The organism is Pleurocapsa minor HA4230-MV1, assembly GCA_019359095.1.
Taxonomy (GTDB): Bacteria; Cyanobacteriota; Cyanobacteriia; order Cyanobacteriales; family Xenococcaceae; genus Waterburya; species Waterburya minor.
Window position 1 is genome coordinate 1 of record JAHHHZ010000019.1, and the last position, 230,686, is coordinate 230,686.

The following is a 230,686-nucleotide window of genomic DNA, read 5'->3' on the forward strand; positions in this document are numbered from 1 at the left end:
CCCACTGACGACCGAGGTATGAGAATACACCGATCAAGAAGTGGAAAATAATCAACTGGTAAGGGCCACCGTTGTATAACCACTCGTCTAAGGATGCTGCTTCCCAAATTGGGTAGAAGTGTAGACCAATAGCATTGGAGCTAGGTACTACTGCTCCAGAGATGATGTTGTTGCCGTAGATCAAGGAACCTGCTACAGGCTCACGAATACCGTCGATGTCTACAGGAGGTGCTGCGACGAAAGCGATCAGGAAACAAGTTGTTGCTGCTAGGAGGGTGGGGATCATCAAGACGCCGAACCAACCGACATAGATACGGTTGTTAGTGCTTGTTACCCACTGACAGAAATTCTCCCAAGCACCGCGTGTTTCGCGCTGTTGTAAAGTAGTTGTCATTGTGTTTATGATTGCTTTATTTATTTATTTGTCTAGGTTCTAAACTAGATGAGCCAGGAAGCAGATGAATGATTTGCTCTTGTCTCTGTAATTAAATATAGCTGAGTATTTATACTTTATCAAGCTTTGTAACATTCTTATTATTAATGTTAACTATAAGCTTGTCTTATGTTTACTTTTTCTTTTCAATATATTCACGCCAATACAAAATTTTTCCGTTTGCCAATTCAAACACAATCGCGTCTTCTGCAAAACCCTCTTTTCCAGTCTTACGGTTTTGGTCACGCCAATCCCATTCCACTGCACCACAATTTTTATCTACATCTAGAATAGTTCGTTTAATTGTTACAGAGGTATGGTGAAACTGTTTAAAGTAATCCTGGGCAGCCTTTTTAATCTGCTGCTTACCCATGAACTTAAAACCTGCGGCAATAAATATTGCATTTTCAGCAAAATCATCAACGATCGCTTGAGCATTTTGCTGTTCCCAAGCTTGAGCTTGTCTTACTATGATCTCTTGAATTTGTGCTGATGAGAGTAAAGACTCAGCCATAATTTGGGGTGTCGCCAAAGTGCTAAGAATCACAGTAATTATGACGATTGAAAGTGTTAAACAGTCTAAATATTTGCGTGGGAAATTCAATTTATTTAATTGGCTTTTCAGTCAGGTAACACATACAAGGCACAGTTTAAACGCCTATAGCATATAGCTTATAACTAATTGTTATTCTCGTCAGAAAAAAACATCACCTTGCCACCATAGGCTCGCTGCAAGTTTTCATCGCGCAACACCTGTTGTCTTTGTCCTGCGGCAATTAGCTCTTTATTGAGCAAGATTAATTCATCAAAATTGGTTATTGATTCACCTAAATCATGATTGACCACCACCACAATTTTGCCCCGATCGGCAAGCTGATGAAAAATCTTGAATATAATATTTTCAGTCTTTTGATCTACTCCCACAAATGGCTCATCAAAAAAGAATACTTCTGCCTGTTGTGCTAAGGATCTGGCTAAAAACACTCGCTGTTGCTGTCCGCCTGAAAGTTGACCGAGGGGACGGTGTTGATATTCGCTCATTTCTACCTGCTCGAGTGCAGCCATTGCTTGACGACGACTAACATTAGAAAAACGACGAAACCATCCTGTTTTACGAACTTGACCCATCATGACCACATCCCAAACGGTTACGGGGTATGTCCAGTCAATTTGCGATCGCTGGGGAACATAGGCAATTTTATCAAGATGGTGCTGTATTGGTTGCCCATCATAAGATACCGACCCACTATTGGCAGGAATAAGACCTAACATAGCTTTAACTAGAGTACTTTTCCCTGCACCATTGGGGCCAAATACTCCAGTTACTTTACCTGGTGTCAGATTTAGAGAAATATTTCGCAGTGCTTCGACTGTACGGTAACAAACTCCTAAATTATCAACGGCGATCGCGTTGTAGCTCATGACTCAAGTAAAATATGAAAGGATTATGATAAACATTATGAAAGAAATATGATAAATATGTCAATCTTAGGTTTGTACGGAAAACAGTATGGTTGCTGAACAATTTAGTACTCGGCGATGGTTTGTCTTAGCAGGAGCTTGTTTAGGCTTATTACTAGTTGGATGTGAAGCAAGTGGAGATCGAGTAGAAAGTGACAAACCGCAAGTAGTTTCAACTAGTACGATCATTGCCGATTTGACTGAAAAAGTGGGGGGAGATGAAATCAGTCATCAGGGTATTTTAGAGCCTGGAGCCGATCCTCATGTATATGAACCAACCCCACAAAATAGCGTAGCGTTAGAGCAAGCAGATTTAATCTTATATAACGGATTTAATTTAGAGCCAGGAATCATCAAAATGATTAGCTCGACGGGAGTTAACGCGAAGAAATATGCTGTAGGAGAAGTAGTTACACCACTAGATTTTGAATATCAGGGACAACAAGAACCCGATCCTCATGTATGGGGAGATGCGCAAAATGCGATCGCGATGACGAAAGCAATTCGCGATCGCTTAATTGAACTATCCCCTGAAGATCGAGCAGAATTTACAGCTAATGCTGAGGAGTTGATTACCGAGTTACAGCAGGTCGATCGGTGGATTACCGAACAGATTAAAACTATTCCCCCAGCGAAACGGCGGTTAGTTACCACTCATGATGCGTTTCAGTATTATACTCGCGCCTATGGTCTAGAAATGGCAGGAACATTGATTGGAATTAGTACAGAGGAACAGCCGAGCGCCCAAACAGTTAAGAATTTGGCTAATGAGATTAGAAAAATGCAGATACCCGCAATTTTCGCCGAAACAACCATCAATCCTCAGTTAATTCAGACAGTTGCCGAAGAAGCGGGAGTAAGGCTTGCACCACAGGAACTATATTCTGACTCTATCGGTGTCAAAGGAAGCGAGGGAGATAGTTATGTCAAAATGTTGGTAGCCAATACTAAATCTATCGTTGAGTCATTAGGTGGAGACTATCAGGCATTTATGAGGTAATTAATAAGTAATAAGTAATAAATAATAGGTAATCAAGGAAACTTGCTAAACTGATCATTACATTACGATGTCTCTTCTCCAACTAATCAGCTATGGGATTGAAGAAGGATGTAGTTCGTATTCATAAGTCTGAGGTGTAGTAACAGAATTACGCTCCTTACTCTCGGCTTTTCTAGTCTCAATCAAGATAACTATGTCAATTATTCACGGCAGTTGGATCGTTAATGCGGGTCAAGATTATTTCTTTGTCTGGGGACAAACTTGGCGTTCTTTGGTTAACGAAACCTTCTCTCTTAATAAGTCGGGGGATTTTATTCATCCCTTTAACTTACAACGTTCAGAATTACTCGATCTGTTCCAAAGCCATGAATTAGATGTTGCCGATTTATTGGCTCAAAGCAAGTGGCATACTCAGCTAGTAGGAATGCCGACGATCATTACCGAAACGTCAGTGAGCAAAAAAGTACAGCCTGTATTTGCGGGAAACGCAGTTAAAGGGGAATCAAAGTTAGATCTGTATCTTTGGGAAGTAAAAGGATTTCGTCTAACTGTCGAGGAAACCATTAGTCTATTGCAGATATTATCCCTAGCTGCGCTACAGTCTGGTACAGATTATTTGGCGGGAGATCTACGTTATTGGTCGCATATATATCGCTGGGTATTAGATTTAATCGTCAGACAAAAGTTTCTGCCAGGAATTGAAGTTAAAAAATCTCGTAGAACTAACTACAGAAGTGTCTGGCAACCTCTAATTGATAGCGAAATCGATCGAGTACGCTTGGCAAAATTTACTCAAGCACTACCAGAAGCTTGTTTAGCCTATCTGGATGCGGAAGAATCTCAAGCCAATACTACCGAGGAAGGATTATTATTGCGATCGCTTTCTCTACTCTTAGATGGGCGGTTGCGTTCTTGGATTGACTATAATCCCAATAGTTATAAAGATATAAGTATTGAACCCTGGTTGCGATCGCTCTCGGGATCTCCTGTTTTAGAAACAAATTTAAGTGATGCTAACCGTTTGACTCATGCTTTGTATAGCTGGACTTTACCTGTCAGCGAGTATATAGTTAATCGGCAAAATGAATTAGGCTTAAATCGTTATCGAGTCTGTTTTGTGCTGGCACCGCCAATAGAAACTAAGGAAGATAGCGAACAGCCAGACTGGTCATTAAACTATTATTTACAAGCTTTAGATAATCCCGATTTTATCGTTGATGCAGCGACGATCTGGCAATGTGCTGCTGAATTTCTCAAAATTGGCGATCGCACTATTGAAAATCCCCAGGAAACCTTACTTAAAGGCTTAGGATTAGCAACTCGTATTTATGAACCTGTGCGGGAAAGTTTAAATCATAGTCACCCTAGTAGTTGTATTCTCGATCCAATTCAGGTGTATGAGTTTATTCGGGCGAAGGTTTGGCAGTTAAGGGACAATGGTTTAGGCGTAATTCTGCCTCCTGGCTTAACCAACGACAATCGAGAACAAAGACTGGGCATCAAAATGACTGCTAGCGTTTCTCAGAGGAAGGGAGAGCGTTTAAGTCTGCAAAGTATGCTTAAGTATAAATTAGAAATTGCCGTAGGCGATCGCACTGTTTCTAAAACAGACTTTAAAAAGTTACTGGCACAGAAGTCACCCATTGTGGAAATCGATGGACAGTGGATTGCCCTGCAACCAGCAGATGTTAGGGCTGCCCAAGCGGTATTAGATCAGTCTAACGATCAGCTGGATCTTTCAGTAGAAGATGCATTGCGTTTATCCACAGGAGATACTAAAACTTTAGCCAAGTTGCCCGTAGTTAAGTTTGAACCGACAGGAGTCTTAGCAGGCTTATTAGATAATTTGTCCGATGATAAGTCTGTCGAACCCGTGAATAAAATTAAGGATTTTAAAGGTGAATTACGTCCTTATCAGGCAAAGGGTGTGGGCTGGCTATCCTTTTTAGACACTTGGGGATTAGGTGCTTGTTTAGCAGACGATATGGGTTTGGGCAAAACGATCCAATTAATTGCCTTCTTACTTAATCTTAAGCAGCAAAAGCTGTTAACGAAACCAACATTGTTAATCTGCCCTACTTCCGTAATTAACAACTGGGAACGAGAAGTTAAAAAATTTGCCCCCACATTACAAGCTATGATTCATCACGGCAATCAAAGAGAACAAGGAAAGGCATTTGCTAAAATAGTTAAGGATAAACAACTAGTAATCACCAGTTATTCCTTAGTGCATCGCGATCAAAAAACCTTATCAGGTATTGATTGGCAAGGGATAGTGTTAGACGAAGCCCAAAACATTAAAAACCCTGTGGCAAAACAATCTCAAGCGGTTAGAGAAATTCCCGCAGGATTTCGGATTGCCTTAACTGGTACGCCTGTAGAAAATCGTCTCACTGAACTATGGTCAATTCTGGATTTTCTTAATCCTGGCTTTTTGGGCAATCGCAACTTCTTCCAAAAGAGGTTTGCCGTACCGATCGAAAAATATGGCGATCGCGAATCTTTAAACATCCTCAGATCGCTAACGCAACCATTTATTCTCCGTCGTTTAAAAACCGATAAAAATATCATTCAAGACTTGCCCGAAAAGCAAGAAATGAACGTATTCTGTGGATTATCGGCAGAACAGGCAGAACTCTATCAACAACTAGTAGATAACTCCCTCGAAGAGATTGAAGATGCTGATGGGATCAAACGCCGTGGCTTAATTCTGACACTGCTACTACGTCTTAAACAGCTTTGCAACCATCCCGAATTACTCGATCGCCATCAAGACAAAAAAGCGATCGTCAAGACAGAACATTTCGGCGATCGCTCTGGTAAACTATTGCGTTTAGAAGAAATGCTCGAAGAAATTGTCGATGAAGGCGATCGCTCTTTAATTTTTACTCAGTTTTCCGAGTGGGGCAAAATACTCAAACCCTATCTATCTGAGAAGCTAAAACAAGAAGTAATGTTCTTATACGGGGCAACTCCGCGCGAAGCTAGACAAGAAATGGTAGATCGCTTCCAAAATGAACCCAATGGCCCCAAAATCTTCATTCTATCCCTTAAAGCTGGGGGAACTGGACTCAACCTCACTAGAGCAAATCATGTCTTCCACGTCGATCGCTGGTGGAATCCTGCGGTAGAAAATCAGGCAACAGATCGAGCATTTCGTATTGGACAACAACGCAATGTGCAGGTACATAAATTTGTCTGTACAGGTACCCTAGAAGAACGGATTAACGACATCATTGAAAGCAAAAAAGAACTAGCCGAACAAACTGTCGGCGCAGGGGAACAGTGGTTAACAGATCTTGATACTGGCAGTCTGCGTAATCTATTGTTATTAGATCGAGATGCAGTTATTGATGATTAAAAAAAAAGATAATCAGTTAATCAGTCCTGAAATAGACAAAATAAAGTGATCGCTTGAAACTTTATTTCATTTATTGCCAGGTAATTAAACAGTTACATTTTACATTCTCTATCTCTTTAGACTATCTTTCTAAATAAATATACGTAAAATAGTGAAAGTTAATCTTTCATAGTTAAGGATAGGAGATAGGAAATTGAAGAAAATAGAAGCTATTATCAGACCTTTTAAATTAGATGAAGTCAAAATAGCCTTAGTTAACGCTGGGGTAGTTGGGATGACAGTTTCCGAGGTTCGGGGATTTGGTCGTCAAAAAGGACAAACTGAGCGTTATCGCGGTTCTGAATATACGGTTGAGTTTCTACAAAAGCTCAAAATTGAAATTGTTATTGAAGACGATCAAGTGAATATGGTGGTAGACAAAATTATCGCTGCTGCTCGCACTGGTGAAATTGGAGACGGTAAAATATTTGTTTACCCTGTAGATCAAGTGGTACGGATTCGGACTGGCGAAAAAAATCTCGAAGCTGTATAGCATTCGGAAAATCGCCTCCAAATTGACATAGAACAATAATTTTTTGATTATTTATCTAACTCAATCACAGCATTAGCATCTGGAGTCAAAAATAGTAGATTCTAGGTGCTTTTTAGGAATATTTGCAAAAAGCCGTAAAAATTAGGAAGATATATTATTTCCCCAAGTCCCAAGTCCCAAGTCCCTAAATCCCTAAATCCCTAAATCCCAGTCAACAATAGTTAAAAATTAACCGAACAGTATTGGCTTAGATCTAGCTCTATCCATAATCTAAAAATTATGATTTTTACCAAAAGCATTGGTTTTTATATATGATAATATAAATAATCATTGCATATTGAGGAGCAAAGTCTCTTGATTCCAGCCACTCTGCATCAATTAAAGGTATTTGAGACAGTCGCCCGCAACGGCAGCTTCACTCGTGCAGCAGAAGAACTGTTGATTACACAGCCAACTGTTTCTAGTCAAGTCAAGCAACTGACTAATTCAGTAGGACTACCTTTATTTGAACAAATCGGTAAAAGACTATATCTTACTGATGCAGGTCAAGAGTTACTGCTTACCTGTCAAGATATTTTTGAAAAGCTCAACAATTTTGAAATCAAAATAGCAGATCTCAAGGGAACAAAACAAGGACAGCTAAATCTGGCTGTAATTACTACTGCTAAATATTTTGTCCCCAGATTACTTGGTTCTTTTTGTCAAAACTATCCTGGTATTGATGTTGCACTCCAGGTGACCAATCATCAAGAAATTCAACAGCGCATGTTAGCGAATAAAGATGATTTATACGTAGTTAGTAATCCGTCCAATGATGTTGATTTGACTACTAAGCCATTTCTCAATAATCCTTTAGTTGTCGTGGCGAGAAAGGATCACCCATTAGCCAACAAAAAAAATATCGATTTAAAAGAGTTGAACAATCAACCTTTTATTATGAGGGAGCAAGGTTCAGGTACTAGAGAGTCGATTGTGAAATTATTAACGGAAAATAATCTTTCGGTCAAGGTTAAATTGGAGTTGGGTAGTAATGAAGCAATTAAACAAGCTATTTACGGCGGATTGGGTATCTCTATCTTGTCAGAACACTCTCTATTTTCCGAGGGGATGTCAGGAGAATTAACCATTCTCGACTTTAAACACTTTCCCATCAAGCGCCGTTGGTATGTTGCTTATTTAGCGGGTAAAAAACTCTCAGTCATTGCGGAAACCTTTCTGGATTACCTATTAGAAGAAAGTCCCAAGATGTCTTTTCCTCAGTCAAGTATCTTGGCTAGATCAAATTAATAAGAGCGTTTTACCCTGGCTTGTGGTAAAGAATTTTCTAACCTGCCAAGGTTTAGCTACAATCTAGAGTGGAGTTTAGACAATACTTCATTGCATCGCCACTAGCTAGTTATTATGATGAGGTAAAAATTATGGCTAATAGTCGTCGCGTCGCTCGTGTAGCTGCTTTGATTAAGCGAGAAGTGAGCCAAATGTTGTTTAGTGAAATTAAAGATGATCGCGTTGGTGCGGGGATGGTTAGTATTACTGACGTGGACGTTTCTGGAGATCTACAGCACGCTAAAATCTTTGTCAGTATTTATGGTACAGATGAAGCCAGAGAAGAAACGATGGCTGGCTTAGACTCTTCTTCTCACTATATTCGCAAGGAATTGGGTAGTCGGATGAAGTTAAGACGTACTCCTACAGTTCAATTTTTGGAAAGTCCCTTGGAGAGAGGAGACAATATGTTAAATCTGCTGAGTAAAATTAGTCAGGAGCGACAAAATAAACCCGAGGCAGTAGATTAAATTGGTAAATATTTAAATGATCTGAATGATCGGCGATTGATGAAACAAGATTGGCAAAGTTTATCCCTCAAAGAGCAAATTGCTCAGATGATTATTGTCCGTGCTTCAGGTCATTTGTTCGATCATCAAATCCGTTATCCTGCTTGGGAAGCCAACAATCAGCAATTAAAAACCTGGCTGAGGGAGTTTAATCTGGGTGGTGTGATTCTGCTAGGTGGAAGTAGTGTTGAATTGCAGGCGCGATCGCAACAGTTGCAGAGTTGGGCAAATATACCCCTATTCATTGCTGCGGATATTGAAGAAGGGATTGGACAGCGTTTTCCTGGAGGGACTTGGTTTCCCCCGCCAATGGCATTAGGCAAGATTTATGAGCAGAATCCAGACTTAGCCCGACAATATGCGCATCAGATGGGAGAAGTAACGGCACAGGAAGCTTTAGCCGTCGGTATTAACTGGTTACTTGCTCCTGTGGTGGATGTTAATAATAATCCCGATAATCCCGCGATTAATATTCGCGCTTTTGGCGATCGCTCTGAAGTTGTAGCTGATTTAACTACGGCATTTATTCAAGGTGCTAAATCTACGGCTGTTTTAACCACCGCCAAGCATTTTCCTGGACATGGGGATACCTCCACCGATTCTCATTTGGATTTACCTGCTTTGAATCATTCTGAGTCCAGATTAGCCACAGTTGAATTACCTCCTTTTCAGCAGGCGATCGCGGCTGGGGTAGATAGTGTGATGACGGCTCATTTATTAATTGCTGCTTGGGATGCAAAGCTACCAGTCACTCTGTCGCAGAAAATTGTGAGCGAAATTTTAAGAAATCGCCTCGGTTTTTCGGGTTTAGTCGTCACAGATGCGCTGATTATGGGGGGAATAACTAAATATGCGACTCCTGAAACAGTAGCAGTGATGGCAGTTGAAGCAGGTACAGATATTTTATTAATGCCCGATCATCCAGAAGTAGCGATCGCTTCGATCTATGATGCAGTGCAAACTGGCAGGATTAAGCAATCAAGAATTCAGGAGTCTTTAGCACGTATCTGGCAGGCTAAACAACAGGTTTTTGCTGATTCAACTACAATTACAGAATTGTCGAGCGATCGCGCTAGATCTACCGTCAACTCGATCCTGAAAAATTCTCTACAACAAAGTAAGATATCAATAATTACTGATGCTCATGCACCAGGGCGTAATTTAATCGTGGTAGATGATCTATTAACTGTAAATTACCTAGATATTAACTCTCCAGCAATTACTATTCCTCAAGAATACAATTATCAAAGGCAGCTTGTAGACAGCAATACTTTAGACTGTATTTTATTAGATTCTCGTCCAACTCTACTACAAGTATTTATTCGTGGTAATCCCTTTCGCGGTAATGCAGGTTTAACTAATAAAACTAAAGCAATATATCAACAGTTAATTGCAAATCAACAAGTAGCTGGTATAGCAATTTACGGTAGTCCCTACGTCCTAGAATGGTTTAAAAGCATTATGGGATCGGATTTACCGTGGGTGTTTACTTATGGACAAATGCCACAGGCTCAGGCGATCGCTCTTAAGACTTTATTTGCTGATAATTCTCAGTCTTTAGAATTTCAATCTCCTAATTTTGGGTTTTAGTTAAATTGTAAAATCGAACGAATATCGTAGCTTAAGTTGAATAAAAAATCATTATAAATGACCAGTATAAATCACTTGATATCCTGACAAAGTGCTTAATCAAATCTTAACTTGCCATCGATTTTCCTAACATTAAAAAGCTAATGTAATTTTAGATACAGCAAGTAATAATATTTTTGCTAGCAGCAGTTTGGTTAATAGTTTATATTGATAGAAAGATTAATTTTAAAGCTATTTTATTTATACGGTAATACAACATGACTGCTACTACACAATCATACCCTTCTACTATTTATTCTCTTGATACCCTTAAAGATGAAGCTCGCCAGCTAATCGAAACAGGCATTATTAGCCGTCAACAATCGATCTATACCCTGTGCAAATATATTCCCGCTCGTGAGTGGGTTACAATTGAGTGTCAATTAGAAAGAGCTGACTATTTACTCAGAGATCCGATTGGTGATTTAGTTTCCTACGACAGCTGGGAAAACGACTAAATACCACTTTGCTTTTACTTAAGTAGCGAGTAAGTTAACTAAATAAAGCAATACTAGACAATGTTAGGACGTTTTTTATTACTACCCACTATCTATTTGCGAAGCTTATGCTAAAGCACTAGCTACGCGTCGTCCTTTAGGACTACCTACTACCTTCGAGCCGATCACCCTCATTGTCTTAATCTAACTTTGTACGGCTATAATTACCCTACTTAAGGCATTAACTGTTCTAGCTGGCTGCGCCAAATTTTAAGTTTTAGTGACAAAGGATATTCTGGGTTTTGAGTCCAAAAAATATATCCAGTAGCAGCTACAGCAGCTACAATTCCTATTAATAAAATACCTAGCCGATTTTTCGCTGGTTTTTGACTAGCTTTAGTCAGTTGAACTGGTGCAGTTTGAATATGCTGAATCTTTGTAGGGGTTGATGATCGGGCTATTATTTCTGGCTCAACTTCTAACTCAGTAACAGGTTGTGCTTTGACCATTAAATTAGTCTGATGATTATTAAGAGTCGATAATTTAGTACGGCGATCGCTAATTATTGATTTAAGTTTAGTACCCTTAAGATTAGCCTGCTCTAGATCTACTCCACAAACATTTGCGCCAACTAAATCGCTATTAGTTAAGTTAGCATTGGTTAAATTACTATGACGTAGAATAGAGTTGCTGAGTTTGGCATTCGTCAAATTCGCTTCCTCAAAGTTTACTCCTTGGAGATTAGCGTTACTCAAATCCGCACCACTGAGATTCTTTCTCGCTGCACCATAATTAACGATCTCCCAAACAGAATACCATTTAGGATCGATCATCGTCTTTTGGCTAAATTTAGCTGTTTTAAAATTGGCAAATTTTAGTTCTGCATCCTTAAAATATGTGCCACAACACAATGCACCAGCGAGATTAACCGCAGTCAGATTTGCTTGACTAAAATAAGCATTTCTCAAGTCCGCATTTTGCAAATTAGCCCCAGTTAAATCTACTTTATAAAGATAAGTATTACTCAAATTAGCGCTATTAAAATTGACGTTTAGCAGTTTAGTATTACTCAAATCAGCATTACTCAAATCAACTCGAAATAAATTAGAATTGCTGAGATCGATGCCAGAATAATTTTTTTTTGCAGTTTGACGATTGACAATTTCATGTACCTTGCGATACTTGGTTGCCATTATTGTTTTAGCATTAATAGTAGCTTGAGAAAAGATGGCATAATCTAAATTAGCTCCTTTAAAGTTAGTATCAAAAAGATTAGCGCCCAATAAATTAGCTTGCTCTAAATTAGCATTAGCTAACTGAGCATTACTTAAGTCTACCCGACTAAAATTAACCTGTTGAAGAATAGCCCCTTTTAGGTTAATTCCGCGAAGATTTAAATTAATTAGATTAGCTTGTGAAAGATCTGGTATAACTTGTTTGTGCATATCATACCAGCTATTCCAGGCTTCAACACCCTGCTTAATTAATGCCAAATGTTCTGAGTTTGCCATGATTAAAATTCCTTAATAAAACTTACTTATAAGCTACAATCTCTTTGAGTTTTTTAAAAATTTAAACATAATATGGTCATTAAATATTAAATATATATCGTAGTATGACAGCTTAATATTTACCACACTGTTAAAATAAGACACTTAAATTTTATCAACATTTATATTGTTAATTTAATATATAAGTTATCAATCAAGTGTGAAGTTTTAAATAAATGTCAACTGAGTAAAGTAAATTAAACTCAAGTATCGATCATCTACAATTAGTAAAGCTTTGCGTAAATAGTAAACAGCGCGCCAGATATCGTAATAATTAAAAATTTGGATGAGTTACAAGCTCAAAGCATTGATATAATCGACCAACCAAGCAGTGTAACTATTGGGAATCGAAACTAGCGATCGCTCTAATGAATTTTTGCTGATATCTATGAATATTTTCCTAGAAACTGACCGCTTAATTTTACGCAAATTGACTCAAGATGATCTAGACAATTTAGTCCAATTAGATAGCGATCCTGAAGTAATGCGATTTATTAATGGTGGCATTGCGACTACAAGAGAAGCAATCGCCAATGAATTTTTACCCTACGCAACAGGCTATTACAAAAAATCTTCAGATTTGGGTTTCTGGGCAATAGTTGAACGACAAAACCAAGAATTTGTTGGTTGGATATTTTTACGTCCTGAAATTGATTTTAAATTACTACAACAGCTAAATCTTGCTGAACCAGATGCAGTGGAATTAGGCTATCGTCTTCGTCAACCAAGTTGGAACAAAGGCTACACTACCGAAGTTGCGCAAGCATTAATCGATAAAAGCTTTACTGACTCTGATATTAATAAAATAAGTGCCTGGGCTTTAACTGAAAATAAGGCTTCGACAAAAGTAATGCAAAAGGTGGGTTTAAAATTGCAGCAAGAATATCTTGTCACTGCGGATCTGCTACCGCCAAGTTTATTAGAAAATTCTTTGATTCAAAACTTATTAGATCGCCAGTTAGTTAAGTATCAAATAGACAAAACTACTTGGAACTTGAAACAATTTTATCTAGCTTAAAAAACTTGAAAATATATATCTAATTGCCGTTAAATATAATAAAATATTGCTTTTTAATGACAAAAATGACAAAAATTAAATTGGGTAATTAATTGATGTCAACTAACATCTCAACTCCATCTTTGTTGACTTCTAGCGATCGAGCAAATTGGACGGGAGTATCTTTAGAACATTATCTGTATCCAGCTTACGAAACTCCAGAACATACACTTAACGAGCATCACATTTGTCTTTATGTTGGTAAACCTTTAATTTACGAACAGGTTGTCAATGGCAAGTTGCGATCGCTTAATTGTATTTACGGCGATATGGTAATTTATCCTGCTGGTTTAACCCAAAAACTCAGTTGGAATAAAAACGCAGAAATTATTCAGTTAGATATCAATCCAGCATTACTAACTCAAGCCTGCCAAGATGCACCGCGATCGCACAAGCTCGAACTTATTCCTCAGTATGGCATTAGAGATAATTTAGTTCAACAGTTACTTTTTACTTTGCTGGGAGAATTGCAATCTGGCTCAAACAACAGTTTGTATACCGAGTCACTGCATAATACTCTCTGTCTGCATCTGCTGAAACACTACACTACATTCCAAACCGAGATTAATTACAGCGATGATCCTCTACCACCTTATCTACATCGACGGTTAGATGAATATATTCAGGCAAATTTAGCAGAAAATATTACTCTAGCGGATATGGCTCAAGTAACTAGTTTAAGTATCTCCCACCTGACCAAACTATTTAGGCAAACTCAAGGAATTTCTCTATATCAGTACGTTATTCACTGTCGCATTGCTAGAGCTAAACAATTATTAAAACACCAACAATTAACTATTGCTGAAATTGCTACTCAAGTAGGATTTGCCGATCAAAGTCATCTGACTCATCACTTCAAGCGTCATGTCGGTGTAACCCCCAAAGCTTTTCGACTTTAAAGCAGAATCTTCTAAAATAAGCAAAATCTACAATATTTATCGACACTTCATCTCCTAACCTGTAAACAAATCAAATCAACAGGAGATGCAAATCATGTCAATTGAACAAAATAAAGCGATCGCGATTAGGAGTTTATTATGCTTCGTTTAGCTGGTTGGTGGTGGATTGGAGTAAGTGCGCTTCATGCTTTGGGGGGAATAATTTTATATTATTCTCAATGGCAAGAAATAGCTCAGGCTGGTTGGTTCAATGTTGTAGCACCAGAGCCATTTACACCAATATTTTCTCGCGAGACTGCCTTTTGGTTTATCTTGCTTTCGCCTTTTATTTATCTTGTGGGAGAATTATGTCTTTGGGCGCATCGTCAAAAGTTAACTTTGCCAATTTCTGTAGGGATAATTTTGCTAATTACCATGTCAATCGCGTTATTCTTTATGCCTATATCTGGTTTTTGGCTGGGACTACCGCCAAGTATAATGATGCTCTACTCATCAAAAATATTTCAACGTCAAAATAGCAGTGTTTAATTTCGCTAAAATCGATACTTAGTGCAATTAAATAAGCGATCGCCATTATGAATACTATCCCTACAGTAAAAAGCACTTCTGGTTTGCTGAGAGCCTTTCGTCAAGTAAATGCAATTTTGCGTCCTGTGGAATTTATGGAACGGCGCAGCCAAAAATACGGTGATTTTTATCAGGTAACGTTTAAAAATTCGCCACCAACTATTATGACCTCTAATCCTCAAGCGATCGAGGAAATTTTAACCGCTTCTGCCGATAAGTTTGATGTCGGTCGTGGTAATAAAATGCTGAGTTTTTTGGTGGGAGATAATTCTTTACTGTTGTTGGATGGTAAAACCCATAAGCGTCGCCGAAAGTTATTGATCCCACCATTTCACGGTGAATCATTACACCGATGTAGCCAGCAAATAGTTGAAATAACTAATAAAGCAAGCGATCGCCTAGAGGTTAATCAACCATTTAAAGTCCGTTCTTTAACCCAAGAAATTACGATGCGAGTAATTCTAAGCGTGGTGTTTGGCATTGATTCGGGGACGCGATACGACCGCCTGAGAGAATTATTAACCAACCTACTAGATACATTTAATAACCCATTAAATTCCAGTCTCATATTTTTTACTTGGTTACAACAAGACTGGGGTAAATATAGTCCTTGGGGTCGTTTTCTACTGATTAAACAAGAAATTAGAGAGTTAATCTATGCCGAAATAAAAGATAGACGAGAAGCGATTCAGCGCGGTGACGCGACGTTAGGAGCTAATCCTTTAGGACTTGGGGGTTTCCACCCAACTAAGCGGTGCAAGCCCCATGAGCGATATGCGGAGCGGTATCCTTTAGGACTGAATCAAGAAGCGATCGCTACTAATAAATTAGAGTACCGTGATATCTTAAGTTTATTGCTGATGGCAACAGATGAAACGGGCGAAGGAATGAGCGATGAAGAACTCCACGATGAGCTTATTACCCTGTTGTTTGCTGGACATGAAACTACCGCCTCAGCTTTGGCTTGGCTGTTTTACTGGATTCATTATCTACCCGAAGTCAAAGAAAAGCTACAGCAAGAGTTAGATTCATTAGGAGACAATACTGATTATCAAGCGATCGCCAATCTACCCTATTTAAATGCAGTTATTTGTGAAACCCTACGTATTTATCCCATCGCTGCGGGAACTTTTGCTCGCGTTTTGACTCAACCCATGTCAATTATGGATTGTGATTTTCAGACCAATACTTGGTTTCTGATCTCAATTTATAATTTACATCATCAGGAAGCTTTATATCCCAATGCCAATCAATTTAATCCCGAAAGATTTTTAACCAAAAGTTATTCTAATTATGAATATCTGCCTTTTGGTGGTGGCAATCGTCGCTGTATTGGTTCAGCACTAGCATTACTAGAAATGAAATTAGTCACCGCAACTATATTATCTCGCTGTCAACTAGAACTAACGAATAAACGTCAAATGTTACCCGTACGTCGTGGTTTGACTCTCGCGCCACCAGCTTCTTTTAAAATGACTCTTGCAGCCAAGAAAGTTGCAAAGAGTTTAGAACTTGTCTGATAAAGCAGTGAAATTAACTTTTCTAACTTTCATACAAAAATGCGATTAGGCTCCCCTAAAGGATATGCGTAGCGGTATCTCCAACTATGCGAGACAAGTGCTTTAGCACTAGCTCCGCGTCGCGCCTACCCTTCGGATCGCACTTTCGAGTCTTATGTTAAGTTCATGACTTAATCTCAGTTAATAGACAGACAACCCGTTAAAACAAAATATAGTATTACTCATGGCAATGTTTGATTTCGCTCAAATCGATATTGGTGCCATTAAATAAGCGATCGCTATCTTCAATATTGAGCAATTGGGGCATAACTTATAATAATCAGTGTTTGAAAGCTGAGAATAAAACTATGACCGACAAAGCAAGTTCGTTACAAAATAATTATCATCTTGCTCCAATAAACATTGCCAAAATGAAAGCTCCTTTAAACGATCCAATTATGGCTGAATTTGCCAATGCACTAGACGAAAAAGCCAAACTAGAGTTATCGAACTTGATGGCACTGTTAACAAAGTTTTTACGAGCTTAATGGATCTCTGTGGCGATCGCAAAGTTCAAGAATCGGATTTAGGATTACTTCTCTTTACTTTGTAATCAACCCGATCAGCCGCTGCAAGTCGTTAGACTCAGCTAGTCCTTTAAGACTAACTAGGTGTCGCCCTAAAGGATTACCTTTAGGGCCAGAGGCGAGGGTCTTCTTTTGGAAGAAAGATAAAAAACAGGTGAAATTTAGCTGGATGTAGATGAATTTTTAGCAAGCTAAGTCTTTTTACTTAGTTAAAGATCGCAAATCAGGCACGGTTAGTTTAAGATTGTTCTTGAAATAATTTAAAGTTAAATTTACAAATGAGAATATTAGTAACTGGCGGTGCTGGTTTTATTGGCTCCCATCTCATTGATCGTTTGATGAAGCAAGGTCACGACGTAATCTGTCTAGACAACTTTTTTACAGGTCATAAGCGCAACATTCGTCATTGGCTTGATAATCCCTATTTTGAATTGATTCGCCACGATATTACCGAACCAATTCGTTTAGAAGTCGATCAGATCTATCATCTTGCTTGTCCAGCATCCCCCGTTCACTATCAGTATAATCCCGTAAAAACCATCAAGACTAACGTGATGGGGACTTTAAATATGTTGGGATTAGCCAAACGAGTTAACGCTAGATTTTTGCTGGCTTCCACTTCGGAAGTATACGGAGATCCTGACGTTCATCCTCAGCCTGAAGAATATCGTGGTAATGTAAACTGTATTGGTATTCGTAGCTGCTATGACGAAGGCAAAAGGGTCGCTGAAACCTTAGCTTTCGACTATCATCGACAAAATAATGTTGACATTCGAGTCATGCGTATTTTCAATACCTATGGGCCAAGAATGTTTGAGAATGACGGTCGCGTCGTGAGTAACTTTATTGTTCAAGCTCTCCAAGGTACACCATTAACTGTTTATGGTGATGGTTCCCAGACTCGTAGCTTCTGTTATGTAGCTGATTTAGTCGAAGGAATGATGCGCTTAATGAACGGTGAGCATATGGGGCCTATTAACATCGGTAATCCAGGAGAATATACGATTCTACAGCTGGCGGAGACAATTCAGAAAATGATTAATCCTGATGCGCAGCTATCCTACAAGCCACTTCCTCAAGACGATCCCAAACAAAGACAGCCTGATATTACCAAAGCTAAAAACTTATTAGGCTGGGAACCTACAATCAATCTTGAAGAGGGTCTAAAAATGACTATTGAAGACTTTCGCTCTCGTATGGAAGCAGAAGAGTCATAGAATTATAGTCTCAGAAAAATAGTTTTTCTCAATGTATTTCGGGAAGTTTAAATTTAAAGCAATCAAAACTCTAAGAGGTTAAATAAGTTTATGCGTGTTTGCGTCATTGGCACTGGATATGTTGGTTTAGTTACGGGTGTTTGCTTGTCTCATATCGGACACGATGTGATTTGTGTTGATAACAACGAAGAAAAAGTTAAGCTAATGCAGTCGGGACAGTCTCCCATTTATGAGCCTGGTTTATCTGAACTAATGAAGTCTTCTGCTGAATCGGGAAAATTAACTTTTACTACTGATTTGTCTAAAGGCGTCGCTCACGGAGAAATTTTGTATATTGCAGTCGGAACTCCTCCCTTACCCACAGGCGAAAGTGATACTCGTTACGTTGAAGCAGTGGCTCGCGGGATTGGAACTCACCTAAAGGATGAATATAAAGTAATTGTCAATAAATCTACTGTACCCATTGGTTCTGGTGATTGGGTGAGAATGATTATATTAGATGGTCACAAAGAGTCTGGTAGCACGGTGGAAACCAGCTTCGATGTCATCAGTAATCCTGAGTTTTTGCGTGAAGGTTCGGCAGTATACGATACTTTCAATCCCGATCGCATTGTTTTAGGTGGGAACAGCGATAAAGCTATTTCCATGATGCAGGATTTATACCAGCCTTTAGTCAGTAGAAAATTTGCCGAAGACCAATCTTTGCCTGAAGTACCAGTAGTAGTGACAGATCTTAGTTCAGCAGAAATGATTAAATATGCTGCCAACTCTTTTCTGGCAACTAAAATCAGCTTTATCAACGAAGTCGCTAATATTTGCGATCGCGTAGGTGCTGACGTAACTCAAGTAGCTAGAGGAATTGGCTTAGATTCGCGGATTGGTGGCAAGTTTCTTAGTGCTGGTCTTGGCTGGGGTGGATCTTGTTTCCCCAAAGATGTCTCGGCGTTGGTACACACTGCCAATGACTACAATTACGAATCTGAGTTACTAAAAGCTGCCATTAACGTTAACCAACGTCAGCGTTTATTGGTTCTAGAAAAATTACAAAATGAGTTGAAGATTCTCAAAGGTAAAACCATTGGTCTATTAGGCTTGACCTTTAAACCTGATACTGATGATATGAGAGATGCCCCAGCCTTGGATTTGATTGAACAACTAAATCGTTTAGGAGCGAGAGTCAAAGCCTACGATCCTATTGTCTCTCAATCTGGTTTGAGTCATGGTCTTTCTAATGTAATTATTGAAACTAACGCTGAAATGCTGGCAGATAGCTGTGATGCTCTAGTTTTAGTGACTGATTGGAAAGAGTTCCTCAAGCTAGACTTGCAAAAAATTGCTAAGTTAATGAACCATTCTTTAATCATTGACGGGCGTAATTTCTTAAACCGTGAAGCAGTTCAGGCTGCTGGCATCCGCTATATTGGCATGGGTCGTTAAGTCTCAATTATATGAAGTCCGTTTAAACAATTTCAATTAAAACTCGCGCCCTAAAGGATATGCGTAGCGGTATGCTTTAGGGCGCGAGATAAAGTTTTAATTGTCCTAACCTTTACTTCAACTGCTATAAATCTCAACAAGATCTAAATAAATTATTTACTTAAGAAACTTCATGCCATGAACTGGGTTAGATTTGGGCATCAAATTATGTCTCAGTAGTTTTTTTAACCTCGCAGGGGCATTCTCGATCGCTTCTGGTTGATAATTAAATAAATTATTCTCTAGAGGATGAATATACTGTGGTGTATAGTTTCCCAGCAAAGATACCCTAGGGCGATCGCTATTATTATCGGAAGTATCATGCCAACATAGTCCATGAGAGATAATTGCCGATCCTGCTTTCCCTGTCATTCTCTTAGCAATTCTTTTAAACTGCCACTTATTGGGCTGAGTAGCTAAATTCTGAGTTCCCGCAGCGAAGAAAGGTGCGCCATTGTTATGCGTAAAATCTTCCATGAGCCAAATTACCTGAAGTTCTAAGACAGGATATTTAGGAAAAGGTGCAGGCATTGCCCAATAGGGATAATCGACATGGATACCCATACTTTTTGCCCCTGGGTGCAGAATATGAGCGGAGAAACCACCCAAGATGGCATCTTCACCAATAATTGCGTCAACAATTGAGAGTAAAGACTCATTTTGCGCCATCTGAGCAAAGATATCTGCCTGATAGATCAAGCCATAGAGACGCTCTTTTTTTTCCTGAACAACTAATTTGTCTTCTTTTCTTTCTTGTTCGGCTAATTCCAGAACTAGTTGTCTGGCTGTTGCTGCTTCTTTGGGAGTGATCAAATCGGGCAGCATGACATAGCCTTGACCATCAATAATTTCGTCCGTCATGGCAGCCATCTCTGTTGACACGGTATTTTTCAAAGACGAATTAGACGAATTAAATGAGGGTGAGAGAAAATTTTGTAGTTGTTGAATCATTGATTTTGTGTAGAGAATTTTTTTAACTTGGTAAGTGTAATTAAGTGTTAATTATTTAATTAAAAGAAGAGACAAGACTCTTAGTTTTCCATGTCTGCAATGGATTTAGGTACATCGGAGGTTAGAACTTCGTGTCCGTCGGCTGTTACCAACAGATCATCTTCAATCCGAATGCCAATTCCTTTCCATCTGTCAGGAATTTCTGGTTGTCCTTCCGCAGGTTTAATATTGGGGGAGATATAAATTCCTGGTTCAACCGTAACAATGTGTCCTGGGGTTAAATTCTGCCAAGTTTCGGCATCATGCTTATAAACTCCGACATCATGCACATCTAAACCAAGCCAATGTCCTGTACGGTGCATATAGAAAGGCTTGTATTTCTCTGACTGGATAATTTCGGTTAAATCACCCTGGAGTAATCCCAAATCTAATAAACCCTGGACAATTACACAGACAGCGAGATCGTGAAATTCGTTGTAAGGCTTCCCTGGCTGTACTTCCTCGATCGCTTTTAGCTGTGCTTCTAAGACAATTTCATATAAAGCTTTTTGTTCTGGAGTAAACTTGCCACCCACAGGAAAAGTGCGGGTAATATCGCCATTGTAGTAACCGTAGGAACAGCCCGCATCAACTAGCAATAGCTCGCGATCCTGCATCTGGCGATTGTTTTCAATATAGTGCAGAATACAAGCATTAGCCCCTGATGCCACTATAGATGGGTAAGCAATCCCAATCGCCCCCTCCTTGCGAAAAACATGCTCTATTTCTGCCTGCACCTGATATTCATAGACTCCAGGTTGAGCAAATTCACGAGCGCGATTATGTGCCATTGCCGAGATCTTAGCTGCCTGACGCATCAGGGCAATTTCTCCAGGGCTTTTGACCAACCGCATGGCAAAAGTTAATGGGCGAGTATCTTCTAATGCCAGAGGTGCTGTACCTCGTTTTTGATAACCCTGCATTAATCTTTGCCAATGTGCAATGATTGTCTGGTTAAATTTCTCGTCGTTGCCTAAATGATAGTAAATGCGATCGCTATTAATTAAATACTGCGGCAGTTTTTCATTCAACTCAGCAATCGGATAAGCCTCATCTGCACCATAAATTTCCTTGGCTGCTTCCACGCCACAGCGATATCCCGTCCAGGTTTCTTGCTCTGGATCTTTAGGCTGTACAAACAAAATATACTGATGTTCCTCATGATGAGGTGCGAAGATCGCCACTGCTTCAGGTTCATTAAAACCTGTTAAATAGTAAAAACTGCTTTCCTGACGGTAAGTATATTCAACATCATTGTGCATCGTTGCCAGAGGCGCACTACGAAAAATTGCTGTTCCTCCACCAATCTTCGACATTAACTCCCTTTGACGTTGGCGATACTCTTGCTGCTCAATCCCCATGCTGCTTTATTTCTTTAACATTTTTTAACATTTGCCTATAATTTATTATGCATTAAAAACGATTTGTGGGGGGAAGAATCTATTTAATCACTGATGTTACGCACCTGCTAATTTACTCTATAGTTTTGACGTAGGGGTTTGGGGATTTATATGAAGTCCGTTTAAACAATTCCAATTAAAACTCGCGCCCTAAAGGATATGCGTAGCGGTATGCTTTAGCACTAGCTTCGCGTCGCAAAGACGTTTATCCCGCTTAGTTTGGGGCAAAGACGCAAAGACGTTTATCGCGTTCTTGGGGCAAAGATTTTATTAGAAGTAATTAAGCGGACTTGATATTAGGGGTTTAGGGAATTAGTGATAGGTTAACTTGACGCTCCCTATCTCCCTACAAAAGTTGTGTTTCTGCTTGTTCGATTAGTGTTTGCCAGACTCCTGTAGGTTGCCAGATTTGATTCATGGGATAGCTGGCTTGTTCTTCTGGTAAGCGCAAAATGTATTTCTGCCAAAAGTAGATAAAGCAAGACACTCGCATGTTTTTAGCACAGTGTACCGAAACTTTTTGACCGTCGAAAGACTGCATGATCTTAAAAAAGATTTTTACATCTTCGAGTTTGGGGTTGTCCCAAATTACGGGAATCTGCACGTAAACTATTTCTAGATCGGTAACGATGATTCCTTCGTTGGCTAAAGCATTGGTTGAACCAGAGGTAGCTAAATTAATTATGGCTTGATCTCCAGCTTGGGCAATAGATGCAAATTCTTGGGGAGTTGGTTGTCCTGAAGTCGCCAGATGATTATTGATTTGATAGTAGTCTCGAATAGTCTCAATCACTGTTCAATCCTCAAAGTACGATACGATGAAACTTGCAAATATCAATAACAGACTAATTCCATACATAATATACGAGGAGATATCAGCTTGAATACTCAGTCACCTAATAGTTGGCAGCCATTACTAGGTGGTATTGTCGCCGCCTTGCTGGTTTTGATTGCTTTTAATTCATTTGTAATTCTTAATCCTGGTCAGGCTGGGGTTTTGAGCATTTTGGGTAAGGCACAAGACGGCGTGTTATTGGAAGGAATTCATCTTCGTCCCCCTTTAGTTTCTAACGTTGATGTTTACGATCTGACGGTTCAAAAATTTGAAGTACCCGCAGAAAGTTCCACCAAAGATTTACAAGATCTCAAGGCCAGTTTTGCCATTAACTTTCGCCTAGATCCTGTGCAGGTAGTTGAGATTCGTCGTACACAAGGAACACTACAAAATATCGTGTCTAAAATTATCGCACCGCAAACTCAAGAATCTTTTAAAATCGCTGCTGCTAGGAGAACTGTTGAAGAAGCAATTACTAAACGAGATGAACTAAAAGAAGACTTTGATAATGCCTTGAGCGATCGCCTGGATAAATATGGTATTTTGATTCTGGATACTAGTGTCGTCGATCTTAGTTTCTCCCCTGAATTTGCCAGAGCAGTTGAAGAAAAGCAAATTGCCGAACAGAAGTCTCAAAGAGCCGTATACGTAGCCAGAGAAGCCGAACAAGAGGCTCAGGCAGATATTAACCGCGCCAAGGGTAAAGCCGAAGCTCAAAGACTGTTAGCCGAGACTTTACGAGCGCAAGGTGGACAATTAGTATTACAAAAAGAAGCGATCGAAGCTTGGCGAGAAGGTGGCGCACAAATGCCTAGAGTTTTAGTTACCAGTGGTGAATCTAAAGGAGGTGTTCCTTTCTTGTTTAATTTAGGCGATGTTCAGTAGAGTGAGATTACTCACGGGGTGACAACATACTCACAAAAGGATGAGAGGATAAGTTTTTTAGCCCTCATACTCTGTTGATAAAAAGGTAGTTTGTTGGGAGTTAGTATCAGTAATTGTTCAACCTACAAACTATCATATAAGCCTATCCAATTTGGGCAGTCAACATCCTGGGATCTCCCCAGGATTAGGCCCTTAAAAAATTGCTATGTCTTTTATCTTTTCTCAAATTTTCTGGCAAGCGACAAATATATTCTTTGACTCCTTTGTAGGCAATTGCTATTAGTAAAATTAAAGATAATAAGTGTTTGTCCTTTCCTTACTCATTTTGGCTTTTGTTTTTAGTATTTCTACTCCAATAAAAAGTACTAGAAGCTTTGCTTCTTTATTGTTGATCGAACTGATATTGGTTAAAAGATTCAATAATCGCTACAGATTGTTGAGCAATTCGCTTGGTAATATCTGTTAATTCATGAACTGAATTTTGAGTAAAAGTTGAACTTTGGATTTGGATGTCCAAAGAATCAGAAATATTTTGCATCAGATTACTCATGTTATGATTTAACGCCACAATTTGCTCTAAATTCTGACTAGCTGTGGCAAAATCATCAACCCCGCTCATTAGTTGCTCTGTTTCCGATTCCAGGGTGGTTGTTTTAGCCGTAATTTCCGTTTTGATACTAGTAAATAGAGGATCGATTCTTGCCGTAGCTTCAAATAGCTCTTGCATCAAAGTAAAAATTCGCTCAGATAAATCACCAGCAGCATCTTGGTTACTTTTACTTGGTTCAAGTTGACTAGAATTGATTGCTCTAGCCATCCCCATCGATTGTTGAGCTAATTGCTTGCTCAAATCTTTGACTTGTCCGATAGTTTCCGCAAAAGTTTGACAAGAATTACTCAATTTTTCAAATCCTACTGTGGCATTTTGCACAGTACGTTTTATATTTGAACCGCTATTGGCTGCGCGATCTAAAATTGCTTGAGTATCTTGAGTGTATTGTTCTAACTTAGCTAGCAATTGGGCATTATCAAGAGCCAAACCTACTTGAGTAGCAATTTGACTCATCCAACTGATTTCAGCTTCTTGCCATGGGCGAGTGTCAGAACATTGGTGTGCTACCAACAAACCAAATAGTTTTCCTTGATAGATAATTGGTGTGACGAGATTTGCCTTAACTTCCAATTGTGCTAATTGTTCCACATAACAGTTGCTCATACCTGCTTCGTAAATATTCTCCCAGGCGCGAACTCTACCGTCGCGATACTGATCTAAATATCTGGCTTCAAAGCAGGGATCTTTAATTATTCTCCCCTCAGCCCTTGTCCAACCATGGTTAACAGATTCGGCGACAACTTTACCATAATTATCTTCATCTAGAGCATAAACTAAGACGCGATCGCAATTTAAAACTCTTTTTACTTCTCGAACACTGGCTTTGAGAACATCTTTTTCTTTGAGGGATTGGCGAATTTGTTGTACTGCATCGGTGTAATACTCTGTCCACATTTTTTCTGATTCTGCCTGGAGACGTAGGCGTTGGGCATCAGCTAATAATTGGGCATTATCAAGGGCAAAACCCACTTGGGTGGCAATTTGAGTCAACCACAGGATCTCTGCTTGCTGCCAGTGACGAGGGTTAGAACATTGCTGGGCGACTAATAAACCAAATAGTTGTCCTTCGATGATAATAGGAACGATTAAATTTGCTTTAACTTCAAACTTTTCCAGTTGCTCTACATGACACTGACTCATGCCTGCATCGTAGATATTGTCCCAGGCGCGTATTCTACCGTCACGATACTTGGCGAAATATTTGGCTTCAAAGCAAGGATCTTTGATCACCATTCCTTCTGTCTTTGTCCAACCAGAAGAGACAGATTCTGCCACAATTTTGCCATAAATCTTATGATGCAAAGCATAAACCAAAACGCGATCGCAATTTAAAACTCTTTGTATTTCTCGAACGCTGGATTTGAGAATGTCTTTAATTTTGAACGATTGACGAATCTGCTGTAGCACATCAGAAAAATGCTTGATCCACATTCTTTCTTGTTCAAGCTGCTGCTGAAAATCAATAATTTGTTCTTGCTGATTACCATGGGAAATTTGCGTATATTCGGGCATATTACCTATCTGATTAGCGATATGAGTTATCCAGTTAATTTCTTGCTGTTGCCAGCTTCGAGCATTTGAACACTGATGAGCGATTAATAACCCGAATAGTTGACTATCCTTAGCGATTGGTGCTATTAGTCCAGCTTTTACATTTAAAGCTTCTAATTGTTTTCGATACCAAGAGGGAGCATCTTCGTCAGAGGTATTATCCCAAACACGAACTTTACCATTACGATCTTCTTCTAAATATTGAGTTGCTTCCTGAGAATTTTTGGCGACTCGATCTAAAACTTTAGTCCAGCCATCAGCAACAGATTCAGCGATCACCGCACCATCATTAGCAATATTTAGACTATAAATTAAAACGCGATCGCATTTAAGTAGCTGGCGTATATCTGCAACTATAGTTTTGAGAATATTTTTTGGTTTTAATTGGTCATTTAGCTTATCTTTGATCTCAGCCAATAATCTATTTTGTTCCTGCTCAAGAACTTGTTGCTGTTGAGAATTTTTAGCTCCATTATTTGCAGCTCGGTAATTTTGGTTATTGTGATTGTTTTCCATCTGCTGTAATAAGGTAAATTCTGCTAATTCGTCGGCTTGGACAATCCCTGAAAGAGCTTTTCCTGCTGAACTTGCTTTTTCCGCCAACAAGTTAACTGTCTGCTCATCCCAAGGCTGAAGTTGAAAACACTGATGAGCAACCAAAAAAGCTAATAATCTATTGTCAACATAAATTGGGGCAACTGCGACATTCTTAATCCCCAGCTGTTCTAGCTCTTTTAACTTACTTCGATTAACATCTGATGCGTAAATGCTATCTATGGTTAAAGACATACCATAACAGTACATCTCCAGATAATCACCTTCTAAAAAAGGATCTTGAATTGTTTGTCCCAACAGAGAGACGCATTTTTCATGACTTGATTCTGCTAAAACTTCTGCTTGAGGTAAATTGTTGGCAGTATAAATAATAACGCGATCGCACCTCAGAATTTCTCTGGTTGTTTTAACAGTAGATTTTAAAATCTGTTGCAGATTTCGATATTTAATTAGTTTAAGCTCAAAAGTTTGATTCATTGCTTACATAAAAATAGCCATAGGAATTATCAAAAAAAAATCAAAGATATTTATTAATTTGGTAAATTTGCATACTACCGACATTTAGAAGTATATAGCTAAATAACTTATTGTTTCTGTATATTTACTGAGTATTTTGTGATTGGGCGTTGCTGATTTAAAAGATAAAACTGTTGATAGCTCTAGGCTTGTACCAAAAAAAAGATAATGACATCTGGCAGACAAATAACATTAATTGATGCCTTGTAATCCCAAAAAAACAAACTCACTTTCAAAATCTGCGCGCTCCAACCAGGTTTTTTTGGCTGAGACTTGTTTTTTAGCAAAAGCAACCACTTGTAAACTATCTTCGAGCATCGATTCTGTTTCCCGTGCAACTAGTTCCCGATCTAAATCGATTAAATTGCCGTTGGCATCTAACATTTTCTGAGTGAGAGGTAAAATTGTCTTTGGAGCGCCTTTAAGATAAATAGTTTTTCCCTCAATATTTGAATGCAAAGTTGCCATGTAGTGAAATTCTGATGTACAGGAAAAAGTATCTAATTTAGGCATTAACTGTTGCCAGCTAGATTGGCACAGCCTAACTTTACTTGCAGCAGCGATTGAAGCTCCTTCGAGGGGATTACCAATGACAATCCACCTCCCCTGGTGATTTTTTAAGCCAGAATTATTGCAAAGTATACCTGCTATCAAGCATTCTCTAAGAGCGATGTGAGAGTAAAGTTCTGTTATGTTTAGCAACCAGCATTTTGACTCTTGAGGTGACACATTAAGAATATAACCTTCTGGGCTGTAATCTAAACCCTCAACTTGGTAATGTTGCCGTCCTGCGTAAATTTCTGTAACGCTCGAATTACTATTGTGCTGCTGGGAATTCATAATATTTCGGGGGTAAATACCAAATTTTTAACTATTAACCAAATAAACCTGAATAATCTGATTTTGAAATAGTCAAAACAATCAAATTTTTAGCGAGTAATTATTATTTTGCAAGCACCAAGTATTACTTAATTTAGCTGAGTAAAAGCCTGAAATGTAGCATTTTTTCAAGCAAATTAGCTAATAATTATAGATAAACTCAAATTCAAATCTATCAGAATTATAAGAACCCCAAAAAAGCTTCTCTTTAATCAATAAAAGAAACATTATTGATAAATTTAAGCAATTTATTATGCTAAAAATTATAGTTGTATTCAACTTTGATGAGCAACAACATTCTGGACAAAAATAAGGCTATTTTGTCTGCAATAAATGTTGATGATGTAAGCTCGAAACGAGATAGCTCAGGTAATTGAAGAGACTGAGTTATAGAGCTTAATAGCTAAAGATTAAGGTGGACATTGACCAGGGATTCTGGGTGTTTGACTATATTTCCAGGTCAAACTTCTTACTGAGTTTAATAAAACTATAAACCGATCACTATAAATGTAGTGTTCAAGTCTTGAGTTAAGAGTTAGTTGGCATCGCGACTTTTTATAATTTTTATAAACAGTTTTCACAATTATGTATGCCAGTTACTAGTTTCCAATTTGATCATAAATTAAAGCTATAAAAACAGCAAGAGATACTGTGTAATTGTAAGCGGCGTTGCTGGATTAAGGTATGATTTTCTAACAGATGCGATCGCTAATTTAAAATAAGATCCCAGAAAAATGAACTGTCCTGAGTGTCCTAAAGGATATGCCTAGCGGTATGCTTTAGGATAAAACTTACATGACGAGAGTTGAAGGAGAAAATACCAGACTCAGACACTATCTAGCTCAATTACATCGAAAAACTCTGTGTTACTCGAAGTCTCTCAAGATGCTTGAATACTTGATTAGATTATTAGTTGATTATCTTTTGGTCGAATATCGGAAAATATTATGAAACTCAGGCAAAAACTCATTAAAAAACTCATTTTGCTCTTAGCTCGACCTTAACTTCTGACTCTTGACTCTTAACTCTTGACTCACTACAACATAAACGTAAACCTTACGAAACAAAGCGATGATAGTGATTGGTTTAATGAGTGGAACTTCTGTTGATGGAATTGATGCTGCTTTAGTTGAAATCAAGGGTACAGAGCAGGATCTAAAAGTAAAGCTGTTAGCAGGAGCAACCTTTGCTTATCCTCAAGACCTAAGAAACCAAATATTAGCTATTTGTGGCGGAAAAGCGTTAAATATAGCTGAATTAGCAGACTTAGATGATGCGATCGCCCTACAATTTACCCAAGCTGCACGACAGATTCAAGCCCAACATCAACCAGCAGAATTAATTGGTTCTCATGGTCAAACTATCTATCATCGACCACCTACTCAGGATAAATTGGGCTACAGCTATCAGATTGGCAGAGGAGAAATGATTGCTCACCTCACAGGTATTCAAACTATCAGTAACTTTCGGGTAGCGGATATTGCAGCAGGAGGAGAAGGCGCACCATTAGTATCAAAAATCGATCTTTGTTTGTTATCTCACCCGACTAAAATTAGAGCGATTCAAAACCTGGGTGGCATTGGCAACGTGACCTATTTACCTCCCAAGACTACAACTGACTGGGATGCACAAATATTTGGTTGGGATACTGGCCCAGCAAATGCTTTATTAGACCTCGCTGTAGCTCGTTTAACTAACGGAACTAAAACTTACGATCGAGATGGTCAATGGGCAGCCCAAGGCACGCCAAATCAGCAATTAGTAGCGCAGTGGTTGCAGCAAGACTTTTTTCAGCAGTCGCCACCAAAATCTACGGGGAGAGAACTATTTGGCAAGGATTATTTAGAGCAATGTTGGCAAGAAATGGATAACCTGAGTTTAACCGAAAGCGATCGCCTGGCGACGTTAACAGAGCTTACTGTTGCCTCGATTATTCATAGTTACCGCCAGTTTTTGCCCCAAATGCCTGACGAGGTTTTACTTTGTGGTGGAGGCAGTAGAAATTCATATCTGAGACAACGCCTACAAGCTGAGTTAACATCGGCACATATTGGGACAACCGATGAAATGGGAATTAATGGAGATTTTAAAGAGGCGATCGCTTTTGCCGTTTTAGCATACTGGAGAGTTAAATCAATTCCTGGCAATTTACCTCAAGTTACAGGAGCAGCTAAACCTGTTTTGTTAGGGGATATTCACCTGTCAATGTAATCGGCTCGTAAGTAGGAAATAAGAAATAAGAAATAGGAAATAGGAAGTAGGAAGTAGGAAGTAGTATTTCAAAAATGTCCTAACGTTTTTACGTATGGCTGTTATCACATCGAAATTGAGAGAATAAAGTTTTATGGCTCATAGTTTCCTCATTGAAGCTGGTTATTGGCATGTAACTGGTCATTGGTTAAAACCAAACTTCCCCCCAATTCCGCTTGAGGGAGGAATTAAGATCGCTTGGAAAAGAGCCAACTGGTTCAAGCTAACTACGAGCCTAACTTGTGATGATGAAACAGCGACGGAGATTGTTTATCAATGCCGAGGCAACCTGAATTACGAGACAAAATACTATACCTATGTTGCTCAACACAGTCTTTTGGGGAATATTGAGGGAGAAGGTAGATTGGTACAGCAATCGATCATTCAGTATTACTGGTTTATCGGCACTGGTAGCAAACACAAAGGATTGGATACATATGTCTGTCTAGATCAAAATACTTACTATCTAACTAGCAATATTTTAGATGGTCACAGTATTAAGCAGACGATTGAAGCAACCTTAAGACGTTAGCCCAATTTAGAAGCTCACTATAACCGATAACAATAGCCAAAATTGATTTAAGAAACTTAACTTCCCCAATAGAAGATGAATAAAGATACTAATCAAGGTCGTTTACTTGCCAACCGCTACGAACTATCCGAGCTTGTCGGAGAAGGTGCAATGGGTCGAGTTTACAGCGCCAAAGATACAGTATTAGGTGGGGTGATCGTAGCTGTTAAGTTCTTATCTCAAGCTCTAATGAGTGAGAGTATGCGCGATCGCTTTGAGCGAGAGGCAACAATTTCGGCTCTTTTAGGGGAAAAAAGTATTCATGTCGTTCGGGTTAAAGACTATGGTGTGGATGAGCATAACGCTCCTTTCTATGTCATGGAGTTTTTGGCGGGAGAAAGCATCAACGATCTGATTTCCTATCAACCTATGCAGCTAAAAAGATTTCTCCCCTTAGCTCGTCATGTTTGTCTAGGATTAGAATCTGCTCACCAAGGAATTTTTTTTAATGGCGAACTGTGTCGAATTATTCACCGCGATATCAAGCCTAGTAATATAATTGTAATACAAGATCCTAGCTTGGGGGAAGTAGCCAAAATTCTCGATTTTGGTATTGCGAAACTGATCCAAGCAAGTGCTAACCAAACTCAATCTTTTATGGGAACTCTAGCCTATTGTTCCCCCGAACAAATGGAAGGCAAAGAGCTAGACAGCCGTTCTGACATCTATAGCTTGGGTGTGATGATGTACGAAATGCTCACCATGGATATGCCTTTGTTACCTCAAAACTCATCCTTTGGTGGTTGGTATCAAGCTCATCATAATTTTAAGCCAGAACCTTTTAGCGATCGCCTCAATTTACCTCGCGAATTACAGGATTTAGTCTTTCGCTGTTTAGAAAAAGAAAGAGATCGGCGACCTCAAAGCGCTCGTGAGATTATGGAAACTCTAGAAAGAATCGAGCAGCAGTCTAGATTTGGCCTAACTAACCCAGGATTAAACATCAACCCAGCCGAACATTTTGCCAAAAATAATACCTTAGATGCTACTTTGAGTACTACATTCTCTCGTAATGCTACTCTTAATGCGATTAATAATCGCACTATCAATACCGAAACTTCAGTAACGGAAATTTGTTTACAGACTCCTTGGCCTCAGGATAAACCTTTAAGCAAAATTGTTTTTTCTCAGCTCATCGATACTCCATTAGGAGAAGTCCCTGTACTCTGCGTCATGCTGGAGCAAGAAGATATTTACCAAAGAATTTCTGGCACTCGCTACAATCAATTTTTATATTTGGCAAATCCTCATCCTATATTACTTTGGGTTACAGTCCTCTACAACGCTGAACATGGCGCTAAATGGCTTCCCTGTTATTTAGATCTTAAATCCCAAAAAGGACAAGAAATTGCTCGCGCTTTAGCACATAGAGGTAAATATCGGATTTTATTTTATGGTTTAGACGAACCTCGACAATGCCAACATATCACTAACTCCATAATCAATACTCATAACTGTAAAATGCTTCAGGAATGGGCAAATTTAAGTCAACTGACTAAAAGTTTTGGTGATGCCAAAAAAGCGAAAAAAGTTCTGCAACAGGAGCTAGAAAAATTAAAAGACCAAATTATAACTAAAGTCAAAGCTTCTAAATTAACTGATGTGAATGCAGGGAAGTAGGGAGTAGGGAGTAGGAAGTAGGAAATAGGAAATAGGAAGTAGGAAATGGAAAGATAATTCTTAATTAAAATTAAGTTGTTTCAGTAATTATTTCTTTGGTTTTTGTTAGATTCAGAGGTTGTTGTTCAGATTCTGTCGTAGATAGCCAAAGTAAGTACTCGACGTTGCCTGCGGGGCCTGTGATGGGTGAAACGGTTAGACCTCGATATTGCCAGCCTAATGTTTGGGCTGCTTGCCATACCTGCATAATTGCCTCAGCGCGATCGCTTTGATCGCGAACTACGCCTTTTTTACCAACTCGCTCTCGTCCTACTTCAAACTGTGGTTTAACAAGCAATACGACTTCTTTTGGTGCAGCTAATAAATTCCAGAAGGGTTCAAGCACCTTAGTTAGAGAAATAAAAGATAAATCCATTACTCCCAAGTCTGCCATAGTTGCATCGCCGTATAGTTCGTTTGCGGGTAAATAACGGATATTAGTTCGCTCTTTTAAAATAACGCGATCGCTAGTACGAATATTCCAAGCTACCTGTCCATAGCCCACATCTACGCCATAGACTAACTTTGCTCCTGATTGTAATAAACAATCCGTAAATCCTCCTGTAGATATGCCACCGTCTAAGCAAATGCGATCGCATACCTGAATATTAAATGTTTCTAAAGCCTTAGCTAGTTTCTTACCCCCACGAGAAACATAAGGAGGTTGTTCTTTGACCTCAATTTCCGCCGTGGTTTTAATTTCTGTCCCAGGTTTATCGATGATTTCTTGATTTACCTTGACTTTACCTGCTCTAATCAAACTCTGTGCTAACGCCCTAGATTCACAGAGTTCTAGGCTGACTAATAATTTATCTAATCGCTGTTTAGCCAAGATATATAACTTGAAGATGCGGGCATCACGATCATATCAGTTTGCATAGCTAAAAAAAAACCAGAGCTAGCAATATATTCTCACCATGCAGGCTCTGGATCTGTTCGAGAAGTATCTTTTATATAGAATAAACAACCCAACTGTTTTGAGCATCAGTCATTTTACGCAATGTCAATCCTTAAAAGTCAGCAAGATGACTGAGATCGCTTTATTTGCACTATTAGTAGCCGTCAAAATGAGCGGTTAAATGACAAAAAACTCACTCGACACCGCAAAATTATAAAATTAATTAGAGAAGGGAATAATTAAAGGTTAATATTTTATGTTTGATGCTTTAGCAGATCGCCTCGATGATGCTTGGAAAAAGATCCGTGGTCAGGACAAGATATCTAAAAGTAATATTCAAGACACTTTAAATGAGGTACGTCGCGCTCTGTTATCAGCCGATGTCAACCTTCAGGTCGTCAAAGCTTTTGTTGCCGATGTTGAAAAGAAAGCTCTAGGGGAAGGCGTGATTTCTGGGGTCAACCCAGGACAGCAGTTTATCAAGATTGTCTACGATGAACTGGTTAAAGTCATGGGAGACAGCAATGTTCCTCTCGCCCAGGCAGACAAACCCCCTACAGTAATTTTGATGGCGGGTTTGCAGGGAACGGGTAAAACTACCGCTACTGCCAAGTTAGCCCTTTATCTGCGTAAACAAGAGCGCTCCTGCTTGATGGTCGGAACAGACGTATATCGTCCTGCGGCGATCGATCAATTGCTCACTTTGGGCAAGCAGATTGATGTTCCTGTATTTGAAATGGGTACGGATGCCGACCCTGTGGAAATCGCCAGACAGGGTATAGAAAAAGGGAAAGAGCTAGGGGTTGACACAGTTATTGTTGATACTGCGGGACGACTCCAGATCGACAGCGACATGATGGGGGAACTAGCTCGCATCAAAGACACGATTAAACCTGACGATACCCTCTTAGTTGTTGATGCGATGACGGGGCAGGAAGCTGCAAACCTGACCTATACCTTTCACGATCAAATTGGTATTACGGGAGCTATTTTAACTAAGTTAGACGGTGATAGTCGTGGTGGTGCTGCGCTATCCGTCAGACAAGTATCGGGACAGCCAATTAAATTTGTCGGTGTCGGCGAAAAAGTTGAGGCGCTAGAGCCATTTTATCCCGATCGCTTGGCATCCCGTATCCTCAACATGGGAGATATTCTGACTCTCGTGGAAAAAGCCCAGGAAGAAATCGATCTGGCTGATGTCGAGAAGATGCAGTCGAAGATTATGGAGGCGAAGTTTGATTTTAATGATTTCATTAAACAAATGCGCCTACTCAAGAATATGGGTTCTTTGGGGGGCGTTCTCAAACTCATCCCTGGCATGGGCAAAATTAGCGGTGCAGACTTAGCTAAGGGCGAAACTCAGCTTAAACGCACTGAGTCTATGATTAGCTCCATGACCAAAGCCGAAAAAGCCGATCCTGACTTATTGGCACAGTCTCCTAGTCGCCGTCGTCGGGTAGCCAAAGGTTCTGGATTTAACGAAAAAGATGTTTCTAAGTTAGTACAAGACTTTACGAAGATGCGTTCGATGATGCAAAATATGGGGCGTGGTATGCCTGGGATGGGGATGCCTGGTATGGGAATGCCTGGTATGGGTGGCGGAATGCCTGGGATGGGGATGCCTGGTATGGGCGGTTATCCCGAGCAAGGTAGAAGAAAAAAGCCCAAGAAGAAGAAAAAAGGCTTTGGATCGTTGTAAGATGAGAGATTGCCTTGGTTAATTCCCAGGAAAAAACACAAAGATCGACTACAATCGTAAAGGATAAATTTACCTAGCCAATGATTAAATTACGTTTAAAGCGCTTCGGCAAAAAAAAAGAAGTCAGCTACCGCATCGTAGCTATTGAGAGTAAGACTCGTAGAGATGGTCGTCCCATTGAAGAACTCGGTTTTTATAACCCCAGAACAGATGAAACTAGATTAGATGTTCCAGCGATCGTTAAAAGACTTCAGCAGGGAGCGCAACCTAGTGAAACTGTAAGAAGCATTCTGAACAAAGCTCAAGTTTTTGAACAAGTAAATGCCAAATAAGACCCCATTGTCTGGCGATCAGAGCGCGGCTAGTCCCGATTATGAGCAACTAGCTCGCTTTCTGATCGAACCTTTTTTAGAAGATCCCCAAAGTTTAAGTATCAACTCCGAAGTTAATCCCCAGAGTAAAAAGATTTGGCTCAGAGTTGCTTTTGATCAAAGCGATCGCGGTAAAGTATTCGGACGTGGTGGTCGCAATATTCAAGCCATTAGAACCACTATTCAAACGGCAGCCGCAGCTCACGGAGAATCTGTTTTTCTAGATATCTATAGCGATGAACCACCCGAATCAGATAATAATTCTGGTCGTCGCGAAAGATCGTCATCAAGTGGCAGTAATAACAGCAGGCGTCAAAGTCCCAGCAAACCTGCACCCAAGATTACGAAGAAGTGATTAATTACTGATTACTGATTACTGATTACTGACGTTATAACTTTATGTTATTACTAATTGCTAGATCGATTGAAGAAGTCGTTGTTTAATGATTTGGATTGCTAATTCAATTGCTGCTTTCATGCTGCTGGCGTTAGCAATTCCCTTACCCGCAATATCGAAAGCAGTACCATGGTCAGGAGAAGTACGAATGAAGGGTAACCCTACTGTAGTATTGATTGCCTGATCGAACGCCATTAGCTTAACAGGAATCAATCCCTGGTCATGATAAAGAGCTAGATAGGCATCAGCAGTATGCGGTTTAACCTGATAGTTGCCATACCAAGCTTGTCCAGGCTTGACCCACATAGTATCGGGGGGAATCAAGCCAATTAGCTTTATTTGAGGATATTTACTCTGGGCTTGTTTGAGCCAGCTTAAAAGCCAATCTTGTTCTTCTGTACCAAGTTGTCCTGCTTCCCCGCTATGGGGATTTAAACCAGCGATCGCAATTTCAGGTTTTTCCAGCCCAAAATCTTGTTGCAGACAGTTAATTAATAGATCTAGCTTCAAGTCCATTAATTCTGGAGTTAAGGCTTGAGGCACATCCGCTAAAGGAATATGAGTTGTGACGAGTAAACTCCGTAGCATCCAACCTGTGTGAGGGGACTGTCCGATAAACATCATGCCAAACTTATCGCTTCTTGCACTTTGAGCTAGAACTTCAGTTTGACCAGGATATTCGTGTCCTGCTGCTTTCCAGAGAGATTTAGCAATAGGTGCGGTGACAATACCCTGAAACTTACCCTCAAGAGTTAAAGCGATCGCTTTTTCCAAACAGGCAAAGCTAAATTCCCCCGTAATAGCGTCTCCCTGTCCGAAAGTAATAGTGTCCTGAAGCGGAATATCCAATACAGATAGAGTTTGCGGATCGGCTAAGTCTTGCTTGGTTAACTCAGTCTGCTGCAACAAATGCTCATAGGTAAATTGCAATAGTTGACGATTTCCGACAACCACAATCTGATATTTTTCAGCAAGAGCATTATCTGCTAGGGCTTTGAGAATAATTTCTGACCCAATTCCCGCAGGATCACCTTGGGTAATAGCCAAGCTAGGAGTTATAGACATGGAATTAAGATAATTGATTAGGGATGATCTAACCTGATGATTTAAAATACCTATTATTGATTATGGTTGAGAATTAAGAATTTAAACTTAAATCATTTTCTTAAACAAGATAAAATATCTCATAAAAAACAGGAGAAATAGACATGAGTGCAGAAAGTATGTTGTTTAATGGTGCAATCCTTTGCATCGTTCTAATTTTGGGTGGTCTGAGCTTAGGTTTTCTGATGCTCAAAATTCAAGGTGGAGAACCAGAATAGACTCTAAAGACTCTAATTGCTTATTTAAAATAGTTAAAAAGCAACTTTATGATGGTAAGGGCGAATGGTTGTTCGCCCTTACTAAGATAATTAATTTTCCTAACTATTGGATTCTTGGTCTTAAACCATAGTTACGATAATTCCAGTAATCACTCATGATCCGATCGTGGTCGAAACAGAGATTTGGCGGCAATTCCCATTGATGGAATACCCCTAAGCTTTTAGCGTCATCCGCAGCCACAGGTATACCTTTTGCCGTAGCAATAAAAGCGATCGCCAAGGTATGCTGACGAGCATCGCGTTTGGGATCGGAATACACATAAAACTGCTCGATCAGTTCTACTTTCAGGCTTACTTCTTCCTCCGCCTCACGAATTGCTGAAGTTTCAATTGACTCACCATAATCGACAAATCCTCCAGGAATTGCCCAGCCAAAGGGTTCATTTTTTCTTTCAATCAGTACAATAGGTCGTCCAGGGCGATCGATTAATTCGATAATGATATCTACGGTGGGTGCGGGATTACGATGATTCACTCTTTAATTAGGGGTATAGTTGAGAAACTGATTGTTTAAGGATAAATAGGCAGCATAAAGATATTTTACCCTCATAATTTCTTCACAAGTAGTCGGTATCGTATAGGTTATGGCTAGGTAAAGGAGTGAGGCTATGGATACGAATCTTGAATAAATCACCAAAATTTCAGAGCAAGACGCATCGATAATTGCTGCCAATGTTTTCAGTTGGAAAATCTATTAATAAATTTAATCAATAAATCCAACAGACTATTTTAAGTAGAGGTTGAAGTCTTAAAGGCTTATATTCTCATACTAAGGCGATCGCAATAATGAAAAATGAAAAATTTTCATCTTAATCGCCGAAACCATCTCTTTACAGGCTTTAAACTCTATGCTGCATATTTTACAAGTATCTCGGTCTTTCTCCAGAAATACTTTCTAGACCATTTTGCAGAATTTTACATTAACCTCGGCGCAATGCCTGTAAAGGAGAAAAAATATGAAAACCTCCACTCAAATCATTACAACCAACTCTGATGATAACGCAGATGGCATTATCGATTCTCGTTATTCCAACACCAACACCTACGATCAAAAGGGTAATCTGCTCACTAACGTTTCTGAAGCTGATAATAACGCAGATGGCGTTATCGATTCTCGTTATTCCAACACCAACACCTACGATCAAAGTGGTAATCAACTAACTAGCGTTTCTGAATTTGACGATAACGCAGATGGCACTATCGATTATCGTTCTTCCAATACCAACACCTACGATCAAAGGGGTAATCAACTAACTAGTATTTCTGAATCTGACGATAACGCAGATGGCACTATCGATTATCGTTCTTCCAATACCAACACCTACGATCAAAAGGGTAATCAACTAACTAGCATTTATGAAGCTGATAACGATGGAGATGGCACTATCGATTATCGTTATTCCAACATCAACACCTATGATCGAGGGGATAATCAGCTAACTAGCGTTTCGGAAACTGATGACGATGGAGATGGCACTATCGATTATCGTTATTCAAGCACAAATACCTACGATCAAAGGGGTAATCAACTCACTAGCGTTTATGAAACTGATGACAACGCAGATGGCGATATCGGTTATCGTTATTCAACCACAAATACCTACGATCAACGTGGTAATCAACTAACTAGCATTTATGAAACTGATGACGATGGAGATGGCGCTATCAATTATCGTTCTTCAAGCACCAACACCTATGATCGACGGGGTAATCAACTAACTAGCGTTTCGGAAACTGATGATGATGGAGATGGCGATATCGATTATCGTTCTTCCAATACAAACACTTACGATCGAGGGGATAATCAACTCACTAGCATTTATGAATATGATGACAACGCAGATGGCACTGTCGATTATCGTTCTTCAAGCACCAACACCTACGATCAAAGGGGTAATCAACTCACTAGCGTTTATGAATATGATGACACCGCAGATGGCACTGTCGATTCTCTTTATTCAAACACCAACACCTACGATCAAAGGGGTAATCAACTAACTGTCGTTTCTGAAGCCGATCACAACGCAGATGGTACTATCGATTATCGTTATTCAACCACAAATACCTACGATCAGATGGGTAATCAGCTAACTAGCGTTTCGGAAACTGATATCGATGGAGATGGTCTTCTCAATTATCGTTCTTCAAGCACAAATACTTACGATCAAAGTGGTAATCAACTCACTAGCATTTATGAGTATGATGAAAACGCAGATGGTACTATCGATTATCGTCAGGAAACACTCTATGAATATTCAGATGGAAATAAATACGTAATGGGTGTTTCCACTGGAGAAGTTGAAGTCTTTGCCGATGATTCGTTTGATTTCCCAGTCAATCCATTGACTGAACAATTTAATCTACCTTTTACAGTTTCTGAGGTTTAACTAGCAACGGATACTGTTGATTAACTGAATATTAAAGCTTGAGATAAGATATATAAGATTAGATCATTAATGATTTTATTAACTTTGACCTTGCTTTGGTAACGTTCGTCAACAGTATCAGTAAGTAGAGAATAAAGCTCTTTAACAGAAAATGCCTCAAGAATTGTGTCCCTGTGGCAGCAAAAAGCAAGAGCAATACTGTTGCCAGATGTATTTATCAGGGAAGAAACAGCCAGAGACAGCAGAGAAATTAATGCGATCGCGCTATACTGCTTTTGCCAGAGGTTACGTTGACTATTTAATTGCCACGTTACACCCAGATTATAGACAGCCTAATGATTATGCGGAGTTAACAAAAAGCGTTAGTCAGACTCAATGGTTAGGATTGCAAATAATTGATGCTCAAAAAGGCAAGAAAAACGACACTACGGGAATTGTCGAATTTGAGGCGGTTTATCAAAGAAATGAACCAGGACAACTCCACGAACGTTCTCGGTTTATTAAAACTGAGGGACGATGGTTTTATGTCGATGGTGATATTTTACCAAGAACAATACCTAAACCGAAAGACCCTTGCTGGTGTAAAAGTGGTTATAAATATAGGCAATGCCATGGAAAATGAGGAAGATTGGAGATCTGGAGACACGTAGTTTTAATTAATCACACAGCTTTTAAAATACAGCTCATCCTTTAGTCGATGATATGTCTGAACTAAAAAATCTAAGATAAGGGTACGATCGATCTAATCATTAACCTTATCTATAAAATGCCAGATTTAAAGAAAATTGCTGCTCAGTTGGAAAGTGCCGATTCTAAGGATCGTTTATTAGCTTTAACATCTTTGAGGGAAGTTGCACCAGAAGATGCCGTTCCCTTAATTAAAAAAGTTTTAAACGATGAGATACTACCAGTGCGCTCAATGGCGGTTTTTGCCTTGGGAATCAAGCCAACAGCCGAGTGTTTCCCGCTACTAATCGATTTATTAGCCAGTGATCCAGACTATGGTATTCGAGCGGATGCAGCGGGAGCATTAGGGTATCTCAATGATATTCGTGCCTTTGAACATCTAGTTAGAGCATTTTACGAAGATACAAACTGGTTGGTAAGATTTAGTGCAGCGGTTTCTTTGGGCAACCTACAAGATATTAGAGCTAAGGAGTTGCTGATGGAAGCTCTTGATAGCGAGGAAGTTATTCTACAGCAAGCAGCGATCGCCGCTTTAGGAGAAATCAAAGCAGTAGAATCAGTAGATAAAATCTTGAATTTTGCCGCCTCAGAAGACTGGTTAATTCGTCAGAGGATCGCCGAAGCTTTAGGAAATTTGGGGACAGAAAAAAGTATCTCAGCCTTGAAATTTTTGGCGAAAGATCTGCACCCTCAAGTGAAAGAAGCTGCTCAAATATCTTTGCAGCGCCTGGGAGACAGTATTAAATAGATTTTTTAAAATTAATAGAAGATTAATAGACAAAAAAATATCGGTTTTTAACAACCGATTAATCAGGCTTATATTAGACTTTTTGCCTTATTTAAACAGTCATAATATCCTGTTCTTTAATCGCCAAAAGCTCATCAATTTTCTTGTTGTAGCTATCGGTGACGCTTTGAATTTCATCTTGTAAATCTCGCGATTCATCTTCTGATATATCGCTATTTTTCTCTTGTGTCCGCACTGCGTCGATCGCATCACGACGGATATTACGAATTCCCACCTTACCTTCTTCTGCCAACTTACCCGCCGTTTTAACCAACTCTTGACGACGCTGTTTAGTTAGAGGCGGAATATTGAGCCGAATCAAACTCCCATCATTATTGGGGGTTAAACCAATATCAGACATAGAGATTGCTTTCTCAATTTGCCCCATGCTACTTTTGTCATAAGGCTGAATCATAATTGTTGTGGCATCAGGAGTACTCAGGTTGGCAAGAGATTTCAAAGGAGTCTCTGAGCCATAATAGTCCACCATCACCCGATCTAATAAAGAGGTGCTAGCTCTTCCTGTCCTAATCGTGTTGAAAGACCTTTGAGTTGCCTCGATAGTCTTTTGCATACGTTCTTTTACTTCAGATAACTTCACAATTTCCTCCTACAATCGTGCCGACAGATTCACCTTTGCTCGCACGCATAATGTTACCATTTACCGAAAGATCGAATACTAAGATAGGAATATTATTTTCTTTACAAAGAGCGATCGCCGTACTGTCCATTACTTTTAATTCATTAGTCAAAACATGATGATAAGTTAAGCTTTGATAACGGCGAGCATCAGGATTCTTTACTGGATCGGCATCATAAATTCCGTCTACCTTAGTCGCCTTAAAAATAATTTCTGCATCAATCTCCGCTGCTCTTAAGGCAGCAGTTGTATCAGTAGTGAAGAAAGGATTGCCCGAACCTGCACCAAAGATGACTACTCGACCTCTTTCCAGGTGACGAATAGCACGACGACGGATATAAGGTTCTGCTACCTCCTGCATGGCAATTGCAGTTTGGAGACGATTGTCGATGCCAATTCTTTCCAAAGCGTCTTGCAAAGTCATGGCGTTCATCACGGTAGCAATCATGCCGATATAGTCAGCCGTTGCCCGATCCATACCCGCAGCGGAGGCTTTCATACCGCGAAAGATATTTCCCCCACCAACCACAATGGCTAGCTCCACCCCACTGTTGACTACGTCCGCTACTTCTTGGGCGATCTCGGCGACTACCATCGGATCGATGCCATAGCCTAAGTTGCCCATTAAGGCTTCGCCACTTAATTTTAATAAAACCCTCTGGTAACTCATTCCTAGAAAAGTAAACCTCAATCTTTCTTGTTATTTACCTCCCCATAACATAGCAGCTTTCCGTACTTTAGTAATGCAAAAAGCTCTAAGCTATCAAGCTAAGTAGCTTAAAAGTTATTTTAAAGCAAGCGATCGCCACAACCAGGTTTACTGGGGTCGCCAATTAATCTCTGTACCCACAGGTTCGACATAGTTTCTCTCAATTCTTTCTCCTCCAAGCATCGCCACAACGCTATTGCGCAGATAATGATGATTTTGTCCTGATTCTGCACCGTCATCAATTTTGCCTTGATAACGAATCACCGCCTCACTATCTAAGAGATAAACGGTTGGTAAAACTTTAGTCTTAAAAGCTTTTGCCACGTCTTGATTAGAATCTCTCAAATAGGGAAAATTGAGTTGTTTTGCTTGAGCATACTTTTGCATCGCTTTAATGCTATCAGCAATAGGCTCAACAGAGTAATTAGGGTCTATGCCAATAACGGTGAATTTTTGTCCCCCAAAATCAGTCTGAAGTTGCTTAAGACGCTCAAGATACTGATTTACTTCGGTCATATCGCTCATAAAAACTACAGCGATCGCCTCAAATCCACGGAGATAGTTACCCAGATGATATACCTTTTGATCGATACCTGGAAGCTCAAAGTCGGGGGCGTAATTACCTATCGTATTCATAAAGTTTTGGTTAATAATAAAGTTGGTAGTGGTAAAAAAGAGGCAGTATTCTATCTTTACAAACACCCAATTTTATCAGTTTTAAATTTGATTTAAGTGTGAATTGGCTCGGCATCTCTGGCTTTAAAGCATGGATACTAGCTAATCAATTATTCGACCTCTTGACATAAATATCGATCTAGTAGCTATTTATTGGGCTTAAAAGTTTGGGAATAACCAATTAGTTTATAGACTAGCTTGGCTGCGGTAAATTCTGAGGCTACTGAGTCAGATGTGGGTGCTAATTCCATCATGTCACAACCGATCACCTCATGTCGGGTGAATACTGCACGCATAAATTTAATTAGCTCATACCAGTTTAAACCGCCAGGTTCAGGAGTTCCTACTCCAGGCATGGAACTTGGATCTAAGCCATCAAGATCGATGGTGATAAATACTTTTTCCGTAGAGATTAAAGCGATCGCCTGCTCAATCCAGTCAGAATTGTGATAGATATCTTTAGCCCAAACTACAGGAATTTGCTGTTGTTTAATTAATTCTGCTTCTTCTAAGCAAATACTGCGAATACCTACGGGTAGAGTCGGTAGTCCCATGTCTAACACTCGACGCATGACGCAGGCGTGATTATAGATTGAACCCTCGTAACTATGGCGCATGTCCCCATGAGCATCAATCTGAATTACGGTAAAAGGCTGGCTTAACTGCTGTTGATAGGCTGTGACTATGGCTGCGGTAATACTATGTTCTCCCCCCAAGGCAATCACAAACTTTCCGTCAGTAATCAACTCAGATACTCTGTTGCCAACAATCGCCATCATCATCTCAGGCTCTAGATCGGGATTTAATTTAGTATTGGCGATCGCTTCTGTGGTAAATATTCCTGTCTGCTGACAAACTTCTTGTTCTAGCTCAAGGTCATAAGCTTCTAGCTGTTCTGAGGCGGTGATTATCGCTTCAGGGCCATTTTGACAGCCTTTACGGTAAGTAGTTGTTTTTTCATAAGGAATAGGCAAAATTACTACCTTTGCTTGATTGTAGGTAGTCTGTGCTTCTGAACCAATAAATTGTTGGGGAATCATTTAATGAGTGGGTAGTGGGTAGTGGGTAATGGGTAGTGGGTAATGGGTAATGGGTAATGGGTAATGGGTAATAGGTAGTTAATTGTTCATTGTGACGCGAGCTTGCGAGCTTATCCGAAGGTGTATACCGCAAGGGTACTAACTCCGTGTCGCCCTTTAGGGAATCCTTTAGGACTCATTGCAAATGGCGTTCCCCAAACCATTCATAGCGATGATCGCGGATTTGTTCATAACTGCGATCGCCTAGCCACTTCATGCCTGGAATAGCTCGATAGGCAGCAATAAAAGCTGATCCCAGAGGTAATAGGCGGGCAATTTCTTCCGCTGCGGCGCTTCCCTGCCATCTTCTAGCAGGGTTATTTGTTTCGATTAAAATCATTCCTGCCTCACAGTCTGTTGGCGTAATCCCATAATCAGCTAAAGCTATGGGATCCTGCATGGGAATATAACTGAAAGTTTGTTCGCGGTCAAATTGCTGGAGAATCTGGGCAAAATTGGAGCAGAGATTACACTTGCTGTCGTAAACGACTTGATATTTCATGATGCGAGATATATTTCTTTTTTAAGCTTGAGCAGCTATACAAATGGGATTTTATCGCCTAAAACAGAGGCAGTTATGCGAAAGACGAAAGAATCGTAATTTTTTAACTTATTTTATCTTGGTTTAGGAGACAATGTTTTGGCTATCTCTCTATCAGATCTGAAAAATACAAATGGTAATGATGGCTTAGTTATTCCTGGCAAAAATGAGGGCGATCGCTTGGGAGAAGCAGTTTATAGTGCAGGGGATCTCAATGGTGATGGTCTTGATGATCTAGTGGTGACTGCGCCTGATGGGGGAATACCCAGTACTGATGATGATAGCTATTATCAGAGCGATCGCCGTGGTCAAGCCTATGTGATTTTTGGTACTCGCAGCAGCAATAATTCTACTGTTAATCTTGATAGCCTCAATGGTAGCAATGGATTTAAGGTTTCTGGGATTGATGCTACTAATCAGTTGGGTAGTGCGGTTTCGGTGGGAGATCTTAATGGTGATGGCATTGATGACTTAGTTTTAGGTGCGCCTAACGCAGGACGCAATATTAGTAGCTATAACTACAGCTACAGTGAAAATAATGGTGAAGCTTATGTGATTTTTGGTACTCGCAATGGCAAAGATGCTAATTTCAATCTGCAATCGTTAAATGGCAGCAATGGTTTTACCCTTAAAGGAATTGACGCTTCAGATCTTTTGGGGACAGCTATTACTAGTGCAGGAGACATTAATGGTGATGGAATTGACGATCTAGCAGTTAGCGCTACAGGAGGGGGTCAACCAATTACCAATCGCAATGGTTTTACCTATAGCGATCGCCGTGGAGAAGTTTATGTTTTATTTGGCAAGAAAAACGGCTTTGATGCTCGAATTAATCTGTTTAATCTCAATGGTAGCAACGGTTTTATCGTTGATGGTAAGGATGCTAATGATAGCTTAGGTAGTGCTTTGAGTAATGCAGGAGATATCAATGGTGATGGGATTGATGATCTGGTGATTGGTGCGTCTAATGCAGGAAATGTGATCGATAGTCCCTTTGCTGATGGCGATAGCGATCGACGAGGAGAAATTTACGTTGTTTTTGGCAGTAAAAACGGATTTAATTCTCGATTTAGCGTTGGCGATCGCTTTACTCTGACAGGAATTGGCATAGAAGATAATTTAGGCACGGCAATTAGTAGTGCAGGCGATCTTAATGGGGATGGTATTGATGATTTAGTTATAGGTGCAGCTAACGCTTCTGTTGATGGGTCATATACCCAATCAGGTCAGGTTTACGTATTGTTTGGCCGTCAGGGTGGGTTTGGCACTCAGTTTGACCTTAATAGTCTCAACGGCAACAACGGCTTTAGTATTGCTGGTATCAATGGGGGAGATGGTTTAGGAAATGCCGTAAGCGCAGGAGATTTTAATGGTGATGACATTGACGATCTCCTGGTTGGTGCTAGTACCGCTGGGTCAGATAGTCGTGGTGCAGCCTACGTTCTGTTTGGTAAACGCAATGGTTTTACGTCGCAAGTAGATTTGGCTAATCTTAGCAGCAGTGCAGGCATCAAAATTGCGGGAGTTAGCAGTGAAGATCTGCTTGGTAGTGGGATTAGTAGTGGTGGAGATCTTAACGGTGATGGTGCTGACGATTTAATAGTTAGTGCGCCTGGTGTCGATTTAGGTAATGAATACACGAAAGAAGGTACGACCTATGTGATTTTTGGCAAGCCACAACCACAACCACAGCCAGTTCCTTCTAATAGTCCCACACCCTACAGCGATCGCCTTAAAGGAACTGCTCAAAACGACCAGATTTCAGGACAAAACGGTGATGATACTATCTTTGGGGAAGATGGCAACGACACCTTAGCGGGAGATGGTGGTAACGATCGGCTCTCTGGTAGCAATGGCAACGACACCTTAGCGGGAAATGATGGCGGAGATACAATCTCTGGTGGTGCAGGAACAGATCTGCTCAATGGTGGCAATCAACAAGACCGACTTTTAGGAGATGCGGGTAATGATAGCCTAGTGGGAGGCACTGATAATGATTTATTAGAAGGAGGTTCGGGGAATGACACTATTTTTGGTGCCGATCCCAATAACTTTCAGGTTCAAGTTGGCGAACAAGAAACCCTCATTGGTGGAGAGGGAACAGATTTATTTATCCTCGGTGACAAAAATCAGATCTACTATGACGATCGCAATTCCAGGACAGATGGTTCAACCGACTACGCTCTCATTGAAGACTTTAATCTTGCTCAAGACAAAATTCAGTTAAAAGGCGATCGCTCTTTATATAGCCTCTCTTTCTTTGCAGATGGCAATGGTAAAACCTTAGCTAACCTTTTTTACTTACAGCCAGAAGCAGTTCCCGAACGAGTGGGTATTCTTAAGAACGTTTCTTCTAACCTCACTTTAAGTAATTCTGCCTTTGTTTTTGTCGGTCAACAGCCTAGTAATCCGCCACCGACAACTATCATCGGTCAAGCAACTCCCTACAACGATCGCCTTAACGGAACTGCTCAAAACGACCAGATTTCAGGACAAAACGGTAATGATACTATCTTTGGGGAAGATGGCAACGACACCCTAGCGGGAGATGGTGGTAACGATCGGCTCTCTGGTAGCAATGGCAACGACACCTTAGCGGGAAATGATGGCGGAGATACAATCTCTGGTGGTGCAGGAACAGATCTGCTCAATGGTGGCAATCAACAAGACCGACTTCTAGGAGACGCGGGTAATGATAGCCTAGTGGGAGGCACTGATAATGATTTATTAGAAGGAGGTTCGGGGAATGACACTCTCTTTGGTGCCGATCCCAATAACTCCCAGGTTCAAGTTGGCGAACAAGAAACCCTCATTGGTGGAGAGGGAACAGATTTATTTATCCTCGGTGACAAAAATCAGATCTACTATGACGATCGCAATTCCAGGACAGATGGTTCAACGGACTACGCTTTAATTGAAGACTTTAATTCTGCTCAAGACAAAATTCAGTTAAAAGGCGATCGCAGTTTATATAGTTTGTCTTTCTTTGCAGATGGCAATGGTCAAACCTTAGCTAACCTCTATTACCTACAGCCAGGAGCAACAGCCGAACGAGTGGGTATTCTTAAGAACGTTTCTTCTAACCTCACTCTAAGTAATTCTGCCTTCATCTATTTACCAAATGAATCACCCCAACCAGCGTTTAATTTAATCGGTGGAGCAACACCTTACAATGACAAGCTTAAAGGCAGTGTTTTAAACGATCAAATCTCAGGAAATAGCGGAGACGACAACATCTCTGGCGGGGATGGTAATGATTCTCTAGCTGGTGATGGCGGTGGTGATTCTCTCTTTGGGGATAGTGGTAACGATACGGTTAACGGGGGCAACAATAACGATAATCTCTATGGTGCAGCAGGTAATGATTTGCTTGATGGAGGCAATAATCAAGACCAACTCTCAGGAGATGACGGTAACGATACCCTCAATGGCGGTACTGACAATGACTTCTTAACAGGGGGAATAGGTAACGATACTCTCAATGGTACTAACCCTAATAACTTTGAACTCCAGCTTGGGGAACAGGATACTTTGGTTGGTGGTGCAGACAGAGATCTTTTCATCCTAGGGGACAAAGATCGGCTCTACTATAGCGATCGCAATTCCAGGACAGATGGTTCAACCGACTACGCTGTAATTAAGGACTTCAATCCTGCACAAGATCAAATTCAGCTAAAAGGCGATCGCCGTTCATATAACCTCTCTTTCTTTACTGGTGCTAATGGTAATACTCTGGCTAGTATTTTATATCTTGAAGCTGGAAGTACTCCTGAAAGAATCGGCATCATTGAAGATGTCTCACCTGATTTGACCATCAATAACAGCGCTTTTACCTTTATTTAATACGCCTAATGTTAAAAATCATAGTGATTTATTTTTAGCTAAGAGCTAAAAGCTACGAACTAGTTCATTTAAACGAAGCTAATTCACATCAAGCGTACTTTAATTAGAGGCAAGTTTATCTGCCCATCTAGTTGTTTCTGGGAGGCGATATTTAGTGAGACAACCCATGACATAATTAATCGCCGTTGGTAAACTAATTTTGTGTCCAATCGAGACATAAATTGGCTTGACTTTAGTACGCGATCGCAATACCACACCAATAGTTTCACCCTTGTCTAGTAACGGTTGCCAGCTACCTTTTTCTAAGGAAACAGCTTCGTGTTGACCAATAAGTAAGGACTTTGCTACTCCAATTGTGGGAATGTCTAATAATACACCTAAATGACAAGCTAAACCGAGACGACGCGGATGAGCGTAACCTTGACCATCACAGAGAATTAAATCGGGAGTAGTTTTGATCTGAGGCAAGGCAGCCAAAATCGCGGGAATTTCGCGAAATGAAAGATAGCCTGGCACATAGGGAAAAGCAGTTGGGATACAGGCGATCGCCTGTTCGACTAATTCTAATTCTGGGTAGGTTAAAATTGCGATCGCTGCTTGAGAAATAGTGTAATTATTTTTAAACCCAATATCGACTCCTGCCACATATCTAACTTCTCCTAACTCGTCAACATCAATCACTTTGTCTCGCAATTGCGCTTGAATTAGTTTTGCTTCGCCGACAGTCTTGACCCAAGGATGACTAAAATTTATGGTCAATTTTCTTTAGTTAGTTATTAATTAGTGCATTCTTAAGTGATCTTATAATTATTCAGGACAAAATAAAACTCTAGTTAAGATTTAGCCTATTTAGATAAAGTTATAATTTAGTATTCATCTCAATCTTTTCATTTTAAGCTAATGACTAAAAGATAAACGTGCTTTATGATGTAGTCGTTCTGTTTATCCTAATTTTTGTCAATAGTAGGATTAGCCTTTTATCAAGGGACATTTGGTCTTAATTTATCAAAAGTTTATGCTTAAAATTAGTTGAACTTACTGAGATATTCCCGATCAAATGGGCAACCAAACTGATTCTTATAATCTGTAAGAAAATAAATTAGACCGTTTTTAATTTGCTCCGCTAACGTCTATTTTTAAACAAATGCCAAATTTATCTAATAGTTCTCATAGTAATGAGCTTTTAATTTCCAAAGCAAATCCACCGTTAGGCGAAGTCTTGATTGAAGCGGGGTTAATTACGGCTAGCCAAATAGAATTTGCTCTACAGCTACAGTCTACAAGTCATCTCAAAATTGGTGAAATATTAGCTTCCCACAACTGGATTAAACAGCAAACGGCAGATTTTTTTGCGGAACAGTGGGCAGATTTACTGGAACAAAAGCAAAAAAAACCTCTAGTTTATTATTTTCGCAGTGCAGGATTATTAAACGAGCAGCAAATTGCGGCGCTCATTCGAGAACAAAAGCAACAGGCTCAACCCAAGAGATTTCATCGGCTGGCTGTGGAACAAGGATATTTAAAACAAACTACGGTAGACTTTTTTCTGGCAAAGATTTTTAATATCTACAACACTAATGTTTTTTCTTTTACTAAACCCTACGAAATTCTCAGCCGATACAATCGAGGTGAAACTAACTTTCGACGTACAGATCTTAGTAAAGCACCATTAATGGGTGTCAGCCTCAAAGGAATTCAACTAGACGGTTCTAATCTGCGTAAAGCTAATCTTAGTAGCTCCAACTTAAGTGAATCTAGCCTTATTCAAACTGATTTAGCTTTAGTGGATCTAATGAAAGCTGTTTTAGCGGGAGTAAATTTTGAACGAGCAAATCTATCTCAGGCTAATTTAAGAGAAGCTCATTTAAAAGCAGCTAACTTTACTAAAGCTAATTTACAGGGTGCAGATTTAAGAGACGCTCATTTATTTAATGCTGTTTTTGCAGGTGCAAATTTAAGAGAAGCTCATTTATCAACCGAATATGCCTATGAAGTTTTTTACGATTCTCAGACTATTTTTGACGATCGGTTTCAACCACAAAAAGCAGGCTGGAAAAAGCTAGATTAACCAGTGCTTAAAAAAACTTAAATAATAAACATAAAACTATAGTCCTGTTCCCTTATAAGATACAGGTTCTAACAATTCAGATAATGTTAGGATCGAGTCACGAGAAAAAGAAGCGAAAAAATAAGGAACAAACTCAATGCAGGAATTTGACAAGTCGATATCTTTTGATGGTCGTGATATTCGGCTTAAAGTAGGCTTGCTCGCACCACAGGCAGGCGGTTCAGTATTGGTAGAATCGGGTGATACGGCAGTTTTGGTTACAGCCACTAGAGCTAAAGGTAGAGAGGGAATTGATTTCTTACCTTTGACCGTAGATTATGAAGAACGACAATATGCAGCAGGGCGAATTCCTGGAGGGTTTTTTCGACGAGAAGGTAGACCTGGAGAGAAGGCAATCCTGACCAGTAGGTTAATCGATCGCCCGATCCGTCCTTTATTTCCTAGCTGGATGCGAGATGATATTCAGATCGTGGCTACTACCCTATCGATGGATGAAGATGTTCCTCCAGACGTTTTGGCAGTTACAGGAGCTTCGATCGCCGTTTTACTGGCCCAAATTCCTTTTTATGGCCCGATGGCAGCAGTTAGGGTCGGTTTGGAGGGAGATGAATTTATTCTCAATCCAACCTATAAAGAAATTAATAAAGGCGATTTGGATATTGTCGTCGCGGGAACTCCTGACGGGATTGTCATGGTAGAAGCGGGGGCTAACCAATTACCAGAGCAAGACGTAATTGAGGCGATTGAGTTTGCCTACGAAGCAATTCAAGAGTTAATTCAGTCCCAACTAGAATTGCTCAAGGATTTGGGTATTGAGATGGTTAGGCCAGAAAATCCTGATGAAGATCGAAGTCTGATCGATTTCATTAGCGATCGCGCTAGCAAAGATATTAAACACATCCTCTCCCAGTATGACTTTGATAAAAAGACTCGGGATGAAGCTTTAGACGAAATCAAGCAAACTCAAATCGTTGAAGCGATCGCTGGATTGCCCGAAGATGACCCCATTGCCGTGGCGACGACAGAAGATGCCAAAGCGATCGACAAGGCCTTTAAAACCCTGACTAAAAAGCTGATGCGGAGTCAGATTATCGAAGATGGTATGCGAGTTGATGGTCGCAAACTCGATCAGGTTCGGCCCATTAGCTCTAGAGCAGGAGTATTGCCCAATCGGGTGCATGGTAGTGGCTTGTTTAGAAGAGGTCTAACTCAAGTACTCTCCATTGCCACTCTGGGTACATCAGGAGATGCTCAGGATACCAGAGACGATATGACCATTCAAGACGAAAAACGCTATCTGCACCACTATAATTTTCCTCCTTATTCCGTCGGTGAAACTCGCCCAATGCGATCGCCTGGACGTAGAGAAATTGGTCACGGTGCTTTGGCTGAAAGAGCTTTACTGCCAGTATTGCCCAGTATGGAAGATTTTCCTTACGTCATCCGCGTAGTCTCCGAGGTACTGTCTTCTAATGGTTCAACCTCGATGGGTTCGGTATGTGGTTCGACTCTTTCTTTGATGGATGCAGGTGTTCCTCTAAGCAAACCTGTCAGTGGCGCAGCCATGGGTTTAATTAAAGAAGGAGATGAGGTGAGAATCCTGACAGACATTCAGGGGATCGAAGACTTCCTAGGAGATATGGACTTCAAGGTAGCAGGAACCGATACGGGTATTACTGCTCTCCAGATGGATATGAAGATCACTGGGTTACCGATGGAAGTGATTGCCAAAGCAATTCAACAAGCTTTACCAGCTAGGATCTATATATTAGAAGAGATGCTTAAGGCGATCGATGAACCTAGACCAGAGCTATCTCCTTATGCGCCGAGATTGTTAACCATGAAAATCGACCCCGATTTAATCGGCATGGTCATTGGGCCTTCTGGTAAGACAATTAAAGCAATTACCGAGCAAACAGGGGCAAAAATTGATATTGAGGATGACGGCAAGGTGATCATTGCTGCGGTAGAAGCTGAGAAAGCTGAGATGGCGCGCAAGATGATCTTTAACATCACTCGCAAATTAAATGAGGGAGATGTCTATCTGGGTAAAGTTACCAGAATTATCGATATCGGTGCTTTCATCGAAATTTTGCCAGGTAAAGAAGGCATGATCCACATTTCCCAGTTAGCGGAAGGTAGAGTCGGCAAGGTCGATGATGAAGTAGCTGTAGGTGACGAGATCGTGGTCAAAATCCGTGGTTTCGATCAAAAAAATCGCCTGAATCTTACCCGCTTGGGCATTCATCCAGACGAAGCTGCCGCCGCTAGAGCTGCTGCCAACTAATTAAAGTCAAGGACTAGTAAGAAGTAGAGAGGATCTGGGAGTAATGAAAAAACTCTTTAATCGCTCCCTACTTCTGACCTTTGATTATCTCAAGGGAATTGCCTTAACTTTCTTGGTTGCCAGGACTCTAATTTTCACTTCCAGCTCGTTTTGCATGGATTCAGTGTTCCCGCCCAAAGCAGTCTGAGGTTTTGCCATCACATCGACAGCCCCTGCTTTCATTACTTCATAGATGTTGTCAACATCGGACTTCTGTACGGCATTGCTTAATACCAAAATTGGCGTAGGATGATGAGCCATTACCTGTTTGGTAAACTCCAAGCCATCCATTTGCGGCATCTGTAAGTCAGTACAAATTACATCAGGATTAAGTTGGGAAACTAAATCTAATCCTTCTTTTCCGTCGGCAGCTTTACCAATTACTTCAATATGACGAGAAGAATTGAGCATCTTCTCATAGATATTAATTGCTACTGCGGAATCTTCAACTAGTAATACTCTAATTTTAGCCATAATATTTTTGTCTATTTATGTGATGTTTTTCTGTGTAAAAGATAGAGGAAACTAATCGATGTTATCAGAGGTTTTCCTCCCGCTAACACTCTATAAAAGAGTTTGATAGGGAGATTAAAGTTATGAACTAAGTTTAAAAACATAATAATTGTGAGTTAAAAATTCAACAAATAGAACTTAATTTAAAGGAATAGGCGAAACTTTTTTAGTAGCTAAAACTCGAATTTTAGTAATTAATTCGTTCTGCATTGCGTCTGAATTTCCCCCTAAAGCAGTTTGAGGTTTGGGCATCACATCAACTACCCCTGCCTTCATCACCTGATATATTGTTTCCGTATCACTTTTTTGCACAGTATTACTTAACACCAAAATTGGCGTAGGATAGTGAGCCATGATCTGTTTGGTGAATTCTAACCCGTCCATTTCAGGCATTTGTAAATCAGTGCAGATTACGTCAGGCTGAAGTTTAAAGGTTAAATCTAATCCTTCTTTGCCGTTGCTGGCTTTGCCCACTACCTCAATATGGCGAGAAGAATTGAGCATTTTTTCATAGATGTTGATGGCAACAGCGGAATCTTCCACTAGTAGAACTTTGATTTTAGACATAGTTTTTGAGTTAATTAATGGTGAGTATGAATTAATTGAGCCAGAGTTTTCAACAGTATCTGTTGATTGAAATCACCTTTGGTTAGATAGGCATTAGCTCCTGCTTCCATACCACGACGTTTATCTTCTCTAGATGCCAGAGTAGTAATTAAAACAATGGGTAGGCGATCGTATTTACTGTCTTGGCGAATCTTAGCCGTCATTTCTAAGCCAGTCATGTGAGGCATTTCCACATCCGACAGCACGATATCAAACTCTTGAGCTTGAACCTGCTGTAAACCGAGTAATCCATTCTCGGCAACGGTAATTTCATAACCTGCACCCTTTAACAAACGATGCATTTGCGTCAGGATAATAATTGAATCCTCCACCAGCAAGAGTCTATTTTTAGTAGTAAGGGAAGTGGCCGAGGGTACAGCGTTCCAACTCCCTTTTCTGAGGGAATGAAGTAAATCTACAGGATTAAGAATCATACAGACTTCTCCACTACCTAAGATAGTCGCTCCAGTAATATTCGGAATACGCTTGAGCAGTTTACTTTGAGATTTGAGTACAACATCTTGCTGATCGATCAAATCATCAACAATTACCCCAAAAAGATCGCTGCCGACTTGCAGCACGATACAGGAGAGATAATTTTTGGGGCGCTTATCCTGTGGGGGAGGTAACTGGAGTAAGCTGCTAAGTTCCTTAATGGATAAAGGTTGCTCTTCAAAGGTAATAGTAGGTTTTCCTTCAAGCTCATAAATATCTTTAGGAGAGAGGGTAATCATAGTTTGGATAAATTCCAAAGGCAACGCATAAAGAGTCCGCTCAATTTCGACAATTAGAACTTTAGTGGTTGCCAGGCTAGTATTTAAACGCACCTGGAATTTACAGCCGTTGCCAGGGACAGAAGTTACCTGGATTGCTCCTTTAAGACGTTCTACATTAGCCCGAACCACATCTAAACCAACGCCTCTACCTGAAAGTTCGGTAATTTCGGTACGAGTGGAAAAACCAGAGGCAAAAATCAAAGATTGAATCTCCGACTCACTCATAGCAGCTAGTTCTGCTTCAGTACGCACTTGACGCCGAATGGCAGTATTACGAATACTACTGATGTTTAAGCCTCGTCCATCATCACTAACATCGATGCCGATGCTACTTCCCATTTGATAGCCGCGTAGGCGCAAAGTGGCAGTGGTAGCTTTACCTTGAGCAACACGTTCGGCAGGAGTTTCGATCCCGTGATCGATCGCATTGCGAATTAGATGCAGCAGGGGATCTTTGATTTCTTCTAAAATGCGTTTATCAGCTTTAGTATCTCCACCTTCAATAATTAACTCAATTTCTTTACCCTGTTGACGAGCTAGATCCCGCACCATACGGGGATAAATATTGAATACTGTAGCTAAAGGTAACTGTCTTAAACCGTTGATGCCTGACTCTAGGCGATCGCTAATAATTCCCAGACTAGCACTATCTTCGTTGGCTCTAGTTCGTAGATTATTAATCAAACTCCCGAGAAAATCTACTCGCTGTTCAGTATTGCTTAAGAACTGTTTGAAGGGTTGTAAAAGCTCAGGAGCTAAAGCCTGTCCAATCTCCGTGACAATTGAGCTATCCTGTTTGACCCATTCCGACCATAAAGCTGATATTTGCTCTATTTCTGCCATTTGTTGTGAAATTCGCAATCTAGTTACGCTTAATTCACTTGCTTGAGTCATGAGCGTGTCTAACTTTTGTGGCTCAACTCGAATTGTGTCAATCTGATAGTCTTGATTAATGACAGGAGTTGCTACAGCCTCTTCAAGTTTAAGGCTAGCGTTGGATTGAACCACGAAACTAGACTCATCTGCTGATGGCTCATCAGCAAATAAATCTTCGGTAAATTGTTCTGGAGTAACATCACTACCAAAGAAGTCATCGTCATCATTATCGCCAAAGAAGTCATCGTCATCACCAAACAAGTCTGGTTCAGATCTAGTAGCAGGTGAATTGCCTGACACATCCATCAGCGATGCCAAGACGGCAACAGGATCGATGTTAATTGATTCTCCTGTAATTGCCTGATGAGAAAGCTGGTTAATCGCATCAATACCTTGATACAGGTGATCGCATAATTCGGGAGTAATTTTGCTATGTCCTGCCTTAATTGCTTCCATACAGTCTTCTAGCTGATGCACCAACATCTCAATCTCATCTAATCCCAGCATCCGAGAGTCGCCCTTGAGGGTATGAGCTTCCCGCAAGAATTCTTCTAATGCTGCGGTATCTTGGGGATTTTTCTCCAAGATCATCAAATCGGATTCCAGCTTTTGCAAGTGTTCATTGCTAGAAGTCTTATAAAGCAGTCTTAGCTCTTCATCTTCAATCATCATAGTTTTGCTGGGAAAATTTTAGTAAAAAGCTCTAATTAAACAACCGCTTTAAGTTGTTCGGTCGATTTTTTCAGTTCTAGGGTAGAAGCCTTAACATCTTGCATATCTGCTGCCGTATCCATCGCCCCCAGGTTAAGAGCGTTAATCGCTGCCAAAATCTCCTGAATACTTACCGCTTGCAGTTTTGCTGCTTGGGAGATCTCCGAGGTGTTGGAGAATACGTTGGTTACTGCGTTTTTCACCCCGATAAATGATTCGGCAGTATCTAGCGCCAATTCAATACTAGATTCAGCGGTTTTCTTACCTTCGTCCGTTACCATTACCGCGCTGTTCATCGCAGCTTGGACATCTGTTACCAGTTTGTTGATTTTGTCGGCAGACTTACGACTTTGATCCGCCAGTTTCCGAATCTCACCCGCAACCACCCCGAAACCTTTACCATACTCTCCAGCACGAGCCGCCTCAACCGCTGCGTTTAGTGCCAACATGTTGGTTTGGTTTGCCAAATCCCCTACCACCTCTGATACTCCCGCAATTTGTTCAGTTTGTTCACTCAGGTTAATGATCTGTTCGGCAATTTCTCTAACTCTGTCCTTGAGACTTTCCATGCCTACCCTGGTTTGTTCGACTGTTTCTGCTCCAGATTCCGCCAGAGCAAGAGCTGTACTGGCGCTTTTTGCCGATTCTTCTGCCTGTACTGCCGAACGACGAGAAGTTTCACCCAAGGAATCCACCGTAGAGGTAGTTTGACTGACGGAATTGGACTGTTCATTGGCTACTGCCTCTTGATTTTCGACCTTGGCAGAAATCTCCTCTGAAGATTTGGCGATCATATTGGTAAATTGATCTAGAGTATTGGTAATTCGGCGAGAACCAGCAATAATTGCCGTAACGATCATTAAGTTGAGTAATGCTACGAACAACTCAATTGTCTGTAATTGTTTAACTTCGTTTTCTGCATATTTTTCGGCGGCGGTTACTGTCTCGTCGGCTAGTTTAAATAAAGTTTCACTTTGTTTGAGTAAGGCTGCACGGTTAGCTTCTGTTGGCTGCTTTCTGACTTGCTGAATTAGTGCTTTAGATTTGTTCCATTCAGCTTTTGTTGTATTTAGCTTGGCAATGTAATCTACGTCTGTAGCAGCAGACAAGCCTAATTCTTCATTACCCTTGATTAAGTTTTCAATTAGCTGATCCAATTGAGCAATTAACTTATCATCAGCGCTGTTGGACAGTTCGAGCTTAATCGATCTTTGAGTTCCCCCCCTAACTTTACCAACGACGTTAATCTCCTTGGCGCCATGTTCGGCAGTAGCCAGAAAAATTACCCCTAAGTTGACCAATACAATAGTTCCAATCCCAAATGCGCCAGCGGTTAACTGAGTTCCAATTTTCATAAGTTTTCTACCTGTATTTTCTACCTGTAATTTTTGTTAGTTAATTTAGAAATATATTTATGCTGTTAGCTCAACCGTCATTGCTCCAGCCGCCAAAAGCTTCGAGAGGTCAATCACGTTCAGAGTTTGGTTTTGATAGTCAGCTACTCCTTTGAGATAGGAAGTTGCATCACTATTCATAGCGACGGGAACTGGTTTTAATTCTTCAGGACGAAAATCAACCACGTCGAATACTTCGTCCACGATAATACCCGCCGTCAGATCGTCAACCTCAATCACCACTGCTTTACGAGCCAAATTGTTCTGGGTCATGGTCAGGTTCAAAAGCTGACAAATATTGACCAGAGTTAAAATTTCACCCCGCAAGTTCATGTTGCCGACAATATGTTCGGGACAGCAGGGAATAGTGGTAATTCTGCCGACGTTGGTAAATTCCCGCACTATGCCTAAATCAAAAGCAAAGTATCTACCCCCAATACTGACCACCGCCAAGGAAACTAATTTAGTCGCTGCTGTTTTATCAGTAACTTCTTTAAGGTTGATTGCTCGTTGATGGAGAATCGCTTTGATACTAGAGCTAGCATTAGTAAAATACTGTTGGTAAAAGTTACCAGGTAGCATTTGCCGCTCAGAATTAGTTTCAGCTTCAGTCGAGACTAGATCCTCCAAAGCTTCAGGATGACGTACCAGATTATCTATATTGAGCAGGGTAATCATCTCATCATCAAGATCGATCACACTTTGGACAAAAGCTTGATGAATATGGCGTCGACCATAGGACAAATCAGTCTGAAGATAGCGATCGTCGATTTCGTTGACTGTTTCAACCCGATGGACAATCATCCCCACCTGTAAGCCTTGAGACTCAACCACAATCACGCTATCCGTTACCTGGCAGCGATCGAATTTATGACCAAAGCGCAGATCGAGGTGCATGACTGGCACATATACTGAATGTAAATTCAATAAACCCACAATATCTGGAGGTGCTTCGGCGATAGGAGTCAATTCAGGTAATAAAAATATTTCGGTAACTGATTCTGCTGCGATCGCATATCGCAAATTATGCAGGCTAAAGATTAAATATGATTTCATGCCCATAATCTATAATCTCTCAATCTTCCTTCTCTAAAAGTTATTAGCTATTTAATGTACTGACGGACAACTTCTCTCAGTTCTTCTGGCTTAAAGGGCTTGGTAAGATACTTACTCGTGCCTGCGATATGCCCCCTCATTTTGTTGACTAAGCCATCCCTAGCTGTCACCATCACAATCGGTAAATCTCGAAACTGGGGAATGGCACGAACTGTTTTGCAAAACTCCAGACCATCAACATCAGGCATGGTCAAGTCCAACAGCATCAGTTCAACCTTTACCTCTTGCAGAATGTCCAACGCCTCCTTTGCCTTACCCGCCAGTAAGACGTTGTAGTCCTCTTGCAAAGCTCGTTTGATCGAAGTTTGGATAATGGCGCTGTCATCTACGGATAAGACAATCGGTAAATTATGATCAATTTTGGCGATCGCCTCAGTAGAATCGACGCTGGTTGATACTCCAGGCACACTTCCCTGCATATTGGCTATAGCTGCAACATCAGTCTTAGCTTCGATCGGACTATCTACAAAACTTACCCAGTCCTTGTTCGCCCAATTAAAATAGTTTTTTGCTACTGTGATCGGATCTTTGCCCATTTTGTCGGCAATATTGAGCAAACTAGCTCTGCCATCGACTAATTTTGTAAAATGGTCTTTTACCTGGGGATTATCGATCGCTCTTAACTGCTGAGGCGTGAACACTGGAATCACATTCATGCTAGATATTTGAGGCGCATAATCCTGCCATATTTGCTGACGACGCTTCAATTCCTGTTGAAGATCGACCCAGTTTAAGCCGTGTCGATCTGCACCGTAGCTGAGATCTAAATCAAGGTCTGTATTCCACTGTGCTTCTCCTGGATAAGGGAGAAATTTTTCAATAATTAATAAAACTTTTGTATTGACTAGAGATTCTACTTCTTGCCAAGTAAAAGCTCTCATCCTAATCAACATCTCCAGTAGCTCTACGGCTGAATTAGGCTCTTTGGCTTTTTCCACTGCCACCGAAAGGGCAGCTTTAATTAGATTAGGCTTTAGTGCTTGACCGATTTTGAAGCATAATTCTTCAGCATTGGGAACTTGGTTACCACCATAGACCAAAGCTCCGTTACGTAAAATCAAAATACAGGAACGTTGTTGTTGCCAGGAATCAACCTGGGTTTTTAAGCTTAAAATTCCACTGCTGTTCTTTTTAAATAAAGAATCAAGAATAGAAATAAGCTGATTTGGATTATATTTTTTGGCAGACATTATTAACTTTCCTTGACTTTTATAATGCAAAAACAACTATCAAGAAATATAGATATGCATATAGTTCCCCAAAAATTGATTTTAATCACATGATTTACTGATTTTGATCGTGCAACTTCTCCTTAAAAGCGACAGAAGCAACCATCAATGCATCTGATTAAATCTTTTTTGGCAGAGCGCTACTAATCGCTAATAAAAAACCCCAACGAAGTGAACCATCGTCGAACCTGCAAAGTCATAAAATCCCTGAGCCTTAAGCCAACCGTTTGGGGTCACAATCCAGTGGCCAATAATGGGATAAGCGATCGCTGTTAACAGTAAACTAAAGATCCCGAAGCTGACAAATCTAATTCTTTCTGCCACTGCACTAGAGACAATCGTGGCTGCTGTACCAGCAAATGCTGATTGAAACAGAAAAAACAAGGCAATGGGTAGTCCCTTGGGATAGGCTTCTAGTCCATAGATAGCTGGGTTAGTACTTAGGTAAAGACATAAGTTTAGAGCCAGCTTAAATACGCTTAACGCGCTAGGTAGAGGCAAGTTCCCTCACACTGCCAATGCTGTTAATAACGCGATCGCGATCGCTCAAGAATTAGACCTCAAAATACAAGCTGAATCATTCAACTGGCTTGATTATCCCCAGTGGATACCTAAAAAGTTCAGACCGAAAGACGCGCTCAAAGAAATAGAGAAGACGATAGCCGAATGGGTGGAGGAATACGAAGCTTACTACTGGCTGTCTAGAGACAAGCAAAGGTATCAAGATTCTAACTCAACTTTTTTAGCATCCAAGAATAGCTTAGTCTCATCTGCTAGATCTTTCTTCTCTTTTCTTAGTCAAAGCTGCGTAATTAGTCGAGCCGATCATAGAGGTGATTAGACTAGTCATTTTAGCCTTAACTACAGCGTTAACATTGATAGGAGTACCATCGCTATTATCAATCTTCATAGCAGCAAGAACACCATTTGTAGCCTCTCCTATGGTTTGAACTAAATTACCACTTAACATGACAGCATTATGAATGACTAAAGCGGTAGTCATACCGTTAAGTATCTTGTCAACATGAGTAGCTTTCCAGGCGATATCAGCAAACTTCTGAACAGACTCTAAGCCGTACTTGGCGTGAGTAACTGCTTTCTGAAGGACTGCATTTTGAGCTATTGTTACTCCTTGTAAACCAGCAACCGCTACGCCGTTAGCTTTAGCCTGAGCGCCTACTGGTGGAACTAACACGGGGGCTAGACAAGTCGGTAGAGGTATAGGCTTGTTTTTAATTTGACGTAAAATATCTAGTCCTCCTACGGCGGGAGCTATTCCCGCAAGAGTTAACGGATCGGGAAACTTACTATTGAGATTATCTAGCTTGGCGGTAATTTGTTGAACTTGCTGATTATTCACTTGATTAGTTTGCTTGATTTGACTACTGACCTCGGTTTTAACAATCTGCTTAATTTCTGTTGGTTGAACTTTGGGAATAGTTGATATTTCGGAACTCAATCGCTCGTTAAAATCTGTAGTTACTTTGGCTATCTTGGCATCGAATAATTTTGATACTTTGCTGATGTCAAACTCAGGTACGTTAATGTTTGCTATTGCTTGGGAGACTTGCTTTTGGGCATTTTGTTTAAAGGTCTGAATGTTGTTGCTAAACTCAGACTTGACAGTCTGACCAATCTTGCTTTCTATGCCTATGTACTGACCATTTAAATCTTTGATGCCACTGGCATTAGTTATCGTCTGTTCTCTAACTTTCCTGGTAATAAGCTTGTCTTCTTGAGTAGGTAATCTAGCAGCAAAGTTATTTAAGGCTACTCTGTACCCGTTTAAGTCAGACTGTTGTAACTCCAGTTGTCGTCTCAAGCGGTTATTCTCAGCCGACAAGTTTTGTATTTGGCTAAGGTCTTTAATTACTGGAACAGGAGGCAATTTATTGGAGGTAGCTTGAGCAATAAAGGCTAGTAGCGGTATTGATAATCGAAGCTTTTTCAGTTTTTGGCAAGTACTGCTGTAACTCTGCCTTACTTGCTAAATCGCTACAAGTTCCCATATGATTATTTTCTAAAACTCTTTACTGCTTTTCCTGTTTTCGTGTCGTAGCAACAGACTTCTGAACCACAATCACACTGGCAAGTGCCTGGGGGGCATTGTTCGCCTCAAAAATAGTAGCTGATTTTGCTAAACCACCTTTCTTTTTCAAGCGAGGGAAAAAGTTATTTAGTTATGTTGACAAGACCAAAGGTTACTTTTTTAACGTCACAACAGACGACGAAGCTGATGCTAAAAAGATTATTGAGCAAGTTATCAGAATACAGGACAACGTAGAGCCAGACTGGGAAAACAAGCTCAAGTACCACGAAGACAAGAACTATTTACGAGGACTCTATGCCAATTAATTTTGAACCCGCCCCACCAGTGGTAAACGTACCGAACCCGTTTGCTAGTGCTGCCCTTGGTGGTACTGCGCCAATTTCTACTACTTCAGTTGCTTTCTTAGCTGCTAACGCTAACCGTAAGAAGATGATAATTGCTAACAATAGCAATCAAGACCTGTACATTGACCTTGATGCGACTGCCTCAGTTGCCGATCATGCGATCAAGATTCCCAAGGTTTCTAATAGTGGTTTTATTGCTAGTTACGAACTAGAACATTACACAGGTGTTGTTTCTGGTATTTGGGCTGCTGCTGGTAGTGGTGCTGCTTTAATTAGGGAGATGGTGGCGTAATGACTGACCAAGAAATTAATCATCTAATTGCTACTCAAGTCAACGGCTGGATTCACGACGAGGGTATCTTTTACCACGACGCTAGTGGGTTTACCTGTTACTTAGCTGACTACTGTAACTCTATCGCTCACGCTCTGGACTTAGCTAAGGCTAACGGGGTTGCCCTTAAGCCAACAGTCGAAGACTGGACTGCTTACAAGTTATAGTTATTTCAAATAAGAAAGAAACACTAAGTTGTGCAATAATCGCGAATAATATCATCTAACGATGTATCTGGAGGTGCATACATTCTTTTGCGCTTCAAAGCACTAAAATCGTGTTCAATATCATTTAAATCAGGAGAATATTTAGGCAGAAATACTATTTGATGCACTGTCTCTTCTATCAGTTGTTTGATAGCATTTTTCCGATGAATTGGTGCATTATCCATAATCAATACTGATGGTCTTGTTAATGATGGCAATAAATATTTGCTCAACCACCCTTCAAACCCTTCGGCATTAAGACTGCCTGTAAAGATCATCGGTACGATTAAATCTTTTTTACCTTTTCTTCTGGCAGCTAATAAATTTTCCCTCACTCCCCTTCTACCTTGTCTTTCTCCATAAATCTTTTGTCCTCTTGCTGACCAAGCATAAATACAAGTTTGAATTGGCTCAAATCCTGACTCATCGATAAAAATCAGACTTTTGCTACCGTAGACTTTAATTAGTTCTCTTAGTCTTCGATAATATTCAATTCTTTCTTGTCGGTTTCTTTCTCGATAACGGAGTTGTTTTTTTTTCTGGTAATCTTCATTTGACTTAGAGCGTATAGTATTGCCGAAGGTTGAACTTTAAATTTGATTGCTCGATCTATTAATCGTTGCTGCGGATTTTCTCTAACATCTTGTTTTAATGCTTCCCAGTTCAATTTTCGTTGGCGACGTTTAACTTTAGTTGCTTCGAGATTCTCTCGATTTAACCAGCGATAGATCGATGCTCTCGACACTTGAAAAATTTGGGACGCTTTTGTCACACCGCCCCCTCTTTCCAGATAGTCAATTACTTTTTTCCTTAGATCTAGACTGTAAGGCATTAGTATGAGCTGAAGAAAGTTTTACTTTAATTTACTCTATATTTGTCTCAGTCTTAATTAAAATGACTATAGCTGACGAAACAGTAGTAGGTATAGACTCGTTAGCTAGCAAAGCTATCTGCCTTTGCCTAGTTTCCTCATTTCCTAGCTAATCCTTACTCAAATCTTCTATCAGTTAAACTCATGGCTTCCTTAAAATCTAACCGCGCAAAAGCATTAAAAGTCTATGCAGACAAAGCAGACAAGTCTGTACCAATGCTGCTAGACTAGCATATCGACGATTTTCTAAGAGAGCTACTGGGTTTACCTGATAGACCAGTAGGACAACCTCCTTATGCTGGCTGGCTAACTACTAGTCAAGAGAAATCAGCTATTCCAACAGTATTTAAGTTAACCGCCTATAAAGCCTTGGTTTCGTAACGAACTGAGGGTTACTTAGGCGATTTGACAGATTGCTATAAAGATGGAATAATGTACAACTTTTCTATATAGCGATAATTAAGCGCTCTATTGAGGCATCTAGAGAAAGCCTGTTTTTGCTAGTTACTAATTTAAGCGCTTAAATAATTGGGGTATCTATGGACCCCGTTTACTTATCTTGCTAGCCTCGTTATAGTTACTTTTGAGCAAGTTTTGAGTAAAGCGCCGAGCCTTTTAAGCTAAAGCTAGGAGTGAGAGTCTAAGGCTGACGAGGCTCTGCGAGGAAGCGGATGAGGGGAATCGAACCCCTAGCTTTAGCTTGGAAGGCTAAGGTATTACCACTATACGACATCCGCAGGTAATAACATTCTAGACGCAGGATTTATATTAGCATATTAAATTGACTTAATGTCAAACAATTTTGCTCAAAGTGGCAAGTCGTTGAGTTTCATCTCTTTTTTCTCCTGAATTTTCGTTACTTGTCAGCTTAATTTAAGCCAATTGGTAGTAAAAAGCTTAAATTTTTTGATTTGAAATGCGGTTGTAGTAATCTAATGAAGTTGATCTGAATCTGTTTAACAAAAAAAGTGTGAAAAAGTCGATACTTTTGTGGCTTAATTCTAGATTTTCTCCAGATAAAGATAGCCACTCAGAAGAGATCGCCTAAATTGAATATGAATAAATTTAAGTTTGACTCATGGCATGGGCGATCGGCAATCATGTCTCTTGCTGTCTTGGGGTTACTTGTTATTGGTAAATTACCCGCTTATGGAAATAATAAGCTTTTATATCTAGCCCAAACTCCCGATCTGCCTTCAGGAGTTGATGTTGACAATCTGCCTGCCACTCCTTTGCCTGATGTGCGACAAGATCCTACGGTTACCCCTTTACCACCTGCCGAAGATTTGTTAGATTCTTTGCCTAATCAGTCACCAGAAGGTAAAGTTTCTGAGTCTGAGGTTAAGTTTGAGGTTCAGAAATTCGAGTTAAAAGGCAATACTGTCTTAGAAAAAACTGCGGTAGACAATATTTTACGTAAATATAGCGATCGCCCGATTGGCTTTACTGATTTATTAGAGTTAGAGACTGAATTAACTAAGCTATATACTGCTCGCGGCTATATCAACTCTGGGGTAGTCGTGCCGATCCAAGATGTTAATCAAGGAAAAATTACTCTACAGGCAATAGAAGGCAAACTTGAAACCATTAATGTCGAGGTGGATGGTCGGTTAAAACCAAGTTACGTTCGTTCTCGACTGGCTAGAGGAGCAAAAGAGCCGTTAAATATTGAGACGATCTAGTTTCTTTAGAACGGTTCAGTTTGGGAGGAGCGGAATCAGGAGGAAGATACAGTAGCATCTTTGGGATTAGGACTCAGGTTAAATATCTTTGAGACCTTAAATGCACGGCTAGATTATGGGATTCCTTTGATTGAGGTGGAAGACAACGACGACACCCTGCAAGAAAAAGGTCTCTACTTCTCGTTGGAATATCTCCCGTTTTAAAGACTCGCTTTAAATATTTAAATTTAGATCATCAGTTTGAATTACTCGGATCGTCGCAAATACTATGCAAATACCATCATGAGCAAGATATCTCAGTTATTGAGCGATAAAATTCAAGTTAAAATCTTTAATCGGGGTCGTCAAACCGCCGTGAGTTGGGTACTACTAGTTAGTCTTGGCATTATTCTAGCTCTTGTTTTGCCTACTCATGCTGAAGACCGTCGCCAGTCAAGTTGACTCAACAGGGCAAAGATTACTACAGCGCAGGAAAACTCGACCAGGCAATTGAAACTTGGCAACAGGCAGCAGCAGCATATACCGCAGCAGGTAACGATCGGGGCAGTCGAGACAGCTATCTGAATACAGCGACGGCTCAACAAGCTCTGGGGCTTTACGATCGCTCTTGTGATAGTTTATTATCCGCTTTTAAAATCACTGACAATAGCTGCAATCAAATTATTGAAGATGTGCAAATAATTGAACCCCAGTTAGATGGGATTAAAACCTTAAACCAAAAAGCAAAGTCCAAGTTACTGCCAGCGATCGCCGCCATTAATCAACAGCCAGAGGAGCAAGATAAAGTTCAGGGTTTGTTACGTTTTGGAGATTATTTGCGTGCCAGTGGCTATCCTAGGGTGGCAAATCAAGCGTTAGAACTAGCTCTGGCAAGTAGTCAAAAACTAGCCGATCCCCAGTCAAAAACAGCAACCTTACTTAGTTTAGGGAATGCTCAACGAGCGATCGCCCTACAAAAGCAAAATCAGTTTTCGACTCAAACCATTGTGCTGGACGTGGTTGCTAATAACTTAGGTAGCGTGACTTCAGCTTTAGAGTCCTATCAACCAGCTTTAGACTACTACCAACAAGCGTCTGAGGTAACTCCTCGTCAACCAGACAGTTTAAAAGCAGAACTAAACCGTCTTAGTTTATTGCTCGATATTCAAGAATTTTGGCAAGGGGCAATTACAGATTTCGATCGTCACCTGGATTCCTTAGAAATTAATGACCCAGAGTTTCTTCAGGAGATTACTACGGGATCAAAAACCTTAAAACAAGACCTAGAACAGCGCTTAGAGTCGGAAATCGGCAATGCGATCGCCCAAGTTGAACCAAAAGTTACCCAGCTACCCGCAACCCGTGGAGGAATTTACAGCAGAATCAATTTAGCTCAAAGCCTCATGCGTCGAGGAGCAAGCGATAATCAAACAGCGCAAATCTTGGCTACTGCCGTTAAACAGGCAAGAAGCATCAACAATGTGACAGCTGAAGCCGAAGCGATGGGTTATTTAGGTTCTCTCTATGAACAACAAGGACAATATCAATCGGCACGACGTTTAACCGAAGGAGCGCTGCAATTAGCACCAACTGCGGAATATCCTGACATTGCCTATCGTTGGAATGCTCAGTTGGGTAGAATTCTGGCTGCTCAAGGACAACGAGTTCCAGCTTTGTCCGCTTATGAAACTTCCTTTAACACCATTAGAACCCTGCGGAGTGATTTAGCGACTACTCCTGTCGAGCCAATTTTTCGTGAGTATATTAGTTTGCTGCTACAAACAGAACCTTCTACCTCCCAGTTAGCTCAAGCACGAGACGTTTTAGAATCTTTGCAGGTAGCGACTCTAGATAACTTCTTCCGCGATCCCTGCTCAGAAATAGCTGAAAAACCAGTGGTGATTGATGATGTAGACTCCAAAGCTGCGGTAATCTATCCAATTTTGCTGCAAGATCGTTTAGAAGTGATCCTCACTCTTCCAGGAAAACCTCTGCGTCGCTACACAATTCCCAACCTCACCCCAGAAAAAGTAGACAACACCATCCAACAGCTACGTCGTAACGCTCTAACCAATCCTGGCTTCGCCGAGCAAATCCGTGGAGCAAGGGGTAATCCTCAATCAGCTACTGAAATTGCCCAACTTAAAACATCTCAGGAACAATCTCTTCAGCAGGATATTCTCCCCCTCGCTTCAGAGATCTATAGCTGGTTGATTGAACCAGCCGAAGCAGAACTTAAAGCTAGCGAAGTTCAAACTTTGGTGTTTGTTCTGGATGGTTCGTTACGCAATATTCCCATGGCCCTGCTGTATGACCAGAAAGAGCAAAAATATTTGATTCAGAAAGACTACGATGTGGCGCTGAGTTCGGGTTTACAATTAACTGCACCTCAACCCTTAACTAAACAGCCAATCAGAGTACTAGCTGCGGGAGTAACTAGCGAATTCCCTGCCTATCGTTTTCCACCTATTCCCAAGGTAGAAGATGAACTAAACACGATTAAACAGATTTTTGACAAGTCAGAGATTTTGCTCAACCAAGAGTTTACTAAAGCTCGTTTGGAACAGAAGCTAGAAAACTCAGATTTTCCCGTAGTCCATTTGGCAACCCACGGTCAATTTGGTTCAACTGCCGATCAAACCTTTATTCTTAGTGGCACAAATCAAGGCGATCCTTTAATTAACGTTAACCAGTTTGATAACTTACTGCGAGCTGGCAATCTCAAAGGCTCTCAACCGATTGAATTACTGGTTCTTAGTGCCTGTAACACCGCTGAAGGAGACAGCCAGGCAATTCTTGGTTTAGCAGGGGTAGCAGTTAGAGCTGGCGCACGTAGCACCCTGGCGACTCTTTGGAGTGCGGATGATGAAGCTACGGCTAATTTGATGGGTAAGTTCTATACTAATTTGTCTCAAAACACTCAAGTTAGTAAAGCTAGAGCATTGCGTAAAGCACAGTTAGAACTCCTAATGGAATCAGATTCCCAATATCGTCATCCTTTTTATTGGGCGCCTTTCGTGCTGGTGGGTAATTGGCTTTAATATGAAATCTACAAATGTTTGCTACAAATAGAAGACTTGGGGACTTAGGGACTTGGGGACTTGCCCTAAAGGATACCGCTTCGCGTCGGGGACTTGGGGACTATCTATTTGTATCATTCTTATTTGTATTTCATATTGAACTCAAAATCTACTCGCGGATTATTTTCTCGAAGCATATTACAATTACTCGAAAAGGAGATAATTTATGGCGGTTCAACTTCAACAGGCAGTTACAGTCGGCAAATACCTAGTTACCCAACGTTTGCTGGGGCGGAAGCATTTTCCCTTAGTTTTAATGCTAGAGCCTCTGTTTCGCTGCAATTTAGCTTGTTCTGGCTGTGGTAAGATTCAGCAGCCAACGGAAATCTTAAAGCAAAACTTAACTCCAGAGCAGTGTTTTGCAGCAGTAGCAGAATGTGGTGCGCCAGTGGTTTCGATTCCTGGAGGAGAGCCACTGCTACATCCTCAAATAGATGAGATTGTTGAGGGGTTGGTACAGCGTAAAAAGTTTGTTTATCTTTGTACGAACGGCATCTTGCTGGAGAAAAGTCTGAATAAGTTTAAGCCTTCTCCCTATCTTACCTTTAGCGTTCATCTTGACGGACTACAGGAACAGCATGACAAGTGTGTCGATCGCCCAGGAGTTTTTGCTAAAGCGATCGCCGCGATCAAAGCCGCTAAACAGCAGGGATTTAGAGTAACCACCAATACCACTGTCTTTGAGGGCGCAAATCCGCAAGAAATGCAGGAATTCTTTGATTTCTTGGCTACTCTTAATCTTGATGGTATGATGGTTTCTCCTGGCTATGGATATGCCAAAGCACCCGACCAAGAAAACTTTTTACAGCGAGAGCAAACCAAAGCTTTATTTAGAGAAATCTTATCTCCTTGGAAATCTGGTCAAAAGAAATGGAATTTTAATCATAACCCCCTATTTCTCGAATTTCTGATGGGCGATCGAGATTTTGACTGCACTCCTTGGGGAAGTCCCAGCTACAGCGTTTTAGGGTGGCAGAAACCTTGCTATCTCTTAGATGAGGGACACTATTCTAGCTATCAAGAACTGATTAAACAGACCGAATGGAGTAACTACGGCAAAAAAAGCGGTAATCCTCAATGCCAAGACTGTATGGTGCATTGTGGCTACGAACCCACCGCAGCTACCGTAGCAATGCAGCCCGAAAATATGGGTAAAGCGATCGGGGCTTTATTTGATTACTGATTACTAATTGCTGTTCATTGCTCATTGCTCATTGCTCATTGTTCATTGCTGTATCAGGCAAGGTCAAGGTAATCGGTAATCACGGCATCTGCTTCCATTTCTACCAGCATTTCTGGAGCAATTAGGCGCTGAACTTCTACCATACTGGTGGCGGGACGAATCTTAGCGAAGAATTCATGATGAGCTTTGCCGATCATTTGCCAGCGATCGATATTGGTCACATAAATCCTGGTACGGACTACATCTTCTAGACTTGCTCCAGCGAGATTTAAAGCAGTTTCAATATTTTTGATAATTTGTTTGGTTTGGGCATAGGGATCCCCTATACCGACAATTTCACCATGTTCATTGGTGGCAGTGGTTCCCGAAACATGAATATAGTTATCGAGCTTGACTGCTCTAGAATAGCCTACTAGATCTTCCCAGGAAGAGTTGCTGCTGATATTAATTCGTTCCACGTTTCTATAATGTTTCTTTCAAAGGATTTTTATGATTAGCTAAACTTTACTCCTTTTAGATCCAAAATTCACCATATTAAGTAAACACTAAGGAATGTAAATTATAGTCTGTATAGATTGGTTATTCTGGTAATTGTCTCTAGAGCCAAATAAAATCAGGTTTGTAGTGGAACGTTTTAAACTTGTATAGTAGTTCTGTTCCATCTTTTCGCTACTGTTAATTTGATATGAATAACGCCAGCAAAAAACATCCTAAAAAATATAATATTGTTACCTTCGGTTGCCAGATGAATAAAGCTGATTCTGAGCGGATGGCTGGCGTATTGGAACATATGGGTTTTGAAGCTGCCGAAGATCCTAATATAGCAGACTTAATTCTCTACAATACCTGCACTATTCGCGATAATGCTGAACAAAAAGTTTACTCTTATTTAGGTAGACAAGCAAAACGCAAACATCAAGAGCCAGGTTTGACTTTAGTTGTGGCTGGATGCGTCGCCCAGCAGGAAGGGGAACAGCTATTGCGTCGTGTTCCTGAATTAGACTTGGTAATGGGGCCTCAACATGCAAATCGCTTAGAGGATTTATTACAACAGGTTTTCGATGGCAATCAGGTGGTTGCTACCGATCCAATTGAGATTTTGGAGGATATTACCAAACCCCGTCGAGATAGTGATGTGACTGCTTGGGTTAATATAATTTATGGTTGCAATGAACGCTGTAGCTACTGTGTTGTACCCAATGTGCGTGGTGTAGAACAATCCCGTACTCCTGAAGCGATTAAAGCTGAAATAGAAGAGTTAAGCAGACAAGGATATAAAGAAATTACGCTGTTGGGCCAAAATATTGATGCCTATGGTCGAGATTTACGAGGTAGTACCCCAGAAGGTAGACATCAGCACACGCTAACGGATCTGCTTTACTATGTTCATGATATTCCTGGGATCGATCGCCTGAGATTTTCGACAAGCCATCCTCGTTATTTTACCGAAAGACTAATTAAAGCTTGCCAGGAATTACCTAATGTTTGTGAACACTTTCATATTCCTTTCCAGTCGGGAGATAACGATATCCTTAAGGCGATGAAGCGAGGTTACACCCACGAAAAATATCGTGGCATTATCGAAACGATCAGAAAATATATGCCCGATGCCTCGATTACTGCCGATGCCATTGTTGGCTTTCCTGGCGAGACAGAAGCACAGTTCCAAAATACCCTAAAGTTAATCGAAGATTTGGAGTTCGATCTAGTTAATACTGCTGCCTATTCCCCTCGTCCTGGTACTCCTGCTGCCCTGTGGGATAATCAATTAAGTGAAGAAGAAAAAGACGATCGCCTTCAGCGTTTAAACCGTCTGGTATCCGTCACGGCGGAGGCTCGTTCTCAACGTTATTTAGGGCAATCAGTAGAAGTGTTGGTAGAAGCGCAAAACACCAAAGTCACAACTCAACTATTAGGTCGAACTAGAACCAATCGTTTAACCTTCTTCCCTGGCAAGATTGAAGAATTAAAAGGCAAAACAGTTAAGGTAAAAATCCAGGAAATTCGCGCCTTTAGCATCACAGGAGAATTAATTGAACAATGAGCAATGAACAGTAATCAGTAATCAGTAATTAGTCCTAAAGGATAAGCTTCGCAAATAATCAGTAATTAATAACCATGAATCAATCAACAATTAGCAACGAACAGCACAAGCAGAAAATGCAGCGTCGTCAGGAAGTGCAAGAAAAGCGTCTGGCTGAGAAAACTCAAGAAAAAGGTCTAATTATTGTCAATACAGGCAATGGGAAAGGAAAAACCACCGCAGCTTTGGGAATGGTTATGCGATCGCTTGGACATGGCTATAAAGTGGCTATTGTTCAGTTTATTAAGGGAGCTTGGGAACCTGCGGAAAAGGCGGTGCTGAGTAAATGGTCAGACCAGCTAGAGTTTCACGCTATGGGAGAAGGGTTTACCTGGGATACCCAAGATCGTGAACGGGATATTGAAAAGGCGACTGCTGCTTGGGCAACCAGTTTAGAATATATTCTTAATCCTGAATATCGCTTAGTCTTGCTCGATGAGGTTAATATCGCTCTTAAACTAGGGTATTTAGACGTTGAAACTGTAATTGAAGGTTTAGCTCGTAAACCCGCAGATTCCCATGTAATTTTGACAGGAAGAGGTGCGCCAGAGCAGTTAATTGCGATCGCCGATCTGGTAACGGAAATGTCTTTAATCAAACATCCTTTTCGGGAACAAGGAGTTAAGGCTCAAGCAGGCATTGAATTTTAAGCAACTGAAGCATTAATGCTATTTTAGAATTTCTGTTGCATCAGAATATTATGCTTTGAGCAATATTTTCCGTCGCGAGATCAATTAATTAATGAGTAGTACAACCTCTACTAAGGGGATTAAAATTTGGCTGGAACGTTCTATAGCAGCTCTATTTCTAGCAGGGCAAGTTGTAGTTCACTTATTACAGGGTAAAATACATCGTCAAAATACGACAGAACAGATGAAGATTGTCGGGCCAGATTCTTTGATGATTGCCCTGGTGACAGCAACTTTTGTCGGCATGGTATTCACTATTCAGGTGGCCCGTGAGTTTCTTAATTTTGGTGCAGCTCAAGCGATTGGGGGCGTTTTAGCTTTAGCTCTAAGTCGAGAATTAGCTCCCGTATTGACCGCAGTGGTACTGGCTGCCAGAGTCGGTTCGGCATTTGCTGCGGAAATTGGCACGATGAGAGTTACCGAACAAATTGATGCTCTTTACGTTTTAAAAAGCGATCCGATCGATTATTTGGTAATTCCTCGGATGATTGCCTGTTGTGCAATGCTGCCGATTTTAACCATAATTTCTCTGCTTATGGGTCTAATTGGCGGAGTTTTTGTGGCGGATTTATTTTACGGTATTTCTCAAGTAGTATTTATTGAATCAATCAAATCTTTTTTACAGATTTGGGATTTGATTAGCGCTTTAATTAAAGCGGTTATGTTTGGTGGCATCATTGCCATTATTGGCTGTAGCTGGGGTTTGACTACTACAGGAGGAGCAAAAGGAGTCGGCGAGTCTACCACCACGGCAGTAGTTATGGCGCTGATTGCGATTTTTATCAGCAACTTTTTTCTATCTTGGATTATGTTCCAGGGTTTAGGTAGTCAGTTTTTAAATTAGTTAGCAAATTAGTTAGCTCTTGAAAAACGTTAATCTGTGAAGAGGATTAATTGCTGCCCAACCTAGCTGAGTTAAAATAAGGCTCAATAAGGCTCGTTGTAAAATAAGAGTAATTGCTTAACTAAAACAATAACTTTAAATTTCAGTGCGATCGCGCTCAAATTTTTCTAACTAACTAGCAAGACGATAAACATCACTAAAATAATCCTATGACCACTAACATAGAAGCGACAAATTCTGCCGAAATAATTGAATTAACTCCAGATTTTAAACTTCCTGTGGTTCTAATCTTACTCGCGATCGGATTTTCTTGGGTTTCCTTGTGGTTAGGTGGTGCGATCGCTATTTTAGGCTTGTTTTTAACTATTCAAACGTTTTTAATTAGGCTTCAGTTTACCGATCAGGCGCTAAATGTCCTCCGAACAGGAACAGTGATTCGTAGTTTTCCTTATAGTGAATGGTTAAACTGGGAAATATTTTGGTCGCCAGTACCTATTTTGTTCTATTTCAAGGAAGTTAATAGTATTCATTTTTTACCTATTATTTTTAACTCTAAAACTCTGGCAGATTGCCTACAAAAATACTGTCCTCGTAATCAAAACTAAATCAGTATAATCTTTCTAGACAAATTATTTTAATTAGCTTGACCTGCTTATGAACCCTGAAAAACCTTCTATGCCTGAATCTGACAATTCTGATTCTGAAACTATTATCTTTGAACCTGCTAAATCATCAAATCCACCATTAGATGAACAGTCAAATGAACAACCAGTAGTAGCATCAGATGTCGTCGAAGAGCAGATATTGCCAGTTACCCCTGAATATCAAGCTTCAGAGGATTTAGGTGACAAACTCGAAGAACTGGGGTTATCTAAGTTATCTATTTCCACAACTTCCACAACTGTCGAAATGACTTCAGCAGATCGCGATAGTGATAGTGATGATGTGAGTGATGAATTAAGTCAAGTTTCAGATGACTCAGTTCAAGAACCAGAATTGTTTGTTGATAGTTGGCTAGATGAGTCTGAAGTACTCCAAAAGGACAATTCGGCCGCTAAATCTAGCGATGAAATCCGCCAACTAGAGCAGCAAAAAGCCGATCTACAGCTAGAAATTGCCGATCTTAAAGCACATAAAGAACAATTACTTTTGCGTCAGGTTCAAGAAGTCCAAGAAAAAATGGGACAAATGATTGAAGAGGGAACAAAGGAGTTAAAAGAGCGTAAAACAGCCTTACGAATTGAAATTGATAAATTAGAACGTCGGAAAGAAAGAATTAATCAAGAAATGCGGAGCAACTTTGCCGGCTCATCTAAAGAATTGGCAATTAGAGTTCAAGGTTTTAAAGAATATTTAGTTGGTAGTCTCCAAGATTTAGCCACTGCTGCGGAAAAACTAGAATTAGCGCGCACAGAAGATTCTGCACCAAGAAACCGAAACCGAGTTAGAAACACAGAAGATCCCCGAAGAGAAGGGGTAAATAGAGACAGAAACCAAGACAGAAACAGAGATAGAACCAGAAACCCAGACAGAACTCTCCGCAACAACTCAGCTAGAGGAGAAAATGAGCGTACGGCTCAGGCACAATTTTCTGAACCGACTTTTGCCGATCAAAGTAGGCGTATTCGACAGCTATTAGACAAATACTGCAACAGCCCAGACTATTATGGTTCTCCCTGGCAGTTACGTCGCACCTTTGACCAAAATCAGGCGAAAAAAGTTCAAGAATGGTTTTTCTCTCAAGGAGGTAGGGGTGCAATAGATAGCACAGGTAGCCGTCTGCAAAATATTTTGGTTGCTTCAGCCATAATTTCGATTCTGCACGATCTATATCGCGATCGCACTCAAGTTTTAATTCTGACAGATACCCCAGAAAACTTAGGGGAATGGCGCAAAGGATTAGAAGATTGTCTCGGTATCTCCCGTCGAGATTTTGGCACAAATCGCGGTGTTGTGATGTTTGATTCTCCTGATATTCTCGTGCAGCGTGCCGAACGTCTACTTGCGGATAAACTATTACCAGTGATTATCATTGATGAGACTGAAGAACAGTTAAACTTATCTGTACTCAAGTTCCCGATTTGGTTAGCCTTTGCCTCTAGCAATAAATCAAGGTCTTCCAATTATTTGTATTAAAGTTGTATTAAAGTTTTTTTGAAGCCAAAAAGCCGTTAAACTGGTGCTAAATATTTAATCTGTTAATAAACTATGGTTTTTAGTTTTACCCTAAGCACCCTATTAATTTTGGCTGCTTACCTATTGGGATCGATTCCGACTGGATATATGGTAGGTCGCTATACTCAAGGAATCGATATCCGTGAACACGGCTCAGGCTCTACGGGAGCAACTAATGTCCTGCGTACTTTAGGTAAACCTGCTGCGGTTATCGTTTTGATAGTTGATTTGCTCAAAGGCTCTTTAGCATTAATTTTGGTCAATTTAATTTACGCTTATTTACCCGATCTGTTGCCTGCTAGCTGGCACTCTTGGCTGATCACAGCAGCAGCCTTAGGGGCAATTATTGGCCATAGCAAGTCCATTTGGCTCAATTTCACTGGCGGAAAATCCGTGGCGACAACTCTGGGGGTTTTGCTAGTGATGAATCCTGTGGTGGCATTGGGAACTCTAGCTAGTTTTGGCATTATTTTAGGCATTTCCCGCATCGTTTCCCTTAGTTCCATTGGTGGTGCGATCGCCGTTAATATTTTGATGCTAACCTTACATCAGCCTGCTGCTTTTTTGGTTTTTGCTGCCATAGCAGGACTATATGTGATTCTACGCCATAAAACTAATATTCAGCGCTTAATAGCTGGTAATGAGCCTAAAATTGGTCAAGCATTATAAAGGCGAGTTTTTGCCTTAAAAAATACCAGCTAAATCTAAAACAAAGCCAGGTAAAATATCTTCGCCAGAGATTAATCGAGGAGAATCTAGCAATTGCGCTTGTTGTCCTAAGCGGTAAATTTCTACTTGTTTAGCTTGAGGATTAATTAGCCAGCCTAACTTTACCTCATTCTCCAAATACTCCTTCATCTTTGCTTGAATATTAACTAAATAATCCGTAGGCGACATCAACTCAAGAACAAAATCTGGCGCGAGGGGAATAAATTTTTCTTTTTGTTCTGAAGTCAAACCATCCCAACGTTTTTGTTGAATCCAAGAAACATCAGGAGAGCGATTTGCTCCATTCGGTAGCTTGTAGCCAGTAGAAGAATCAAAAACTTCTCCTAACTTAGTCTGTTGATTCCAAATAGCTAATTGAACAATTAGGTTAGTATTCCTTCTCCCAGTTTCTCCGCCAGTGGGAGGCATAATCAGAATTTCTCCATTACAGTTACGTTCAAATTGAGTTTCAGGATTCTGTGTACAGAGTTGATAAAACTGTTCATCACTGATGTCGATAATTGAATTGAAGTTAACCGTAATTGCAGTCATGGGAGCTATTTCCCTTAAGCTAAGTTATTTCTAGTTTATCAAACAGCTCTAAGCTCTAAGTTCTAAGCTGAAAAGGTTTCAGCATCTAGAGGAATCACCACAGCACCGCTGGCGTAATCTATTCCCGCAGTTAAAGCGATCTCCTTACCAAAATTACGCGAAAGATTAACTATCTTGATTGTAGGATCTTGCTGATTAAACTACTTATGTGATGAGTTTTCCATAGCTAAAAGCTAACAGCTAAAAGCTAACAGCTAGTAAATCAGAACGAAGGTAATTCACATTAAGCGTATAATTATCAAACAGGACTTACCTTTGCTTTGTGCAGTAATTTATCTCCTTGCTTGTAGCCTACATAACGTACTTTTACTAATTCTCCTGCTTGAGCCACACCCTTCATCAACTGATGGTTTTGCGGATCGTAAGCTAACTCTTCCCCAACAGTAGCAATGGTTGATACATTCCAGTGCTTGACTAATTGTTCTATGGGTTCTACTAAAGAGAGTAACTTGCTCGCTGGCAATTGAGGATTTTGACGCACGGCAGTAGCAGCGGTGGGCCATTGTAATAGCCAAGACTCAATGGTTTCCAAGCTAGCTTGTTGAAACTCTACCTGTAAGGTTTGCTGCAACTGAGTCATTTCCTGCTGTAATTTTTGATATTCTTGCCGACAGGCGATTAGAGCATCATCCTGCTGAGAAGACGTGACAGCCTGCTCGCTGCTAACTTGAGGTTGTTCGACAAAAGTTTGGAGTAAACTATCTACTGAGACATCTAAGGCTTTGGCAATCCGAGCGATCGCGCCAAGAGAAAGATTAAGAATTAAACCCTGTTGAATTCTGATTAACTGTAGTCGAGCCACCTTGGCCACCTGACTAAGCTCATTAAGATCGGCGATACCTACCTGCTGCATCAAATTGTGTAGCCGCTCTTTGTTAGTTTGAGATGAATCTGGATTCATTTTAGGGGAGAACATTGCCAAATAGGTGATAGTTGCTGGCTATTGATTTTATCGAACAATTGCGCTGTAACAAATATTGATCAAGCTGATAATATTATCTGATTTTCGGGAACTATTAGCCAAAGGACTGTTCAAAATGGTCATAAATCGCAATACTATTTTTTGATTTATTTTTTGATTACTTATCAACTTAAAAAACGAGCAAAAATGCCTATAGTTTGCGTGTTATTACTTAAGTCTCAGTCTGATTTCAAATTGCGCTCATTTTTATCAAGAGGAAGTTTGTAATGACGACTGCCAAAAACGGAACTAGTCATGCTCGGACTCATATTCAACACTTTACAGCTAGTCGACAAATTAAATTCTTTGAATCTCTTAGAGAATCTCGATTTAGTGGTCAGCTAATTATCTGCGATCAGCAAGACCATACTTGGATAATCTATCTTTATCTGGGTCGTATTGTCTATGCTACTGGCGGAGTACACCCCGTTAGGCGTTGGCGCAGACACCTTGTTGCTTATTGTCCTGAAAGACTGGCTAAAATCGACGAATTACAGTTATTTCTAGTTAACATTTCTCAAGAAGAATCACGAATTTCTTGGGAATATCAGCTGTTATCGGCTTGGATCGACCAAAACATAATTAGTCGTGAACAGGCTACTAAAGTTATTCGAGCTACGGTAATTGAGGTGCTGTTTGATGTTACCCAAGCAATAGAGGTGCATTGTGAATTAGTCACAGATAATTTGCTAACCACTAGGCTAATCTTAATTGATGCTGAACAGATGATTGTTGAGTCGAATAAACTCTACTCAGCCTGGCGAGATGCCAAAGTTGCCGATCGCTCTCCCGATTTTGCCCCTACTATCAATCATCCCCAAGCCCTTAAAACCAAGACTTCTCCCCAAGTTTATCAAAACCTCAGTCAACTTTTAGACGGAAAACAAACTTTAAGAGATTTGAGTGTGCGGATGAAGCGAGATGTTGTCACCGTGACACGCTCTCTTTTGCCCTATGTGCAGATGGGTTTGGTGCAACTGGTAGCAGTCGAAGATCTTCCTCCTCCTGTATCAACTCCTTTAGCTCAAAAACTGTTTAAGAACCCCGCTTCTCGTCGGTTAACCATCGCCTGTATAGACGATAGCCCAAGTATTTGTCAGACGATGGAAGGCATTATTAATACTGCGGGATATAACTTTGTCAGTGAAACAGACGGTTTAAGAGCGATCGCTGTTTTACTTAGCCGCAAACCAGATTTAATCTTTTTAGATTTGGTAATGCCTAATACTAACGGCTATGAAATTTGTTCCCAATTACGCAAGCTTTCTTTTTTCAAACAGACACCGATTGTTATTCTCACAGGTAACGACGGCATTGTAGATCGAGTTCGCGCCAAAATAGTCGGTGCAACTGATTTTCTGGGTAAGCCAGCTCAATCTGAACAGGTGCTCGGCACAATTGAAAAGTATGCATTGCAGCAAAAAAAATAAATTGCTGAATAAATTCAGCATAAAATTTATCCCTCAGATTAACTGTTTTACACCAACTTGCAAACTAATGGCTCTTTTATGGTTGGAGAGGGGAACTATAGATCTTGTCAGCCTGATTAAAAAATATTTTTTCCTAAATTATGGCTAAAAAACTACGTCGCGTTTTTGGTATTAAACTTCAGACAAAAAAAGCCGACTTACGCGCAACTGCGAGCAATCATAAATTGAGGTGACATTTGTTATGGGGTACACTCTGGTTGTTGATGATTCTGCTACCGAACGAGCAATTATTACTGGCTGTTTGCAAGGAGTTGGCATTGATGTCTCTGTTGCTCTTAGTGGAGAAGAAGCATTAGCAAAAATTCAGCAAGATTCTCCCGATCTAATTGTTTTAGATGTAGTTTTGCCAGGACGTAGTGGTTTTGAAATCTGTCGTGAGTTAAAGAATTCGGATCGGACTAGTAAAATTCCGATTATTCTTTGTTCAACCAAGGGGACAGAAATAGATAGGTTTTGGGGCATGAAGCAAGGAGCGAATGCCTATATTCTCAAACCGATCGATCAAGAGGAATTAATCGGTAAAGTCCAGGAGTTAATTGCTTAAAGTAATTTAAACATATATTTAATCATATTTAACCATATTCGAGGTGTATTTTAACTGTGTCTAATCTACGAACCCAGCCCAACTCATCTAATCCGAGGATGCACAGCAGTGCCAACACATCACAACAGCAGCTTAAGTTTCAACTTTATCCAGAGACTAAAGCAATGCTGCCGATTAAGCAGATTACGGAGGTTCTCAAAATTCAGTTAGCGCAGATTATGCCCATTCCTCAAATGCCTGCTTGGGTGATGGGAGTCTACAACTGGCGAGGAGATATTTTGTGGATGCTCGATCTCGGACAACTACTGGGCTTAGATTCTTGGTATCAACAGCAACACGCTCGCCTCCTACATACAGCAATTGTCTTGTCTCCTGAGCGGGAGGGAAATAATGATAATCAGATTCACTTGGGCTTAGTCGTAGCTGGGGTAGATAACTTGGAAAGCTGCGATCCTGCTGCAATTCAAGCTGTACTCGATTCACAGATCGATCCTCGTTTAAATAGCTTTTTACAAGGATATTGGCTTCAATCTTCAGGAGAAATGGTTTTGGCTCTTGATGGACAGGCGATCGCCTCTGCTATGCCTAAACGAGTAGTTGATTAATATTGATCAATATTTAATTAAAGTGTCTGACTGCCTCTAATTAACTTACTATCTATCTTAGTTTCTATGAATAATCTGCCCCAGTTAACCGAGCAAGAAGAACCATCTCAGATTATGGATTCTCACCTCCCAAGAGCATCTTGGCTAAGGGGAATATACAATCTACCGCTCAATCGTAAAATTAATTTAATTCCTTGGTTTAGTTGTGGCGGACTGGCTTTAGTTTTAGGGGCGGGAGGATTAATTCTTCAAGGAACTCTCAAGCAGCAGTTAATTGAGCAAACTGAATCTAGACTCGATGTTAAGAGTCAGGTAATCCTCTTATCGTCAGCTAAACTTGGCACTAATTTAGGAGCTTTAGGCAAAACCCTAACCGCTGTCACCGAAGAACAAGATTACAGCGCTGTTTACTTACTTCAAGCCGATGGCACAGTAGTTCTCGCATCATCTTCAGCCAAAATTGCGGGAGCAGCTAGCACCAACCTGGCTTTGCCAGATAATCAAATTTTGGAGCAGGCAATTTATAGTCAGGGAAAAGTAGTTCATCAGACAACTACTATTGAGGGACATAAGTATGTCCTAGCAGCTCAAACTATTAGTGATAGCGACGGTAATCCTCTAGGAGTTTTGGTACACGGTACTTCGGCGCAGTCGCTCAATAGCATTCTCCAAAGTAGTTTGCTAGCTCAGTCGCTTTTATCGTTAATTATTTTAATTTTTATTATTTATTTAAGTCGGCTTTTAGGAAGGGCGATCGCCGAACCGATTCAAAGTCTTCACAGAGTAGCTCAAAATTTCTCGGCGGGGAATTTTGGGGTGAGAGCAAAGATTCATGCTCAAGATGAAGTTGGTCTGTTAAGCAGTACCTTTAATGTCTTGGCAAATTCGATTGAACTAAATGAAGCTCGTCTGAAACAAGAGGCAGAACGTTCTCGTCTTTTACAAGGAATTGTTTACAGTATTACTCAAGCCGATAATGTGCAAGAAGTATGGCAAACGGCAGTCGACAGTAGTAGAAAAGCGCTTAAAGCCGATCGCGTAATTTATCATCATTTTGAGCAAAATTGGCAGGGTACGATCGTTGCTGAAGCAGTGAAAGAGGGTTTTCCTCAAGCCTTGGGAACAAAAATTAACGATCCTTGTTTTGCCGAAGGATATGCTGAAGCTTATCGACAGGGAAAGGTGAAGGCGATCGCTAATATTAACCAAGAAGAACTACATGATTGCCATCTCCAGATGCTCAAACCATTGGCAGTGGTAGCTTGCCTTATTACGCCCGTAGTCACAGCCAATCGATTAGCTGGTTTACTAATTGCCCATCAGTGTAGTCAGGCAAGAACTTGGCAGTCAGATGAAATTAGCTTGCTGACGCGGATTGCCGAACAGGTTGGCAGAACAGTTGAGAAAATTGAAATCTTAGAACAGCAGCAACAGGCACAGGAGCAAGAAAGGGCTGCTAAGGAAAATCTTCAGCGACGAGCCTTGGAATTACTGATGGAGGTAGATCCCGTCAGTCAGGGAGACTTAACTGTACAGGTAAAGGTGCAGTCAGATGAAATTGGCACCATTGGCGATTCTTACAACACGACGATTGAAAGTCTGCGTCAGTTAGTATCTCAGGTAAAAACTGCTGCCCTTCAGGTGTCTATTACCACCAGCGATAAAGATCGTTCGATTCAGGAATTATCGATTGGTGCATCAGCACAGACTACGGAAATTAATGCTGCCTTAAAGCGTATTCAGGGTATCACTAACTCAATTCAGGCAGTAGCTCATAATGCCAAGACAGCGGAAGCCGCCATGCTTAAAGCGACCGAAACCGTCCAGGCAGGAGATGAGGCGATGAACCAAACGGTGGCAGGTTTCCAAGAAATACGCGATACGGTAGCAGCTACAGCAAAAAAAGTGAAGCGCCTAGGTGAGTCATCGCAGAAAATTTCTAAAGTAGTCAATGTTATTAGTAACTTTGCCGATCAGACAAATCTGCTCGCTCTAAATGCCTCGATTGAGGCTGCTCACGCAGGAGAAGAAGGACGCGGTTTTGCCGTAGTTGCCGAGGAAGTGCGATCGCTAGCTCGTCAGTCGGCGGAAGCTACAGCAGAAATTGAAGCTTTGGTGGCAGAAATTCAGCTAGAAACCAAGGAAGTAGTTGCAGCCATGGAGGCAGGGACAGAGCAGGTAGTGGCGGGAACCAAACTGGTTGATAAAACTCGCATTTCCCTGACACAGATTGGTGATGTTAGTCAAGAAATTAATCAGCTAGTAGCAGAAATTGCCGCAGCTACCGTAGAACAGTCTCAAGATTCGGAAGTAGTGACCAAAACCATGTTGGAAGTTGCTGAAATTTCCAATCAAACTGCGACTGAAGCGATCGCCGTCTCGGCATCGTTCCAAGATCTGCTGATCGTAGCTCAACAGCTAGAAAATAGTGTGGCTAAATTCAAAGTCAGCTAACTAAATTATTGAAATTTAAATCTATTCATAATTTTATTGAGATTGCTATGAATTTTGCGCATAATCGTCACCTAGAAAAAGCGACTGACTATCTAATTCAAGATGATTCCACCTCTGGATTATGGTGGCAACGGCAAAGTCTGCGCTTTAAAACCACGGTATTAGCGATCGCCATCGGTACAATACCCACCTTGGCAGTTAGTTGGGTGGCATATTATTTTGCTGTCGATTCCCTCACCCAACAGACAAGTAACCTGAGCAAAACTTTGGTCGGGGATCTCCAAGAGCAAGTCAATATTTTTATCGGCGATCGCTTGGTCGATCTTCAGGTGATGGCAAGCTTAGATATCTTTACCAATCCTCAGTTAAGCAAACAGGCGACTAGAGCGGAGAAATCTGCTGCTCTTATGCGTATTCAAGATGCCTCTAAAATCTATGACAGTATTGCCGTATTTGACATCCAGGGTAATGTCATCGCTCAAACTAAAGGTGCAGCTTTAAATAACCACCTTGACCGTAATTACGTGCAGGATGCTTTAAAATCTCAAAAAGCAGTTATTAGTCAACCTCAGATCTCTGAGGGTTCGGGGGTTTTGAGTATTTATGGAGCAACACCGATTAAAGAGCGCTCCACGGGAAAAACGATTGGTTTTGTACAGGCAAGAATTCCTGTAAAAATCTTCACTAAATTGCTGCAAAACTTTACTACTGAAGATAGTCAGTATTATTTGCTCAATAACCAAGGAATTTTTTGGGGTTCGACTGGAGAATATGCCCTCACAATCTCAAGTAACGGCTCGTCAGTAGCGAATAAGTCCTCTAACTCTGAAGCAATCACAGCCCAGGATATTTTCTTAGATGCAGACAAACTACTTACCAGTAATACTTTAAGCACTGGCATTGCCACCAATATTCAAACCAATTCTCAGCAGTTGCTGGCTTATGCTCCAGCTAAAACTGTAGTAGGACTCCCTCAGCTCAATTGGCAGGCGATTGTAGCTACAGACACAGCTATGGTTTATGCTCCTCAAAGAAAACTGAGATTATTGTTGGTGCTGGGTTCAACAATAGTGGCGATCGGAGTTGGCGCGATCGCCTATGCTTGGGTAAATCGATTGTTGCGCCCAATTCTCCAGGCTGCTCAAGCCGTGCAAAAGATTGGTCAGGGGGAGTTTTCGACTCGACTAGCAATTGCGGGAACCGATGAAATTGCCCAGTTGGGTAGCGATATCAATCGTCTGGCAGTTCAGTTAACTGATTTTACGCAGGTTCAGACTAGACTGACTCAACACTCAGCCAGTATTAAGGATATTGTTCTGCAATTAACTCGCGCTAAGAATTGGCTAGAAATTTTAGATGCGGTGGTGCAGAAAAGTTATCAAACTTTTAATGCAGAACGAGTTGTTTACTATCAATTTGATTCCCAGTCGGCAATAGCAGTAGCAGAATGTGCTGCTCAAGGTACTCGCATCATCCACAATAGTAATTTGAGTTCTGAACTAGTAGCGGAATATCTAGCTCAACCATATTTGCCTCAGATCGAAGTGATCGATGATCTAACCCAGACAAAATTAACCCCAGCCAAACAAGAGTATCTAGAATCTTTAGAAGTAAAATCTTGTTTAATTGCCCCGATCATCATTGACAATCAATTAAATGGATTATTGATGGTTCATCAATCAACTACTCTTTTTCCCTGGATGAATGAGGAACAAGAATTTTTAATCCAAGTTGCCAGCCAAATCGGTTTTGCCATTACTCGTTTAGAACTCTTAGAACAGCAAAAGTTGGCTGAGATCCGCGAGAAGTCAGCCAAAGAGGCAATGCAGACTAGAGCCTTGAGTCTGTTGCAGGAAGTAGATGATGTTTCCCAAGGAAATTTAACCGTTCGCGCTAGGGTGACAGAGGATGAAATCGGCACGATCGCCGATTCTTATAACTCAACCATCGAAAGTCTGCAAAAATTGGTCAATCAGACTAAAGCAGCAGCAACGGAAGTACAGCTTAATACCTCCGCTAATGATTTAGCAGTACAGTCTTTAGCCCAGGAAACTATTGCTCAAGCCAGCTCAATTTCTCAGATGCTTAAGCAGGTAAGGGGGATGGAAACCTCAATTAGTCTAGTGGCAAATCAGGCGCATCAGGCAGAAGCATTCGTCCAGCAGGCAGCCACTACAATTGCCCGCGAAGATCGAGCTATAAGTCTTACTGTTGCCGAAATCAAAGCGGTGCAGCAAACCGTGACTCAAACTGCAACTAAAGCAGAAAAACTGGGGGAGTCTTCCCAAGAAATTTCTCAGGTGGTCAACCTAATTGGTCGCTTTGCAGCTCAAACCCATCTTTTGGCTCTTAAAGCTTCGATTGAAGCAGCACGGGCAGGAGAGGAGGGCAAAGGCTTTGCAGTAATTGCTGATGAGGTCAGATCTTTGGCTACCGCCTCGGCAGAAGCAACAGCAGAAATTGAAACTTTGGTCAGTAAGATTCAACTAGAAACTGCTGAGGTGGTCAAAGCCATGCATCGGGGAGCAGCACAAATTGCCTCGGGACATGAACTGGTACAGCAAACTCGTCACAGTCTAAGCCAGGTAAATCAGGTAAGTAATGAAATTAGCAAGTTAGTTAGCTCGATTACCCAAGCTACTCAACAACAATCCGCCACTTCTGCCCAGGTGAGCCAAACTATTGTGGATGTTGTGGCGATCGCCGAACATAATTCTCAGTCGGCAACCCAAGTCTTTCATTCGCTGCGAGAGCTATCGGCGATCGCGACCAAACTTCAGTCTCATATTGCGAAATTTAAAACCTAATCTCTTATCTACCTATAAATTGTCAATTAGATCTAAACCATGTCACTCAACCCCGATATTCGCGATCGAGCGTATCAATTTTTTGTCGAAGAAGCCCAAGAGCTTTTACAGCTATTAGAAACAGGCTTACTTGAGCTACGCCAAGACCACAGTATACCCAAGGTACACGAATTGATGCGGGCGGCTCACTCCATTAAAGGTGGTGCTGCTAGTGTTGAGTTGAACGCCATTGAATTGTTGGCACATCGGTTAGAAGATTTTTTTAAGGCTCTTTACAGCGATCGAGTTGATTTTGATCCAGAATTAGAAAGTTTATTACTTCAAGGTTACGACTGTTTATCTAACCCGTTACTCGAACAAATTCAGACAGGCTCTTTTGATGAGGAGGCAGCTTTACTCAAAGCTGAACCAGTATTTGCTGCTTTAGAAGTTCGTTTAGCAGAAGCTCTAAAAAATGCTGATAACTATCTTCCTAGCTCCAATGATTTGGGAGTAGATATTGTTGCTTCAATTTTTGAAGTGGACGTAGTTAAAGCTTTAGATCGCTTACAGTCAGTTAGTTTAAATCCACATGATTATGAACCAGCAGCGGAGTTAGGAGCAACTCTCGAAATGTTTGCTGGTTTTGCCGAGTTATTTAACCTCTCAGGATTTAGCGATATTGTTCAAACTGCCCAAGCTGCATTACAGTTAAATCCCCAAGCTGCATTAACTATTATTCAAGTTATGGTTGCTGACTGTACTTTAGCTACCGAACAAGTATTAGCAGGCGATCGCGAACGGGGTGGAACAGTTTCTCTGGCTTTAATTGAATTAGCTCAAAGCAAGGTTGCTGAAACTGATACGGATTGCCAAATAGCCTCGCCTCAAGATCATTTTGGGTCTACTACACCTTTAACTGATGATCTTGTAACCGACGATGAAATTGCTCTAGACTCGGATAACTGGTCAAATGTTACTGACAATGAAGCTTTAGCCGAGGATATCTTTGGTAATTTTGCTGAGCCGTTAAATACCACAGATGAGCTTAATCAGATCTTTAATCTAGTTGCTGACCAAGCAGTTACAGACCAGACAGAGACAGATAATGATGTTTTTGCCAGCGAGGAAATTGCTACCGAGTTCGATCATCTATGGTCGAGCGTTAGCGATCCAGAAACTGCCACCGATAATCTTAGTCAGATCTTTAATCTAGTTGCTGACCAAGCACTTACAGCTCAGACAGAGAAAGAGACAGATAATGATGTTTTTACCCACGAACAAATATCGGACTCCGAACATTTATGGTCTGATGTTGCTGACAACGAAGTTTTAGCTGAAGATATTTTTGGTGCGTCGGCAATCGATATCGAACCTGAACCAGCCGTTGATGACGTAGAGCAAAAGATTGAACAGCCTGAAATAACCACAACCATAGAATCAATTGCCGATATTTTTGACAGTCTTCCTAGTGCCAAGCCAGATTCGTTATTACTTTCATCACAGTCGCCACCTAAGCCCAAAGCTCAAGCTTCAACCACCGCCAATACTTCTAACACTGCATCTAAGCTTTCGGTACGGGTTGATTTAGATCGTTTAGAGCGAATGAATAATTTGGTGGGAGAATTGACCATCAACCGTAATAGTCTGGCTTTACAAAACGAACAGCTACAGGAAAATGTTTTTGAACTAGAGCAAAAGTGTTGGCGTTTTCGAGGAGTGACTAAACAGCTACGGGAAATATCCGACCAAATGTTGTTAGAAGCGCGATCGCGCATCCCCAATGCTCCTACTTTGGATAGTGATACCGAGACTGAGTTTGATGCTTTGGAACTCGATAGCTATAGTCTGCTCTATTCCTCTTTACAAGAAGTGTTGGAAGAGATGGTGCAGCTTGAGGAAAGTGTGGAAGATATTACCCTCTTTGCCCAGCAGTCGGATCGGACGATTAATAGTCAAGGTCAGATGTTGAGACAGATGCGGGACGAGTTGATGTGGGTGAGGATGCTACCCCTGGAGCAAATTTTGCAGCGTTTTCCCCGTATTCTGCGCGATTTGTCCAGTAAACACCATAAATCTGTTGACCTAAAGTTAAAAGGGACTGGAGTACTAGTTGATAAAGCAGTGTTAGAAAAGTTGTCTGACCCTCTACTCCATCTCTTACGCAATGGTTTTGACCACGGCATCGAAGATCCCCAGTTGAGAATTCAACAAGGAAAATCTGCCACTGGCTTAATTGAAATTCAGGCTTACTATCAGGGTAATCAAACCGTGATTGAAGTGAAGGATGATGGTCAAGGTTTGGATTTAGCCAGAATTACCCAAAAAGGAATTGAACAGGGTCTAATTTCACCCCAGGAAGCTGCCTCGGCATCCCAGGAAAGACTGTTTGAGCTAATCTTTGAACCAGGATTTTCGACTGCTAGTCAGGTGAGTGAACTTTCTGGTCGAGGAGTTGGGATGAATATTGTGCGATCGCAAGTTGAAACTCTCAAAGGTAAAATTGGCGTAACTTCTACTCGTGGCAGGGGTTCTACTTTTACTCTACGTCTGCCTTTAACTCTAACTATTGCCAAACTCTTAATCTGCTCTCTTGGTTTGACCGCCTTCGCTATTCCAGCCGACAGTATTGAAGAGATTATTATTCCCACCGCCGAACAAATCAAACTAGCTAACGGACAGCAGTTTTTATTCCTTAAGGGCAAGCTGATTCCAATTTATGCCCTGCCAGAAATTTTGTCTTATAATTGTCCGATTCCTGACACCGATTCTAGTAGTAAAGCGTTTAAAACGATCGCTCCTCCTGAAGATTGGGCTGCACCATTACTTTTGCTGCGACGAGGACAACAATTGTTTGCTTTAGAAGTTGTTAGTCTACTGAGTGAACAAGAATTAGTGATTAAACCCTACGGCAAAGCGATCGCTCCTCCCAGTTATAGTTATGGCTGTACAATCCTCAGTGATGGTAGTCTTATTCCCGCCTTTGACGGTTCCGCCTTAATCAGTATGATTTTAGGTGAATCACAAGGGACGAGCATCACCCAAAGCTATATCCCAAAAGTCAAGTCGGCATCTGAATCAGTCCAGAGCGATCGTGGTATGGTCAGCGAAGTAGCCACACAGCTTACATCTTGCCAAACCATCATGATTGTGGATGATTCTACTGCTTTAAGGCGAACGATGGCTTTAACTTTAGAAAAAGAAGGCTATCGGGTGGTGCAAAAAAAAGATGGCAAAGAAGCTCTTAACGGTTTTAAACAGCATCCTGAGATCGATTTAATTATCTGTGATGTGGAAATGCCTGTGATGAACGGCTTTGAGTTTTTAGGTATGCGCCGTCGAGATTCGGCTCTAGCTCAAGTTCCCACTTTTATGTTGACTTCTCGCAGTGGAGCAAAACACCGCAATTTAGCCCAACAGCTAGGGGCAGATGGTTACTTTACCAAGCCCTATGTAGAACAAGACTTTATTCAAGCAGTGAAACAAATCTTAGAGGGCAAAAAGCCTTCCGAGAATAAGACCCAAACGGCGATCGCTATTAAAACTAAGACCATCTTGATCGTCGATGATTCATCTGCTTTGCGCAGAACCTTGGCTTTAAGTCTAGAACAAAAAGGTTATCGAGTACTACAGAGTCGAGATGGTGCCGAAGGATTAAACCAACTTCGGAGTAATTTACAAACTGATTTGGTGATTTGTGACATCGAAATGCCCAATGTCAACGGCTTTGAATTTCTGACCCTACGCCGTCAAGAACCCCCGTTAAGCCAAATACCTGTAGTAATGCTGACTTCACGCGGAACTGAAAAACATCGAAGTTTAGCAGCAAGTTTGGGGGCAGCAGGATTTTTTACCAAGCCTTATATTGAGGACAAGTTTATCGCGGAAATTGAACAATATCTTCGACCATAGCAGCTACTTAACGTTAATCGATTTAGTAAAATTATGCCTAATATAATCCTCGATCCGCATCTCCACACATCTGTTCCCAGCGACGCATTAATCAAGCTATTAGTATTTGAAATTGGTAAACTCACCTTAGCTTTACCCATACTTCAAGTGCAAAAGGTAGTGAAACAAATTGAGGTTTACGGTAGTGGATTAAGTCATGTTAATCTAACTCATTTTCCCGAACAAGAAATTGCGATCGTCGATCTACATCAAAAGTTATTTGGTGTTAGCCTAACCCAGTCTGAATCCACTGGATACTTTATCATCAGTAAAAATATTGTCGGTGAACCCCTGGGAATTGTTGTGTCCCAAGCACCAACTCTAATCGATCTGTCTCTAGAGCAAATTCGTCTAATACCCGATGCTTATCGTCGTGCCGATACTTTAAAAATTGCTAGTCACGTTACAGTAATTCCTGACAAAAATGCTACCAAAACAATTTTTATTTTGGATCTAACTAGTCTTGTATAGTTAAGAATAGGGCGAGAAAATCGCCGATTACTTATAGTAAAAATTAGCAATGGGTCTAGTTAACCAGCAGCTCCAACACGCTTTAAAAGAATGGGCGATCGCCGTTGATGCTTTGAGTACGGGAAAGACAATTGTTCTCTTGCGCAAAGGTGGCATCCGTGAAGCAGGTTTTCAAGTTCAGCAGCCTTTAGTCTGGCTCTATCCAACTTATGAACACCAAAAACCCCATCTACTCAAACCAGAATATGCTTCTAAAGTAACTCCAGTCAAGTCTGGTTGGCATCCTCAGACTGTAATCATCAAAAGCTGTGCTGAAATTACTCAAGTTGTACCTGTCAGCAGTAAAGAACAGATTGAAGCATTGCAACCATATCATATTTGGCATGAGCAGATGATTAGCGATCGCCTTGGGTGGCAACCTCAACGACCATTAATTGTCTTATTGCTGAGAGTTTATCGTCTGGCGATCCCCAAAACTATTCTTTATGACTCTTCCTATGGCGGTTGCAAATCTTGGATTGATTTAATTGAGCCTATTGCTCAAGATAACCTGAATCCCGTAATTAGTGATGATGAATATGCAATTCAGGCACAAAAAATTGCAGCTTTGGTTGGCGCTAAAGCCGATCATCAATAGTCAAGTTTTGAATCAGTCTGATTTGAGATTAGGAAAACTTTATTGATTTTTGTCTGTAATAATTGTGATTAGGGAATCAACCCAGCATCAATAAATAATATGAAATTCTTTTCTCCCAGGCTAAGTATTTATGTAGGTATATTTGCTCTTGGAAGTGGTTTAGGCTTCTGGGGAAATTATCATGCCCAACGCTCATCACCAGTACAGGAGGCTAGAGTACCAAGCGCAGCCATTCCTCTTCCCTCTAGTACTTTTGCAAGTGGCGATCGCGATGTCAATTTTATTGCGACTGCGGTAGAGAAAGTGAGTCCTGCCGTAGTTAGAATCGATGCTTCTCGCAATATTTCTGCTGGTTTACCTGAAAATTTAAACAATCCTCTCTTGCGACGTTTTTTTGGCAATAAAGAGCGGGAAAATCCGCAAACTGAGCCAGATCGAATTGAACGAGGAACGGGTTCAGGCTTTATTATCGCCTCCGATGGTCGTCTAATTACCAATGCTCACGTAGTCAATGGTGCAGAAAAAGTTCAGGTAACCCTCAAAGATGGTACTAGCTATCAAGGCAGAGTTTTAGGTACAGATTCTATTACTGATGTAGCGGTGATTAAAATCGAGGCAACAGATTTACCCATTGTTAGCTTCGGCAATGCCGATAATTTGACTCCTGGAGAATGGGCGATCGCGATCGGCAACCCTTTAGGCTTAGATAATACCGTTACAGTAGGTATTGTTAGCGCTTTAGACCGTTCTAGTTCTCAAGTGGGAGTTCCTGATAAGCGAGTAAGATTTATTCAAACGGATGCAGCGATTAATCCTGGTAATTCAGGCGGGCCATTGCTTAACTCTAAAGGAGAAGTAATTGGCATGAACACCGCAATTCGCGCTGATGCTCAGGGTTTAGGCTTTGCCATTCCGATTGAAACTGCCCAAAGAATTGCCGATCAGTTATTTGCTAAAGGAGAGGCAGACCATCCCTATTTAGGGGTTCAGATGGTCAATCTTAACCAAGAAACTAAGGCGGAAATTAATTCTAGTCAAGAATTTGGCTTTAAGATTACTGAGTCTGAAGGAGTGTTGGTGGTTAAAGTTATTCCTCGTTCTCCTGCTGCCAAGAGTGGCTTCCAGCCAGGAGATGTCATTAGTCAGGTAGGAAATTTGGGTGTGACAAATTCTCTCCAAGTACAGGAACAGGTAGATTCAAGTGAAATCGGTAGCGAACTGGAAGTAAAAATTATTAGAGATGGTAAAGCTAAGACTCTTAAAGTAAAGCCTGGTGCTTTTCCTCAAGATAACTCTGAATAAGATGCATCAATATAGCCCAGAGCAAAAACTAATTGGAACTGGCGCAACGGTTGTTTATGATTAGCAAAGGAAACCTATCTCATCTATCTGAAACAAGCTAATTGACAAAAACACCGTGGTTCTTTTTCATCAGACAAGATTAACGTGATCGAAGCAGATGTTCATTCTTCCCTGCGAGATTTTTTACGCCAGCATGGGAATCGTAATTTTCCTCATCATCTGACGATGGCGCGACTTATTTCCCGTGCTTTACGCTTAGGTCGTCCTGCTCTCATGCAGACTGGCAGCAGTGTGACTAAATACTGTTTGAGTTATTTAACGCCGATCTTGTTGGGGGACTGGCCAGTAATTGTAGTTGCGCCGATCGCTACTCAAGAATATTTGCTAGAAACGGAAATTCCCAAGCTTAAGCAATGGCTGGGGATCACTAAAAAAGTACGAATTGGCGATCGCTGGCAAGCAGACGATCGACTGTTACTCACCTCACCTCAAAGCTGGTTGAGCGATCGCTTGGAATCTCAGGCTCGGTTTCCCGCGAACATGCCGACCATTATCGATCGCGCCGATAATTTAGAAGAATGGACTCGACAGTTGTTAACCATCAGCATTACCGCTGGAGATTGGAATGCCTTATTACAGTCTGCGCCCCAGGCTCAAGAGTCGATCCGTAATACGAGAATTAAACTGACTAAATCAATTTTTGCTCGTCCTGAAAATCCTTATCGTAACTATGTCTTGCTCGCATCGGAATTAGAGTTAATTAACCGCCTCTGCGAAACCTTAAACCAGCAACAGCTATTAAAGGGTAAATTTGCTCAGTTTTGGCAACAGGTGGCCGATAAGTCCAATATATCTTGGATTGCTCGCGATCGCGATCGGGGTTCTCTGACAATTAATCTTGCTCCAGCCAGAGTAAGTAATCAGCTCAGTTTTATTTGGCAACAGCAGCCTGTAGTAATTATTGGTAGTTTTTTGGATACCGAAGCTGAGGCAACAACTTATCGGCAGCGAGTTGGATTAAATACCGAGATTCTGACCCTTAAGTTTACCCCTAATCGACAAAACAATCATATTCAACTTTATTTGCCCGATCGCTTTCCCATGCCCAATTCGCCCGATTTTCGGCAATCATTTTTGGCGGAAAGTTTACTGCTAGTAGGACTCAGCAGTAGCATCAAACGTTTAATCGTCGTCATTGCTGATGATGTACCCCTGCAAGGACAAGTTGGTTCAGTCTTAGCGGGGGAATTTGGCTCTAGGGTTAGGGTTGAAAACACTAAGGTGTTAAATGACAGTATTTTGATCTGTGGCTGGTCATTTTGGAACCAACATCAAGAATCTTTACCAATTCCCAGGCTGCTGATTATTGCCACTCTACCAATTCCTTCTCTGGAGAATCCGCTAGTAGCTAATTTAGTCAAGTATTACAAAGATCAGCGTCAAGACTGGTTTAGACTATATTTGCTGCCTGCTGCTTTAAAAACTTTAGAACAGACGACTGTTCCCCTAAGAGAATCCCAAAGTATCGTTGCTCTTTTAGATAATCGGGTTAATTTCCGTAGCTACGGCAAAACTATTTTATCTGCCCTCGAACCCTGCGCACGGATTAATTATATTGACCCGACATGGTTTGGTTATCCTGATTCTTGAGGCGATCGCTACTAGTCTGTTAAATATTAATTGATGGATTGAGGTTAGGTAGTAGGTAGTAGGTAGTCCTAAAGGACGACGCGACCCTAAAGGGTTAGCTTCGCGTCAGCTAGTCCTAAAGGATAAGCTCCGCAAATGCCGTGGCACATTGTCCTAAAGGATACACCTTCGGATATACCCTTGTCCTAAAGGATAAGCTTCGCAAATGGTATACCGCTTCGCATATAGGTAGTAGGTTAAAAACTCATTACTCATTACTCATTACTCATTACTCTAAGCTTACTCACCCATCATCAATTAATTGACAAAGCGCTATTAGCCTCTACGAGTTTTCCTGCGGGAAAATAGGATCGGGATTAACGCGCCTAAAATGATGCCGATCGCACTACATAAAGCTAATAGCACGCCAACGGGAATTGTAATTGACTCAAAGGTGAGAAACTTAAGGGAAACATCCTGAATATTTTGGATCGAGAAAATTGCGATCGCCGCTACCAAAATCGCCAGAATTAGTGAACTTAATAAACTGGTAAAAGATTTCATACTTACGATAATAGCTAAAATAATAGCAATTGCTCTATAGCAATCCCAAGTTCGGGAAAAGCCAACGGTGAAATTATGCCTTTGGTATATTCTGTAACTTTGGTATATTTATTGCCTTCAGGAACGGTATGAACGATTAGCTTTTTATTGATTAAATCGATTATCCAATACTCGACGATAGCGTTACGTGCATAGATAGTACTTTTTTCAGTTAGGTCCTTGCTGAGAGTCTTATTTGATATTTCAATCAGCCAGTAAATATCTTGGGGATAGGGATGATGTTGCGCATAGATAGTTTTAGGTAATCTGACTATTGCTATGTCTGGTTCAGGCTCAGAATTATCGAGGGTAATAGGATGAGATTCACGTATTTTAGCCAATCCTTGCAATTTTTCCCTGAGTAACTCTGCCACATCATCGTTAGTGTAACTATGTTCTTCTCGCTCAGGACTTATATCAACTATCTCACCATTTAATAACTCAACAGATTTGCCTGTCAACAGCCCTGATTCAATCATTAAATGATATTCTTCAACCGACCATTTATGAGTAATTATTGTCATGGCTCGAACTACATTTACTTTTTATTACCATATTTGTTTAATATAACCATACGTAAAAACGTTAGGACATTTTTGAAATACTACTTCCTACTTCCTACTTCCTACTTCCTACTTCCTACTTCCTACTTCCTATTTCCTATTTACGAGCCGACTACTACTAATGTCATAATTTAACTTTGTACGGCTATACTACTGTACGCCGACTGCTCTTCCGCCTGGAAGCTCCGAACCGATAATCGTGCGAATTTTAATCGGTGCATCTTGTTCAAGAGGTTCCCAGCCAACTTCATAACCTGCTTCCCATGCCTGTTTTCTAGCGTCGCGAAATGCCTCAAAACTGTCTGGTCTGACAATAAATGCTAAGTAGTCTTTGTTCGGATTAGACTTTGATAAAACCTGTTGATAAGCAGAATTAGCGGCAGTTAATTTAGTAGCTGTCTCACCAATATTGTTGGACAGGGGTTCAAACAGCAATGATACTCCTTGGTCTACTGTTCTTACCCGATAGCTATCTGTATCAACTCTAAAGTTACTTTGACGACCGAGAATACTCAATAAGCAAGACTGATAATTGCTGAGGCTCACTGAGTCCCCACTAGATGGCTTGTTGCAGTTGGGTAGGCTGCCTGATAGCTCAATTTCTTTGTTTCTAATTTGACGTAAATTAAGATAACTTACTTTATTATTCTGGATTTCAAACCACAATGGTTCTTTATCCGTGGTCGAAGCAAGGGGAGTCTGAATTGTAAGGTGGGTTTTAGGAGCGCCTCCATTAGCAGCCAAACTGGCAAATAAACTGACAAAGATCAAGACACCAACGATGTTAGTCAGAACATCTAAAAAAGAGTCTAGGTTTTGACTAGCATTCGGCATTTTGCGTCTAACTCTGTTTCTCATTGGTTATATTTATCTCTAAAATCAATAATACTTTTTAACTTTCGATCTTCAGCTCTAAACCATATTCTAATGGTTCATAGCCAATATCTATTCCCTCTCCCCGTACCAACTGACGAGCTTTATCAAACATTTCTAAGCCGTCGGGACGAAGAATTAAAATTAGATATTGCTTATCCTTATTGGCTTTGAGATTAGCAATGGTCTTTCTTAAAGCGGATTTTTCATCATATAGCTCTGTTCTGGGAGCAAACTTTTTACTAGGGTGTAGAACAAAACCATCCTTACGAGCCTCGATATAGACAGGAGTTTTATTGTGATTAGAATATACATCAGTCTTTTTGCCATTAGACCTTTGACTATTTTCATCTGTTTTAGCGACGATCACCGCTTCTTGAGGTTCTCCAGCTTGAGTAGTTAAAACAACAATCAACAGAACTAGCGTGCCAATAGTACAGGCGAGGACGGAGAGAAAAGGAAACAGTTCGACCTCTGCTTGCTGTTTGCGAGATATGTTACGTCTGGGCATGGTTTAGTCTAACTAGGTAAGAACAAATTCTATGGTGGTTATCTAGAGTTTTGATCGCGATCATGCTCGACTAGGGTAATGCGACGAGGTTTATTCAGCTGTTGCAGCACAGGTTGTATTTGAGTCAGATGATCTCTAATTCCTGATAAGACATTTTCTAGTTGAGACGTTTGTTCGAGGGAAGCAAAACTTCTTTCTACACCAGGTTGAATATTGGAGAAATCGGGTATTTTTCGAGTAGCCGCCTCTAAAGAACCGATTCTAGTTTCTAAAATTTGAGCCGCTTTTTCCAATTGCTGACTAATACCTTGAGTTTGAGCATTGAGATCTTGAGCCGTTGCCATATTTTTGCTTCTGATCTCTTCCACCACCAATTTGATTTGCTGTACTAATTCTTGATTAGTTTTTTGCTGTTGGGCAAAAAAAGTGAGAAACTCTTGGCGATCGCGATTTGCCTGTTCTCTGATATCTCCTACCTGATTAATCACCTGAGAACTAATCCCATATACTTTGCTGACCTCGCTCAAAAACCCCTTAGAAAGCTTGTCTGAAGCCTTTTCTGCATAGCTATGGGCTGGATCGATCAGGTCTTCGGGGTCAGGGAAATGTTCTTTGATTGCTCCTGCTACCGCTCGATCGATCGCTGCGGGGTCTAACTGTTCATTTTTCTTGGTTAGTCTGGGTAGTAGTTTGTCGTTAATAAAGACATCAATGCCTAATAGCAGATTGGACTCATAGTTTTCGACTAAGACCAAAGGAATCATTACTAAGACACTGAGAAACAAAGCTAATAGGGTGGTGTCAAAAGCTACCCCAAGGCTGCTAGTAACTGTCCCAATACCTTTTTTAATTAGCTCGACATCGCCAGAATTTTCGATAAATCCTGAAAAGCCACTAACCGCACCACTAATCCCAATTACTGTACCGATAAATCCTAGTAAGGGAATTGCCCAAACCAAGATGCGAGGAAAGGAATAGGAGGATTCTGAATTATTGGCATAGAAGGCAGAGTCATCTAAAGCAAATTCATTGGCAGCCGTGCGATCGCCACTTTTGATATAAGCTTTAAGCACTCGTCCGCAACGAATGGCAACTAAGTTACCGTCTTTAATTAACCGTTCCTGAAAGTATTCTACTTCGTGGGCATCAGGACGTTCTAGGGGTATATGATCGGCAATCCAGATTTTTCTGAGGGCTTCATGTTCTTTTCTCAGCAGCAAAAACTTCATGACGACAGTAGCAATTACTATAGCAGCTAAGGCCACCGACAGATACTGAATAAAACCCCTCTCAAAGAGCAAGACGCCAACATAGGATTGTCTAATAGCTGGAATAATCCCAACTATTAGATACGTGACCAAAAAAATGGCTAGTGATGCTAGCGATAGGATAGCAAGATTAATGTCTAATTCCTGACGTTGGAGATCGGAAATGCGAGATTTTTTAGGTTTAAGGTTAAGCTTATTCATAAATTAGTGGTTAATTGTGGTTAATTGCTGCTTTGTGCCTATAAGCTCACGGTTTGTCCGCAATAGCTTAGAAGTTGGTTAAATTAACGTCATACCTTGGTTAGTTTAGTCTTTGACGGTGGGTATAAGTTGCTGGGCAATATCAATATATTTTATTTAGCTTTAGATATTAAAATAATTTACCTGAGTTAGATAGCACGTGCTTGGTCTACAACAAAATACTTTAGCTTTATTTCTCATACCAAATTTTGGTAAAAAAGCTGAAGATAATTGCTCATCTTACTCGCCATAAGAGAATTAATGAAAGCTAGATTTAAATAATTAGCCAAAAAAATATTGATTATTTATCAAAATTTTATAGACAGTATTCAACCAATAAAAAATCTACTTAAGGCGATGCCGAAGGCTAGGCGCGTCCTAAAGGATTAGCTCCTAACGTCGCGTCACGCGAAGCTAGTGCTAAAGCACTTGTCTCGCATAGTTGGAGATACCGCTACGCATATCCTTTAGGGGAGCCTAATCGCGGTTGTTAGTACAAAGCTTAAAAGTCTACATCTGCATATATATACGTAGATCCTCACTAGCCACTTTGAAGAATTGGAATGAGATTTAACTCGATCTAATATTTATTACAAAACTTAATATTTACTTAATAAAAGCGAGAATGCTCTTTTGAACCTTTTTTGAGCGATAGATTAGCGGGAAAATTAAATTTGTTTTTTAGGACTACAAAAACACTATTTTGGTCTTGGTAGCTTTGCTAGATAAGGTTATAAAAATTACAAGGCTTTTTTACTTAATCTCATTCAGTTGATGATTGAAAATTTTGGCAATATGATAGCGTTTGATCCTTAGAACAAGGACAATAAGCCGTTATTTTAATAGCTTGGAAAATTTTTAGTAGATAAAGAAAGATTGTAGAGGAAAACATATGTCATCGATCGTAGTAAATATTGATGTTGCCGATTTTAACGGTGAAGGATTAGATATTATTGGCTCAGAAAATGCAGACATTCTGTATGGCACTAATGATGGTGAACTAATCAAGGGTTTGGCTGGAAATGATTATCTTTCAGCTAGTGATGGAGATGATTTTGTTCTTGGTGGTGCTGACAACGATACTATCGGCGGTGGCGATGGTGACGACAGTATCCTGGGAGGAACAGGTGGCGATCTGATTTTTGCCTATACAGGTGATGATGTGGTTTATGCTGGTGATGGCAACGACATTATCCGTGGTGGTGAAGGTTCAGATATTCTATTTGGCGCCGAAGGCAAAGACATCTTTGTCTTTAACCTAGAAAACTTTGCCGATGGTTCAATGGATACGGTTGCTGATTTTGATATTGATGAAGATCAAATTTCTATTCAAGGTCTAACAGGGAACAACGAAGTGGGCTATGATACGGCTACTGGTATAGTTTCCGTCGATGGCGAAGAAATAATTAAATTTGAAGAGCTAGATGCTTCTGTAAATTCTACCGAAGATTTTGAATTACTCTAGAGCAAAATTGCGTTTAAGTTGCTAATTAAATCATCACTCTTTAATTAGCCATAAGCTAAATAGCAATGAAGTTTTGAAACGGCATATAATTGTGCCGTTTTTTAATTTTTAATTTATTTTGCGATCGCTATTTAAACATTTAAACAACTAGCTTTTAGATAATGAGTGGATATTCGTTACTAAAATATTTAGGCTACCAAATATTTTAATTATTTTTAAAGATATTAAGTTAGTGATTACTACTATTAATCTAAACTTCAATACAATTTAAGTATATTTACTATTGTTATCAGGCAAATTGATTGGTATTGTATAGGCTATAAATATTATTTAATTCAAATGCTAAGCAATTTTTTTAGTTTTATAACTTAAAGCATCGAATGACAAAGTATCGTTATACCTAATAATATTATTATCGCCCAAGTAACTATTTACTCCTCAATAAGTAATCTTATTACTCTAAGATTAGCTATTAACATCAAGCCAAAACTGTAGTGATAGATAAAAAACAAATTCACCGTCTTTTATTGAAAGATAGAGTGACGGATGCTCCGAATTCTTTAAATCTCAATTTAGCTCCAAATACGTCAAGTCCACAAGCCAAGTGGTCAACAAAAATGCCCCATAAATCTTTAGAGTCTGATTTGAGTAACTTAGGTTTGATCCATGTTTCTGCCGACGGCAACAGCATTAAACTGGAATCTCAGCCAAGTGAACAGTTTGTCTTATTGCCTCGTGTCCCTCAGACGAAGACAGATTCTTCACCTCCCGCAGAGATATCTGTTGCAGACGTTTATATTGGGCAAGCTTTACTGTATTTTGAGCAACAGCAATGGTCAGAAAGTATTGCAGCTTGCCAGGAAGCATTAAGAGTTCGCCCGAAAATGGCGACGGCGTATAAAATTTGGGGCAACTGTCTCCAGTGTTCGGGAAAAAGCGCTGAAGCAATTGGTATGTATGCAAAAGCTCTGGAAGCTAAAGCCGACATGGCAGAGATTTACTGTAACTTAGGCAGTATTTATGCCAGGCAAAAAAAATGGCAGCAGGCAATTGAACATTATCAGAAATCCAGCACCCTCGATCCTGATTTTGCGCTACCGTACCGCAACTTGGCTAGAGTTTGGAATGAACTGGGGGAATATAACAAGTCAGCAGACTGTTTTTTTAAGGCGATCGCTATTCAACCGAATATGCTGTCACCACAAAATCACTTTAATCTAGCCAATAATTTACTAGCAGAGGGAAATAGGCAGCAGGCGATCGCCTGTTATAAAAGTTGTTTAGATTTAGAGCCAAATTTTCTTAATGCCTATGCCAGGTTGGCTGATGCCTTGGAGCAAGATGGTCAGCAGGAAACTGCTTTGTATTATTATCAAAAGCTAGCTCAGTTACAAACAGAACCTAACCTGCCATCAGCTCAATCAAAATCCTTGCAGCAAATTAGCAGTTTGCTTAATCCTGGTTCGACCAAAGCAGGTGTTGCAAAGCCTCAGTCGCCAATGATGAGACTGCCTGAAAGCAAGGAAAATCAGCACCTACCTCAATTACAGTCAGCCAAAACCACTATCAAGGATAAGATCAAACTATATCTTCAAGCAGCATCTCAACAGCCCAATTCAGCATCGATTCGGTTTGAGTTAGGTCAATTATATTTTGAGCAGCAGCAGTGGTCAAAAGCAATTGTTTGTTACCAGCAAGCAACGAAACTCGCTCCTCAAGAAGCTCAGTACTATGTCCATTTAGGTAAAGCTTGGTCAAAAATCAATAATCATGAACAAGCCAATTTAGCCTACTATCAAGGTTTCAGCCTCAAACCCCAGGAAGCCTCAGCCAAGAATCACTATCTACTAGGAGATAAGCTGCTCCAGCAAAACAAAGTTGAACAAGCGATCGCCTGTTATCGCCGAGCTATAAGTAGCAAGCCCGACTGGATTGAAGCTTATTGGCGGCTGGGAGAAGTTTTAATTGCAATCGGCAACTATCAAGCAGCGGAGAATTATTGTCGACAGGCGCTAAAAATAAATCCGCATCAGAGTCGTAGTTATTTCTTATTAGGCAAAGTTTTTTATCAGCAGCAACAATGGCAATCTGCTTTAGCATGTTATCAAAAAGCAGTCGAGCTAGAGCCAAATAATGCAGACATCCAGCACAATTTAGGTGAAGTTTTTGCCCGTGAAGAACAATGGGACAAAGCTGTACAGGCTTATCGTCAAGCGATCGCTATTCAGCCCAAATATTCTTGGTCGCACAATAATTTAGGGGATGTGTTGCTCAAGCTAGAACAATGGCAGTCAGCTGCTAACTATTACCGTCAAGCAATTAAGCTTAAACCTGATTTTATATGGTCACATTACAACTTAGGAGAAGCTCTAGCTAAATTAGAACAGTGGGACGAAGCAGCCAAAGCATATCAAACCGCTCAAAAAATCGACCCCAATTTACCTGAGCCACGTCGGAAAATTGGCGAAATGTTATACTTGCGTAGTATAAAATCACGACAAGAAGCTCTTGCCTATTCGCTAGAGCAAATTGCTCAAGATCCAGATAATGTTGAACTTTATCATCAAGCAATCTCTTTAGATAAACAAAACCACCAACTATATCTGGGTTTGGGGAAGGCTTTATTAAAACAAAATAAATTAGATGAGGCGATCGTTATATATCAGGTTGGGTTAGGATTACAACCCCGTAATATTGAGTTGGCAATGGGTTTGAGTGAAATACTGGTGAAAAAAAATCCTGAACTAGATTTTCAGGATCTAGTTGTCAGGATTGCTAGAGGAGAAAAAACTGCCACCCTCTTATCTAAAGTAACTGTAACCAAGTCACAGAAGCTAGGAAAACATCAGTATTTGCTAGAGTTACCTAGTCACGATTCTCCCCAGGTTTCAATTATTATTGCTGTCTATAATCAGATTGACTACACATTTAAGTGTTTGTGTTCAATTGCCGAACATATTAGCTCAGAGCTAGCCATCGAAGTGATTGTGATTAACGACTGCTCTACCGATCAGACAGTCACAATCTTAGAACAGGTTAAAGGCTTAAAGCGCATCGACAACCCAGAAAACTTAGGTTTTATTCATAGTTGCAATCGAGGTATTGCGACAGCCAAAGGGGACTATATTTATTTCCTCAATAACGATACTGAATTAAGACCTCAAGCCCTAGAACAACTACTATTAATCTGTGAGCAAGATCCCCAAGTGGGAGCAGTTGGCTCAAAACTTATTTATCCCGATGGCAGCTTACAAGAAGCGGGAGGCATAATTTGGCAAGATGGTTCAGGCTGGAACTATGGCAGAAAAGCGAATGCTAATGCTCCCCAATATAATTATCTGCGGACTGTAGATTACTGTTCTGCTGCTAGTTTGCTGGTCAGAAAATCGGTGTTGACTGCTCTTAATGGCTTAGAAATCAATCTTGCCCCTGCCTATTATGAAGATACTAATCTTTGCTTTGCTATTCGTCATCAACTGGGATTAAAGGTGATGTATCAACCCAAATCCATAGTTGTCCATTATGAAGGGATAAGTTGCGGTACTGAATTAACAAAGAGCATCAAACGCTATCAGTCAGTAAATATGACTAAATTTAAGCAAAAATGGGCAGCAGAACTCGAAACATATCCTGTAAATGGAAGTTTGTCTGGAGTAGAAGCTGCAAGTAGAAGACATTTAGGCAACAAAACTATTTTAGTCATAGATATTTATGCTCCCTGCTACGATAAAGAATCAGGCGCACGTCGTCTTTGGCAGTTAATACAGGTATTTAAACAGCTTGATTTTCATGTGATCTTTTTGCCAGATAACGGGGCAAAAGAACAACCCTATGTCGAAATGCTTCAAGATTTAGCCGTTGAAGTAGTCTACACTGAGCCAGGATATGATAGAACTATTGAACAACAATTAGTGGAATTACTCCCTTTAGTTGATATCGCTTGGGTATGTCGTCCTCAGTTATATGAAAAATATGCCCCGTTAATTCGTCAGCATGACCAGATTAAGCTAATCTACGATACTGTAGACCTCCATTATCTTAGAATACAAAGATCTGTAGAGCTAGGCGACCAAAGCATTGAAAAGATGCGTTCTTGGATAAGGATGCAGTCGCGGGAATTAAGAGCTGCTCATGATGCCGATTTAACCATTACAGTAACTACGGTAGAACAAGAAATCTTACAACAGCAACAAATAGCCAATTTAGCAGTAGTTCCTAACCTACATCTTCCCTATGCAGAAGAAAAGCCCTCTTTCGCACAACGTCAGGGATTACTGTTTATTGGCAGTTATAACCATCCACCAAATATTGATGCAGTGTCTTGGTTGTGTGAGCAAATTATGCCTCTAGTTTGGTCACAACTACCAGAATTAACTCTTACTCTTTTGGGTAGCAATGTCACAGAGGAGGTTGCGGTTTTGTGCAAGGATAAACGTGTTTCTGTACCTGGTTATCTGGCTGACGTGACTCCCTATTTTCTGAATCATCGCTTATTTGTTGCCCCTTTAAGATACGGTGCAGGTATGAAAGGCAAAATTGGTCAGAGTTTAGAGTATGGCTTACCCATAGTTGCGACAACAATGGGGATTGAAGGCATGAATTTGACTCACGAGCAAAATGTCTTAGAAGCCAACGAAGCCCAGGAATTCGCGCAACAAATAATTAGATTGTATCAAGATGAAGGATTATGGAATAAATTAGCAGCTAATAGCGTAAGTGCGACCGCACCTTTTACTCCTGAAGAAATAAAAGAAAAATTACAGCAAATATTCAATAATCTTTATTTGTAATAATAAAAAAATATGTCTATTTTAAATAGATAAGTATTTTTGCGTAGATAAAACCAGGTTTTAAGTGAATTTAAGACAAGTAAAAAAAACAATAGCTATTGACATGCGCTTATTTTAAGATATAGTTATATATAATTTTAGAAACATTTTATAATATTTGTTTTGTTAATTAAATGATATCGATTTATTGTAAATATTTCACTCAAAACTATTGAACTCAAGTTATTTATTTAACCTAAATATATGGTATCTCTTAAGCCTCAAAAGAATGGGAAACAATTAAATAATTTTTCTTCCACTGAATGGTTAACTACTCAGGCAGTTACTAAACAGAAAGAAGGCAAATTAGAAGAAGCGATCGCTTTTTATTTAGAGATAATTGAATTAAATCCTAATCAACCAGCTTTTATTTATAATAGTGCAATTACTTTAATGCTTCAAACTCAACGCTTGGAGCAAGCACTAGAGCTAGGAAATCAAGCTTTACAAATTTATCCTCAATCCGAGCAAATTCAGCAGGTATTAAAAACATATCAAAATTCTTTAAATCAAAAAGTTCATAATTATCTTCAGATAGATAATAATTCTATATCTCAATTAGAAATAGAAAGACAAAAAAAAATAAGCCGACTGCATTTTGAAGGGCCTCAAAAATATAAAGCAAATGATTTAATTGGAGCTTTAAACTGTTATAAAGAGACTATTTCTTTAGATAAAAATTCACCTAAATGGGTTTATGGTAGTGCAATTGTCATTGCAACTAAATTAGGTCATATAGAAGAAGCTTTAGAAGTGGGAGAAAAGGCTTTAAGTTTATATCCAGATAGCGATGAAATACATCGTTCGATGGGAATTTTTTTTGAAGTTAAAGAAGAACTAGCTAGTAGTGTTAAACATTATCAAAAATCTCTGGAATTAAATCCCAAGCAACCAGACTGGGTTACTGTCAAACTTGCAGATCATCTTGAATCACTAAGCTTAGAAAAACATCGATTGAGAAATTTCCAAAAAACTGTAAAATTATCAAATAGTTCCACTCAAGTCAAACAACCTCTATCTCCACCATTAAGTCAGTCAGATGGCTCGGTTGATTTTTCTGTGATTAAAAGTGTTTCTACAGAAAAAAATCTGAAAGGAGCAGTAGTTTCTTGGGATATGAGTCATAATCCTGTTGGTAGAGCCTATCTACTAGCGGACATGGCAAAAATACACTTCAATGTTGAACTTATTGGCCCAATTTTTCCTTTTTATGGTAGCGAAATTTGGTCTCCTATTCAAAATCAGGATCTGGAAATGAATATCTTTCCTGCTTCGAGTTTTAAAGATTTTGTCCAGGGAGCAATTAAGCTGGCTAAAAGCAAAAAATATGATTTTGTCTATGTTAGTAAACCTCGTTTTCCTAGTTTATTTATTGGGATGCTAATTAAACACTATAGTCAGTGTCCTTTAATTTTAGATGTTGACGATCACGAACTATCGTTTTTCAAAAATAAACCCTTAGCCTCGTTTGACGACTTAATACAGTCTTCAAGAAATAATGATTGGTATAAACCTTACGGCGAGATTTGGACAAGATTTGCCGAAAGTTTGATTCCTACTGCTGATGCTCTTACTGTTTCCAACATTGCTTTACAGCAACGTTTTGGGGGAGTAATTGTCAGACATGCTCGCAATGAAAATATTTTTGATCCGCAATTATACAACCGTATTAATATTCGTCAACACTTTGGTTATCAAGATCGCGATCGTGTAATCTTATTTTTAGGAACACCTAGACCTCATAAAGGTGTATTTCGTATTGCTCAAGCATTAGAGAATCTTAACGATCCCCGTTTAGTTCTTTGTATTATCGGCACAATCACAGATAAACAAGTTGCTAATCAGTTTGCTAAATACAAAAATGCCAGAATCGATTTTCATGACAATCAACCCTGGGAAAAACTTCCAGAGTTAGTTTCGATGGCAGACTTGATTTGTATTTTGCAAGATCCTAATTCATTTATTGCAGATTATCAAATTCCAGCTAAATTAACCGATGCTATGGCAATGGGAGTGCCGACAATTGTTACTAAGGTACCACCTTTACAGGATTTGATAGTGAGTAAATCGGTAATTGCTGTTGATGATGAAAATTTAGAACAAGTGATTGAAAACTTTTTTCAAGATCCTAATAATAAGTTTTCCAAACACAGTCGTGAAAGATATAGTTTTATGACTGAATTTACTTATGGAGTCAACGCCGAACGGATTAAACAAACCCTGGCTATAGCTAAAAATAAACTTAAACCTTTTCCAGAAGTATATATAAAAGTATTCCAACTAATTGCTCAGGAAACTGGGATCGAAATTCTTAATCAGAAATCGTTAAATTCAATCAAAAGTTTTTCAACAAATAAAACCTCTGTTGCAATTAATAAAAACGAACCTTTTAATGTTTTGTTTTTCTGGAAGCAGAATGATTCAGACATTTATGGTCGTCGTCAAGATATGATTGCCAAGTATTTAGCCAAAAGCGATCGCATTAATAAAATTATTCATTTTGATGCACCTATATCTGCTGAAAAGCTGCAAGAAACAGTTCAGTATGGTCCTAAAGCTAAATTTAGTCAAAACAATTTAGTCTTTACTAATACTCTAGATAGATTTTTAGGATTAAAAGATACTAACAAAATACTTAAACGAACTTTTGTTTATTGTGATAAAAGTTCTAGCAAAAATTTTTTAGGTAAAACTTTACCTAAAAAATCAGATTATCCTGATTTTGTTAAAAAAGTTATTCAAGAAGCAGGAGTAGGACACAACACAGTAGCTTGGGTTTGTCCTGTTAACTTTGAATTTCCTGAATTGCATCAGGAATTAAATTTTGGCTGTGTAATTGCAGATATCATTGATGATCAAAGACAGTGGGATGTTAAGCCTCAATACTTTGAAAGATTATCAGCAAATTATCAGCAAATTTTATCAAAAGCCAACCTAGTTTTTACTAATTGTGAACCAGTACGACAATCATTCCTACCTTTTAATTCCGATATTGAAGTAGTTCCCAATGGTTCAGAAATTTTTTCTCATACTAAAGATTGGTTAAAACCAGAGTTTTTAAATACTTTACAAGGCCCAATTATTGGTTATGTTGGTAATTTATCAGACAGAATTGATATTGAATTACTAGAATACATAGCTACTCAAAATTCTGATTGGAATATAGTTTTAATTGGTTCTGCTCATGGAAGTTCGCAAATTTTTTCACTAGTGAAGTATGCCAATATTTTTCTTTTGGGAGTAAAATCATACGATGAGGCAACTAAATATATTAAAAATTTTGATGTAGCTATTATTCCTCATCTTGATAATAAGCTGACTAAAAATATGAATCCTCTTAAACTATATGTATATTTTGCTATTGGTGTTCCTATAGTAACTACTACTATCTCTAATATTGAAGAATTTGCAGGCAATATTTATGTTGCCTCAGACAAAGAAGATTTTAATCAAGGGATTAAAAAAATATTAAAAGGACAAGAAATCAAACCTAATACTGATAAAAGAAAACAAATTTTGGCAGATATTGATTGGGAAAATAGAGTTGATAAAATTTTAAATCGTATAGATAAATACTTTACTAAAAAAAGTATTTCTGAAGATGGTAATCGATTCTCAATTACTAATTTTTTACAATCTAGTGACAATATTATTAACTTAGAAAATACTGTCAAAACAACAGCAGACAAACTTACTTCTAAAACTAATATGTCATTATTAAATGTTAAAAAATCTCCAGAATCAAAAGAATTAACTGAATTTAGTTATGATGATTTTTGTAATTTATGTGGTGAAGAACAAACTTTTTACAAAAATAATAATTCTCTAAGGGAAGGATATCAATGCTGTAATTGTAAGTCTTCCTTGCGTTATCGTGGTCAAACAGACGCAATTATTAAAATTTTCGCTAAACCAAATATTACTTTACTTAAAGATTTGGCTCAAGATCGAAACTTCCAACAGCTATCCATCTATGAACCTGGGGTTATTGGTCCTTTCCGTAAATACTTTAAAAATTTTATCAATTATACAAATTCCTATTTTTGGTCTGATGTAACACCAGGTGATTACAGAGACGGACTTCAATGCCAGAATTTAGAAAGTTTAACTTATCAAAGCGATCTCTTTGATTTAGTTATTACTTCAGATATCATGGAACACGTAAGACATCCTTGGCAAGCTTTTCAAGAAATTTGGCGTGTCCTCAAACCAGGCGGCTATCATGTCTGTAGTATACCTGTCCAGTTACCAATGAGACAAGAAACTTTTTATCGGGTAGATACTGCTGGTGAGGAAGATATTCATTTAGTAGAAGCAAGATATCATTCTGCTCCCCTACCTCAAGGTGGCAGACAAGAATCTTTGGTATATGTAGATTTTGGCGAGGATCTAATTGAAGAGTTAGAAAAGAGGAATTATCAAGTTAGCATCCTTAGCCCTGATTATCAAACAAATTGCGATATTCATCGACTGATAACGTTTGTGTTCCAAAAGCCCAAATAATTGCTAAAGGCAGAATTAATTACACTTTGTGAAAAAGAATATAGAAGTCACAAAAAAGTTTGCTTTAAAAACTAGCTACCATCATATTACATATTTGTTTATTGATATGTCATAAGTGTTTGTTACGCGAAAAAAGCTGTGAATTTACATAGAAAATAATTTCACATTACTTAGTTAGAAAATACTTAATCAAAATAAAAAAGTTAATGATCATGAGTATGATTCAATGTCCTATTTGCCAATCTAATGATTTCATCGATTTCAATAATAGAAAAAAAGTTCGTTGTGTAAATTGCCTTTCTGTAGAGAGAACTAGACTTCTTTGGATGGTTTTAGAACGTCTTGAAGTTTTTAAGCCTGAAATGAGAATATTACACTTTGCTCCAGAATTCCCTCTAATCAGAAAATTTCGCTCTTTGTCAAAAGATTTATATCATCCTTGCGATTTAGATCCAAAACGTTACAACAGTAAATACTGTAAAATTTTTAAGATAGATATATGTGAAGATCTAAAAAAGATGCCTTCTGATTTATTTGATATAATAATTCATAATCATGTATTAGAACATATTTGCTGCTCTGTTGAAGATACTTTAATAGAATTAGAGAGAGTGACAAAAAAAGGAGGGCATCATTTTTTTACTGTTCCTTTCCGAGGCAATATTACTAGAGAAAATATATCATCTGATCTATCTGATGAACAAAGAAAGAAGCTTTTTGAACAAGAAGATCACGTCAGGCTTTTTGGGAAAGAAGATTTTCCTGACATGGTAAGAAAAATCTGGAAAAATTCTGAAGTAACCGTATCAATAAAAGATTTGTTTTCAGAAGAAGAAATAAAAGCTGCTTCTATTCCTTTAGAATCACTCAACTCAATCGACGCAAATACGATTTTTCATCATATTAAAAGTTAACTGTTCTTAATTGACACAAGTTAAGTGTCATTAATGATGATTTTACTTTCAACTTTATGTAATGTTTCTTATTTACTCAAGCAGCACTTTCTCGGAGTGTATAACTAGGTAAAACATAGACTTCAGTCGCGCTCTCGTAGGACGGGCAAAATTTAACAAGTAAAAACTTTTTACACATCATTTGTTTGCCCACCAACATAGATAATTCTGAGAAGAGGGATCATAAGTATAATTATTAGTATGATAAAAAAGGTGATTGGGTTAAAAGAATTGCGATCGCTCTGTTTAATATTCACAGGGAATATAGATAAAAAAATCTAATAATCTAATTTTTTTGAGGCGATCGCACTACTTTTTTATGTTTCAAGAATTAAATTAACTTTTCCAACTCTTTACTGACAAGCAAAATTAATTCATCTTAATTTTTTATATAAGTCAAATTAACTAAGTTTGTGGTTATTAAAATTGCTTCTTAATACTGAACCAAACAAGGCAAATTCTTGTATTTTACAACGTTCACAAAATTTAGTGATTTTGTCTGTAAGAAGCTCAATATTTTCAATAGCAATTTTACTTGGAGTTACAATCCGTCAAATTATTGTCTCAGATGGGCTTAATTTACTTTGTCCCTTCTTTAAGAAAGATCGCCTTTCTAGTTTGAGCGTGAACACTTGCCAAGACATTTTTTCTTTGTTATTGTGAATCAACTTTATATGTTTAAATATTCAATTTGCCTACTGCTACATTATTTAATTTAAGAATTAATACTCTGAAATTATTATTGCCGTCGGTAAAACATTATCAATTATTACTATACTTTTCTGACTACATAGCAGACCAATTAAATGAATTTAATCAAAGTTAAACAAGTAGTAGAAAATTTGCCATATATGAGTTTGAAAAAAGCTCAGGTGATGCAAGAGTTTATTCACCAACATAATATCTCTAGCATTTTAGAATTAGGATTTTTTCATGGAGTATCTACTTGCTATATGGCTGCTGCTCTTGAGGAAGCAGGAGGAGGTTCAATTGTATCTATAGATCTAGAAAGCGCACAAAAACGTCAACCTAATATAGAGGAGTTGTTAGAAAAATGTGGCTATTTAAATACAGTTGAATTTTACTATGAACCTGTCTCCTATAATTGGCGCATGATGAAGCTGATTGAAGAACAAGAAAAAACCTTCGATCTTTGTTATGTTGATGGTGGTCATGATTGGTACAATACAGGGCTAGCGTTCTTTTTAGTTGATAAGCTATTGCAACCTGGAGGCTGGATGATTTTTGATGACCTCGATTGGACAATGGAACATCTTGATGCGAAATGGGCTTTGCGTAAACCTGAAGAAGAGAGAACTACGCCACAAGTCCGCAAAGTTTGGGAATTATTAGTTAAACCCCATCCACACTATAGTAATTTTTATGAACAAAACGGTTGGGGCTATGCGCAAAAAATAGATAGTTGAAAATAGGTTAACTAAAAACTTTGATCGATTTATTAGATCTTAAGAATGCAAGCTGAGAGGCATCTAAAAATAAATAAAGAAAACCTAAAACTTTTGCAGCTATGGTTTTGGGATGTAAGTAGCATCGCAACTCTTCAAGTGAAATCAACCAAAACCTTTACCTCGTTTAGACTCCAACCAAACAAATAACTCGCCATCTTGACCTCCAGCAGCTAACTGTTGACCATCGCTATCCCAAGCCAGACAGGAAAAGCCGTGTTTAGCACCATCTAATATTTGCCCTACTTGTTTGGCTTTTGTCCACAAAACCAACCAGCCATCATCAGCAGCAGAAGCGAGTAATAAACTGTTAGGGTGAAACTGTAAGGCTTGAATTTTACTATCGTGTACAGTTAAAATATTGGCATCCCACCCATCTTCATCCTCCGCTGCTTTTTTCCAGACAGCAATGCCTTCTACACTCGATGCTGCCAGTAAAGGAGTGTTATTTGACAATGGTTGCGACCAAGTTAAATTGGAAATCTTACCAGGAAAACCCTGCATTACCCAAGGATGAGAACTACCATATTCTAAAACAGTGATGGTATTGTCTAAATTACCCGAAGCAATATATTTACTATCGCTAGACCAAGCAGTAACAATGCTAGCCGACGGCATCTCAATTAAAAAGGGATCATCATTCCAATTATTAGTATCCCAAATCTTGACTCCACCATCACCTGCGATCGCAATATTTGCGACCTTCGGTTGCCAAGCTAAATCTAGTACACAAGAGCTAGCGAAAGGCAATGTAGTAATCACTGTTTGGCTATCAGCGTCCCAAATTTGAACATAACGCCCTAAACTAAAAGCTAATTGATTACAAGTAGGATGCCAACTCAGTTTATCTACCCATTTTGGCGCATTATCTAAACTAGCAATTAATTTCACTTCCTGTTCTTGTTTCCCCCTCTTTTTAAGGGGGGTAGTGGGGATCATCTCCCAAACTCTGACTTGACCATTTTGTCCCCCAGCAGCTAGAAACTTACCATCAGCGGAAAAAGCCAGACAGTCTATCGATGCTAATCCCGCAGGTAATAGATTTATGAGACTGCCATCTTGCCATAAAACTACTTCTCCCGCAGCCGAACTAGCCGCTAAAATACCATCAGGCGACCAAGCTACTGCTGTAACATATTCCGAGAGATTACCCCGCCACTTGGGCTGAGGCTGAAATAATACTTTCCCTCTTACACCTACATCAAACATTGTTTAAAGTCCTCTCGCAGTTGGGCTTCATCCAAATTGCGTCCGATAAATACTAATTCATTCTTACGGGTTTCACCTTCTTTCCAAGGGCGATCTGCTTTACCATCAAGCAGCATATGTACTCCCTGAAAAACAAACCTTTCGTCTTCCCCAGCAATATTTAAAATGCCTTTCATGCGAAAGATATCTACCCCTTTGATTTGTAGTAGTTGACTCAACCAGTTACTTAGTTTTGGCCCATCTAATTCTCCAGATTCGACAATGGCAAAAGATTTTACCGTCTCATCGTGTTCGTGGGCAGATTCGGTTAAAAATTCAGGGTCAATTTCCAAAGCGCGGTCTAGATCGAATGCTTGCACTCCTAACAAGGCATCCATCGCTAACTCAGAGTTTTGAGTCCGATAGATTTTCGCCATCCCATTCATGCCTTTGATTTTGGTTTCCAACTCTGCCAATTCTTCAGGGCTAACCAGATCGGTTTTATTGAGAAGAATCACATCAGCAAAAGCAATTTGTTCCTGGGCTTCATCTGCTTCCCAATGTTGTTGGATATGTTTGGCATCAACTACAGTGACGACTGCATCTAAAGCAATCTTATCTCGCAGATCTTCATCGACAAAAAAGGTTTGAATGACAGGGGCAGGATCGGCTAAACCAGTGGTTTCAATTACCAAATGATCGAATTTATGACGACGCTTCATTAAGTTACCGATAATCCGAATCAAATCCCCACGGACTGTACAACAGATACAGCCGTTATTCATCTCAAAGATTTCTTCATCAGCATCAATCACCAGTTGGTTATCAATACCCACTTCGCCAAATTCGTTAACTATTACCGCTACTTTCTTTCCGTGTTCGTGAGTCAGTATGCGGTTGAGAAGGGTGGTTTTTCCTGCACCCAAATAGCCAGTCAGCACAGTAACGGGGACGGTATTAGTGGTTGTCGCTACCATAATTTAATTCCTCAGCTCTTTTAGATAATGATAATCGATCTCATAAGAAGAAAAACGGTTTTTAGGATGAAAATTTACTGGCTGGAAATGAACAAATCAGGATTGTTTTAGATCTGAGGGACATTATGCGATCGCTAAATAAAATGCTGAATCGCTTCTGTTACCGCTTGAGAATTCTCTTCATAAATGCCTAGAGTTCCAGATAATCTAACTGTTTGCACTGGTTCTAATGCTGCCATTGCCTCCATTTCGGCTTTTGATTTGGGTGGTGCGTTTTCTGCCAGTATTATAAATACAGGAATAGATACGGATGATAAATAGCTTAAAAATTCTTCCCTAGTCGCCACAGGATCGATCGCACCAGTAACAAAAGCAGCAGGGGCATATCTTGCGCCTTGTTTTGAGGTGATTTGGTGTTTTTGAGCGATAAATTCAGGGGTTAGTTTGGTTTCATCGACATATACGTGGCGTTTATACATCAAGCGGAGAAAAGAAGGCGTGGTGTTGAGATAGTATAACCCTTGTCCAATAATAGGCGATCGCACTAGGTTTTTACCCCCATTTCTTACTCCATCAGGTAAACCCATCACCCGTAAAGGGCCTTGCCAAGTGGGAGCGATCAAGATTAATTTGGAGACTAGAGATTGATTATCTTGTACCAGTTTTAGAGCGTATCCTGAAGCATGACCAGCAGCAATGAGGATAATTGGAGTATTAAAAATAGATTTAACCAAATCCTGTAATAACTGTTGAAATAAAATCGGATTGTAATCTACAGGAGGACATTCCGAATCGCCAAAACCCAACCAATCTAAAACAGTAACCTGATATTGTGCAGCAAGGATATTAGCAATACTTTTCATTTCTGTGCGACTAGAAACCGTACTAAATGCAGGCAGTATTAATACAGGGTTGCCTTGTCCGATAGTTTCGTAGACGATTTGATATTGTTTGTCTTGCCAATTCCAATTGTAAAAGTTCTTTGTCCCGCCGATATCGAAGTTAAGTTTAGTTGGATTAGTTGCTGTAGTCATAGTGATAGTTAATATTGAAGAGCAATCAATTTATAAGTAAAATCCTAGTAAGATATTTAACTAACCTTGTAGTTAACTTAACGCATTGATACATACTGGATATAAAACAAAACTTTTAGCCAGTCTCCAAAACTTTCTCCATCAAAAAGCACCAGCCTTCATCTTCAACGATCTTAAATTCAATTCGCCGATATAGAGACTGGACTGGGTTGTCTTTGAAAACTCTTAGTTGAATTTTATCCTTTGCTCTTCTTATAGTAGTATCCTCAATAAATTTCATCAACGCAGTGCCAATCCCACGCCCTCGATATTGTTGAATCAACTGTAATGTCTCAAGATATAAGCAATTAGGCTAATTTCGCAATGACATAAAACCGATGGGGTCATTTTCATGAAACAACATAAGATATCGTTCTGGAAACTTCGGTTCTTCGCGATGACGATTTTCGTTCCAACCAATTGTTTTGTTTAAGTAATCGTAGAAATTTTCTTTAGTTAATTCTTGAATGAATTGTCCATCACGCTCTTTATCGCACAACTCTATGGAGATTAACCAGTTCATCTCATTTGTTGAGATTTTTAGAGTCTCGTTTTTATTCATTGACTATATATCGAGAAAAAAAATTAATTAATTTTTAGATTACCAAACTGGGTTTAACAATTGCTGGCACAATGCGATCGCAAGCCATTTTCCCACCACCGATATTTCTGGCTACAGGGCCAACTTGTAATGCAGCCAAACCACCCATAATAAAAAAATTCGACTTGGGTAGACGTAAATAGTTATCTAATACGGGTAAGCCGTTAACTATTTCTGTGGGATAGGCTGGAAGTATATCTTTGAGTAAAGGATGAGCTGAAGCATCAAATTTCGTACCAGTGGCTAACCAGATACGATTAAACTGATCTTTGTTACCATCTTGACAGCTAACCTGCCAGAGATTGTGCCATTGCGCTAAACTTACTTGACAGCATTCATCAATCATAATTTTGTCTTCATTTGCTGCTTTTTTTAGTTGCAAAATCATTTCAGGAGTCATTGAACCGCCATTACGTGCTTGCTGAATTTTATGGTAACGAGTATGCCAATCTATTTCAGCATCAAAGTCTTTAAGATATTTAGGCCCTAACCAACCAGGATCGGCATCAAAGATTTTTGATTGTAATTGTTTTCTGGTCATTAACGTCACAGTGGCACCAAGATTGATTGCACCCATAGCTAAATGACCGCTTGTTAAGCCACCACCAATAATTAAAATGCGTTCTCCTTTTAAATGAAGTCGTTGTAAATTTATCTGTTGGGAATGAGATAACTTATCTAGGGGATAATCTGATGTAATTCTATCTACCCAATCGGGAAGCTGAACTTTACCGCTTCCTGTAGCCAGTACCACTCGCCGAGCAATGATAGTTTCTCCCGTATTTAAAACTAATTGAAAACGAGAACAAGCAACGTGTTTAATTGGTAGAATCTGACTGACTTTGGCTCGATAAACCTTATTTTCTAACTTCCAGCGACGAATTACTTCACTACAAAAATCGTTAAATAACTCTGTTCCTGGCCTGTCGTAAGGTGGAAACAGTTCCTGATGTCTATGTTCGGCAAATCTTCTTAATTCGTAAGGATTGGGATCGGGATGATGTACCGCAGGAGAACGAAGATAAGGAATTTGTTGAGCTGCAAATTGCTCTTGCCATTGATTCATCCATGTCCCAGCAGAATCGAAAACCAGAAATTTATGATAGTGCTTTGCGCTTTTTTGCAGCAGGTGAGTCGTTAAAGTAAGTGCCTGAACTCCTGCGCCAATAATAGCTATGTCTATATAGTTGGGTAATTTCACTCGCTAAAAATAATAATTCTGATTATCTATATCTCTATATAATAATGATTATCATTCTAATTAGCCAAATAGTAATGAGGCTTTATGACTTCTAACCAGCAAAACGCTAAACATCTCGCTTTACACCACCGTCCTCGTCGTCTCCGTCGCACAGCATCCTTACGGCGTATGGTGCAGGAAAACCAGTTGACAGTTAACGATCTGATTTATCCTGTCTTTGTCACCGAAGGAGAAAACCAACAAGTAGAAATACCTTCGATGCCAGAAATTTATCGTTATTCTCTCGATTTACTCCTCAAAGAAATAAGCGATGCTGCTAATTTAGGGATAAATGCGATCGCTCTTTTTCCTCTAATTGCCACAGACAAGAAAGATAATCAAGGTACAGAAAGTTATAATCCCGATGGCTTAGTTCAACGTACTGTAAGAGCCATTAAACAAGAAATACCCGAAATTACTGTAATTACTGATGTGGCACTCGATCCTTTTTCTACCTATGGTCATGATGGGATCGTCCAAGACGGCAAGATACTTAACGATGAAACAGTAGAAGTGCTGGTAAAACAAGCAGTCTCCCAAGCTGAAGCAGGTGCAGACATGGTAGCTCCTTCCGATATGATGGATGGTAGAATCGGTGCAATTCGTCGAGGTTTGGATGCTGCTGGTTACTTGGATGTTGGTATTCTGGCTTATTCCGCGAAATACGCCTCAGCCTATTATGGCCCTTTCCGCGATGCTTTAGAATCTGCCCCTCAATTTGGCGACAAGCAAACCTATCAAATGAATCCTGCTAATGGAAGAGAAGCAATTAAAGAAGTAGCCTTAGATATTGCTGAAGGTGCAGATATTGTGATGGTTAAACCAGCCTTAGCATATTTAGATATTATTTATCGCCTTAAAGAATATACCAACTTACCCGTTGCTGCTTATAACGTTAGTGGAGAATATGCCATGATTAAAGCTGCTGCTGGACAGGGTTGGATTGATGAGAAGCAAGTGATTTTAGAAACTCTGATCAGTATGAAACGGGCAGGGGCAGATGTAATTTTGACTTATTTTGCCAAGCAAGTGGCTTTGATATTGCAGTAATCTAATTAAAACTCGCGCAAAGACGGACGCGAAGCTGACGCGAGCTTGCGAGCTAACCCTTTAAAGAATCCTTTAGGACAAAGACGCAAAGACGTTTATCTCGCTTAGTTTGAGCGCGAGATTCGGCGAATTCATTTCGCCTTGAATAATCGCGCTGTTGGGGCAAAGATTTCGTAAGAAGTAATCAAGCGGACTTGATATAACTTAACTAAAGCTTTTATCAATAATAATTCTCAGGACAATAATGGATACATCAATACAAGGCTTACCTGTCACGATCATTACAGGCTTTCTCGGTAGTGGAAAAACCACTCTCCTAAACCATATTCTAACTCAACAGCAAGGATTAAAAACTGCCGTTTTAGTCAATGAATTTGGCGAAATTGGAATCGATAACGAATTAATTCTTTCTAGTGATGATGATATTGTCGAGTTAAACAACGGCTGTATCTGCTGCACAATTAACGAAGATTTAGTAAAAACCGTCCATAAGATTTTAGAACGAAGAGAACAAATAGATTATTTAGTTGTTGAAACTACAGGAGTAGCCGATCCTCTCCCTGTCGCCATAACGTTTTTGAGTGCAGAGTTACGAGGTAAAACTCGCCTAGATTCTATAATTACTGTGGTTGATTGTGATAATTTTTACACAACAGCCCAACAAAATAGTACCGCAGCCTATCAGCAAATTACCTACGGGGATATTATCTTACTTAACAAAACCGACTTAGTAGCATCAGAGGTAGTCGATCGCATTGAACAACAAATTAACCAACATCGTGCCGATGCTAAAATTATACGCACAGTCAAAGGAAAAGTTTCTCTCCCTCTCATTCTCAGTGTAGGCTTGTTTGCATCAGATCGCTATTTTCAAGAAGAGACAAGGGATTCTAATCATAGTCATGAAGATCATCATACCGAACACGATCGTGAACATCATCACCAGGACAAGCATCATGATCATTCCCATCATTTAGACGAGGATAGTTTTACCTCTCTTTCCTTTGAAACCGACCAACCTCTAGATATTCGCAAGTTTCAATACCTTCTCGATAATCAACTGCCTGAAGAAGTTTTCCGTGCTAAAGGTATTTTATGGTTAAAAGGAAGTCCCGCCCGTCATATTTTTCATCTCAGTGGTACAAGATTTGGGATTGAAGATGATCGATGGAAAGATACACCTAAAAACAAATTAGTCTTTATCGGACAGAATTTAGAGACGGAGAGATTAAGAAAATTACTTGAAGCTTGTGTTGGTTGATGTATTGGTTTAAAGAAAAGCAATCGCAAAAACTACAGCTGAATTACCGCAAAAATAAAAATTATGAATCGTCTAAACTTTACCTTATCCGATGCCTTACCATCCCTCCCTAAAGTTGGTATGCCAGTAACAATTATTACTGGTTTTTTAGGTAGTGGTAAAACTACTTTACTCAATCAAATTCTCCAAAACAAAGATGATTTGAAAGTAGCTGTTTTAGTTAATGAATTTGGCGATATTAATATTGATGAGCAACTACTAATCTCGATGGAAGAAGATATGGTAGAGCTTGATAATGGTTGTATCTGTTGTACGATCAACGATAGTTTAGTTGATGCTGTTTATCAAGTTTTAGCACGAGAGGAAAAAATAGATTATTTAGTAATTGAAACTACAGGATTAGCCGATCCGTTACCAATTATTTTAACCTTTATCTCTACAGAATTAAAATTTTTAACGCGCCTTGATGCCGTGATTACAGTTGTGGATGCAGCAGCTTTTGATGCGAAACATTTTGAGAGCGATGCTGCCTTCAGCCAAATAAGATATGGCGACATGGTTATTTTGAATAAAATCGATTTAGCAACCAAGGATAAAATTGAAGAATTAGAAGCATTTATAAGTGATATTAAGCCAGGATTTAGGATTTTACAGAGCGAATATGGTAAAGTTCCCCTGCCTTTAATTTTAGATCTTGGTTTAACTCAAGCAAATTATTATCAAGACCAAATTTCTGAGTTTCAGCGCGATCGCTCTTCTTTTAATAATCATTTAGAAAACGATGGTTTTAGTTTTATTTCTTTCCAAAGCGATCGCCCTTTTGAACTGGAAAAATTTACTTATTTTTTAACAGAACAATTACCAAATAATGTATTTCGTGCCAAAGGAATATTATGGTTTCAAGAAAGCCCCTCACGACATATTTTTCAACTGAGTGGGCCTCGCTACGATCTGCAAGCAGATGATTGGACGACTCAACCAAAAAATGAAATTGTTTTAATTGGACGTAATTTAGATGAGTCTTTTATTAAACAACAACTTAATGACTGTTTAGTTGACTTGATTGTGCCAAATAAGTTTAGTTTGCCTAAATTACCTTTTTAAGCGAAAAATTATGCCCAAAGCGATCGCATTTTTGAAATACTACTTCCTATTTCCTATTTCCTATTTCCTATTTACGAGCCGATTACTACTAATGTCCTAATCTAACTTTGTACGGCTATACAAGCTTTGTTGGTTAAGGCAGCCACTGGGGACGAGAACCGACAAATGGTAATTGTTCGACAATCATTGTAGTAACATTAGTTTGAGTAGAATTAGGAATTGCTAACCAGATACTATTACTATTATTGCCTGTTGTCGAAGGTTCATTAGCTAGTCGCTCAAACAGAATTCCCAATCCATCAGGTGCAACACTAAGTTTACTATCTTGATACTTTGTTAGGTTAACTAGGGTGGTAATTTGCAAAGTCTTAAGGTTAATTTTGGCTAGATAAGGTTTTTCAATATAAACTTTTCTTTTAGTTAATTCTGTTAACCAACAATATAGATGCGTTGCCATAGGATCGAACTGACAATTCTGAATTGAACCTTCTGTGTTTAAGAGTTCTTTTTGGATTCCGAGATTATTGACATAAACTAATGATTGCGTGTAGCGTAATTTAGCATTATCAGTATGGTAATTAATCATGGCAGCACCAGTTCCATCAGCCGTAAAATCCAGCACCTGACCGAATTTAGGCAAAAAGTCAATCGGTTCGGCGTTAGTTGCCAAAGTTAGCAAAGCAATACCTTCTCCTTGGGCTACAGCTACAGTTTGACTATCAGGTGCAATTAGAAAATCACCAGTTTGAGCATCGGTCATTAATTCTGGGGGCTGATGTTCGGCAATCTTCCATAAACCATAGTTATAAGTATCTTTAAGGCTAAGTCGCTGGACAACAATAGTTTTACCGTCTTGAGAAAGATCGAACTTATTGTTTTGGTATTCTTGATTATCTAAAACCAATTCTACTTTGGGGCTATTTTGGCTGGCTTTAAAAGCATCTAAGTTAGTGGCGACAGTATATAGTTGCAATCCTTGAATTCCTGTTTTGCCTTGACTTGCATCGACAGCAGAAAACAAAAAACCCTCTCTTTGAGGATAAGGTTCAAAGTCAAATACGGTTAAATTTTCAGGCGTGAGAATCGACTTTTGCTGTTGTGTCCAGTTAAATAAAACTAATCTACCTTTTTCATCTCCTTGAGTACCAATATAAGCCAATGCGCGATCGCGACTACGAAATTCGGCTGTAAAAGGTTGAATTACATTACCCTGTTGTGTCTGGTTAGCATACCTGTCTCTCGCTCCAGTCAGAGCTAGGCGATATGTTTCTCCATAGGGTGCAGGAGTTTCTAAAGTATAGGCCATTCTCAGCCCAGACCAGCTAATTTTACCAGGTAAAGGAGGAGTAATCGCTAGATTTTGCTCGACACTAGCGCGATCGATCGGACGATTGAAGGTTAAAACAAAGGCTCGATCTTCTCCAGCAATAGTTCGATCTTGCCAGCTAAAATCATTAACTCGCGCCCCAGTATTAAAGATACAGTTATCATCACAAGCTACATCACCCCAAACTAGCAAGCCGATAATTAAAGTCAGAAGAGTAATTAAAGCGATCGCTATTTTGTCGATCGGCTGAGATAATCTTTTAAGAGTCATAAGTCACTTGATAACTTGTTACTGATAACTATAGGGATCTCTGGGAGTTGGGATGGATTCAATTGATTTGGCAGCCAAAACTACAGAACGCTTCTTAATCGTAGTTTTAGCATCTACTCGCTCTTTAATAGGCAAAGTTTCAGCGCTCATTTCTCCCTGAATTTCTAGCCAAGTGTCAGGCGGGTAAGTCTTACGGCTAGTTTCTAGCTTGACAGGAATTCCAATGGGATAGGCATCTACCGCACAGCAGGTAATAACAAAACGAGACAGCATCAGGTAATTATCGGGAAGTTCCTCTAGATGCAGTACAAAACCACTAACCTTAGCTAATTGTCCCTTGTAGGCATCGGGTTCGGGATAGGCATTAATTGTGCGAATCCATTCAATCAGCGATCGCTCTTCTGGTTTAGTAGTCGTCCGAAAAGCTTGGGGTTGGGAACGAGTTAAGGGAATATCCCTCACGCCTGTCTTCATGGCACTTTGACTGGTTAAAATTTTGGGCGGAATTAATAATCCAGCGATCGCTACGCAGATTAGTAAACTACTGCTAAACCCAGGGGGAAATAAAGCCAGATGTTCGCTATTTTTTTGATGTGTGCGAGTTAGGATCAGTTTTATTTTAATTATTCCCAATGCGATTAAAATGATGCTGCTGACTAAAACTAAGCCATAGTAGTTGGGGTGAATTAATAATTTATATTGTCCCGTCAGAGTATATTTGAGTAATAAACTTCCCCAAGCCAATAAAGCCAAGCCATCTAGCCAGGGGAATAAAAGATGATTTTTATGCTTGTTAGGGTCTGATTTTCGGGTATTAACTGAATTCATAGCAAAAGTAATGGCTTAGAAAAAATAACTATAAGCCAGAGTAAAAATAAAAGTTAATTGAGCAACTATCGTAAAAATATAAATAATTATTTTCGGTTTAAAAATTGATGCCATTAAGCCAATACTCTTAATATCTATGGTGGGGCCAAATACCAAAAAAGCTAATAAAGAACCGCTAGTAAAAGTAGCAGCAAAGGAAAGAGCAAAAAAAGAATCGACTGTTGAACAAATAGATACAATGGCTGCCAATAACATCATTGCCAGAATAGAAGTTATAGTATCCTGACCCAGATTTAAGACCAATTCGCGCGGGACAAAAACTTGAATCGTCGCAGCGATCGCACTACCAAAAACTAGCATTCCTCCCAGTTCGCTAAATTCTTGTAGTAAATTATCTACAAAAGATTGCCGTTTAAATTTTAACGATGATTGATTTTGCGCTGTATTGAGTAATAAAGAATCATTTAAGGGTAAAACTTGACCTGCATCCAAAATAAAACTGCCAGATTGCAACAGTGGCGACTTTTGCTCAGTATCTGATTGAGAATAAGAAGCATAATTAGTAGAATTAAATCGTCGTGCAAAGGATGTTTGCAACAGTAACTGAGTATCTTTTTGGGTACTAAAAACACAACCAACGATTGTGGCGATCGCCAAAGAAAATAAGACGCGAAAAACTACAATTTGAGGTTGATTGCCAAAAGCAACCCAGGTAGACCAAATTACGATCGGATTAATTGTCGGTGCTGCCAACAGAAATGAAATAGCTACGGAGGGAGAAACTCTCTTTAACAATAATCTTCTGGCTACAGGAATATTACCACATTCACAGACAGGAAAAAGAAAGCCGATACAGCTACCCACAATTGAACCTAACAGAGGATTCTTCGGTAGTCTAGTAATTAATTGTTTTTCATCAATCAAAAATAATAAGCAGCTAGAAAGTAAGATTCCTAGTAACAAGAAAGGCATCGCCTCAACTAATAAACTTAAAAATAAAGTGAAGGCGCTGTGCAGTTGATTCATTGAAAGCTTTTACTTGCCTAATTTGATTCCAATCAATTGTAGCAACCCAAACCTTCTCATCCTCTGAAAACTGAACTACTCCATCCACCTCTAAATCTTCGCTATATAACGTTAGGTGCTGCCCATTTTCCAACTCAGCTTGTTGGCGTGCTAAGTCTTCAATCGTCCCGATACAGTTGAGACGCAAACGCCCTTGCTCATCAGCATTATGAAAATCAACGAAAACTCTGGATAAACTCATGATATTACTCCTGTTCATGAAAGCTTTTTGAGATGTTAAAGCGATCGCACTTGTCAGATTCATAATCTGATTGCTTTTTGACTTGATAATGATTATCATTATATTGGAATTTATAAACCATATTGCTTCTCTTCACCATGCTAGAGATTTCCCAACCAGAATTACCCGTCACCATCATCACTGGCTTTCTCGGTAGTGGCAAAACCACCCTACTTAATCAAATTCTGCAAAATAACCAGAACTTAAAAGTTGCAGTGTTAGTTAATGAGTTTGGCGATATCAATATCGATTCTCAACTTTTGGTCTCCTATGATGATGACATGGTGGAGTTAAGCAATGGTTGTATTTGTTGCACGATCAATGAAGGCTTAGTCGAAGCAGTAAAAAAAATACTCACCAAGGAAGGAAAAGTAGATCGTTTGATTATTGAAACTACTGGTGTAGCCGATCCTTTACCAATAATTTTAACTTTTGTTGGTTCTGATTTTCGCGATATTACTCGCCTCGATTCAGTTATTACCGTAGTTGATGCAGAAACCTTTACCCCAGAGCATTTCCAGAGCGAAGCAGCTTTTAAACAGATTACCTTTGCAGATATCCTGTTGTTGAATAAAACTGATTTAGTTGATGAGGAACAATTACGAGGATTAGAAACCTATATTGCTTCCATTAAAAAAAGCCCCAGGATTATTCGTACGAACCATGCACAAGTTCCTTTACCGTTAATTTTAGATGTAGGTTTAACCCCGATAGATAGTTATGTCGAAAAGCAAGAACACCAACAGCATCACGATCACCATCACCATCACGATCACCATCATTCCCCTCACTTAGAAGCCGATGGTTTCGTTTCTATGTCATTTCAAAGCGACAAACCCTTTGATGTTTATGAATTTCAAAAGTTTTTAACCGATCGACTTCCAATTGAAGTATTTCGGGCAAAAGGAATTATTTGGTTTGCAGGAAGCGAATTACGTCACATCTTCCAACTATGCGGACAACGTAGCGATCTCAAATCTGACCGTTGGTCTACTCCTCCTGCTAACCAGCTTGTCTTTATCGGTCGTCATTTAGATACCGATAAACTACGCCAACAGCTAAATGACTGTTTGCTTACTTCCGTTACCGCTTAATTTAATTTAATTTATTTCCAATTCATGACCTTAGCTAAGTTTGAACCCAATCAAATCGACAACATTAATCATCAATTACCCAAGCTGAATACTACACAACAGCCCCCCGTATCTGAAGAGGAGATGCGTCAAGCAGTAAGGACTTTACTGTTAGGATTGGGAGAAGATCCAGACCGCGAAGGATTAAAAGATACACCGAAAAGAGTAGTTAAAGCCTTAAAGTTTCTCACTTCTGGTTATCATCAATCCTTAGAGGAACTGCTTAACGGAGCCGTATTTCACGAGAATGCCGATGAAATGGTGTTAGTTAGAGATATTGACCTGTTTAGCTCCTGCGAACATCATATCTTGCCCATTCTTGGTCGCGCTCATGTGGCTTATATACCCAATGGTAAAGTAATTGGACTATCAAAGATTGCCCGTATTTGTGAGATGTATGGACGGCGCTTGCAAGTACAGGAAAGATTAACCGCTCAAATTGCTGATGCCTTGCAAGGACTTTTACAACCAAAAGGTGTGGCAGTAGTAATCGAAGCAACTCATATGTGTATGGTAATGCGGGGAGTGCAAAAACCTGGTTCTTGGACTTCTACCAGTGCCGTACGGGGTGTCTTTGCCGATGACGCGAAAACTCGTCAGGAGTTTATGAGTTTAATTCGTCATAATCCTGCATTTCATTAATTGATTGGCGTGCCATTTATCGAGATGGGTATTAACTCATCTCAATTATTTATTATCCTAATTATCGTTATTATAAAAATCATCTATGATTATTGCCGTAGCCAGTCCCCCAGGTGCGGGTAAAACCCACTGGATTTGTCAACAGATAGCCCAAACCAATAAACCTGTAGGTTATTTCAGTCCGCAAACTGATTCCCTACCCATTGACACGATTTATCTGCAAAGTGAATATCCTCAACTGAAGATTTATCAAACTGGAGAGGAAGCAGCGTTATTGACAGAAGCAGATCAAAGCTTAATTTTTCTAGAAATTCCTTGGTATTTGGATTTGTCAGGAATCGAACCCTTACTCAAAACTCTTAACTCTCATCGAGTAGCGATAATTTCTCCCGATGCCAACAACACAGAATTGACTACTTGGGCGGATGAGATTGTTTCAGGCAATCAAATTACTAAGCTGACAACATCTTGGCAGATTCATCGGGGAGTCTTAACAGGAGAAATCTTAGATTTTGATAGTCTAGCAACCTTTTGGCTGGAACTTACCCAAGGTGCTTATGGTGAAGTGCTTCGGGTAAAAGGAATGTTTGACTTAGAAGATGGACAAATTTATCACGGCGATTTTATGCCTAATCAACCTGAATTGGAATTTCAACCCTTAAATTTACCCCGTTGGCTTGATGGTAGACCAGTTCGTAAGAGTGGTTTTGAAATTGTGGGTAACAAGCTAGATCGAGCTGAAATTGCTCAAACTATTAAAGACTGCTGTATTCCCGAATCGGCAATTAGTTATTACCAACAACAGGTAAAAGAGTCTTTAGCAACTGAACCAGAGGTAGAATTAGTATGAAAATAGCAGTAATGTCTTGTATTCATGGAAATTATTCTGCTTTAGAGGCAGTACTGGTTGATATTGACCAGCAAAAAGCTGAAAAGATTTATTGTCTCGGCGATTTAGTCGGTTATGGCCCTTATCCTAATGCGGTAGTGGAACAAATTAGGTCTTTAGATATTCCCACCGTACAGGGTTGTTGGGATGAAGATATTGTCGAAGGATTAAACGCCTGTGACTGTAGTTATCCTTCTCTGTTGGCAGAAAAACGAGGTAAGCTTGCCCACCAATGGACTAATAAGGAAGTACATCCTGAAGTTAGAGAATATCTAGCACAATTACCCCATACCTATAAAGAAGATAATCTTTGTTTCGTACATGGTAGTCCCAGTAGTAACCATGAATATCTATTACCCGAAATGGATGCTTTTATCGCTTTAGAAAGAGTCCTGTCAAGTGATGCAGATATATTATTTTGTGGACATACTCATGTTCCCTATGTTCGCACCCTAGATTCTGGACAATTACATATTTTAGTTAATCAACCTAATCAGGAGGAACAACCTACTGTTAGTTTTAATACTACCCTGAAACGAATTATCAATGTCGGTTCGGTAGGTGAACCTCGTCACGGTCGTCCCAATGCCACTTATGTAATTTATGACACGGAGACAGAAGTAGTAAACTTACGAGAAGTGGAGTATGACTATCAAAAAACCTGTGCTGCGATTTTAGATGCTGGGTTACCGCCGATTTTTGCTTGGCGTTTGGCCAGAGGTTTAGAATTTGCGGAAAAAGCTGACGATCCTACTCATGTTTGCGAGAGGTAAAATTGTTTATCTTGATATCTTTAATTATTGCTCGTTAGCAACCCATAAACAACATGATCTAGGTACTTATCATAAACTTTTTCAGCATGACGAATAATACCCTCATTCTGAAAACTCAAGCGTTCGGGAATAGCCCGACTACGACTATTTTCTACCGCACATCTAATATCAATGCGATTAACAGAATAGTAACTATGACCAATTTCCATTAACTCTTTCACGCTTTTGGTCATAATTCCTTTTCCGTTGTATTTTTGTCCTAACCAGTAACCTACATAGCCAATTTTGTTATCATGGTCAATTTCGTTAAATCCTACTACCCCTGCAATTTTATCTCGATAAAAAATAGTAATATGTAATGCTTTTCCTTGTTGAAATTTAAGTAACTGTAATTCTATAAACTCTCTGGTATCTGACGCTGTCTGAACATTATTTAACCAAGGCAGCCATTGCTTAAGAAAATCTCTATTTTTATCTGTTAATTCAAACAAATCCTCGGCATATTGTGAAATAGATAAACTTAACTTAATATCGCGCTCGATTTCTCGGAAAAACATATTTATAATTAAAAATTGCCTTAATTATATTTGAATTTTAGAACCTAAACATTTAATTTACGGTCAAAAGAAAGTTTTGTGTAGCGATCGCAAATATCTAAAAACTACTAAATCTAAAAAAGCGATCGCCTTTTTGAAAAAAATCTAACTTAAAGAGCGATCGCTAAAATTAGGCTTGCCAGAGCAGTTCCCCAATTGTTTCCCAATGTTTTGACATTTTGAACAGAAATAATCTCAACACTGGCAGCAGAATGCCTATTCTCGGAGTCAGCATTAACTTGCGAGGCTGAAATAGTCAGAGATCATCACACTTGAGTCAACATAAGTAAAATCAGAAAAAATTAAGCAAATATTAAATTTCTACGTATCGTACCATAATAATGATTATCATTTTTAAAAACCTGAAAAATTCTCAAAACTAATGTGGGCAATATTAAGCGGAATTGAAGGTAATCTAGCAGCTTACGAAGCAGTATTAAGCGATATCAAACGGCAAAGAGTTAATGTAAATTTAGAAGAGTTGTACATCTTGGGTGACTTGGTGGCAGCGAACCCAGAAAGCGAAAAAGTGATTAAACGGATCCAAAATCCTAGATTGGGAGAATTACAACCCCAAGTCTGTGTTGGTTGGTGGGAAGAACAATGTTTTGCTTTACATGGTTTAGGTTCGACAGCAGAACCAGCAGAATTAATCGATCGCTTTGGCAAAGAAACAGCTAAACTTCTCTGGGATTCAGTATCTCGCGAAACTGTACAGTGGTTAAGAAATTGCCACTTTGGTTTTTTTGAATTGGATTGTTTGTTAATTCATGGAAGTACTGTTAGCGCCAGTGATGAATTAACCCCTGAAACTCAACCCTGGGAAATATTAGACCGCTTGCAAAGAGTACAGGCTAATCATCTCTTTTGTGGTCGTTCGGGTCGAGTCTTTGAATATCAATTACAAGGGGGTTCTGTTAATAGTTCGGTAATGACTTTAGATCATCAGCAACCCGTTCAAACTATTACTGCACCTCAAAGAACAGTTGTCGGCGTGGGAAATGTGGGGAGAGAACCAGGAAAGGCTACTTATACTCTTTATAGTCCAGAGAGCGATCGCTTGGAGTTTAAAACAATTTATTATGGCAATTAGACACAACTTGGCAATTGTTTTTTAACGGCTATTCTGAACTATTTAATGAGTTCCAATGCTTAACTTCTTTCAGATTTTTACGACTTTTTATCAGATTCTTATAATGAAGGTCGAAACTGTTTCGGGATCATTCCAGTAATTCGCTTAAACTGTTGCGTCAAATGACTCTGACTGGAGAATTTGACTGAAGTGGTATTTATACTTTAATACTGATCCCAAGTTGTTGTAATCATTTTTTACCTCAATTTCTCTTGTTTCAATGTCATTCCAGTCAATCCCTTAGAAACCAACGATTCAGAACTGCGATCGCCAAGCAATATCTGCTAAAGTAGATTGCTCATTAGCTGGCTGTGTATCCACCATCGATCGCTAAGGGTTGTCCAGTGAGATAGCTAGCAGCATTAGAGCAAGGGAAAACAACGGCTTGAGCAATTTCTTTTGGCTGACCGATGCGATTCATCCGAACCATAGACCCTAGATCATCAAAAAGTATCATGATAGTTACCTCTTGTTGTAAAACAAATTTTTATGTCGCTTGCGTTAAATAGCTTGTAACACAATCCACTTACACGGGTTTCATATACAAGCGCGCCCACTCGATTCGCTCCGCTTGTACCCCAAGAATAGTCACTCCGCGCATACCAAACGGCTTACCGTCAGGACGAGTACCGAACCAGTACCACTCAGCCCAAGTCGCGTTTCTTTCAACTGAAGAACGAAGCAACTCTGAGTGAAAGTCTCGAATGTCTTGGAAAATAGTAGACCAATTCTTACGGACATGCTCAATTCTCTGGAAACCGCGATCGGGATGGAGTGGATGCTCGCCTTTAAAGTTAGGTGCAAAGCAAGCTAACAACGCTTCTATGTCGTGCGCGTTTTGTGCTTGTTGCAGTCGCTCTATGACAATGCTTTGGCTGGATTTCATCGATCGTTTCCTCTAGTGAGATAAAAGAAATTGCGATTATCGTTAAGCTCACAGTTTTTTGCAGCTAGCTTAAATCGATCCAAATGGATTTAGTCTGTGTATAGTTCTCCATCACTTCTTTGCCATTCTCGCGCCCAAAGCCAGATGCTTCGTAGCCTCCAAAAGGAACAGAAACATCTTTGTTGTAGAAAATGCCAAAGAAAGCATTGGCGATCGCACTTTCTCAATCTGCATCCGCAAAGACAATGTTGGCAGACTTGCCACCTAATTCCATTGTGGTTTTTTTCAGCGTATTAGCGTTGATATAGAGTTGGGCTTGCTTAATTGGCGGAGTGGGAAGTAAAGTCGTGGTACTGAAAGTTGAAGTCATCGTGTTTTCTCCATAAATTGATTTTCAAACCGATGTCGATCGCTTTTAGTTCCGATGCGATCGTTTGGCATACCAGGCGTGAATGAGAAGGGTCTGGAAGAACAATACAGGCGTGTCAAATCCGCTCGATGCAATAATGGCTGCAACTTCAGGCGGAGGTATAATAGCGGCATCCCGCCCATAGGAGGCGAGAAATTTCTCAATTTCCTCGGCAGGCGTTTCAGAATATCTCAGCATCCGCACCCAAACTTTTAAAAGGCTTTGGTAAGCTGAGCTAGACATATCAGAAGCTAGATCGGAACTGACTAAATATCCATCGGGGAGAAGACGTGCAGCAATTTGACGAAAAAAGTTGCGCCGTTCCTCCTGCTGGGTAAAGAAATGAGAAACCAAAAGACAGGTTGCAGCATGAAAAGGGTCTGACGCGGGAAGTGAATTGAGATAACCTTCGTGAAATGTGCAACGGGATGCGATCCCATACTCCTCGGCTTTCTGACGGCAGATGTCTAGCATCGCTGTCGCAGGCTCTACCGCAGTAAACTGCCACTGGGGAAAATGTTGAGCTAGGTAAATCAATTCCGTGCCAGTTCCCACACCGACGCAGAGAATTCGTGCCTCGTCAGGAAGTTCAGAAAGCACCATGGAGATCGACAGATCGAGTCCATTGCGCATCGGAGTCAATTTAGCGAATCGCTTGTCATAGTTGGAAGCGCGTTCTCGGTCAAAAACAATGGTTGATTCTTGGTTGTTCATGGTAATAAATGAGTTAATGAAATATGCGCTCGATGTTCGCGTTTTACCTGTTTACTGCGATCTCTCGTGCCTTGCTTGCCCATTATTAGACATCTGGTGCTAGCTGCATTTACTTAAAAGAATTTGATGATCGACGGCCAAAAAGGCGATCGCTCATTAGCTAGTTGTGTATCCACCATCAATAACCAAAGGTTGTCCAGTGATGTAGCTGGCAGCATCAGAACAAAGAAACACAACAGCTTGAGCGACTTCTTCTGCCTGAGCAATGCGACCCATCGGCACTATAGCTGCTAAATCATCAGCCGTGATCTCCATCTGGTTAAGGATGCGATCGAGTCCCTCAGTCGCAATAGCACCAAGATTAACCGCATTAATCCGAATGCCTTGCTTGGCGTAGTCAAGTGCTGCCGAGCGCGTCAGTCCCATGACGGCATGTTTACTCGCGACATACGGAGATGCCCCTGGAAACCCAATTAACCCTACTGTCGAGGAAGTATTGACGATCGCGCCAGCTCCTTGAGATAACATCTGCTGGATTTCATATTTCATGCACAAAAAGAGTCCCCGCGCGTTAATTGCCATCAGTTTGTCAAAATCTTCGCTCGATTGTTTGTGCAGGGGTTTTTGAGGTGACTCTATGCCCGCATTATTGAAGGCACAGTCGAGTTTCCCAAACTTTTCCACAGTGGTTTGCACCAGTGCTTTAATCTCGGCTTCGTTCGAGACATCAGATCGAACAAACAAACAGTCAACCCCAGCATTGCGAAGTTCAGCCTCGGTTACTTTACCTTCTGGTTCACGTCGTCCTGAAAAGACGATTTTTGCCTCAGCAAGACCGAGCGCGAGTGCCGTGGCTTTGCCAATTCCTGATGTTGCTCCTGTAACTAAAGCAACTTTATTTTTAAGCATCATCGTATTTACCTTATTTTGTGAAAATAGTTGTATTGATTTGAGTGTAATGATTAATAACCTTCAACTTCTTTCAGATTCTTACAACGATTTATCAGATTCTTATGGTGAAGCACGAACTTGCTTGAGTATTATTTTCCAACGTCCAAACGTCGATGGCTCTCCAACACAATTTTTTCCTTTCGCGATCGTTGTTGCTAGTTCTCGCCCGAGAGTCGAGGGGCGCAATCAGGATTGATATTTTTAGCAGCACGATTTAGCAAAGTGCGTTGCCAATTCGGTGCTAACAAGGGACAACTTGCCAGTTCAACCGCTGCTTCTCGGTTGTTCAAACCGTGGTGCATGATTTGGTTTGCTCGTGCGATCGTCCACTGTGGAAAGGGGCGATCGCGCAACACGAGTTTTATCCCTGCCTCAACCGCGCCTTCTTTCAGCACACGGAAATACCAACCTGTCCGTCCAATGTCCTGAACTTGCGCGATCGCCAGGAGGGGTAGTGTTCAGCCGCGTACACCAGCACTGCTTTTTCAACACCGCCATGACGTTTGAGATCGGCTTGACCGTCTCCAGCTAAGTTAGTACTTCCAAGCCAGATCCTTCCTTGAACTGGTTCTTTGAAAAATCCAGTAGACCAGGGACGATCTATTGGTTCTAGTGCATTTGCAATACCAAGTAATTTGGGCAGTCCAACCTGAATTGAAAGAATTTGGGCGACCATTTAGCCCTCCGAGTAAAACACGAATATCGACAACATTAGAGCGGATAAAGACTTCTTCAAACCTCGGTTTATGAACATCTGTGTCCTCCCATCTTGCTCCTGGGGTTAGCATCTAAATAGTTAGATACCTAAAGTATACAAATAACTTGACACTCAGGCAATTTGTTTTACCGATTAAAGCTAATCTTCAACGTCGAGCTTCAGTAAGCCAGAGTAATTAAAACAAATGATACAAGCATATAAAAGTTTTAATGAATGGCACATGACTGCTGTAGGATCTTTTAAAAAAAATTATCGACTTGCCTGATAGGCAATATAATGAATTAAGTTGCTCAATAGAAAACTTATGGAAAATTTGCTCGAGACCCTTCTCAAGTCTGAATTAACCAAACTAGGACAACAGTTACGCACTTTAAGAACTGAACGGGGTTGGACTTTAAGCGAACTGAGCGAACAAGCAGATGTTTCTGAGGCATACTTGTCACGCTTAGAATGTGGCGAACGACAACCCTCACTGGCAGTTCTGTTTAACTTGGTACGGGTATATGGAGTTTCACTGCCCGACCTATTTGGCTCAACTTCAGAAAACTCAAAGCCAGTAGCTCCAAAAGCTTCGACGGGTGTTGTGATTCGCGCAGGCGATCGTCTGCTTCAAGAAGGTAATGGGCTGCGCTACACTTCCCTGGCTGGTGGGAACCATCTCGCTGATTTGCATCCACTTAGAGTAATCGTGCCTATCGATCGACCAGCAGAACATCACTATCAGCATAGCGGTGAAGAGTGGCTCTATGTTCTTTCTGGTCAGTTAATCCTGACCCTAGTAGGCGAGCAGTTTTTACTCAATCCACGCGACGCAGCTCATTTTGATGCGTTTCTCCCACACGATATCTCTGCGACTGGAGAGCAAGACGCTGAGATTCTTCTGGTTGCCTGTACCCCCACACGGTCTTTATTGAAAAGTTACCTTACCGAGAAATCATGAGAATCCACTATTTACAGCATGTTCCCTTTGAAGGATTGGGCAGCATTTCGACTTGGATAACTGAGCAAAACTATTCGGTATCCTTTAGTAAACTTTATGCGGACGATTTCTTACCGACTGTAAATGATTTTGATTGGTTGATCGTTTTGGGCGGGCCCATGAATATCTACGAGGAGGATCAGTACCCCTGGCTAATCGCCGAAAAACAGTTGATTAAGCAGGCGATCGCGAAAGATAAAATAGTGCTTGGTATTTGTCTGGGATCACAACTGATTGCGGATGCTCTAGGTTCAAGAGTGTATTTAGGTGAACATAAAGAAATTGGATGGTTTCCAATCAAAACAGTAGAAGCAGTTCAGCAATCCAAAGGTCTTGAATTCTTACCCTCAGAACTGACCGTTTTTCATTGGCATGGGGATACGTTTGAGTTGCCAGAGAAAGCCATCCGTCTTGCCTACAGTGAGGGCTGTGCCAATCAAGCATTCCTTTACGGCGACAAGGTGCTTGGCTTGCAATTTCACTTGGAAGTCGATCGCCAAGGTGTACAGCAAATGATTGAGAATAATTTATCAGAATTAGTTGCAGGGAAGTATGTTCAGAGTTCCGAGGAGATGCTTTCCGCAAATAAGAATTTTGCAACGATACAAGGAGTTATGTACCGTTTCCTTAAAATGCTCTCATGCCACCATCGAGGTTGAGGCGATCGCATCTGCTGGGATGACTAAATCGCGGAATTTCTCCATCCACTGCTCCGTTTTAGATCGTATTGGCAAGTTAAAATACGGTTACTTGTGGTATGCAGGGACTAATTATTGGCGATCGCTCTAGAATCTCGATCGAACATTACAACCTTTAAGGTAGCTTTTGATTGCTTGAGTACTTGCAAGTGTAGATTTCGACGAAATACTCTAGCGGTTGTAGTAGTTTGTCGATCGTTGGATCATCAGATTTAAGTATGCCGCGCTCGCTGCTCCAGCAGTGCCTCCACCATTCAGGATTGCGATCGCAAAGTGCTTGCAGTAAATGCGAATAGGAATCGTCAAATGCCTCGTTTAGGCTAGGCTTACCTGCTAATTCCGGCTTCTGGCGCAGCTTGCCAATGGCAAGGCAACAGAGTCGTAGGTAGGATGTCATTTTTAGCTGTCGTGGTATCTCGGTCAGCAGCTTAGTTCTTGCATAATCAAGCAAATGAACAACCTCTTTGTCGAGGTCTGTAGAGCAAAATTCAGTGGTTTGGGTTGTGGTTAACATAGTTCAAGTCCTCAGTTGTTCGCTTTGAATGTTTGAATGAATGAGCCATCACAACTTCTCTAAAGTGTATGAAGTTCCAATGCTTAAATGCTTTTAGATTCTTATGGTGTTAGCGAGCCTATTTTGGTGTGATTCGACGGGAACCGATCGAGGAATTGCGCTTTTATTTACCGTGAGCGGATTGATTGTGACGGTAATGGCAATGCGGTAGTTTTAAAGTATGCCTTCGTTACCTAAGCTAGGGTAGCCTGTCGAGCATGTCGGACAGCGGTTTAGGTTGTGAGGCAAATGGTGAATGGCTAGAGTTGAGCGTTTGCACATTGAATTTGTTACCAGGAGTCAAAGCATCAGCCTGCCTAATCATCAGGTCTTGCAAGGCTAAAGGTATAGCATTGTCTTCAGTGCAGCGGATGTATGTGCGTGGCACGCGCCCCCAACGCTTAGGCGTTCCCCTGGTGTCGGCAGCTAAAAGACTCAAGGGTAGGTCAGGGGTCAGACTATGAGCATAAGGAAGAAAACCCTCCATCGGAACGTCGTTATAGAAAATTTGGCGAAGCTGTTTTAGATAAGTTAGGTTGGTCGATCGCAAATTAAGTCGAACCGCGCCGATTTTGGCAGAATCGCCAACAATAGTCTTGCTTTGACGCGATTGAGCAGATGCAGCCTCACACAGTTTATTGTAGGCAAGGAGACTTGGCAGTTCTGTCGGGCAATAAGCGCTGAGATAAAGGGCTTTGCCCTAGCTATTAGCTCTTAGCCGTTAGCTTTTAGCTCGATCAAACATAGTCTTGAACTATGCCTGATCGTAGACACCGTAAAGACAGTGGGGTCTTAAACCCAATCGCGCTTTTAGAAGTTAAACCAAGGCTAAAAGCGCAGCGCTTCGCGCAGATCGTCGTCTTACGACGACTGGGACGCGGTAGCGTCCGCAGCTGACAGCTAAAAGCTTTTTTGATAAACAAGTCGGTCGATGAGATCTGGCAGCTTTTCACCCAGTTGAGTGATTACAAGTCCGCCCATGCTGTGACCTACAACAATAACCTTGCGGTCGGTAGCCAAGGCACGTACTGCTTCGACTGCGGCATTCACATAATCCGTGATGGCGATCGCTTTGAGCGGTGACTCCTCAGTTGAGAACACAGCTAGATCTTGCTGAAGATATGAGGCAGGAAACTTGGTGTTGAGTCCATGCCCAGGCAGGTCGATCGCAACAACATGGTGGCCCATACCTGTAAGTAAACTGGATACTTTATTCCAATGTAGCGATGAGTGCCACGCACCATGAATGAGTAAGATAGCTTTCGATCGCTCATCATTCCAATGCTCGCTGACCCTGATTTGAATGCTTGCGGGCATGAGCAGTTAGACTAACCGAGTAACTCCCCTGTAGCCAACCAGTAGGCACACACTTCTCCCAATCGTTCTTTGGCAATTTGCTCGTATAGCTGGCTTTCCTCAGCAGTCAGGATGTCGTGCCAGCGACCATTTGTCCCCTTGTAGATAAACGTTTCAGCACCTCCCTCCCAGACGATGCCACCAAGTGGAGTACTTTTATCTGCGTGCTGCTTCATATAATTGAAGCTACAATGTTCGAGAATTGTCTCCCACTGGGATTTATCAATGGGGATTTCTAAAAACTCAGTAATCCGCTGAATCTGCTGGGGCAGATCCTGCTTGAGCTTCGCGAAATGAACTAATAGAACATTCGGCAGGTGTCTAATCTTCCACCAAGACCGAACGTTGTCCCAAAGAGAATAAAAGGGGTATCCATCTTGCTCCAGCCAGTCATGAAAGTATTGCTGAACTGATGCAGGTGGCTTCTCAATGGGAGGCCCTACCCGCTTACAAGGGTAGGTTTTTTACCAAGGTGTGAGTAAGGACTCAAAAAGAGTGTATGAGTAGAGTCAGAACCAAAAACAACCTCACACAGATGAAATTAAATCAACATCTCAAAGATTGGAAACAAATTGTTAGTTGTAGATTTCCTCATTTGAGCCTACCGCAAGTTAATGGATTAGCAACATGGAGTTTTGGAATGGTTATGACCCAATCAAGCAGTCTGACAAGAGTTTCTCATCTAATTGCCAAAATTAACACTGAACAAGACAATGTAATAGTTAGTGCAGACAGAGGATTATATGCCGATTGGCTATATAAAAAGATTGTGGAATTAGGCTGGCATCCATTTTTGAGAATCAATCATCAAGGTCACTACCGACTAGCAAAGTCATTTTCATGGCAGCCTTTGGCTACAGTAGTTCCTTCTACTGGTATGAGTTGGTCAGGACAAGTAACTTGTTTTAAAACTAATCCCATTGATTCTACTCTTTTGGCTCGATGGGATGATGGTTATACTGACCCCTGGCTAATTCTGACTGATTTGAACCCACTTGATGCTGATATTGGTTGCTATGGATTTCGCTCTTGGATTGAATGCTCTTATCGAGATGTTAAAAGTGATGGTTGGCAATGGCACAAAACTCGTCTGAGAAACCCAGACCCAGCGGAGCATCATGGGCTAGCTATGGCAGTTGCTTTGCTATGGATGGTTACACTCGGTGGCGAACCAGAAATTTCTAGTAATGAGCCATTAATTAGCGATCGCTTTTCATCATCTCAATCTACTCCTACTCGTCAAATATCTTGTTTTCTTAATGGTTTGTTAACTGTAGTAGCGCAATTATATGCGAAGCGTTATCCTTTAGGACTCAACGGTCAATCTATCAGTTTTGGTCGTTTGTTTCCTTTACCTCTGAGTTATTTCAACGATTTAGCTTTTTCTAATTCTTCCTGATTGTAAAAAACCTACCCTTGTAAGGTACCACGGTGGCACTCAGCTCACCTTGTATGCGATCTTGTATTGAAGCTGGAACGAATAACAAAGTGCTTCGGTCTTGGCTCATTATAATACCTCTAAGGGATTGTATCGCGATCGCAAGCACTCGCCATACAATCCTCTTTCTGCGATCTAGGTAAAGCAAACTTAGTTCTTGTAACTAAATCGCTATCAGTGTTTGCATAAATTCAATATATAAAATTGACTCTAATTTATCGCCCACTGAGAGTTGAAACTTCTACTCAGTAAAGCGATTGATGAATCAGTCTATCAATCGATGGAAGGTTGACTCAAACTAAAGTTGGAATTCAAAACCAGACCAAGAATAATCGTGAGAGTAAAATAGGCAGAAATGGGCAAAGTCGGTGTATCACACATCGCAATCAGGAATTTTCATACCTTGGTTTTTTCTTAGCGATTCTAATCATAATCAACTATATTGATAAAGTTCCCTGAAATAGGATGAAAATCAACAAGTTAAACAATCTTTAAATTCTCAACAGTTTGATACTGTGAAAAAACAAGGTACTAGTGATCAATTACTCTCCACTCAACCAGGCGATCGCACTTCTAATCCATTCTTCCACATTAGGATTTTTAAGTAGTAAATTATCTTGGCTTAAGGCAGCAATAACCTGCTCTATTTCCTCATTGGTGTAGCCCAAAGCTAACAACGTCATCTCTAGATCTTCTTTGATCTCAGGTTGGGGAGAAAAGACTGCTTCAGGTTGTTTAATTTCCATGCCCGATATTTTCCGCCATTGGGCTAGTTTGGTTTTTAATTCTAAGGCAATTCTTTCGGCGGTTTTCTTGCCCACACCAGGGGTTTTGGTTAAAGCAGGTATATTACTAGTAACAATTGCCCCAACTAGATCTGAAATGCCCAAAGTATCAATCAGGGCGATCGCCAACTGCATTCCAATCCCGCTCACTGCGGTTAACTGGCGAAATAAATCTCTTTCCGCTGCGGTAGGGAAACCATAAAGAATTTGCTTGTCTTCCTGAATCTGGAGATGGGTAAATACTTGAATTGGCTCATCTGCTGACCCATCTAGTTTCTGGGCAAAGCGTGTCGAGATCTGCATCTCATAACCAATATTGTTCACATCCAAAATCAAAAACAGGCGATTTTGAGTTGTTTTAGTAATTTCTACTTTCGTACCCTTGAGGTAACTAATCATTAAAGTGACTCGGTATAGCTAAAATTAATTGACTGATTCTTATTTTGCAAATTATTGCCTATTATTAAAACGTCTGGGTTGAATTAGCTTTTAGCTCTTAGCTCTTAGCTCTTAGCTTTTAGCCATCTGTAGTTTAAAGCAATTTCTATTTCCTGACTTTCACGACACAATAAAATCAGTAAAAAGATTTGAAAACTAAAAACAAACTCTACTGCTAGCCAATTCACATTAAACCCAATATGCCTAATCATCTACAATCAACCCAAAGTCTTTACCTACAGAAGCACGTTGATAATCCAATTAACTGGTGGTATTGGTGTGAATCAGCTTTGGAAGAAGCAAAACGAGACAATAAGCCAATTTTCCTTTCTATTGGTTACTCTAGCTGTCACTGGTGTACGGTAATGGAAGGAGAAGCATTTTCTAACCAGGCGATCGCCGATTATCTCAATAATAACTTTCTGCCGATTAAAGTAGACCGCGAAGAAAGACCAGACATTGACAGCATTTATATGCAAGCGTTGCAAATGATGACTGGACAAGGGGGTTGGCCGTTAAATATCTTTTTAAACCCTGAAGATCTAGTGCCTTTTTACGGCGGTACTTATTTTCCTGTTGAGCCAAAATATGGTCGTCCTGGATTTTTAGAAATGCTTCAGTCCATACGCCGTTTTTATGACCAAGAACCAGCCAAGTTGCTGGCTTTTAAAAGCGAAATCCTCAGTAATCTTCAGCAATCGGCAACTCTACCTGCTAATCGAGAGGCAAGTTTAGACCGAGAATTACTTAACCAGGGTATAAATGCTAATACCGCAGCGATTCAACCAAATGATTTTGGTCGTCCCAGTTTCCCGATGATTCCTTACGCGGCGATCGCTTTACAAGGTAGTAGATTAAATCAAGAATATGATTACAATACTCAAGCATTATCCCAACAACGCGGTTTAGATTTAGTCACAGGGGGGATATACGACCATGTAGCAGGGGGATTTCATCGCTATACCGTAGATAATACTTGGACAGTACCTCATTTTGAAAAAATGCTCTACGATAATGGTCAAATTATCGAGTATTTGGCTAATTTATGGAGTAGTGGAGTACAGCAACCCGCCATTGAAAGAGCGATCGCGGTCACAGTGCAATGGCTCAAGCGAGAAATGACTCATCCCCAAGGTTATTTTTATGCTGCTCAAGATGCCGATAATTTTACTACTCCAGAAGCAGTTGAGCCAGAAGAAGGCGATTTTTATGTTTGGAGCTATCAAGAATTAGAATCTTTACTCAGCGCTACAGAATTAGCCGAATTACAGCAAGAATTTACAGTTACCCCAACGGGAAACTTTGAAGGCAAGAACGTCCTACAACGCTTATCCGAGTCAAAATTAGCAGATAGTCTGGAACAGGCATTAGGTAAACTATTCACGGTACGTTACGGACAACCTGCAAGCGAAATAGCGATCTTTCCTCCAGCGAAAAATAACCAAGAAGCCAAAACCAACAACTGGTTAGGACGTATTCCTCCTGTTACCGACACGAAAGCGATCGCAGCTTGGAATAGTCTGATGATCTCAGGATTGGCTAGAGCCTACGGTGTATTTAAATCACAATCTTATTTAGATTTAGCTACTCAGGCAATTCAGTTTATCCTGCAAAACCAGTGGCTAGACGGTAGATTACAACGGCTAAACTATGATGGTGTGGCGACAGTACCCGCTCAGTCAGAAGACTATGCCTTATTGATTAAAGCTTTATTAGATCTTCAGGCTGCTTGTCCAGAAGATCCCCAGTGGTTAGAACACGCCTTAAGAATTCAAGGGGAATTTGATGATTTACTCTGGAGTATCGAACAGGGGGGTTACTACAATAATTCTACCGATGCAGGGAAAGAGTTGTTGGTCAGAGAACGTAGTTACATGGATAATGCTACTCCTGCTGCTAATGGTATTGCGATCGCTAATTTAGTTCGTCTGTCTTTATTAACCGACAATTTAGAATATCGAGAACAAGCACTGCAAGGACTCCAGGCATTTAGTTTAGTCATGGAAAAATCGCCTACAGCCTGTCCTAGTCTATTCACCGCCTTAGATTGGTGGCTGCATGGTACAAGTGTTAAAACCACCAGAGAACAGATAGAACAATTAAGTTCTCATTACCTACCTACCACCGTCTACAGAGTTGAAGCGGAATTACCAGCAAATAGTATTGCTCTAGTCTGCACCAGTTCATCTTGTTTAGAGCCTGCAACTACTATGGAGCAAATATTAGAGCAAATCAATCAGGTAAATCAAAACTGAAAAAATATGGAACACCAATATAGACCGACATAGGCCATCGCAATCATAGTTAGTAAAGTCCTCTGTTAAAATTAGCTAAAATTAGCCGTACATATACTATTAAAAGGTTACTAAAATGACTTTTGAGGAGATACAAAAAATTATTGAGGGTATGCTTGCTGTTCAGCGAAATATTCAAGATAGAGATTTGCGTCTTCAGGAGAAATTAGATCGTGTTGCCGAACAACAGCTTAAAAGCGATCTCAAGCTGGAAAAATTAGCCCAAAATCACATTGAGAGCGATTATAAACTAGATAGACTCTCGGATAAAATAGACAATTTGACGGACAATATTAACAATCGTAATTATAGTTAGTAACTGACGTTACGTAAAAGTTATCAGATAAGGAAATTTAAACTTTACTGCCTCTAGCTAGCCAGCCAAGAAAGGCACTGACAACACCTGCAATAATCACAAAAGCGGTTTGTCTCCAGTTTTTCAATTCGCCAAATTTCTCAGTAATCTCAGGAATTTTGTTAGCAGAAATTTCGACATTGGAAAGACGTTTCTCTAAACCTTTTACTTCGACATGGAGAGCTTTAAGATCGCCTTTAAGCTCGCTAATATCTTGTTTTAATTCACTTTTGGTATTATTTAGATCTTGTTTGAGTTCTGATTTAGTTTCATCAAACTTACGATCTAATTGATTGAAGCGATCGCTGATGAATTGTTTTAACTCTTGAATTTCAATGTTGTTTGTGGTTGTCATTGGTATAATCAGAATTGAGGTTATCAATGATCTTTGGAGTTTTTAGACCCTACATCTACAAACTCCTACCAATATTGTAAGACGAGCGCTCAGTTATAAAAGATATCTTAAGGGACTAGATCGCCTGCGATCGCGTTGCAGACGATCTCTTTTTAAGAAGGTAGATACGAGAATACTATCTAACATTTTTTATTGAGAAAATTGGGACGACCATTTAAAAACCGTAGATCTTAATTTCGACTAACTCTCGATCTAAAAATGATGCTTTGACTTGACGCTTGGAATTATCTGAGTCGATCCAGATACGATGTTCAATCGCGCCATTATTTACAGTTTTTGTTTGCTCTCCTGGAAATCCTAATATTGCTTGTACATCACCAAGATAAACAGGTTTAGGAGATGTAATAGATTTTTTTGCTTCATAAAACTCTTTTTTCAGGCGATCTATGTCTGTTTTTTGCAGACTACCACATGCAGCATAGGAAAATTTGTCTTCGCAAGCTAGATTTGCCTGAGCTACTTGAACATATCCACAGCTTAAAATAATAGAAATTGATAGGGGCAATAGTTTTTTGAACAGCATTATGTTTAACTCTAAGGAACTCTCTCAAGAGTCGTCTTAATGCTGAAAATAAACTACGATTAGACTCACACAGCCTATAGTTAGCCTAAGCTATGCAAAGTGTGACAATAATCCTTGTCATTCAATAATTTACAGACTTTGTAAAATAAAATTATCTGAATAATAATTGCTCTAATGTTTTCTACCGAACAACTGTCCCACCGATACACTTTAGAGGAATATCTAAACTGTACAAACATTAGCCATGACAGCCTATACGAATTAGAAAACGGTCAAATACGCTCTATGCCTCCAGAATCCTGGCAAAATCTGCAAATCATTATGTATTTGATTACGGAGATTACCAAGACTATTCCCTATCAGCAAGTTACTAATAAGGCAGAAATTATTATTAGTGGCAGTAGAGTTACTGCTAGAGTACCCGATTTAGTTGTTCTCACCCCAGAAGGTGTAGCAGAATTGGCAGCATATAAACGCTCGACTATCATTCTGGATATGCCACCTCCTTTATTGGTGGTAGAGGTGGTTTCTCCTGGCAAGAAAAACCGCGATCGCGATTATCGATATAAAAGATCGGAGTACGCGGCTAGAGGTATTACTTATTACTGGATTATCGATCCCCAGGACAAGAAGTTTATTTGCCTCGAACTAAATGATGGTTTGTACGAAGAGATAGTTTTTGGTGATTCTCAAGATGTAATTTCTTTATCTTTCCCGTTTGAATTAAAAATTGAATTTGCCAAGATATTTTTTGAATAACTTTAGAGAGGAGAATGATGACTCAAGATTTCTCTGAATTACCACCATCTTTGCCTATACCATTAGATGATGGAGCAAGCGATCGCCTTTTCGGCAAAAACCTTCCTCATGTCTTCCTTGCCTCTACTTCTGGTAACCAAATAAATCTCGCCGAGATTAAAGGCAGAATAGTACTTTACTGTTACCCCATGACAGGACAACCTGGGGTCAAACTCCCCGCAGATTGGGATTTGATTCCTGGCGCTAGAGGATGTACTCCTCAATCATGTAGTTTTCGAGATCACTATCAAGAGCTTCAAGCACTTAACACTCAAGTCTACGGAGTAAGTACACAGAAAACTTCCGCTCAATTAGAAGCACAACAACGCCTTCATTTACCATTTGAACTTTTAAGCGACCTAAATTTTAAATTGACGACAGCATTGGATCTGCCAACTTTTGAAGTAGAAAACAAGCGCCTAATGAAACGATTAACTTTAATCGCTCAAGCAGGAAAAATAATCAAAGTGTTTTATCCAGTTTTTCCACCCGCTCAAAATGCTCAGGATGTTATTGATTGGTTAAAGAAAGAGAAATCAACGCATTGATTTTTAGATGGTCTGGATTTGGACGATCACTTATTCAACTAGCTCTCTAGTGATCGCGTCCTCAACTTTGACAATCTTGTAACCCTGCTTTTCCCATTCAAATAACTGTTCGATAACTCGTAATTTAGCGTGTTCTTGTTTATCTCTACTCTCATTTAGAGATTGACCTCTATTGTCACCGATTGGGTTATATTTGGCTTCATCATTGCCAGTTCTCTTGTTCCGAATTGAACCTCCTAATATAATTTTCATGATCAAGTCTGTTGATTCTGAGACTGATAATTCTTTCATGATCTAGTTTTAATTTTCTGAGCTTATATATTTTTTTTTAATATTATATATTACTCGTATAAAACATAGTTGCATATTAGATAGATTAAAGGTAAGCGTGATTACATCTCACCTCGAATATTTAATTTAAAGTTACCTCAGTTATCTTTTTTAATCGCCTCTAACGCTGCTTTAATCAACTGAAAATACGGTGATTGAGTCACATCTACCTGTTTTGCCACATCTCTAGATTTACCTAATAAGCCAGTGCGATCGCCTTGACTAACCGCTAAGACATTACCGCGATCGTTCCTGATTCTAAGTTCTTTAGTAGTTTTACTGCATACATATATTCTGCCACTATGAGTAAAGACAGCTTTTTGCACATTACTGTTTTTACTGTTTTTACTGTTTTTAATGGGTTGATTGGTAGGAGCGATCGCTTTACTGGGTTTTACTTGAGACAGTTTGACTCCTACTAATTCCAGTTCGATATTAGTATTGCCTTGCCAATGGTTTTCTTTTAGCTTGTAGGCAATATCTAAATGTTCTGGTAGAGGACAATATTCTCCCCAGCGCCAAGCTAGTGCTTTAATTTGGGTAGCAGAACCAGCTTCTTGTAGAGTTAGCTTTAAATGAGTCTGAGTTTTACCGATCGCTCTTTGCTCGATGACTCTGACATTAGGTGTCCAGAATACGGGGGTACTATTACCAATTCCCCAAGGTTGTAAGCTTTCGATCTGCTGATAAAGTTCGTAATTAACCTGTCCTAAACTGGCTTGAGCATCTATTTTGACCAGAGGTTTGAGATGTTCTACTTCCAGACATTTATGAGCGAATTCACTCAGTCTTTTGGTTACGAGGTCAAGATTATCCGCGAGGAAACTAAACCCGCCTGCTGCACGATGACCACCATATTTACCTAATAAGTCACTGCAATAGTTGAGAGCATCAAATACATTAAATTCATCAATACTTCTGGCGGAACCGCGAATCATTCTGGGGGAGGGAGGTCGATCTTTATTTTTTTCTTCTTCTATTTCTTCGTGATCTTCGTAAGTGCCAATAAATACAGGCACACCATAGCGTTCCACCAGGCGAGATGCCACAATCCCGATCACACCATGATGCCAACCTGCTGCTACTACTACTAAAAGGCGATCGCTTTGCCAGGGAATTGGGGTATTTTCTACCAGCGCGATCGCTTCTTGTTCGATTTGTTCGCATAGTTGACGGCGTTTTTGATTGATCTGCTCACACTGCATTGCCCTTTCTAGAGCGATCGCAGGGTCATCGGTGGTTAATAATTCAATTACCATTTGCGGATCGCCAATTCGCCCCACAGCATTGATTCTTGGCCCTAAACGAAAGCCGATATCATCTGGTTTGAGTTGTTTTTGGGCTTCGTCAACTCCTGCCACCTGGATTAATGCCTGAATCCCTAATAATTGGGAATTAGGTAAGGCGCGTAAACCTCGTTTGAGCCAGCGACGATTAACCCCCACCAGAGGAGCGAGATCGGCAATTGTTCCCAGGGTAAATAGTTCCATAATCGGATTGGTTAAACCCTTTAGTTTGCCTAGACTTTGAGCGGTGGCGATCGCCAAGATATAAGCCACGCCGACTCCTGCTAATCCTTTATAGGGAGAAGCATCACTTAATAACTTCGGATTAAGGATGGCATCGGCGGGGGGAAGTTTTTCTGGTAAGTCGTGATGATCGGTGATAATGACGCTTAAACCAAGCTCTATAGCTCTTGCTACGGGTTCATAGGCAGAAATCCCGTTATCTACCGTCAGAATCAAACCTACGCCATTTTCGGCAAACTCTTCAACAATGCGATTATTAATGCCATAACCGTCTTTCATCCGACTGGGAATTGCATAATTAACGTTTGCCCCCAGATGTTTTAAAGCACGTAACAGTAAAGCAGTGCTAGTCATGCCGTCTGCATCATAATCCCCACAAATAGCGATCGCTTCTTCATCGGCGATCGCATTTTTAATTAACTCGACGCTGATGGCTAAATCGGTAAATTCATCTAAGGGAGAGGGTAAATTCTGCGATTCTGGCTCGATATAAGCATGAGCGCCTTCAGCCGTAGCAATATCACGGTTGATCATCACTTGTGCCACTAAAGGTAATAAACCAGTAGCGAGACTTAATTCTTGAGCTTTTTCGGCTTGTGGTGGGGCAATCTGCCATCTTTGGTTAGGCAGAAGTTTACGAGTAGGGGCAAGATCTTGCTCGATTTGGCGATCGCTCATTATGAGAATTAAAAATCTACATGGGCAATCAAGAGTATAGCAATCTTGGTGATTACTGATTAGGTGGGCATAAAGAATCAAGAAGGAGAAAAGGGATTGGGAAATTTACGAGCTTCAAATAAAGGCAAAGAGCCGTTGCTCAATGATGTACAGCAAGCGCAATTACATCAGGTGTTGACTAATCCTGCTGCTGATGGAGGACTGTGGAACGGTCGAAAGGTTGCCGAATGGATGAGTGTAGTAACAGGCAAGAAAGTTAGTCGAATGAGGGGATGGGAATACCTCAAGCAAATGGAATAATGAAGTCGTTGCTAATCATAGTCCGCGATCGCTATCTGAGTTAGAAGAGTTACTAGTGATTCGGTGTCAAAAATTATTAAAACAAAAAGATTTGGTCAAAGGATTAACTTGCTATCATTGGTGGCCGATGACTAGAGCAGTTTAATTCAACTGTTCATCCGTACTTAAGATTACCTTTGCTCAACTTTTAAATGTGTTGTATACCAAAAGGATTTAGCATTACTTTTTCTTTTGGTAAATTCTCGCTTGACTTAAGTTTTGAGGTTTGGTCTGCACTTTGCTGAGTTTATTTTTCAAACGTCGCTTCCGTTGAGAATTGATCCAGTCACTGATGCTATGGCTCATCGCACCAATTTCCAAACCAATTAAAAGTGCTATTGTTTCCCTAGGATATTTATTAATTAATAAATTTAGTTGACCTCGCACAAAAACCTGCCAATTCCAGGTAAAGCCCAAACAAAGTTGAGCGATCGCCACGCCTAAAGTGCTAATCAGGGTAATAAAAAAGAATAGATAGATCAACCGTACACAAGTACCGATAATTAACCCGTGGGAAAAGATGGAACGATGACGAAAGAATTTACGATAGGGAAGCCAAATACCGCGAATTAAACCCCAACGCTTGTATTGCAGCGAATGAATATCGAGATCGGGGCCAAACATCAGACCGCTAAATAAATATCCACAAGCTAAAATTAAGGTTAGTTCGGCGCTGCGGGTTGTGCCGTAGGTAATTCCTCCTACCCAGGGTAATAGCCGAATAGTAATGCGATCGTGTACGATTCCTGAAGGCATAATTCAGTGAGCAGTGGGCAATTAACTTTACATAAGTATGTTGTCAGGATAAGGGACTTTTCCCAAAATGGACAGTGGTCAGTGAAAAGTGGGGATAAAAACAAGACAATGACTTGCTCATACCAGAATAATGTTTTGAAGCAAGAGATTTTAGCGCAAAGAGTTTGATACTTTGGTAATCTTACTAGAGTGAATTCTTCAACGGGTGATTGGGTAATGTCTGATTCAACTGAGGGTAATAGTTTAGATTGGCTACATCGAGGTACGAGCGAGATTTTTCCCGATCGCCCAGATTCAGAGGATATAGCTGAAAACTTGAGTCAGCGTATTATTCAAAGCGATCGCCCTTTAAGAATCAAGCTAGGTATCGACCCCACAGGCACAGATATTCATCTGGGTCATAGTATACCTTTTCGTAAGTTACGGGCTTTTCAAGATGCAGGACATACCGCAGTAGTGATTATTGGCGATTTTACCGCCCAAATTGGCGATCCTACAGGCAAGTCTGAGGTGCGTCGTCAATTAACCCCAGAACAGGTCAAGGCGAATGCGCAAAGCTACCTCGATCAGTTGAAACCAATCTTGGATTTTGCTACTCCAGGACGCTTGGAAATTCGCTATAACTCCGAGTGGTTAAGTAAATTAGACTTAGCTCAGATCCAACAGTTACTGGCAACAATGACCGTAGGACAAATGTTAGCCAAAGAAGGTTTTGCCGAACGCTATAGCCAGTCAAAACCAATTTTTCTCCATGAGTTTTTATATCCTTTGATGCAGGGATACGATTCTGTGGCAGTCGAAGCGGATGTGGAGTTAGGGGGTACTGACCAAAAATTTAATATTGCTGTCGGACGAGATTTACAGCGACACTTTGAGAAAAAGACTCAGTTTGGTTTGCTGCTACCAATTTTACTCGGTACTGATGGAGTACAAAAGATGTCTAAGTCTTTAAATAACTACGTCGGACTACAGGAAGACGCTCTATCAATGTACTCGAAACTAGAGAAAACTCCTGATGATTTGCTTCAGGATTACTTTGAGCTTTTAACTAATATCGATCTAACAGAAATACCCAAAAACCCTAGAGAAGCCCAAAAATTACTGGCGATTGAAGTTGCCTCACAGTTTCATGGCAAGGAAGCTGCATTACAGGCACAGCAAACTGCTGAACAAATAGTACTCCAGGGAAATACTACGGGAGAAGATATTGCTGAATATTCCTTATCAAAAGTCGAATTTCCTGCCAAACTGTTCTACATTTTGGGTGCGAGTGGCTTGTGTAAAAGCGGTGGAGAAGGTCGCCGACAGATTCAAGGGGGTGCAGTCCGCTTAGAAGGCGATCGCCAAACTGATGTCAACCTAACCTTCAATTCCCCTGAAGATTTAACAGGTAAAGTGCTACAGGTAGGCAAGAAAAAGTTTATTCGCTTAGTTGACTAAGTATTTATTATTGGTGAAGCTTACAGCAGTTTTCAATTGATTAGACACATTAATTTATCGAAGTAATGGGTAATGGGTAATGGGTAATGGGTTCTATCCAACTGAAATTCGCTGTAATTTTGGGCAATGGCGTTTGAGTGTTTTGATAACTGGATTATCAATCATTTTTTGGCAGCCTGTGTTAAGCCATCAAACTGAAGCTGTACCAGTTGCCACTCAGTCAGAAGAAAATTTAACGCCAAAAAGCTCTACCTGTCCCAATAATCTCCCAGAATTAACTGCTTTATTGTTAAAAGATTTACCTGCTTATAGCAATCGAGTTATCCAACGAACTCAAAACCTTAATCAAGCTGCGGGAACTGAAAACTATATTGTGACTGCTAATAAAGCCGAGTTTGAACCCTTAACCTTGCCTCGTCTAAAATATGACCAAATCGGTCAAGATCCTGAACAAATCTTCTTTACAGTTCTAGAAAGACAATATATCGAGGGCAAAATAGTGGAGATTCAAACCTATCACTGGCTATTTTTGACTCAAACCCCTAGTGGTTGGCGTACTGTAATGCTATTTTCTCGCTTTGGCAATTCCCTTCAAGATATTCAAGATAGTCCGCCTGCACCACCAAGAGAAACAACTAACGGCATTATTGGTCGTGGCGTTCAATTATGGCTCAGAGACTGTCGCGCTAATACAATTAGATCGAGTTCATAATAATAGCTTCAAATAAAGTTTTTCCTACTACCTATTTGCGAAGCTTATCCTTTAGGACTACCTACTACCCACTTCCTACTTCCTACTTCCTACTTCCTATTTCCTACGACTATATATTTCGCGATCGCCAATTTTTTTAGCTAGCTTGTATTCCTGAGCTAAAACCTGTTCTAATAATAAATGCGCCGCAGGATGGTCTTCAATGTAGGGTGTATCTTCCCCTCCTCTGACAATAAACTTAGGCTTTTTGGCTAATATTTTGCTTAGTTCTGCTTCCGTAGAAACTGCTGCACCCTCGATATATTTAAAGAGATAATCCCTAGAAAGATTAGAAGGATGAGTTACTACCTTACTTAGAGGTTGAAGATCGCTTAGCCAGTAAACAAGCTGATCCTGCATCATATATACAGGCTTTTGTTCAGTATTATTCTGCTGCAAATAGTCAGCAATTTCGTATGCTAGACCATAATTTAAAGGTTTTCCTGCGTTAAAGCGATCGCCAATAACCTGATATTGAGTATAAATCGGCTTAACTGTAGCTAATAACCCCAAAGCAACTAAAGTCACTATCAACAAGCGACTTATTTTGGGTAATCTCGTCCAGAATAAAGCAAGAGTTAAGGCTAGTAGAGGAAAGATTTGAATACAGTAATGTTCATACAATTCTCCACCTCGAATAATTGAGATTACTGTACTAAATAAAAATACCTGCAATAAATTAAATTCTTGCTGAAGCTTCGATGAAGTTGTTTGCCAAACCTGATTTAAAATCCAGAAGATTAGGCAAGCAGCTAACAATTGTGTCCCTGTTTCCATCTGTCTTGCTGAACTAGCATGACTAGCATAGCTTAAAGGAGTTAACACCACTGAATTCAGCCAAATCGAACTGTCTCCCGTGACCAGGTAGGGAAGATAAGTTAATAAGATTAAGCCAAAGCTACCAAGACAATAGGCTATTATGCCTCGAAACTCTACCTTATGATGCTTAAATTTACTGTATAGCAGCCAAATTCCGACCCCAACTACCACGTAAGCCAAGTTAAGTCTGACTAATGCTGCCCCCGTCAGCAAAATGCCCCCAAGAAATAGCGCCCCAGGAGTCATTTTATGGGTAATGAGCCAAGCTAACGCCCCTAGAAGTAAGACACAGGCAACATGCTCGGTCATAGTAGCCTGTCCGCTATCGATCGCCGTTACCGTGAAAATCGTCATAATTCCCGCAAATATACCTGCGGAACGATTGCCAAGATATTTTCCAATTAAATAAACAAACCAGGATGTCAGAAATACGCATAGTGTCCCAGCAAGGCGAATGGCAACAATGCTTTTGCCCAACAAAACTATAAACAAGGCGTAAGCTGCAAATGCTAGAGGTGGTTTAATATCCCAAAGTTCCGTATAGGGAAGATGCCCATCAAGCATAGATTGCCCCATCAAAATAAAGGTGCTTTCATCCCAATTGACAACATCGACAAAATAGTAAGGAAAACGAACTAAAATACTAATCAACAAGAGACAAATAGCAATTGTCCACTGCTTTTTCATTACATATTTAACAATTACCAAAGTTAATCTTTAGCATTAGTTTGCTGCTTTTCCCTGTGGTTAATTTTCCACACCAAACCAGATATTAAATTAGTAATTATATGAGCAACGACGGGAACTACTAAGTTTCCTGTGACCAAAGCGCAGTATCCCAAGGCAAAACCGACGATCGTTGCCCACACCACATAGGGCCATTGTCCATTTCCGCTCAGATGTAAAACTCCAAACAGAACGCTCGAAACCACTACCGCAGCTAAATTAAACCCCAAGGCAGGTAACATCACCCCGCGAAACAATAACTCTTCGCTTAAACCAGGTAACAATCCTAACCAAATTAAGTCAGTCCATTCTAGCGGTTTAATTACTAGTTCAAGGTAAAAATCGGCGCTCTGACGATAGGCAGGCCAAAGACGATAAACAATACCACTGGCTAGAGTAATTCCTAGGGCTAAACCGATACTCCACAATAGAGCTTGAGGACTAAACTGAAACGATAATAGCTGCACTCCCCCTAACTTTTGCCAGATTTTAGCGATCGCCAATAAGAAAATGGCGGTAATGCCCATAAAGATCAGGATCTGGTTACGACTCAGGGGTTCTAGTTCGGGAGTTTTGGGGTTTACCACAGTTTTTATAAGCTTTGAAGATTAGATATAGCAGGATTTAAAACGCGAAAGTCGATTCCCGCACGACGAGCAGCGATCGCGCCTAAAGCTTCTAGATAAGAATTAACTTTCGTTATCTTGATGCCTAATGGTTCGGGAGTCACTTGAATTTTAGTTGTATTATTAGTCACAGCAATAATTTCTGCTTGCTCGGCCAAGCTGAGAATAGCACTCCCACCACAAGAACTATATGGTACTACCACCATATCTACCTCATCAGACCAAATGACATCATGGGAGTTAGAGGTTGTAGTAATAAACTGGGGTGCGCGACTCAAGCCCACCAACACGCAGGGGAGAAAGGTATAGCCCAACTCTTCCGCAGCAGCGCGGGGAGACACTTCTGGGTCAATTGCTAAGGGTAGTAAGGCAGGTGCATGGGCAGCAGGAATTTGAAACTGACGCACAATTAAATGAGAAATAACCGCTTCTGCACCAGCTAGATGATCTACTCCTGAACCATGACGGTAATTTTGGAGTGACTCACTCGTATCATCGGGAAAACGAGCAACTACGGCGATCGCTTCTGCCCCTCCTTGCTTAATTAGCTTCTCTGCTGCTCGGAGTAGGCTGCCAGGATTACCAATTGTTCCCCAACTTGCTCCAGAATCCGCAGTACGTAGTTCTACCTCTAAAGGAGCATCAGTTACTACATAGTCGGTTAAATCCAGCCCTAACGTTGCTCTGGTCGCATCTGCTGCCTGGAGATGCCTAAGACGTAATTCTGGTTCAATTGCGCTATCTAACAGCAAACCGATTTTGTTTTGTCTTACAGGGCGTAAACCCCAGTCTTGGGCAGCAAAACGATCTAACCCATAACCTTCGACATAGTAAGTATTATCCAAAGGCCAATAAAGCTGTGCGCCATTGAGAACGTTAGGATGAGTAATTAGGCGATCGCTAATTTGGGCGATCGCTCTGGCAACGGGAAGGGCATCACCCGCGTAACCACCGATAGCCGCACCAATCCCTGTAGGAACAATTAGCACAACCGTAAAGGGGGACATGATCTGATTTGCCACTAAAACTTAATTTCTCGTAACAATAGCTTCAACTGTTGCCGTTTGTTGTTCTCGATCGACTTTGGTAACTGCCCAACGAAGTGGTTGTCCTGACTGTTCTAGTCTGGCTTCAATCTCTTGCTTCAACTTAACTGGATTTTCTTGAAGATTAATTTCAGCGGTAATAAAGTGTGTAGTCATTAGTTTTACCTGAGCTATCAATACATATTTTCTGGTCTAAGATGCACCAATGGTAAAATATCAAGCAATAATTAATATTTTTTGATTATTTGTTCTTAGTTTTATATCTTCCTCAACATTTGACAATTGTTTCATCAAATCTATCTTTTAACTGGATTTGAGCCAAGCTAATTTACACTATGTCTATTGCTGATCGATTAATTTCCAGGACATGATCTCAGAAAATAAGCTTTGATAGCCTGTAACGTTTGGATGCAATCCGTCTTCTCCTAACTGAGTAGCGATCCAGTCTGTACCCCTAGATAGCCAAAGATCGAAAAGATCTAAATAAGGAATATTCCTGTGCTGACAAGCCTGTAAAGTTGCTTCTTTATAGCGATACTGATCTAAATGATTGTAATAAAGACAATCCATAAAAGGCATTTTTGCTTCATTTACTGGAGTCATACCGATAAACATCACAGGGCAAAGACTCTGTGCCATATCCAGCAGATAATCAACGTGCTGGCGAAAGCTGTCTAAATCCGTATACAGTCTACCCGTCGGTTTACCAACTCTTGCCGAATCATTTAAGCCAACCGAAAGTAAAATCAAGTCGGGAACACGATTACGTAGTTCACCTCGACAGTTAAACTCCTGTTCTAAGCGAATGGCAACCTGATTAACGCGATCGCCCCTCACTCCTAAATTATATAAAACGTGTCCTGCTCCATGGGGCGACATCCATTCCCGTCGCAGTCTTTCTACCCAACCACCACCAATATAATCACCATAACCATAAATCAAACTATCTCCCAATGCAACCACTTTTAAAGGCTGTTGACGCTGTAGCTTTTCGTGTAAAACTCGCTCATTATTGGTGACAAAGCTAGAGTTAGGACTAAGAATAGTCTGCATAAATGGATGAATTGATAAAAATTAAAAATATTCAGCGTGTTTTCTCAAACAATATTTATATTTAGCAATAATAATACATAATTGTGACTCTGAGTTTGAAAACAGAGTATAGCCGATCCCCGAAAAAATGATTACTGATTATTTGCGAAGCTTATCCTTTAGGACTGATTACTGATCCAGTCTAAAATTCGATTCCATGCCCACCAGCAATCGCGATCGCCATTTTCTTCTTGACAGCTTGGGCTACTGATATAACCAACATGACCACCAGCTTTAGTTGAAATCAAATTTAAGGCTTCGTGATGACGACAGACGGTTTTTAGCTTAGGAATAATACTGGGGGCAAACATGGGATCGTCCTCAGCATAAAGAATGAGAGTGGGTTTCTCAATTTTGTGCAGAATTTGAAAAGGACTGCTAGCGGTATAGTATTCCTCTACTGAATCAAAGTTTAAACGAGGAACAACTAAGTGATGATCGAAACCCCAAATACTATTGACTTTTTCAATAACTGCTAGCTCAAAATCTTCAGGATGATATTTATTGATTTTAAGCACTAACTTCTTTAATTCTTTAGCGATCGCCTGTTCGATATATTTTCCTGTAGGATGTTGCATTAAGTAGGGCAAAGAAAGATTAGAGTCTAGATTAGGACAGATTACTGCACCCCCTGCCACCTCATCAGGATTTAGACCATTTTTCGCCAAAAATTGAGCATAATAAACTCCCCACAGAGCTAATTGTCCCCCCAGAGAATAGCCTGTAAACCAAAACGGCGCAGGACATCCTAAAGTCTTACTTTCTGCTGCAATACTGACAAAATCTTTACCCTCATTGATACCATCCGAAGTTAGTACCGAGGATAATTTGGCAGACTCTCCATGAGCGCGCCAGTCAAACAACACCACAGCATAATTTTGAGCATAGGCTTTTCTGCCGAGAATTTTGAGAAACCACTGATTATCTAGCGTTCCTGTAATACCATACGTACCGACAACTGTACCTCGCGGATTGGCGGGAATTGCTACCCAGCCAGCTAGGGGGACTTCTCCTTGAGTAAATACTACCTGCTGATAATTAGGCTCTGGTTCGCTAATAGTTTCTTGCCATATTTGGCTTGAGCGCTTCGCTACATAGATTGTCATCAGAAAACCATTGTCTAAAAACCAAGGTGGGGAATATGAACTATGCAGCATTAATTTAAGTCTGGAGCTTGCTTGTGTTGATTCTTTTAAGCTTACAGCTTATAGCTTAGAGCTTATAGCCGATAAATTTCAACCCAGCTAAGTAGGTGGGTGTAATTAAATTGGAAATGAGGTTAGGGAGTAACAAGTAACAAGTAACGAGTAACGAGTAACGAGTAACGAGTAATATGCGGAGCGGTATCCTTTAGGACAAATAGCTCTAAGGGTAGGGGTTTGATCAATTATTTTGCCTACCTACTTAATTAACTCCTAAGAAACAAATTAATCTAAGTCATAGTCAGAGTGAGATCACGGACAAATTTGCTAAGAGCGTTATTTTGGTGACTAGTTTGGGAATAATAACGGTGTAAACCCTGAAATATTTAGTTAATTTCTGCAAACAATGAATTTAATCAGAGTTTTTACCATCGCCAACAATGGATTTAAAGAAGTTATTCGCGATCGCATTCTTTATTTTATTGGCTTCTTTTCTTTATTGCTAATTCTGGCTCAAAGAATTGTCCCTGAAATTGCAGCGGGGACTCATGAAAAGATTTTGCTCGATGTTGGTATTGGTGCGATCAATATTCTCAGTGTAATCGTCGCCATTTTTATCGGCACGGCATTAATTAACAAGGAAATTGAAAAACGCACCTTATTAATGCTAATTCCCAAACCAATCAGCCGTGCTGAATTAATTTTAGGTAAGCATCTAGGACTTACTGCCGTGCTGGGGGTGATGGTTGCTATTATGATGGGAATTTATCTGGCTATGCTGAGTCTTTCCCAGATTAACTATCCCACAGGAGCATTAATTACTGCTTCAGTTTATTTGCTGCTCGAACTAGCCTTAATTGCTGCGGTGGCGATCTTCTTTGGCGTATTTACTAGCTCGATTTTGGCTACCTTATTTAGTTTCGGTGTTTATCTCATGGGACACTTCAGCGAAGATTTAGTTGAATTAGGTAAACTCAGCAAAAATGCCAGCATTGAGAGCTTAACCACCAGTCTTTATTTGGTGCTACCCAATCTTTCACGGTTAGATTTGAAAAATGAAGCTGTTTATGGTTTATTACCCAACTCAGGAGAATTGATCGCCCATGCCATGTATGGCCTACTATATACTGCTTTACTACTAATTATCTCCATCATGATTTTCGCTCAAAAAGAATTTTAAGTAGTTTTACTGAGCAAAAGTAACTACCTTGATACAATAGTTCTCAATGGCTTAATCCCTTGTTTAAATTTAACTATTCTTAGTTGCGACAAGAGCTATATTGATTAATTAGTCAATTGCTTGGCACTCAACTAGTGATTATAAATGACAAGAAGCATGAGCTTTTATTCAAGATTGATACTTGTTGCTCAAAACGAGATTATAAGTAAAAGTTTCTATAACAATAAAATCATTGAAGAAAGTTGACAGATATCATGAAGACAAACTTGTTGAATACACGCAAAATATCTAAGCAGCATTTGTCATTATGTTAGAAAGTTCTGGGTCGTTACAGCTACATTCAAAACCCGCACTCAGCAACGTGAATCTTCTTATTGTTTCAAATCAGTCGACATTTCAGGCGATCGCCAGTTGTTTAGACGAAGCAGACATAAGCTTTTGCGCCGATTTGATTAATCCAGATCAATTAAGCGATCGCCCATCTTCTAACATTTCTAACAAATATAGTGCAATTTGCTACGATCACACGGCAAATCCTCAAGACAACCAGATCGAATCCTTAATTAGTAAACTTCACTGGTGGTGCCATTTATATCCTGATACTCCTGTGATTTTAATTACAGACGTTTTGGGTGATGAAGCAGCAGCAAGATTAATTCAGTCAGGGGTCAATGGTTATGTACTCAGACATAAACTTTATCAATTACCTAGCACTTTAAAAAAATCTTTATTCGATTTTGCGAGTAACCAAGCAATAGTTAAGCAGCAGGAAGACTTAATTAAACAACAACAGTTTCAGCTTCAACAGCTACAGGCAGAAATTAAAATCCGTAGTGATGCTGAAAAAACTCAAGCCATCAGATTGGCACAGCAGCAGAAAACAATTGAGCAGGAGGAAAAAAAAGTACAACAGCTAGAAGCAGAGATTCAATCCTGGATTGAAGGAGAGGAAACTAAGCAAGAACATCTCTCTCACTTAAATCATGAGCTACGCAGTCCAATTTCTTCGATGTTGGGTTTTGCAGGAATGCTCAAAGAACAATATTATGGCGAACTCAACGAGCGACAGATGCGATATGTTAACGCCATGCTTAGTGTTGGTCAATACATGTTGGATTTAGTCAATAATTATCTTGATATTGCCAAGATCGACGCTAATAAACAAACCTTGGATTTAGAACGATTGGCGGTAGCAGAGGTTTGTCAGAATGCGCTATTTTGCCTAGAAAAAAAGGCCGAACAAAAAGAATTAAAGTTAAACTTTGACTTGGGTGATGAGATAGATTTTTGTACTGCTGACTCACGTTGTTTGAGACAAATTTTAATCAACCTCTTAAGCAACGCAGTTAAATTCACCAAGAGCGGAAATATTACACTTCAAGTTCAACAGGATGCAGAGTTCCTTAACTTTGCTGTGATTGATACAGGAGTAGGAATATCGGCAGAAAATATAATTAAATTGTTCAAGCCATTTCCCCAAATCAGCAATCACCAAGAAAGCACAGGTTTAGGTTTGGCGCTGTCGAGAAAACTAGCTCGACTTCATGGTGGAGATATTGTGGTAACTTCTGAATTAGGTAAGGGTAGTTGTTTCACCCTCAGTATTCCTCGATTTAGTAATCAGTAATCAGTAATTACTAATTCAACCATCGAGTATTTAGATTAGATACTATGAGAAGAGTTAAGGATTAGTTGATAGCTGAGTAATGAGCGAGAAATTAGCACGATTGAGAAGTCTATTTGAGGGCATGGAACAAGCTTTAATTGCCTATTCTGGAGGAGTAGATAGTACTTTAGTAGCAAAAATTGCCTATGATGTTTTAGGCGATCGCGCTTTAGCAATTACGGCGGTATCTCCTTCTCTACTTCCTGAAGAATTGATTGATGCTCAAACCCAAGCTGCACAGATCGGTATCAAACATGAGCTAGTCACAACTCATGAAATGGATAACCCTGATTACACTTCAAACCCAATTAATCGCTGTTATTTTTGCAAAAGTGAGTTGCATGATACCTTAAAACCATTAGCGCTCCAACGTGGTTATCCTTATGTTGTCGATGGGGTTAATGCCGACGATCTCCACGATTATCGTCCTGGTATTCAAGCAGCAAAAGAAAGAGGTGCGCGATCGCCTTTAGCAGAAATTGGCGTGAGCAAAACAGAAGTAAGAGAAATCTCCCGCAGTTTAGGATTAGCCTGGTGGGACAAGCCTGCACAACCTTGCCTTAGCTCCCGTTTCCCCTATGGCGAAGCGATTACCGTAACTAAGTTACAGCGAGTTGGTAGAGCCGAAATTTATCTACGTCAGCTTGGGTATAGTAACCTGCGGGTGCGCTCTCAGGAAGATACTGCCAAAATTGAATTACCAGCAGCAGAGATTACTAAGTTTGTACAACAGGTAAATCTACCAGAGTTGGTCAAAACTTTCCAAGAGTTTGGCTTTGTCTACGTTACGTTAGATTTAGAAGGTTACCGTAGTGGCAAGCTGAACCAGGTTTTACAGTAGTTTCCTTAACTGTTTTCATACTAGCTATCGTGGTATTTACAATCCTGACTGGGGGAGTTCTCCTTTGGTTTTTGATTCTCTGATTGGGATGGAATAAGATCGTCTCAATAGTTGTTGGGTTTCGTGCCTCAACCCAACCTACAAGATCAGCGATCGCTCTTTTAGCCACATCCAATATCAAACCTAATTCAATCGTCAGTTCTAATAGTTCCATCGGGCATAATGGTGTTTCTGAAAAAAGTTCTACTGAAATCAGTAACATTTACAATTGCATTGGTAAGATTGGAGTCGATAATATCAGTTCTTATCAATCGCGTTCTCGTCAAATTAGCAACAGTCAAATTGGCTCTTCTGAGACTGGCATCACACAATTTGGCATCAGTCAAGTCAGCACCAGTTAAATTAACTCCACAGATACTAGCTTCTATCAAATTAGCTCCTCGCAAGTCAGCACCCGTCAAATTAACATCTTCCAATCGACAGATATCAATTCCTCCTTGGCTCAGATTGGAGCAGCTAAGGTCAACTCCAACAATATTTATACCCTCCATGAAAGCTCCGCTGAGATCGATCCCTTTAAGAATAGCAACGCTCAATTCTTGCCCATATCTCAAGTCCGCCCCAGCGAAATTACGTTCTCCAGCAGCGTATCTCCTAAGCAATTCTTCACCAGTTATAATTCAACATCCCAATTGATCGGTGATGGCTTCACCGCAACCCTCGATAGCGAACACTTAGATCCGTAGGGTGGGCATTTTAAAATTTATTATAGTGCTAAAACAATGTGATGATGCCCACCGAAATTCCATTGCACGTGTCGTAATTGAATAATCTGAATTTATTGATTGGTGAGCAAGATGACTTTGCCTGAAATGTTAGTTTGCTTTGGTTGATTTCCCCAGCCTAAGAAAGCGCGATCGCTTTTTTACTAGTGATGTCCAGTCTTTTTTGGGAATACTAAAAATATTGTCAGTCGCAGTACGTAAGCAATATGGCTAGTAGCAAGTTTAATTTTAAAGGCTTATTAATTTTTCTTGGTTGTGGAACTATAACTATCTCAGGAGTAGCTATCTTAGGGGTTATTTTTTTTCCAAGTTACGAGGCTCTTCTACCATTAGTAGAAGTTTTAAACACTGGTGCAGATGTCAATCAATATTATGAAACTCGTTATATTCCTTCTGAGAGTATGACCCCTACTTTTCAAACTAATGATCGCCTCTTAATAGATAAAATAGCTTATAAAAATACTTCACCTCAGCGTGGAGATATTGTTATGTTTAATCCTACAGAAAGATTAAGAGAACAAGATTATAGAGAACCATTTATCAAGCGAGTAATTGGCTTACCTGGAGAAACTATAGAAATAAAAAATGGTAAAGTCTACATTGACAATCAACTCATACAAGAAAACTACATTGCTGAACTACCAAAATATACAATGGATTTATTTGAAGTTCCCGAAGGTGCTTACTTTGTTCTAGGAGATAATCGCAATAATAGTTATGATAGCCGATATTGGGGCTATCTCCCTGAAGATTTAATTCTTGGCAAAGTAGTTAGTGTATATTTTCCACCTTCTAGAGCAAGAGAGTTAAATTAACTTCTTTTGTCTTGATTGTTTTTTGGATCAACTACCTATACCTGAAGCTCTTCCCGACAAAAAAAGAGGCAGTCTAATTTAAAGATCTACCTCAAACTCAAAATATTAAACTTGTGGCCCATCTAATTAGATAGAGCAGCAGGCATTACATCATGCCCATTCCAGGCATACCGCCCATGCCGCCCATGCCACCCATACCGCCCATACCACCAGGCATACCGCCAGGTGCAGCAGCTTCGGGTTCGGGTTTTTCGACCACTAAGGCTTCGGTAGTTAAGACCATTCCAGCAATCGAGGAAGCATTTTGCACTGCGGAACGTACTACCTTAGCAGGATCGATAATTCCCGCTGCAATCATGTCACCAAATTCGCCAGTTAAAGCGTTGTAACCAATATTAAAATCGGTTTCTTTCACTTTTTCGACTACGACAGAGCCTTCTACCCCTGCATTGTTGGCTAGTTGACATAATGGAGCTTCCAAAGCTTTGGCAAAGATATCGGCAGATACTTGCTCTTCCACGTCTGTTAACGTGGTTTTGAATTCGGCTAGTTTTCTAGCTAAGTGAATCAAAGTTGTACCGCCACCAGGAACAATACCTTCTTCTACTGCTGCTTTGGTAGCGTTTAGCGCGTCTTCAATCCGTAACTTACGATCCTTGAGTTCGGTTTCAGTCGCTGCACCTACTTTAATCACAGCAACGCCACCTGCTAACTTAGCAATCCGTTCCTGTAGTTTTTCTTTGTCATAGTCAGAGTCGGTTTCTGCTAATTGTTTGCGTAGCTGCTCAACTCTTTTATTGATATCGGCAGTGTTACCAGAACCAGAGACGATCGTGGTGTTTTCTTTGTCGATGACAATTTTGTCAGCGGTACCCAGCATGTCGGCATCAACGCGATCGAGACTCAAACCAACTTCCTCAGAAATTAGCTGACCACCTGTTAAGACTGCAATATCTTGGAGCATTTGCTTACGGCGATCGCCAAAACCAGGAGCTTTAATTGCTGCCACGTTTAGGACACCTCTAGCTTTATTTACTACCAAAGTAGCTAGAGCTTCACCCTCCAGATCTTCAGCGATAATTAGTAGAGGCTTACCATCACGAGCCACTTTTTCTAGTACGGGAACTAAATCGGCGATCGCGCTAATTTTTTTGTCGGTAATCAGAATTACTGCACCTTCAAATTCAACTAGCTGTCGTTCTTGATCGGTGACAAAATAAGGTGAGATATAGCCGCGATCGATCTGCATCCCTTCTACTACATCTAACTCAGTCGCCAAAGACTTAGATTCTTCAACGGTGATTACACCATCTTTGGTAACTTTATCCATCGCTTGAGCAATCATACTGCCCACTTCTTCATCATTTCCTGAAGATATGGTAGCTACTTGAGCGATCGCATCTCCAGCGACAGGTTTGGCGACAGCAGCAATTTCCTTGACCAAAAAGGCAGTAGCTTTATCTAAACCTTTTTTTAAGGCTACAGGATTTGCTCCCGCTGCCACGTTTTTTAAACCTTCTTTAATCAATGCTTGAGCAATGACAGTGGCGGTAGTTGTTCCATCCCCCGCATTGTCTTTGGTTTTAGAGGCTACTTCCCGAATTAATCTCGCGCCAGTATTCTCTAAGGGATCTTCTAGTTCAATTTCTTTGGCGACGGTAATTCCATCATTGACAATTTGCGGTGCGCCAAACTGCTTTTCCAATAAAACATTACGACCTTTTGGTCCTAGAGTAATTTTCACCGCATTAGCTAGGGCATTTACGCCTCTTTCCAATGCTCGTCTTGACTCTTCATTAAACGAAACAATCTTCGCCATAGGATTTCCTTTTCCGTTCCGCTACATCTTTCATTTGCAAATTTAGCACTCTTCAGTAGTGAGTGCTAAGAAACATTATCTAAATTATTAAATTAATTAGTCTTGTAGGGATTACCGAAACAACCAGCGAAATTTTGGGAAACTGAGTTGTCCTACCAGCATTTCTCTTACCAAACTCAATTTTAGTTAAGAATCAACGCACTGACTCCCACTACAAAGAAAATAATGCTAAGGAAAATTACAAAATAGCGTAGTATATAAATTTGATTTTCTAATTTGCGCAAAGCTTGTTTATTACCTGCAAACAAGGTGTTGATATATCTTTGCTGTTCCAAATTACGCTGGTCAATCTGCATTTCTATTTTATGCATATCAGGTACAGAACGGTTCATTTGGGAGCTTGCTGCTTCAATTCCAGTTTGTAATTGTGTACTCACCTGAGATTGGAAATTTCCTAATCCTTGGCGAAAATCTTGTTTAAGATTAAGTACTTGAAGCTCTAATTCTTGATACATTGCTCTTCTTTGCGCATCGTTTTGAGCCACAATTTTTTGCTCTAACTCAACTAGCGATCGCGTGTAATTACTTTGTAGATCTACTAAATTTTCGGCAGCCTGTTCTCTTTCTTGGATTAAATGAGATAGCAGCTTTTCAAATAATCCTGGGCCCAGCTGAAAATAGCCTCGTTGCACAGCACGAATTGTATCTCCAATTTCTTGAGCTGAAGTATTTTTAAGCAGATAACCCCTAGCACCAGATTCTACTGCACAGTTGATTTGTTCTTCTTGATCGTGACTGCTGAGGATGATTGTTTTAGTTTCAGGAAAACGTTGACTAAGTATTTTAGTCAGGGTTAAACCGTTCATCTGAGGCATTTCTAAATCGACAATAGTAATATCAACCTTGTGTTGTTCTAAATATTTAATTGCTTCGGCACCACTAGTAGCTTTCTCTACTACTTCAAAATCTGGCTCATTTTCCAGAATCGTCTGTAGAGCTTGCCTGGTGAAGTTTTGATCATCTACCACTAGTATTTTAATCACGAATATTCTCTGATCTTAAAAAATTATAAATGTGAATAAATAGATATATATATTTTTATCTTTAACGATTACTGAGTAAAAAAGATGAACTAACCCTCAACAATCGAGATGGTAAATTGAGCTAATAATTGTCGCTTTTGTAACTTAAGATAGACAAATCACAACATAACTGTAAAAGATGTGATAATTTTGATCGAGCTAATAATCAACAGTCAGGGATTAACAATAGTCTATGATCAAACAAGGTTAATATTTTTAGATAATTTAAACAAATTATCTTAGCGGGTTCTTAAATAAACCGCCTTTAATAAATTACTCATCAATGCCAGCAACACCTATTTCTGTTCTACTTATAGAATGATATCTTACAGGAATTAATCAGTTTTGACTTCAGTATTGAAGGTCGATCTTTTTTAGTTGATGACAGCAAATTTCATGCCAAGGTAATCACGTTGTTATAGACTAACTAAATAATAGCGACAGCAATTAGTGCTTAAGAGTTAAGCTTCAGGCTGGCTCAACAGAACGGTAAATTATGCGGTTGCGACCTTGAATTTTGGCATCATATAACGCACTATCAGCAGTGGAGATTAAGTTATGAGATGAGGTTTGAGTATTGGGAACAATGCTAGAGACACCAACGCTGAGAGTGACGGTGTTACCAATTTTAGAAGCAGTATGAATGAGATTAAGATTTTGGATCTGTTCTTGAATTTCTTCAGCTACTTTAATTGCTCCCTCCCCATTGGTATGAGGCAAAATAACCGCAAACTCCTCTCCACCATAGCGGAATGCTATATCGGCAGGCCGCTTGACAGCTCGTTCAATTCCCTTTGCTACCTCGTATAGACAGCTATCTCCTGCTTGATGTCCATAGGTATCGTTGTATGCTTTAAAATAATCCACATCACACAGTAGGACAGACAAATGTTCTCTCTCGCGATCGCATCGCGACCATTCTTGAGTGATATATTCGTCAAATCGGCGACGGTTAGCTATCTGTGTCAGGCTATCAATATTTGCTTCATAAGTCAGGCGCTTATTGGCGTTTTGCAGCGTAGTTTCAATTTGCTTGCGATCGCTAATATCACGGAACGTAATCGCTAAACCATCCCCTAATTTTACCGCGACGATTTGAAACCAAGTTTTGAGAGAGGAGGAGTTATAGTAATATTCTTGTTCTAAGACGGTACAGGTTTCGACCACCTGCACAAATAGCTCGAATAAACCATCAAATAAGTGACCCAGGGAATTTTCGACAAAGAGTCTTTTTCCTTTAAGAGTCTCAATTGTACCGCCAACCGTCATCGCAGCTACAGGATTAGCAATTAACCAGCGAAAATCAACAATTCCACCCTGGCGATCGCGAATTGCTTCAAAGGCTGCTACTCCGTCTAGAGAACTGTCTAAAACCCCTGTCAGTAAAGCACGAGATTTATTTAATTCTTGTTCGACAATTTTGCGCTCGGCTATTTGTTCCTTCAGGATTTGCTGAAATTTTTGTTGCTGTTGAATGCTGGCTAATTGCGCTTTGACCCGAAAAACTACTTCTTCAACAAAGAATGGCTTGGTAATATAATCTACTCCTCCAACTTTAAAAGCCTCAATTTTATCCAGCTCGGAGTCTAAGCCACTTAAGAAAATGATGGGAATATGTTTGGTTTTTGCTTCAGATTTTAAGTAACGACAAACTTGATAACCATCCAGTTGCGGAATCATGATATCCAGTAAGATCAAATCTGGGCATTTTTGTTTGACAATCGACAAAGCCATCTTCCCATCCGTAGCAGAGCTGACGCTATAGCCTTGTTCACTCAATAGCGATGATAGAAGTCTGACGTTTTCTGGTAAATCATCTACGATCAGTATTTGTTCTTGTAGTTTTTCGTTATACTTATTCATCTACCATTAATTGGTAATGAGCAATAGTTAAATTGTGTGATTTGAGAAATTTTTAACTATTACCTGAACTTGAAATAGTTTTTTACGAGTTACTGATTCAAAATTAGTAGTTAAACTACAGGTAGATAATAATTTATTGTTCAATATATATAATTATGTCTATAGCAATAAAGTTTTCTCTATTTAAAGTCCAATTTTAATCAATTTAACGCTAGTTTAACTACAAATAAATCAAATAATAATAGTTATTATAAAATCTGACTAATTTAGTAGGCGCTGAACTATATGTCAGTTATATCATTTATTTTTTAAGACGCAAACAATAACGACTATCACTTGATTCATTTCGTTTGAAACTATTTTATCTTTGCGTATATTCTCTGAGTAATACTATTGTTTTTTAGCGCCAAAGCGATCTCATTGTGAGAAATAGCTTGAGTTATTAAGTATATTTAAATATAAACAGGAACGAGCAGAATTTGACCAGAAGGTAAATTTCGATAGTCAAATCTCTATTAAGCAAAAATAAGCCTTAGTGAAGAGAAACTAGACTTATTTAGCCATAACTTAACAAGATTATAAAGATTGACGTGAAGCAAATTTTTCGGCGATCGCCTGAGTTTCCTGCAACATCTGCTGTCGGCTATTGGTCATAGTGGTGTTGGTTAAACTGGGAAGTAAATTGCGAGCCTGCAATGCCATATGAAGCTGTAATTGAGCTACATATTCGCTAATATCTTCCCGTAGTAATTCTGGTGCTGTAGGTTGAATATCCAAGACGCTTCGACTCCTGCTATTTGCCAATTGTGTTTAACTTCTTGTCTTGTCCAAAATTAACATAGCGATGACTCACTTTATCTAACTTAAGGCTGATTTAAAATAATTTGCAATGTTCCTTGTAAAAAAAATTTACTCATTTACTATTGACAAATAACTATAAATAACGATTAAGAACCTGTAGGCTCTACTGTTCGATTAATTAACAAAACCGAAAAGTAAGATAAATCTAGTTGCGGATAGTTGCGCAGATCGCGATAAATCTTTTGTTCGGGGAAAGTAGCTTTTTCGACGATCGCACTAGATGCCAGTAAATTTCTTTGCTTGAGGATCTGCCAAACCTGTGGATAAACAGAACTCACTTTAAGCAGCACTACTACTTCTGCCCAATTTAACGCTGTTTCTAATTCTTGCACCGAATACAAGGCGGGTAAAACTGCCATTTTTTGTTGATTTACGGTTAAAGGAATTCCTAATACCGAAGCGATCGCCATTGGGGAACAGACTCCAGGAATAGTCTCAATCTTTACTTCAGGATGCGAGCGTCTTAAAGTTTGAGCTAGATACGTAAAAGTACCATAAAAATTGATATCTCCTAAACAGGCAAAAGCAATATTTTTTCCCAGACTAAGTTCTTGCCATACCTGTTGGGCGGCTTTTGACCAAGCTGTTTGTAATTTGAGTTCATCTTGAACATAAGGAAAATCCAGGGGCAAAATCTGCTGATGGGGCTGAAGCCAAGATTTGATGATCTTTTGAGCGACACCTAAACGGTTATTGACCCCAGCGGGGAAGGCAACAATATCGCTGGATTGCAGGATGCGTAATCCTTTAACAGTAATTAATTCAGGATCGCCTGTGCCGATACTGATGCCGTTTAAAATGCCTAGTTTCACTCTTTAAAGTTCGCTTGATAATATTTCAGCCAATCCTTACCATAGCGCTAGTTTGTTCATCCGTGCAGAAGCAAAATTATAGATGTTCCCCCAATCATGTCCGTGGTCAATCAATTGCCGATTCCTGATTCACCTAAAGCTCAAAAGCGATCGCTATACTCAACTCAATACAGGGCTTAGGTTCTATCGTGAGCATATGTCAACAAGATCTGTTTATTCTGTTTATTAGATATTGCATTGATCACTTTTTAGTTTATTATTAGCATAGTGTAATATCAATTAAAATAGATTAACGATAGTTTTTAATCTATCTCAAGCTTAAACAAGATATTTATACTTCTTAGAAATCACCCTAATTTCTGAAGCAACTAGCCTCATAGCAACCGTGGTTATGACTGCTCACTCTTACTCCAAATTAACTCGTTAAATTTCAAATTTCATTTATTGTATTACTCCTCATCAGAGGAGACATAAGGAGGTATCCGTGGATTTTGTTTCTCTTTTCGTGAAGGACTTCATTCTTCAGTTGCAGTCCCCAACACTCGCCTTTTTGATTGGTGGGATGATCATTGCTGCTCTCGGTAGCGAATTGGTAATTCCCGAGTCGATTTGTACGATCATCGTCTTCATGCTACTCACCAAAATCGGTCTGACCGGTGGAATTGCGATCCGCAATTCCAACCTGCTGGATATGGTGTTACCCATGATCTCGGCAATAATAATAGGGGTTCTTGTTGTCTTCATTGCGCGCTATACATTGGCCAAGCTACCAAATGTCAAAGTCGTGGATGCGATTGCGACTGGGGGGTTGTTTGGTGCCGTGAGTGGCTCTACTATGGCTGCCGGGCTGACGGTACTGGAAGAACAAAACATCCAATACGAGGCATGGGCTGGCGCACTCTATCCCTTTATGGATATCCCAGCGCTCGTAACTGCGATTGTTATAGCCAACATTTATCTCAACAAGAAGAAGAAGCGTAGTGTAGCAGCCCAATCTATCAAGCAGGAGTCTTTGAGCAAGCAGCCCGTTGCGGTAGGTAGTTATTCCGATCAGCAGGATTATCCCAGCACTAGGCAGGAGTATCGCAGCCAGCAGCAAGATCCTGGCGATAATAAGGTCAAGGTATGGCCGATTATTCAGGAAAGCCTCCAGGGTTCTGCTTTATCGGCAATGTTGTTAGGTCTCGCTCTTGGCATACTCACCAAGCCAGAAACTGTCTATGAAGAATTCTACGATCCTGCTTTTAAAGGCTTGCTTTCGATCTTGATGCTGGTCATGGGTATAGAGGCTTGGTCAAGGCTTGGCGAACTACGCAAGGTGGCCCAGTGGTATATCGTGTATAGCGTGATAGCACCGTTTTTACATGGGTGCATTGCCTTCGGTCTCGGTCTGATTGCCCACTACACTGTGGGATTCAGCATGGGCGGGGTCGTGATCCTGGCCGTCATCGCTGCCTCTAGTTCAGACATCTCAGGCCCACCCACGTTAAGAGCTGGTATCCCGTCGGCAAACCCCTCTGCCTACATTGGTGCCTCCACAGCCGTCGGTACACCAATTGCGATCGGCGTGTGTATACCGTTCTTCATCGGGCTTGCCCAGGCGATAGGTGGCATCTAGCCTAATCTCAAACGAGTCCAGCTCTGACTGCGCTCCCTTGACCTGGCAGAGCTAGTAGATTATTGTACATCATTTAAGAAGATAACCAATTTAAGGAGATAACCAAAATGGCTAAGCAAGCCAACAAGCTCGTCATCGTCACGGAAAAGGTTCTGCTCAAAAAAGTCGCTAAGCTCATCGAGGAAGCTGGGGCAAAAGGGTATACGGTGATGCAGTCTGGCGGTAAAGGCAGTCGCAACGTGCGCTCGTCTGGACAACCCAGCAGTTCCGACATCGAGGCCAATGTCAAGTTCGAGATACTTACTGAAAATCGTGAGATGGCTGAGGATATTGCGGATCGGGTCGCCATAAAGTATTTTAACGATTATGCGGGTATTGCCTATATCTGTGGCGCGGAAGTACTTTATGGGAACAGTTTCTGTGGGCCAGAAGGCTGTTAAATCGAGACTTAATTATCATGATAATTAAGTCTTATAAAGATTGACGTGAAGCCAACTTCTCTGCGATCGCTTGAGTTTCCAGTAACATTTATCGCCATGGGCGAACAAACCCCAGGAACCGTCTCGATGGTTATTTCAGCATGCGATCGCTCTAAGGTTTGGGCGAGATAAGTAAAAGTGCAATAAAGAAAGATGTAGATAATACAATAACTAAGCAACCAACCTCAAAATTCTTAATTATCGAATCAAAAATAATCATGTATCAATTCCCATCACTATTGCACCATGAGTTCATTCCCGATTTCTTTCCCTCTTTATTATTAGCTACGGAGGTGACCACTGAAACGAATGCAGAAGCCGCACCGCTAGTATTATCGGGAGTTTTATTAAGCCTCGTCTTTATTTATTTAGCTAGTAAAGTGGGGGGAGAACTTTCTCAATTAGCCAATTTACCTCCAGTATTGGGCGAATTAATCGGCGGGGTAGTAGTGGGAGTTTCCGCTTTGCACCTATTAGTCTTTCCCGAAGCAGGAACCCTTGCCAGCGATTCTGTCGTAGTAACTATCCTGCAACAGTTCGCAGGATTAAGTACTGAGAATAGTAGTGAAGTATTTACTTCCTTTAGCGAAGTAGTTTCTGTTCTAGCAGAACTAGGGGTAATTATTCTTTTGTTTGAAATCGGTTTAGAATCAGACCTAAAAGAATTACAAAAAGTTGGTGTACGGGCAGCAATTGTCGCGGTGGTGGGGGTGGTGGCTCCCTTTGTGGCTGGTACCGTAGGTTTAATCCTGATCTTTGGGATGCCCACTATTCCTGCGGTATTTGCTGGGGCGGCATTAACAGCTACTAGTATTGGAATTACCTCCAAAGTATTATCAGAGCTTGGACAGCTTAAATCCACAGAAGGTCAAATTATTGTTGGCGCTGCGGTCATTGATGATGTCCTTGGTATTATCGTTTTAGCAGTAGTCGCTAGTTTGGCAAAGACTGGAGAGGTCGATGTGGCTAACGTAATTTACTTAATTATTAGTGCCACGGCTTTCTTATTAGGTTCTATCTTGTTAGGTCAATTTTTTAACAACAGTTTTGTGGCGATCGCTGGCAAATTAAAAACTAGAGGTAATTTAGTCATCCCCGCCCTAATTTTTGCTTTCATCATGGCGTTTTTAGGGAATGCAATTCACTTAGAAGCAATTCTCGGGGCTTTTGCCGCTGGTTTAGTCTTAGATGAAACGGATGCTCGTAAAGAGTTAGACGAACAAATTCTGCCCATTGCTGATGTTTTCGTGCCGATTTTCTTTGTGTCGGTGGGGGCAAGAGTCGATCTTAGTGTGCTGAACCCCAGTAGTGCGGATAATCGTCAAGGTTTAGTTATTGCCGCTTTTTTAATTGTGGTGGCGATTATTGGTAAAGTTATCACTGGTTGGGCAGTTTTTGGCAAAGAGAAAGTCAATCGTTTGGCGATTGGCATTGGTATGGTTCCCCGTGGTGAAGTCGGTTTAGTCTTTGCTGGTATTGGTGCAGCCAGTGGTACATTAGATAAACCACTACAGGCAGCTATTATCATTATGGTCATTCTTACTACCTTTATTGCTCCCCCTCTCTTGCGTTTTGCCTTTGGAACAGAGGGACAAGTGGAAGAAGTGGAAGAAGTAGATTTAGCGTCTTCTAATAATCAATAATTTACAGCAGTTTTTAATTGAGTAGACACATTAATTTATCGAAGTAATGGGTAATGGGTAATGGGTAATGGGTAATAGGTTCTATCCAACTGAAATTCGCTGTAAGTTATAGCAATACGTAAAAACGTCAGGACATTTTGGAAATACTACTTCCTACTTCCTATTTCCTATTTCCTATTTCCTATTTCCTATTTCCTATTTCCTATTTCCTACCTCCTTCCTCCTACTTCCTACTTCATTTATGACTGCGCCACCAGCCACGAACTAAGCGAATTTCCTCATAGCTATATTCTTCTCCCAAACTGTCTTTAATAGTTTTTAGAGTCATGTCTCCTAGCTGTTTAATTGCCTCGATAATTACTTGCTGTTTATCAGCTGTAACTAGCTTATTAAGGGCAACTGGCTGATTCATTTCCATTAGTTCACTCAAGTGAGTATTAATTGTCCCAACAGCAAAACCACGTTGTTGGGCGATTTCGGTGACGCTCAATCCTTGTTGGTGGAGTTGGAGAGTAGCCATTTGGCTTTTAGACGGAATACTTACAGGTAGCTGGTGCTGTTCGTCAAATTCAAGAATTTCTGAGATAAAGCGATCGCCATATTGTTGGGCTTTATATTCATTAACCCCCGATAGGTTGGCAAAATCAGTAATATTTTTCGGGCGTAGCTGCGCCATTAATTTCAGACTAGAATCAGCAAAAATCATATAAGGGGCGAGAGAGTGGCCATCGGCAATTTGTTTGCGTAGCTTTCTCAGTTTTTCAAACAGCAATTCTGCTTCTGCCTTCCGAGGATTATAGGCTGAGGTGGTTTTAGCTGTAGACTTCTCAACTGCTACCTCAACTTTTAATTGACCACGGAAAATTTCCCAACTACGTTTATTTAGCTTTAGGACAGGATAACCATCGGTAGTTTGCCCCACTAAACCTTGATGTATCAGGCTGCGCCCCAACATTCTCCATTCATCTGCGGTTCGACCTTTACCGATGCCGTAGGTAGATAAAAGATGATGCCCGTATTGCTGAATTTTTTGCTTACGGGAGCCGATCAACACATCAACTATATGATTTGTGCCAAACTTTTCTTGGCAACGGGCAACACAGGAAAGAAACTTTTGTGCCTCCACTGTCCAGTCTTCAATCGGCTTGGGGTTGAGACAGTTATCACATTTACCGCAGTTACCTGAATGTCGCTCGCCAAAATAGCGCAGGATAATCTGACGACGGCAATCATTGCCCTCTGCGTAGTCCATTACCTGTCTTAGCTGTTGTCGAGCAATTTTTTGTTCGTTAGCATCGGGTTTTTGTTCGATCAGAAATTCAATCTTTTTGCGATCGCCAAAACTAAAAAATAACACTGATTTAGAAGGCTCACCATCTCTACCTGCTCTACCTGATTCTTGGTAAAAGCTTTCTAAACTGCGGGGCAAGTCATAATGAAACACAAAGCGGACATCGGGCTTATTAATGCCCATACCAAAAGCGATGGTGGCTACAATTACCTGAGCATCATCCCGCAGAAAACTGGTTTGATTACGGCTGCGTTCTTCTACGGGTAATTTAGCGTGATAGGGTAAAGCGTCGATCCCGTCATGCTTAAGTCTAGTGGCAATTTCTTCAACCCGATTACGACTCAGACAATATACTATCCCTGCTCCCGATTCCCCGCGAATAGCCCGTAGTAATTTAGGGTAGATATCACGGTCTTTGGGCTGGATTTCGTAATGAATATTGCTGCGGTCAAAACTGGCGATATGAATATCAGGCGATCGCAAATTTAACTGATTAACAATATCCTCTCTCACTCTTTTAGTCGCCGTGGCGGTAAGTGCCTGGATCGGAATCTGCGGATAACGCTGGCGGATTTGTTTTAACTGACTATATTCTGGGCGAAAGTCATGTCCCCACTCCGATACACAGTGAGCCTCATCAATGGCGATCGCACTTATGCCCACATCATGATGCACCCGATCTAGAAATAAAGCAAATCTTTCATTAAGCAGTCTTTCAGGGGCAACATAGAGTAATTTTATTTGATTTTTAAGAATCGCAATCTGGCGCATTCTTCTCTCTTCATACTCCAGAGTACTGTTGAGATAGGTGGCATTAATTCCGTTATCCTGTAGAGCATCCACCTGATCCTGCATCAAAGCAATTAGCGGCGAAACCACAATAGTTAGACCAGTTCTCAGTAAAGCTGGCAGCTGAAAACAGAGAGATTTACCACCCCCCGTCGGCATGATCGTCAGTAAATCTTTATTCCGTAAAGCAGCTTCGATAATCTTCTTTTGCCCAGGACGAAAAGTGTCATAGCCAAAATAATGTTTTAAAGAGTCCTCCAACGAGGGGAAAGTCAACATAACCTATCAGCGCAATAATAAATATTTGTTTTGTTTACTAATTAATTTTTAGTTTTTAGTTCTCAAGATTGTATACGAAAATTATAGTTGTCAGACTGGAATTCACCAAGGCAAAGAGTTGCATGGCGATTCCTATGCAGCTAGATTGTCCCGCATAGGCTAAAGGCGATTAACGTTCCCTAACAGTTGATGCTCTCGCTCTCAAAGAAAAAATTATCTGTAACTGTGGCGAAGATAATATTGATTCTCTCTGAAGCTAGACGATTGATTACTGCTAAAGTGACTTGACTATATGTAAGAGTATTAAGAGTGAGAAGTAGAGCGATCGCCTATTAAATTTGGTTTGAGTTCTCGTATTCGTCTCTCTACTCCTTTGACTTTGGTTTTCTGACTTTGGTTTTCAAAAAGTACCTAATAAAACCAAGACTGTAAAAGAACATGCGAGCATCAAAGCTACCCCCACGATCGTTAACCATGGTTCGTGATTGGTCCGATCGAGATACTTATTGACTTTTTGATCATTCGGCTCAGGATGCCAAATCATAGGTTTCATAACCATTCCCTCCCTAAATTTGAAGTGATTGGATGTTTCTCTGAAAACAACAACACCCAAGCTAAATTCACCGAGAGATTTCCTCATATAATTAACTCAATTTGGAGTTCTACAGAACACAAGTATTCAGTAGGCTATCTCCCTTATTTCCAATTGAGAAAATATCAGCTTTTTAGTTGAGTGTTGCTGTTTTTATTTGACGAGACAGATATTAGATGAAACAGATTTTTAACCTCCTTAATTGAATATGGATAAACCTGTAATCTCTGTCAGGAGAGTCTTCTTAGACTCTAGTTAGTAATATATCATCTACTCTTTTAAATATTTGAAAACGATACATAAGTTTACTTTGCAACTCAATTTGTCAATCAACTTTTGAAGTAACAAAATTGGCGTAATTGTATATTAATATACCTAATCAGAAAAGTTTTTTAATCAAATTAAATTGAATTAAATTTCTAGGCAATTGAAACTAATCACTAAAATTAGCCCCACTTAAAGATCGCCGAACCCCATGTTAAACCCGCACCAAAACCAGAAGCAGCGATCGTATCTCCAGGCTTAACTCTACCGTCTCTTACCGCAGCATCGAGGGCAAGGGGAATTGAAGCTGCCGAAGTGTTCCCATATTCAGCTATATTGCTCAAAATCTTAGATTGAGGAATATTAAGACGTTTTGCGACTGCATCCATAATTCGTTGATTTGCCTGATGAAGTAATAGCCAATCAATGTCATCAGTGGTTAGATTTGCCTGAAACATTGCTTTACTGAGTGCTTCGGGGACTTTGGCTACAGCAAAGCGATATACTTCTTTGCCGTTCATCGTGATGGGGTTATAGGAACCTTGCTGCGCCGTAATCTCTTCCACCAGAGGCTTGCGATCGCCACCATAGTTTAAGTTAAGAGAATCATTTTGGCTACCGTTACTATACATTCCGAAACTCAGTAAGCGGTTATCGGCTACTCCCTGACACACTGCTGCACCAGCGCCATCACCGAACAAAATGCAGCTAGTGCGATCGCTCCAGTCTACCCAGCGAGAAAGCACATCTGCACCAATAATTAGCACATTTTTATATATTCCCGTACTAATAAACTGGGATGCGGTAATTAAGGCAAATAGAAAGCCCGAACAGGCAGCAGTTAGATCGAAGGCTACAGCATTAGTTGCTCCAATTAAGCCTTGAATTCTACAGGCGCTACCAAACAAATCATCGGGGGTAGAAGTCGCCAGAATAATTAAATCAATATCCGTCGGGGAAATTCCCGCCATAGCGATCGCTTCTTTTGCAGCAACGGCTGATAGCTGACTTAGAGATTCGCTAGGTGACGCAATATGACGATTTTTCATGCCTGTTCTAGCGTTGATCCACTCATCAGAAGTATCTACCATCTGAGCAAGATGATCGTTGGTTAAAATTGACTTTGGTGCAGCTGAACCACATCCCGTAATCGCCATACCTACACCCATATTGTTCAATGTCTTACTCCCTTACTTGTTTGGGCTATCTATAAATTAATTAGCTGTTGCTTCAGTAGGCGTTTCCGTTACCGATTGTTGCTGATTATTAGCTTTAATCTTTTCTAACACCTCATTGTCGATCGCTTCTTTGGCCAAGCGAATGGCACTAAACATCGAACCACGGCGAGAACTACCATGACTAATAATACAAATTCCTGCTACCCCAAACAATAATGCACCTCCGTGTTCAGCGCGATCGATACGACGCTTGATGTTCATTAGATTTGGTTTGAGAATGGCAGTACCTAATTTTCCGTGTAATCCCTGGGGTAATTCCTCTTTCATAATTTGGAGCATTACCTCGCCAATTGCTTCGGCGAACTTGAGGACAATATTACCCACAAATCCATCACAGACAATAATGTCAAACTCACCAGATAAGACATCTCTACCTTCAGCATTACCCAGGAAGTGAATTTGCGAATTATCAGTCAACAATTTATGAGTAGACAATGCTAAATCATTTCCTTTAGACGACTCTTCGCCAATGTTGAGCAAACCGACTTTGGGTTCTGGACGCCCTAAAACATATTTACTGTAAATTGTACCCATGAGCGCAAACTGTTCTAGATACCTTGCTTTACAATCGACGTTCGCCCCGACATCTAAAACAATTACCGATTGATCGGGAATAATTGTGGGTAAAACTGCACCAATTGCTGGACGTTCAATACCCTTAATCCGACCTAGTTTTAGCAATGCCGATGCCATAGCTGCACCTGAATGCCCCGCTGAAACTACTGCATCAGCTTGTTTCTCTTTAACCAAATTCATCGCCACGTTAATCGAAGCTTTAGGTTTGCGACGAATCCCCATCAACGGTTCTTCTTTCATGGTGATCACGTCTTCGGCATGAATCACCTTGATCTGGTCTGAATTTTTACCGCCGTGTTTCTTCACCAGAGAGTGTATCTGTTGCTCATCTCCCACCAGTAAGACATCTACGCCTAATTCTGCCGAAGCTTGGATTGCTCCTGCAACAATTTCTTCAGGGGCAAAGTCTCCCCCCATAGCGTCCACTGCAATCCTTGCGCGCGTTAATCCCATGTAGCAAATTTTATATTAAGCCTTACAAATTTTAACAGTCTGAGGTCAAAGATTTTTAATCTTCAGCAAAAATGACCGAAAAAGTTATTTTGCTCGACTATTTGAGACAGAAAACTAACGACGCTGAGTTATTCCGTAAGCTGCTTTACATAGTAGAAATAGTAGAAACAGTGCCAAAATTTGTTATAACAAGTGAGTAATCTGTGACCGTTGGTAAAACTACAATTAAAAGCGATCGCTACTGCGATAATAAGATTTCCCAGAACATAGGATGAGCAACGAACCTCGTAAATTCGTCATTAAAGATTTTTCCTTACAATGCGGAACAATACTACCCAAAGCAAAAATAGTATACAAGACTTATGGAGAGTTAAATCAAGAACGCACTAACGTTATTTTGTATCCTACTTCCTATGGAGCAAACCATGCAGATATCGAATGGTTAATTCGTCCTGACAGTATTCTCAATCCGAGTCGATATTTTATAATTATTGCCAATATGTTTGGTAATGGCTTATCTAGTTCTCCTAGTAACGATCGAGCTTGTGGCTTAACAGAATCAGGATTTTGGTTTACCCATTTAGATAATGTTCGCGCTCAAAAAAAATTACTCGATAGCTTGGAAATTAAAAGACTGGCTTTAGTCTATGGTTGGTCGATGGGAGCGCAACAGGCTTATCATTGGGGCGCATTATATCCTGAATGTGTAGAACGGATTGCTGCTTTATGCGGTACGGCACGTACAACAGACCATAATAAAATTTTTCTCCAAAGTTTACGCGCTGCTTTAACCGCAGATCCTGCTTGGAATGGTACTAAGTTTGAGAATATTCCCGAGCGAGGTTTTAAGGCTTTTGCTCTAATCTATGCAAGTTGGGCAGCATCTCAAGCCTACTATCGTCAAGGACTCTATTATCAGTTTGGCTATAGTTCTTTAGAAGATTATTTATTAAGAGGTTGGGAAGCTAATTATCGTCAACGAGATCCTCATAACTTATTAGCTATGATTGATACCTGGTTGCATTGTGATATTAGTAATAATCCAACTTATCAAGGAGATTACCAACAGGCACTCAAGTTAATTACCGCTAAAACTTTAGTAATGCCAGCAACCACTGATTTGTATTTTACTCCTGAAGACTGTCTGGCTGAAGCGGATTTAATTCCTCATGCTCAGTATTTGCCTATTCCTTCAATTTGGGGACATCGGGCAGGAAATCCGTATCAAAATCCTGAAGATGAAATGTTTATTAAAGATGCTGTAAAGCAATTATTTGCCTCCTCAAAAAGAAAAACAATTAATCCATAAAAACCAATTAAATATTAGTTTCTATTTATTAGTTTGCTGACTTCAATTAAAATGTCAGAAAAAGTAAATTGAGCGGATTTGATTTCTGACTATAGATTGACTATATAATTTTTTCGTTAAACAGTATTAATAGTTACAAAAATCTCCAGGCGATCGCCACAAAAGTAGTATAAATAACCAACATTTTATTACACTCAATTGCTGATTTAAGGATAACAACCTCCAAAAACGTTATAAATGGTGTTGTTATCAATAATTACTATGTTAGATTTGCTCGTGGTGAGTGTCACAAGTGTTACGGCTTGGTTTAATCGGTTTAATCCCTTGCCCTCAGCCCAAGCTGATCTACAGCCTCTAGAATTATTTCCCTGGGAACAATCGGCTGTGTTTGAACTGCCTGAATTTAAGCGCGATCGCCTTTCTCAAACCATTACTGATAATTATCTCCAGAAGTTGGATCGCGAAGGATTCGATCGCGATCGCCAAGGGATATGGGTGCAATCGGGGTGGGATGTGTCGGCGAGTAATTTGGGCAAAACACCTCTTCCTGCTGCTTCTTTAACCAAAATTGCCACTACTCTAGTTACATTGCATAAATGGGGGGCAAACCATCAATTTACGACAAATATCTACTTTACAGGTGAGATTAATCATGGTGTGGTGAAGGGAGATTTAGTTATTCAGGGAACTGGCGATCCTCTGTTTGTTTGGGAAGAAGCGATCGCTTTAGGTAATGCTTTAAATCAACTGGGAATTAAGCAGATTCAGGGCAATATTTTGGTTACAGATAAGTTTTATATGAACTTTGAATCGCAACCTTTAGCAGCAGTCAGACTATTACAGCAAGCATTAGATCGTAATTTGTGGCAGTCAGAAATTACTCAGCAATATCGACAAATGCCAGCGGGAACAAAACAGCCAGAAGTAATAATTACAGGACAAATCAAACAAATTCAACAAATTCCCATCAAAGCGCAACTATTAATCAGTCATCACTCATTACCCCTAGCAGAAATCCTGCGTCAGATGAATATTTATAGTAATAACCAGATGGCGCAAATATTAGCGGATCTAGTAGGTGGTGCAGATGTCGTTGCTCAATCATCGGCAAAAATAGCAGGTTTCCCCGAAGCAGAAATAAAGTTGGTCAATGGTTCGGGTTTAGGAGAAGAGAACAAAATATCCCCTCGCGCAGTTTGTCAAATGCTGATGGCGAGCGATCGCTTATTGCAATCTAAGAACTACAGCGTAGCCGACTTATTTCCCACCGCAGGTAGAGATTTGGTGGGGACAGTAAAGGATCGAGATTTACCCCAAGGTACAACGATCAAGACGGGAACTTTGGATAACGTTAGTGCTTTAGCGGGGGTAATTCCTAAGAGGGATAAGTCCAAAGGCATAGCTGCGCAAGGCGATAACGTCTACTTCAGCATGATCAACTATGGTCGTCCCGTTCAATATTTTCGCCAACAACAAGACAGTTTATTGAATGAATTAGTTAAACCCTGGCAACTAGTACCAAATAACTTTAATCTGGCTCAAGAAAATAATTGGGATCTCGGCAATCCACAACGAAATAAGTTACAGCAGTTTTCAATTGAGTAGACACATTAATTTATCGAAGTAATGGGTAATGGGTAATCAGGGCTATTTTATTCTCATATATCCAGAGAATAAATTCTCTGTCTCAGTACATTAAGTCCGTTTAAACGGACTTTAATTTTCAGCCAAGAAATTTATTTCTTGGTTCACTACAGTTAGAACGAAATAGCCCTGAATGGGTAATGGGTTTTATCCAACTGAAATTCGCTATAAATACGATAGAAATTATTAATTAACTATCTATTAATTTGCTCGTTGCTTTACTTATGCACTAAAAGTATTTAAGCGATGCAAAACAAACATTCAAACCGCTATTTTAGTAGCAAAATATACCATACAAGCTTTTTTTGAGTGCAATCATTACCTCAAGATCAATGCATCTAGTTACAGTAAATACGATTTACTTGGTTTACTAAATGTCAAAAAAGATGAATGACGAATAAAGTTAAGCGCAGCTATTAAGCAAATATACTAGGCAAAATTTAAAGCAAAAATACAAATATTATTAGTACTGCCCAGCTTTATTATTCAGTCTTTTGATTTTAACTACTGTAGTTTTAGATTCATCAGGAAGACCCATAAGTGTTTTTAACAGAATTCATCAGTAAAGCAACTCAGGGAAAGTATAAAATACTCCACATAACATGGATCGCATTCTTTTTAACTTTTGTTTGTTGGTTTAACTTTGCTCCTTTCGCAACTACAATTGGCAAAGAACTTAGCCTAACACCAGACCAAATTAAAACATTAGCAATTTGTAATCTGGCACTAACAATTCCCGCCAGGATCATCATCGGTATGCTCCTAGACCGCTTCGGGCCGAGAATTACTTTCTCTTGTATTCTGTTTTTTGCTGCAATACCTTGTTTTGCTACTGCTCTTTCCCAAAACTTTACCCACTTGGTAATTAGTCGGTTGTTAATGGGGATTGTGGGTTCGGGTTTTGTGGTCGGTATTCGCATGGTATCGGAATGGTTTCCCCCCAAAGATATTGGGATCGCTGAAGGTGTCTACGGAGGCTGGGGCAATTTTGGTGCATTTGCAGCAGAATTTTCTTTGCCAATTCTGGGTTTAGCAACGGCTTTTCTATCAGGTGGTGCGAGCAATTGGCGTGGAGCGATCGCCCTTAGTGGGATCGTTACCGCTTTATATGGCTTCATCTATCTAAAGAATGCTCAAGATACTCCCGCTGGGCAAGTATATCGTCGTCCTAGACGTAGTGGGGGCATGGAAGTTACCAGCCGTAAAAGCTTTTTTGCGATGCTGATTATGAATTTCGGTTTGATCTTCGCTCTAGGTTTATTAACCTGGCGTTTAGCACAACCTGCACTGCATTTCCTCAGCCAAGGGCAAATGTTAGGCATTTGGGCTTTTCTCGGCGCACTTTATCTCTATCAATCTTATAAATCTTGGCTGGTAAATCGGGAAGTCGTCCAGGGGAATAAAGTTTACTCTCCTGCTCAACGCTACCAATTTCGTCAAGTAGCTTTACTAGAGTTTGCCTATATCACTACATTTGGTTCGGAATTAGCAGTTGTTTCCATGTTACCTGCCTTTTTCGAGGAGACATTTGCTATTGAGCATGTAGCAGCAGCAATGCTTGCTTCTATATACCCTGTGATGAATTTATTTTCTCGTCCCAGCGGTGGCTTGATTTCTGATAAATTAGGTTCGCGTAAATGGACAATGACTCTAGTTGCATTGGGAGTGGGGATTAGTTATTTAATAGCATTCAGGATCGACGCCAGTTGGTCGATTCCAGCTGCGATCGCTGTAACTATGGTTTCTGCTTATTTTGCCCAAGCCGGATGTGGTGCAACCTACGGTATGGTACCTCTAATTAAAAAAGAAATTACGGGACAAATTTCTGGTAACGTCGGTGCTTATGGTAACTTCGGTGGTGTAGTATTCCTAACAATTTTTAGCTTAACTGATGCTTCAACCTTGTTCGGTACGATGGGCGTGGCGGCTCTAATCTGTGCTAGTTGTTGTGCCTTTTTCTTGCAAGAACCAAAAGCCTCTTTTGCTGCTCATTATGAAGGTGAAACAGACAACGTTGCCGTACCAGACTCAAATCTAGAGCGGGAAAGGATTTAACCTATCTGTAGCTCACAGTTATTTTAGTGCTGGGAATGTCGCTAGATTTTCTCAGCACTTTTTGATGGATAAGACACAGTAATCGCTAGTTTAATCAAATATTATGAGCAATAATCAGCAAACTTGGCTGCAAAGTATGGGTAAATTAATAGCTGCCAAAATCAAAATTAATAAAAATAACCAAATTAATTAAGTTTAACTATCTGTAAATATTTAACTGGGAGAGAAGGATGAGCGAACCAATAAAAACCTTATGTCCTTATTGTGGCGTTGGCTGTGGTTTAGAAGTACTGCCCCCTGCACAATCGGGGAAAGCCACCAATAGAGATAGTCAAGGCAATCTTTTGTGGCAAGTTAGAGGCGATCGCTCTCATCCCTCTAGTAAAGGTAAAGTATGTGTCAAGGGGGGAACAGTCGCCGAATCTCTGGATAAAAATCGCCTCAAATATCCGATGATGCGCGATTCCCTAGATCGAGAATTTCAAAGAGTTAGTTGGGATCAAGCTTTAAGTAGAATTACCGCCGAAATGCAGCAGGTGATCCAGACTCAGGGGGCGGATGGCATCTGTATGTATGGTTCGGGACAGTTTCAGACAGAAGATTATTACATTGCTCAAAAGCTACTCAAAGGCTGCCTGGGGACGAATAACTTTGATGCTAACTCTCGTCTTTGTATGTCGTCAGCGGTAGCAGGATATATGCAAAGCCTCGGCTCCGATGGGCCTCCAGCTTGTTATGACGATCTGGAGTTGACCGACTGTGCCTTTTTGATTGGGACTAACACTGCCGACTGTCATCCGATTGTTTACAACCGTCTGCGGATGCACCACAAGAAAAACCGTAAGGTAAAAATGATCGTGGTCGATCCCCGCGAAACTAAAACAGCAAAGGATGCCGATCTACACCTGGCAATTCAGCCTGGGACAGATATAGATCTGCTTAACGGCATAGCGCATCTATTGTTGCGTTGGGGAGAACTGGATACATTCTTTATTGATGAATGTACTCAAGGCTTTGGTCAGTTTGTTGAGGTAATTCAAGCTTATCCGCCCGAACTAGTAGCTCGTCGCTGTGGGATTGAGGTCGCTCAACTCGAACAAGCAGCCCGCTATTGGGCAGAGTCGTCAAAAGTTTTGTCTTTATGGTCTATGGGAGTTAATCAATCTTCTGAGGGAACAGCTAAAGTTCGCACCATTATCAATTTGCATTTGATGACAGGGAATATTGGTAAACCAGGAGCAGGGCCATTTTCTTTGACAGGACAGCCAAACGCCATGGGTGGTCGAGAAGCTGGGGGTTTATCCCATATTCTGCCTGGTTATCGTACTGTCACCAACCCAAGTCATCGCCAGGAATTAGAACAGGCTTGGCAGTTGCCCCCAGGTAGCATTAATCCGCTGCCTGGAAAAGATGCCTGGAGTATGATTACGGGCTTAGAAACAGGTGAAGTGGGGGTATTATGGGTGGCAGCGACTAATCCTGCGGTAAGTATGCCTGACCTAGTAAGAACAAAACAGGCTTTATTGCGATCGCCCTTCACTATTGTCCAGGATGCCTACTATCCCCTGGAAACTGCCAGCTTTGCTCATGTGGTGTTGCCCGCAGCCCAGTGGGGAGAAAAGACAGGGACAATGACTAATTCTGAGCGATTTGTTACCCTTTGTAGTAAGTTTCGACCAGCCCCAGGGGAAGCACGACCAGACTGGGAAATTTTTGCAGAAGTAGGTCGTCGTTTAGGCTTTACTAAAGAATTTGACTTTGCTAACTCTGCCGAAGTTTATCAAGAATTTGTCCAGTTAACTCAAGGTCGTCCTTGTGATATGAGTGGTTTAACCCACGGCAGATTACGCCAACAAGGCCCAATTCAATGGCCCTGTCCTTTAGAAGAAGCAACAAATAATAACAGCATTGCTTTGACTTGCAGCACCGAGAAAAATATTGCTCAAGACCAAGAAGAAGCCAAAGGTCTATTTTCCAATCTGTTTCGTGCCAAAGATGAAACCCTAGCTCCTAAAAGACTTTACACCAATGGTAGATTTAATACGGCTGATGGTCGGGCAAAATTTGCCGCCTTCCATTCTAAAGGACTAGCCGAACCCATCGATCCTGACTATCCTTTTGTCTTAACTATTGGTCGCCTTTATGAACACTGGCACACCATGACTCGCACAGGTCGGATTGAGAAAATCATGAAAAAACAACCCCGACCATTTATTGAAATTCACCCCAAAGATGCTCGCAAATTAGGGATTGAAACAGAAATGATGGTGGAAATAAGTTCGCGTCGAGGCAAGGGGCGTTTTGTCGCTAGAGTGACCGAAGCGATCGTTCCTGGAACAGTTTTTGTGCCGATGCATTGGGGCGCACTGTGGACGGATGAGGGCGAAGCCAATCTATTTACCCATCCTGAAAGCTGCCCCACCTCCTTACAGCCAGAATTAAAAGCCTGTGCCGTTAATTTGACTCTAGCAAAATTAGAACCCAACACTGAAAGCGATCGCTCTAGAACAACCTTCCCTCAAATGATCGAGAAATCACTGTCGATCAAAAATTAACCTAAACTAGAAGTTGTTTAAATGATTCTAAGGGTATTTCTAACTTTTCAGCAGTTTCGGTTAACTGAGTTTTGAATGCTGCTGTATTCGAGCCAAAGCCACATAGTTTAGCTGCCTGTTCTAATCCGCCTGAAGCATTAGCGCCCGCACAGCTAATTAATTCTTTTCCTGTCAAGGGTTCTTCTCCTGACAGTAGCTTGCGTTGAGATTCTCCCCAAAAAGCACTGAGAGTACAAATTTGCCGATCATCCTGATTTTCAATTGACCAACGGTAAGTTACCTTTTGGGGGTTGACCCTAACCTCGACTAACTTAGCGCCCATGTAATATTGCATTTGGCTGAGGGTTTGTTGTCTAACTTCCACAGGATCGTTTTTATTAATGATTCGCTCTAAATGAGCCTGAGTCGGTTTAGCCATATTAAAATTTGAATGATTGTCTGATGTCAATAATTGTTATTTTATAATTTTGCCTGTAAAAATCTCACTAAAGCAAGTCTTCTCGCTTTAGATTGCGGTTAATTAAAGCCCAGTCTTGAGGCGTATTACAGTTAAATAGACAACGGCGATCGCTCAATACTAATTCTCTGACAGAATGCTCCGCTAACCAGGATTGAAAAGATCTTCCCCCCTCGCTGATATATTGCTGCAAACTAGATAAACAGCCTCGACGATAGAAACCACAAAGAGGCTCCCATCCCTTGTGGCTACGAGGCAAACAGGCGATTTCTGCGGGTAATACTGTTGTCAAAGCTAATAACCACTGTTTTACTTGAGATGAAGATAAGTGAGGTAGATCACAAGCAAGTAATAATACCCATTCTGTTTTGACCAGTTCTAATCCTTGAGCAAAACCAATCAAAGGGGTATTAGATGGGGCGTTTAACACTAACTGCTCTTTAACAGGCTGGCAATTATGGGGGAGAAAATTTTGATACTTGTCAATCCAGGGTGAAATCACATAAGTTTGTGCTGTACATTCATTAGCTACCAGACAAACCTGGGCTAGTAACGTACTACCGTCTAGATCTAAGAGAGCTTTATCTTGACCCATGCGGATGCTCTCACCCCCCGCTAAAACGATCGCCGTAACCCGATCTTCAATTAATACCATAAAACTCTAATCGATCGACTGATAAGACCATGAGCAATCACTTAGATACTAAAAAACAAACAGAGCAACATCTTCAGCTTTGGATTTATTTCTTACCTGTTGTCGGTGTTATCCCTGCTATTTGGACTATATCTCAATCTCAGGAGCGGGCGATCGCTAATTCTCAAAACAACCCCCTAAAAGACTCTTCTGAGTTGCTCCCGCAACTAAAAGCAAGTCGATTATCGCTTAATTTAACTCTTATTTGGTTATGTTCTTACATTCTGCTTTCTTGTGGCGCTGCTGATGCAACAGAAATTATTGCTTTTCGCTTTTTATACGCCAATGCTATAGTTACCACGAGTTACTTTGTTGCTTGTACGTTTCTAATGACTCGTTTAGGAAAAAAAAGATTGTTTTACGCCGACTAAATGAACTAATTTATCTCAAATTGGTTTATAAAGGAAAAGCATTTTCTACTCAGCTTTAACCCCCTGTCGTTACTCTAATGAGCTAGCTAAAATTAGAAAGCATTATGCAGCTTTTAGCAAGCAATTAAAATGCGCTAGCAGCTAAAGTATCTAGTTCGAGTATCTGTCTAATAATTGTCCACCTAAGTATTTTTTCGAGTAAATAGCTGCTAATATTAATTGAATTATATTTGTCTTGACATATATCTTAATTTTTCTTTAAAAAACATCATTTATTTTAATCATAGGAGAGGGGTTCCAGTGTCAATGAAAAAAGCTTATGAATCGACTCCTTCAGGAAGAAAATCAACCGCTCAATTCAATTCCGTGAACTACCCTCTTAAAAAACAGCCAAAAAAATTGAATAAAGGAAAAGCTATTTTAGTTGGACTGGGTTTAGTTAGTATCTCCCTAGTTTCAGCAGTTGTTGGTGCATTCTTGGCGGTTGCCGTGTCTGATGTTCCACCTTTAAAGCAAGTGGAGCTAAGTAAGGAAGAGCAGCAAGTTTTTAGCGAAACAGATATGGTAGCTGCCCAAAACCTGAATTTGCCCGAACTAAAAAGACCTGTAAACATTCTCTTATTAGGGATCAAAGTAGTTCGCTCTGACTTAGAAAACAAAGGAATCGAGTTTGAAAAACAAGATGTTGGCTACGATCACCTGGTCAATTCTTTTCATGGTTTAAGTGACAGCATGTTATTGCTGAGGTTCGATCCTGAGAAAGAAAAAGTTTCAGTACTTTCAATTCCTAGAGATACCCGTGTCAATATTCGCGGATATGGGGTTAGAAAAATCAATCATGCTAACGATTATGGTGGGCCTGCTTTGACTGCTAAAGTCGCCAGCGATTTACTCGGCGGAGTAAAAATAGATCGCTATGTACGGGTTAATGTCCAGGGAGTAGAAAAGCTGATTGATGCTTTAGGTGGTGTTACGGTAGATGTGCCTAAAGATATGAAATACAACGACTTTAGCCAACATCTTTATATCGATCTCAAAAAAGGTGTTCAACATCTTGATGGCGATAAAGCCATGCAGTTTCTACGTTTTCGCTATGATGAGTATGGTGATATTTCTCGCGTACAACGTCAACAAATGCTGATGCGCTCGGCGGTAGAGCAAACCCTAAAACCAGCAACAATAGTTAAAATTCCCAAAATATTATCGGTAATTCAGTCCCATTTAGACACCAATCTAACCGTTAGAGAGTTAATGGCGCTGTCCAATTTCGCTTCTAAAACTGACAGATCTGGCATCAATATGATGATGCTGCCTGGAGACTTTAACGATCCAAATGAACGGGTGAGTTATTGGGTACCCAATGAAAATAAAATTCATCGGTTAATGACGCAGCATTTTGAGTTGCCTAAAAACGATGCAGACTATGCTGCGATCGCGGAGAACCGTTATGCTACTCTCGAAGGTGGATCTAATATCAGTAATCCCCGCATCAGAATTTCGATTCAGGACAGTACCGACAGTCAACAAACCTTGCAATCTTCCCTCGATCTGCTCAGAGAAGCAGGTTATCGACAAGTATCCGCCAGCAAAAACTGGCAAGAGCCTCTAAAAACAACTAGAGTAATTGCTCAATCTGGAGATAATGAAGCAGCGGAAGAAATACGTTCGATCCTTGGCGTTGGGGAAGTAGTAGTAGAGAGTACGGGAGTAATCGGCTCTGATGTCACAGTACAGCTTGGTCGCGACTGGAAAAAACAACTCAATCAAACAGTGAGCAATGAGCAGTGATATTAAGTACGGATGAACAGTCTAGAGTGACAGAAGAGGGATAATGGGTAAAAGTTTGGATCTTAAAGAATGAAAAATTGAGGAAATTGAAGTAAATTGAAGTAAATTTTAGTTTAAGTTGTGTCGTACGAACTCGATTCTGAGCTACCAGCCGAGAAATCCAGATATTTGACTTGCTAAAGTAAGAGAATCAAAAGGTTTGTTGATTACGCCTTTTGCCCCTGCATTATAAAAACGACGACGATCGCTTGCTTGAGCTTTGGCGGTGATAAAAATGGTCGGAATATCTTTGGTTGCGGGGATGTCTTGTAACTTGGCGAGAGTTTGCAGACCATCCAGTTCAGGCATCATGGCATCTAAAAGGATAGCATCGGGCTGTTCTTTCTGGGCGATCGCAATTCCTTCTAAACCATTAGCAGCACCAATCATTGACCAACCAGCTTCAGCTTCGAGGCAAAACTGAGCCAAGGTTTTGATATCATCCTCATCGTCAATAAATAAAATACGTTTTGCGTTCATGTTATTCAGGCTCAAAAAACTATAAGATCATATCGGCTTAATATGATGATGTTGTGAACATCGATTATTTTCCCACCCAATGTTACCGCATTTGTGGTTTCTGACTTTACTATTGTTGCGGAATCAGAAAATAGAAGGTGCTGCCTTGACCATAAACGCTCTCAACCCAGATTTTGCCCTGATGTTGCTCGATAATATGAAGACAGATAGCCAACCCTAAACCCGTGCCTCCTTTTTGGCGTGAGTCTGAAGCATCAACCTGCTGAAAGCGTTCAAAGATATTTTCGAGTTTATTTCTGGGGATACCTCTACCCCAATCTTGGACGGAAAAAAGCACATTTTGCCCTTCTAGTTTAGATGAGATCTTAATGCTACTATGGGCAGGAGAAAACTTAATCGCATTGCTAATAAGGTTGCTGAGAGTTTGCACCAGACGATCGCGATCGCCTAAAAACTCTAGAGATTGGGCATCGGCTTCAAGGCTAATTTTTTGTTCATCTGCCAAAGGGCGTGTGGTATCTATTGCCTGTCGGATCAACTCAGCACTATCACATGGTTGTTGATTAATTTCATCGCTTCCCGATTCCATCCGTTCCAAGTCGAGAATATCATTAACTAGACGGATCAGGCGATCGCTATTTCTCAAAGCCATATCTGCCATTTTAGATCCCGACTCTGATAGTTCTCCCAAACGACCAGCACAGAGTAATTTAACTACTCCATGGATCGAGGTTAGAGGAGTGCGCATTTCATGACTAGCGATCGAGATAAATTCGCTTTTCATCTGTTCTACGGCTTTACGCTCAGTGATATCTTCGACCATGGAGAAAAACCCTTTAACCTTGCCATCCGAATCAAAATCAGGAACATAGGTGGCATTCATCCAGTAAGAACTACCGTTATTAGTAATCGGCTGAGTTTCAAAAGTAACCGTTTTTCCCCCCAATGCAGTTTTGATATAGGGCAGCATTTTTTGATAGTTTTTCTCACCCACCAGCTCTTCGATCGCTTTACCCTGCAAAGTAGAACGGGGTATACCATACCAGGTTTCGTAGGTACGATTATTATAGATATAACGCTGTTCCTGGTCGATGTAGGCAATTAATACTGGCAGCGCATCGGTGATTAACTTTAGTTGTTCCTCACTTCTTTGGAGAGATTTTTCAGCTGCAATGCGATCGCTTACATCCGTAATGGTTTCTAATACTTTGAGAACTTTGCCTTCAGAATTTACGGTTGGTTCGCCTCTACTTTCGATATACTTGATCGTGCCGTCTGGTAGCAGCAATCGATAGTCTAGTTCCCAAGATTGCCCACTACCGTGTCTTTCAACCAATGTATTTTTAACCAAGAGACGATCTTCTGGGTGAATATGCGCCAATATTTCTGGACAGGATGGGATCGGCAGATTGCTATCAAAGCCTAAGATATTAAATAGCTCTTCAGACCAGCTTCTTTTTTTAGTTTCATAGTCGTATTCCCAACTACCAATTTTGGCGATTTTTTCCGCTTTTGCCAGTAAAGCCTGAGAGGTTTGCAGTTTTTCAAGGGTTTGTTGCCGTTCGCTAATATCTTTCAGCATAACCGTAAATAGCATTCCTGAATTAGTTTGTAACTTTGCCACAGAGGCTTCGGCAGAAAATTCATGACCATCTTTACGACGACCATAAACGTTAGTATTACGCTCTGTCATTTGACGAGACTTTTCTGGTAATTTAGCAAATTGCCTAATGTGATGACGATGTATCTGACGAAATATTTCAGGTAAAAGAAGATCTAGAGGCTGTCCCAGAATTTCTTGCGCCTGATAGCCAAAGATTTTCTCGGCACCTTGATTGAATAGCTGAATCTGCTGCTGCTCATTGATGGTAATAATTGCCTCATCAGCATTGTCCAGAATACCCGCTAGCTTTTGCTGATTTTCTCTTAAATCTTGTTCAGTTTGCTCTCGTTCGCTAATTTCCGCCTGCAATAGCTCGTTGGTAGCAGATAATTCCTTGGTACGCTCTAAGGCGAGTTTTTCGGCATAACTAAGGAGTTGAGCTTGAGATAATGCCACTCCCAGCTGATCGGCTAGCTGATTAAGTAACTGAATTTCCTCTTGCTGCCACTGTCGCGGATGGTGACATTGATGAGCAATTAAAAGACCTTGGAGTTTGCCCTGAGCAAGAATCGGCACAACTAATTTTGCCTGAACCTGAAACTGTTTTAAGAGCTGCTTGATATCTCGATCGATCGGGGCCGTTGCCAAATTATCGATCGCCAACACTTCTCCCTGGTGATATCTGGTTAAATATTCACCTACTAATAAGGGATCTGCCAGTTCATAATCCAACATAGGCGGTAGATCGGGTAAAATCGCCTCGCTAATTGGCATCACGGTACTATTTGATTTGATCTCGACAATTAAAACGCGATCGCAAGCCAGTAGATGCTGCACTTCCGTAACGGCAGTTTGTAAGATTTCGTCAAGCTCAATTGACATGCGAATTTTACCCGTTATTTCGGTCAATAGTTTTGTTTGCCGATACTGAAATTCCAACTTATTCCAAACTCGCCTCTGTTCGGTAACATCAATCCCTGTGGCAATAATAAATTCAATCTCTCCCTGAGCATCAAACAGGGCCGTATTCGACCAGGAAATTAAATTTTGACGACCATCTTTAGCAATCCAATGGTTTTCATATTGGTTATGAAACTGTCCTTCCAGTAGTCGTTCAAATATGGCTTTGCTCGTTGCCTTTTCTTCAGCAGGAATCAAAAAATCCCAAACTTGTTTACCTTGAACCTCTTCAAAATAGTATCCAGTAACTTGTTCGCAAGTATGATTAAAACTAACTATTACCCCCTGCCGATTTAGTACCGCTACCAATGCACCGACAGTATTAATCACCGCCTTAGAGAAATCCCGTTCCTGCCTAAGTTGTAGTTCTGCCTCTTTGCGTTGAGTTATATCTCTGGTAACAGCCAACAATGCATTGATCTCATTACCTGTTTTGAACGGTACAGCATGTGTTTCTAGCCAGCGCGATGTTCCTTTTAACCCAGTTAGCTCAAACTCTAATTTACCTGACTTGCCCTCAAATATGCTTTCGGTTAGCTTGACAAATGCCTGTCGATGATTGGGATTGATTAAAGAGTAAACTGGTTTGTCGATCACTTCTGCTAGAGAATCAGCCTCGATCATCGCTAGCCCAGCAGGGTTCATCTCTAGTAACCTGCCGTCGTCTGCCAACATCTTGACGCACTCTGGCTCAGATTCAATGATGGTACGGAGCAAATTTTCGCTTTGAGCCAACCTTTGTTCTGCCTGTTGACGTTTTTGTAGAGCTATCTGTTGTTCGGTAATATCAGTAACCGTTCCTAGATAGCCTTGTATTTCACCAGCATCGTTATAGTAAGCCCCTGCACTACCAGACACCCAAACCACTTGGTTATCGGGCGTTTTAAAGCGGTATTCTAGGAAAAATTCCTGACCAGTTTGAGTACATTGATGCCATTGGGCAATTACTCTGGCGCGATCTTCAGGATGCAAGGCATTTGACCAACCCATTCCCATTGCTTCTTGCTCGGATAACCCTGTCAGTTTCTGCCAGCGCGCATTTACATAGAGACAATTCCCTTCAGCATCAGTTTGAAAAATGCCTACAGGGGCTTTTTGCGCTAATAGTCTAAATTGCTTATAGCTTTCATTTAATAATGCTGTGGCTTGCTTTTGTTCGGTAATATCCTGCACTACGCAAAAAATAGTTTGCTTCTTTAGATCGGGTTTTGCTGTCCACAAGAACCAGCGATAAGCACCATTTTTAGTTCGATAGCGATTCTCAAAAGCAACCGTAGTTTTCCCTGCGCTCAACTTTTCTACTTCAGCTAGAGTTGCCGCGCAGTCTTCAGGATGAACAAAGTTAATAAAAGGTTGGGTCAATAATTCCCCATCCATAAAGCCCAAATTCTTTAACAATGCGGGATTGATCCATTTAAAGTAGCCATCCAAACCCGCAACACAAATCATACTAGGGGTGGAATCAAAAAAATGCCCCAGCTGTTCTCCTTTTTCGTACCAAACTTGCTGTTGATTGTGATTGTGATCTAGTTCCTGTTCTGCTTGAAGTGTTGGCAATTGAATCAGACTTTTAGAGTCAATCATCCCAACTAATTGCTGATTCTCATCCAGAATTGGTAAATAGCTAATTAAATGTTGCTGAAAAAATAACTGTGCTGAATCGAGATCGTAACATTGCGATCGCAACCTAGTTAATACTGGTTGAGTCATTACTTGCTTAACCGTCGTAGTCGCTAAATCGGTTTCTGTGGCTACCAACCTAACTACGTCACTTTGAGTCAAGATGCCAATTAATTGATTAGCTGCGACTATTAGTAGACATCTGGGCTTATTTTCAGCTTGCTGTTGAGCAAGTAAAACAACTGCGTTCTTCAGTAAAGTATCTGGCGCAATAGTTACAGGATGAGATTCAATATATTTATCGATAGTCACTATGATAACAACAGCTAAGTAATCAAAAGATTATTCAATAATCTTAAATAAATGAAGAGGATAAAAGCAGTTTCGGTCGCGATCATTATATTAAGTTCTACAGCTATGGTCATTCCAATTAGTTGAAAGTAAAGCAAAACTTTGAGGAATTTGTGAGGAAGAGTCAAAGCTTTTTCTGCTATACGCTAAGAGCTAAAAGCTAAAAGCCAGGGCGAAGCCCTCTACTTAACCCGACTGCGTTTTAAACGATTCAAAATTCGGTTTGCCAATATTGAACCAGTTACAGGCTTAAAAACATAATCATCGGCACCAATACTAAATGCTTGATTCTGGGTTTTTTCATCCTGGTGTACACTCAAAAATAAAACGGGTAGATGCTGCCAATAGCGATCGCTTCTTAAAATCTGACAGAGTTCAATGCCATTGATATCTGGCATCTCTATATCTAACACCAAAATATCTGGCTCGACATCTTCCAAAACCTCCCAAAACTCGGTTGATTTATTTAAGGTAGTAATCTCAAAACCCCAAGGTTGGAGAGACATTTTTAAAGAGAGCAGCACTTGAGGATCGTCATCGATAATCAATACTTTAGCAGCATGACCGAGATTTTCCAGCAGCTCGGAAACTGCTGAGATGGCAGCGATTGGCTCAACCGAATTTGGTAAAATCAAATTTCCTCCCTTGCGGGTGAAATTCAAGCGATCTAACAACTGAGGAGATTGGGCGATCGCAACTATAGGTAAGCTGGGTTGACGTTGATGTAGCTGTTCGAGAAATTCTAAATCTTCTCCATCAGGAAAAGCAATTTGATAGAGTAAAGCGTCGATCGACTGTTGCTTAATTATGGTCTGAGCTTGAACAAAATCTGCAGCAGTATAAGTCTTCATCCCGCTATTGTTAGCTTCTGTAATTAACTTGTGGTCGAAATCTGTGTTGAGAGTGCGATCGACAATTAACAGTGAAATATTTTTGCTGAGGGCATCTTTTACGGTTTCCTCAAAGGGTTGATGTTGCAGTTCGGCATTAAGAGCTGTTGTCAGTCTAACTATCTGCTCTAAATCTACTTGCTTGCTCAGATTATGACCAAGTAGCTTTTCAATCTGTTTAGCAAACCTAGAACCTTCTGGGAAACCGAAGCAACCTAAAGAACCTGCTAGTTTATGAGCCGAACTTCTGGCTTGAGCGTGTAGTTCATCACTCACGCAATTATCTGCTAATGCTATGGCTAGACTCTCTAGATCTGCTAATCTCTCAAAAGCCAAATCTTTAAACTTTAACCAAATTTGACTGATGGTTGCGTTTTTATCTTGCCCTGCATTACTTGTAGGTAAAGATTTACTACTTGCCTTAAAATCATCATCAGACTTGAGGCGATAACCGACACCGTAAACAGTTTTAATCGTGTCTTTTGCCATCCCTGCCACCTTAAGCTTTTGGCGTAATCCCTTGATGTGGGTTCTAACAGCTTCTTCTCCTGGCGGATCTTCCCCCGCCCAAAGATTGTTAATAATTGCCCCTGGACTAAATACCTGCTGTGGATGGCGCATGAATAGTTCGATCATGCCGTACTCTTTGGGAGTCAGAGGTAAAAGCTGATTGTGAACATGAACTTCATGGGTTTTAGGATCGAGATTGAGATCTTGCCATTCGATGATTGGTGAGGATACATTAATTTCTCGGCGTAGTAATGCTCGAATTCTGGCGGTAAGTTCGTCAAAATTAAAAGGCTTGACTACATAATCATCTGCCCCTGCGTCTAGCCCTAAAACCTTATCAGTCTGGCGATCGCGAGCCGTCAAGAGCATAATTGGCATACTGTAGCCATCAGCCCTGATTTTTTGACACAGTTCGATGCCATCAATATCGGGTAACATCCAATCGAGAACCACTAGATCGAAGTCAAACAGCAGAATGAACTCCCAGCCCATCTCTCCTGCATTAGCGATATCTACAGCATAACGCTGTTCGATTAGCTTGCTCGCCAAAGCCTCCATTAACTGTTCGTCGTCATCTATAAGTAAGATTCTCATTGATCGGCTAGTTAGTTCCCATCAATATATTACAGCTTATTTTCAGCAGTAGACCTCTTGCAGGAGTTACAAAAAGGAAACTACGGTGAAAACTGTGACTGGAAGCATAACTTTGCCATTTTAAACTATACTAATATTAAGCTCCGAATGATTCAAGGTCGAACATAACTTTCATCTCCATTCATCGAGAAATGTTTGTACCTTCTCGTCTATGTAAGGAATGCGATCGCGTCTTAAAAGCAATTCTTTAATTTCCTGACAAATCTTGAAGCTAAGTAATTGAGGAATAAAGCCACCCCAAGTAGGTTGTTTTCCACGAGGGGCAGGTATTACCTTCACTGTTCGGTCTTGATGGTTGATATAATTTACCACCCAAGCTTTTCCGCTTAGAAGAAATGAACTCATTTCTTCAACTAATTTATCGACGAAATTTTGTTCTAGTGAGCCGATAATGTAACCTGCTTCAGTTAAGACTTTGTAGAGTTGTGGGCTACTGAAAACGGCATAGATTTCTATAAAGTTACGACGACCAAAGGTTTTTTCAGTTTGATCTCCAATGGAAAGCAATCCTTGTGAGAGAAATAAAAAGTTTTCTTCTACCATATAAGCAATCAAATGCTCAAATTCACTATGACTGATGCCTAAAAAATCGGGAACGATAGATAACTGCTGCCAGCATTGTTCTGCGCTAATTGCGCCAAATTGAAGAGTAAGAGCCAAAATTTGATGGACTAAAACTGACCAAACTCGATTATTAGTTGGAACGGACTCCACCCAGCCTTTCTTAGCTAGTTCGATGAGAGCGATCGCCTGTAAAACTGTCTCTGTATCCTCACAAAAAAAGGTGGTATTAGCTCTTTGTCCCTGTCTTTTGCCCGTCCTCCCCAAACGCTGAAGAAACGAGGAAACAGTAGAAGGAGCATTGGCTTGCAAAACTAAATCTAAGTCGCCTACATCAATTCCTAGTTCTAAAGTAGAGGTGCAGATAATACTGGTGTTACTACCGCGATGGAAACGTTCTTCGGCAGTGGTTCTTTCTTCTGCTGATACCGAACTATGATGAACGAATACATCAATACCTTTATGCTGCATCTGTTCGGCAATTTTCTCAGCTAAGGAGCGACTTTGACAGAAGAACAGGCTTTTTTGACCTTGAGCGATTTGACAAGCTTGTTCAGAAATGGCTCTAGTGGTCTCTTGGTAATAAATGCGAAGGTCTTTTTTAGACGGAACGTGAGGCGGATCGATAACACAGCCTTCTCTTTGGGATGTTCCCTGTAACCATTGAAGAATATCTTGAGGATTACCAACGGTTGCGCTTAAGCCAACACGCTGCACATCGTTATTTGTAAAACGAATTAGTCTTTCCAAGACAGAAATTAAATGTGTCCCGCGATCGCTACCAGCCAAAGCATGAATTTCATCAACTATTACTACTCGTAGATCTTCAAAGAGTTTGGCATGGGGCACTTTAGAGGATAACAGCATTACCTCTAATGACTCTGTGGTGGTCATTAAAATATGGGCTGGTTCTTTGATAAAGGCTTTTTTTTCCGATGCTTTGATATCTCCATGCCAAACAAAGCGTCGTAGCCCCACCATTTCGCTGTAGGTTTTAAATCTTTCTGCTTGATTGTTGAGTAAAGCTTTGATCGGAACTATTTTCATCTGCACCAGCAGCAATTAAACTATCTTCTACTTTCCCAATCCAGCGATCGAGGATATCAGCTAATGCGCCTCGGGGACAGGAGTTCGTCCCTAATTCTTGGACTACACGACGGTAAACATCATCAAATTTATGGAAGTAAAGATCGTTATCGGAAACTACGACAAAACTAGTGGCAAATCCTTGAAATTGAGCATCATTGAGGGTTAAGCGAGACATGAAGGTTTTACCACAACCGTATCTACCTCGAAAAAACTTAAATACTCCTTCGCGATGCCTGCTAATTTTAATTATCGATAAATTTCTGCCATCGTTTTGGCTGAATCAGGATCTCGACAGTTGAGAATTAACTTGGTGGCAGTAGCCTGAAGCAGTATTTGCCGTTCATAACTGCCATAAATCTGGTCAATTTGGGCTGTAGTTTGCGTCGCAATAATCGGTGTCGCTTTAAACTTTCTTCCCTCAGCCAATAATCGCGATAAAGAACCCAGAGGTTGTAACGCCCCCAATTCATCAATCACAATCGCCGTTTTAATCTGTCGCGACTCATTACTCAGTAAGCCTCGAATAATCAATTCAAACGCCATACTATAGAGAGGCTTATACAACTGAGCATCCCGTTCAAATAGGGGCAGAAACAAAGAACGTTTTTCATCACCTGCTGCCCAGTCCCAAAAATCTATATTTTCTGACTTGTCAGGTAATTGACGGTAAAATCGAGCCGAGGCAGTGGCCGAAGCCACAATCGAAGCAAAGGTTTTCTCCGCGTCAAAGTATTTATTAAACATCGATTCAGCTAAAAGTGTCTGAAGTTGATCCATATTAGTTTGAGCAATAATCCACCACACTTCCTGATTAGTTTGAGCCAAATTATAAATCTCGCTCAACAAATTTCTGGCAGAGAGGGGCCAAAATGGATCTTGAGTTTGATTAAGTGGAATAAGCGCAGCAGCAATAGTTTCAGATGAAGCTGATTCGGTGTGGTGACACCAGCCAACAGAACGTTCATCTGTCGGATTAAATAAAATATCTTGGCCTGAGCGATAAAAACCTTCTGTAAATTCCCCATTACGGTCAAAACAAACAATTCTAAAATCATCTCTTTGTTGTAGTTCACTAATCAATTTAGCTAGAGCCTGAGTTTTACCTGAACCTGGAGAGCCTACACAAAAAATACCTAAATCCTCCAAATTACGTGGTAGGCGAAATCCAGCCAGGGATAATTGAGGTAGATGTAACTCACCAGATAAGCTTTCTTCATACTTACTATTGAGGCGATCTAGTAATAACTGTACTTTGTTAGCCGATTCTTCCAGTTGTACTCCTCGTAAAATTTGCTGTTTATAAGACATCAGTTGATTATTTTTCTTTACTTGGATTATACTTTATACATCAAAAAAAAGAAAAATCTCGTTTAAATAGTTTATTTATGAGTACAAAATCTTCAATTGCTCACGGCGATAATTTTCACTTCTACCAAGAATGTTTTGATGAAGAAAATGTCTATCTGCAACTAGAAGGAGTAGAATTTACCGCCTCACAGTCTGAAGTTACGGTAACAATCCCAATGGCAGTTTGGTCGATAATTCGTCAACATAGTGTTGTTGATTTATCTTTAGCAGATAAGACCGATGCGGAATTAAGAGCAATGGTAGAAGAGAAAGTTGACCAGAGAATTGAGCAATATTTGGCCTCGGATGCTCGACGAGAAAAAGCCACGATCAGTTTCATGGGATCTATCTGCTATGGTTCTGCCGATTTACCCCGAAACGAGCAAATTGAAAGTGGTATGCAATATTACCTTTCTACAAGAGAGCGACAATTGGCAATTAAGAATCAGATTCTGGCATTAGATCGGTTAAATTCATGCAACGAAGGCAGAAGTTAGATGATTAAATTGATAGAAATGCTGATATACACAGGCACAATTGCGGCTGTTTTTGGTATTGTCTACGGCGTAATATTTTATCTTCCCGAACGCATTTCTCAGTCCAAAACTATTCTCAGGAGATTAAAATCGCTTTCAGAGCGAAGTTCGAGTAATGGCTATATTACCGTATTCGATTTAGCAACCGAAGCTGAAATAAGTCCGAAGCTCGCCAAATCAACTTTAGATAAATACGTTCAAGAATTGGAGGGAGAAAAATTAGTTTCCTCTCAAGGAGAGGTTTATTATGTTTTTCCTCGGGGAGAAAAAATCTTTCAAGAAAAAACTCAATTTCAGTTGGAAAGTGCTACCGAACGTAAAATTAATGATTTACAGTCACAAATAATCAAACTACAAGATGTAGAAACAAGAGAAGATGATTGATTACATTTAATACATCAAAATGTAGTTTACATTTTAACTAGATTCTAATTAATACATTCAGCTTGCGACCAGAGCCAAGACTGTATAAGTTAGAGAGCATGAACAAGATGTATTGTCGGCTCAGAATCTTAATGGCGGAGCAAGAACCTCCCTTAACTCAACGTGCTTTAATCTCTAAGTTGGGTCTAGCTAGCCATACCATTAGTAAGCTCTATGGCAATAAGTTTAAGCGCGTTGACCGCGAAACAATCGAAAAGCTGTGTGATTTTTTTAATTGTCCTTTGGAGGGGGAAAAAGGATTATTTCAGATGCGAGAAACTAATCGACATTGAACGTGAGCATTTTGTTGCTGTTGCTCTTGTTTTTCGGGTATTTGGCTGCTTTCATTGATAATCTCGGGAGACTAGATTATAGCTAATAAAAATGAAAACCACGCTCACCCCATTTATCTCTTAAATACCTGTCGATTTCATAAGCATTTTTATTATAAGTAAGACTAAGTAGCTCCATCGTATCTTGATATAACAGCTCAAAGTCGATAGATGACTGTAGCCTCTTTAAACTCATCTGACTGCATATTTCCTCACGAGCTAATGCTAACAATATTGCTCTGGGTAATTTATGCTCAAAATGCTTGAGCCAGCCATCAGCTTTAATGTAATAAGAATTCATAAAACGATTACGTTCTTGGATTTCAAACAAACTAACTTTAATCTTGTTGATGTTCCACATATAAACTGTATCTGAATCGGATATTTGAATCGTAATCAGATGACCAATCATTACTAGCAAAAAAGTTTCTAAAGGATTTGGGAGTTTATAAGTTTCCCTTGTCTCAGTTTGAACTTGAAGAGAATTGGGGGCTAGTTGAGGGGTAACCTGAAGTGTTAGCAACTTTGGAAGTATCGCCCTTGGTTAAGTTGAGTTGGCTGAGTAAGGTTCATCGGGCTTTTGAGGGACGCACTCCGTTGGAGATGTTGCGGTTGGGTTATTTATCTGATGTATTGGTGGAAGCTAGAGCAGTAGGTGTTGGTTGGTAGCTTTATCGGGCGAAGCTCTTCTGCCTTTCTTCAAACAATGGACTTAATTGTGATAGTACGATAGTTGCCTGTTCAAAAAAATCAAAGCATGATCAATTATTTGGTTGTGCTTTGCCTTGGTTAATTCTTAGGAACCGTTTGTCCTTGTCTTTGTTTAATTTTCTCCGCTAAAGGTGTGATATCTTCAGGCTGGATAATTATGACATTGCCATCATCATCGCATTGGGCGATCGCTGCTGCATCAACATCGTTAGGATTCAGTTGTGCAGCAATGATATCAGCATTAACAAATTCGGGAGAGGGGTTGAGAGAAGCTAAAATTCGGGTAGCAAGAGTAGTTTTGCCAGAACCATTGCAGCCACTAAAGACGAATATTTCAGGCATAGATTGTTAACGTAAGTTGATTATGGCGATCGCCGTGATTATTAATTATCTGAGCAAGAATTTCTTGAATAATTGGTTTTAAGATCACCAACTCCTCTTGAACGGTATTCCAAAGTACTTGTAAATTCACATCGAAATAGTGATAGATTAATTTCTTGCCCAATCCCGTGATACTTTTCCAAGGAACTTGGGGATATTGTTCTCGTGACGAAATGGGGATACTTTTGACTGATTCACTAATAATTACAACAGCACTAGTAACGGCATAAATAGTTTTTTGGTCGGTCTGAAAATCTTCAAAAGTGATTCCGTCAATAAAACTATTGTAGTGTTTTTATTTATGACCATAATCTTTTTCCTTAAAGCGTCTCATCTTTCTCAGTACCCTAGACTTTTGCGGATGAGATAACATTGCGATCGCCAGCCTAACTCCACAATGTCTTTGAGAATCAGTTTCCCCTACTAATGAAAGTAACATTCCGTACACTGTAGAGAGAGGAGGAACAGGATAAGTTTTGCCATATTCGCGACTACGTGAGGTGCGAAAAGTAGCACAAGGAACATGGACATACAAAGCAACTGAATTCATTTCTATTTCTGAGGCAGAGTAATTTGCAGATCTTTAGTAATAACTTGTTTGAGTTCGGCAATTGTCTGCTTTCTTCCTGGGTAAACATGAGCCTTTTCCAAGGCAAACTCTTGGGTAATAGACCTCTTGCATGAATCGAGAGAAAATGAGAAAAGTAGGGTAATGACGCGATCGCGAATAAAAACATGACCTACGAACAAATCAAAAATTTGGAGGAAAAGTTCCCTCTCTTTTTCTCATCACTAGCTGTCGGCACTGTAATTGTCCGTTTGATTTCTGCAAAAGATTAATCTTGCCTGTTATTCCTAGTTGTTCTAGTTGACGTTGTGCTGCTTCAATAAAGACTTGAGGTTCGATACAGCGTCGAATGATAACCAAACGTGAGTACAGGCTTGGGGCAGAAGTTAAAGCTTTATATTCGTCGGGAATGCCAATGTGAAATTGACTTTCACCGATTTTAAAAGATCGTCCCTTTGAAGTCGGTCACATTGACCATACAGAACTAGATATTGAATTGGTTTGCTCCAAAACTGGGCGTAATCTGGGTCGTCCTTGGGCAACTTTTTTTAGTGATGCTTATTCTCGAAGACTACTTGCTGTATATCTGACTTTCGATCCTCCCTCATATCGTTCTTGTTTAATGGTTCTAAGGGTTTGTGTTAAAAATCACGGACGCTTACCCCAAATAATTGTGGTCGATAACGGTTCAGAATTCCACAGCACTTATTTTGAGACTTTACTAGCTGCTTTTGAAATTACCAAAAAACAAAGACCACCAGCACAAGCTAGATTTGGCTCGGTTTGCGAACGACTGTTTGGTACTTCCAATAAACAGTTCGTGCATAATCTCCAAGGCAATACTCAAATTACTCGTAATGTTCGTCAAGTCACCAAGTCGGTTAACCCCAAAAACCAGGCAGTATGGACTTTGGCTTTTTTTTATGACTATCTTTGCCACTGGGCTTATGAGATCTACAATACTATCGATCATCCAGCACTCCATCAAAGTCCCAGAGAAGCTTTTACTCAAGGAATGTTACAAGGAGGCGATCGCGCTCATAAAATGATTCCTTACAATAAAGATTTTTGCCTACTAACATTGCCTACAACTTCAAGAGGTACGGCAAAAGTTCAACCTGGTCATGGAGTTAAAGTTAACTACATTTACTATTGGTCTAATCTGTTTCGCGACCCCGAACTTGAAAATACCCAAGTTTCAGTGCGCTACGACCCATTCAATATTGGCATTGCTTATGCTTACGTTAAAAGTCAATGGGTTGAATGTACTTCCCAATACTATATTGATTTTCAAGGTCATACAGAGAAAGAATTAAAGCTTGCCAGTAGTGAAATCAAAAAACGCGATCGCAATCACACGAAGAACAACAAAGTTTCTGCCAAAAAGTTAGCTAACTTTCTCGCTTCAGCAGAAGCCCAAGAATCTTTATTTCAACAGCGAACTAGTGATTTTGAAACTCGACAAGTTTTACAAATGATTGAAGGAAAAGTTACGACTCTAATGGAAAAAGCTTTATTTCACCGTCGTCCAGATATCTTTTTTGTTGATGAAGCCCAGCATTTAGGTAAAATATCGAGCGGTCAAAAATTACAGACCCAGTTAGATTGTTTCAAGTCCCTTGCCAATATGACTGGGGTAGTTCACGGACTATTTGGTACTTATGAATTATTGATTTTTCGCGCTCTCAGCGCACAACTCAGTCGAAGAACTATTGATATTCACTTTCCTCGCTATAAACCCAATTATCCTCAAGATTTGAAAGCATTTAAAAGTATTTTATTCACCTTTCAAAGACATCAACGTCTTTTCTTCCAGAAAATTATTACGTAAGTCTAAAGCTTGGTGTTCTCATTGTTACGAACAATGGCAAAAAACTGGAAAAACTATTTACGAGCCATTATTGTGGAGCTTTGAAGCTATTACAGTCTGTCCTAAGCATTTTCAACCTCTAGCGAATAAATGTCCAAAATGCGAGCGCTCTGTTCCTTGGTTAACTGGAAAATCTCAAGTTGGTTTCTGTTCTAGATGCGATTGCTGGTTGGGAAGTTATTCTCAAAATCACCATAGTCACAATGAATTTGATTTGGCTGAATCTATTTGGATCGCTCAAAACCTCGCTGAAGTGCTTTTATTGATTCCATCAAGATCGTCTTCGATTCAAAGTACAAATATATCTAAAGCCTTCAATTTAATGATTGACGCTATTTGTGAAGGAAATATTGCTGCGTTTGCTGAGATTTTTGGGTTGCCCAAAAACACTGTATGGATATGGTGTAAAGGTAAAAGTTTGCCTAAACTTAGAGCGATTTTAACAGTGTGTTATTGTTTGGATATTTCCTTACTCGATTTTATTACGTTAAAACAACAAGCATTCCAATTGCCACGTATTAATTCCCAAAGATTGCCAAGCAGTTTACGCCTCAGACGAGCTTCACCCAGGACATTTGATCATATGGCAACTGAAAAGTATCTACAAAACGTTTTAGATAGTCCCAAACGTCCCTTAACGATGAAAGAAGTTGCTCAAAGATTAAACACTGGCCAACGTACGATCCATAGTTATTTCCCTAACTTATGTAAAGCTATATCTGCCAAATATCGTAGATACCAAAAACAACAAACATCTGAACGAATACAAAAATGTTGCCAAGAAGTAGAACAGACTGTACGTAATCTTCATCAAGCAGGGAAATATCCGAGTGAAGCTCGTGTATCGCAATTAATCTCTCAACCTGGATATTTTAGATATAAGGAAGTTAGAAAATCTTTAAATCGAGTTGTATTAGAATTAGGAATATAAAAAATTTGATAGACAAGGTAATTAAACTGCTATTTTCTTGAAAATTACCTTTAATCGGAAGCATAAAATTGCCAAGAGTCAGAGGAAGCTTTATGCTTCCAAAACGGCACAGTTATGCTTCCTGTCACAGAATCAGTCAGAGACCGAACGGTAGTGAGGTGGGCGATACTGGATTTGAACCAGTGACGTCCTGCTTGTAAGGCAGGCGCTCTACCGCTGAGCTAATCGCCCCCATGTTTTGCGCTTGGCACTTGGTTAGTATAACAGCATTAAGGTTCTTTATGCAAATAGCTTTTCAACTTTTACTTAAGCGTTAACTCTTTTTTGAAACAAATGAACTACTAGTTAATGATGAGATTGATCTGCTGTGACATTCAGCAACGCGATCGCTTTGATCAGTAATTGTTAATGTTCCTGGTAAGCGGCAATTCTACCAGATCGGCGATCGCTACTACAATACTTCTTCTGGGGTGAGATCGAGATTTCGATAAATTTGTTCAATTAAAAAGCTGAGGTTAATACTTTTGAGTTCTATGGTGTCGCCTGCTTGGTAGTTAATAATGAGCCATTCGCCTGTATCTTTTTTATGATACAAATCCATTTCGATGCTGGTGGAACTGACTAATAAATAATCTTGTAAAACTGGATTTTTGCGATACATTCTAAATTTACCGCCTCTGTCGTAGGATTCGGTGCTAGGAGAAAGAACTTCAACGATTAGGCAGGGATAGGTAATGTATTGGGCTGTGGTTTGATCGCGATCATCACACGTTACACTAGCGTCGGGGTAAGTATAGTTACTGGTTTCAACAATGTTAATCTTGATATCAGAATTACCTATGATGCAATTGCTATTTTCTAAATGGGTATCGAACAGAGCTGTGAGTCTGATGGCAATGCGACCGTGGTTGACGCTGCCACCACTCATGGCATAGACTTCACCGTTGATATACTCGTGTTTTTCTAACTGCTTTTCTTCCCAAGCAAAGTATTCTTCTGAGGTAAGTTTAGGAAGGTTTTCTCTACTGGAAATCATGGGAAATCATTGATTGGTTCGCTTTGGTAATATTTTAACGATTTATACCAGCATTTTTTCAGTAACCAATAATCTTAAAACTTCCACAAGTAATGCGATCGCTCTTATTTCAAGTAAACAATTTATTATGTGGCGGTCAACACAGATATCTAGTTTTTAGTGGCTCTTCAATGATTTGTCCATCCTCAGTTAGAATAACTCAACATCGAATCTTAACCGATAGCGTTTAATAGTCATAATCGGAAACTCAAGCAGCATAACTATTTATTATGCGGAAACTTCCCTTATATCTACCTCATTTAGAATGGTATCAAGCAACTTGACCTATATCACACCAAATAAGCGTAAGATCAAGAATTTTTCGGGACATCATTCCGTAGAAAACCTTGGCGACAGATGCTGTTTGTTTGAGTACTAACTTTTTTTTGAAACAAATGAACTACTAGTTAAATTTGCGTTATTTTAAATAAGAAGATCGAGATACTTACTTTAAATGAGCTTATTTAACCTGCAAGCGCCTTTTGAACCAGGGGGAGATCAGCCTGAAGCGATCGCCCAATTAACCGAGTCTCTACAGCAAGGAAACCGTTTTCAAACTCTTTTAGGGGCAACTGGTACGGGTAAGACTTTTTCGGTAGCTAATTTAATTAACAACGTACAGAAGCCAACTTTGGTTTTAGCGCACAATAAAACCTTGGCAGCTCAGTTGTGTAATGAGTTGCGGTTGTTTTTCCCTGATAATGCGGTGGAGTATTTTGTTAGTTATTACGACTACTATCAGCCAGAAGCGTATATTCCTGTTAGTGATACTTATATTGAGAAGACGGCTTCGATTAATGATGAGATTGATATGCTGCGTCATTCTGCCACGCGATCGCTTTTTGAACGCAGAGATGTAATTGTAGTTGCTTCCATTAGCTGTATTTATGGTTTGGGGATGCCTGCGGAGTATTTGAAGGCTGCCGTACCGCTGAAGTTGGGCATGGAAGTTAATCAGCGGGAATTATTGCGGGATTTAGTTACAGTGCAGTATTCCCGCAACGATATTGAACTGGAACGAGGACGGTTTCGGGTTAAGGGGGATGTTTTGGAAATTGTTCCCGCCTATGAAGATCGGGTGATTCGGATTGAGTTTTTTGGGGATGAAATCGAGGCGATCCGTTATGTCGATCCTGTCACAGGAGAGATTTTAAAGAGTATGAACGGCGTGAGTATTTATCCCGCCCGACATTTTGTGACTCCGAAAGAAAGACTAGAAGCAGCCTGTCTGAATATTCGGCAGGAATTGGAGGGGCGCTTAATTGAATTGGAAAGTGAGAATAAGCTACTAGAAGCCCAAAGATTAGAACAGCGCTGTCGTTATGATTTGGAATTGTTACAGGAAGTTGGTTACTGTAACGGGGTAGAGAATTATTCCCGACATTTAGCAGGAAAAGAACCAGGCGCACCACCAGAATGTTTAGTCGATTATTTTCCTGATGATTGGTTACTGGTAATTGATGAATCTCACGTTAGCGTACCCCAACTACGAGGCATGTATAATGGCGATCGCGCTAGAAAGAAAGTATTGATTGAACATGGTTTTAGATTGCCTTCTGCTGCGGATAATCGTCCGTTGAAAGCCGATGAGTTTTGGGAGAAAGTTAACCAGTGCGTCTTTGTTTCTGCCACTCCAGCTAAGTGGGAGTTGGAACAGTCGGAAGATCGCATCGCCCAGCAAGTTATTCGCCCCACAGGAGTAATTGACCCAGAAATCTTGGTTCGCCCCACTGAAGGACAGGTGGATGATTTGTATGGCGAAATTCGTGAACGTATTGCTAAAGGGGAAAGGGTTTTAGTTACCACCTTAACTAAGAAGATGTCGGAAGACTTGAGCGAATATTTTGCCGAACGAGATCTCAAGGTGCAATATCTCCATTCGGAAATTAAATCGATTGAACGGATTGAAATTTTGCAGTCTCTTCGTCGAGGTGATGTGGATGTCTTGATTGGGGTCAACTTATTGCGGGAAGGTTTAGACTTACCCGAAGTATCTTTAGTGGCAATTTTAGATGCCGATAAAGAAGGCTTTTTGCGCTCGGAAAGCTCAATTATTCAAACTATTGGTAGGGCAGCTAGGCACGTTGAAGGACAGGCAATTTTATACGCTGACAACCTGACTAATAGTATGGCAAGGGCGATCGAAGAAACGGAAAGAAGACGTAATATTCAAATTGCTTATAATAAACGCCATAATATTACGCCCAAGCCGATTATTAAAAACGAAGAGAATTCAATTCTGGCTTATTTAGATATTTCTCGCCGTTTAAACTCCGAACAACTAGAAGAAGTTTACGAGAAATCTTACGATCTGCCTCTAGAAAAAATTCCCGCCCTCATTGAACAATTAGAAGTCAAAATGAAAGAATCTGCCAAAAATCTAGAGTTTGAGGAGGCTGCTAAATATCGCGATCGCATTTTAAAATTAAGAGATAAACTGTTGGGGAGAAGTAATAAGTAAGGGTTTATTAATCTAATTGAATGAAAAAGAAAAAACTGCTGGAAAAAATCTTGTTAGGTTCAAAGAATATTCAATTTGATGAGATGGTTTCATTAGTATAAGCTTTTGGTTTCCGATTAGATCGGCAAGTCTTCAAGAAAAGGTAACTCCTGTACCTAAATATAAACCTGTAATTTATCAGACTGTGGCGTAAGTATTTCACACAATATAATTGGGGATAGTTCACACTTGGCAATTGGCGCAGCCAGTAAAGCGATCGCCAAGTGTAGCCTATGCTCAATCGCAGTTGGAAATTGCGAGATAAGTTATTGGGGAGAAATAATAAAGGGCTTTGCCCTAGCTATTAGCTCTTAGCCGTTAGCTTTTAGCTCGATCAAACATAGTCTTGAACTATGCCTGATCGTAGACACCGTAAAGACAGTGGGGTCTTAAACCCAATCGCGCTTTTAGAAGTTAAACCAAGGCTAAAAGCGCAGCGCTTCGCGCAGATCGTCGTCTTACGACGACTGGGACGCGGTAGCGTCCGCAGCTGACAGCTAAAAGCTTTTTTGATAAAAAGAATGCTTGAGATTAACAGCCTCCGTTAAGATTGAACTTTCAATTTGCATCTTCAATACGAGCGATCGCACTCCAAAAAACGCTTTTCTAAAACAAAGGTAGGGAGGTAATAAACTTTAGCTAACTGCGGAATGTGGTTTGTAAACTCCACCCCGTGAGATGTCCGTGCTGATTTTCAGGTTCGTTAGTTCCATTTTTATTGCATGGATGCAATTTTTTCTCTGCTAACTTATCAACCATCCCTGAAGCCTGTCTTCTCAATTTACACTAAAGCTAAAAAATTCTCTCTACAGAATAATTTAAGTTTATCTCAATTTTAAATGCCTTTAGTTATTTTTTTAAAGTAAATTTCAATCTTGTTTTGTCAAACCAAACGCCTATAATATTTACTCCTTTATCTTTTTCTTTTACGCTTTTTTAGCCATAGCTAGTTGCATTTTTATTGATATGGGTTAAATATCTAACAAAAAAAAGTTAGTTTGATCCTAAAAAAAAAGCATTGTATTCATTAGTTAGGTTCGATTAATCTACAGTCATGGAGTTTAAAACTCTTATCTGGGATTGAAGCAATTCAATCTTGCCAGTCATCAAATAAACCAAAAAATATCTACAGGACTTTATGACTATGAATGAACTAACTTTGACCTCATTAGAAGCAGAACAGGCAATTGAGCAAATCATTAAACGCGCTCAAACCAATATCCAGTTTCGCCAACTGTGTCTAGACAATCCCAATCGTGCAGCTCAAGAAGTTACTGGCAAAGATATACCTGAAGGTTTTACCCTTCGCTTTGTCGATAACCAAGGTGCAGATTTAACTGTGGTATTGCCCGATAGTGTTGATGCTGAAGCTGAACTAGCAGAACAAGAACTCGAACAAGTTGCTGGTGGTTATGGCAACAAATGTGGTGGTAGTTGTGGTGCTAGTTGTGGTGTTTCCCTTTAATACAGAACTCGAACAAGTTACAAGTGGCAAATGCGGTGCTAATTGTAATACAAGTTGCAGGATTACCGTAAACATATAAACATAGCGAGAGATTATTTAATCATGAATGAACTAACTTTGACTTCATTAGAAGCAGAACAGGCAATTGAGCAAATCATTAAACGCGCTCAAACCGATAGCCAGTTTCGTCAACTGTGTCTAGACAATCCTAATCGTGCAGCTCAAGAAGTTACTGGCAAAGATATCCCTGAAGGTTTTACCCTTCGCTTTGTCGATAACCAAGGTGCAGATTTAACTGTAGTTTTACCCGATAGTGTTGATGCTGAAGCCGAACTAGCAGAACAAGAACTGGAACAAGTTGCTGGTGGCGCATACAACAAATGCGGTGGTAGTTGTGGTGCTAGTTGTGGTGTTTCCCTCTAATCCAGAACTCGAACAAGTTGCAAGTGGCAAATGCGGTGCTAATTGTAATACAAATTGCAAGATTACCGTATTCGTATAAACGTAGCGAGAGATTATTTAATCATGAATGAACTAACTTTGACTTCATTAGAAGCAGAACAGGCAATTGAGCAAATCATTAAACGCGCTCAAACCGATCGCCAGTTTCGTCAACTGTGTCTAGACAATCCCAATCGTGCAGCTCAAGAAGCTACTGGCAAAGATATGCCTGAAGGTTTTACCCTGCGCTTTGTCGAAAACCAAAATGCAGATTTAACTGTAGTTTTACCCGATTTAGTTGATGCTGACGCCGAACTCTCTGATACAGAATTGGAACGAGTTGCAGGGGGCGACCTAAAAATAGCTGGAGGAGGCACTATTAAAACAGAGGATCTTAAAAGATCTGCCCTGTTTCGATAGTGTTGATGCTGAAGCCGAACTCTCTGATGCAGAATTGGAACAAGTTGCTGGTGGTCTTACTAAATGTGCTTTTGGTTCGGCAGTGGTAAACGAGTTCTAATAATTTTCTGACTCCCTGTTCGTCGCGATCGCCAATATGAACACCCACGATAAACCAAAAAACATCTACAGGATTTTATGACTATGAATGAACTAACTTTGACCTCATTAGAAGCAGAACAAGCAATTGAGCAAATCGTCAAACGCGCTCAAACCGATAGCCAGTTTCGTCAACTGTGTCTAGACAATCCCAATCGTGCAGCTCAAGAAGTTACTGGCAAAGATATCCCTGAAGGTTTTACCCTTCACTTTATCGATAACCAAAATGCAGATTTAACTGTAGTTTTACCCGATTTAGTTGATGGTAATGCCGAACTCTCTAATGCAGAATTGGAAGAAGTTGCTGGTGGTACTAACAAATGTGCGGCTAGCTGTGGCGGTACTTCATGGCTTTAAGTAGCTAAAAAACAAAGGAGAATTTATCAAGATGAATCAAGTCATTACTTCATTAGAAGCAGAACAGGCAATTGAGCAAATTGTCAAACGCGCTCAAACCGATAGCCAGTTTCGTCAACTGTGTCTAGACAATCCCAATCGTGCAGTTCAAGGAGTTACTGGCAAAGATATACCTGAAGGTTTCACCCTTCGCTTTGTCGATAACCAAAATGCAGATTTGACTGTAGTTTTACCCGATTTAGTTGATGGTAATGCCGAACTCTCTAATGCAGAATTAGAACAAGTTGCTGGCGGTGGCGACAAACCAAATTGTGCTGCCAGCTGTGGTGTTAGTTGTGGCTATTCCGACGATCTTAAGGGTGGCAATTTGGATATTGGGATTACTTTTACTAAAAAATAATTCTCAACCAAACCCAAGTATGAACATATTTAGTCGAACTTTTGTTCAACAAGAACATGAGCAAACAAACACAAGCAGATTTTTATCATGAATCAAATTATTACTCAACAAGAAGCAGAACAAGCAATTGAGCGAATTATCAAACGCGCTCAAACCGATAGCGAGTTCCGTCAATTATGTCTAGACAATCCCAATTGTGCAGCTCAAGAAGCCACTGGCAAGGAAATACCCCCAGGTTACGTTCTTAAGTTTGTGGACAACAAACGTGCCGACTTAACTGTAGTGTTACCAGACATTATTGAAGAGTCAGCAGAATTATCTGATACAGAATTAGACCAAGTAGCTGGTGGTGGCAAATGTGGAATATCTTGTGGTGCAACAGGGCCTGGTGGTTGTCTTTGTATCGGTATCCCAAGTCTAACTGGTCTTTAAAAGCAAAAAGTTGAGATTTTTGGTTTTCGCCACCTGAAACCTCAACCGTTCGCTAAAACTACAGTTTAGTTCTCGATCTAGTATAGCAGTCTCAATTTGTTTGCCAGCCAAACTGGTTAAAACCCAGCAAGTTTGGGATTGCTATGCTTTTTGTCCAAAAATCAGCATTAAAACAATAAGGAGCAGTTCATGGTCAGTCTTCAAAGAAAAAATGAAATCACCACAGCTTCCGAGCCAGGTGCGATCGCTCACAAATCAGCTAAAAGAAAATTATCCGAGCCAGATTTGATCGAGATTGTCGAGCAAGCTAGTACCATTGCCGAAAGATTAAGTCCCGATTTTGAGGCTAGTTCAACTGTTGACGAAAACGAAATCTCTCGTAGATTAGAACGTTGGTATCAGGTTGTTGCCCAAGGTGATGTAGAACAATTTAACAAACGTCTTGCTTGGGATAATCTAGACCTGAATACAGTCAAAACAGTCTTAGGAAAGGTTAAACTTACCCAATCTGCATCATTGCCTCAATGGGCAAAAACCCTCAAAGCATCGCTGGAAAACTCTTGTGATGTAGAAGCAATCAGAACTCCAGACGAATCTAAACAAGAACCAATACCATTTGAAGCACTATATTTACCATTTGTAGCAGTTGCTTCCCAAAGATTGAAACAGGTGGCTGGTTCAAGCTACGATCGCTTGAATTGTGAGTGCCATAAAACTTTGAAGCTCGACTTATTGACTAAATTATCTGGTCTTTGCTCTAAAGCGATGGAGTTGGAATTTAAAGCCTTTCGTGCTTACCAACAGCAAGTTTCGACTGTATCCAAAACTCGTTGGTTCGGTCAATTTCCTGGCAGTCAATCTACCAAACAGTATGACGCCTTTGTTACTGAAATGCAGTCGGGTAAATTAGTCTCATTCTTTCAAGAATATAGTGTTTTAGGACGTTTGGTGGGTACGTTAATTGATTTTTGGGTAGATGCGATCGCGGAATTTTTGGCACGTTTGGATACTGATTGGGCAGGTATTGAGGAAATCTTTGGTTCTGAATCGTCATTAGACAAAGTAGTTAGTATTCGACCTTTTCTCTCCGATCGTCATCATCAGGGTCGTACCGTATTTGCGATTCAGTTTGCGTCTGATTTAAAACTAATTTATAAACCTAAAGATATCGGACAAGAAGCTACATATTTTCAGCTACTTGATTGGTTAAACCAGCACGGCAGTCCCTTACCCTTTAAACTATTTAAAACTTTTAATCGCTCTACCCATGGTTGGGTAGAATATGTCGAGCAGTTACCCTGTCAATCTCCAGAGGAAGCTCAACGTTATTATCAACGTGCGGGAATGCTTCTTTGCTTACTATACGTAATTGAAGGAACTGATGTTCATCATGAAAATATTGTGGCTTGTGGCGAACATCCTGTACTAGTTGACATGGAAACCTTATTTCACCACCGAATTAAGGAGATGGACAGTCTAGGAGATTCAGCCCTAGATTTAGCCAACGAACAGATGCAGAATTCAGTTTTACGCACCTATATGTTACCTCGTTGGGAGTTTGGCATTGACGGTCAAAGTTACGACATTAGTGGATTAGGGGGTTTTGGCGGTAGAGAAACACCTCTTTTAGTTCCCAAATGGTCAAACCTCAATACTGATGCGATGAAGTTGACCTATGAAAAATTCATTACTAAACCTAGTAATAATGTTCCTTTCCTAGACGGTAAACCTTTACCAGCCAACCTATATATTGAGGATTTGGTTGCAGGATTTCGTCAAATGTACAATTTCTGGCTGACCAATAAAGAAACTTTGCTCGCTCCAGATAGTCCCTTTAGTCAACTAGCTCCTCAACGAGTACGCTTTATCTTCCGTCACACTAAAATTTATGCTTCTGTAAGCAGGACTGTTCTTAGTCCCCAATATCTCAAAAATGGTGTAGATCGCAGTATTGAAATGGAAGTTTTAGGTTTAGCAATGTTGAAAGCAGCTAATCCACCAGTCTTTTGGCCATTGTTCCAGGCAGAAAAAGAGAGCTTAGAGCAGTTGGATATTCCGATGTTTGTTGGTTCTTCCGATAGCGACTGTCTGGTGTTAGATGATGGTCAAAAAATAGATAGTTGCTTTGCTCAATCTAGTAATGATTTAGTTGGATCGAGGATTCAAAAGCTTGACGAGCAGGATTTAGAAACTCAAGTTGGTTATATTTGGGGGACGATTCAGGCTAGTTCGATGGAGGATAGTCTTGACATAACTGGAAATCTTGTTCCCCCAGCTTTAGATCTGAGCGATTCACTAATAGATCTGGTTCGAGTAGAAAATTTAACTTCAGATGCCTTAGTAGAATACAGCGTCCAAATTGCTCAGGAGCTAAAGCAAAAAGCTATTTATACCAGCGAAGGCAGTGCTACCTGGATTTCTCTGATCTATCAACCCGATGCTCAACAGTACGAAATGCTACCAATGGGCTTGCGTCTGTTTGATGGTTGTTCGGGAGTGGCGATGTTCTTGGCAGGACTAACAAAAATCACTAATAGCAAAAGTCATCGAGATTTAGCTTTGGCCACTTTAAACCCCTTATTAAGAAAAATCAACGACTGCTGCGATCGCCTTACTCAAGAATTGGGTATTGGTGGAGGCATGGGTGCGGGGGGATTTATTTATAGTCTGGTTAAAAGCGGTCAAATGTTGGGAGAAGATTTTCTCGAACCAGCCAAACAAGTCGCTGCCAGCATTACCACAGAAAGAATTGCTGACGATCGCACATTTGATCTTTTAGGTGGCAGTGCGGGGGCAATCTTAGGCTTACTCTCTCTCTATCAGGTTCAACCCACAGAAGAGATTCTAGAACAAGCGATCGCCTGCGGTAGTCATTTATTAGAGCATCGAGTCAAGAGTGAATCTGGACATCGAGCTTGGATGACAGGCAAGCAGATGCTGACAGGATTTTCTCACGGTGCAGCAGGTATTGCTTATGCTCTAGCGCGTTTATTTGAAGTTACTCAACAAGAGGAATTTTTAATTGCAGCATTGGAAAGTAATGCCTACGAAGCTAATGTTTTCATTCCCGAACAAAATAATTGGCCAGATTTCCGCTATCCTCCTACGGAAAAAGGTTATTCCTGTTGGAATTCTTGGTGTCATGGCGCGTCGGGAATTGGCATGGCAAGAATAGCCGAACTAGATATTTTACCAGCGGATACAATTCAATTTGATATCGAAGCAGCAATTGCGACAACCAAAGAATATCCCCTCGAACGCATCGATCAACTATGCTGTGGCAACTTAGGCAGAATGGAGTTTCTCTTAAATGCCGCCCAAAAGTTAGATCGACCAGATCTTAAAGCGATCGCTCACCAACGTATATCTCAAGTAGCTGCTCGCGCTACCTCTAAAGGTAAATTTGGCTTAAATTGGGAAACTGGCCCTTACGATCCTAGTTTTTTCCAAGGTAGCTCGGGAATTGGCTATCAACTATTGCGCATGGCATATCCAGATTTACTCCCTTCTTTATTGGTATGGGAATAAAGCACAAACACAACATTTTTTACATTTTTTACTAATAGTCAATCATGATCAAATCAGCATTAAAACTCAAAGAGTCCGTAGTCAATATCGATCTACTGTCATCATCCGAATGTCAGCAAGTAAGCTCTACAGTCCATAAGTTAAAGGAATTATGGATTCCTCAAAGGTCAGGAGTACCTTTCTATAGTCTAGGTAATGGCAGCTACTTTCATACAGTATCGGGCAAGCTGCTCAAGCATGATTACGATACTCTACTAAAACAATACAATCCTCTACTCCAAAAACATTTTGGCTGGCTTTACCAACGTTTAGCAGACAGCTTATCTCAACAGCTAAACGCCCCAACCTGCTACCCAGATAATTTGGCACTGCCAGGATTCCATATTTTTCTGTATCATCCAATTTTTAAACAGCCTATAGCCCACCTGCACCGAGACTTACAATATCTACAACATCAATGGCATGAAGACCAGGAAAATAAAAACCATATTTCCTTCACGCTGTCTCTAGAACTACCTCGAACTGGCGGTGGTATGAATATCTGGGATTTACATCACCATGAGGTAGATGAATTATCTCAAGCAGAAGTGAAAGTTCTGGCTGCATCCAGACAAAAGGAGTTTTATCCCTACCAAATAGGTAAATACGCTTTGCATTCGGGTCACTTCATCCATCAAATTGCCCCAGCTAAAAATATGCAGCCTGACGATCGCCGAATTACTCTCCAAGGACATGGTACTTGCGATCGCGGAGTCTGGCATCTCTATTGGTAAATAATTAGTGAATTTATAATTCTTAAATAGTTAGTAATTATGCTGAAAACTGCCACCAGCCAAGATTTATCTAATTTGATCTTGCTCAATAAAGTCACAATTCAACCATATCTACATTTAACTTATCCGATTTGGCGTACTCGATTACAACAGCCAGAAGATCGAGAGTCGATCATAGCCATTGGCGTTGAAATAGATTCTCAGCCAGTCGGGTTGGCGATCGCCAACATCGTTTTTCACACCAAAAAAGCTCAAATCTTATCTATTTACGTTCAGCCTGAATACCGTCAGCAGGGTATTGGGGGGTCATTACTCCGCAGTCTGTCACAACAATTACAAATGTCGGGATGTCGCCAATTAGACATAGGATATACCGCTTCAGCAACGACTATTGCGTTAGAAAAATTATTGACTCAACAAGGATGGAGTATTCCCCAACCTAAGATGCTGGTGTGCTACAGTATTGCCGAGCGAATGAAACAAGCGCCTTGGCTATATTCTGATCATTTGCCAGCAACTTTTAGTATTTTTCCCTTGGTGGAGCTTACCAGCCAAGAATATCAAATAATTCAGCAAAAGCAAGCTCTCTCTCCTTGGTATCCTGAAATGCTCTCTCCCTTTCGAGGTGATCTGCCAGTCGAACCCTTAAACAGTTTAGGTTTACGTTATCAAGGAGAAGTAGTTGGTTGGATGGCAACTCATCGCATTGCTCCTAATACGATACGCTACAGCAGTCTGTTTGTGAGACAAGATCTGCAAAAGATGGGTCGAGCTATTCCTTTAATTGCCGAAGCAATTAAACTTCAGCTTAAAAGTAATATTCCTTATTATATTTGCGCCGCTGAAGTAGGAAATCAATCTATGGTCAAATTTGTACGGCGAAGACTGCTGCCATTTCTAACTCAGGTACGAGAAAGCAAACAATCCCACAGATTGTTACACAAATAACCAATCACTTTAGCGAACAAGAACTATGTATACTATTTCTTCTCTCAATAATCAAACTGCCCAGCGTTACGAATGCTTGACGTTTCCATCTTATCAAAAGCAACTACAAAAAATAGGATCTACTACCATTGCCATAGGAGCATCCTTAATGCAACAACCCATTGGGCTGGCTTTAGCCGAAATTAAATCGTACCCCGACGGTACATCTGCCACAGTACTTTCCTTATTTGTCAAAGAACGTTACCGTAATTTGGGCATTGGCACGGCGTTAATGATCAAATTGGAAGCCAAACTATTAGTAAGAGGCTGTAACAGAGTCGAGCTAATTTACATGAGCGGGAAAGCAACAACTACTGCTTTAGAAAAACTACTCACTAAACTCGGTTGGGGCGAATTCAAGTCTCGATTGTTGGTATGTAAGTCTACTACAGAAAAATTAGCCAAAGCTCCTTGGCTTCGCCAACGTCAGTTACCTTCTTCGTACAGTATTGTACCTTGGGTAGATTTAGCACCCAAATACAAGCAAAAAATTGCTCAACGACAACAGCAGCAAGAATGGTATCCAGAGAGTCTCAATCCTTTTGGCGAGCCAGACTTGCTAGAACCATTAAATAGTCTAGCTTTACTCCATCACGACGAAGTAGTGGGCTGGACGATCAATCATCGAATCGAGCCAGACATGATTCGCTATACCAGTTTATTTGTGAGAAAAGATCTCCAAAAAATTGGACGTGCTATTCCTATGTTGACTGAAGCAATTAGACGACAGATTAATAGTGAAATTATCCATAACATTTGCTGTGTAGAAGCTGCCAACGCTCCCATGCTTCAATTTGTCCAAAGACGATTGAGTCCTTATTTAACTTCCTTAACTGAAACCAAAGGAACACAAAAACTATTAATTTCCCAAGTATCCCAATTACAACAACCTTGTTTAATTAAGTAAAAAAGATGATCTCAACACCTTTGACCAAACATGGCTCGAATTTGAAAGCACAATTAAAGCAACCTCAAGATTATGATCCTTCTAAGTTAAAACTTGGCATTCTCGATTCAGGTTTAATCAGTGCTGGCAAAACGGCAGCTCAGACGATCGATGAAACTTTGATGTCTGCATCTTTAGTCGATTCTTTGGGCTATTCCCGCTATTGGCTAACCGAGCATCATCAAACTTGTTTTGCCTGGGCTAGTCCAGAAATTTTATTAACCTCTTTGGCTCAATGTACTGAGCGGATTCATCTTGGTACGGCAGGAATTTTGCTTTATTTTTACAGTCCTTTGAAAGTTGCCGAGATTTTTCGACTTTTAGAGTTAGTCTATCCCCAAAGATTCGATCTAGGAATTGCTGCGGGTAATTTAGCTGAGGGAAATAAAACCGTAAAACTATTAAGTTCAGATATTTCATCTCTCCCCGAGTCTATTGAATCTAGGAAAAATTATTACGCTCACAAGGTTACATCTGTGATTAATTATCTAACTAATAACTTTCCCATCGAACATCGTTTTGCCCAAGGCGCAACTCCGACTAGGCAAAATGTTGCCCATATTCCCCAAATGTGGCTCTTGGGAACGGGTAGAGGCAGTATGAATTTGGGAGCAGCAAAAAGTACAGCTTTTAGTTACTCTCTTTGTCACGGTTACAGTGCTTGCGATCCTGGTATTCTTTCGGAATACCGCAGTCTATTTCAGCCGAGTCAGATCTTGTCTCAACCAAAATGTAATGTAGCTGTAGCTGGTATCTGTGCTGAAACAGAAGCAGAAGCCAAACAACAGCAGATCGCATTTGACCAAGATTTTCAAGGAACTACCAAACTCAATGTGGTAGGTACTCCAGAACAATGTAAAGAGCAATTATTAGAGATCCAAAGACAATATGGTGTTGCAGAAATTATCTTTCTATCTGCATCCTCTTCTTTTGAACAACGCCAACTTTCTTATCAAATGTTAGCAGAAGTTTTGAACCTGAAATCGTTTGTAGCTTAATCGTAAACACTTAAAATTAACAAAATTACTATGATAGCCAATTCAACCAAAATAAATTATTTTCCCAAGAAAAGTATTCGTGAAGATCGATCTCAAGGCTCGTCTTCTAATAATAGAGCGATCGAGTCTAATTCAGTTAAATCCTTACAGCTGGGAATTTTAGATAGCGGTTGGATTACTCCAGGTAAAGCCGCAGTAGAGGTAGTTCAGGAAACTTTAATATCTGCATCTTTGGCAGATTCTTTAGGCTATTCCCGCTATTGGTTAACCGAACATCACGAACCTTCTTTTGCCTGGGCTAGTCCAGAAATAATGTTAGCTTTGATTGCCCAATCTACAGATCGTATTAGTGTTGGAACTGCGGGCATCTTACTTTATTTTTACAGTCCTTTAAAAATTGCTGAAGTTTTCCGACTTTTAGAAGTTTTATATCCTAAACGAGTAAATTTGGGAATAGCTGGAGGAATAGCTGGAGACGAAGAAACTATGCAGGCACTTGCTCCTGGGTTCGATATCAAACAAGCAGTTAAAAACGATCTTTATGGTCAAAAAGTCAGTCAACTAATTGATTATCTAACCGATAACTTCCGTCTAGATCGAGACTTTGCTTTGCAGGCAACTCCTAAAATTACCGAAATTCCTCAAATGTGGTTATTAGGAACTGGAACAAGAAATATGCAAAAAGCTGCTTTATTAGGAACGGCGTTTTGTTATTCGCTTTATCATGCTTGTAGTCAAAACGAGCCGAATATTGTTCGAGAATATTGCTATAAATTTCAACCTAGTATTATGCTGCACGAGCCAAAATGTAATTTGGCAGTAAGTGTCGTCTGCGCTGAAATCGAAGCTGAAGCAATACAGCAGAAAACTTTAGTAGAAAGAATAGATAAAACTAGCAAAGTTAATGTGGCTGGCACTCCCGAACAATGCAAAGAACAATTACTAGAAATTCAGCACCGATATCAAGTATCTGAAATTATTATGATTTCTCCATGGCATATTTTTGAGCGGCGCAAACTTGCCTACCAAATGTTAGCAGAAGTCTTAAATTTAGGTTCTACCGAACTTACAGCAGTTTTCAATTAATGGACTACGCTTATAATTAGCTGGTTTTAGCTATCAGCTATTAGCTATTAGCCTACAAGTTTAATCTGTATAGTCTACTCAATTGAAAAGCGCAGTATGATGTAAAATCAAGAGGAAAAAGCCAAGTTAAAAAACATCGCGAACTAAAGTTATCGAAATTTCTAAACCTATAATCTCCTTTCTTAATCAATTTAAGTTTGTTATTAATTTCCTTCACTACACCTTGAGTAGTTCGGCAATCAAAGTAAAAAATAATTTTTTTCCAACCAACGTCTAATTGTCTGAAAGCTTAAGGATAATATTGTTGAGCATTTTAACTCAATCTTATAGAGATAATAATCTTGCTACCTAGTTATAATTAGGCTCAAAGGCATATCAAAATTTTCTTTAAATGAGTGCATTACGGCTAAAATAGGGTTGATTTTTTTTACCTTTTTTAACTTGGTTTTTTGTTGAACTGTTAATTCAGGTTAATTTTTTAAGAGATGATATTTACTATTGTTTAATCTTAATAGTAAGTTTTATCTTTCGGATTTATTTTTATTAGTTGCGCTTATTTTTTACTTTTCTTACTTTGATTATCTATTTTTTACTTTTTTATCAGGTTTTAATCGTATTTTTGTGGAGTATCTGATTATAGTTGTCAAAATATTTAAAATCGTTTAAAAAAAATTTCACATAGATAAAAGTGGAGTCTTATACCAACTCTCTTATTACTTTTGAGAAAGTGAATCCTTATTTAAAACTTCGGTGTACTTATTTGAATGGCGAAATCAATTTAGGTATTTCTGCTTAATTAAAAAGTGGGATGCTCCCTGGAGCTATTTATAACTTTAGTTAGAAAAACCGTATATAAAGCATATATCTTTAGTCAATTGACATTAAAGACTTATTTCAGATGATTTGACTAGAATCTGTTGTTTATGATTGACGTAGTTAAAGACCAAAGCAAAAGTTAATCAATTGATTTTGAATAACCTTAAGAGCTTTGGCTGGGTAAACAACTAAAATCATTCGCAGAAACACAATCAACAATGACTAAAATACTAGTAATTGAAAACGATAGAGAAACCAGAGAGATATTGCTCGAATGTTTGAAACTAAAAGGATTTGAGGTAATCAGTGCCGAAAATGGTCTCCAAGGAGTAGAACAAGCTCATATCCATTTACCAGACGTAATTATTTGTGATGTTACACTGCCCAAATTAGACGGTTACGGAGTTCTGAAAACACTACGTCAAAATTTAAATACGGCAATTATTCCTTTAATCTTTCTGACGGATAAAAGTAGTCAGCAAGAAATGCGCCAGGGTATGGAATTAGGCGCAAATGATTATCTGGTTAAACCATTTACCCCAAAAGAGCTACATGGTGCGATCGCCGCTCAAGTCAAACAAAGATATATTTTCCAGCAGTGGTTTGCTGTCAAATCTCAAAACACCACGGAGTCACCTGAGCTGGAAACAGATGATTTTGCTAAGTTTGCTCCCTTGTTTGCTTCTTGCTGCCAACTCAAAACAATCTATGAGTTTATCGAAACACACTATCACGAGTCGATCGCTTTAAAGGATGTTGCCAAGCATTTTGGTTTTTCTGCTGCCTATTTAACCGAGTTAGTTAAAAATCAAACAGGAGAACCGATTAATCGCTGGATTATTAAACGTCGAGTCACAGCAGCACGAAACTTATTATTAAAAACCGAAAAATCAGTAGAACAAATTGCCGAGGCGGTAGGCTATCAAAGTCTCAATCATTTTTTCCGTCAGTTTCGTCAATACTATGGAAATAGTCCTAAAGCTTGGCGCAAAGCCAATCTTCATAATAGCCTTTCTGGTTATGTTGCCAAAAGTGTTAATGGATAGAAAAATCCTGTTATCAATTAATTTTTTAGACAGCAATTCTAAAGAGAAAATGAATGCAATCTCTTGGTTCTAATATGTCACTTTTATTTATATTTACCCTAAAAAAGGTGGAATAGAGCAACAGGAATGAAAAGCCGAGGGTAAAACTGAAAAAGCAGTAATTAAACTATTGTTTGAAGGTAAAACTAGAACTGAAGCATCACAGTTAATTAATTGCACTTATAAAACTTTAACCACTTGGATCGATACAAACTATTATTTAAAGAGGCGAATGACATTAATGAATAATACAACAACCAAGGAGCTGCCATTAAATTCTCAGGTTAAACTCGAGCAAAATGCTAATGATAGTAGTATAATTCGCATTTTGATTGTAGACGATCAAAATTTTGCCAGACAAAGGTTGCAAATGTTATTAGAATCTGAATCCGACTTTCAAATAGTTGGTCATGCTAATGACGGTTCGACAGCAATTGACAAAATTGCATCCTTACAGCCTGATATAGTTTTAATGGATTTAGAAATGCCAGGAATGGATGGCATAAAAGCGACTGAAATTATTTCTAAACGTTTTTCTAACTGCAAAGTTCTAGTTTTTAGCATTCACGAAAGTGAGGAGTATTTGAATAAAGCTTTTCATGTAGGAGCTAAAGGCTATTTGCCAAAAAGCACTCCCCAAAAAGAACTAATTCAGGGAATTCGCTCTCTGCAAAGAGGCTATCCTCAAATTAGTCTCGAATTATTTGAACGTCTGATGTTGGCAAAGAAAAAAGCAGAGACAGCCATCGTCAAATATACAGAGACAGCCATCGTCAAGTCCACAGATAAAAATATCACCCAACTAAGTATATCTCAGCCCAAAGCCCAAAATAAGCTCTTTCGGCAAGAGTCATTGGAACGTTTAGCTTCTCCTGAAAGATTAGACCAATTAATGCGGGTGGTAAACCCAAAAAGCTGGATACCTTTAGTTACCTTAGGTTCTGTAGTTTTCGCTGCTGCAATTTGGAGTGTGGTGGGACGTATTCCTGTCACGGTAGATGGTCAAGGAGTGTTAATTTATCCTAGCAAAGTTGTACCTTTGCAGACTCAAGGTTCTGGACAGCTAACATCTTTGAAAATTGAAGAAGGAGATTTAATTCGCAAAGGAGATATTTTAGCGACGGTTGACCAAGTCGATCTACGTAAAAAACTCCAGTTAGCTCAAGACAAATTAAAACAGTTGCGATCGCAAAATAATAATGCTGAATCCATTCAAAGTCAACGTCAAAATCAAGACCAGGAAGCAATTGAGGAGCAACGTCAAACTTTACAAGAAAGATTAGATCTTACTCAATCTTTAGCTCCAGTTTTAAAAACTAAAGGACTTGAATCAATTCAAAGCGATCGCACTAGTCAAGAAGAAAAGCTCAACAATCTTCAGCAATTGTTACCTACATATAAAAAGAGACTGGAAATTCGCGAGAATTTATTTAAACAGGGAGCGATCTCCGATGATGTGCTGTTAGAAGCAAGACAACAATATTTAGACAACATTGCTAGCGAAAATGAAACTAAGTCTCAATTAAAAAAGCTGGAAGTTGAAGAGGCGGATGCTTTAAAAGAATATCTTTCCAACTTGAACGAGATCAAAGATCTTCAAGCACAGTTACAAGAACTCGATAGCCAAAAAGCTCAGTCTACCCAACAAGATTCTGAAAGCTCAACTAACCGCCAGAAAGAGATTCAAGAGGTTGAAAGAGAGATTGCTCAACTACAAGAACAACTAAAAAACGAAAGTCAAATTGTTAGCCAATATACAGGACGTGTTTTAGAAACAACAGTAAGTCCAGGACAAGTTATCGAAGCAGGAACTCGTATTGCCAACATAGATATTAGAAATTTATCGGGAAAACTAGTCGGCATCACCTATTTTTCTGTGGAAGATGGTAAAAAAATTCAGCCAGACATGACAATTCAAATCACGCCCCAAACTGTTAAAAGAGAGCGTTTTGGTGGCATTATGGGTGATATTACTAAAGTTTCAGCTTTTCCCATCAGTAAAGAAGCTGCTGCTAAAGTAATTGGCAACTCAGAAGTTGTAGAAGGTCTTGTATCCGACAAAGAACAGGGTGTGCTGCAGGTATTTGCTACTCCCTACGAAGATGCTGATACTTTTAGTGGCTATCAATGGTCTTCATCTTCTGGCCCTAATTTGAAAGTTTCTTCGGGAACTCCCACTTCAGTTCGAGTCAAAGTAGAAGAAAGAGCTCCAGTTACTTTTATCCTACCAATCTTGAGGTCTATCAGTGGTATCTATTAATTTTATGCGCAACTCGATCTTGCCACCTAATCTTGAGCAATATTGGCAAAACTTGCTCCAATATTTAAATCGGCGAGTCAAAACCCCAACCTTATTACAAATAGAAGCAGTTGAGTGTGGTGCTGCTGCTCTAGGTATTATGCTTAGTTACTATGGACGTATTGTGCCGTTAACCGAGTTGCGTGCAGAATGTGGCGTATCTCGTGATGGTAGTAAAGCCTCTAATATTCTTAAAGCAGCGCGAAATTATGGCTTAGAGGCAAAAGGGTTTAAAAAAGAACTAACACAACTGAAAGATATAAATCCTCCTTATATTGTATTTTGGAACTTCAATCACTTTTTAGTAGTTGAAGGCTTCTATCAAAACAAAGTTTATCTCAACGATCCTGCTTCTGGGCCTCGTAGCGTCTCTTTAGCAGAATTTGATGAGAGCTACACTGGCATAGCTATGATAATGCAGCCTGGTGCAGAATTTCGCCGAGGTGGTCGCAAATTAAACCTAGCTTTAGGATTATGGTCGCGACTTAAAAGCGATCGCGCAGCTTTAGCTTACTGTTTGTTAGCTGGATTTTTTCTTACCTTTGCCGAATTAGTCGTTCCTGTATTTAGTCAAATATTTGTGGATGAGATTTTAATCGAAGAAAGGTATCTTTGGCTCAATCCACTATTGGTGGCAATGGCTGTCTCAGTCATACTTCAAGCTGCTTTGACACTCTTGCAGTTAAGATATCTGCGTCGTCTTAAAATTAAGCTGTCGGTAAGTATGTCTAGCCGATTCTTATGGCATATTCTACGTTTGCCCGTTGGTTTCTACGCTCAAAGATTTGCAGGAGAAATCAGCAGTCGGACTAGTTTAAACAGTGATGTTGCCGATGTAATCTCAGGAGAATTAGCAACTACGGCGATCGATGCGGTGATGATAGTGTTCTATGCCATAATTATGAGTCAGTACGACTTAGTACTTACGGCAGTAGTCGTGAGTTTCGCCACAGTAAATATCTTGACTCTACAGTGGATCTCGCGCCAACGCAAAGATGCCAATCAAAAATTACTCCAAGAATACGGTAAAGCTGCTGGAGCATCGATCGCCGCCCTCCAAAGCATTGAAACCTTAAAAGCATCTGGTTTGGAGTCGGATTTCTTTGGTCGGTGGTCGGGCTACTACACCAAAGCGATCGATTCTCAGCAAGAAATAGGAATTACCAATCAAACCTTAGCGGTATTACCCGTATTGCTATCAGCTTTGGCTTCTGCTTTTCTACTACTTGTAGGTGGTCTGCGAGTTATGGATGGATATATCAGTATTGGAATGCTAATTGCCTTTCAGGGCATGATGCAAAATTTCCAAACTCCTGTCACTAATTTAGTCAGTCTAGGGGGAAAACTTCAAGAATTAGAAGGAAACTTAATTCGTCTAGATGACGTTCTCGATAATCCCACAGATTCCCAGGTAGAAAATAGCAGAACCATTGAAGAAAACTCTGCTCAAATAGATTTACCTAAACTACAAGGTTATATTGAGCTGCGAAATATTAGCTTTGGCTACAGCCGTCTCGAACCAGCTTTGATCGAAAACTTTAATTTATCAATTAAACCAGGACAAAGAATCGCTCTAGTTGGTGGTAGTGGTTCTGGTAAATCTACGATTGCCAAGCTATTGAGCGGACTTTACGAACCTTGGTCGGGAGAAATCTTGCTTGACGGTCGAGCAAAATCACAAATTCCTCACCAGATTTTGACTAATTCGCTGGCAATGGTAGAGCAAGATATTGTTTTGTTTGGTGGCACGATCGCGGATAATTTAACCCTCTGGGATTCTACTATTCCCGAAAAAAATATTAGAAAAGCTTGTCGAGACGCAGCTATTGAAGACGTTGTCAACAAATTAGCTGGAGGATATAACGCTAATTTATCTGAAGGTGCTGACAATTTAAGTGGTGGACAAAGGCAGAGATTAGAAATTGCTCGCGCTTTGGTTAATAATCCCACGATTTTGATTATGGATGAAGCCACTAGTGCCTTAGATTCTGAAACAGAAAAGGTTGTCGACCGCCGTCTGCGTCGTCGTGGATGTACCTGTGTGATTGTGGCTCATCGCTTGAGTACCATTCGTGACTGCGACTTAATTCTAGTTTTAGATCGGGGCAAAATAGTTCAGCAAGGTACTCATGAGGAACTATGGCAACAAGAAGGAGTATATTCCCGACTTATTAAAAGCGAAGGTTAATTATGAATATTGTTAATCAGACCAACTTACCAGGACAAATATATCAGGTCAAAGCTAACACACCAATCTTACTTAACGATCCTCAGAGTTTTTGGCTGGTTCAATCGGGTTCTGTTGCTATTTTTGCGGTTAAAGTTGACCAGGGTGTTGTCAAGGGTACTCGTCGCTATCTATATAGTTGCGATTCTCAAGAGGCAATGTTTGGTAGTGTTGCTCATAGTGGCAACAGTGGTGGCATTAGTTATCAACTATTAGCTATACCGATTGGTAAAACAGAGTTACGCAAAATAAACGAAGTAGATTTTCAGGAATTATTCGCCCATTCTAAATTTCAAGTACTTGATTGGATTGAAATCTGGCTCAAAAAGTTAGACCAGGCTCTTATTCAAGTTACTAGTCCAAAAATTAAAGTTAAAGCCAATATCTTAGGACGATTTTCTTTGATGAATGGTCAAACTTTTAAAACTAATGCCAGATCTTTGGTTTGGCTTAAACTACAGTCAGGTTACTTACGTTGGCGGGGATTTCCCGAAATACTCTTAACTTCTGCCACTGCAATTGTGCCGTTAAATAATAATACCTGGCTAGAAGCGGATGGGGTAGCTCAACTAGAGCTAAAATCTAGCGAGACCATCTCTAATTTAGACGACCTTATTCTGGGAATTTCCCAGCTACACCAATATTACCTTTATTGTTTTCACCTGCAAGAAAAGCAAGACCAAGTTGAAGAACCAGAGCATTTGGACTTACCAGGACAAATATGTCAGGTTAAAGCTAGCGAACCAATTTTACTTAACGATCCTCAAAGTCTTTGGGTGGTTCAATCGGGTTCTATTGCTATTTTTGCGGTTACAGTCAACCAGGGTGTGATTGAAGGTACTCGTCGCTATTTATGTAGTTGCGATCTCCAAGAAGCAATGTTTGGTAATCTTACCCACAGCAGCAACAGTAGTGGCAGTAGTTCTCAGCTAATAGCCGTACCAATTGGCAACACAAAGTTACGTAAAATAAGCGGAGCAGATCTTCAAGAATTATTTGCCCGTTATAAATCCCAGGTACTTGGTTGGATTGAAATTTGGCTCACAAAGTTAGACAAGGCTCTTACTCAAGTTAGCAGTCCCAAAATTCAAATTAAAGCCAATATAGCAGGGCGATTTTCTTTGACGGATAGTCAAACTTTTCAAACTGATACAGAGTTAGTTTGGCTCAAACTACAGTCAGGTTACTTACGCTGGCGCGGATTTTCCGAACTACTTTTAACTTCTACCACTGCAATTGTGCCGTTGAATCATAATACCTGGCTAGAAGCGGATGGGGCAGTTCAACTAGAGCTAAAATCTGGCGAGACAATTTCTAGTTTAGACGACCTTATTCTAGGAGTTGACCAACTCCATCAATATTACCTTTATTGTTTTCAGCTTCAAGAAAAGCAAGACCAAGGCGAAGAACTAGAGCGGTTAAAGGCGCAAAAAAATCTAAATTTGCAGGTAGCTTCAGAAGCTTTTGGCGAATTGGCAGCTCCTTTAATGCCTCAACAAAATTACTTATATTTAGAAGGCGCACCTTTATTAGTAGCAGCAGGAGCAGTGGGGAAAGCTTTAGGGGTAACAATTTGTCCTCCTGCCAAATCTGAGGATTTAGCTCGTATTAAAGAGCCATTAGAAGCGATCGCCCGAGCTTCTCGGCTACGTATGCGCCAGGTGCTGTTAGAGGATGATTGGTGGCAACAAGATTGTGGCCCTCTGGTGGCATATACAAAATCAGACCGTCTACCAATAGCGTTATTGCCTACTGCTGGTAATCGCTATCTACTATTCGATCCTATTGGCAAAACCAAAATAGCTGTTAACGAGCAGATGGCAGCAGCTATTTCCTCTAAAGCCTATATGTTTTATCGTTCTTTCCCCAATAAAGTACTCCAGCTTTTTGATATTAGCCGCTTTGCCCTATTCGGTCGTCAAAAAGATTTACTGCTAATTGTGGCAATGGGCATTTCCAGCACCCTATTGGGTATGCTTACCCCCTTTACTACGAGCATCTTAATTGATAGTGCCATTCCCGATAGCGATCGCGGTTTACTATGGCAAATTGGTCTAGGACTAATTATTGCAGCGATCGCTACAGCTCTGTTTCGTCTAACTCAAGGACTTTCTCTTCTGAGGGTAGAAACTGCTTCTGATGCTTCTACTCAAGCAGCAGTATGGGATCGCTTACTCAATTTACCTATATCTTTTTTTCGTCAATACACTACAGGCGATTTACAGTCTAGGGTTAACTCTGTAACCTCTATCCGCCGTCAATTGGGGGGAAATACTTTAATCAATCTAATTACTGGTTGTTTTGCCCTGCTCAACTTAGCATTGCTATTTTATTACAGCATCAAATTAGCTTTGGTAGCTCTAGCTGTATCTTTATTAATAGTTGTTGTGACATCAATTTCTGGTTCGATCTTAGTCCAAAAGGTTCATCCCTTACTAGAAATGGAAGGTAATATTTTCGGACACGTAGTTCAACTAATTAATGGCATTGCCAAACTCCACGTAGCGGGGGCGGAAGAACGTGCTTTTGCCTCCTGGAGTAAAAGCTATCGTCAACAAATTAAACTAGAACTCAGCACTCAATACATAGAAGACGCAGTGGCACTGTTTAATACCGTAATGCCGACCATCACTTCAGGAATTTTGTATTGGTTCACAATTAAAATGCTTACCGACCCCGAAGCTAGTGCAGCCTCAACATTAACTGTTGGGTCTTTCTTGGCTTTCAACACTGCCTTTAGTACCTTTATCAAAGGAGCGACTGATGTTAGCAATACCGTTACCGATGTTCTCCAAGTTTTACCCCAGTGGAAACGAGCTAGACCAATTACTCAAGCGGTATCAGAAGTAGATTTGACGAAGGCAGATCCAGGAAAACTGATGGGCAAAATTACTTTAGACCGCATCTCATTTCGCTATCAAGCAGATGGAGCATTAATTTTAAATGATGTAACTATCAAAGCAGAACCTGGAGAGTTTATTGCCTTAGTTGGTAGCTCTGGCAGCGGAAAATCGACGCTTTTACGGTTAATTCTCGGATTTGAGTCTCCTGAAGAAGGAAAAGTTTATTTTGATGGACAAGACTTATCTGGACTCAATATTAATGCCGTTCGTCGTCAGCTAGGAGTAGTACTACAAAATGGCAAGATTATGTCAGGCTCTATTTTTGACAATCTGTCTGGAGGGGCACAAGTCACCCTCGATGAAGCTTGGGCGGCTGCAAAAATGTCGGGATTTGCCGAGGATATTTCGGCGATGCCCATGGGTATGCATACTGTAATTAGCGAAGGAGGAGGCAATCTTTCTGGAGGTCAGCGACAAAGGCTAATTATTGCCAAAGCTTTAATCTTAAAGCCAAATATTTTGCTCTTTGATGAGGCTACCAGTGCCTTAGATAATCGCACTCAAGCCATAGTCAGTAAAAATTTAGACACATTAAAAGTGACTAGAGTTGTCATTGCTCATCGGCTGAGTACGATTCAAAATGCCGATCGCATATATGTTTTGTCAGGAGGGAGTGTTATCCAACAGGGTAACTTTGAAGAGTTATCTAATTGTGAAGGGTTGTTTGCCGATTTGATCCGCAGACAACTAGTAGAAAACTAAATTATTTATCATTACCAAGATCGTGTTTTATAACCCCGCATTGTTTGATTTTACTCAAGAATTCGAGCGCAATTGGCAAACAATTCGTCATGAATATTACCAGCTAGATCGCCATATTATAAATTTACATCGCAATCAGCCTCACCAAGCATATTTCAAAACACTAATGTATAACAATGCTTGGATGCCATCTTGGCAAGTTAACTCTAGAAAGCCTAATTATGATTGGCTAACTTATGCTTTGTCTTATCAAGGTTTATTGCCATCCGAAGCGCCAGAAAAGTTCCCCAGCATAGCTGCTTTACTGACTAGATTATCTGGGTTTAGAGTCTGTGCTTTTTCTCGGATGGAAAAGTTTTCTTTTATTGCTCCTCACAAACATGAGGATTTGGGAGGAAATTTGCTAACTTATCACCTAGGAATAGATGTTGTCCCAGGCAAAAATTATCTTTGGGTAGACAACAAGTTTGAAGAACAGTGTAATCGTAAGTCAATTATTTTTGATGGCTCATACGAGCATTTTGCCTTGAATATGTCTGATACCAAGCGAATTGTTCTGTATCTAGAATTTGACAAAACTAAAATTAAATTTAGATGAGCTTAATAATTTGTTTTTTCTGCTTCTTTGCCCCGTTGTGTATCTTTTTTTGACAATTGGCAAATTATACTGTTGAACATTTAATGTTTAATTAGGTAGAGCTACTTATAACTTTAGTTATAAAAAGTGCATATAAAGCATATATCTTTAGTCGATTGACATTAGAGACTTATTTCAGATGATTTGACTAGAATCTGTTGTTTATGATTGACATAGTTAAAGACCAAAGCAAAAGTTAATCAATTGATTTTGAATAACCTCAAGAGATTTTGCTGGGTAAATAACCAAAATCATTCGGAGATCAACAATGACTAAAATACTAGTAATTGAAAACGACAGAGAAACCAGAGAGATATTGCTCGAATGTTTGAAACTAAAAGGATTTGAAGTAATCAGTGCTGAAAATGATCTTCAAGGAGTAAAACAAGCTCATATCCATTTACCAGACGTAATTATTTGTGATGCTACACTGCCCGAATTAGACAGTTACGGAGTTCTGAAAACACTACGTCAAAATTTAAATACGGCAATTATTCCTTTAATCTTTCTGACGGATAAAAGTAGTCAGCAAGAAATGCATCAGGGTATGGAATTAGGCGCAAATGATTATCTGGTTAAACCATTTACCCCAAAAGAGCTACTAGGTGCGATCGCTGCTTCAGTCAAATAAAGAAATTAAGTTTATAACCGAAAAAACATCATAAAGCAGCCAAATATTATGCATTGTATTACCATGACGTATCTTTTAATCTAGTTATTAAATATTGGTTTAGATAGACTCTTTCTAAAACAAATCTAGCCAATTAATCCAACCCAATTGTTTTAGCGGTTTAATTTTTGGCACATGAAACATTTATATCGATTATTATTTCCTCCAGCTTGGTCGATCGCTGCTAAAATTTCACTAGCATTGCTATCGGCGGTACTCATTCCAATGAGTTTTAATGCTTATTACAATCTCCAACACAGTTTGTATAATGCAGAACAAAGTGAATATCGTCAATTAGAATTATTAGCAACTAGTACCGCTAGCCGTCTAGATCAGCTAATTATTGATAGTCAAAACGTTGTCTCTCAGGTTAGTACTGAGCCAAAAGTATTAGATTTTATTGAGGCAACGACAGCAAAAAAACAGCAAAAATTACAATCTACTCAGGCTAGTACTGAGCCAAAAGTATTAAATTTTATTGAGGTAACGACAGCAAAAAAGCAGCAAGAATTACAGGCAACGACAGTAACAAAGCAGCAAGAATTACAATCTGCTGTTCAATCAACATTAAACAATATTTTTCGCTCTAACAAAAACTATGATGCGATCTTTTTGATAGATAGACAAGGTAATTGCTTGGCTTCTACCAATTCTAGTTTTGTCAATCGCAACTTTAGTTCACGAGACTATTTTCGAGAGGCAATTCAAGGAAATAATTATGCCTCAGATCTAATTACCGACAGTACAACCAAAAAATCGGGTTTTTATCTATCCCAAACAATTTGGTCTAGTCAAGGCAAAATTATTGGGATAGCGGTACTCAAAATTAAAGAAGATAGCATTAATGAGATCGTCGATCGCCTCAGGCTAGAATCTGGCAGCTACGCTTTTCTGGTTGATAGTTTGGGAGTGATTATTAATCATCCAGAAAAAGATTATATTTATCACAGCTTAACTACTTTATCTCCAGAAGTACAGACAAAGATCGCCAAAGATCGACGTTATCCAATTTCTCAAGTAGAAAGTTTAGATCTTCCAGAAGTAGCCGAAGCTATGATTGGTTCTCAGCAACCAGGTCATGTAAATTGTGTTTCCCCTCTGGAACATAGTCTCCAGATGGTTGGTTTTGCACCTCTTGAAGTCCAGCAATGGGTAATGGGCGTTAGCAAGCCAAAAACTGCATTTGTTCAAAATAGCTTAATTTGGGAAAACATTTTAAATGTAATTATCGTTGGTGCGATCGCAGCAGCTTTTGCTTTACTGTTGGCTCGTAGTATTTCTAAACCAATTCGCAAATTAACCAAAACAGCCAAATCCTTGGAGCAAGGTAATTTTGAATATGAGCGTTTACTTTCCATCTCCCATGGCCAAGATGATATTGGTCAATTAGTGCGAGTCTTTATACACATGGCTCAAGAAGTAGAGTCTAGAGAGAAAAAACTCAAGCAAAAAGTCCAGAAGCTAAATATTGAAGTCGACAGAGCTAAAAAAGAACGTCAAGTAGAAGAAGTTACAGGAACTAAGTATTTCCAGCAGTTGCAACTAAGAGCTAAAAAACTGAGACAGCGCAATACTTCAAGCGATCAAAATTGGCAAGAACATTTCCAACAATTACAGAAAAAGGCTCAAAAAATGAGAATTCGTTCGCTAACAACTAGCTAAACAGCCGAATTCTAAATAAGTCAACTAATCTATTTCAATTATTTACT

At 40.0% G+C, this 230,686-nt stretch carries 205 protein-coding genes, 2 tRNA genes and 4 pseudogenes; 114 read left to right on the forward strand and 97 right to left on the reverse strand.

All coding sequences use genetic code 11. The features are described from left to right. The 3 genes from KME09_09165 to KME09_09175 all read right to left on the reverse strand — a co-directional run. A partial coding sequence (locus tag KME09_09165; protein MBW4534095.1) for a photosystem II q(b) protein occupies positions 1 to 394 on the reverse strand: 394 nt, incomplete at its 3' end. 172 nt (positions 395 to 566) lie between these two features. Beyond that, a complete protein-coding gene (locus KME09_09170) occupies positions 567 to 947 on the reverse strand; it encodes a nuclear transport factor 2 family protein (GenBank protein MBW4534096.1) in 381 nt (126 codons plus the stop codon). Between the two features lie 164 nt (positions 948 to 1,111). Then, the gene (locus tag KME09_09175; protein MBW4534097.1) at positions 1,112 to 1,855 is read right to left on the reverse strand and encodes a metal ABC transporter ATP-binding protein; all 744 of its coding nucleotides are present in this window, start codon (positions 1,853 to 1,855) and stop codon (positions 1,112 to 1,114) included. An 88-nt stretch (positions 1,856 to 1,943) separates the two neighbouring features. Here KME09_09175 and KME09_09180 point away from each other — a divergent pair, with 88 nt between their 5' ends. The 7 genes from KME09_09180 (at position 1,944) to KME09_09210 (ending at position 10,709) form a co-directional block, all read left to right on the forward strand. Continuing rightward, complete coding sequence (locus KME09_09180) at positions 1,944 to 2,894, forward strand: zinc ABC transporter substrate-binding protein (GenBank protein MBW4534098.1); 951 nt, start codon at positions 1,944 to 1,946, stop codon at positions 2,892 to 2,894. Between the two features lie 193 nt (positions 2,895 to 3,087). Beyond that, positions 3,088 to 6,255, forward strand: coding sequence for a DEAD/DEAH box helicase (locus KME09_09185; GenBank protein ID MBW4534099.1), 3,168 nt, complete (start codon positions 3,088 to 3,090; stop codon positions 6,253 to 6,255). A 193-nt stretch (positions 6,256 to 6,448) separates the two neighbouring features. After that, positions 6,449 to 6,787, forward strand: a complete 339-nt coding sequence (locus KME09_09190; protein ID MBW4534100.1) for a P-II family nitrogen regulator — start codon at positions 6,449 to 6,451, stop codon at positions 6,785 to 6,787. 354 nt (positions 6,788 to 7,141) lie between these two features. Then, positions 7,142 to 8,074: a LysR family transcriptional regulator gene (locus KME09_09195; GenBank protein MBW4534101.1), complete on the forward strand. Its 933-nt coding sequence runs from the start codon at positions 7,142 to 7,144 to the stop codon at positions 8,072 to 8,074. A 131-nt stretch (positions 8,075 to 8,205) separates the two neighbouring features. Further along, on the forward strand, positions 8,206 to 8,583 hold the full coding sequence (rbfA, locus tag KME09_09200) for a 30S ribosome-binding factor RbfA (protein MBW4534102.1): 378 nt from the start codon (positions 8,206 to 8,208) through the stop codon (positions 8,581 to 8,583). Between the two features lie 39 nt (positions 8,584 to 8,622). Next, positions 8,623 to 10,212, forward strand: coding sequence for a beta-glucosidase (locus KME09_09205; GenBank protein MBW4534103.1), 1,590 nt, complete (start codon positions 8,623 to 8,625; stop codon positions 10,210 to 10,212). 257 nt (positions 10,213 to 10,469) lie between these two features. After that, entirely contained in the window at positions 10,470 to 10,709 is a 240-nt protein-coding gene (locus tag KME09_09210; protein ID MBW4534104.1) for a DUF4327 family protein, read from the forward strand. Positions 10,710 to 10,921: 212 nt separating this feature from the next. Here the strand turns inward: KME09_09210 and KME09_09215 are convergent, their stop codons facing one another. Continuing rightward, complete coding sequence (locus tag KME09_09215; GenBank protein MBW4534105.1) at positions 10,922 to 12,199, reverse strand: pentapeptide repeat-containing protein; 1,278 nt, start codon at positions 12,197 to 12,199, stop codon at positions 10,922 to 10,924. Between the two features lie 427 nt (positions 12,200 to 12,626). Between KME09_09215 and KME09_09220 the strand changes: the two genes are divergently transcribed. The 7 genes from KME09_09220 to KME09_09250 all read left to right on the forward strand — a co-directional run bounded on the left by KME09_09220 (position 12,627) and on the right by KME09_09250 (position 19,501). After that, positions 12,627 to 13,256: a GNAT family N-acetyltransferase gene (locus KME09_09220; GenBank protein ID MBW4534106.1), complete on the forward strand. Its 630-nt coding sequence runs from the start codon at positions 12,627 to 12,629 to the stop codon at positions 13,254 to 13,256. A gap of 95 nt (positions 13,257 to 13,351) precedes the next feature. Beyond that, complete coding sequence (locus tag KME09_09225; protein MBW4534107.1) at positions 13,352 to 14,194, forward strand: AraC family transcriptional regulator; 843 nt, start codon at positions 13,352 to 13,354, stop codon at positions 14,192 to 14,194. Between the two features lie 138 nt (positions 14,195 to 14,332). Further along, a complete protein-coding gene (locus tag KME09_09230) occupies positions 14,333 to 14,722 on the forward strand; it encodes a hypothetical protein (protein MBW4534108.1) in 390 nt (129 codons plus the stop codon). 47 nt (positions 14,723 to 14,769) lie between these two features. Then, positions 14,770 to 16,281: a cytochrome P450 gene (locus KME09_09235; GenBank protein ID MBW4534109.1), complete on the forward strand. Its 1,512-nt coding sequence runs from the start codon at positions 14,770 to 14,772 to the stop codon at positions 16,279 to 16,281. Between the two features lie 347 nt (positions 16,282 to 16,628). Further along, on the forward strand, positions 16,629 to 16,808 hold the full coding sequence (locus tag KME09_09240; GenBank protein MBW4534110.1) for a DUF3291 domain-containing protein: 180 nt from the start codon (positions 16,629 to 16,631) through the stop codon (positions 16,806 to 16,808). 317 nt (positions 16,809 to 17,125) lie between these two features. Beyond that, positions 17,126 to 18,064, forward strand: a complete 939-nt coding sequence (locus tag KME09_09245) for an SDR family oxidoreductase (protein ID MBW4534111.1) — start codon at positions 17,126 to 17,128, stop codon at positions 18,062 to 18,064. 90 nt (positions 18,065 to 18,154) lie between these two features. Next, positions 18,155 to 19,501 carry a UDP-glucose/GDP-mannose dehydrogenase family protein gene (locus tag KME09_09250; protein ID MBW4534112.1) on the forward strand — a complete coding sequence of 449 codons (1,347 nt, stop codon included), beginning with the start codon at positions 18,155 to 18,157 and terminating at the stop codon, positions 19,499 to 19,501. Between the two features lie 156 nt (positions 19,502 to 19,657). On the opposite strand, the gene KME09_09255 is transcribed toward KME09_09250, so the two are convergent. The 3 genes from KME09_09255 to KME09_09265 form a co-directional block, all read right to left on the reverse strand. Beyond that, positions 19,658 to 20,491 carry a phytanoyl-CoA dioxygenase family protein gene (locus KME09_09255; GenBank protein ID MBW4534113.1) on the reverse strand — a complete coding sequence of 278 codons (834 nt, stop codon included), beginning with the start codon at positions 20,489 to 20,491 and terminating at the stop codon, positions 19,658 to 19,660. A gap of 80 nt (positions 20,492 to 20,571) precedes the next feature. Then, the gene (locus KME09_09260) at positions 20,572 to 21,891 is read right to left on the reverse strand and encodes an aminopeptidase P N-terminal domain-containing protein (protein MBW4534114.1); all 1,320 of its coding nucleotides are present in this window, start codon (positions 21,889 to 21,891) and stop codon (positions 20,572 to 20,574) included. Between the two features lie 385 nt (positions 21,892 to 22,276). After that, positions 22,277 to 22,720 carry a protein tyrosine phosphatase family protein gene (locus KME09_09265; protein MBW4534115.1) on the reverse strand — a complete coding sequence of 148 codons (444 nt, stop codon included), beginning with the start codon at positions 22,718 to 22,720 and terminating at the stop codon, positions 22,277 to 22,279. 90 nt (positions 22,721 to 22,810) lie between these two features. Between KME09_09265 and KME09_09270 the strand changes: the two genes are divergently transcribed. After that, positions 22,811 to 23,650, forward strand: a complete 840-nt coding sequence (locus KME09_09270) for a prohibitin family protein (GenBank protein ID MBW4534116.1) — start codon at positions 22,811 to 22,813, stop codon at positions 23,648 to 23,650. 382 nt (positions 23,651 to 24,032) lie between these two features. Here KME09_09270 and KME09_09275 read toward each other — a convergent pair whose 3' ends face one another. Then, positions 24,033 to 26,846 carry a GAF domain-containing protein gene (locus KME09_09275; protein MBW4534117.1) on the reverse strand — a complete coding sequence of 938 codons (2,814 nt, stop codon included), beginning with the start codon at positions 26,844 to 26,846 and terminating at the stop codon, positions 24,033 to 24,035. Between the two features lie 231 nt (positions 26,847 to 27,077). Then, positions 27,078 to 27,725 carry a hypothetical protein gene (locus tag KME09_09280; protein ID MBW4534118.1) on the reverse strand — a complete coding sequence of 216 codons (648 nt, stop codon included), beginning with the start codon at positions 27,723 to 27,725 and terminating at the stop codon, positions 27,078 to 27,080. 825 nt (positions 27,726 to 28,550) lie between these two features. Between KME09_09280 and KME09_09285 the strand changes: the two are divergent. The 4 genes and pseudogenes from KME09_09285 (at position 28,551) to KME09_09300 (ending at position 32,205) form a co-directional block, all read left to right on the forward strand. Beyond that, positions 28,551 to 28,715 (forward strand): annotated as a pseudogene (locus KME09_09285) (IS1 family transposase). A gap of 120 nt (positions 28,716 to 28,835) precedes the next feature. After that, complete coding sequence (locus KME09_09290) at positions 28,836 to 29,975, forward strand: anhydro-N-acetylmuramic acid kinase (protein ID MBW4534119.1); 1,140 nt, start codon at positions 28,836 to 28,838, stop codon at positions 29,973 to 29,975. Positions 29,976 to 30,108: 133 nt separating this feature from the next. Further along, complete coding sequence (locus tag KME09_09295) at positions 30,109 to 30,546, forward strand: hypothetical protein (protein MBW4534120.1); 438 nt, start codon at positions 30,109 to 30,111, stop codon at positions 30,544 to 30,546. 75 nt (positions 30,547 to 30,621) lie between these two features. Then, positions 30,622 to 32,205 (forward strand): serine/threonine protein kinase, encoded by a 1,584-nt coding sequence (locus tag KME09_09300; protein ID MBW4534121.1) that lies wholly within the window; start codon positions 30,622 to 30,624, stop codon positions 32,203 to 32,205. A gap of 70 nt (positions 32,206 to 32,275) precedes the next feature. On the opposite strand, the gene KME09_09305 is transcribed toward KME09_09300, so the two are convergent. Then, on the reverse strand, positions 32,276 to 33,076 hold the full coding sequence (locus tag KME09_09305) for a TlyA family RNA methyltransferase (protein MBW4534122.1): 801 nt from the start codon (positions 33,074 to 33,076) through the stop codon (positions 32,276 to 32,278). A gap of 322 nt (positions 33,077 to 33,398) precedes the next feature. On the opposite strand from KME09_09305, the gene ffh reads away from it, so the two are divergent. The 3 genes from ffh to KME09_09320 all read left to right on the forward strand — a co-directional run bounded on the left by ffh (position 33,399) and on the right by KME09_09320 (position 35,567). Further along, complete coding sequence (gene ffh, locus KME09_09310) at positions 33,399 to 34,841, forward strand: signal recognition particle protein (protein ID MBW4534123.1); 1,443 nt, start codon at positions 33,399 to 33,401, stop codon at positions 34,839 to 34,841. Between the two features lie 80 nt (positions 34,842 to 34,921). Continuing rightward, a complete protein-coding gene (rpsP, locus tag KME09_09315) occupies positions 34,922 to 35,173 on the forward strand; it encodes a 30S ribosomal protein S16 (GenBank protein MBW4534124.1) in 252 nt (83 codons plus the stop codon). Continuing rightward, complete coding sequence (locus KME09_09320; GenBank protein MBW4534125.1) at positions 35,163 to 35,567, forward strand: KH domain-containing protein; 405 nt, start codon at positions 35,163 to 35,165, stop codon at positions 35,565 to 35,567. Before rpsP ends, KME09_09320 begins: the two co-directional genes overlap by 11 nt. Before the next feature lie 60 nt (positions 35,568 to 35,627). On the opposite strand, the gene pdxA is transcribed toward KME09_09320, so the two are convergent. Next, positions 35,628 to 36,674: a 4-hydroxythreonine-4-phosphate dehydrogenase PdxA gene (gene pdxA / locus KME09_09325; protein ID MBW4534126.1), complete on the reverse strand. Its 1,047-nt coding sequence runs from the start codon at positions 36,672 to 36,674 to the stop codon at positions 35,628 to 35,630. A gap of 143 nt (positions 36,675 to 36,817) precedes the next feature. Between pdxA and KME09_09330 the strand changes: the two genes are divergently transcribed. Further along, complete coding sequence (locus tag KME09_09330; GenBank protein MBW4534127.1) at positions 36,818 to 36,931, forward strand: PetM family cytochrome b6-f complex subunit 7; 114 nt, start codon at positions 36,818 to 36,820, stop codon at positions 36,929 to 36,931. 103 nt (positions 36,932 to 37,034) lie between these two features. Here the strand turns inward: KME09_09330 and KME09_09335 are convergent, their stop codons facing one another. After that, complete coding sequence (locus tag KME09_09335) at positions 37,035 to 37,466, reverse strand: NUDIX hydrolase (GenBank protein MBW4534128.1); 432 nt, start codon at positions 37,464 to 37,466, stop codon at positions 37,035 to 37,037. 481 nt (positions 37,467 to 37,947) lie between these two features. Here KME09_09335 and KME09_09340 point away from each other — a divergent pair, with 481 nt between their 5' ends. From KME09_09340 to KME09_09350, 3 genes are all read left to right on the forward strand, one after another. Next, positions 37,948 to 39,378 carry a hypothetical protein gene (locus KME09_09340; protein MBW4534129.1) on the forward strand — a complete coding sequence of 477 codons (1,431 nt, stop codon included), beginning with the start codon at positions 37,948 to 37,950 and terminating at the stop codon, positions 39,376 to 39,378. Positions 39,379 to 39,529: 151 nt separating this feature from the next. Beyond that, entirely contained in the window at positions 39,530 to 40,000 is a 471-nt protein-coding gene (locus KME09_09345; protein MBW4534130.1) for a YchJ family protein, read from the forward strand. Positions 40,001 to 40,144: 144 nt separating this feature from the next. Beyond that, the gene (locus KME09_09350; GenBank protein ID MBW4534131.1) at positions 40,145 to 40,813 is read left to right on the forward strand and encodes a HEAT repeat domain-containing protein; all 669 of its coding nucleotides are present in this window, start codon (positions 40,145 to 40,147) and stop codon (positions 40,811 to 40,813) included. Between the two features lie 91 nt (positions 40,814 to 40,904). Here KME09_09350 and frr read toward each other — a convergent pair whose 3' ends face one another. The 5 genes from frr to KME09_09375 all read right to left on the reverse strand — a co-directional run bounded on the left by frr (position 40,905) and on the right by KME09_09375 (position 44,457). After that, complete coding sequence (gene frr, locus KME09_09355) at positions 40,905 to 41,453, reverse strand: ribosome recycling factor (protein ID MBW4534132.1); 549 nt, start codon at positions 41,451 to 41,453, stop codon at positions 40,905 to 40,907. Continuing rightward, positions 41,440 to 42,162 carry a UMP kinase gene (pyrH, locus tag KME09_09360; GenBank protein ID MBW4534133.1) on the reverse strand — a complete coding sequence of 241 codons (723 nt, stop codon included), beginning with the start codon at positions 42,160 to 42,162 and terminating at the stop codon, positions 41,440 to 41,442. Before pyrH ends, frr begins: the two co-directional genes overlap by 14 nt. A gap of 147 nt (positions 42,163 to 42,309) precedes the next feature. Next, positions 42,310 to 42,837 (reverse strand): redoxin domain-containing protein, encoded by a 528-nt coding sequence (locus KME09_09365; protein MBW4534134.1) that lies wholly within the window; start codon positions 42,835 to 42,837, stop codon positions 42,310 to 42,312. Between the two features lie 185 nt (positions 42,838 to 43,022). Next, positions 43,023 to 43,916 carry an agmatinase gene (gene speB, locus KME09_09370; GenBank protein MBW4534135.1) on the reverse strand — a complete coding sequence of 298 codons (894 nt, stop codon included), beginning with the start codon at positions 43,914 to 43,916 and terminating at the stop codon, positions 43,023 to 43,025. A 175-nt stretch (positions 43,917 to 44,091) separates the two neighbouring features. Continuing rightward, entirely contained in the window at positions 44,092 to 44,457 is a 366-nt protein-coding gene (locus tag KME09_09375) for a DUF393 domain-containing protein (protein ID MBW4534136.1), read from the reverse strand. A 138-nt stretch (positions 44,458 to 44,595) separates the two neighbouring features. On the opposite strand from KME09_09375, the gene KME09_09380 reads away from it, so the two are divergent. Continuing rightward, a complete protein-coding gene (locus tag KME09_09380) occupies positions 44,596 to 48,339 on the forward strand; it encodes an FG-GAP repeat protein (protein ID MBW4534137.1) in 3,744 nt (1,247 codons plus the stop codon). A gap of 99 nt (positions 48,340 to 48,438) precedes the next feature. On the opposite strand, the gene nfi is transcribed toward KME09_09380, so the two are convergent. After that, the gene (nfi, locus tag KME09_09385; protein ID MBW4534138.1) at positions 48,439 to 49,098 is read right to left on the reverse strand and encodes a deoxyribonuclease V; all 660 of its coding nucleotides are present in this window, start codon (positions 49,096 to 49,098) and stop codon (positions 48,439 to 48,441) included. Between the two features lie 385 nt (positions 49,099 to 49,483). Between nfi and KME09_09390 the strand changes: the two genes are divergently transcribed. Further along, on the forward strand, positions 49,484 to 50,407 hold the full coding sequence (locus tag KME09_09390) for a pentapeptide repeat-containing protein (GenBank protein ID MBW4534139.1): 924 nt from the start codon (positions 49,484 to 49,486) through the stop codon (positions 50,405 to 50,407). Between the two features lie 136 nt (positions 50,408 to 50,543). Further along, the gene (locus tag KME09_09395; protein ID MBW4534140.1) at positions 50,544 to 52,694 is read left to right on the forward strand and encodes a polyribonucleotide nucleotidyltransferase; all 2,151 of its coding nucleotides are present in this window, start codon (positions 50,544 to 50,546) and stop codon (positions 52,692 to 52,694) included. A gap of 84 nt (positions 52,695 to 52,778) precedes the next feature. Here KME09_09395 and KME09_09400 read toward each other — a convergent pair whose 3' ends face one another. From KME09_09400 to KME09_09435, 8 genes are all read right to left on the reverse strand, one after another. Continuing rightward, a complete protein-coding gene (locus KME09_09400; GenBank protein MBW4534141.1) occupies positions 52,779 to 53,207 on the reverse strand; it encodes a response regulator in 429 nt (142 codons plus the stop codon). A gap of 177 nt (positions 53,208 to 53,384) precedes the next feature. Beyond that, positions 53,385 to 53,813 (reverse strand): response regulator, encoded by a 429-nt coding sequence (locus tag KME09_09405; GenBank protein ID MBW4534142.1) that lies wholly within the window; start codon positions 53,811 to 53,813, stop codon positions 53,385 to 53,387. A 14-nt stretch (positions 53,814 to 53,827) separates the two neighbouring features. Next, complete coding sequence (locus tag KME09_09410) at positions 53,828 to 56,176, reverse strand: response regulator (protein MBW4534143.1); 2,349 nt, start codon at positions 56,174 to 56,176, stop codon at positions 53,828 to 53,830. A gap of 35 nt (positions 56,177 to 56,211) precedes the next feature. Further along, a complete protein-coding gene (locus KME09_09415; protein ID MBW4534144.1) occupies positions 56,212 to 57,570 on the reverse strand; it encodes a chemotaxis protein in 1,359 nt (452 codons plus the stop codon). Positions 57,571 to 57,627: 57 nt separating this feature from the next. Further along, the gene (locus tag KME09_09420; GenBank protein MBW4534145.1) at positions 57,628 to 58,665 is read right to left on the reverse strand and encodes a chemotaxis protein CheW; all 1,038 of its coding nucleotides are present in this window, start codon (positions 58,663 to 58,665) and stop codon (positions 57,628 to 57,630) included. Positions 58,666 to 58,712: 47 nt separating this feature from the next. Further along, positions 58,713 to 59,915 (reverse strand): response regulator, encoded by a 1,203-nt coding sequence (locus tag KME09_09425; GenBank protein MBW4534146.1) that lies wholly within the window; start codon positions 59,913 to 59,915, stop codon positions 58,713 to 58,715. A gap of 189 nt (positions 59,916 to 60,104) precedes the next feature. Further along, complete coding sequence (locus KME09_09430; protein ID MBW4534147.1) at positions 60,105 to 60,455, reverse strand: hypothetical protein; 351 nt, start codon at positions 60,453 to 60,455, stop codon at positions 60,105 to 60,107. A 265-nt stretch (positions 60,456 to 60,720) separates the two neighbouring features. Beyond that, entirely contained in the window at positions 60,721 to 61,842 is a 1,122-nt protein-coding gene (locus KME09_09435; protein ID MBW4534148.1) for a hypothetical protein, read from the reverse strand. A 218-nt stretch (positions 61,843 to 62,060) separates the two neighbouring features. On the opposite strand from KME09_09435, the gene KME09_09440 reads away from it, so the two are divergent. From KME09_09440 to KME09_09450, 3 genes are read left to right on the forward strand one after another with little or no spacing between them, the layout of a single operon-like run. Continuing rightward, the gene (locus KME09_09440; GenBank protein MBW4534149.1) at positions 62,061 to 62,309 is read left to right on the forward strand and encodes a hypothetical protein; all 249 of its coding nucleotides are present in this window, start codon (positions 62,061 to 62,063) and stop codon (positions 62,307 to 62,309) included. Further along, the gene (locus KME09_09445) at positions 62,299 to 62,640 is read left to right on the forward strand and encodes a hypothetical protein (GenBank protein ID MBW4534150.1); all 342 of its coding nucleotides are present in this window, start codon (positions 62,299 to 62,301) and stop codon (positions 62,638 to 62,640) included. Before KME09_09440 ends, KME09_09445 begins: the two co-directional genes overlap by 11 nt. Continuing rightward, positions 62,640 to 62,846 (forward strand): hypothetical protein, encoded by a 207-nt coding sequence (locus KME09_09450; GenBank protein ID MBW4534151.1) that lies wholly within the window; start codon positions 62,640 to 62,642, stop codon positions 62,844 to 62,846. Before KME09_09445 ends, KME09_09450 begins: the two co-directional genes overlap by 1 nt. A 23-nt stretch (positions 62,847 to 62,869) precedes the next feature. Here the strand turns inward: KME09_09450 and KME09_09455 are convergent. Then, positions 62,870 to 63,717 (reverse strand): annotated as a pseudogene (locus KME09_09455) (IS630 family transposase). Between the two features lie 705 nt (positions 63,718 to 64,422). Next, positions 64,423 to 64,493, reverse strand: a tRNA-Gly gene (locus tag KME09_09460). A 318-nt stretch (positions 64,494 to 64,811) separates the two neighbouring features. Between KME09_09460 and KME09_09465 the strand changes: the two genes are divergently transcribed. From KME09_09465 to hpnH, 3 genes and pseudogenes are all read left to right on the forward strand, one after another. Then, a complete protein-coding gene (locus KME09_09465) occupies positions 64,812 to 65,438 on the forward strand; it encodes a hypothetical protein (GenBank protein ID MBW4534152.1) in 627 nt (208 codons plus the stop codon). Between the two features lie 282 nt (positions 65,439 to 65,720). After that, positions 65,721 to 68,458 (forward strand): annotated as a pseudogene (locus tag KME09_09470) (CHAT domain-containing protein). A 205-nt stretch (positions 68,459 to 68,663) separates the two neighbouring features. After that, a complete protein-coding gene (hpnH, locus tag KME09_09475) occupies positions 68,664 to 69,680 on the forward strand; it encodes an adenosyl-hopene transferase HpnH (GenBank protein ID MBW4534153.1) in 1,017 nt (338 codons plus the stop codon). A gap of 53 nt (positions 69,681 to 69,733) precedes the next feature. Here hpnH and KME09_09480 read toward each other — a convergent pair whose 3' ends face one another. After that, entirely contained in the window at positions 69,734 to 70,138 is a 405-nt protein-coding gene (locus tag KME09_09480) for a RidA family protein (GenBank protein MBW4534154.1), read from the reverse strand. A 227-nt stretch (positions 70,139 to 70,365) separates the two neighbouring features. On the opposite strand from KME09_09480, the gene miaB reads away from it, so the two are divergent. The 6 genes from miaB (at position 70,366) to plsY (ending at position 76,140) form a co-directional block, all read left to right on the forward strand. Beyond that, positions 70,366 to 71,724, forward strand: coding sequence for a tRNA (N6-isopentenyl adenosine(37)-C2)-methylthiotransferase MiaB (gene miaB, locus KME09_09485; protein ID MBW4534155.1), 1,359 nt, complete (start codon positions 70,366 to 70,368; stop codon positions 71,722 to 71,724). A 74-nt stretch (positions 71,725 to 71,798) separates the two neighbouring features. After that, positions 71,799 to 72,413, forward strand: a complete 615-nt coding sequence (gene cobO / locus KME09_09490) for a cob(I)yrinic acid a,c-diamide adenosyltransferase (GenBank protein ID MBW4534156.1) — start codon at positions 71,799 to 71,801, stop codon at positions 72,411 to 72,413. Positions 72,414 to 72,504: 91 nt separating this feature from the next. Beyond that, on the forward strand, positions 72,505 to 73,296 hold the full coding sequence (locus KME09_09495; protein ID MBW4534157.1) for an MlaE family lipid ABC transporter permease subunit: 792 nt from the start codon (positions 72,505 to 72,507) through the stop codon (positions 73,294 to 73,296). Positions 73,297 to 73,505: 209 nt separating this feature from the next. Beyond that, on the forward strand, positions 73,506 to 73,901 hold the full coding sequence (locus KME09_09500; GenBank protein ID MBW4534158.1) for a DUF3119 family protein: 396 nt from the start codon (positions 73,506 to 73,508) through the stop codon (positions 73,899 to 73,901). A 49-nt stretch (positions 73,902 to 73,950) separates the two neighbouring features. Then, on the forward strand, positions 73,951 to 75,432 hold the full coding sequence (locus KME09_09505; protein MBW4534159.1) for a DUF3086 domain-containing protein: 1,482 nt from the start codon (positions 73,951 to 73,953) through the stop codon (positions 75,430 to 75,432). Positions 75,433 to 75,504: 72 nt separating this feature from the next. Next, the gene (plsY, locus tag KME09_09510) at positions 75,505 to 76,140 is read left to right on the forward strand and encodes a glycerol-3-phosphate 1-O-acyltransferase PlsY (protein ID MBW4534160.1); all 636 of its coding nucleotides are present in this window, start codon (positions 75,505 to 75,507) and stop codon (positions 76,138 to 76,140) included. 15 nt (positions 76,141 to 76,155) lie between these two features. Here plsY and KME09_09515 read toward each other — a convergent pair whose 3' ends face one another. The 3 genes and pseudogenes from KME09_09515 to KME09_09525 all read right to left on the reverse strand — a co-directional run bounded on the left by KME09_09515 (position 76,156) and on the right by KME09_09525 (position 77,692). Then, on the reverse strand, positions 76,156 to 76,731 hold the full coding sequence (locus tag KME09_09515) for a Uma2 family endonuclease (GenBank protein ID MBW4534161.1): 576 nt from the start codon (positions 76,729 to 76,731) through the stop codon (positions 76,156 to 76,158). A 77-nt stretch (positions 76,732 to 76,808) separates the two neighbouring features. After that, positions 76,809 to 76,910 (reverse strand): annotated as a pseudogene (locus tag KME09_09520) (glycosyltransferase). 119 nt (positions 76,911 to 77,029) lie between these two features. Then, the gene (locus KME09_09525; GenBank protein ID MBW4534162.1) at positions 77,030 to 77,692 is read right to left on the reverse strand and encodes a helix-turn-helix domain-containing protein; all 663 of its coding nucleotides are present in this window, start codon (positions 77,690 to 77,692) and stop codon (positions 77,030 to 77,032) included. Between the two features lie 287 nt (positions 77,693 to 77,979). Here KME09_09525 and KME09_09530 point away from each other — a divergent pair, with 287 nt between their 5' ends. The 10 genes from KME09_09530 to KME09_09575 all read left to right on the forward strand — a co-directional run bounded on the left by KME09_09530 (position 77,980) and on the right by KME09_09575 (position 93,642). After that, on the forward strand, positions 77,980 to 79,182 hold the full coding sequence (locus tag KME09_09530; protein ID MBW4534163.1) for a response regulator: 1,203 nt from the start codon (positions 77,980 to 77,982) through the stop codon (positions 79,180 to 79,182). A 241-nt stretch (positions 79,183 to 79,423) separates the two neighbouring features. Continuing rightward, the gene (locus KME09_09535; protein MBW4534164.1) at positions 79,424 to 79,786 is read left to right on the forward strand and encodes a response regulator; all 363 of its coding nucleotides are present in this window, start codon (positions 79,424 to 79,426) and stop codon (positions 79,784 to 79,786) included. A 98-nt stretch (positions 79,787 to 79,884) separates the two neighbouring features. Then, complete coding sequence (locus KME09_09540; GenBank protein ID MBW4534165.1) at positions 79,885 to 80,391, forward strand: chemotaxis protein CheW; 507 nt, start codon at positions 79,885 to 79,887, stop codon at positions 80,389 to 80,391. 66 nt (positions 80,392 to 80,457) lie between these two features. Further along, positions 80,458 to 82,845 carry a HAMP domain-containing protein gene (locus KME09_09545; GenBank protein ID MBW4534166.1) on the forward strand — a complete coding sequence of 796 codons (2,388 nt, stop codon included), beginning with the start codon at positions 80,458 to 80,460 and terminating at the stop codon, positions 82,843 to 82,845. 47 nt (positions 82,846 to 82,892) lie between these two features. Next, positions 82,893 to 85,652, forward strand: a complete 2,760-nt coding sequence (locus KME09_09550; GenBank protein ID MBW4534167.1) for a HAMP domain-containing protein — start codon at positions 82,893 to 82,895, stop codon at positions 85,650 to 85,652. 39 nt (positions 85,653 to 85,691) lie between these two features. Further along, complete coding sequence (locus KME09_09555) at positions 85,692 to 89,543, forward strand: response regulator (GenBank protein ID MBW4534168.1); 3,852 nt, start codon at positions 85,692 to 85,694, stop codon at positions 89,541 to 89,543. A gap of 33 nt (positions 89,544 to 89,576) precedes the next feature. Further along, on the forward strand, positions 89,577 to 90,053 hold the full coding sequence (locus KME09_09560; GenBank protein MBW4534169.1) for a chemotaxis protein CheW: 477 nt from the start codon (positions 89,577 to 89,579) through the stop codon (positions 90,051 to 90,053). Between the two features lie 49 nt (positions 90,054 to 90,102). Next, a complete protein-coding gene (locus KME09_09565; protein ID MBW4534170.1) occupies positions 90,103 to 90,690 on the forward strand; it encodes a DUF1802 family protein in 588 nt (195 codons plus the stop codon). Positions 90,691 to 90,789: 99 nt separating this feature from the next. Beyond that, entirely contained in the window at positions 90,790 to 91,992 is a 1,203-nt protein-coding gene (locus KME09_09570; GenBank protein ID MBW4534171.1) for a trypsin-like peptidase domain-containing protein, read from the forward strand. A gap of 144 nt (positions 91,993 to 92,136) precedes the next feature. Then, positions 92,137 to 93,642, forward strand: coding sequence for an ATP-dependent DNA helicase (locus KME09_09575; protein MBW4534172.1), 1,506 nt, complete (start codon positions 92,137 to 92,139; stop codon positions 93,640 to 93,642). A gap of 315 nt (positions 93,643 to 93,957) precedes the next feature. On the opposite strand, the gene KME09_09580 is transcribed toward KME09_09575, so the two are convergent. The 5 genes from KME09_09580 to KME09_09600 form a co-directional block, all read right to left on the reverse strand. Continuing rightward, positions 93,958 to 94,185 carry a LapA family protein gene (locus KME09_09580; protein MBW4534173.1) on the reverse strand — a complete coding sequence of 76 codons (228 nt, stop codon included), beginning with the start codon at positions 94,183 to 94,185 and terminating at the stop codon, positions 93,958 to 93,960. Positions 94,186 to 94,199: 14 nt separating this feature from the next. After that, positions 94,200 to 94,748: a Uma2 family endonuclease gene (locus tag KME09_09585; protein MBW4534174.1), complete on the reverse strand. Its 549-nt coding sequence runs from the start codon at positions 94,746 to 94,748 to the stop codon at positions 94,200 to 94,202. A 189-nt stretch (positions 94,749 to 94,937) separates the two neighbouring features. Further along, positions 94,938 to 95,645, reverse strand: coding sequence for a hypothetical protein (locus tag KME09_09590; GenBank protein ID MBW4534175.1), 708 nt, complete (start codon positions 95,643 to 95,645; stop codon positions 94,938 to 94,940). A gap of 34 nt (positions 95,646 to 95,679) precedes the next feature. Next, positions 95,680 to 96,171 (reverse strand): hypothetical protein, encoded by a 492-nt coding sequence (locus KME09_09595; protein MBW4534176.1) that lies wholly within the window; start codon positions 96,169 to 96,171, stop codon positions 95,680 to 95,682. Positions 96,172 to 96,209: 38 nt separating this feature from the next. Next, positions 96,210 to 97,640: a MotA/TolQ/ExbB proton channel family protein gene (locus KME09_09600; GenBank protein ID MBW4534177.1), complete on the reverse strand. Its 1,431-nt coding sequence runs from the start codon at positions 97,638 to 97,640 to the stop codon at positions 96,210 to 96,212. A gap of 931 nt (positions 97,641 to 98,571) precedes the next feature. Here KME09_09600 and KME09_09605 point away from each other — a divergent pair. The 5 genes from KME09_09605 (at position 98,572) to KME09_09625 (ending at position 110,856) form a co-directional block, all read left to right on the forward strand. Then, positions 98,572 to 99,144 (forward strand): hypothetical protein, encoded by a 573-nt coding sequence (locus tag KME09_09605; protein MBW4534178.1) that lies wholly within the window; start codon positions 98,572 to 98,574, stop codon positions 99,142 to 99,144. 617 nt (positions 99,145 to 99,761) lie between these two features. Further along, the gene (locus tag KME09_09610) at positions 99,762 to 103,934 is read left to right on the forward strand and encodes a tetratricopeptide repeat protein (protein ID MBW4534179.1); all 4,173 of its coding nucleotides are present in this window, start codon (positions 99,762 to 99,764) and stop codon (positions 103,932 to 103,934) included. 243 nt (positions 103,935 to 104,177) lie between these two features. Then, a complete protein-coding gene (locus KME09_09615; protein ID MBW4534180.1) occupies positions 104,178 to 108,476 on the forward strand; it encodes a glycosyltransferase in 4,299 nt (1,432 codons plus the stop codon). A 212-nt stretch (positions 108,477 to 108,688) separates the two neighbouring features. Next, positions 108,689 to 109,390 carry a class I SAM-dependent methyltransferase gene (locus KME09_09620; GenBank protein ID MBW4534181.1) on the forward strand — a complete coding sequence of 234 codons (702 nt, stop codon included), beginning with the start codon at positions 108,689 to 108,691 and terminating at the stop codon, positions 109,388 to 109,390. A gap of 845 nt (positions 109,391 to 110,235) precedes the next feature. Continuing rightward, positions 110,236 to 110,856, forward strand: coding sequence for a class I SAM-dependent methyltransferase (locus tag KME09_09625; protein MBW4534182.1), 621 nt, complete (start codon positions 110,236 to 110,238; stop codon positions 110,854 to 110,856). A gap of 144 nt (positions 110,857 to 111,000) precedes the next feature. Here the strand turns inward: KME09_09625 and KME09_09630 are convergent, their stop codons facing one another. From KME09_09630 to KME09_09655, 6 genes are all read right to left on the reverse strand, one after another. After that, positions 111,001 to 112,104, reverse strand: a complete 1,104-nt coding sequence (locus tag KME09_09630; protein MBW4534183.1) for a hypothetical protein — start codon at positions 112,102 to 112,104, stop codon at positions 111,001 to 111,003. Beyond that, complete coding sequence (locus KME09_09635) at positions 112,092 to 113,060, reverse strand: GTP-binding protein (GenBank protein MBW4534184.1); 969 nt, start codon at positions 113,058 to 113,060, stop codon at positions 112,092 to 112,094. Before KME09_09635 ends, KME09_09630 begins: the two co-directional genes overlap by 13 nt. Before the next feature lie 134 nt (positions 113,061 to 113,194). Continuing rightward, positions 113,195 to 114,094: an alpha/beta hydrolase gene (locus KME09_09640; GenBank protein ID MBW4534185.1), complete on the reverse strand. Its 900-nt coding sequence runs from the start codon at positions 114,092 to 114,094 to the stop codon at positions 113,195 to 113,197. Between the two features lie 115 nt (positions 114,095 to 114,209). Further along, on the reverse strand, positions 114,210 to 114,416 hold the full coding sequence (locus tag KME09_09645) for a GNAT family N-acetyltransferase (protein ID MBW4534186.1): 207 nt from the start codon (positions 114,414 to 114,416) through the stop codon (positions 114,210 to 114,212). 30 nt (positions 114,417 to 114,446) lie between these two features. Continuing rightward, positions 114,447 to 114,695 (reverse strand): hypothetical protein, encoded by a 249-nt coding sequence (locus KME09_09650; protein ID MBW4534187.1) that lies wholly within the window; start codon positions 114,693 to 114,695, stop codon positions 114,447 to 114,449. A 34-nt stretch (positions 114,696 to 114,729) separates the two neighbouring features. Next, the gene (locus KME09_09655) at positions 114,730 to 115,935 is read right to left on the reverse strand and encodes a lysine N(6)-hydroxylase/L-ornithine N(5)-oxygenase family protein (GenBank protein MBW4534188.1); all 1,206 of its coding nucleotides are present in this window, start codon (positions 115,933 to 115,935) and stop codon (positions 114,730 to 114,732) included. A gap of 84 nt (positions 115,936 to 116,019) precedes the next feature. On the opposite strand from KME09_09655, the gene hemB reads away from it, so the two are divergent. The 3 genes from hemB to KME09_09670 all read left to right on the forward strand — a co-directional run bounded on the left by hemB (position 116,020) and on the right by KME09_09670 (position 119,389). After that, positions 116,020 to 117,024: a porphobilinogen synthase gene (gene hemB / locus KME09_09660; GenBank protein ID MBW4534189.1), complete on the forward strand. Its 1,005-nt coding sequence runs from the start codon at positions 116,020 to 116,022 to the stop codon at positions 117,022 to 117,024. A gap of 244 nt (positions 117,025 to 117,268) precedes the next feature. Continuing rightward, positions 117,269 to 118,285, forward strand: a complete 1,017-nt coding sequence (locus KME09_09665; GenBank protein MBW4534190.1) for a GTP-binding protein — start codon at positions 117,269 to 117,271, stop codon at positions 118,283 to 118,285. A 63-nt stretch (positions 118,286 to 118,348) separates the two neighbouring features. Continuing rightward, positions 118,349 to 119,389 (forward strand): GTP-binding protein, encoded by a 1,041-nt coding sequence (locus KME09_09670; GenBank protein ID MBW4534191.1) that lies wholly within the window; start codon positions 118,349 to 118,351, stop codon positions 119,387 to 119,389. 133 nt (positions 119,390 to 119,522) lie between these two features. Here the strand turns inward: KME09_09670 and KME09_09675 are convergent, their stop codons facing one another. From KME09_09675 to KME09_09690, 4 genes are read right to left on the reverse strand one after another with little or no spacing between them, the layout of a single operon-like run. After that, positions 119,523 to 120,986, reverse strand: coding sequence for an Ig-like domain-containing protein (locus KME09_09675; GenBank protein MBW4534192.1), 1,464 nt, complete (start codon positions 120,984 to 120,986; stop codon positions 119,523 to 119,525). A gap of 18 nt (positions 120,987 to 121,004) precedes the next feature. Then, positions 121,005 to 121,814, reverse strand: coding sequence for a TIGR03943 family protein (locus KME09_09680; GenBank protein MBW4534193.1), 810 nt, complete (start codon positions 121,812 to 121,814; stop codon positions 121,005 to 121,007). Positions 121,815 to 121,829: 15 nt separating this feature from the next. Further along, entirely contained in the window at positions 121,830 to 122,840 is a 1,011-nt protein-coding gene (locus KME09_09685) for a permease (GenBank protein MBW4534194.1), read from the reverse strand. Beyond that, on the reverse strand, positions 122,791 to 123,144 hold the full coding sequence (locus tag KME09_09690) for a hypothetical protein (GenBank protein ID MBW4534195.1): 354 nt from the start codon (positions 123,142 to 123,144) through the stop codon (positions 122,791 to 122,793). Before KME09_09690 ends, KME09_09685 begins: the two co-directional genes overlap by 50 nt. A gap of 74 nt (positions 123,145 to 123,218) precedes the next feature. Between KME09_09690 and KME09_09695 the strand changes: the two genes are divergently transcribed. The 4 genes from KME09_09695 to KME09_09710 all read left to right on the forward strand — a co-directional run bounded on the left by KME09_09695 (position 123,219) and on the right by KME09_09710 (position 126,557). Continuing rightward, entirely contained in the window at positions 123,219 to 124,214 is a 996-nt protein-coding gene (locus tag KME09_09695) for a GTP-binding protein (protein ID MBW4534196.1), read from the forward strand. A gap of 24 nt (positions 124,215 to 124,238) precedes the next feature. Continuing rightward, positions 124,239 to 124,895 carry a GTP cyclohydrolase I FolE gene (gene folE / locus KME09_09700; protein ID MBW4534197.1) on the forward strand — a complete coding sequence of 219 codons (657 nt, stop codon included), beginning with the start codon at positions 124,239 to 124,241 and terminating at the stop codon, positions 124,893 to 124,895. 85 nt (positions 124,896 to 124,980) lie between these two features. Further along, complete coding sequence (locus tag KME09_09705) at positions 124,981 to 125,745, forward strand: GTP-binding protein (protein MBW4534198.1); 765 nt, start codon at positions 124,981 to 124,983, stop codon at positions 125,743 to 125,745. Next, the gene (locus tag KME09_09710) at positions 125,742 to 126,557 is read left to right on the forward strand and encodes a metallophosphatase family protein (GenBank protein ID MBW4534199.1); all 816 of its coding nucleotides are present in this window, start codon (positions 125,742 to 125,744) and stop codon (positions 126,555 to 126,557) included. The genes KME09_09705 and KME09_09710 overlap by 4 nt, the downstream gene beginning before the upstream one ends. A 20-nt stretch (positions 126,558 to 126,577) precedes the next feature. Here the strand turns inward: KME09_09710 and KME09_09715 are convergent, their stop codons facing one another. Continuing rightward, complete coding sequence (locus tag KME09_09715) at positions 126,578 to 127,114, reverse strand: GNAT family N-acetyltransferase (protein MBW4534200.1); 537 nt, start codon at positions 127,112 to 127,114, stop codon at positions 126,578 to 126,580. Positions 127,115 to 127,535: 421 nt separating this feature from the next. Between KME09_09715 and KME09_09720 the strand changes: the two genes are divergently transcribed. Then, a complete protein-coding gene (locus KME09_09720; GenBank protein ID MBW4534201.1) occupies positions 127,536 to 128,246 on the forward strand; it encodes a hypothetical protein in 711 nt (236 codons plus the stop codon). 340 nt (positions 128,247 to 128,586) lie between these two features. Here KME09_09720 and KME09_09725 read toward each other — a convergent pair whose 3' ends face one another. The 8 genes from KME09_09725 to KME09_09760 form a co-directional block, all read right to left on the reverse strand. Continuing rightward, a complete protein-coding gene (locus tag KME09_09725) occupies positions 128,587 to 128,742 on the reverse strand; it encodes an SDR family oxidoreductase (GenBank protein MBW4534202.1) in 156 nt (51 codons plus the stop codon). 69 nt (positions 128,743 to 128,811) lie between these two features. Next, positions 128,812 to 129,171, reverse strand: coding sequence for a nuclear transport factor 2 family protein (locus KME09_09730; protein ID MBW4534203.1), 360 nt, complete (start codon positions 129,169 to 129,171; stop codon positions 128,812 to 128,814). A gap of 64 nt (positions 129,172 to 129,235) precedes the next feature. After that, a complete protein-coding gene (locus KME09_09735) occupies positions 129,236 to 129,385 on the reverse strand; it encodes an aldehyde dehydrogenase family protein (GenBank protein ID MBW4534204.1) in 150 nt (49 codons plus the stop codon). A 9-nt stretch (positions 129,386 to 129,394) separates the two neighbouring features. Beyond that, positions 129,395 to 129,541, reverse strand: coding sequence for an aldehyde dehydrogenase family protein (locus KME09_09740; protein MBW4534205.1), 147 nt, complete (start codon positions 129,539 to 129,541; stop codon positions 129,395 to 129,397). Positions 129,542 to 129,586: 45 nt separating this feature from the next. Then, positions 129,587 to 130,294 carry a class I SAM-dependent methyltransferase gene (locus KME09_09745; GenBank protein ID MBW4534206.1) on the reverse strand — a complete coding sequence of 236 codons (708 nt, stop codon included), beginning with the start codon at positions 130,292 to 130,294 and terminating at the stop codon, positions 129,587 to 129,589. Positions 130,295 to 130,450: 156 nt separating this feature from the next. Further along, positions 130,451 to 131,206, reverse strand: a complete 756-nt coding sequence (locus KME09_09750; protein MBW4534207.1) for an SDR family oxidoreductase — start codon at positions 131,204 to 131,206, stop codon at positions 130,451 to 130,453. 194 nt (positions 131,207 to 131,400) lie between these two features. Next, complete coding sequence (locus KME09_09755) at positions 131,401 to 131,640, reverse strand: hypothetical protein (GenBank protein ID MBW4534208.1); 240 nt, start codon at positions 131,638 to 131,640, stop codon at positions 131,401 to 131,403. Continuing rightward, a complete protein-coding gene (locus KME09_09760; GenBank protein MBW4534209.1) occupies positions 131,634 to 131,921 on the reverse strand; it encodes a hypothetical protein in 288 nt (95 codons plus the stop codon). Before KME09_09760 ends, KME09_09755 begins: the two co-directional genes overlap by 7 nt. A gap of 346 nt (positions 131,922 to 132,267) precedes the next feature. On the opposite strand from KME09_09760, the gene KME09_09765 reads away from it, so the two are divergent. Beyond that, entirely contained in the window at positions 132,268 to 132,903 is a 636-nt protein-coding gene (locus KME09_09765; GenBank protein ID MBW4534210.1) for an XRE family transcriptional regulator, read from the forward strand. Further along, the gene (locus KME09_09770; GenBank protein ID MBW4534211.1) at positions 132,900 to 133,601 is read left to right on the forward strand and encodes a type 1 glutamine amidotransferase; all 702 of its coding nucleotides are present in this window, start codon (positions 132,900 to 132,902) and stop codon (positions 133,599 to 133,601) included. The genes KME09_09765 and KME09_09770 overlap by 4 nt, the downstream gene beginning before the upstream one ends. A 154-nt stretch (positions 133,602 to 133,755) precedes the next feature. Here KME09_09770 and KME09_09775 read toward each other — a convergent pair whose 3' ends face one another. Next, positions 133,756 to 134,154, reverse strand: coding sequence for a hypothetical protein (locus KME09_09775; protein MBW4534212.1), 399 nt, complete (start codon positions 134,152 to 134,154; stop codon positions 133,756 to 133,758). Positions 134,155 to 134,411: 257 nt separating this feature from the next. On the opposite strand from KME09_09775, the gene KME09_09780 reads away from it, so the two are divergent. Beyond that, positions 134,412 to 134,657, forward strand: a complete 246-nt coding sequence (locus KME09_09780) for a hypothetical protein (GenBank protein MBW4534213.1) — start codon at positions 134,412 to 134,414, stop codon at positions 134,655 to 134,657. A 436-nt stretch (positions 134,658 to 135,093) separates the two neighbouring features. Here KME09_09780 and KME09_09785 read toward each other — a convergent pair whose 3' ends face one another. Next, a complete protein-coding gene (locus KME09_09785) occupies positions 135,094 to 135,510 on the reverse strand; it encodes an alpha/beta fold hydrolase (GenBank protein ID MBW4534214.1) in 417 nt (138 codons plus the stop codon). Between the two features lie 11 nt (positions 135,511 to 135,521). Next, entirely contained in the window at positions 135,522 to 135,980 is a 459-nt protein-coding gene (locus KME09_09790) for a sulfotransferase domain-containing protein (protein MBW4534215.1), read from the reverse strand. Positions 135,981 to 136,084: 104 nt separating this feature from the next. On the opposite strand from KME09_09790, the gene KME09_09795 reads away from it, so the two are divergent. Further along, positions 136,085 to 136,948, forward strand: coding sequence for a transposase (locus KME09_09795; protein ID MBW4534216.1), 864 nt, complete (start codon positions 136,085 to 136,087; stop codon positions 136,946 to 136,948). A gap of 581 nt (positions 136,949 to 137,529) precedes the next feature. Here the strand turns inward: KME09_09795 and ruvA are convergent. Then, entirely contained in the window at positions 137,530 to 138,171 is a 642-nt protein-coding gene (gene ruvA, locus KME09_09800) for a Holliday junction branch migration protein RuvA (protein ID MBW4534217.1), read from the reverse strand. Between the two features lie 239 nt (positions 138,172 to 138,410). Here ruvA and KME09_09805 point away from each other — a divergent pair, with 239 nt between their 5' ends. Beyond that, positions 138,411 to 140,465: a thioredoxin domain-containing protein gene (locus tag KME09_09805; protein MBW4534218.1), complete on the forward strand. Its 2,055-nt coding sequence runs from the start codon at positions 138,411 to 138,413 to the stop codon at positions 140,463 to 140,465. A gap of 115 nt (positions 140,466 to 140,580) precedes the next feature. Beyond that, on the forward strand, positions 140,581 to 140,820 hold the full coding sequence (locus KME09_09810) for a hypothetical protein (GenBank protein MBW4534219.1): 240 nt from the start codon (positions 140,581 to 140,583) through the stop codon (positions 140,818 to 140,820). Between the two features lie 37 nt (positions 140,821 to 140,857). On the opposite strand, the gene KME09_09815 is transcribed toward KME09_09810, so the two are convergent. Together KME09_09815 and KME09_09820 are read right to left on the reverse strand one after the other, a co-directional pair. After that, positions 140,858 to 141,214: a DUF1664 domain-containing protein gene (locus KME09_09815; GenBank protein ID MBW4534220.1), complete on the reverse strand. Its 357-nt coding sequence runs from the start codon at positions 141,212 to 141,214 to the stop codon at positions 140,858 to 140,860. A gap of 214 nt (positions 141,215 to 141,428) precedes the next feature. Next, positions 141,429 to 141,797, reverse strand: a complete 369-nt coding sequence (locus tag KME09_09820) for a hypothetical protein (protein ID MBW4534221.1) — start codon at positions 141,795 to 141,797, stop codon at positions 141,429 to 141,431. Positions 141,798 to 141,971: 174 nt separating this feature from the next. Here KME09_09820 and KME09_09825 point away from each other — a divergent pair, with 174 nt between their 5' ends. Beyond that, positions 141,972 to 142,556: a Uma2 family endonuclease gene (locus KME09_09825; GenBank protein ID MBW4534222.1), complete on the forward strand. Its 585-nt coding sequence runs from the start codon at positions 141,972 to 141,974 to the stop codon at positions 142,554 to 142,556. A 14-nt stretch (positions 142,557 to 142,570) separates the two neighbouring features. Continuing rightward, the gene (locus tag KME09_09830) at positions 142,571 to 143,143 is read left to right on the forward strand and encodes a peroxiredoxin (protein MBW4534223.1); all 573 of its coding nucleotides are present in this window, start codon (positions 142,571 to 142,573) and stop codon (positions 143,141 to 143,143) included. A 30-nt stretch (positions 143,144 to 143,173) separates the two neighbouring features. Here the strand turns inward: KME09_09830 and KME09_09835 are convergent, their stop codons facing one another. Then, entirely contained in the window at positions 143,174 to 143,434 is a 261-nt protein-coding gene (locus KME09_09835) for a hypothetical protein (protein ID MBW4534224.1), read from the reverse strand. A gap of 137 nt (positions 143,435 to 143,571) precedes the next feature. Beyond that, positions 143,572 to 145,680: a single-stranded-DNA-specific exonuclease RecJ gene (recJ, locus tag KME09_09840; GenBank protein ID MBW4534225.1), complete on the reverse strand. Its 2,109-nt coding sequence runs from the start codon at positions 145,678 to 145,680 to the stop codon at positions 143,572 to 143,574. A 63-nt stretch (positions 145,681 to 145,743) separates the two neighbouring features. Here recJ and KME09_09845 point away from each other — a divergent pair, with 63 nt between their 5' ends. Next, positions 145,744 to 145,980 (forward strand): hypothetical protein, encoded by a 237-nt coding sequence (locus KME09_09845; protein ID MBW4534226.1) that lies wholly within the window; start codon positions 145,744 to 145,746, stop codon positions 145,978 to 145,980. 219 nt (positions 145,981 to 146,199) lie between these two features. On the opposite strand, the gene KME09_09850 is transcribed toward KME09_09845, so the two are convergent. Further along, the gene (locus tag KME09_09850) at positions 146,200 to 146,775 is read right to left on the reverse strand and encodes a metal-binding protein (GenBank protein MBW4534227.1); all 576 of its coding nucleotides are present in this window, start codon (positions 146,773 to 146,775) and stop codon (positions 146,200 to 146,202) included. Between the two features lie 216 nt (positions 146,776 to 146,991). On the opposite strand from KME09_09850, the gene KME09_09855 reads away from it, so the two are divergent. Both KME09_09855 and KME09_09860 read left to right on the forward strand, forming a co-directional pair. Further along, positions 146,992 to 148,215 (forward strand): tyrosine--tRNA ligase, encoded by a 1,224-nt coding sequence (locus tag KME09_09855; protein MBW4534228.1) that lies wholly within the window; start codon positions 146,992 to 146,994, stop codon positions 148,213 to 148,215. Positions 148,216 to 148,294: 79 nt separating this feature from the next. Beyond that, positions 148,295 to 148,927, forward strand: coding sequence for a hypothetical protein (locus KME09_09860; GenBank protein MBW4534229.1), 633 nt, complete (start codon positions 148,295 to 148,297; stop codon positions 148,925 to 148,927). A 96-nt stretch (positions 148,928 to 149,023) separates the two neighbouring features. On the opposite strand, the gene KME09_09865 is transcribed toward KME09_09860, so the two are convergent. From KME09_09865 to KME09_09890, 6 genes are all read right to left on the reverse strand, one after another. Continuing rightward, the gene (locus KME09_09865; protein MBW4534230.1) at positions 149,024 to 150,472 is read right to left on the reverse strand and encodes a glycosyltransferase family 39 protein; all 1,449 of its coding nucleotides are present in this window, start codon (positions 150,470 to 150,472) and stop codon (positions 149,024 to 149,026) included. A 23-nt stretch (positions 150,473 to 150,495) separates the two neighbouring features. After that, positions 150,496 to 151,038 (reverse strand): CPBP family intramembrane metalloprotease, encoded by a 543-nt coding sequence (locus KME09_09870; GenBank protein ID MBW4534231.1) that lies wholly within the window; start codon positions 151,036 to 151,038, stop codon positions 150,496 to 150,498. Between the two features lie 65 nt (positions 151,039 to 151,103). Continuing rightward, positions 151,104 to 152,147 (reverse strand): DUF3326 domain-containing protein, encoded by a 1,044-nt coding sequence (locus KME09_09875; GenBank protein MBW4534232.1) that lies wholly within the window; start codon positions 152,145 to 152,147, stop codon positions 151,104 to 151,106. An 18-nt stretch (positions 152,148 to 152,165) separates the two neighbouring features. Further along, positions 152,166 to 152,339, reverse strand: coding sequence for a hypothetical protein (locus KME09_09880; protein MBW4534233.1), 174 nt, complete (start codon positions 152,337 to 152,339; stop codon positions 152,166 to 152,168). Between the two features lie 183 nt (positions 152,340 to 152,522). Beyond that, positions 152,523 to 153,236 (reverse strand): G-D-S-L family lipolytic protein, encoded by a 714-nt coding sequence (locus KME09_09885; GenBank protein ID MBW4534234.1) that lies wholly within the window; start codon positions 153,234 to 153,236, stop codon positions 152,523 to 152,525. A gap of 158 nt (positions 153,237 to 153,394) precedes the next feature. Next, entirely contained in the window at positions 153,395 to 154,432 is a 1,038-nt protein-coding gene (locus KME09_09890) for an alpha/beta fold hydrolase (GenBank protein ID MBW4534235.1), read from the reverse strand. Between the two features lie 391 nt (positions 154,433 to 154,823). Here KME09_09890 and KME09_09895 point away from each other — a divergent pair, with 391 nt between their 5' ends. The 3 genes from KME09_09895 (at position 154,824) to larE (ending at position 158,104) form a co-directional block, all read left to right on the forward strand. Continuing rightward, entirely contained in the window at positions 154,824 to 155,597 is a 774-nt protein-coding gene (locus KME09_09895) for an ABC transporter permease (GenBank protein ID MBW4534236.1), read from the forward strand. Positions 155,598 to 155,904: 307 nt separating this feature from the next. After that, on the forward strand, positions 155,905 to 157,224 hold the full coding sequence (locus tag KME09_09900) for a HAMP domain-containing histidine kinase (GenBank protein ID MBW4534237.1): 1,320 nt from the start codon (positions 155,905 to 155,907) through the stop codon (positions 157,222 to 157,224). A 79-nt stretch (positions 157,225 to 157,303) separates the two neighbouring features. Further along, complete coding sequence (larE, locus tag KME09_09905) at positions 157,304 to 158,104, forward strand: ATP-dependent sacrificial sulfur transferase LarE (protein MBW4534238.1); 801 nt, start codon at positions 157,304 to 157,306, stop codon at positions 158,102 to 158,104. A 188-nt stretch (positions 158,105 to 158,292) separates the two neighbouring features. Here larE and KME09_09910 read toward each other — a convergent pair whose 3' ends face one another. Continuing rightward, complete coding sequence (locus KME09_09910) at positions 158,293 to 158,766, reverse strand: pentapeptide repeat-containing protein (GenBank protein MBW4534239.1); 474 nt, start codon at positions 158,764 to 158,766, stop codon at positions 158,293 to 158,295. A gap of 329 nt (positions 158,767 to 159,095) precedes the next feature. Here KME09_09910 and lepB point away from each other — a divergent pair, with 329 nt between their 5' ends. Next, positions 159,096 to 159,704, forward strand: a complete 609-nt coding sequence (gene lepB / locus KME09_09915) for a signal peptidase I (GenBank protein MBW4534240.1) — start codon at positions 159,096 to 159,098, stop codon at positions 159,702 to 159,704. Positions 159,705 to 159,849: 145 nt separating this feature from the next. Here the strand turns inward: lepB and groL are convergent, their stop codons facing one another. From groL to KME09_09940, 5 genes are all read right to left on the reverse strand, one after another. After that, positions 159,850 to 161,523: a chaperonin GroEL gene (gene groL / locus KME09_09920; protein MBW4534241.1), complete on the reverse strand. Its 1,674-nt coding sequence runs from the start codon at positions 161,521 to 161,523 to the stop codon at positions 159,850 to 159,852. Positions 161,524 to 161,705: 182 nt separating this feature from the next. Continuing rightward, positions 161,706 to 162,566 carry a response regulator gene (locus KME09_09925; GenBank protein ID MBW4534242.1) on the reverse strand — a complete coding sequence of 287 codons (861 nt, stop codon included), beginning with the start codon at positions 162,564 to 162,566 and terminating at the stop codon, positions 161,706 to 161,708. Positions 162,567 to 163,073: 507 nt separating this feature from the next. Further along, positions 163,074 to 164,468: a diguanylate cyclase gene (locus KME09_09930; protein MBW4534243.1), complete on the reverse strand. Its 1,395-nt coding sequence runs from the start codon at positions 164,466 to 164,468 to the stop codon at positions 163,074 to 163,076. A 576-nt stretch (positions 164,469 to 165,044) separates the two neighbouring features. Next, complete coding sequence (locus KME09_09935) at positions 165,045 to 165,245, reverse strand: hypothetical protein (protein MBW4534244.1); 201 nt, start codon at positions 165,243 to 165,245, stop codon at positions 165,045 to 165,047. 170 nt (positions 165,246 to 165,415) lie between these two features. Further along, on the reverse strand, positions 165,416 to 166,141 hold the full coding sequence (locus tag KME09_09940; protein ID MBW4534245.1) for a precorrin-2 C(20)-methyltransferase: 726 nt from the start codon (positions 166,139 to 166,141) through the stop codon (positions 165,416 to 165,418). Positions 166,142 to 166,625: 484 nt separating this feature from the next. Here KME09_09940 and KME09_09945 point away from each other — a divergent pair, with 484 nt between their 5' ends. From KME09_09945 to KME09_09955, 3 genes are all read left to right on the forward strand, one after another. Next, positions 166,626 to 167,759 (forward strand): sodium-dependent bicarbonate transport family permease, encoded by a 1,134-nt coding sequence (locus KME09_09945; GenBank protein MBW4534246.1) that lies wholly within the window; start codon positions 166,626 to 166,628, stop codon positions 167,757 to 167,759. 107 nt (positions 167,760 to 167,866) lie between these two features. Further along, positions 167,867 to 168,199, forward strand: coding sequence for a hypothetical protein (locus KME09_09950; GenBank protein ID MBW4534247.1), 333 nt, complete (start codon positions 167,867 to 167,869; stop codon positions 168,197 to 168,199). A gap of 257 nt (positions 168,200 to 168,456) precedes the next feature. After that, entirely contained in the window at positions 168,457 to 169,881 is a 1,425-nt protein-coding gene (locus tag KME09_09955) for a cation:proton antiporter (GenBank protein MBW4534248.1), read from the forward strand. A gap of 235 nt (positions 169,882 to 170,116) precedes the next feature. Here the strand turns inward: KME09_09955 and recQ are convergent, their stop codons facing one another. From recQ to plsX, 3 genes are all read right to left on the reverse strand, one after another. Beyond that, complete coding sequence (recQ, locus tag KME09_09960) at positions 170,117 to 172,240, reverse strand: DNA helicase RecQ (protein MBW4534249.1); 2,124 nt, start codon at positions 172,238 to 172,240, stop codon at positions 170,117 to 170,119. A gap of 1,038 nt (positions 172,241 to 173,278) precedes the next feature. Then, a complete protein-coding gene (locus KME09_09965) occupies positions 173,279 to 174,265 on the reverse strand; it encodes a ketoacyl-ACP synthase III (GenBank protein MBW4534250.1) in 987 nt (328 codons plus the stop codon). A 45-nt stretch (positions 174,266 to 174,310) separates the two neighbouring features. After that, entirely contained in the window at positions 174,311 to 175,363 is a 1,053-nt protein-coding gene (gene plsX, locus KME09_09970) for a phosphate acyltransferase PlsX (protein MBW4534251.1), read from the reverse strand. Between the two features lie 271 nt (positions 175,364 to 175,634). Between plsX and KME09_09975 the strand changes: the two genes are divergently transcribed. The 4 genes from KME09_09975 (at position 175,635) to KME09_09990 (ending at position 182,926) form a co-directional block, all read left to right on the forward strand. Beyond that, positions 175,635 to 176,672: an alpha/beta fold hydrolase gene (locus KME09_09975; protein ID MBW4534252.1), complete on the forward strand. Its 1,038-nt coding sequence runs from the start codon at positions 175,635 to 175,637 to the stop codon at positions 176,670 to 176,672. A 261-nt stretch (positions 176,673 to 176,933) separates the two neighbouring features. Further along, positions 176,934 to 178,277, forward strand: a complete 1,344-nt coding sequence (locus KME09_09980) for a D-alanyl-D-alanine carboxypeptidase (protein ID MBW4534253.1) — start codon at positions 176,934 to 176,936, stop codon at positions 178,275 to 178,277. 597 nt (positions 178,278 to 178,874) lie between these two features. Next, complete coding sequence (locus KME09_09985) at positions 178,875 to 180,371, forward strand: NarK family nitrate/nitrite MFS transporter (protein MBW4534254.1); 1,497 nt, start codon at positions 178,875 to 178,877, stop codon at positions 180,369 to 180,371. Positions 180,372 to 180,601: 230 nt separating this feature from the next. Continuing rightward, positions 180,602 to 182,926 (forward strand): nitrate reductase, encoded by a 2,325-nt coding sequence (locus KME09_09990; protein ID MBW4534255.1) that lies wholly within the window; start codon positions 180,602 to 180,604, stop codon positions 182,924 to 182,926. Between the two features lies 1 nt (position 182,927). Here KME09_09990 and KME09_09995 read toward each other — a convergent pair whose 3' ends face one another. Further along, positions 182,928 to 183,344 (reverse strand): hypothetical protein, encoded by a 417-nt coding sequence (locus tag KME09_09995; protein MBW4534256.1) that lies wholly within the window; start codon positions 183,342 to 183,344, stop codon positions 182,928 to 182,930. Positions 183,345 to 183,411: 67 nt separating this feature from the next. After that, on the reverse strand, positions 183,412 to 184,038 hold the full coding sequence (locus tag KME09_10000; protein MBW4534257.1) for a molybdenum cofactor guanylyltransferase: 627 nt from the start codon (positions 184,036 to 184,038) through the stop codon (positions 183,412 to 183,414). A gap of 29 nt (positions 184,039 to 184,067) precedes the next feature. Here KME09_10000 and KME09_10005 point away from each other — a divergent pair, with 29 nt between their 5' ends. Both KME09_10005 and KME09_10010 read left to right on the forward strand, forming a co-directional pair. Continuing rightward, entirely contained in the window at positions 184,068 to 184,448 is a 381-nt protein-coding gene (locus KME09_10005) for a hypothetical protein (protein MBW4534258.1), read from the forward strand. A 399-nt stretch (positions 184,449 to 184,847) separates the two neighbouring features. Next, positions 184,848 to 186,236: an LCP family protein gene (locus KME09_10010; GenBank protein ID MBW4534259.1), complete on the forward strand. Its 1,389-nt coding sequence runs from the start codon at positions 184,848 to 184,850 to the stop codon at positions 186,234 to 186,236. A 144-nt stretch (positions 186,237 to 186,380) separates the two neighbouring features. Here KME09_10010 and KME09_10015 read toward each other — a convergent pair whose 3' ends face one another. The 6 genes from KME09_10015 to KME09_10040 all read right to left on the reverse strand — a co-directional run bounded on the left by KME09_10015 (position 186,381) and on the right by KME09_10040 (position 196,301). Further along, complete coding sequence (locus KME09_10015; protein MBW4534260.1) at positions 186,381 to 186,755, reverse strand: response regulator; 375 nt, start codon at positions 186,753 to 186,755, stop codon at positions 186,381 to 186,383. Positions 186,756 to 186,864: 109 nt separating this feature from the next. Beyond that, the gene (locus tag KME09_10020) at positions 186,865 to 191,250 is read right to left on the reverse strand and encodes a PAS domain S-box protein (protein ID MBW4534261.1); all 4,386 of its coding nucleotides are present in this window, start codon (positions 191,248 to 191,250) and stop codon (positions 186,865 to 186,867) included. A gap of 221 nt (positions 191,251 to 191,471) precedes the next feature. Next, complete coding sequence (locus KME09_10025; GenBank protein MBW4534262.1) at positions 191,472 to 193,283, reverse strand: response regulator; 1,812 nt, start codon at positions 193,281 to 193,283, stop codon at positions 191,472 to 191,474. 171 nt (positions 193,284 to 193,454) lie between these two features. Next, positions 193,455 to 194,951, reverse strand: a complete 1,497-nt coding sequence (locus tag KME09_10030) for a DEAD/DEAH box helicase (GenBank protein MBW4534263.1) — start codon at positions 194,949 to 194,951, stop codon at positions 193,455 to 193,457. Further along, positions 194,899 to 195,243 carry a DUF2791 family P-loop domain-containing protein gene (locus KME09_10035; GenBank protein ID MBW4534264.1) on the reverse strand — a complete coding sequence of 115 codons (345 nt, stop codon included), beginning with the start codon at positions 195,241 to 195,243 and terminating at the stop codon, positions 194,899 to 194,901. Before KME09_10035 ends, KME09_10030 begins: the two co-directional genes overlap by 53 nt. Further along, positions 195,240 to 196,301: a type IV secretion system DNA-binding domain-containing protein gene (locus KME09_10040; GenBank protein MBW4534265.1), complete on the reverse strand. Its 1,062-nt coding sequence runs from the start codon at positions 196,299 to 196,301 to the stop codon at positions 195,240 to 195,242. Before KME09_10040 ends, KME09_10035 begins: the two co-directional genes overlap by 4 nt. A gap of 77 nt (positions 196,302 to 196,378) precedes the next feature. On the opposite strand from KME09_10040, the gene KME09_10045 reads away from it, so the two are divergent. The 3 genes from KME09_10045 to KME09_10055 all read left to right on the forward strand — a co-directional run bounded on the left by KME09_10045 (position 196,379) and on the right by KME09_10055 (position 197,592). Further along, entirely contained in the window at positions 196,379 to 196,837 is a 459-nt protein-coding gene (locus tag KME09_10045) for a hypothetical protein (protein MBW4534266.1), read from the forward strand. An 18-nt stretch (positions 196,838 to 196,855) separates the two neighbouring features. Continuing rightward, entirely contained in the window at positions 196,856 to 197,260 is a 405-nt protein-coding gene (locus KME09_10050; GenBank protein MBW4534267.1) for a hypothetical protein, read from the forward strand. Positions 197,261 to 197,358: 98 nt separating this feature from the next. Continuing rightward, positions 197,359 to 197,592, forward strand: a complete 234-nt coding sequence (locus tag KME09_10055; GenBank protein ID MBW4534268.1) for a helix-turn-helix transcriptional regulator — start codon at positions 197,359 to 197,361, stop codon at positions 197,590 to 197,592. Positions 197,593 to 197,674: 82 nt separating this feature from the next. On the opposite strand, the gene KME09_10060 is transcribed toward KME09_10055, so the two are convergent. After that, positions 197,675 to 198,154: a hypothetical protein gene (locus KME09_10060; GenBank protein ID MBW4534269.1), complete on the reverse strand. Its 480-nt coding sequence runs from the start codon at positions 198,152 to 198,154 to the stop codon at positions 197,675 to 197,677. Between KME09_10060 and KME09_10065 the strand changes: the two genes are divergently transcribed. Further along, a complete protein-coding gene (locus KME09_10065) occupies positions 198,145 to 198,300 on the forward strand; it encodes a hypothetical protein (protein MBW4534270.1) in 156 nt (51 codons plus the stop codon). The genes KME09_10060 and KME09_10065 overlap by 10 nt on opposite strands. A 120-nt stretch (positions 198,301 to 198,420) precedes the next feature. Here the strand turns inward: KME09_10065 and KME09_10070 are convergent, their stop codons facing one another. The 5 genes from KME09_10070 to KME09_10090 are packed head-to-tail and all read right to left on the reverse strand — an operon-like array spanning position 198,421 to position 199,729. Beyond that, positions 198,421 to 198,684, reverse strand: coding sequence for an AAA family ATPase (locus KME09_10070; protein ID MBW4534271.1), 264 nt, complete (start codon positions 198,682 to 198,684; stop codon positions 198,421 to 198,423). After that, on the reverse strand, positions 198,677 to 199,000 hold the full coding sequence (locus KME09_10075) for a DUF86 domain-containing protein (GenBank protein MBW4534272.1): 324 nt from the start codon (positions 198,998 to 199,000) through the stop codon (positions 198,677 to 198,679). The genes KME09_10070 and KME09_10075 overlap by 8 nt, the downstream gene beginning before the upstream one ends. A gap of 18 nt (positions 199,001 to 199,018) precedes the next feature. Beyond that, positions 199,019 to 199,273: a CRISPR-associated protein Cas5 gene (gene cas5 / locus KME09_10080; protein MBW4534273.1), complete on the reverse strand. Its 255-nt coding sequence runs from the start codon at positions 199,271 to 199,273 to the stop codon at positions 199,019 to 199,021. A 2-nt stretch (positions 199,274 to 199,275) separates the two neighbouring features. Further along, positions 199,276 to 199,473 (reverse strand): hypothetical protein, encoded by a 198-nt coding sequence (locus tag KME09_10085; GenBank protein ID MBW4534274.1) that lies wholly within the window; start codon positions 199,471 to 199,473, stop codon positions 199,276 to 199,278. Between the two features lies 1 nt (position 199,474). Next, positions 199,475 to 199,729, reverse strand: coding sequence for a hypothetical protein (locus tag KME09_10090; GenBank protein ID MBW4534275.1), 255 nt, complete (start codon positions 199,727 to 199,729; stop codon positions 199,475 to 199,477). A gap of 58 nt (positions 199,730 to 199,787) precedes the next feature. Here KME09_10090 and KME09_10095 point away from each other — a divergent pair, with 58 nt between their 5' ends. Together KME09_10095 and KME09_10100 are read left to right on the forward strand one after the other, a co-directional pair. After that, complete coding sequence (locus KME09_10095; protein ID MBW4534276.1) at positions 199,788 to 201,122, forward strand: transposase family protein; 1,335 nt, start codon at positions 199,788 to 199,790, stop codon at positions 201,120 to 201,122. Continuing rightward, on the forward strand, positions 201,088 to 202,092 hold the full coding sequence (locus KME09_10100; GenBank protein MBW4534277.1) for a TniQ family protein: 1,005 nt from the start codon (positions 201,088 to 201,090) through the stop codon (positions 202,090 to 202,092). The genes KME09_10095 and KME09_10100 overlap by 35 nt, the downstream gene beginning before the upstream one ends. A gap of 159 nt (positions 202,093 to 202,251) precedes the next feature. Here KME09_10100 and KME09_10105 read toward each other — a convergent pair. Further along, positions 202,252 to 202,323, reverse strand: a tRNA-Val gene (locus KME09_10105). 220 nt (positions 202,324 to 202,543) lie between these two features. Continuing rightward, positions 202,544 to 203,128, reverse strand: coding sequence for a Uma2 family endonuclease (locus tag KME09_10110; GenBank protein MBW4534278.1), 585 nt, complete (start codon positions 203,126 to 203,128; stop codon positions 202,544 to 202,546). A gap of 493 nt (positions 203,129 to 203,621) precedes the next feature. Here KME09_10110 and uvrB point away from each other — a divergent pair, with 493 nt between their 5' ends. The 13 genes from uvrB to KME09_10175 all read left to right on the forward strand — a co-directional run bounded on the left by uvrB (position 203,622) and on the right by KME09_10175 (position 217,638). After that, positions 203,622 to 205,628, forward strand: coding sequence for an excinuclease ABC subunit UvrB (gene uvrB / locus KME09_10115; protein ID MBW4534279.1), 2,007 nt, complete (start codon positions 203,622 to 203,624; stop codon positions 205,626 to 205,628). Positions 205,629 to 206,811: 1,183 nt separating this feature from the next. Beyond that, a complete protein-coding gene (locus KME09_10120) occupies positions 206,812 to 207,132 on the forward strand; it encodes an NHLP leader peptide family RiPP precursor (protein MBW4534280.1) in 321 nt (106 codons plus the stop codon). A gap of 102 nt (positions 207,133 to 207,234) precedes the next feature. Next, on the forward strand, positions 207,235 to 207,555 hold the full coding sequence (locus KME09_10125; GenBank protein MBW4534281.1) for an NHLP leader peptide family RiPP precursor: 321 nt from the start codon (positions 207,235 to 207,237) through the stop codon (positions 207,553 to 207,555). A gap of 102 nt (positions 207,556 to 207,657) precedes the next feature. Continuing rightward, positions 207,658 to 207,993 (forward strand): NHLP leader peptide family RiPP precursor, encoded by a 336-nt coding sequence (locus tag KME09_10130; GenBank protein MBW4534282.1) that lies wholly within the window; start codon positions 207,658 to 207,660, stop codon positions 207,991 to 207,993. A 183-nt stretch (positions 207,994 to 208,176) separates the two neighbouring features. Further along, the gene (locus KME09_10135; GenBank protein MBW4534283.1) at positions 208,177 to 208,488 is read left to right on the forward strand and encodes an NHLP leader peptide family RiPP precursor; all 312 of its coding nucleotides are present in this window, start codon (positions 208,177 to 208,179) and stop codon (positions 208,486 to 208,488) included. A gap of 31 nt (positions 208,489 to 208,519) precedes the next feature. Further along, a complete protein-coding gene (locus KME09_10140) occupies positions 208,520 to 208,888 on the forward strand; it encodes an NHLP leader peptide family RiPP precursor (protein MBW4534284.1) in 369 nt (122 codons plus the stop codon). An 87-nt stretch (positions 208,889 to 208,975) separates the two neighbouring features. Continuing rightward, a complete protein-coding gene (locus KME09_10145; protein ID MBW4534285.1) occupies positions 208,976 to 209,320 on the forward strand; it encodes an NHLP leader peptide family RiPP precursor in 345 nt (114 codons plus the stop codon). Positions 209,321 to 209,509: 189 nt separating this feature from the next. Continuing rightward, the gene (locus KME09_10150; protein MBW4534286.1) at positions 209,510 to 212,848 is read left to right on the forward strand and encodes a type 2 lantipeptide synthetase LanM family protein; all 3,339 of its coding nucleotides are present in this window, start codon (positions 209,510 to 209,512) and stop codon (positions 212,846 to 212,848) included. A 44-nt stretch (positions 212,849 to 212,892) separates the two neighbouring features. Then, entirely contained in the window at positions 212,893 to 213,621 is a 729-nt protein-coding gene (locus KME09_10155; protein ID MBW4534287.1) for a hypothetical protein, read from the forward strand. Between the two features lie 39 nt (positions 213,622 to 213,660). Further along, positions 213,661 to 214,569: a GNAT family N-acetyltransferase gene (locus tag KME09_10160; GenBank protein ID MBW4534288.1), complete on the forward strand. Its 909-nt coding sequence runs from the start codon at positions 213,661 to 213,663 to the stop codon at positions 214,567 to 214,569. Between the two features lie 25 nt (positions 214,570 to 214,594). Continuing rightward, positions 214,595 to 215,515: a GNAT family N-acetyltransferase gene (locus KME09_10165; protein MBW4534289.1), complete on the forward strand. Its 921-nt coding sequence runs from the start codon at positions 214,595 to 214,597 to the stop codon at positions 215,513 to 215,515. Between the two features lie 5 nt (positions 215,516 to 215,520). Further along, the gene (locus KME09_10170) at positions 215,521 to 216,552 is read left to right on the forward strand and encodes an MsnO8 family LLM class oxidoreductase (GenBank protein MBW4534290.1); all 1,032 of its coding nucleotides are present in this window, start codon (positions 215,521 to 215,523) and stop codon (positions 216,550 to 216,552) included. A 30-nt stretch (positions 216,553 to 216,582) separates the two neighbouring features. Further along, positions 216,583 to 217,638 (forward strand): MsnO8 family LLM class oxidoreductase, encoded by a 1,056-nt coding sequence (locus KME09_10175; protein ID MBW4534291.1) that lies wholly within the window; start codon positions 216,583 to 216,585, stop codon positions 217,636 to 217,638. 52 nt (positions 217,639 to 217,690) lie between these two features. Here the strand turns inward: KME09_10175 and KME09_10180 are convergent, their stop codons facing one another. After that, positions 217,691 to 217,894: a hypothetical protein gene (locus KME09_10180; GenBank protein MBW4534292.1), complete on the reverse strand. Its 204-nt coding sequence runs from the start codon at positions 217,892 to 217,894 to the stop codon at positions 217,691 to 217,693. A gap of 778 nt (positions 217,895 to 218,672) precedes the next feature. Between KME09_10180 and KME09_10185 the strand changes: the two genes are divergently transcribed. From KME09_10185 to KME09_10215, 7 genes are all read left to right on the forward strand, one after another. Continuing rightward, positions 218,673 to 219,500: a response regulator gene (locus tag KME09_10185; GenBank protein MBW4534293.1), complete on the forward strand. Its 828-nt coding sequence runs from the start codon at positions 218,673 to 218,675 to the stop codon at positions 219,498 to 219,500. Between the two features lie 280 nt (positions 219,501 to 219,780). Further along, entirely contained in the window at positions 219,781 to 221,799 is a 2,019-nt protein-coding gene (locus tag KME09_10190) for an NHLP bacteriocin system secretion protein (protein ID MBW4534294.1), read from the forward strand. A 4-nt stretch (positions 221,800 to 221,803) separates the two neighbouring features. Further along, complete coding sequence (locus tag KME09_10195; protein MBW4534295.1) at positions 221,804 to 224,026, forward strand: NHLP family bacteriocin export ABC transporter peptidase/permease/ATPase subunit; 2,223 nt, start codon at positions 221,804 to 221,806, stop codon at positions 224,024 to 224,026. A 443-nt stretch (positions 224,027 to 224,469) separates the two neighbouring features. Next, positions 224,470 to 227,670, forward strand: a complete 3,201-nt coding sequence (locus tag KME09_10200) for an NHLP bacteriocin export ABC transporter permease/ATPase subunit (protein MBW4534296.1) — start codon at positions 224,470 to 224,472, stop codon at positions 227,668 to 227,670. A gap of 22 nt (positions 227,671 to 227,692) precedes the next feature. Next, positions 227,693 to 228,268 (forward strand): aspartyl/asparaginyl beta-hydroxylase domain-containing protein, encoded by a 576-nt coding sequence (locus KME09_10205; protein ID MBW4534297.1) that lies wholly within the window; start codon positions 227,693 to 227,695, stop codon positions 228,266 to 228,268. A 307-nt stretch (positions 228,269 to 228,575) separates the two neighbouring features. Continuing rightward, entirely contained in the window at positions 228,576 to 228,938 is a 363-nt protein-coding gene (locus KME09_10210) for a response regulator (GenBank protein ID MBW4534298.1), read from the forward strand. 174 nt (positions 228,939 to 229,112) lie between these two features. Further along, complete coding sequence (locus tag KME09_10215; protein ID MBW4534299.1) at positions 229,113 to 230,639, forward strand: HAMP domain-containing protein; 1,527 nt, start codon at positions 229,113 to 229,115, stop codon at positions 230,637 to 230,639. Positions 230,640 to 230,686: the final 47 nt, after the last annotated feature.

Coding starts and splice junctions, on each gene's coding strand:
- KME09_09595 (MBW4534176.1), bottom strand. CDS start 96,171: ATGCCCAGACGTAACATATCTCGCAAACAGCAAGCAGAGGTCGAACTG.
- KME09_09615 (MBW4534180.1), top strand. CDS start 104,178: ATGGTATCTCTTAAGCCTCAAAAGAATGGGAAACAATTAAATAATTTT.
- KME09_10195 (MBW4534295.1), top strand. CDS start 221,804: ATGCGCAACTCGATCTTGCCACCTAATCTTGAGCAATATTGGCAAAAC.
- KME09_10015 (MBW4534260.1), bottom strand. CDS start 186,755: ATGAACGCAAAACGTATTTTATTTATTGACGATGAGGATGATATCAAA.
- KME09_09170 (MBW4534096.1), bottom strand. CDS start 947: ATGGCTGAGTCTTTACTCTCATCAGCACAAATTCAAGAGATCATAGTA.
- rpsP (MBW4534124.1), top strand. CDS start 34,922: ATGATTAAATTACGTTTAAAGCGCTTCGGCAAAAAAAAAGAAGTCAGC.
- KME09_10170 (MBW4534290.1), top strand. CDS start 215,521: ATGATCTCAACACCTTTGACCAAACATGGCTCGAATTTGAAAGCACAA.
- KME09_09720 (MBW4534201.1), top strand. CDS start 127,536: ATGTGGGCAATATTAAGCGGAATTGAAGGTAATCTAGCAGCTTACGAA.
- KME09_09890 (MBW4534235.1), bottom strand. CDS start 154,432: ATGCTGCATAGTTCATATTCCCCACCTTGGTTTTTAGACAATGGTTTT.
- hpnH (MBW4534153.1), top strand. CDS start 68,664: ATGGCGGTTCAACTTCAACAGGCAGTTACAGTCGGCAAATACCTAGTT.
- KME09_10215 (MBW4534299.1), top strand. CDS start 229,113: ATGAAACATTTATATCGATTATTATTTCCTCCAGCTTGGTCGATCGCT.
- KME09_10190 (MBW4534294.1), top strand. CDS start 219,781: ATGAATAATACAACAACCAAGGAGCTGCCATTAAATTCTCAGGTTAAA.
- recJ (MBW4534225.1), bottom strand. CDS start 145,680: ATGAGCGATCGCCAAATCGAGCAAGATCTTGCCCCTACTCGTAAACTT.
- KME09_10005 (MBW4534258.1), top strand. CDS start 184,068: ATGAGCAATCACTTAGATACTAAAAAACAAACAGAGCAACATCTTCAG.
- KME09_09695 (MBW4534196.1), top strand. CDS start 123,219: ATGCTAGAGATTTCCCAACCAGAATTACCCGTCACCATCATCACTGGC.
- rbfA (MBW4534102.1), top strand. CDS start 8,206: ATGGCTAATAGTCGTCGCGTCGCTCGTGTAGCTGCTTTGATTAAGCGA.
- KME09_09610 (MBW4534179.1), top strand. CDS start 99,762: ATGCCCCATAAATCTTTAGAGTCTGATTTGAGTAACTTAGGTTTGATC.
- KME09_10135 (MBW4534283.1), top strand. CDS start 208,177: ATGAATGAACTAACTTTGACCTCATTAGAAGCAGAACAAGCAATTGAG.
- KME09_09545 (MBW4534166.1), top strand. CDS start 80,458: ATGAATAATCTGCCCCAGTTAACCGAGCAAGAAGAACCATCTCAGATT.
- KME09_09780 (MBW4534213.1), top strand. CDS start 134,412: ATGTCGGACAGCGGTTTAGGTTGTGAGGCAAATGGTGAATGGCTAGAG.
- KME09_09255 (MBW4534113.1), bottom strand. CDS start 20,491: ATGATTCAACAACTACAAAATTTTCTCTCACCCTCATTTAATTCGTCT.
- KME09_09320 (MBW4534125.1), top strand. CDS start 35,163: ATGCCAAATAAGACCCCATTGTCTGGCGATCAGAGCGCGGCTAGTCCC.
- KME09_09465 (MBW4534152.1), top strand. CDS start 64,812: ATGAATAAATTTAAGTTTGACTCATGGCATGGGCGATCGGCAATCATG.
- KME09_09535 (MBW4534164.1), top strand. CDS start 79,424: ATGGGGTACACTCTGGTTGTTGATGATTCTGCTACCGAACGAGCAATT.
- plsY (MBW4534160.1), top strand. CDS start 75,505: ATGGTTTTTAGTTTTACCCTAAGCACCCTATTAATTTTGGCTGCTTAC.
- KME09_09280 (MBW4534118.1), bottom strand. CDS start 27,725: ATGAATTCCCAGCAGCACAATAGTAATTCGAGCGTTACAGAAATTTAC.
- KME09_09300 (MBW4534121.1), top strand. CDS start 30,622: ATGAATAAAGATACTAATCAAGGTCGTTTACTTGCCAACCGCTACGAA.
- KME09_09710 (MBW4534199.1), top strand. CDS start 125,742: ATGAAAATAGCAGTAATGTCTTGTATTCATGGAAATTATTCTGCTTTA.
- KME09_09895 (MBW4534236.1), top strand. CDS start 154,824: ATGAATTTAATCAGAGTTTTTACCATCGCCAACAATGGATTTAAAGAA.
- KME09_09410 (MBW4534143.1), bottom strand. CDS start 56,176: ATGATGATTGAAGATGAAGAGCTAAGACTGCTTTATAAGACTTCTAGC.
- KME09_10050 (MBW4534267.1), top strand. CDS start 196,856: ATGCTGATATACACAGGCACAATTGCGGCTGTTTTTGGTATTGTCTAC.
- larE (MBW4534238.1), top strand. CDS start 157,304: ATGAGCGAGAAATTAGCACGATTGAGAAGTCTATTTGAGGGCATGGAA.
- KME09_09495 (MBW4534157.1), top strand. CDS start 72,505: ATGAGTAGTACAACCTCTACTAAGGGGATTAAAATTTGGCTGGAACGT.
- KME09_09830 (MBW4534223.1), top strand. CDS start 142,571: ATGATGACTCAAGATTTCTCTGAATTACCACCATCTTTGCCTATACCA.
- KME09_09620 (MBW4534181.1), top strand. CDS start 108,689: ATGAGTATGATTCAATGTCCTATTTGCCAATCTAATGATTTCATCGAT.
- KME09_09445 (MBW4534150.1), top strand. CDS start 62,299: ATGCCAATTAATTTTGAACCCGCCCCACCAGTGGTAAACGTACCGAAC.
- KME09_09415 (MBW4534144.1), bottom strand. CDS start 57,570: ATGAAAATTGGAACTCAGTTAACCGCTGGCGCATTTGGGATTGGAACT.
- KME09_09240 (MBW4534110.1), top strand. CDS start 16,629: ATGACCGACAAAGCAAGTTCGTTACAAAATAATTATCATCTTGCTCCA.
- KME09_09745 (MBW4534206.1), bottom strand. CDS start 130,294: ATGAACAACCAAGAATCAACCATTGTTTTTGACCGAGAACGCGCTTCC.
- KME09_09345 (MBW4534130.1), top strand. CDS start 39,530: ATGCCTCAAGAATTGTGTCCCTGTGGCAGCAAAAAGCAAGAGCAATAC.
- KME09_09230 (MBW4534108.1), top strand. CDS start 14,333: ATGCTTCGTTTAGCTGGTTGGTGGTGGATTGGAGTAAGTGCGCTTCAT.
- KME09_09405 (MBW4534142.1), bottom strand. CDS start 53,813: ATGTCTAAAATCAAAGTTCTACTAGTGGAAGATTCCGCTGTTGCCATC.
- KME09_09690 (MBW4534195.1), bottom strand. CDS start 123,144: ATGAATCTGACAAGTGCGATCGCTTTAACATCTCAAAAAGCTTTCATG.
- KME09_09765 (MBW4534210.1), top strand. CDS start 132,268: ATGGAAAATTTGCTCGAGACCCTTCTCAAGTCTGAATTAACCAAACTA.
- KME09_10165 (MBW4534289.1), top strand. CDS start 214,595: ATGTATACTATTTCTTCTCTCAATAATCAAACTGCCCAGCGTTACGAA.
- KME09_09820 (MBW4534221.1), bottom strand. CDS start 141,797: ATGCTGTTCAAAAAACTATTGCCCCTATCAATTTCTATTATTTTAAGC.
- KME09_10175 (MBW4534291.1), top strand. CDS start 216,583: ATGATAGCCAATTCAACCAAAATAAATTATTTTCCCAAGAAAAGTATT.
- pyrH (MBW4534133.1), bottom strand. CDS start 42,162: ATGAGTTACCAGAGGGTTTTATTAAAATTAAGTGGCGAAGCCTTAATG.
- KME09_09350 (MBW4534131.1), top strand. CDS start 40,145: ATGCCAGATTTAAAGAAAATTGCTGCTCAGTTGGAAAGTGCCGATTCT.
- KME09_09580 (MBW4534173.1), bottom strand. CDS start 94,185: ATGAAATCTTTTACCAGTTTATTAAGTTCACTAATTCTGGCGATTTTG.
- KME09_09330 (MBW4534127.1), top strand. CDS start 36,818: ATGAGTGCAGAAAGTATGTTGTTTAATGGTGCAATCCTTTGCATCGTT.
- KME09_09860 (MBW4534229.1), top strand. CDS start 148,295: ATGGGTAATGGGTTCTATCCAACTGAAATTCGCTGTAATTTTGGGCAA.
- KME09_09795 (MBW4534216.1), top strand. CDS start 136,085: ATGAAATTAAATCAACATCTCAAAGATTGGAAACAAATTGTTAGTTGT.
- KME09_09225 (MBW4534107.1), top strand. CDS start 13,352: ATGTCAACTAACATCTCAACTCCATCTTTGTTGACTTCTAGCGATCGA.
- ruvA (MBW4534217.1), bottom strand. CDS start 138,171: ATGATTAGTTACCTCAAGGGTACGAAAGTAGAAATTACTAAAACAACT.
- KME09_09900 (MBW4534237.1), top strand. CDS start 155,905: ATGTTAGAAAGTTCTGGGTCGTTACAGCTACATTCAAAACCCGCACTC.
- KME09_09775 (MBW4534212.1), bottom strand. CDS start 134,154: ATGTTAACCACAACCCAAACCACTGAATTTTGCTCTACAGACCTCGAC.
- KME09_09850 (MBW4534227.1), bottom strand. CDS start 146,775: ATGCCTTCAGGAATCGTACACGATCGCATTACTATTCGGCTATTACCC.
- KME09_09540 (MBW4534165.1), top strand. CDS start 79,885: ATGCACAGCAGTGCCAACACATCACAACAGCAGCTTAAGTTTCAACTT.
- KME09_09390 (MBW4534139.1), top strand. CDS start 49,484: ATGCCAAATTTATCTAATAGTTCTCATAGTAATGAGCTTTTAATTTCC.
- KME09_09290 (MBW4534119.1), top strand. CDS start 28,836: ATGATAGTGATTGGTTTAATGAGTGGAACTTCTGTTGATGGAATTGAT.
- KME09_10000 (MBW4534257.1), bottom strand. CDS start 184,038: ATGGTATTAATTGAAGATCGGGTTACGGCGATCGTTTTAGCGGGGGGT.
- KME09_10125 (MBW4534281.1), top strand. CDS start 207,235: ATGAATGAACTAACTTTGACTTCATTAGAAGCAGAACAGGCAATTGAG.
- KME09_09235 (MBW4534109.1), top strand. CDS start 14,770: ATGAATACTATCCCTACAGTAAAAAGCACTTCTGGTTTGCTGAGAGCC.
- KME09_10040 (MBW4534265.1), bottom strand. CDS start 196,301: ATGTCTTATAAACAGCAAATTTTACGAGGAGTACAACTGGAAGAATCG.
- KME09_09505 (MBW4534159.1), top strand. CDS start 73,951: ATGAACCCTGAAAAACCTTCTATGCCTGAATCTGACAATTCTGATTCT.
- KME09_09625 (MBW4534182.1), top strand. CDS start 110,236: ATGAATTTAATCAAAGTTAAACAAGTAGTAGAAAATTTGCCATATATG.
- KME09_09515 (MBW4534161.1), bottom strand. CDS start 76,731: ATGACTGCAATTACGGTTAACTTCAATTCAATTATCGACATCAGTGAT.
- KME09_09340 (MBW4534129.1), top strand. CDS start 37,948: ATGAAAACCTCCACTCAAATCATTACAACCAACTCTGATGATAACGCA.
- KME09_09260 (MBW4534114.1), bottom strand. CDS start 21,891: ATGGGGATTGAGCAGCAAGAGTATCGCCAACGTCAAAGGGAGTTAATG.
- KME09_09365 (MBW4534134.1), bottom strand. CDS start 42,837: ATGAATACGATAGGTAATTACGCCCCCGACTTTGAGCTTCCAGGTATC.
- KME09_09965 (MBW4534250.1), bottom strand. CDS start 174,265: ATGGGTGTAGGTATGGCGATTACGGGATGTGGTTCAGCTGCACCAAAG.
- KME09_09750 (MBW4534207.1), bottom strand. CDS start 131,206: ATGATGCTTAAAAATAAAGTTGCTTTAGTTACAGGAGCAACATCAGGA.
- KME09_09180 (MBW4534098.1), top strand. CDS start 1,944: ATGGTTGCTGAACAATTTAGTACTCGGCGATGGTTTGTCTTAGCAGGA.
- KME09_09670 (MBW4534191.1), top strand. CDS start 118,349: ATGAATCGTCTAAACTTTACCTTATCCGATGCCTTACCATCCCTCCCT.
- KME09_09705 (MBW4534198.1), top strand. CDS start 124,981: ATGATTATTGCCGTAGCCAGTCCCCCAGGTGCGGGTAAAACCCACTGG.
- KME09_09525 (MBW4534162.1), bottom strand. CDS start 77,692: ATGAATCCAGATTCATCTCAAACTAACAAAGAGCGGCTACACAATTTG.
- KME09_09400 (MBW4534141.1), bottom strand. CDS start 53,207: ATGGCTAAAATTAGAGTATTACTAGTTGAAGATTCCGCAGTAGCAATT.
- plsX (MBW4534251.1), bottom strand. CDS start 175,363: ATGGGATTAACGCGCGCAAGGATTGCAGTGGACGCTATGGGGGGAGAC.
- KME09_10130 (MBW4534282.1), top strand. CDS start 207,658: ATGAATGAACTAACTTTGACTTCATTAGAAGCAGAACAGGCAATTGAG.
- KME09_09175 (MBW4534097.1), bottom strand. CDS start 1,855: ATGAGCTACAACGCGATCGCCGTTGATAATTTAGGAGTTTGTTACCGT.
- KME09_09630 (MBW4534183.1), bottom strand. CDS start 112,104: ATGTTTGATGTAGGTGTAAGAGGGAAAGTATTATTTCAGCCTCAGCCC.
- KME09_10055 (MBW4534268.1), top strand. CDS start 197,359: ATGAACAAGATGTATTGTCGGCTCAGAATCTTAATGGCGGAGCAAGAA.
- KME09_09785 (MBW4534214.1), bottom strand. CDS start 135,510: ATGCCCGCAAGCATTCAAATCAGGGTCAGCGAGCATTGGAATGATGAG.
- KME09_10210 (MBW4534298.1), top strand. CDS start 228,576: ATGACTAAAATACTAGTAATTGAAAACGACAGAGAAACCAGAGAGATA.
- miaB (MBW4534155.1), top strand. CDS start 70,366: ATGAATAACGCCAGCAAAAAACATCCTAAAAAATATAATATTGTTACC.
- KME09_09980 (MBW4534253.1), top strand. CDS start 176,934: ATGTTAGATTTGCTCGTGGTGAGTGTCACAAGTGTTACGGCTTGGTTT.
- KME09_10145 (MBW4534285.1), top strand. CDS start 208,976: ATGAATCAAATTATTACTCAACAAGAAGCAGAACAAGCAATTGAGCGA.
- KME09_09665 (MBW4534190.1), top strand. CDS start 117,269: ATGGATACATCAATACAAGGCTTACCTGTCACGATCATTACAGGCTTT.
- KME09_10155 (MBW4534287.1), top strand. CDS start 212,893: ATGATCAAATCAGCATTAAAACTCAAAGAGTCCGTAGTCAATATCGAT.
- KME09_09650 (MBW4534187.1), bottom strand. CDS start 114,695: ATGAATAAAAACGAGACTCTAAAAATCTCAACAAATGAGATGAACTGG.
- KME09_09550 (MBW4534167.1), top strand. CDS start 82,893: ATGAATTTTGCGCATAATCGTCACCTAGAAAAAGCGACTGACTATCTA.
- KME09_09570 (MBW4534171.1), top strand. CDS start 90,790: ATGAAATTCTTTTCTCCCAGGCTAAGTATTTATGTAGGTATATTTGCT.
- KME09_09640 (MBW4534185.1), bottom strand. CDS start 114,094: ATGACTACAGCAACTAATCCAACTAAACTTAACTTCGATATCGGCGGG.
- KME09_09205 (MBW4534103.1), top strand. CDS start 8,623: ATGAAACAAGATTGGCAAAGTTTATCCCTCAAAGAGCAAATTGCTCAG.
- KME09_09770 (MBW4534211.1), top strand. CDS start 132,900: ATGAGAATCCACTATTTACAGCATGTTCCCTTTGAAGGATTGGGCAGC.
- KME09_09810 (MBW4534219.1), top strand. CDS start 140,581: ATGACTTTTGAGGAGATACAAAAAATTATTGAGGGTATGCTTGCTGTT.
- KME09_09425 (MBW4534146.1), bottom strand. CDS start 59,915: ATGTCTGCCAAAAAATATAATCCAAATCAGCTTATTTCTATTCTTGAT.
- KME09_09995 (MBW4534256.1), bottom strand. CDS start 183,344: ATGGCTAAACCGACTCAGGCTCATTTAGAGCGAATCATTAATAAAAAC.
- KME09_09185 (MBW4534099.1), top strand. CDS start 3,088: ATGTCAATTATTCACGGCAGTTGGATCGTTAATGCGGGTCAAGATTAT.
- KME09_09605 (MBW4534178.1), top strand. CDS start 98,572: ATGTCATCGATCGTAGTAAATATTGATGTTGCCGATTTTAACGGTGAA.
- hemB (MBW4534189.1), top strand. CDS start 116,020: ATGACTTCTAACCAGCAAAACGCTAAACATCTCGCTTTACACCACCGT.
- KME09_09680 (MBW4534193.1), bottom strand. CDS start 121,814: ATGAATTCAGTTAATACCCGAAAATCAGACCCTAACAAGCATAAAAAT.
- KME09_09395 (MBW4534140.1), top strand. CDS start 50,544: ATGCAGGAATTTGACAAGTCGATATCTTTTGATGGTCGTGATATTCGG.
- lepB (MBW4534240.1), top strand. CDS start 159,096: ATGGCTAGTAGCAAGTTTAATTTTAAAGGCTTATTAATTTTTCTTGGT.
- KME09_09245 (MBW4534111.1), top strand. CDS start 17,126: ATGAGAATATTAGTAACTGGCGGTGCTGGTTTTATTGGCTCCCATCTC.
- KME09_09715 (MBW4534200.1), bottom strand. CDS start 127,114: ATGTTTTTCCGAGAAATCGAGCGCGATATTAAGTTAAGTTTATCTATT.
- KME09_10160 (MBW4534288.1), top strand. CDS start 213,661: ATGCTGAAAACTGCCACCAGCCAAGATTTATCTAATTTGATCTTGCTC.
- recQ (MBW4534249.1), bottom strand. CDS start 172,240: ATGTTGACTTTCCCCTCGTTGGAGGACTCTTTAAAACATTATTTTGGC.
- KME09_09600 (MBW4534177.1), bottom strand. CDS start 97,640: ATGAATAAGCTTAACCTTAAACCTAAAAAATCTCGCATTTCCGATCTC.
- KME09_09275 (MBW4534117.1), bottom strand. CDS start 26,846: ATGAATCAAACTTTTGAGCTTAAACTAATTAAATATCGAAATCTGCAA.
- KME09_09565 (MBW4534170.1), top strand. CDS start 90,103: ATGGGTCTAGTTAACCAGCAGCTCCAACACGCTTTAAAAGAATGGGCG.
- KME09_10120 (MBW4534280.1), top strand. CDS start 206,812: ATGAATGAACTAACTTTGACCTCATTAGAAGCAGAACAGGCAATTGAG.
- KME09_10150 (MBW4534286.1), top strand. CDS start 209,510: ATGGTCAGTCTTCAAAGAAAAAATGAAATCACCACAGCTTCCGAGCCA.
- KME09_10200 (MBW4534296.1), top strand. CDS start 224,470: ATGAATGGTCAAACTTTTAAAACTAATGCCAGATCTTTGGTTTGGCTT.
- KME09_09295 (MBW4534120.1), top strand. CDS start 30,109: ATGGCTCATAGTTTCCTCATTGAAGCTGGTTATTGGCATGTAACTGGT.
- KME09_10140 (MBW4534284.1), top strand. CDS start 208,520: ATGAATCAAGTCATTACTTCATTAGAAGCAGAACAGGCAATTGAGCAA.
- uvrB (MBW4534279.1), top strand. CDS start 203,622: ATGAGCTTATTTAACCTGCAAGCGCCTTTTGAACCAGGGGGAGATCAG.
- KME09_09675 (MBW4534192.1), bottom strand. CDS start 120,986: ATGACTCTTAAAAGATTATCTCAGCCGATCGACAAAATAGCGATCGCT.
- KME09_09835 (MBW4534224.1), bottom strand. CDS start 143,434: ATGAAAGAATTATCAGTCTCAGAATCAACAGACTTGATCATGAAAATT.
- KME09_09930 (MBW4534243.1), bottom strand. CDS start 164,468: ATGAATAAGTATAACGAAAAACTACAAGAACAAATACTGATCGTAGAT.
- KME09_10185 (MBW4534293.1), top strand. CDS start 218,673: ATGACTAAAATACTAGTAATTGAAAACGATAGAGAAACCAGAGAGATA.
- cas5 (MBW4534273.1), bottom strand. CDS start 199,273: ATGAATTCAGTTGCTTTGTATGTCCATGTTCCTTGTGCTACTTTTCGC.
- KME09_10110 (MBW4534278.1), bottom strand. CDS start 203,128: ATGATTTCCAGTAGAGAAAACCTTCCTAAACTTACCTCAGAAGAATAC.
- KME09_10045 (MBW4534266.1), top strand. CDS start 196,379: ATGAGTACAAAATCTTCAATTGCTCACGGCGATAATTTTCACTTCTAC.
- KME09_09500 (MBW4534158.1), top strand. CDS start 73,506: ATGACCACTAACATAGAAGCGACAAATTCTGCCGAAATAATTGAATTA.
- KME09_09420 (MBW4534145.1), bottom strand. CDS start 58,665: ATGAAATCATATTTAATCTTTAGCCTGCATAATTTGCGATATGCGATC.
- KME09_09215 (MBW4534105.1), bottom strand. CDS start 12,199: ATGGCAAACTCAGAACATTTGGCATTAATTAAGCAGGGTGTTGAAGCC.
- KME09_09950 (MBW4534247.1), top strand. CDS start 167,867: ATGGCTAAGCAAGCCAACAAGCTCGTCATCGTCACGGAAAAGGTTCTG.
- KME09_09210 (MBW4534104.1), top strand. CDS start 10,470: ATGACTGCTACTACACAATCATACCCTTCTACTATTTATTCTCTTGAT.
- groL (MBW4534241.1), bottom strand. CDS start 161,523: ATGGCGAAGATTGTTTCGTTTAATGAAGAGTCAAGACGAGCATTGGAA.
- KME09_09560 (MBW4534169.1), top strand. CDS start 89,577: ATGCCTAATATAATCCTCGATCCGCATCTCCACACATCTGTTCCCAGC.
- KME09_09685 (MBW4534194.1), bottom strand. CDS start 122,840: ATGAATCAACTGCACAGCGCCTTCACTTTATTTTTAAGTTTATTAGTT.
- KME09_09760 (MBW4534209.1), bottom strand. CDS start 131,921: ATGGTCGCCCAAATTCTTTCAATTCAGGTTGGACTGCCCAAATTACTT.
- KME09_09220 (MBW4534106.1), top strand. CDS start 12,627: ATGAATATTTTCCTAGAAACTGACCGCTTAATTTTACGCAAATTGACT.
- KME09_09825 (MBW4534222.1), top strand. CDS start 141,972: ATGTTTTCTACCGAACAACTGTCCCACCGATACACTTTAGAGGAATAT.
- KME09_10070 (MBW4534271.1), bottom strand. CDS start 198,684: ATGCCTGAAATATTCGTCTTTAGTGGCTGCAATGGTTCTGGCAAAACT.
- KME09_09870 (MBW4534231.1), bottom strand. CDS start 151,038: ATGGGCATTACCGCCATTTTCTTATTGGCGATCGCTAAAATCTGGCAA.
- KME09_09815 (MBW4534220.1), bottom strand. CDS start 141,214: ATGACAACCACAAACAACATTGAAATTCAAGAGTTAAAACAATTCATC.
- KME09_09590 (MBW4534175.1), bottom strand. CDS start 95,645: ATGAGAAACAGAGTTAGACGCAAAATGCCGAATGCTAGTCAAAACCTA.
- KME09_09865 (MBW4534230.1), bottom strand. CDS start 150,472: ATGAAAAAGCAGTGGACAATTGCTATTTGTCTCTTGTTGATTAGTATT.
- KME09_09730 (MBW4534203.1), bottom strand. CDS start 129,171: ATGAAATCCAGCCAAAGCATTGTCATAGAGCGACTGCAACAAGCACAA.
- KME09_09375 (MBW4534136.1), bottom strand. CDS start 44,457: ATGAAATATCAAGTCGTTTACGACAGCAAGTGTAATCTCTGCTCCAAT.
- folE (MBW4534197.1), top strand. CDS start 124,239: ATGACCTTAGCTAAGTTTGAACCCAATCAAATCGACAACATTAATCAT.
- cobO (MBW4534156.1), top strand. CDS start 71,799: ATGAATCAATCAACAATTAGCAACGAACAGCACAAGCAGAAAATGCAG.
- KME09_10030 (MBW4534263.1), bottom strand. CDS start 194,951: ATGAAAATAGTTCCGATCAAAGCTTTACTCAACAATCAAGCAGAAAGA.
- KME09_09530 (MBW4534163.1), top strand. CDS start 77,980: ATGACGACTGCCAAAAACGGAACTAGTCATGCTCGGACTCATATTCAA.
- speB (MBW4534135.1), bottom strand. CDS start 43,916: ATGATTCCCCAACAATTTATTGGTTCAGAAGCACAGACTACCTACAAT.
- KME09_09805 (MBW4534218.1), top strand. CDS start 138,411: ATGCCTAATCATCTACAATCAACCCAAAGTCTTTACCTACAGAAGCAC.
- KME09_09555 (MBW4534168.1), top strand. CDS start 85,692: ATGTCACTCAACCCCGATATTCGCGATCGAGCGTATCAATTTTTTGTC.
- KME09_09975 (MBW4534252.1), top strand. CDS start 175,635: ATGAGCAACGAACCTCGTAAATTCGTCATTAAAGATTTTTCCTTACAA.
- KME09_09955 (MBW4534248.1), top strand. CDS start 168,457: ATGTATCAATTCCCATCACTATTGCACCATGAGTTCATTCCCGATTTC.
- KME09_10025 (MBW4534262.1), bottom strand. CDS start 193,283: ATGAGAATCTTACTTATAGATGACGACGAACAGTTAATGGAGGCTTTG.
- KME09_09450 (MBW4534151.1), top strand. CDS start 62,640: ATGACTGACCAAGAAATTAATCATCTAATTGCTACTCAAGTCAACGGC.
- KME09_09635 (MBW4534184.1), bottom strand. CDS start 113,060: ATGGTAGCGACAACCACTAATACCGTCCCCGTTACTGTGCTGACTGGC.
- ffh (MBW4534123.1), top strand. CDS start 33,399: ATGTTTGATGCTTTAGCAGATCGCCTCGATGATGCTTGGAAAAAGATC.
- KME09_09990 (MBW4534255.1), top strand. CDS start 180,602: ATGAGCGAACCAATAAAAACCTTATGTCCTTATTGTGGCGTTGGCTGT.
- KME09_09855 (MBW4534228.1), top strand. CDS start 146,992: ATGTCTGATTCAACTGAGGGTAATAGTTTAGATTGGCTACATCGAGGT.
- KME09_09885 (MBW4534234.1), bottom strand. CDS start 153,236: ATGCAGACTATTCTTAGTCCTAACTCTAGCTTTGTCACCAATAATGAG.
- KME09_09585 (MBW4534174.1), bottom strand. CDS start 94,748: ATGACAATAATTACTCATAAATGGTCGGTTGAAGAATATCATTTAATG.
- KME09_09740 (MBW4534205.1), bottom strand. CDS start 129,541: ATGACTTCAACTTTCAGTACCACGACTTTACTTCCCACTCCGCCAATT.
- KME09_09725 (MBW4534202.1), bottom strand. CDS start 128,742: ATGATACTTTTTGATGATCTAGGGTCTATGGTTCGGATGAATCGCATC.
- KME09_09250 (MBW4534112.1), top strand. CDS start 18,155: ATGCGTGTTTGCGTCATTGGCACTGGATATGTTGGTTTAGTTACGGGT.
- KME09_09880 (MBW4534233.1), bottom strand. CDS start 152,339: ATGACTACACACTTTATTACCGCTGAAATTAATCTTCAAGAAAATCCA.
- pdxA (MBW4534126.1), bottom strand. CDS start 36,674: ATGTCTATAACTCCTAGCTTGGCTATTACCCAAGGTGATCCTGCGGGA.